This window comes from Mesorhizobium sp. LNJC391B00, from assembly GCF_000502535.1.
Taxonomy (GTDB): domain Bacteria; phylum Pseudomonadota; class Alphaproteobacteria; order Rhizobiales; family Rhizobiaceae; genus Mesorhizobium.
In genome coordinates this window covers 57,672-285,559 of record NZ_AYWI01000008.1, presented here as the reverse complement: position 1 = coordinate 285,559, position 227,888 = coordinate 57,672, and the positions used below count along the sequence as shown (strand labels likewise).

The following is a 227,888-nucleotide window of genomic DNA, read 5'->3' as shown; positions in this document are numbered from 1 at the left end:
TGTGAGGCTGCTTCAGCGCATGGCGGATCAGCGCCGGCTGCTGGTCGGGCGGAAAGGCAAGGTCGACGATCTCGACCTCAGAATCCTCGATCAGCTGTTCCGGTGTGTCGTGGACGGTCGCAATGCTCCAGCGCTTCGCCACCTTCTCGGCGCTGGTCTTGGTGCGCGAGGCGATGGCGACGACTGGGAAACCGGCCTGCGCATAGGCGGCAAGATGGCATTCGGCCATGATCATGCCGGCGCCGNGCGATGGCGACGACTGGGAAACCGGCCTGCGCATAGGCGGCAAGATGGCATTCGGCCATGATCATGCCGGCGCCGATGCAACCGATCCGGTATTCGCTGGTGCGAACCCTCACATCCGGCTCGAAACCCTGGCCTGCCATCCATTCCTCCCTTGGACGACAGGATATAACGCCATGGCCGGCCCATCAGCCAAGGTCCGCTCCATCAATTCCCATCAGAACCATGCCGGGGTGACGGTGCGAACTAGTTTGCGGCAATCAGCACGGTGCTTTCCGGCGACCAGCTGAGCATTACATTCTGGCCCTCGGCCAGCCGGTCACTGCCGGTATTCTGGACGATGACTTTCAACGTCTGGCCGGCACGCTCGACGAAATAGGTGCTGTTGTTGCCGGCGAAAATGCGCTTGGAGATCTGGCCCTTCAGAGCGTTGGCATTGGCCGCATCCGCAACCCCGGCATCGGTCGCGATGCGAATGCGTTCGGGACGCACGGCGCAGCTGGCCTTCGTACCGGCGGCAAGCCGATCACCCACCCCGGCGGCGATCGCCGTGCCGTCAGGCAGCCGGATGCCGTTGCCGGTCGCATCGCCGCGAAAAATGTTTGCGTCGCCAAGGAAGGTGGCGGCGAATTCGCTCTTCGGCCGGTCGTAGATTTCCTCCGGCGGCCCTTCCTGCACGAGCCTGCCGTCCCGCAATATGCCGATGCGGTCGCTCATCGTCAGCGCCTCTTCCTGGTCGTGGGTGACGAAGATGGTGGTGATGCCGATCTCGCGCTGGATGCGCTTCAGCTCGATCTGCATGTCGACGCGCAGCGCCTTGTCGAGCGCGCCGAGCGGCTCGTCGAGCAACAGCACGCGCGGCTTGGTGACGATGGCGCGCGCCAGCGCCACACGCTGGCGTTGGCCGCCGGAGAGCTGGTGCGGCCGGCGCTCGCCGAGCTTGCCGAGCTGAACCAGATCGAGCGCGCGCTGCACTTCGGTGGCGATCGTCGCTTTCGTTTCGCCGCGCACCGACAGGCCGAAGGCGACATTATCGGCGACGCTCATATTGGGAAACAGCGCATAGTTCTGGAACACCATGCCGATGCGCCGCTTTTCGACCGGCACCCGTTCGACGCTCTCGCCGCCAATGGCGATGCGGCCGGAGTCGGGAAAGTCGAAGCCGGCGATTTGCCTGAGCAGCGTGGTCTTGCCGCTGCCCGAGGGGCCAAGCAGCCCATAGAAACCGCCATCGGCGAAATCGATGGAGACGTGGTCCAGCGCCTTGTGCGCGCCAAAACTGCGGGAGACGTTCGATACCTGCACGCCGGCCATTATTTCTCTCCGCCGAATTTGAAGAAGCGCGCCGTGAACAGCATCAGCGCCATCGACACGACAATGATGATGGTCGAGACCGCGTTGATCTCGGGCGTGAACCCCTTGCGGATCGCGGCGTAGATTTCGACCGGCAGCGTCGTCTGCCCCGGCGTCGCCAGGAAGTAGGAGACGACAAACTGGTCGAACGACACGGCAAATGCGAACAAGCCGCCGGCAATGACGCCGGGCATGATCCACGGCAGCGTCACACGCGCGGTCACCTGCCACTGGTTGGCGCCGAGCGAGCGCGCCGCCTCTTCCAGCTCCGGTGCAAAAGTCTGCAGCCGGGCCGAGACGACGACGATGACATAGGGCAGCGCCAGCGCCACATGGCCGAGCAGGATGGCTAACAGGCCGCGGCCAATGCCGACGCCGAAGAAGAAGATCAGCATCGCCGTGCCGGTGATCAGCCACGGAATGGCGATCGGCGGAAACAGCAGCGCCTGCAGCAATTTCTTGCCGCGGAAGTCGTAGCGGAAGAGCGCCAGCGAAGCGGCCGAGCCAAGCACCACTGAGATGAGCGTGGTGATGACCGCGATCTCGAGGCTGTTCCAGGTCGCCGCGATCAGCTGGTCGTTCTGCCAGAGCGAGGCATACCATTCCGTCGTCCATTCGAACGGCAATTGGTAGAAGGGCGAGACGTTGAACGACATCAGCGCCATGATGATGATCGGCAGATAGAGGAAGACGAGCAGCAGTCCGATGTAGAAGCGGCCTAGTCCTTCGATTATGCGGGTCTTCATCATCAAGCAGCCCTCCGCAGCACCGGCGAGGCAACCGCCAGGATCACCAGCACCACCGCCAGCAGGATGAAGGAAAGCGCCGCCCCCAGCGGCCAGTTGAAGACGGCGACGAACTGGTCCTCGATCACCGTGCCATAGAACGTGCCGGTGCGGCCGCCGAGAATGCGCGGCTCCATGAACGAGCCGACGACCGGCACGAAGATCAGTGCCGCACCTGCCACCAGGCCGGGCATAGACAGCGGGATGATCACCCGCTTCAGCACCTGCAGCCGCGAGGCGCCCAGCGAACGTCCGGCCTCGATCAGCGAGTCGTCGATGGCCTGCAAAGTGAGGTAACAGGTCAGCACCATGTAGGGCACGTAGGAGTGCACCAGGCCGATGATGACTGCGGGGTAGGAATACATCAGGTCGATGTTGATATTGAACGGCAGCACGGCGTTGAGCGCCGTGTCGAGGATGCCGCCCTCGCGCAGCACCATCGCCCAGGAGAAGATGCGCACCAGCCCGTTCGACCAGAACGGCAGGATGACCAGCAGGAAGATCGCCTCGCGGCTGCGCCCCTTCAGCACCTTGGCCAACACATAGGCTGCGGGATAACCGATGACGACGCACCACAAAGTCACTTCGAGGCCGAGCCGCAGCGAAGCGAGCAGCAGCGTCAGGTACAGGCTCTGCGAGAAGAAGGCGGCGTAATTGCCAAGGGTCAAGGCCCACGGCTTTCCCGACAGCGGCAGGTCGGTCATGAAGGAGAAGAACACCATGGCCGAGAGCGGCAGGAAGATCGCCACCGTCAGCCAGAGATAGGCCGGCGCCAGCAGCGGCAGGGCCGATCTCAGCCCGCTGCGCGACGCGACCGCACCCTGTACCGCCATGATACCCTCCTCCCCAGGATTGAAGGGCCAGCCGGCGCCAACCGCCGGCTGGTCCGGACGTGAGCGTTACTTCACGTCGACTTTGAGCTGCTGCCACAGCGCCAGATAGGCCTCGCGCTGCGCGTCGGTGATCGGCGCCTGGAACTGGATGCGCTTGGCCACCTCGGGATCGCCCATCACCTTGCGGTTGAAGGAGTCTTCAGGCAGCGCTTCCACCGCCTTGGTGTTGGCCGACACCGGAGCGCCGACCTTGGTGACCCATTCGACATAGAATTTCGGATCGATCATCCAGTTGATGAAGGCCTGCGCACCTTCGACATTCTTCGAGCCCACCGGGATCGAGAACGCGTCGAGCCAGGCGACGGCGCCTTCCTGCGGAACGACCAGCGAGACCGGCAGCTTGAAGTGGGTCTTGGCGCGATCGGCCGAGCCGCTCCAATAGGTGCCGATGTCGATCTGGTTGGAGGCGACCATCTGGTTCCAGTCGTTCTCCGAACTCCAGAACGTCTTGATCTGCGGCATCAGCGAGGTCAGCTTCGCCTTGACCGCTTCCATATCCTTGATGTCGTTGATATTCTGACCGGTGGCGATGGCGCCGAACTGCACCGCTTCGACAGCGTCGTCGCGAATGACGACCCGGCCCTTATGCGCTGGGTCCCACATTTCGGCGATCGAGGTCGGTGGCTTGTCGAAGGACTTTTCGTTGATTGCCAGCGCCGTCAGGCCCCACACCCACGGCACGCCATAGACCTTGCCGTCATGGTCGAGCATCGGCGATTGCGCCTTGTCCTTGCTGATGTCGGCATAGTTCGGCAGCTTCGAGACATCGATCGGCTGGATCAGCTTTTCCGCCATCGCCTGATCGTTGAAGGCGGCGTTGATCATGACCACGTCATAGAGGCCCGGATTGGTGCGGATCTTGGTCAGCATTTCCTGTTCGGAATTGAAGAAGTCGTTGACGACCTTGTTGCTGGTCGCCTTTTCGAAGGCTTCGATCGCCCACGGCTCGTCAGCGCCGTAGCCCTTCCAGTTGAGCACATGCACTTCGGCGGCACTGGCGGCCAGCGTGAGCGCGGAGGTGATGACGGCGGTCGCCGTCAGCAGGGCAGTCAGTCTTGGCATGCGCATGTTCGTTCCTCTCTTGTTTGCCCGCTTGGCGGGTCAGGCTGTCTGATGGGCCTTCTGGTTCTGGCCCGGCTCGCCCGTGGCGGCCTGGCTCAGGAAAGTCTGGATCTCGCTGTCGGTCGGCGCCGATGAGCCGCCATGGCGGGTGACGGAAAGTGCTGCCGCCGCATTGGCATAGCGCGCCGCCTCGAAGGGATGCACGCCGCGCGAGAGTGCACTGACGAAACCGCCGATATGGGTGTCGCCGGCGCCATTGGTGTCGATGGCATCGACCTTGAAGCCGGCAATGGTCTGCGTCTCGCCATTGACCAACCTCACGAAACAGCCCTTGGCGCCGGCGCGGATAACGACGCCTTCGGCCTTTGGGCAGTGGTCGGCGAGCAGCCGGGCGGCGAGTGCCTCGACATCGCCTTGCCCAGCGATCTCGACCGCTTCCGTCATGTTGCAGCTCAGCCATGTCGTACGGGCAAGCACCCGCGAAAGGATGGGACGTGGGATATCCGCGATGACCGGCGTTGGATCGAAAACGAAGGGAATGTTTTCTGGCAGCGCCTCGATCCAGTCGGTCAGCGCGTCGCGGCTGCCGGAATAGCTCAGCGTATAGCCCGACGTGAACACCCAATCATCAGGCGCGACCACCACGGGCCTCATCATCTCGAGGCTGAGAAAGCTCTCCGCACCGGGCCACGACACGAAGGTGCGCTCGGCATCCCCGGAGATCATGGCGACGCAATTGCCGCTGTCCATGACCGGCGATGGCGACGTCAGCGTTATGATGCCTTCGGCCGCAAACGCGGCGCGCAAGAAATCGCCATTCGGTCCGCTGCCGAGCTGGCCGCCGAACACAACCGTCATGCCGGTGCGGCTGGCCGCGACCATCATGTTGAAGCCGCCGCCGGCGACCTGCGCAAAGCTCGACGCGGTCTTCTCGCAGCCCGGCGCCGGCAAGGCGTCGATGCGGTAGACATAGTCGACGACGGCGCTGCCGATATGGACCAGACGCCCACTCATGCCGCGGCATCCTTGCTGGCCTTTGCCTTGCGCGCCGCGACGAGGTCTTCGGCAAGCGAGCGCACCTCCCCCATATCTATGCCGACGAGCCCGGCAATGTGTTGTTGCGGCAGTTGCGAAAAGCCGACGCAGGCGCCGGCCATGCCTGAGGCAATCGCGCCGATCGTGTCGGTGTCGCCGCCGAGATTGGCGCTGATGATTGCCGCTTGCCAGGGATCGCCCTGCGCGACTTCAAGCACGGCGAAAGCTGCCGGCACGGACTCCTGGCTGGCCACACCGGTGCCGACGAGATCGGTGATGAGCCCGATCGCATCCCGCGTGGTCTTGCCGCGCACGAGCTCCTGCGCCCAGGCGATACGCGCGGCGATATCGCCACCAGTCACCCAATGTCCGAGCCTGGCGCCTCGCCGCGCGGCTGCTACCGCGCTGTCGGAAGCGGCACGCCAGTCGCCGCCGGCGACGCCACGGCTGACGGCGGCGGCGACGGCGGCAGCCGTGGCAATGGCGATCGAGGTGTTGTGCGTCGCGCGGCAGGTCTCCGCCACCTTGGCGATAAAAGCGTCGAGCGGTTCCAGCGGCATCATGATGCCGACCGGCGCGATGCGCATGGCCGCGCCATTGGTGTCGCCCCGGCTTCCCGCCTCTTCCGCCGGCACGCCGTCATTGATGGCGTCGATGGCGCGCTTGGTCGATGGTCCCAGCAGGTCATAGCTGCCGCGCGCCTTGACCTCGCGCTCCCAGTCGAGCAGTGCGTTCACCCAGCGCGCATGATCGAAGCGGTCGCCGGACTCGACGAGAATGCGACCAAGCAGCAGCGCCTGTTCGGTATCGTCGGTGATGGTGCCGGCAACGAGCCCCTTCGACACCGGATGATCGGCAAACGGCGCCACGAAATCCTCGACATGGCCGTATAGCTCGGCGATCCGCGCCGGCGACAGAAGCTGCGTCGGCATGCCGAGCGCATCGCCCAGCGCGCCCCCGACAAGCGCGCCCATGGCGCGATCGAGAATGGTGCTGTCTGGCATCGCTCAAAACCTCATATGCAGCGCGAAATGCGCCGGGTTGAGCAGGCTGGTTACATATTCGATCGGCCGGTCGTCGGCCGCACGCGTCAGCCGGCGTCCGCGCAGGAACGGCGTGCCTTGCGGGCAGCCGAGAATGGCGGCGTCTTCGGCATTCAGCATCTCGATGCCGACCCATTCCTCGCCATGGTCTGGGATGAGGCCGGCGCCGCGCAGCGTCTGGTGCAGCGAGCCTTCGCGCAGACCGCGCAGCGGCACGTCCTCCAGTTCGGGCGACAGCGGCAGGCGGCTGCGTTCGATGGAGATCGCATGGCCGTCGCTGGCATTGGTGCGCACCCGGTCGACGGCGATGAAGAACGGGCTTTCGATGCCAAGCAGCGCGGCAAGCTCGGCATCCTCGATCACTTCAAGCCGCAGCGTCCGCGTCTCGGCATTGGCGCCGGCATTGGCCAGCGCCCGCGACCAGCCAATGCTGTCATCGACCGGCTTGCCGTCGAAAGTGACGAAGGAGCCGATGCCGACCTTGGTCGTGATCAGCCCACGGCTGGACAACTCCTCGAGGCCCTTGCGGACCGTGTTGCGGCTGACGGAAAAGCGCTGGACGAGTTCGTTCTCGCTTTGCAGGCGGTCGCCGAAGCCAAGCACGCCGGAGCGGATCTCATGTTCGAGAACGGTGGCGATCTGCTCGGGCTTGCCCGTGCCGGGAGAAAGTTGAACCGCGCGCCGCTTCATATGGGTACCTGTTCAGTAAACCTGTATAGTCCTGTTCTATATTGGAGTTGAAGGGCGACGTCAACGATATATTTGGATTCACGCATTGTGCTCAGGTGCCCCGGGCATCGTTTGTTCGCATGGCGACGCTAACCGCGCAGGGCGTCCCGTCTCCGAGACAGAGCGGGGGCAGCGCTTCCCTCAGGCGATTAGCCTTGCGCTCACACGAAGAAAAATTCCTCAATCCGTTGCTTGGCCGTCCGCAGCGCTGGCAGGATATCCCGCTCCATCGCCTCGACGGAGAACCGCGCTGACTGCGTCGAGACGTTGATCGCCGCCACGGTGTTGCCGGCGCGGTCATAGATCGGCACCGCTATCGAGCGCAGGCCAAGTTCCAGCTCTTCATCGACGACGGCAAAGCCATCCGCCCTCGCCGCGTCGATGGCCTTGGCCAGCGCGGCGCGGCTGGTGATCGTCTTCGGCGTGCGCCGTTCGATCCTCGCCTCTGCAAGCAAGGCCTTCAGCTCATCCGCGCCCAGCCCCGCAAGCAGGACGCGCCCCATCGAGGTGCAATGCGCCGGCAGCCTGGTGCCGACATCGAGCGAAACGCTGAGGATGCGGCGGCCAGGAATGCGCGCGACATAGACGACTTCCTCGCCCGACAGCACCGCCGCGTTACAGGCCTCGTCGAATTGGCCCGCGACGTCGCGCATGATGGATGCCGCGAATGTCCACAGCGAGGCGCCGCCGAGCCAAGAGCGCACGATGGCGAGCAGGCGCGGCGACAGCGAAAACTGCCGGCCGGATTGCGTGGCATAGCCGGTGGCGGTCAGCGTCAGCAGGAAGCGACGCGCGCCGGCGCGGGTCAGCCCCGCCTCCTCCGCCATTTCGGTCAGCGTCATCCCGGCCGGATGCCGGGCCAGTATCTCCATGACTGCAAGGCCGCGCTCCAGCGAGCCGACATGGTCGCGCGTCTTTGTCTTGTCCTCCATGCGGCCTCCGCAAGACAATGCGCCGCCTTGACTCGTCTCGGCGGCGCGATGTAAAAATATCTCATACAAAACAAATGTTCGCAATACGAACTGTTTGAACTTCGGAGTTCTTGGCGATGGTCAATTTCCTGCCGCTCAAACAGGCCGTGGCTGAGAACCTGCATGATGGCGATACGGTCGCCTTCGAAGGCTTCACGCATCTGATCCCGACGGCGGCGGCGCATGAGGCCATCCGCCAGGGCTTTCGCGACCTGACGCTCATCCGCATGACCCCCGACCTGATCTACGACCAGATGATCGGCATGGGCATGGCCAAGAAGATCATCTTCTCCTATGTCGGCAATCCCGGCGTCGGCCTGCTGCGCCGCGCCCGCGACGCCATCGAGAACGGCTTTCCCCGGGCGATCGAGATCGAGGAACATAGCCATGCCGGCATGGCCAACGCCTACGAGGCGGGCGCGTCCGGCCTGCCCTGCGCGATTTTTCGCGGCTACCGCGGCGCCGGCCTGGCGGCGGTCAATCCGAACATCAAGTCGGTCACCTGCCCCTTCACCGGCGAAGTGCTGGCCGCTGTTCCCTCAATCCGCCCCGACGTGACCTTCATCCACGCCCAGAAGGCCGACAAAAAAGGCAATGTGCTGGTCGAAGGCATTATCGGCATCCAGAAGGAAGCGGTGCTCGCGGCCAAGCGCGCCGTGGTGACGGTAGAGGAAGTCGTCGACAATTTCGACGACCTGCATCCCAACCTCACCGTGCTGCCGCGCTGGACCATCGCTGCGATCTCGGTGGTATCAGGCGGTTCGCATCCCTCCTACACGCACGGCTATTATGTGCGCGACAATGCCGCCTATCTCGAATGGGACGACATCGCCGCCGACCGTGAAAGATTCCAGGCCTGGGTGCAGGCCAATGTCCTCGAGCGCACCGCGGACGATTTCGCCGGCCGCGTAAAGCATCTGAGGAGCGCGGCATGAGCGGCTTTACTCCCAATGAGATGATGACGATTGCCGCCAGCCGAGCCCTGAAAAACGACGATGTCTGCTTCGTCGGCATCGGCGCGCCGTCGGCCGCCTGCAACGTCGCGCGGCTGACGCATGCGCCCGACATCACGCTGATCTATGAAAGCGGCACCATCGGCACCGCGCCCGATGTTTTGCCGCTGTCGATCGGTGACGGCGAACTTTGCGGCACCGCCGTCACGACCGTCTCGGTGCCGGAGATGTTTCGTTACTGGCTGCAGGGCGGCCGCATTTCGATCGGTTTCCTCGGTGCCGCCCAGCTCGACAAGTTCGGCAACATCAACACCACTATCATCGGCGACTATGCGCGTCCCAAGACCCGCCTGCCCGGCGGCGGCGGCGCGCCGGAGATCGCCACCTCGTCGAAGGAGATCTACATCACGATGGCGCAGTCCAAGCGCGGCATGGTCGAGAAGATCGACTTCTTCACCTCCTTCGGCCATGGCGACGGCGGCAATCATCGCCAGCGCCTCGGCATCGACACATCAGGGCCGACGCTGCTGATCACCGACCTTGCCATCTGGAAGCCCGATCCGGTGAGCAAGGAATTCACCGTGGTGTCGCTGCATCCCGGCGTGACTCGGCTTGAGGTGCAGGACAGCTGCGGCTGGATCGTAAAGTTCGCCGACGCGCTTGACGAAACGCCGGCGCCGACGGAACTCGAGCTGACGACATTGCGTGACCTGCAGGCCCGCACCAAGGCGGCGCATGAGGGAAGCGGAAAAGAAAAGGCCGCATGACATGACCGAGGCATTCATCTGCGATTACATCCGCACCCCGATCGGCCGTTTCGGCGGCTCGCTGTCGTCGGTGCGGGCCGACGATCTTGGCGCCATCCCGCTGAAGGCGCTGGTCGAGCGCAATGCCGGCATCGACTGGCAGGCTGTCGACGACGTCGTCTATGGCTGCGCCAATCAGGCCGGCGAGGACAACCGCAATGTAGCCCGCATGTCGCTGCTCTTGGCCGGGTTGCCCAAGGAAGTTTCGGGCGCGACCGTCAATCGCCTGTGCGGCTCCGGCATGGACGCGCTCACCATTGCCGCCCGCGCCATCAAGGCGGGCGAAGCCGAGTTGATGATCGCCGGCGGCGTCGAATCGATGAGCCGCGCGCCCTTCGTCATACCCAAGGCCGAGACCGCCTTTTCACGCCATGCCGAGATCCATGACACCACCATCGGCTGGCGCTTCATCAACCCGCTGATGAAGAAACAATATGGCGTCGATTCCATGCCGGAGACCGGCGAGAACGTCGCCGAGGACTTCCAGGTGTCGCGCGCCGACCAGGATGCGTTTGCCGTGCGCAGCCAGGACAAGGCCGTCGTAGCACAGGCCAATGGCCGGCTGGCGAAGGAGATCACCCCGGTGACGATCCCGCAGAAAAAGGGCGATGCGATTATCGTATCGAAGGATGAGCATCCGCGCGCCGGTACCACGGTCGAGTCGCTGGCCAAATTGCCGACGCCGTTCCGCCAGGGCGGCACCGTCACCGCCGGCAACGCGTCCGGCGTCAATGACGGCGCGGCGGCGCTGATCATCGCCTCCGAAGCGGCTGTGAAAAAATACGGCCTGACGCCAATCGCCCGCGTTCTCGGCGGCGCTGCTGCCGGCGTGGCGCCGCGCATCATGGGCATCGGCCCTGCCCCGGCGACACAAAAGCTCTGCGCCCGCCTCGGCCTGACGCCGCAGCAATTCGATGTCATCGAGCTCAACGAAGCCTTCGCCTCCCAAGGCATCGCCGTGCTCCGCCAACTCGGCATCGCCGAGGATGCGGAGCACGTCAACCCCAATGGCGGCGCCATCGCGCTTGGCCATCCCTTGGGCATGTCGGGCGCGCGCATTGCAGGCACGGCAGCGCTGGAACTGCGCGAACGCAACGTCGGCTATGCGCTCGCCACCATGTGCATCGGCGTCGGCCAGGGCATCGCGGTGGCGCTCGAACGGGTTTGATGGCTTCAGCCAATCAATACGGCAGTCCGACATAATTCTCCGCCAGGGCGGCCGACGCTGCCTGCGAATGCACGAGATAGTCGAGCTCGGCTTCCTGGATGCGCTGGCCGAACTCGCCCGTATCGGGAAAGCGGTGCAGCATCGTCGTCATCCACCAGGAGAAGCGCACCGCCTTCCACACTCTGGCCAGCGCCTTGGCTGAATAGGCCTCGAGCCCGCTTGGTGATTTGTCCAGATAGAATTCGCGAAGCCCGGCAAAGAGATAGCGCACGTCGCTGGCGGCAAGGTTGAGCCCCTTGGCGCCCGTCGGCGGCACGATATGGGCGGCGTCGCCGACCAGGAACAGCCGGCCGAAGCGCATCGGCTCGGCGACGAAGGAGCGCAGCGGCGCGATCGATTTTTCGAAGGACGGGCCGGTAACGACGGCGGCTGCGGTCTGTTCCGGCAGGCGACTGCGCAACTCGTCCCAGAAGCGACCGTCGCTCCAGGCGTCGACCTGTTCGTCAGCCGGGACCTGGACATAGTAGCGGCTGCGATGCGTCGACCGCATCGAGCACAGCGCAAAGCCCCGCTCATGGTTGGCGTAGACCAGTTCGTGGTCGGCCGGCGGCACTTCGGCCAGCACGCCGAGCCAGCCGAAAGGATAGGTCCGCTCGAAGGTTTTCAGCGCCCGCCCAGGCGCCGATTTGCGGCTGACGCCGTGATAGCCGTCGCATCCGGCGATGAAGTCGCAGTCGATGCGATGGCCGACGCCGTCCTTCCCGTAGGTGACGTAAGGCGCTTCGCCATCGAAACTATGCAGCGCGACGTTGGCCGCCTCATAGACGGTGGTCAGCCCGGCCGCCTCGCGCTTGTCCATCAGATCGTGCGTCACTTCGGTCTGACCATAGACGGTGACATGCTTGCCGCCGGTCAGTGCCGTGAGGTCGAGCCGGTGCAGGCCGCCGCCGAACGCAAGCGAGATGCCGGCATGCAGCAGGCCCTCGGCATGCAGCCTTACAGCCGCGCCCGCCTCTTCGAGCAACTCGACGGTGCCTTGTTCGAGCACCCCTGCCCGCACCCGGCCAAGCACATGCTCCCGGCTCGAACGTTCGAGGATCACCGTCTCGACGCCAATGGTGCCGAGAAGCTGGCCAAGCAGCAGCCCGGACGGTCCGGAGCCGACAATGACAATCCGGGTGCGCATCAGTGTCCCAGGCTTTCGATCTGTCCGGCGAGTTCGGCGGCGAGCCGTAGCGCAGCCGCGGTCGCTATAGCCATTTGCGGCAAGAGCAGCCATTCCAGCGTCCAGGCAGCACCGGAGCGCTCCTGCTCATGCACCAGCGCCTGGTGCATGCCGGAAAGCTGGGTGGCGTTGAAGCGCGCCAGCGTCACCAGCACTTCCGCCTTCACCGGGTTCTGCTTGTGCGGCATGGCCGATGAACCGCCGCCGCCGGACAGCTTGATGTCGGTTCCACCTTGCGCCATCAACGCAACGTCCTGGCCGAATTTGCCGAGGCTGCCGGTGACAAGCGATAGCAGCCCGGCGAATTCGGCCAGCGCATCCCGCTGGCTGTGCCATTGCGGCGCGTCGCCAAGGCCGAGCTTTGCGGCAAGGGCTGCGCGCACCGCAGGCCCCTTGTCGCCGAGCTTCTCCAGCGTGCCCGCAGCGCCGCCGAACTGCACCACGAGCAGGCGCCCGGATTGTTCCGACAGTCTCTGCTGATGCCGTTGCAGCGGCGTGCGCCACACCGCCACGCGGTCCGACGCCTGAATTGGGATCGCCGGCTGCATGCGCGTCATCGCTGTCAATGCACGGCTGCCAAAACGTTCTTCCAGCCTCACCAGCCGCAGAATGTTTTCAGTCAGCAGCAGGTCGAGATGTTCAATGAGCCGGCGCAGCCGAAGCACCAGGCCAGTGTCGATGACGTCCTGGCTGGTTGCGCCGAAATGCACGCCGGCGTCGTGCGGCGCGCCGACCGCTGCCTTCAACTGGCGCACCAGTTCGGGCACGATCACGCCATCCTTCGCCACACCGGCCCGCAGCCGCGCGGTGTCCGGCTTGTATGACAACAGGACAGGTATAATCGCCGCGGCGGCATCCGTGCCGATAATCCCGCTTTCGGCTTCCGCTTGCGCCAGCGCGCGCTCGAAATCGAGCATGGCGGCGATTTCCCCATCCACCGAAAAATGCCGAGCCGCCTCCTCGTCGCCAAGCAGGCCGGAAAGCAGCGGATGGTCGAAGGGCGATACGGTCATGTGCTGGTTTCCTCCGTCAGCTGTCGAAGAAGACCGTTTCCTTCTCCCCCTGGAGATGGACGTCGAAAATATAGTCGTCGCCTTGCCGCTCGGCGATCAGCGTCGGCACGCGCACCTTGTGCTCGATGCGGGCCAGGATCGGATCCTCGGCATTGGCCTTGGCCTCGTCGGAGAAATAGAGCCGCGTGTGGAGGCCGATATTGATGCCGCGGGCGACGATCCACAGGCTGATATGCGGCGCCATCAGCCGGCCGTCGCCATACGGCACGCGTCCCGGCTTGATCGTCTGAAAACTGCACAGGCCGGTTTCCATGTCGGTCGGCTGACGGCCCCAGCCCTGAAAATCCGGATCGGCATCGCCGCGCAATTCGGCCGGCGAATTGTAGAAGCCATTGGCATCCGCTTGCCAGATCTCGATCAACGCATCCCTGAGCGGCGTGCCGGTGCCGTCGAGCACGCGAATGCGCAAACCGATGCGGTCGCCCTTGGCGTTGTCGTTGAGCATCGTGGCGCCCAGGTCTGTCGGGTAGACGCCGCCGATACCGCCGAAATTCGGCGTCAGCCCGATATGCACGTAGGGCCCGGCGGTCTGCGACGGGCTCTCCTTCAGCCGGGTCAGCGATTGCGCCATCAATTGCCCTCCGGACGGTTTTCGAACAGCGAGGCGCGGCGTCCGCGCAACACGATGTCGAACTTGTAGGCGCGCGCGTCGAACGGGATCGTCGCCTGCATGTCGAGCGCGGCGACCAGCGTCTCAATCGCCGCCTTGTCGCGGATACCGCGCACGATCGGGCACCGCCAGATCAGCGGGTCGCCCTCGAAATACATCTGGGTGATCAGCCGCTGTGCGAAGCCGTGGCCGAACACCGAGAAATGGATGTGCGACGGCCGCCAGTCATTGGGCCCGTTCGGCCAGGGATAGGGACCTGGCTTCACCGTGCGAAAGGCATAGCCGCCGTCGGCATCGGTGATGGTGCGGCCGCAGCCGCCGAAATTCGGATCGAGCGGCGCCAGATAGCCGTCCTTCTTGTGGCGGTAGCGGCCGCCCGCATTGGCCTGCCAGAATTCGAGCAGCGCGCCGGAGACGCCCTGGCCGCGCTCGTCGAGCACGCGGCCATAGACGATGATACGCTCGCCGATGGCGCTCTCGCCGGACTTTGCAAAATTGTGGATCAGGTCATTGTCGAGTTCGCCCAGCACGGCGTGGCCGAACACCGGACCGGTGATCTCCGACGCCGTGTTGTCGAAGGCCAGCAGCGCCTTTTGCGGCGAGCGCAGCACCGAAGTCTTGTAGTCGGGCGTCAGCGCCGGCGGGTGCCAGCCGCGGTCGCGCTGGAAGAAGGCGCCGGTCTCGGGCCTGCGGTTCGAGCCGGCATCAGCTGGCATGGCCAGCCCTGCTTCCGTCCATTTCCGAAAACACCTCCTTGGCGATCCTGAAGGCGCGGTTGGCCGCCGGCACGCCGGCATAGATCGCGACATGCAGGAACGCTTCGCAGATATCGTCGCGCGACGCACCGGTGTTGGCGGTGGCGCGCACATGCATGGCGACCTCTTCATCATGGCCAAGGGCGGCCAGCAGTGCCAGCGTCACGATCGAGCGTTCGCGCCTGCTGAAGCCCGGACGCGCCCACACAGTGCCCCATGCTGCCTCGGTGATCAGCTCCTGGAACGGCCGGTCGAAATCGGTGACGGCATCCTCGCTGCGATCGACATGAGGGTCGCCGAGCACCGAGCGCCTGACGGTCAGCCCGGTTCGGTATCTGGTTTCGTTTTTGGGCAGTTCATCCATGGGTCTGCTTTCTCAGGGGAAGCGCCGCGACGAAATCGCGGATCAGGGTGGTCAGCGCCTCGGGCTGTTCGACGCAAGGGATGTGCGCGGCGTCACGAATGATTTCGAAATGTGCGCCTGGGATCAGATCGGCCAGCCAGCGGACGAGATCCGGCGGCGTCGAGCCGTCCTGGTCGCCAACGACGCAAAGCGTGGGCACCGCGATCGCCTGCGCAGCCTCGGTAAAATCGGCATCGCGCACCGCGGCGCAGGTGCCGACATAGCCGGCGACGGCTTGCCGGGTCATCATGTTCCAGTAGCCGTCGAGCTCGGCGACACGGTCCGCGTGGAAGGCAGGCGTAAACCACATTTTGAGCACGGCATCGGCGATGGCCTGGATGCCTTTGCTTTCGACCGTTTCGATGCGGGTGTTCCAGCTGTCGGCCGTGCCGATCTTGTGGGCGGTGTCGCACAGGATGAGGCCGTCGACGATTTCGGGGCGCCGGGCATAAAACCCTTGCGCAATCAGGCCGCCCACCGACAGGCCGCACAGCACCGCATTGTTCAGTTCGAAATGATCGATCAGGCCCGACAGATCATCGACATGCTCGTCGATCGAGCTGACGCCACCAATGTCGGACAGGCCATGGCCGCGCTTGTCGTAGACCAACACAGGCATTTCGCCACCCAGTTCGGACAACACCTCGTCCCAGATGCGGAAGTCGGTGCCCAGCGAATTGATGAACACGATCGGCCGCGCATTTCCCTTCGCCTTGATATGGCGATGGTGCAGCGTGATGCCGCCAATGTTGACGAATGGCACGATTTCGATCCTCCGTGTTCACATTGCACAAGGCATTTGGTTTGGTAAAATGATATTTTACGCCGTTTCATTAACTGCTAGGTTATGAGAACATGTCCGAAAGCCGCATAAGGTTCCGTCACCTGCAGGCATTCCTTGAGGTAGCGCGGCAAGGCAGCGTGGCGAGGGCGGCCGACTTTCTCCATGTCAGCCCACCGGCCGTGACCAAGACGTTGCGCGAATTGGAGGAGGCGCTTGGCATCGCTGTCGTCGAACGCGACGGCCGCGGCATCAGGGTGACGCGGCTTGGCGAAATCTTTCTCGGCCATGCCGGCACGGCGATCACGGCACTGAAGCGCGGCGTCGATTCCGTCCGCCAGGACGGCGCCATCAACCGGCATCCGATCCGCATCGGCGCGCTCCCGACAGTGTCGGCCAAGGTGATGCCACGCGCCATAAGCCTGTTCCTGAGTGAAAATACCGGTGCTGCGATCAAGATCGTCACCGGCGAGAACGCGGTCCTGCTGGAACAGTTGCGCGTCGGTGCGCTCGATCTCGTCGTCGGCCGGCTTGCGGCGCCGGAAAACATGACCGGCTTCTTCTTCGAGCATCTCTATTCCGAACCGGTGCTGTTCGTGGTGAGGGCCGGCCATCCGCTGCTGCAGCCGGGCCAGGACATCTTCGCCCGGCTCGATGAATTCCCGGTGCTGATGCCGACGCGGGAGTCGGTCATCCGCCCGTTCGTCGACCGCCTGTTCATCACCAACGGCATGACGGCGCCTGCGACCGAGATCGAGACCGTCTCGGATTCCTTCGGCCGTGCCTTCCTGCGCCAAAGCAATGCGGTCTGGATCATATCGACAGGCGTCGTCGCCAACGAACTCTCCAGCGGCGCCTTCGTCGCCTTGCCCGTCAACACCGAGGAAACCAAAGGGCCCGTCGGCCTGACGATGCGGACCGACACTGCGCCTTCGCCGGCCTTCACCATCCTGCTGCAGACCATTCGCGAGGCGGCCAGCCAGAACGCCTGAGCACCTTTCGCCAATCTGGCGCAGAGCGGGCCTTCAGCCGTATTTCCATAACCTGTTGGTTAACGAAACACCGCAAAATATCATTTTACCAAACCAAACACCTAGGGCACTGTGACGATGGGAGGATCGAAATCGTGCCGTTATCGGCATTGGCGGCGTTCCGCTGCCGCCTCAAGGCATGCCGGGGCGATCTCCGATCTTAAGAACGGGCGGCATCGATTTTGAGCAGGCCGGCGGTGACCTCCAGGTGCCGTCAGGAAAGGGAGGAATACCAGCATGACCTCAAGCAAATCCGGCGTCTCGCGGCGCCAGTTCATCGCCACATCGCTCGCCGGCGGCGCGGCACTTGCGCTCAGCCGCGGCCAGGCATTCGCGCAGGCCGCCGACACGCTGAAGGTCGGCTTTGTCAGCCCGCGCACCGGGCCGCTCGCCGGCTTCGGCCAGACCGACGGCTATGTGCTCGATCTCGCCCGCAAGGCGCTCGCCAACGGCCTCGACATCGGCGGCAAGAAATACAGTGTCGAGATCATCGACCAGGACACGCAATCCGACCCGTCGCGCGCCGGCCAGCTCGCCAAGGACCTCATCAACAACCAGGCCGTCGACCTGATGCTGGCGGTGTCGACGCCGGAGGTGATCAACCCGGTCGCCGACGCCTGCGAAGCCGCCGGCGTGCCTTGCCTCTCCACCGTCATGCCGTGGGAGGCCTGGTATTTCGGCCGCGGCGCCAAGCCCGGCGAACCCTCGCCGTTCAAATGGACCTATCATTTCGGCTTCGGCGTCGACGAGTTCTTCCGGACCTACATCTCGCAATGGAGCCTGATCGAGACCAACAAGAAGGTCGGCGTCATGTATCCCAACGACGCCGACGGCAATGCCATCCGCACCCATCTGGCGCCGTTGCTGGCAAAGCAGGGTTTCACCATCGTCGATCCCGGCGCCTACGAGACCGGCACCACCGACTATTCCTCGCAGATCGCGCTGTTCAAGCAGGAAGGCGTCGAGATCTTCAACTCCTTCCCGATCCCGCCGGACTTCGCCGCCTTCTGGCGTCAGGCTGCACAGCAAGGCCTGATCAAGCAGATCAAGATCTGCCAGGTCGCCAAGACCGGATTGTTCCCGTCCGACATCGAGGCGCTGGGCGATCTCGGCAACAAGATTTCGAGCGCCGCTTACTGGCACAAGGCCTTTCCCTACAAGTCGCCGCTGACCGGCGTTTCGGGGACCGAACTGGCCGACGGTTATGAGGCCGCCAGCGGCAAGCAGTGGACGCAGCAGCTCGGCGCCTCGATGTCGCTGCTCGACGCCGGCTTCGAGGCGCTGAAGGCAAGCACCGACGCCAAGGACAAGGCGGCCGTCGCCAAGGCGCTGAGCACGCTCAACACCGAGACCATGATCGGCAAGGTCGACTTCACCAGCGGCCCGGTCGCCAATGTCTCTCCCGGCCCGATCATCGGCACCCAATGGGTGGCGGCCAAGGAAGGCGGCAAATTCCCGCTCGACTACGTCGTGACCGAGAACGCCACCGACCCGAAGGTTCCGGTCGAGGCCAAGCTCCAGCCGTATAAAAGCTGACGGTCGGTTACGGGGATCGCATCGTGAACGGTTCAGCAAACGCCGCGATCCTCCGCGCTGCCGGCATCCAGAAACGCTTCGGCGCGCTGGTGGTGCTCGACGATGTCGACTTCGCCATGAATGCCGATGAGGCCGTCGGCATCGTCGGTCCGAACGGCGCCGGCAAGACGACGCTGCTCAGCATCTTATCAGGCGCCTTCCCGCCGAGCGCCGGCACGGTCGCCTTCAAGGGTGGCGATGTGACCGCGATGCCGGCTACAGCGCGCTGTCGTCTCGGCCTGGTGCGCACGCACCAGGTGCCCAAGCCGTTCAGCGGCATGACCACGTTCGAGAACGTTTTTGTTGCCGCGTCGCATGGCGCCGGTCTCGCCCGCGACGAGGCCTATGAAGAGGCGCTGGAGTCGCTGAAACTGTGCGGCATGATGGGCGTGGCCAACCGGCGCGCCGAAACGCTCGGCCTGCTCGACCGCAAGCGGCTGGAACTTGCCCGCGCGCTCGCGGCAAGGCCTACGCTGCTTCTGCTCGACGAGATCGGCGGCGGACTGACCGATGGCGAGGCGAGCGAACTTGTCGATACCATCAAGGAATTGCGCCGCCGCAAGATCGGCATCGTCTGGATCGAGCACATCGTCCACATCCTGCTGCAGGTGGCCGAGCGGCTGATCTGCATGGACGCCGGCAAGATCATCGCCGACGGCGAGCCGCAAGCGGTGATGGCCGACCCCGAAGTCGTGCGGGCCTATCTCGGCGGAGGCCCGAAATGAGCCTGCTCGCAATCGAGAATCTGGTCGTCCGCCACGGCCTGTTGCAGGCGGTGCGCGGCGTGAACTTCTCGATCGAGCGCGGCGAAACGCTGGCGCTGGTCGGCGCCAACGGCGCCGGCAAGACGACCCTGCTGCGGGCGATCGCCGGCGCGCACCAGCCGACGGCCGGCCGCGTGCTGCTGAATCGTGCCGATATCACCGGCGTTCCCTCGCACAAGCGCGTCGGCATGGGCGTCGCGCTGGTGCCGGAAGGGCGAAAACTGTTCGTGCAGATGACGGTCGAGGAGAACCTCCTGCTTGGCAAGACCGCCGGCCGTCCCGGCGACTGGAGCGTGGAACGAGTGCTCGACACGTTCCCCAATCTGAAGCCGCGCCGCCATGCCAAGACCGGGCATCTCTCCGGTGGCGAGCAGCAGGCCACCGCCATCGGCCGCGCTTTGATGAGCAATCCCGAACTGCTGCTGCTCGACGAGGTCTCGCTCGGCCTGTCGCCGCTGGTGGTCGATCGCGTATACGCTTCGCTGCAAGGCCTGATCAGCTCCGGCACGACGATAATCCTGGTCGAACAGGACCTCAATCGCGCGCTCTCGGTCTCGGACAAGGTCATCTGCATGCTCGAAGGACGCGTCGCGCTGGAAGGCCCGAGCAAGGGCATGTCCCGCGATGAAGTGACGAAAGCCTATTTCGGTCTGCACAGAAAAAGCGCCGGGAGTGTGCCGGCATGAGCAACCAGATCGTCCAGGGCATCCTGCTCGGCGGCTACTACGCGCTGATCGCCTGCGGCCTCTCCTTCATGTTTTCGGTGATGCGCATCATCAACCTCGCACATGGAAGCCTGGCCGTGTTTTCCGCCTATGCGCTGTGGTGGCTCGCCTCGCAATTCCATATCTCGCCCTTCGTCGGCCTGCTCATCGTGCTGCCGCTGATGGCGGCCATCGGCTGGGCGCTGCAGCGCTTCCTGCTCGAGCGCAGCGCCCGCGGCGGCGCGCTCCTGCCGATCCTGACCACGTTCGGCCTCGCCATCGTCATCGACAATGCGCTGTTCGAGCAGTTCGGCGCCGACACACGTTCGCTGGCGCCCTATATCGGCAGCCTCTCCTACGATTCCTGGGAATGGCCGGGCAGCATCTATGTCGGCAAGCTTGCCGTGATCATGTTCGCCGCCGCCGTCATCTTGCTTGGCGGACTGCAGCTGTTCCTCACCAACACCAGGCTTGGCCGCTCGATCCGCGCCACGTCGGAAGATCCCGACACGGCCGGTCTCGTCGGCGTCGATGCGTGCCGTGCCAATGCCCTCGCCGCCGCCATCGCCATGGTCACCGTTGGGCTAGCCGGCGCCTTCCTCGCCATGCGCGCCACCTTCGATCCCTACACCGGCGCGCCGCAATTGCTGTTCGCTTTCGAGGCGGCGGTGATCGGCGGCGCCGGTTCGCTGTGGGGCACGCTGGTCGGCGGCATCGTGCTGGCGCTCGCCCAGACGCTCGGCGCGCAGATCCATCCGCAAGGTTTTCTGATCGGCGGCCATGTCGCCTTCCTGATCGTGCTGTTCACCCGGCTCTCCACCTCCGGCCTCGGCCTGCGCGGCCTGCTGCGCCTGCCCGCGAGGAAAGCATCATGAGCGCGGTTTTAAACGCCCCCGTCATCGAGCGCGGCACACCCGCCTCGCGCATCTCGGCGATTGCGGTTGTCGTCATCATCGCGCTGCTCGCTGTTGCGCCGCATTTCCTGTCGGCCGGCGCCGTCGACCGCATGACCGCCTTGTTCATCTATGTGATGCTGGCGGCGATGTGGAATGCGCTGGCCGGCTTCGGCGGGCTGGTTTCGGTGGGACAGCAAGTGTTCTTCGGCCTCGGCGCCTATTTCACTATCCGCCTGGCCGATGCAGGCCTCAACCCGTTCGCTTCTCTGTTTGTCTCGGCGATCATCGTCGGCGCGATCTCCTGGCCAATGTCGCTGTTCATGCTGAAGCTGAAGAACGGCGAGTTCGCCATCGGCATGTGGGTGATCGCGGCGCTCACCCATCTCCTGGTCAATCTCGACCGGCTGGTGCAAGGCGAGACCGGGACGTCGCTGATCTCGCTCAACGTCTATGACGCCGGCGTCAGGCGGGCGACGATCTACTGGCTGGCGATGGCCGCGATGACGGCGCTGCTCGCCACCCTGTTTAGCCTGCTGCGTGGCAGCACGGGTGCGGCCATCCGCGCCATCAGGGACAATGAGGAGGCCGCGGCATCGGTCGGCGTGCGCGTCACCGGAACCAAGCGGCTGCTCTTCGTGCTCGCCGCCTTCGGCATCGGCATGGCCGGCGCGCTGTGGTTGGCCACGTCGATCACCTTCCAGCCGAAAACCTACTTCAACGTCCAGTGGACCGCCTACATGATCTTCATGGTCCTGGTCGGCGGCATCGGCACCTTCGAGGGCGCCATTCTGGGTGCGCTGCTGTTCTTCCTCATCGAGACCTGGTTCGGCGGCACCGGCGTCTGGTATCTGATCGGTCTCGGCGCCACGGCGGTGCTGTTCTCGCTCTTCCTGCCGCGCGGCCTGTGGGGAACGCTGGAGGAGCGCTTTGGCCTGCGCCTGCTACCGGTCGGCTATCGCGTCAGGCTGCCGGCAAACGCCGGCGATAGCGACGCCACGCCTTCGCCGCAACAGACCGCAACACACAGTGAAAAGGCGTGACCATGCTGTTCGGCAAGACCATCCTCATCACCGGTGTCGCCTCTGGTATCGGCGCTCGCACGGCCGAACTTGCCGGCCAACTGGGCGCTGACGTGATCGGCGTCGACGTGCGTGAACCGGCAGCATCGGCCGGCAGTTTCGTCAAGGCTGACATCTCATCCAAGGCCGGCGTCGACGATCTCCTCGGGCGCCTGCCGCAGCGCATCGATGCGCTCTGCAATGTCGCCGGCCTCCCCGGCAACACCGGTGCGGTGTCGACACTGGCCGTCAACTTCTACGGCCTGCGCGCGCTCTCGGAAGGCCTCGCACCCAGACTTCGTGAAGGCGGCGCCGTGGTCAACGTCGCCTCGATCGCCGGCTATGGCTGGCGCGCCAATCTCAACCGCGCGGCATCGATGGTCGGCATCGAAGGCTTTCCCGATGTGGCGGAGGTGGTCGCCGACCATCAGGTGAAGAACGAGGAAGGCTATTCCGTTTCCAAGGAGCTGCTGCTGTTGTGGACGCAGAGCGCCGCGCATCAGGACCTGTTCAGGAGCCGCGGCATCCGCGTCAATGCAGTGAGCCCCGGCCCGGTCGAGACGCCGATCCTCAAACAGTTCCGCAATGTGCTGGGCGACGCCCGCGTCGATAGCGACATCGCCCGTGTCGGCCGCGCCGGCACATCGGGCGACATCGCGCCTGTCGTGCTGTTCCTGTGCTCGGACGGCGCACGCTGGGTCAACGGCGCCAATGTGCCGGTTGACGGTGGGCTTGAAGCATCGATCAATGCCGAGGTGCTCGGCTTCTAGACCATCATCCCGAAAAGTGGGAGCCGATGTTCGGATAAGATCGTGGTCAATATAGAAAAGACGCTCCACGGCGAGCGAGGGAGAGAACAATGGACATCGGACTTCTGATCGACGGCGATAAAAGGGATGCCTCCGGCTCAGCCTCTTACGAGCGCATGGACCCGTTCACCGGCAAGCTGGCGACCCGCGCTGCCGCAGCCAGCATCGCCGACGCCAATGCCGCGGTCGAAGCCGCTGCTGCCGCTTTCAAGACGTGGTCGAAGACCGGTCCGGGCGAGCGCCGCGCTTTGCTGTCCAAGGCGGCCGATGTCATGGACTCCAAGGTCGGCGAATTCACCAAATTGATGATGGAAGAAACCGGCGCGACCGGCCCCTGGGCCGGCTTCAACGTCATGCTCGCCGCCAAAATGCTGCGCGAGGCAGCCGCCATGACGACGCAGATTTCGGGCGAGGTCATTCCCTCCGACAAGCCCGGCACGCTGGCCATGGCGATCCGCCAGCCGGCCGGCGTCTGCCTCGGCATCGCGCCGTGGAATGCACCGGTCATCCTCGGAACCCGTGCCATCGCCATGCCGATCGCCTGCGGCAACACGGTTGTGCTGAAAGCCTCCGAAATGTGCCCAGGCACACACCGGCTGATCGGCCAGGTGCTGGTCGAGGCCGGCCTGCCCAAGGGCGTCATCAATGTCGTCACCAATGATCCCAAGGACGCAGCGACAATCGTCGAGGCACTGGTCGCGCACCCTGCAGTCAGGCGTGTCAACTTCACCGGCTCGACCAAGGTCGGCAGGATCATTGCCGAACTCGCCGGCCGTCACTTGAAGCCGGCGCTGCTCGAACTCGGCGGCAAGGCGCCGCTGGTCGTGCTCGACGATGCCGACATCGACGCCGCGGTCAATGCCGCGACCTTCGGCGCCTACATGCATCAGGGCCAGATCTGCATGTCGACCGAGCGTCTGGTCGTCGATGAAAAGGTCGCCGACGAATTCGTCGCCAAGCTCGCCGCCCGCGCCGCGCATCTGCCTGCCGGCGACCCGCGCGGCCATGTCGTGCTCGGTTCGCTGATCAGCGACCAAGCCGCCGACAAGATGGAAGAACTGGTTGCCGACGCCGTCGCCAAGGGCGCCAGGCTTGTGGCCGGCGGCAAGCGCACCGGAACCGTGGTCGAGGCGACATTGCTCGACCACGTGACGCCGGCGATGCGCGTCTATTCGGAAGAATCCTTCGGCCCGGTCAAGCCGGTGATCCGCGTCAAGGGCGAGGACGAAGCGGTACGTGTCGCCAACGATACCGAATACGGCCTGTCTTCAGCCGTGTTCAGCCGCGACATCCGCCGTGCCATGGCGGTCGCCGCGCGCATCGAAGCCGGTATCTGCCACATCAACGGCCCGACCGTCGGCGATGAGGCGCAAATGCCGTTCGGCGGCGTCAAGGGTTCAGGCTACGGCCGCTTCGGCGGCAAGGCCTCGATCGCCGAGTTCACCGACCTGCGCTGGCTAACCATCGAGGATCCGGGGCAGCACTATCCGTTTTGACTGCACCTTCTCCCACAGGGGGAGAAGGAAAGGAGCCCTCAGGGCCGTTGCCTGGCGAGCCAACGGATTCCCGCATCAAAACCCGGCAAGGCTCGAGCCGCGCGATCGGCGGCCCCTCCCGGAGTTGTAAATCGTTTGATGGTGGGTATTTTACCCCTCAAGCACATGCCGCCGGAAAGCGGCAAGTGGTTTTGGGACTACCACAAGTGCAAAGCAAAATACGCGATGCGGATCGCGCCGGGGAGGAATCGTCATGCCAAACAAGGCCTTGCCGCTGGTCATCAGCGCGCCGGAACCACGCACGCTCGACCTGATCTTCACCCCACCGCAGCTGGCGCGCCTCAAGGCGCATTACCGCGTCGTCGAGACGACGGCCGAGGGCGTGGCGAACTTGCCCGCCGACGTGCTGGCCGAAGCCCGCTATATTATCGGCCAGCCGCCGATCTCGCCCGAGACTTTGGACCAGATGCAGGCGCTGCGTTGCGTCTTCAATGTCGAGACCAACCTCATCAACAACATGCCCTATGAGACGCTGTTTGCGCGCGGCATCCATGTCGTCACCACCGGCCTCGTCTTCGCCGAGCCGGTGGCCGAGCTTGGCCTCGCCATGGCGCTCAACCTTGCCCGAAATATTGTCGATGCCGACCTCGCTTTCCGCAAAGGCGAGGAGCTGTGGGGCGGCGATGGCAATTTGACGGCGCGGCTTCTGTCCGGCGCCGATGTCGGCATCATCGGCTTCGGCGATCTGGGCCGTGCGCTGAACCGGCTGCTGTCGGGCTTTCGTACCCGCACCAAGGTCTTCGATCCCTGGCTGCCGCCATCGATCCTGATCGACAATGGCGTCGAACCGGCCTCGCTCGACGAGGTGCTGTCGACCAGTGACTTCGTCTTCGTCGTCGCTTCGGTGACCTCGGAGAACCAGGGTTTTCTCGGCACCGATGCTTTTGCCAGCATGCGCAAGGGCGCCGCCTTCATCCTGCTCAGCCGCGCCGGCGTCGTCGATTTTCCGGCCTTGATGGCGGCGGTGAAGAGTGGTCACATCCTTGCCGCCAGCGATGTCTTCCCCGAAGAGCCGCTGGCGGCGGACCATCCGGTCCGTGCGATCCCCGGCTTCCTGCGCTCCGCCCACCGCGCCGGCGCGCTCGACATCGCCTTCAAGCGCATGGGCGACATGGTTCTGGAAGACATGGACCTGATCGACCGCGGCCTGCCGCCGCTGCGCTCCAAGCGCGCCGAGCGCGAGACCGTGTCAAGGATGCGTTCGAAGCCGGCGGACAGGAACTAGTTATCGCGATAAATCCGTCTGAAATGGATTTCGGAGTTGGCCAAGCCGCGTTGTCATCGTCGCTCAGGATGACCGCAAGCGCGGGAACCTTTGCACGGCGATACCCCGCCAGGCCTGGCCGGCGGGGTATTGATTTGCGGATGACGTAAAAATCTGCGTGCTATCCGGCCGCGACGCCGGCAGCTGCGCGATTGGCCAGCACCAGCCCGACCTCGCCGACAACCTGCTCGACGCGCTTCAGGATGGGTTCGGCCCGCAGCACGCCGTCGGAAAAGTCCTTGTCCGTGGCATAGACCCCTGTCGGCAGCGTCAGCGCCTCGAAGAAGCCGAACAACGGCCGCAGCTGGTGCTCGACGATCAACGCGTGGCGATCGTTGCCGCCGGTGGCAAGCAGCACCATCGGCTTGCCGCGCAAGGAAGCGGGATCGAACAGATCGAAGAAGTGCTTGAACAGGCCGGTGTAGCTGCCCTTGTAGGTCGGCGACCCCACCACCAGCACATCGGCATTGACGACGCTGTCGAAGATTGCCCGCGCCTGACCGTCGAGATCGCGCGCCCATTTGGCAGCGCCAAGTGAGGGGCCGAGGTCTTCGATGTCGTAGGTACTCGCCGACAATCCATGCTGGCGCGCAATGTCCCTGACGACCTGGTCGACGAAGCCGCGCGTCTTGGACGGCCGGGTGAAATTGCCGGAAAACCCGACGACGGTTGGATTGGGCATATTCTGGCACCTCTTGCGCGGCGGGCAGGCCCGCTTCATACCGCATGTTTACAGGCTTGCGCCTGCCGCAAGAAGCAAATGACTGACCTTGCAGCACCATAGTGAGGAATTTTTTTCCGTTGCCCGCTCGTCTCAGGCCGCGAGAAGCGGGCCATAGGATTCCAGGTAGAAGCCGGGCGACCTTGCGCAGGTCCGCACCGCCTCCCTGGCGGCAACCGTTTCCTGCCACCGCAGCAGGCGCTCGCATTCGGTCGGCATGACGAAGCCCAGATATTTCTCAAGCACGCACAGCTGTTCGAACCAGGGATAGAAGGCGATGTCGGCGGCGCTGAATTCCGAGCCCAGCAAAAACCGTTCGTCCGCCCCTCGCAGGGCGAAGGCATGCTGTTCCACAAAGCGCAGATCGTCGGCAAGCTGGGCCTTGATCCGCTCATGAACCATAGCGTCGGAACTGTGCATCATGGTTGCCGTCCTGGCGTAAAGCTGCGTGTCGGCGAAGCTGATCCAGATGCGCGCCTCAGCGCGGGCATGAGCATCCCTGGGGAAAATCGGCCGTTCGGGGAATGCATCATCGAGATATTCGCAGATGATCGCCGACTCCCTGACATATTGCCCCTGATGGCGCAGCAGCGGCACCTTTCCCGTCGGCGTGAGTTTCAGGAACCACGCCGGCTTGTTGCGCAGATCGATTTCGATTTCCGTCGCCTGCAGGCCTTTCTCGGCAAGGGCGAGCCTGACACGGTGCGCATAGGGACAAAGCTGCGCGACAAAAAGCTCGATTGGCGGCATGAATAACTCCTGAGTTTCGTTATCGCCGACAAGCGGCCTGTCGGGGCATAGCTAGGTCCAGTAAGGCCGGCGCGCTATTCGACAGCGTCTGGATTGATTTATCGATCGTCTGTTTCTGGAGCGAAGCGTGGATCTCCTGGCTACCCTCATGCGCGAATTGCACTTCGCAGCCGCCGGGTACCGGCGCCTCGAACTGGCCGCGCCCTGGGCGATCTCGTTCAGCCAGGCTGGACTTCGCGGCATTCACGTCGTCATCAAGGGGCGATGCGAGGCGGTGTTCGGTGAGGAAGATGTCGAGCCTCTCGATGCCGGCGACCTGATCATTGCACCGCGCGCCGATCCGCATGTGCTGCGGTCGCCCGGCGCGCTCAAAAGCGCGAACGTCCCCGCCGCCGAACTGGCGACCCAAACCGCAGCCGGGCGTATTCGCAGCGGCGGCGAAGGCGAAAAGACCGTCATCCTGTGCGGCGCCTTCGCCTTTCGCGACGCCGACCATCCGGCACTTGCCGGCCTGCCGCGCATCGTTCACATCCGGGGATCGAATGGCCGTCTGCCCAAATGGCTGCGTGGCTATGTCGAGGCCTTGCTGGTGGAAGCGACCGACGAAGGTCCCGGCAGCGACGTAGTAATGGCTCGCCTGTCTGGGGCCATCGTCACGCGCGCCTTGCGCTCCGGTCTGGAAAGCATGGACAATCCAGGTTGGCTGAGGGGATTGCAGGACCCCGCGATCGCCAGAGCGCTCGCGACCCTGCATGAAGCCTATGGCCACGGCTGGACGATCGAGACCCTGGCACGCGCGGTCGGGCTCTCCAGGGCAACCTTTGCCGCCCGCTTTCGCGATCTCGTCGGCGAAGCGCCCATGGCCTATCTCTTCGGCTGCCGCATGCGGCAGGCTAGCCGGCTGCTGCACGAGGGCAAGAGCCTGGGCCAAGTCGCCGAGGCGGTCGGCTACAGCTCGGAAGCCGCCTTCTCCACCGCCTTCAGGCGCCACGCCGGCGTCTCGCCCGGCCAATTCAGGAAACGGAAGGATCTGTAAGGCAGAGCGATATTGGCGGCGGCCGCGCCTCGCGCTAGGGCTTTGCCAGCACTATGTCTGATCATATCCCGACGCGGTTCGCCGCCGCTTTGCCCAGGAGATGCTTCGTGCCCAAAGGTTCTGACCTGCTTGTTGCCGCCCTCGAGAATGAGGGCGTCGATCGCATCTTCGGCATTCCCGGCGAAGAAAACCTGGACGTCGTCGAATCCATCCGCAAATCCTCGATCCAGCTCATCCTCACCCGTCATGAGCAGGCGGCGGCGTTCATGGCCGCCACCCATGGCAGGCTCACCGGCAAGCCAGGTGTGTGCATCACCACGCTGGGACCCGGCGCCCTGAACCTGACGACGGGTGCCGCCTATGCGCTGCTCGGCGCCATGCCGATGATCATGATCACCGGGCAGAAGGGCATCCGGTCGTCGCGCCAGGCCCGCTTCCAGATCGTCGACATCGTCGCCGCGATGAAGCCGCTGACCAAGCTGTCACGCCAGATCATCTCGGCGAAGACCATTCCCGCCGTGGTGCGCGAAGCGTTTCGGATTGCCGAGGAGGAGCGTCCGGGGCCGGTGCATCTGGAACTGCCCGAAGACATCGCGGCCGAGGAGTGCGACGATGTCGCGCTGATCCCGCCGCATCCGGTCGAGCTTCCGCTGGCCAGCCCGCTGGCGCTCGACCGTGCCGCTGAGATGATCATCAAGGCGAAACGTCCGCTGGCGATGCTGGGCGCCGCCGCATCGCGGCCGCGCTCGACCTCCGACCTCGCCCAGTTCGTGATCAGGACCGGCATCCCCTATTTCACCACGCAGATGGGCAAGGGCACGGTGCCCGGCGGCACCGAACTCTACATGGGCACCGCCGCGCTCTCCGAGCGCGACTATGTGCATGAGGCCATCGAACAGGCCGACCTCATCATCACTATCGGCCACGACACGATCGAGAAGCCGCCCTTCATTATGGGCGACAAGGGACCGAAGGTGATCCATGTCGGCTACCAGCCGGCCAATGTCGAGCAGGTCTATTTCCCGCAGACCGAAGTGGTCGGCGACATCGGCGCTTCGCTCAGGCTGCTTGCCGACCGGATCGAGGGCAAGATCCCCAACGCGCAGGCGCTACTGCCGCTGCGCGAAGGGATTTTGAGCCGCATTGCCGCCCGCGCCACCGAAGACCGTTTCACGCCGCAGCGTCTGGTGCATGACGTGCGCGCGGTGATGCCGGCCGACGGCATCCTGGCGCTCGACAACGGCATGTACAAGATCTGGTTCGCGCGCAATTACCGCACGCGCGTCGCCAACACTTTGCTGCTCGACAACGCCCTGGCCACGATGGGCGCCGGCCTGCCGTCGGCGATGACGGCCGCGATGCTCTATCCCGCACGCCGCGTCATGGCGATCTGCGGCGATGGCGGCTTCATGATGAACAGCCAGGAACTGGAAACCGCCGTCAGGCTGAAACTTAACCTCGTCGTGCTGATCATCGAGGACAATGCTTTCGGCATGATCCGCTGGAAGCAGGCGGTCGACCAGTTCCCCGATTTCGGCATGACCTTCGGCAATCCCGATTTCGTCAGATATGCCGAGGCCTATGGCGCCAAGGGAACCAGGGTCGGCGCCGTCTCAGAAATACAATCGACGCTTGAACAGGCTTTCGCCGGCGGTGGCGTCCATCTCGTCGTCGTTCCGATCGACTATTCGGAGAACGAGCGCGTGCTGGTCGAGGAACTGCGCCACCGGTTGCCGGCGCCACCGGAGGCCTGACGGTGGAGTAGATACCGCCGCAGCAGCGCTCAGGCGGCCCGGACCTTGGCGCTCCCACGCGCCCAGGCCGGCAGCCAGTCGCCATGTGTCGCCAGCAACTCATCGACCAGCGCCCAGATCTGGTCGAGATCGAGTTCGGCGGCCGTATGCGGATCCATCATCGCCGCGTGGTAGATGTGCTCGCGGTTTTCGGTCATCAGCGCCTGCACCGTCAATTCCTGCACATTGATGTTGGTGCGTATCAACGCGGTGAGTTGCGGCGGCAGCTCGCCAATATAGGTCGGCTGGATGCCGGAGCCGTCGACCAGGCACGGCACCTCGGCGGCGCAATTGTCCGGCAGCGAGGTGATGCAGCCATTGTTGCGGACATTGCCGTAGATCACCGAAGGCTCCCCGGTCCACACCGAGTTCATGATCGAGGACGCGTATTCCTTCGATTGCTCGACCTCGATGCGGTCGGCCGAGCGATAGGCCTCGGCCTGGCCCTTCCAGCGCTCGATCTGTTCGATGCAGCGCTTGGGATATTCGTCGAGCGGAATGCCGAACTTGTCGATCAGGTCGGGGCGGCCTTCCTTGATGAAATAGGGCGTGTATTCGGCGAAATGCTCGGAGCTTTCGGTGACGAAATAGCCGAGCCGCGTGAGCATCTCGTAGCGCACCTTGTTGGGGCAGCGCGGGTTCCAGCCCGGCTTCGGCGCCCTGCCTTCGCGATAGGCGCGGACCAGGTCCGGATAGAGGTTGCGGTAAGAGCCATCCGGCTGCCGGTGCTCGAACTTCAGGTAGAAGGCCATGTGGTTGATGCCGGCCGAGCGGTAGCGTATCTCGTCGTAGGGAATGTCGAGATCGTGCGCCAGTTCCATCGCCGTGCCCTGCACCGAGTGGCAGAGGCCTACCTGTTTGATCTCAGGGTATTTCTCTGAGATCGCCCAGGTGTTGATCGCCATCGGGTTGACGTATTGCAGCATGATCGCGTCGGGGCAGACGGCCAGCATGTCCTCGCAGATCTTCCACAGATGCGGCACGGTCCGGAGGCCGCGCATGATGCCGCCGACGCCGAGCGTGTCGGCAATGGTCTGGCGCAGGCCGTATTTCTTCGGCACCTCGAAATCGGTGACGGTGCAGGGCTCAAAGCCGCCGATCTGGAAGGCGACGACCACGAAGTCGGCACCGGCGAGCGCCTTGCGCTGGTCGGAATAGGTCTCGGCCTTCGCCTTCACGCCCAGCGTCGCGATCAGCTTGTTGACGACGATGGCGCTCTCTTCCAGCCGCTGCGGATTGATGTCCATCAGCGCGATCGTCGCGCCTGACAGCGATGGGCGCTGCAGCACGTCGCCGACAATGTTCTTCATGAACACGGTCGAACCCGCGCCAATGAAGGTGATCCTGGGATGTCTTGCCACTATTAAACCTCCGGCACTTTGCTACGCCACGTCGAAGGCGGCCCTGACGAGCCGTTCGGTGTAGGCGGTCTTGGGATGGGTGAGGACCTCGTCGACAGTCCCCTGTTCGACGATCTTGCCGTTCTGCATGACGATGACACGGTGGCAGAGCGCGCGCACGACCTTGAGGTCGTGCGAAATGAAGAGATAGCTAAGGCCGCGTTCGTCCTGCAGCTTGCGCAACAGGTCGATGATCTGCGCCTGCACCGAAAGGTCGAGCGCCGATGTCGGTTCGTCGAGCAGGATGAATTCGGGCTCCAGCGCGATGGCTCGGGCAATGGCGATGCGTTGCCGCTGGCCGCCGGAAAATTCGTGCGGGAACCGCGACAGGATATCGCCGGGCATGCCGGCGCTGACCAGGGCGTCGCGCACCCGACCGACCCTCTCGCGCCGTGTCGCGCCGATCCTGTTGACGACCAGCCCTTCCTCGATGATCTGGCCGATCGTCATACGCGGGTTAAGCGACGAGAACGGATCCTGAAAAACGACCTGCATGCGCGAGCGCAGCGGCCGCATCCCGGCGCGCGACAGGCCGTGGATCGGCTGGCCGTCGAAGCTGACCTCGCCGCGCTTGGCCTCGGTGAGCTTGAGCAAGGCGAGACCGAACGTGGTCTTGCCGGAGCCGGATTCGCCGACCAGCCCCAGTGTCTCGTGGCGGCAAAGCTTCAGGCCGAGATCGTCGACGGCGACCAGCTCGCGCCAGTCCGGCTTCAGGAAGCTGCCATGGCGCAGCATGAAGCAGACGCGCATATTGCGGGCCTCGAGGATGGTGCCGCTGTTTTCCGGCAGCGGCTGCGGCTTGCCGTGCGGCTCTGAAGCGAGCAGCCGCTTGGTATAGGCATGCTGCGGGTCGGCGAACAGCCGCTCGGTAACGTTGTGCTCGCACATCTCGCCATGCTGCATGACATAGACATAGTCCGAGAATTTCCGCACCACGGTGAGGTCGTGGGTGATCAGGATGACCGCCATCCTGAGTTCTTTTTGCAGATTGCGGATCAAATTGAGGATCTGCGCCTGGACCGTGACGTCGAGCGCTGTCGTCGGCTCGTCGGCGATCAGCACATCGGGGTCGTTGGCGAGCGCCATGGCGATCATCACGCGCTGGCGCTGCCCGCCCGACATCTGGTGCGGATACTGCTTGATGCGCGCTTCCGGCTCGGGGATCTGGACATGCCGCAAAAGCTCGAGCGCCCGCGCCCAGGCTTGCTTGCGGCTGACCTTTCGATGCACTCTGATCGCCTCGACGATCTGACTGCCGACCGTATAGATCGGGTTGAGCGAGCTCATCGGCTCCTGGAAGATCATCGAGATGCGATTGCCGCGCAACTTGCGCCGGGCGCTCTCGGGGAATTTCAGTATGTCCTGCCCGCAATAGTCGATGGTGGATTTCGGCGACACGGTGGCCCGCTTTGACAAGAGCCCCATGACGGCGCGCGCCGTCACCGACTTGCCGGAACCGGACTCGCCGACGATGGCGATCGTCTCCCCGCGATAGAGCTGGAACGAGACATCCTTCACCGCGTCGACGACGCCGTGCTCGACCTTGAAGGCGACCTCGATGTTGCGGGCATCGATGATGGGTTGGTCGTGGCGGCCGGCATGGTCGAGCCGGACGGCTGGTGCGAAGGTGGCTGCGAGCGCTACGGTCATCCCGGCCACCTCAATAGGGATCGACGGCATCGCGCAGGCCGTCGCCCAGCGCGTTGAAGGCAAAGACGGTGATCAGCACGAAGCCGACCGGCGACAGGATCCACGGATAGGTGCCGATGACCGAATAGGTAGCCGTGTCCTGCAGCATCAGCCCCCATGAGATCAGCGGCGGTTTCACGGCGAAGCCGAGGAAGCCGAGAAAGGCTTCGAGCAGTACCACCGTCGGGATCGCGATCGTCACGGCGACGATGACGTGGCTCATCACATTGGGGAAAATGTGCTGCATGATGATACGCATGTCGGTGGCGCCAACCGCCATGGCAGCTCGCACATAGTCGATCCGCGCCAGCGCCAGCGTCTTGCCGCGCACCTCGCGCGACATCTGCGCCCAGCCCAGCGCCGACATGACGATGATGACGAAGGCGAGGAAGACGTTGGTCGGCGCGGTCACCGGGATCAGCGTCGTCAGCGCAAGATAGAGCGGCAATTGCGGGAAGGCGAGCACCAGCTCGACAAAGCGCTGCATCCAGACGTCGAAGCGGCCGCCGAAATAGCCCGAGACCATGCCGACTGTGGTGCCGATGACGGTGATGATGAACACCACCGTCAGCGCGATCATCAGCGAGACGCGCGAGCCCTGGATGGCGCGCGACAACACATCGCGGCCGAATTTGTCGGTGCCGAGAAAATGCACCGGCTGGCCGTCGGCCGAAGCGAAGAAATGCCGGTTGGCGGGGATCAGGCCAAGCAGCCGGTAGTCGGCGCCCTTGACGAAGAAGCCGAGCAGGCGCGGATGCTCGTAATCCGGCCCGACGACCGGCTGGAAGGTGACCGGGTCGAGGTCTGCAGAATCCGCCAGCGCATAGACCCGCGGCTGGAGCACGAAATTCCCGTCTCTGTCGTGAAAACTCATCACTTGCGGCGGGGCGAAAGCGACATCGGTCACCTTGGGGTCCATCGGCGCGAAGAAATCGGCAAACAGCGCCATCAGCACCAGAAGCACGACAAGGATCAGCCCGGCCATGCCGGTCCAGGAGCGCCTCAGCCGGCGCCAGACCAGCGCCATATAGCTCTCATTGCCGCGTGGGGTCGCAATCGCGGTTGCTTCAGCCGGGGGCGGCGGCGGGGATGGGTCACGCGCCAGCATCTAGCTCTCCCTGAACTGGCGTACGCGCGGATCGAGCAGCGCGAGCAGCATGTCGGCGATGATGTTGCCGACGATCAGCGTTGCCGACAGCACCATCATGAAGGTCGCCGTGACATAAACGTCGCCGACCGCCATCGAGCCGACGATGGCGGGCCCGACCGTCGGCAGCGCAAAGATGATCGCCGTCTCGATCTCGCCGGTCAGCATGTAGGGCAGCACCACGCCCTGATACATGATGAGCGGGTGCAGTGCGTTGGGCACGGCATGGCGCATGACGACGGCGCTGCCGGTCAGGCCCTTGGCCTTGGCCGTCTCGACATATTGCGCGTTCAGCGTATCGAGCAGATTGCCGCGCATGACGCGCATATTGTAGGCGAGCCCGCCGAAGGTGGCGATCGCCACCACCGGCCAGACATGCTTGACGAGGTCGGCGAATTTCGCCCACGACCACGGCGCGCCGCCATATTGCGGCGAGAAGAAGCTGCCGATCTCCGACACGTTGAACTGGAAGACCAGGAGATAGACGATGATCAGCGCCATCAGGAAGCGCGGCACCGTCATGCCGAGGAAGGAGATGGCCGACAGCACCGAGTCGATCCATGTGTATTGCCTGGTCGCCGCCCAGATGCCGAAGGTGATGCCGAGCACCGACGCCAGCAGAGGGCAGACCAATGCCAGCAGCAGCGTGCGCGGCAGCCGCTCGCCGACCACTGCGGCGACCGGCTTGTTGTAATAGAGGCTGTAGCCGAAATCGCCGCGGGTGATGATGCCGGCGACCCAGTTCAGGTACTGGACGGGCAGCGGTTTATCGAGGCCGTGCTCGACCCGATAGGCCTGCGCCTGCGCGTCGGCTTCGGCAAAAGACGCCCCGCCCTGGTTGATGAGCTGCGAACGGATATAGTCGGCATAGTCGCCCGGCGGCGCCTGGATGATGGCAAAGGTGACCAGGCTCAGGATGACCATGACCGGCACCGCCGATGCTATGCGCATGGCCAGGAATCGCAGCATCGGACCGTTTCTCCTCCTTGGATCTAATCTGTTGCCGCTGACCTTACTCCGTCCCGGCCGCGCGCGCAGCGCGGCCGGGCGTCAGCCAGGGGAGGAAACTCAGTTCGTCGGACCCTTGTCGCCGGGCTTGCCGGGAAGCTGGTCGGGAAAGAGTTCGTATTTCTGCTGCTTGTCGGCGGCGACGAAGACGCGTTCGCGCACGATCGAATCCTCGGCCCAGTTGAACATGAAGATCGGCGTTCCCTGCGGGATGTTGGAGAAGCGCTTGTTGATGATCAGGGCGCCGGGATATTCGGTCAGTCCAATATTGTAGACATGCTCCGTCGAGATCTTCTGGAACGTCTTCATCAGGCTGGCGCGCTCGTCATTGTCTGACGAGGAGACGAACTTGTTGACGATGTCGACAAGCTCCTTTTCGAACGGCATCAGGTCGACCACGCCGCTTTCGGGCGCGCGGTGATCCCAGCTGGTCTTGGGTCCGACGGGCGCGAGTTGCACGGTATTCTGCACGACGGAAGTCAGCTCCTGCTCGTTGCGCCTGATCAGCCAGTCGAAGCGGCCGGAATATTGCGAGGCATCACGCTGGGTGCCGTTGAGGCCGTTGAGCACGACCCTGATGCCAAGCTTTTCCATCTGGCCGACGACGCCTTCGGCGAGGCTCTTGTCGGTGCCGTAGTCATTGTTGACCAGCATCACGATCTCGACATTCTTGCCGCCGGCGGTCCCGGCCGGGAAGTTCACGAAGCCGTCGCCATCCGTATCCTTGAGACCAGCCTTGGCCAGTTCCGCCTTGGCGCCCTCGATGTCGAAGGGATAGTAGACGGTCGAGTTGCGGTCATAGAAGCTGGTGCCCGAGGAAAAGCCACCGGGGTAGATGGCGGTGAACGGCCCCTTGACCAGCGAGTCGCCGAGCGCCTTGCGGTCGAGCGCCATGGTGATGCCCTTGCGGAAGTCCTCATTGCGGTTGAGCTCGCGGATCGCCTGGCCGCGTTCGTCGGGATTGCCCCAGCCATTGGCGGAAAAGTTCATGCGCAGATTGTAGCCGATCAGGCGCGGGCCAAAGGCGAGCCGGGCCGGCGCGTCCTTGTCCGCCGCTCGCTTCAGCGAAGCGACGAAATTCTCCGGCTGCTCGAGGTTGGAGAAGTCGGCGGCCCCTGCCACCGCCTGCACGTCGCGGTCGGCCCAGGTCGACAGCTTGTAGTGCAGTTCGTTGAGATAGGGCAGCTGGTTGCCCTTCTCGTCGACCTTCCAGTAGTAGGGATTGCGACGCAAGACGATGATGTCGTCGGGCCTATATTCCACCGGCACCCAGGCGCCCATCACCGGAATGTTCATATATTCCGGCGGGAACGCGTTCTTGAACTGCTCGTAGGTATTCTTCGAGTACTTCGGATGCTGCGGCTTGAGGACATGCGCCGGGCCGGGGCAGAAGGTGCCATAGGCCATGGCGTAGAGATACTGTTTGGGGAAGGCGTCCTTGAAGGTCCACTCGACGGTGTAGTCGTCGACCTTCTTCAGCGTCGTGCCGACACCGAAGGTTTCCGCTGTGGCGCCGTTCAACGGCGAGACATTGGGGTCGACGACCTCATCGTCCCAGTAGAACATGACATCGTCGGCATTGAAGGCAACGCCGTCAGACCATTTGGCGCCTTCGACCAGGTGCATGGTCAGCGTGTGGCCATCCTTCGACCAGTCCCAGCTCCTGGCGAGGTTGGGCAGCGGCTCGGTGTCCTTGGCCTCGACCTGGAACAAAGGCGCGGTGCGCGTCAGGCATTCCGAAAGGCCGATGTCGATGCCGCCCCATCCTTGGGTCTGCCCGGCGCCATAATTCCAGCCTTCCGGCCGGCCGCCAATGACGTGGCGCATGGTGTCGCCATAAACGCCGATGCCGTCCGGCATGTTGCCGGTCTTGAACACCAGCGGCTCCTTCGGCAGGCGATCCTTGACCGGCGGCAGCTTGCCAGTCTTGACGTATTTCTCGGTGACCCACTCGGGCTCGTGATATTCGGGCAGCGCCTTGAACTCCAGGATGGAATCGCGGGCGACGTATTTGATCTTGCCCTCGGCGGGAAACGCCGCCGGCGCCGGCGGCGTGGTCGGCTCGGACGCGTATGCACTGCCAAGCGCCGATGCCGAGACGCTCAGCGCCAGCCCGGCGAGAATGCCAATTCTTCGCCCGGCGAGAATGCCAATTCTTCGACCGGCGAGAATGCCAATTCCACGAAAGTTCCTCATTGTGTTCCTCCCAGATGTTTCGACGTCTGCTGCTGCCGCATCTATTCATGACGGCTGATTGGCGAACCGGCCTCCCGCTGTCCGCCTGCCAGCATTCTCAGCCGGCCTGTTTCAGGGCCGTTTTTTCGGCGCGCAGTTCCTCGATCGAGCGCACTTTGCGCCGCGCCGCACCCGCCCAGTCGCGGGTTTTCACCATCGATTTCGAAAGCCGCTCCTTGGCGGCCGGCACGGCATCGGCGTATTGCGGCAGCCAACGCGCCTGGGCGACGACCATCTCGTCGACCATCTGCCAGACCTCTTCCGGCGTCGACACCGCACCCACCAGCGGATCGTGCAGCACCGCGAGCTTGAGCAGGTCAATGTCGCCCGTAACAGCCGCATGCACCGACATGCGCTGAACGTTGATCGAAGCCATGCAGGTGGCCGCGCAGGCTTCCGGCAGCGTGATGCCTGACGCCATGTTGATGCCGAAGCGATCGACGAAACCGGGCGATTCGATGATCGCGTCCTGCGGCAGATTGGTGATGATGCCGGTGTTCTTGACGTTGAAGTGGCCGCGATAGACGCGGTTCGTCTCCAGCGCTTCGAGAATATGGCTGGCATGCTCGTTCGAGCGCTTCGATACGTCGAGCGGCTTCGACGCCGCTTCGAGGAATTGCGGATATTCCGTCTCGAACCAGTTGCGGGTTTCCGTGGAGTAGCGAAGATAGCCGCCGGTCTCGCCATGGATCCAATCGGACATGTCGATCCAGCGGGTGATTTCGTCCGGCCGCTTGCGATACCAGGGCAGATATTCGGAGAGATGACCGTTGCTTTCGGTGGAGTAGACGCCGAAGCGCTTCAGCACGTCGATGCGCAGCTTTTCCTGCTGCGAATAGACCGGATGCGCCTCGAAGGCAGCCACCAGTTCGTCCTTGCCGATCTTGCGGCCGTTGAGCCGCAAATCGATGAACCAGGTCTGGTGGTTGATACCGGAGCAGACATAATCGAGTTCGCTGTGCGACTTGGCGCCGAGCACTTCGGCGATCTGTTCGGCGCCGTGCTGGACACCGTGGCAGAGGCCGACCGTATCGACCTTGCCATATTCGATCGCCGCCCAGGTGTTCATCGCCATCGGGTTGGCATAGTTGAGGAATTTGGCGCCTGGCTCGGCGACCTCCAATATATCCTTGCAGAAGTCGAGGATGACCGGGATGTTGCGCTGGCCGTAGAGGATGCCCCCGGCGCAAATCGTGTCACCGACGCACTGGTCGATGCCGTATTTCAAGGGAATGCGGATATCGTCGGCATAGGCTTCGAGCCCGCCCACCCGGACGCAGCTGATGACGTAGCGCGCGCCTTCCAGCGCCTTGCGGCGGTCGGTCGTCGCCGTCACCCTGGTCGGCAGCTTGTTGGCCTCGACGATGCGGTCGAGGATCGCCTTGATCATTTGCAGATTGTGTTCGCTGAGATCGGTCAGCGCGAATTCGATGTCGCTGAATTCCGGGACGCACAAAATATCGGTGAACAGCTTCTTGGTGAAGCCGACGCTGCCGGCGCCGATAATAGCGATTTTGAAACTCATCACCTCACCTCGATGCATTCGAAATGCCGGGTAAGGAGCAACAGGAAAGGGAATGGCGGCTCGCCTCGGCGCGCATGCCATTCGAGCCGGAATTCCGGCTCGTTCTCCTCCCCGCCCGCTCCTCGACCGCGGGTCTTTCGCGTTCTCAGGATTTGGATTATGCCGTTATTCCAGGGCGCGGCCAGAGAACGATTATGCTTTCGAGGGTAATTTTGTGCTGCATGATCTGATCGCCAACGGACAGTTGATGCGCACCATCTCGCTGCCGCGCGGCCGCCAGCGCCTGCATGCCATGCCAACCAGCACCGGCTATGAAGTACGCGAGGGCGTGACCTATGACTGGGATGGGCGCAAGCGCGGCCAGACACCGTTCACCGTGCTGCAGCACACGATCAGCGGCACCGGCCAGCTGCGCTACGAGAACCGCAACTACCGCCTGCAGGCCAACGACACGCTGCTGGTGCTGGTGCCACACAACCATCGCTACTGGCTGGAGAAGGGCGACCGCTGGGAATATTTCTGGATCTCGATGAATGGCGAGGAGGCGCTGCGCGTCCACAAATCCATACTCAGCGTCTCCGGCCCGGTGTTTCGGCTGCAGCCGGAGACGATCGATCATCTCGCCGATTGCAGCCTGCGCCTGATCAAGGGTGGCGCTTCGCCTGGCGCTGCTTCGGCAATCGCCTATGAGGCGGCGATGGCGCTTTACGACGATGTCTTCGGCTCGCACGCCTTCACTGAGAAACAGAGCGTCATGCAGCCGGTCATCGATCATATCAACGCCAATCTCGACAAGCCCTTGCCCGTGGCCGAGCTCGTCCAGATCAGCGGCCTCAGCCGCGCCCATTTCTCGCGCTGCTTCGCCGAGAGCGAAGGCGTTCCGCCGGCCGAGTTCGTGCTGCAGCAGCGGCTGCAGCGGGCGGCGAAGCTGCTAACCAAAGCCGATTTCCTGCCAGTCAAGGAGGTCGCCATCCTGTGCGGCTTCGAGGACGCCAACTATTTCTCGAAAGTCTTCCGCCGGCTCTACGGCATCAACCCGACGCAGTTCCGCACCACCGGCATGTATGCCAGCCTGGGCAGCCTTCGATAGGATTACCCGATGCGGTTGCCGCTTGCGGGATCGAACAGATGCAGCGCCGCCGGATCGGCAGACAGCCGCACCTTATCGCCAGGCCGGATAGTGCTGCGTCCCATGACGAAGACACAAACCAGCTGGTTGGCGAGCCGGACATAGAACTGCGTCGACAGGCCGAGCGGCTCGACCACCTCGACCTCTGCCTTGAGCGGACCATCGTCGGCAAGCTGGATGTGCTCCGGCCGTAGCCCGACGGTGAGCACATCGCCATCCTTCAACGGCAAGCCATCAGGCAACCGCAGCTTCTGGCCGTCGGCCAGCACCGCGTCCACCTTGCCGCCCTTGGCGATTGTCGCCGGAAAAAAGTTCATGCCGGGCGAGCCGATGAAGCCGGCGACGAAGGTGTTGATCGGCCGATCGTAGAGTTCGAGCGGATGGCCGACCTGCTGGACGTAACCGTCATGCATGACGACGATGCGGTCGGCCATGGTCATGGCTTCGATCTGGTCGTGGGTGACATAGACCGATGTGGTCTTGAGCTGCTGGTGCAGCGCCTTGATCTCGGCGCGCATATGCACGCGCAATTTGGCGTCGAGATTGCTGAGCGGCTCGTCGAACAGAAACACTTTGGGATCGCGCACGATGGCGCGGCCCATGGCGACGCGCTGGCGCTGGCCGCCGGACAGTTGCCTGGGCAGACGTCCGAGGAAACTGTCGAGGCCGAGGCGCTTGGCCGCCGCCCCTACCCTGCCGTCGATCCTCGTCTTCTCCGCCTTCTTCAACAGCAGGCTGAAGCCCATATTCGACGACACATCCATGTGCGGATAGAGCGCGTAGGACTGGAACACCATGGCAATATCGCGGTCCTTCGGCGCGACATCGTTGACCAGCCGATCGCCGATATGGATCTCGCCGCCCGACACCTCTTCCAGCCCGGCAATCATGCGCAAAAGGGTCGACTTGCCGCAGCCGGAGGGACCGACGAGCACGACGAACTCGCCATCGGCGATTTCGAGATCGACGCCATGCAGGATGCGCAGCGAACCGTAGTCCTTCTCGACGTTTTGCAGCGTTACGGAAGCCATCGATTATCCTTTGACCGCGCCGGCGGTGAGGCCGGTGACGAGATAGCGTTGCAGGAAGGCAAAGAAGATGCAGACCGGGATAAGCGCCAGGATCGACGCCGCCATCATCTGCCCCCAGTCCACGGCGAACTTGCCGATATAGGTGAGCAGGCCGACGGCAAAGGTCTTCTGGTCGTCGCTGGAGATCAGCATCAGCGCGAACAGCAATTCGCTCCAGGCGGCGGTGAAGACGAAGCCGAGCGTGGCGCCCATGCCGGGCAAGGTCAGCGGCACGATCACCTTGCGCATCGCCTGCGCCCGCGTGCAGCCGTCGATCATCGCCGCTTCCTCCAGATCCTTCGGAATGCCGTCGAAGAAGGACTGCATCAGAAAGGTGGCGAAGGCGGTGTTGAAGGCGGTGTAGATGATGATCAGACCAACCAGGCTGTTGGTCAGGCCAAGCTCGCCCATGACGCGGTAGATCGGCGGAATGACCATCACCAGCGGGAAGGTTTGCGTCAGCAAAAGCATGATCGCCAGCGTCGCCTTGCCGCGAAAGGTGAAGCGCGACATGGCGTAGCCGGCGAGCGTGGCGATGACTGTCACCAGGGCCGCCGTCGACACCGAGACGATGACGCTGTTGAGGAAATAGCGGGGGAAGTCAGAGGCTTCCAGGACAGTGATGAAGTTGCGGAAGGTCGTCTGCGACGGCCACAGCGTGATGCCCTCGGAATAGAGCAGCCGCTCCGGCGTTACCGAAATCTTCAGCGTCCAGAAGATCGGGAACAGCGCGAAGATCATGTAGGCGGCAATCGCCGCGTAGAGGCCGATGCCGCTGAAGATGCGCGAGGAGGTGGAGCGTCCGGCAATCATCAGACGTGCCTCACCAGCAAGCGGCGGATGGCGATCAGCGCGATCGCATAGGCGATCAGCAAGATCAAGAGCAGCACCGCCACCGCGGAGGCATAGCCCTTGTCCAGCGACTTGAAGGCACTGACATAGATGTAGACCGGCACCGTGCTGGTCGAGCCTGCCGGCCCGCCCTCGGTCATGACAAAGATCAGATCGGCGAAGGTGGCGATCCAGATCGTACGCAGCATGACGGTGATGACGATGGTCGGCGCCAGGAACGGCAGCGTCACCTTGGTGAAGCGCTGCCAGGGCGAAGCGCCGTCGATTGCGGCCGCCTCATGCAGTTCCGACGGGATCGACTTCAGCGCCGCCAGCAGAGTGATGGCGAAGAACGGAATGCCGAACCAGATGTTGGCGATGATCGGCCCCCACATGGCGGTGGCCGGATCGGACAGCACATTGGTCGGCTCGGCCTTCAGCCCGAGCGTGAAGAGCCAATGCGGCAGCGGGCCGATGATCGGATTGAACAGCCACGCCCAGGTCAGGCCCGACAGGAAAGATGGCACCGCCCAGGGCAGGAACACCACCGCCTGCACGAACTTGCGCCCGACAAACGGTTTGTCGAGCAGCAACGCCAGACCCAGGCCGAGGAAGAACTGGAAGAACAGGCTGGCGACGGTCCACCACAGCGTGTTGACCAGCGCCTGCCCGAGCACCTGGTCGGTCAGCATCGCCTGATATTGGCCTAGACCGACATATTCGGATTTGAAGGCGGAGAATTTGCGGAAGGAATAGCTGATGCCGATGATCAACGGCACCAACAGCACCACGACCAGCAGAACGATCGCCGGCGAAAGATAAAGCCAGGGCTCGATTGCCGCATGCGTCAGCCGCTTCTTTCGCGGCCGGCCGGCGGATCGTATTTCGGACACGGCATAAGTCATTAGCGCTCAACAATCATGGGTGGGTGCCGACAGCGGCAACAGCACCCTTCTCCCCGTTCACGGGGAGAAGATGCCGGCAGGCAGATGAGGGGCAGCGCTAGCCTTGGGGTGCTGGTGCTGCCCCTCATCCGGGCCTGTGTGTGCATGTCGTTGTCCCAAAACCGCTACGCACTTTTGGGCGACATGCATTCGGGCCACCTTCTCCCCGTGAACGGGGGAGAAGGAAGAAGAACTACTTCTTGTTCTTGGCCAGCCAGTCCTGCTGTTCCTTGGTCAGGAACGCAGCCCACTGGTCGGCAACGTCCTTGGCCGACTTCTGGCCGAGCAGCACTTCCTGGAAATTCTTGATCGCCACCTGGTCGACGAAATTGCCGAGGTTCTCCAGATGTGTCGGCGGCGTCACCATTTCATATTTGGAAGTGTCGCTGAGCTCGGTGAACCAGCCTTTGAACTGCTCGGTCTTGAAGTGGGCATCCTGGTCGGCGCCATTGTGGATCGGCACGACGCCGACTTCCTTGGCCCATTCGAGATTGTCCTTGGGCGACAACAGCGTCGCCATCAGCTTCCAGGCATCGTCCTTGTGCTGCGAATTGGCGAACATCGCCCAGCCGGCATAGCCCAGCGTCGGATAGGATTTGCCGCTTGGCCCCACAGGCAGCGGCGCCACGGCAAAATCGTCGGCACTCATCTTGTCGGCAATGCCGATCAGCGCATCCGGATCCTGGTTGAGCATGGCGCAGGTGCCGGAATAGAAGCCGGTGACGGTCTCGTTAAAGCCCCAGCTCACCGCATCCTTGGGCGCCAGCCCGTCCTTGTACATGTCGGCCAGCATCTGCAGGCCCTTGACCGAGCCCTCCTCGTTGATGGTCGAGGTGCCGTCCTCGTTGAAGTAGCCGCCCTTGCCAGCGGCGATGTTCATGAACATGTGCATGCCGTTGAAGGCGCCCGGCCCACCACGCAGGCAATAGCCGTACTTGCCTGGAATGGCGGAGATCTTCTTGGAGTCGGCGATGAAGTCGTCGAGTGTCGCCGGCGGGCCGTCGAGACCGGCCTCCTTGAACAACTTCTTGTTCCAGAACAGCGCATTCACATAGTAGCCGTACGGGATCATGAACTGGGTGTTGTTGACGGTCGAGCCGAACTGCTTGGCGCGGTCGCCGAGCGTTTTGGCATCATCCCATTTGGCCATGTAGGGACCGAGATCCTCGAGCTGGCCGTTGGTGGCGTAGAGGCCCATCCAGCGCTCCGGCATCTCGACGATGTCGGGCGTATCGCCGGCCTGCACCATGGTGAGGAATTTCTCGAACGCCTGGCCCCAGGGCAGCGAGACCACCTCGACCTTGACGCCGGCATTGGCGGCCTCGAACTCGGCGATCTGCTTCTTCAGGAATTCGGTGCGCTGCGGGCTGGTGATGACCTCGACCAGCTTGAGGGTGGTGTCGGCCAATGCGCCGCTGGCGGACATCGCCAGGCCGGCAGCGGTGGCAAGCATGATGCTCAGTCGTTTCATGTTCAGAACTCCCATTTTGAACCCAGTCATTTTTTTGCTTTGTCGAAGGCCTGGCCGATGTCGGCCCAGAGGTCTTCGACGCTTTCCAATCCGACATTGAAGCGGATGGTTCGGGGGCTGACGCCGAAGCGCGCCATCGAATTGAGACCCGGTGTCTGCTCGAGCGAGGCCTTTGCCGGCACGACGAGGCTTTCATGACCGCCCCAGCTGACGCCGATGCGGAAAAATTTCAGCGCATCGACGAAAGCGGGAATGTCGACATCCTCCGTCACCTCGAAGGAGAACAGCCCGGCATAGCCGGCAAGCGTCTTCTTGCCGGGATGGTTGGAATAGGCGGGATGATTGACCCGCTCGACCTTGTCATGCGCCTTCAAGCGCTCGGCGATGATGAGCCCGCTCTTCATGTGATGCGGCAGTCTCAGCGGCAGCGTGCGCAGGCCGCGCAACAGCAGCCAGCCCTCGAAGGGCGACAGCTTTGCGCCAAGCTGCGAGTAGGTCTGGTCGTTGATGTGCTTGATATGGGCGGCCGAGCCCGCCACCACACCGGCGACGGTATCGCTGTGGCCGCCGAGATATTTCGAGGCCGAGTGCAGCACCAGATCGACGCCGTGCAGGATCGGCTTCTGGAACACCGGCGTCGCCCAGGAATTGTCGATTGTGGTGACGATGCCCTGCTCTTTCGCCAGCCGCGTCAGATGTTCGAGATCCTGCAGCTCGAACATCATCGAGGTCGGGCTTTCCAGGTAGAGCAGTTTCGCACCGGGAAGTGCCGCGGCCACCGCATCCGGATCGGAGCCGTCGACATAGTCGACCTTGATATGCAGGCGCGGAAACAGCCGCTCGAACAGTCGGTAGGCGTCGCCATAGCAATTGCGCACCGCAAGGATGCGTTCGCCTGCGCCGACGAAAGCCAGCAACGTCGCGCTGATCGCAGCCATGCCGCTCGAAAAACCACGTGCGGCTTCAGCACCTTCAAGCGCTGCGACGCGCGACTCGAATTCCATCACCGTCGGATTGTCGCCGCGCGAATAGATCGGCTGTTTCCTGCGCCCGGCAAAGGTGTCGGCCATGTCGGCATAGCTGGCGAAGGTGAACAGCGAGGTCTGGTAGATCGGCGGCACCACCGCATTGCCGGGGAACGGGTCGTCATGCGCCAGAAGCGTCGCCGCCTCGGCGAGATAGTCGCTGCCGGAAATGCCTGGGTCGAAGCTGTGCTCGTTCATGTGCGGACCGAAAGTTTGAGGTTGGCGGCGCCGCGCTTCAAATCGTCCTCGACCGTGGCGATCAGCTTCAGCGCTTCGGCCCGGGCGCCTTCCGGATCGTGCGCGGCGATGCAGTCGAACATGGTGCGGTGGTAGGGAAAGCTTGCGTGGCCGAAATCGCGCACGCCGAGCGGATGTTCCCAGAAGCGGTGGAACAGTTCGTGCATGGCGGCAATAATCTGCTCGAACAGCGGATTGCCGCAGGCGCGGTAGATCGCCTGATGGAATTCCCAGTCCTCTTCCGACGACATGCCGGCGCGGCTGAGAAACTCTTCCTCCATGATGTCGAGCTTGCGCTCGATCTCGGCGAGGTCGTCCTTGTCGGCGCGAATGGCGCAAAGGGCGGCGGCTTCCGCTTCCAGCGCACGGCGGATTTCCAGCGTGCGCATCAGGCCGGTGAAATCATTGCCGCCGGCAAGCGTCAGCGGCATGTGCAGCATGTCGAGCGAGACGGCGGCCTTGAGATAGGTGCCCGAGCCCTGCCGGCGCTCGACCAGGCCAAGCCCTTCCCAGCGCGTCAGCGCCTCGCGCACCGTGTTGCGGCTGACCTTCAGACGCTCAGCGAGGATGCGTTCGGTCGGCAGCCTCTCACCGGGTTCCAGCTTCTCGCGCATGACGAAGCCGGCCAACGCCTTCAGCACCGCGTCGTCGCGGGCCGTCGTCTGGATCGGCGGAAGGCTGAATTCGGTCACCGGGGCTATTACCGAAGTGGTTCAATGGTCCAACCAATTTCTGCACAGACGAAGGGACCTGTCAACAGTGGAAACGCAGCAAGGCCGAAGGGCCAGGGGATGCACCTTCGGCCTTGCTGCTTCAGCCGTGGATGCGCGCTGGCGCAGCGGCGGCGCGAGCCTCGCGCCAGCGAGCGAAGATTGCCTCGCGAACCCGCCTCGAACCAGAGAGGCGCTTTTTTGCCTGCGCCAGCACCGCAGGCGACGCCTCGGCGGGCGTGCCGGACCGAAAGGGAGGAGCCGGGGCGTATTCGAGCGAGAGCTGCACGATCTCGGCCTCCTCCTGTCCAAGCAGCCTCGCAACCAGCGCCAGGCCGAAGTCGATCCCCGAAGTGACGCCGCCGGCGGTGATGAGCTTGCCGTCTTCGACGATACGCTCGTCGACCGGGATCGCTCCGAACTCCTCAAGGAAATCATGCGCATACCAGTGCGTGGTCGCGCGCTTGCCCCTCAGCAGTCCGGCCGCCCCAAGCACCAGGGCACCGCTGCAAACGGAGGTGATGTAGCGCACCTGCCCCGCGCGCTCCCACACGAAATCGAGGACTGTCTGGTCCTCCAGCAGCGCGTTGACCCCGCCCCCGCCAGGAATGCACAGCACGTCGAGGGGCCGGCAATCGTCAAAGGTCGCGGTTGGCGTCAGCGAGAGGCGCGTCGATGACGTCACCGGGTTGCGATCCTTCCAGATCAGTTCCACCTCGGCATCCTTGGCCGATGCCAGGACTTCGTATGGGCCGGTGAGGTCGAGTTGTTGGACGTCGGGGAATACGAGGATGCCGAAACGAAGGGGCATGGAAATCTCCGTGGGTTGACTTCCGGCAATCTACGGCATCATGGTTTGGCACGATTGCCATTCATCCCTCGCTTCGGGCCAAACCAATGCGCCGTATCGAAGTACTTGCCTATCCCGACATCCAGCTCCTCGACGTCAGCGGACCGCTGCAGGTCTTTGCCAGCGCCAATGATTTCAAAAGGCAGGCCGGCGAACCGGCTCCTTACGAGGTCGTGGTCGTCGCCGCCTCACCGCGCATCCGGACATCGGCCGGTCTCGTGCTGGAGGCAGCAGTGCTGCCAACCCACGGAGGTAAGATCGACACGCTGCTTGTCCCCGGAGGATGGGGCGTCAACGCGGCCTGCGACGATCCCGTGCTGGTCCAGTGGATCGCCGGTCGCTCGCGCGATGCCACCCGAACCGCTTCCGTCTGCAGCGGCGCCATGCTGCTGGCGACGGCTGGCCTGCTCGACGGCCGCCGCGCGGTGACCCATTGGGGACGCTGCGCGGAGTTCGCCCGGCGCTTTCCCGCGGTCCGCCTCGAACCCGATCCGATCTTCATCCGCGACGGCAATGTCTGGACATCCGCCGGCGTAACGGCGGGGATCGATCTCGCCCTCTCCCTCGTCGAGGCCGACCTTGGCCGGCACACGGCGCTTGCCGTGGCGCGCGAATTGGTGGTCTTCCTGAAACGTCCCGGTGGCCAGGCGCAGTTCAGCCAAACCCTCAAGCTGCAGCAAGGCGACGGGCGCTTCGACCGGCTGCATGGCTGGATCCTCGAAAATCTGGCCGGCGACCTGTCGCTCACGCAGTTGGCCGACCACGCCAATATGAGCCCGCGCAGCTTCTCGCGGCGCTATCGCGAGGCCACGGGCCGGACACCCGCCCGCGCGATCGAGGAGATCCGGATCGAGGCGGCGCGACGGATGCTGGAGCGGGGCCAGCCCGTCAACCAGACGGCCCGCCGCTGCGGTTTCGGCTCGGAAGAAACCATGCGGCGCGGCTTTCTGCGCGTGCTGGGCACCAATCCGCGCGCCTATCGCGAGCGTTTCTGATCGCGACTGCTTGCGCCATTAGGCCGGCGGTCGACGCCGTAGAAATAGAGCCTCTCCAGCGTTCAGGCGGGATGCTGTAGCTGGCTGAGCCCGCCATCGACGACGAGGGTCGCCGCGTTCATGAACGGGCACTCCTCAGAAATCATGAACACAGCGGCCAGCGCGATCTCGCGCGCCGAGGCGATGCGGCCGCCGGGATGCAGCGCCAGCGTCTTGGCGCGCGCCGCAACCGGATCGGCAAAACTGTTCCAATAGTCGGTCGCCTTCTGCGTCTCGACATAACCGGGCGCCAGCGCGTTCACGCGCACGCCCTGCCCGGCATATTCCAGCGCCAGCGACTTGGTCAGCCCAAGCAGCGCGTGCTTGGCCACGGGATAGGGGAAGGTATGAGGGATGATGGTGAAGCTGTGCGTCGAGGCGATGTTGAGGATCGCGCCACCGCCATTTGCGATCATTGCCGGCAGCACCGCCTTGGCGCAGTTCCAGGCGCCTTTGACGTTGACATCGAAATTGCGATTCCACTCCTCCTCGGTCGCCTCGAGCGGCGTCGAGAACACATTCATCCCGGCATTGTTGATCAGCGCGTTGATCGGCCCGATCGCGTCGGTCGCCCGGCTGACGGCAGCGGCAATCGCGGCCCCGCCGCTGATGTCGCCTGCGGTATGTCCGACATGGCCCTGCGGTGCGGCAAGGCCGGCGACCGTTTTGTCCAGCAGCGCGCCGTCGCGATCGACCAGGAACAGCTTTGCCCCTTCGGCCAGGCAGGCCTCGGCGATGGCAAGCCCGATGCCTTGCGCGGCGCCGGTGAGGAAGATGCGTTTGCCGGACAGGCGCTCAGCCATGGCTGTCACTCCACTGGAAGACGGATCAGCGCCGGCCCAGTGCCGACGAACGCAGATTGTCGAGCAAAACGGCAAGCAGCAGGATCACGCCGCGCACAATGTACTGGTAGAAGGCTGGGATGTTGAGCAGGTTCATGGCGTTTTCGGCAATGCCCATGATCAGCACGCCGACGATGACGCCCGACATGGTGGCGCGGCCGCCGGCAAGCGAGACCGAGCACGCAGGCCGAGATGACCGAGAGTTCAAGCCCGACCGCCGCATTGGGCTGGCCCGACGTGATGCGCGACGCCAAAAGGATGCCGGCGATGCCACAGACCACGCCTTGCAGAGCAAAGATCCAGATGCGCGTCCAGTCGACATTGACGCCCGCCAGGCGCGAGGCCTCCGGGTTGCCGCCGATGGCCAGCGTGTTCTTGCCGAAGACGGTACGATTGAGGACAAAACCGAAGATGCAGAACAGCACGGCCAGGACCCAGACCGGCGTCGGAATGCCGAACAGCTTGGATAGCGCCAGCTGGTAGAAATCCGGGCTGTTGATGCCGACGGCGCGGCCATCGGATGCGATCAGCGCAAGGCCGCGCACGATCTGCATGGTGGCAAGCGTCGTGATCAGCGCGTTGATGCGGAATTTGGCGATGACGACGCCATTGATGAAGCCGACCAAGGCGCCGCAGGCGATTGCCGCGAGAAGCCCGAGCAGGATCGAACCGGTATAGTTCGACGCCATTACCGCGACCATGCCGGCAAAGGCGACGATGGAGCCGACCGAGAGGTCGAAGTCACGCGCGGCAAGGCAGAACATCATCGTGCAGGCGACAATGCCGACGGTGACCACCGACTGCAGCAGGCCGAGCATGTTGCGGTCGGTGAGGAAGTTCGGCACCAGCAGCGACACCAGCACGAAGGCGACGATGAAGATGACGACGAGGCCCTGTTCGCCGAGCAGGATCTTCTTCAACTGATCGGTCATGGTAAAGATCCTCAGGATGCGATCGCGTCGGGGGTTTTCTGATCGGGAAGAGCAGCGGCCAGGATCGCTTTTTCGGCGAACTGGTCGCGGGCGAGTTCGGCGCTGATGCGCCCGCCGCACATCACCAGGATACGGTCGCAAATGCCCATCACTTCCGGCAGTTCGGACGAGACGACGACGATCGCCATGCCGTCTTCGGCAAGCTGGTAGAGCAACTCGTAGATTTCCGCTTTGGCGCCGACATCGATACCGCGTGTCGGCTCGTCGACGATAAGCACGCGCACGCCCTGCTCCGACAGCCAGCGGCCGAGAATGACCTTCTGCTGGTTGCCGCCGGAGAGGTTGATGATGTCCTGCTTGCGCGACGGCGTGCGCACCTTGAGTTTCTTGATGAAGGTCTCGGCGGCGGCGATCTCGCTGGCGCGGTTCAAGATTCCGAAGCGCGTGTGATGACGCCGCGACGAGATGTTGATGTTCTCCTCGATCGAGCGGCCCTGGATGATGCCGTCATGCTTGCGGTCTTCCGAGCACAAAACGATGCCGGCGCGGATCGCGTCATGCGGATCGGTCGCATGAACGACCTTGCCGTCGACGCTGATGGTGCCGCCTGAGCGCCGGTCGGCGCCGAAGACCAGCCGCATCAGTTCCGAGCGCCCCGCGCCGATCAGGCCGAAGAAGCCGACGATCTCGCCGGCCCTTGCCTCGAAGCTGGCAGGCGTCGTCAGTTTTACTCCGGAAACAGCGTCGACCTTCAGCCGGACATCGCCGGCCGGGCGTGGGCGAAACCCCCAGACATCGGAGATTTCGCGGCCGACCATTTCGGCGACCACCTGGTCGCGTGTGACGTTTTTCAGCGACGCATGGTGCGCCGCGAGCTTGCCGTCGCGCAGCACGGTCAGGCTGTCGCAGAGGCGGAACACTTCGTCCAGCCGGTGCGATACATAGATGATCACCTTGCCCTCGCCGCGCAGGCGGTCGATCAGGGCAAACAGGATTTCGCTTTCGCGCGACGACAATGACGAGGTCGGCTCGTCCAGAGCGATGACGCGCGCGTCGAGCATGATCGCCTTGGCGATCTCGACCATCTGGCGCTCGCCGATCGACAGCGTCTTGACCTTGCGGCTGATATCGATGTCGATGCCGGCTGATTTCAGCTTGGCGCCAACATCGTCCAGCATCCTGGCACGGGCGATGATGCCGGCGTTGGCGGGGAAGCGGCCGAGGCTGAGGTTTTCGGCAACAGTGAGCTCGGGAACCAGCTGCAGTTCCTGGTGGATGACGATGACGCCATTGTCGAAGGCATCTCGCGTCGTTGCATAGGCTTGCATCTTGCCGTCGATGAGGATCTCGCCGTCATCGGCATGCTGGTCGCCGGACAGGATCTTGATCAGCGTGGATTTGCCGGCGCCGTTCTCGCCCATCAGGCCGTGCACGGCGCCCTTGTCGACGCCGAACGAGACGTCCGACAGCGCCTTGACGCCCGGATAGGTCTTGGTGATTTCCGAGAAGTCGAGAAAGGACATGGGGCGCCTATCCTTTTGCCATGCCAAACAGGCGGCGACTGTGAGCCGCTGCCTGTTTGTACAGGGAGGATTATTCGATGCCGAGACCCTTGCGGACCGTCTGGTAGTCGCCGCGCTTGGCCAGCGCACCGGCGGTCAGGATGAGCTTCTCGGGTTCCTTGTTGTTGGCGACCCAGTCATACATGTTGAGCGCAGTCTCGTAGCCGTGACGCTTCGGCGAGATGATCACCGTGCCGACGAAGCCGGTGGCGGTCGGCTTCTTGAACTCGTTGATCGCCGAATCCGCGCCGCCAATGCCGACGCCGATCACGTTTTCGGCCGGGATGCCGACGCTTTCGGAAGCACGAACGGCTCCGAGCACGGCTTCGTCGTTGAGGCCGAAGGAGACCCACTTCTTGATGTCGGCATGGGCGTTGAGCACCACCGTCGCCGCATTCAGCGCAGCCTCGGTGTCGGTCTTGGCCTGAGGTGCGTCGAAGATGTTCTCGGCCTTGAAGCCGTTGGCCTTGAGCACCGAGATGGCGCCTTCGACCCGGTCGACGGCGGTCGGCAACTGATCATAGGAGACGCGGATGGCGCCAACCTCGTCGGCCTTCCAGCCGCGCGCCTTCATTTCGTCGACGATCGCCTGGCCGACGGCCTCGCCGATCTTGGTCGCCGAAATGCCCATATGCGGCACGTCTTCCAGGGCCTTGCCGTCTGCGCCGACCAGACGGTCGTCAACGGTCATCAGCTTGAGATTGTTGGCGGCGGCCTTGGCGACGATGCCGGGGCCGAGTTTCACATCAGGTGTGCAGACGATGAAGCCTTGCGCGCCCTGCGCGCCGAGATTGTCGATCGCCGACATCAGCTTCTCACCGTCCTCGGCGCCGATCTTGACCAGGGTAAAACCCTTCTCCTTGGCGGTCTGGTCGGCGAACTTCCATTCGTCCTGGAACCACGGCTCCTCGGGCTGTTTGACGATAAAACCTATCTTGGTGTCCTGAGCATATGCAGCGATGGTCGTGACGGACAGCACGGCAAGCGCGCCCGCGACGAGCGCGGTCTTCAGAAGTCGCATGATTACCTCCCAGCGATGGCCGGGCGCTCAGCCCGGATGCAGAGTCTCTAATTCTTTTTATCATACTCGTCAATTGATCTGGTATGATAATTGAGCTACATGCTCTGACCAGGGATCGCTGGCGCAAATCATCCGCATCCGGTAAGGCCGGGGACGCGAGATCAGTGGTTTCGCCGCCTTGGAGGAGGGCTGAGGTGACCGAAACTTCGAAGAAGGCATCAGGCGACACCCGCCGCCCGCGCGTCATGCCCGATGTGACCAAGGCGCTTGCCTCAGACATCTTTTCCGGACGCTATCCCGCCGGCTCGTCCCTGCCGACCGAAAACGAACTCGGCGTCGAATATGGCGTCAGCCGCACCGTCATCCGCGAGGCGCTGAAGGTGCTGGCCGCCAAGGGGCTGGTGCTGTCGCGACCGCGCATCGGCACGGTTGTATGTGAACAGGACAACTGGAACATCATCGACCCGCAGGTGCTGGCCTGGCACGCGCCGCATGCGCTGGACGACAAATTGTTCGACGCCATCCTCGAAACGCGCCGCGCCATCGAACCTCTGGTAGCTGAACTGGCGGCGACTCGTGCGACGCTGCAGGAGATCGCCGATCTCGAAGCCGCCTGGCGCGGCATGGCCAATGCCGGCGAGGATCTCGCCGCCTTCTCGCGCTCGGACATCACCTTCCACCAGATCGTCTATGCCGCGAGCCACAACCCGATCTTCCGCCAGATCGGCAATCTGATCGACACCGGGCTGAAATTCTCGCTCGAAGCAACGGCGACCATTTCGCTCGCCCGGCGCATGGAAGCGGTGGCGGCGCACCGTGAGGTGGTCGAGGCGCTGCGCATGCGCGATGCCGCGGCGGCGCGTGCGGCGGCAGGCCGGATCCTCGACCTTGCGGCGCGCGACCTGGTCAGCGCCAAGAAACTCAAGAACAACTGAGACCAGCATGAAAATCATCTCGCTCACCACCTACATCGTCCCGCCGCGCTGGCTGTTCCTGAAGATCGAGACTGATGCCGGCGTTACCGGCTGGGGCGAGCCTGTGGTCGAAGGCCGTGCGCTGACGGTCGAGGCAGCGGTCAAGGAACTTGGCGATTATCTGATCGGCAAGGACCCGCGCCTGATCGAGGACCATTGGACGGTGATGCATCGCGGCGGCTTCTACCGCGGCGGGCCGATCCTGATGAGCGCCATTGCCGGCATCGACCAGGCGCTGTGGGACATCAAGGGCAAGGCGCTCGGCGTGCCTGTGCACGAACTGCTCGGCGGCAAGCTGCGCGACAGCATCAAGGTCTATTCCTGGATCGGCGGCGACCGGCCGGCGGAAGTGGCTGATGGCGCCAGGGAAGTGGTGGCGCGCGGTTTTCAGGCGCTGAAGATGAATGGCACCGAGGAACTGCAGATCGTCGACAGCCATGACAGAATAGATGCGGCTGTCGAACGAGTCGCCATGGTGCGCGAGGCCGTTGGGTCCAACATTGGCATCGCCGTCGATTTCCACGGCCGCGTCCACCGGCCGATGGCGCGCATGCTGGTCAAGGAGCTCGAACCCTACCGGCTGATGTTCATCGAGGAGCCGGTGCTCAGCGAAAACCGCGAGGCGCTGAAGGAGATCGCAGCGCTGGGCTCGACGCCGATCGCGCTCGGCGAGCGTCTTTACAGCCGCTGGGATTTCAAGTCGGTGTTCGAGCAAGGCGCCGTCGATATCATCCAGCCGGACCTGTCGCATGCCGGCGGCATCACCGAATGCCGCAAGATCGCGGCGATGGCCGAGGCCTATGACATTGCGGTGGCGCCACACTGCCCGCTCGGGCCGATCGCGCTTGCCGCCTGCCTGCAGCTCGATGCCGTCAGCTACAACTGCTTCATCCAGGAACAGAGCCTCGGCATCCACTACAACGCCGCAAACGATTTGCTCGACTATGCCGCCAACAAGGACGTCTTCCGCTACGAGGATGGCTATGTCGCAATCCCCGATGGTCCCGGCCTCGGCGTCGAAATCGACGAGGACTACGTCAAGGAACGCGCCAAGGAAGGCCACCGCTGGCGCAACCCGGTCTGGCGTCACAAGGACGGCTCCTTCGCCGAGTGGTAGCTCGGCCGACCTTGCGGCCAGGCCTTCAGGACCTCGGGTTCGATTTCGCGGTGGCGCCAGCGTAACGCAGGCCTCTGATGGGCCGCAGCGCCGAGCACCAGCGCATGGGAACCGTCGGCGCCGGCAAGCCGCAACTCGCTGACCGCCTGGGTTGCCGCAAGCGATCGAAAGCAGTCGCTATCCATGGAACATGGCGGATGTCCTGTTCTCATCGACCTTTTCTTGGCCCGCCAGCCGCGTCACCTGCCCGCGGCGTGCCGGCCTGCGTTCCTGCCGGAGAAGATGCAGCTGCCGAGAAATGTCCCTTCCAGCGCATTGTAGCCGTGATAGCCGCCGCCACCGCCGCCGGCCACCTCGCCTGCCGCATAGAGCCCGGCAATGGGTTCGCCATTGCCGTCGAGAACCTGCGAATTGAGATTGGTGTGCAGGCCGCCAAGCGTTTTGCGCGTCAGGATGTTGAGGCGCACCGCGATCAGCGGCCCGTGCCTGGGATCGAGTATCTTGTGCGGCTTGGTCACCCGGAAGATCTTGTCGCCAATGTAGTTGCGGGCGCCGCGGACGGCTGTGACCTGCGCATCCTTGGTATAGGCATGGTCGACCTCGCGATCGCGCGCCACGATCTGCGCCTTGAGCCGGTCGTAGTCGAGCAGATTGTCGCCTGACAGCGCGTTCATGCCGGCGACCAAGTCGGCCAGGTTGTCGCGGACGACGAAGTCCTCGCCCTTTTCCAGGAACGCTGCCACCGATGGTGGCGCCTTGCCGCCGCGCCGGTTCTTCAGCACGGCCCGCCAATCCTTGGCCGTAAAGTCTAGGTTTTGCTCCGAACCCGACAGCACGAACTCCTTCGAAGCGATCGTCTTGCTCAGCACGAACCAGGAATAATCGTGTCCCGTCGACAGGATACGCTTCAAGGTGCCAAGCGAATCGAAGCTCGGGAAGAACGGCGCCTCCATGCGTTGTCCCAGAGCATCGAACCATAGCGGCGACGGCGCCGACAGGATGCGGATGCCGTGGTTCGGCCAGATCGGATTCCAGTTCTTGATCCCCTCGACATAGTGCCACATGCGGTCGGCGTTGATGACGGCCCCGCCGGCGTCCTGGGTGATCGCCACCATGCGGCCGTCGACATGGTGCGGCACGCCGGCAACCATACGCTTCGGCGCTGGCCCCAGCCGCCGGACCGGCCAGACCTTGCGAACCAACTCATGATTGCCGCCGATGCCGCCGGAGGTGACGATCACGACACCGGCCGAAAGGTCGAAATCGCCGACGGCCGTGCGGCTCGACTGCTTGCCGCGCTCGACATCGGATGCCTCCAGGATTTCGCCCGCGACGCCGGTGACCGCGCCGTTGGTCTTGATCAGCCGGCTGACCTGATGACGGAATTTCAAAGTGATCAGCCCTTTGGCGACGTGCTCGCGCACGCGCCTTTCGAACGGCGCGACCACGCCCGGCCCAGTGCCCCATGTCAGGTGGAAGCGCGGCACTGAATTGCCGTGGCCATTGGCCAGCGCGCCGCCGCGCTCGGCCCAGCCGACCACCGGCCACCAGCGCATGCCCATGGCGTAGAGCCACGGCCGCATCTCGCCGGCGGCGAAATCGACATAGGCTTCCGCCACTTTCCTTGGCCAATGGTCCTCGGGCCGGTCGAACTGGGCAGAACCCAGCCAATCCTGCCAGGCGAGGTCGCGGCTGTCCTTGATGCGCAGGCGGCGCTGCTCGGGCGTGTTGACCAAAAACAGGCCGCCGAGCGACCAGAATGCCTGGCCGCCGAGAAAACCGCCACCCTCTTGCTCGACGATGATCACGCGCTTTCCGGCATCGCCGAGTTCCGCGGCTGCGGCCAGGCCGGCCAGCCCGCCGCCAACGATGATTGCGTCCGCGTCAGCCATTGTCGTAGCTCCTGTGCCGGCTTTTGTTTTCGAGATCGGATGCTCGTTGCTAGCCGCGCAGCGCGTTCCAGATAATGCGCGGCAGCTTCAGGAGGCTCGGCTGGTAGTTGAACTCGGTGATCAGGCGGCCGACCATGTGTGCCCCTTTGTGGGTCAGGAACCAGGCCGGCTTCGGCATGATGCGGAACGGCGCTTCGAGCACGCTGCGTTCCGGTCTGTCGAACAAATAGGTGTTGTGGACGACGCCGATGCCGCTCTGCACGTCGTCGAGCGTGTGGCCAGGGAAAGCACCCCAGGTCGAGCGCAGCAGCGCGAACAGAACGCCGCTCCAGGAATTGATGCCGATGCCGCCATAGCGCAGTTCGGCAATGATTTCCTCGAAGCGCTGCCGGCCGATCTCGGCGATTGTCCTGGGATGGATGAGGATGTTGGCGGCAAGCGTGCCGTGCAGCTTTTCATTGGCGTAGGCGACAGCGGCGCGCAGATAGGATTCCGCATTGCCCGCCGGCAGCCGCATGACGCTGAGCGCCGGCGCGAACACCTCGGCATTTTCGAGATAGGTATCCGTGCCCGGCCGGAACGGCACCACCACGCAGGCCGGCCCGCCGGGCCGCTCGAATTTCTGTACGCTGTCGGCATGCGCCTCGAAGGCGGCGAGGCGCTCGGTCGCGCCGGGATAATAGGCCGGGCGCGACGGGGCTTTCTGCATCACCTTTTCGAGTGCTGCCAAAAGCGCATCGGATTTGCCCCAGCCTTCGGGCAACACGAGCATTTGGCAGGCGATGCAGTTGAAACCGGAATTGTTGAGCTTTTGGGTAGCGATCAGTTCGGCGTGGTAGGCGATATCGGCATCCGACCACGCACCGGGCACCACGATGGTGGGTGCCACGCCGCCAAGCTCCGAGGTGATACGCCGGCTGTTGCGTGGCGTGCCCGCCGCCTTGTTCTTGCGGCCCTCCTCGCCAGGCCCCCAGACGATCGCGTCATGCGAGGCGGCGGCACCGGTGATGTGGATGTCGTCGACGAGATCGTGGTTGCACAGATACGCGCCGACATCGGCGCCACCGCGCACGATGCGCAGCGCACCGAATTCGATCAGCGGCCGCAGCGCCGGCCGCAGGAAATCGATCAGATAGTCGTTGACTAGGTTCATCTTGAGCAGAACCACCTGGTGCTCGACCAAAAGCTTGTGCAGGCAGTCGAGCGGCGCGATCGAGGCGACGTTGCCGGCGCCGAGCACGAGGCCGATCTTGCCCTTGCGGCTGGTGCGCGGCGCGTCATAGGCCGAGGCGGTGTTTGCGGCGAGGTTCGCCTTGGTCACGCCGGGCTGCATCCAGATCTCGGCCTTCAGCCCGGTGAACAGCACCTTGTCCCAGAGCGAATTCGGAACCACCGTCACAGCCACCTGTCCGTTGGGCAAGGTGCGAACCGGCAGACTGTCAAGGAACTTCTTGCCCTCCATCAGGCTCAGCGTGTGGATGAACTGGTTGCAGCCATCCATCAGCGCCGCCGGGCCAGCCAGCCATTCCTCACCTTCCAGCGGCGAGCCGGTCGGGATGCCCTTCTTGCGCGTCGCGGTTTTGACCCACGCCTCGGCGACCTCGCGGATGTGATCCTTGNCGCAATTCCGGACGGAAAACCGCTTCACACTTTTCCTGGAATTGCTCTACGAAAAACGGCAGTGCGGCCCATTGCTCGACGAATTTCCCGCCGGAATAGACCTGGATCGAACCGAACTGCTGTAGCACGAATTCGCTCTGCGTCGGACGCAGGAAGGCGTAGTCGTCAGGCCCGACATTGACGTTGTCGGGCAGCGCCATGAATTGCTGATTGGTCGAAAAGCCGAACGTCTTGTCGGTCTTCATCCCCACGGGATGGACGGGCTTCGCCATCCATTTTCCGCCATAGAGAAAACAGCCGCGCCGCGGCAACAGCCCGAGCTTCTGCAGCAGCCAGGAGCGCTGGTCGAGGCCCGGCGCCTGGACATCGACCACTTTCAGGATCGGCGTCGCGATGAATGCGGCAGACCGCAATTGGCTGAGGCTCGGCACATCGAAATCGGTCGGCAGCATAAAAGCCGATCCGATGGACAATTCATTGGCGCCGACCCAGCTGTCATAGAGCAATGCGGTGCTGCTGCCGCCAAGATTTAGGATCTTGCGCTGGTCGGCGGCAAGGCAAGCGACATACTGGCGAAACAGGCTGATCGCCTTGACGCGCGCCTTGGCCGGTCCTCCCAGCAGTTTGGGGATATGGCCGATATGCGCCTCGTAGGCCATGACGCCTTCGCATTTCAGCCGCGGGTAATTCGCCAACGCGGAAACTGCCCGGGCCAGTGAGTCGGGATCGCTGATACCGCCGCGATGAAGGCCGACATCGACCTCGAAGCAGACGCGCAGCTCGCGGTCGAGCTCGGCGGCAAGCGAGCCATAGGCGGCCAGCCGCTCCTCGGTATCGATCAGCCAGACGATGCGCGACGTAGCTTCGCCGAGCCCGGCGAGAACGCCCTTCGTCAGCGCGTGCCTGGCGCCGGCAACCGGCATCGGCTTGCCCAACAGGAGATCGACTTGGGGAAACACTTTCAGCATCTCGGCGCTGATCGGCAGATGAAAGGTCATCAGCCTGTCGGTCGCAAACGCCGCGCGGATATGGTCGATCAGCGGCAGGCATGGCAGCGACTTGTCGACGAGGCGCAGATCGAGGCCCGTGGCGAACTTCGCCTTGATCGCAGCGATGTTGTGATCGAGCCGGTCGAGATCGAGCACCAGGCAAGGCTGAAAGATCCCGGCTGCCCTGAGCGCGCCCGACATTTCCGCGAAATAGGTGTCGGTCAGGCTCATGCCGCGACGCCGAGCAGCCTGGCAATATAGGGCGACACGAAGCGGTTGTCCGGGTCCATCTCGCGGCGGACCGCCATCGCATCGTTCCAGCGCGGATAGAGCGCGCTCAATTCCCTTGATGTCAGGCTGTGCATCTTGCCCCAATGCGGGCGGCCGCCGCGCCTCCTGAAGATCGGCTCGGCGGCGTTGAAGAACGCCATCGGATCGCGCTCGACGCCGTGATGGATGGCGATGGAACAGGTTGGGCGCTTGTAGAAGGGGCTGAGCCAGACATTGTCGGGCGCGACGACGCGCACCTCCATCGGAAAATAGACCTCTGGAAACCGCGTCTCGAGCAGCGCAATGATTTCGCTGAGTGCGGCCGCCCCTTCCTCGAACGGCAGGTGGTATTCCATCTCGTTGAACTTGACGTTGCGCTCGGAGGTGAAGACCTTCAGCCACTCCTCGATATAATCCTCGGCCGGCACCTTGGCGAAGGCCGAGCCGATGAGACGGCGGCGCAGCCAAGGGAGCCAGCTGAGATAGTCGCGCAGTTTTCTCAGCGTCGTCACCGCATCGTCGTCTTCCGTCGGCGGACGCACCGTCGCCGGCGCCTCGGTGATGTCGCTGGCAATCAGCAGCGCCTGGCCGGAAAACGGCACATAGTAGAACTCGGCCGAACGATGCGCCGTCATGGTGCTTTCGAATTGCGCAAGCACATCGGCAATCGGCGCCGTCCAGCGGCGGTGCCGCATCCGGTAACTCGCCACGTTGCGGATCGTCACTTCGGTGACGGCGCCGAAAGCGCCGAGCGAAGCGCCCATGGCTTCGATCATGTCGGGGCTCTTGGCACGGTCGAACTCTTTCACGGCGCCACGCCCGTCGACGATCTGCATCGCCTCGAGCTGGGTATGGTAAGCGCCGAGCGTGATGCCCGAGCCGTGGGTGGCGGTGCCCAGCGCCCCGCCGAACGCCTGCTTGTCGATGTCGCCCATGTTCGGCAGCGCCTGGCCGACGCCGTGCAACAGCTTTGCCAGCGCGCCGATCTTGGTGCCGGCGCCGACCCGCGCCGTCAGTTTTTCGGGATCGTGCGACCTCAGGCCCTCGAAGCGGTCGAGCGACAGGATGGTGCCGTCATTCTTGACCAGCGGCGTAAAGGAATGGCCCGTGCCGACAAATCGAACTGGTCCCGGCGCGTTGCGAATGGCACCACTCAGCTCATCGAGACTCTGCGGTTCGGCAAAAGCCTGCGGCGTGGCCGTGACATAGCCCGACCAATTGCTCCACTGGCTGATAGCCTCTCCCACGATGCCTCCCTGGGGCGCCGGCTTTGCCGGTCTTTCTCCTAGCGCTAGATAATATGATACATAGTCAGCTTTTTCGGATATGATACATTGTCAGCTTTCTGTCAACCTGGCAATCGGAGGTGTCTTGCGTCCGCGCCGGCCGCATTATCTACAGCGACGCACGCTGAGCCGGCGTCGGCATTGAACGCAGTCGTTGCCCCTTCAAGCCAGCCCAAACGTTTCCACGGCCCGCATGATGCCGCGCAATTCGGCCAAGCCCTTCAGGCGGCCGATCAGCGAGTAGCCGGGATTGATCCTTGTCTTGCCGATATCGTCGGCGAGCAGGTGGCCATGGTCCGGCCGCATCGGGATTTGCCAGTCGGCGCGGCCCTCCTTGCGGCGGCGCGCCTCCTCCTGCATCAGCGCCAGGATGACATGCGCCATGTCGGTGCCGCCTTCGAGATGCTCGGCCTCGTAGAACGAGCCGTCATCCTCGATGGTGATGTTGCGCAAATGGGCGAAGTGGATGCGGTCGGCGAATTCCTTGACCATGGCGACGATGTCGTTGTCGGCGCGCGTGCCGTAGGACCCGGTGCAGAACGTCAGCCCATTGGCCTGGCTGTCGACGGCATTGAGAATGAAACGCGCATCCTCGGCGGTCGAAACGACGCGCGGCAGGCCGTAGAGCGAAAACGGCGGATCGTCGGGGTGGATACACATGCGCACCCCCTCCTCTTCCGCCACCGGAATGATCTCGCGCAGGAACCACGCGAGGTTGTCGCGCAACTCCTTCGGCCCGATCCCGTCATAGTCCGCAAGCGCCTCGCGAAAACTGTCGCGGTCATACTTGCGCTCTGTAGCCGGCAGGCCGGCGATCAGATTGCGCTCGATCTGGTCGATCTTCTCGGGCGGCAATTCCTTCAGCCGCGCTTCCGCCTGCGCAATACGCGCCGGCGTGTAGCTGTCAGCTCCGTTCTTGCGCTTCAGCACGAACAGATCGTAGGCGGCGAAATCAACGGCATCAAAACGCAGGGCGTAGCCTGTCGTCGGCAGACGGCAGGCTAGATCGGTGCGGGTCCAGTCCACCACCGGCATGAAATTGTAGCAGATCGTGGCGATGCCGGCCTTGGCCAGCGCGCGGATCGAATCGCGGTAATAGCCGGCATAGCGCTCGCGTTCCTGCGCGCCGATCTTGAAGGAATTGTGGACCGGAATGCTCTCGACGACCGACCAGGTCAGTCCTGCTTCCTGGATAATGCGCTTGCGCTCCAGCACTTCGGCCTCAGGCCACGCCCGGCCGTCATAGATATGGTGGAGCGCCGAGACCACGCCGGTGGCGCCCGCCTGCTTGACATGATCGAGCGTCACCGGATCATCGGGCCCATACCAGCGCCAGCATTGTTCCATTTTCGGCTTTCCTTCTGCGAGAGGTTGGCAACTTATTGTTGGACCTCGATGGGAGTCGATAGAAAATGGAAGAGTTTTTAGAAATGATGGATTTCGACGGCAAGGTCGCCCTGGTGACGGGGACGACCGGCATTGGCCTGGCAACCGCCAGACGCCTTGCGGCCGGTGGCGCCGCAATAATCGCCTGCGGCATCGACCGCAGCGCCAATGCGGCGATGAAAGCGCAACTGGAAAGCGCTGGAGCTGCGGTGCTGGTCATCGAAACCGATGTGTCCATCTCCGACCAGGTGCGCGACGCGGTGGCGGCTGGCGTCGCAAGGTTCGGCGGCCTTGATGTCATCGTCAATTCAGCCGCCGTCCATCCCTATGGCACGGCGACGACCACCGACTGGGAAACCTGGAACCGAACGATGACGGTCAATGTCGGCTCGATCTACCTGACCGCGCATTTCGGCATTCCGGAAATGATCAAGCGCGGAGGCGGCGCCATCGTCAACGTCGCCTCGGTGCAGGGCTTTGCCTGCCAGCAGAACGTCGCCGCCTATGCCACGACCAAGGGCGCCATCCACACGCTGACGCGCTCGCTGGCGCTCGACTACGCGGCATCAGGCATCCGCGTCAATTCGGTCAGCCCGGGCTCGATCCGCACGCCGATCCTGGAGAAGGCTGCGCGCGGTGACGGCGGCAGCGATGCCGATGTCGAAGAGGCCTACAAGCGCTTCGGCGCGGCGCATCCGCTCGGCCGTATCGGCGAACCGGAGGAAGTGGCGGAACTCATCGCCTTCCTGTGCTCGTCGAAGGCCGGTTTCTGCACCGGCGCGGACTACAGGATCGATGGCGGCCTGACGGCAGGTATTGGCGTGAAGTAGCGCTATCATGGCGTTCTGCGCGCTTGCAGGCAATCGGTGTCCGACCGCGCTACAGCTTCCACATCCGCTTGGCATTGCCCGACAGCAGTTTCGTTCTCTCCTCAGGACTTGCTCCAGCGATCAACGCATGCGTCGCCGCCACCCAGGTCGCAAGGCCACCGCCAAGCGTGCACACCGGCCAGTCGCTGCCCCACACGACGCGGTCCCAGCCGAAGCAGCCGATCGTGTGCTCGACATAGGGGCGCAAGGTCTCGACTGTCCATGAGCCGGCATCGGCATAGGCGACGACGCCGGAGATCTTGCCGATGACATTGGGACGCCGCGCGATCTCACTCATATGCTCGCGCCACGGATGTTCCGCACTGGCCTTGATGTCGGGCACGCCGCAATGGTCGAGCACGAACTGCACATCCGGCGCCAGATCGGCGAGCGCAACCGCCCTTGGAATCTGATGCGGCAGGACGACGAAGTCGAAGGTCAGGCCTGTGCCGGCAAGCCGCTTGATGTTTTCGCGAAACAGCGCGCTGTCCGAAAGCTCGTCCGGCATGACATGCAGCACGCGGCGGAACCCCTTGACGAAGGGATCGGCTTGCTGGCGCTCGAGATAGGCGGCGAAGCCGGCCTCCTCCGGACGGCAGGAGGCGATCGCCCCGCGCAACAGCGTGCCCTTTTCCAGCGACTGCGCCTTCACATGGCTGGTCTCGGCCTGGATGTCGGCTTCATCGACGTCGACCTCCATATGCAGCGCGACCTCGATGCCGGCGCGGCGGGCCTGGATCGCATATTCTGCGTGCGGGAAATGGCGGTTGAGCGCCGGCTCGCGGCTGAGCCAGGGATAGCGCAGCGCCGACAGGTCGATCAGGTGCAGATGAGTGTCGATGATCATGGCTGTCCTCCTCGGTGATTTCAGATCATCGCCAAATGCCTAAACCCAGCGCATGGACATACTCTGGCTCAGCCCCGCTTCGGGATCTCTTTGTCCTCGAGCAGCAGCGTCAGCCCCATGGCCACGAAATAGAGCGCCGCCACCCAGATGAACATCACGTTGAAGCCACTGGAGTAATGGTCGAGCACCACTTCGCGGATCGCGCCCGGCAGGCTCGATGCGAGGTGCGGCGTCAACCCGTTCAGGCCACCCGGCAGCAGGGCGGCGGCGTCTGCAGGAAGCTCGGCTGTCTGCCGGTTCAGCGCCCAGATCATCACCGCGCCGTTCAGCGCCAGTCCGAGCGATGCTCCGAGCGTCCGCGCCTGGGTGATCAGCGATGTCACCGCGCCGATATCCTGCAGCGGTGCTGCCGCCTGGATCGCCACGATCAGCACCTGGAACTGCAGACCCATGCTGATGCCGAACACTGCCATCATCGTCGCCAGCACCCAGATCGACGTGTGCTGGTTGGTGAGGACGAAGCCCAGCATCAGAAACCCGCCAATACCCATGGCGACCACCGGCATCCATTTGTAGCGGCCGGTTGCCGCGATCACCCGCCCGGCCACGATCGAGATGACCATCGATGTCAGCGACGCCGGCAGGAACAGGAAGCCGACTTCGGCCGGGCTGAGACCCGTCAGCGTCTGCATGTAGAGGGCGAAATAGAAGAACATGCCCAGCGTCACCGTTCCGGCGACCAGCGACACGCCCGAGACGATGCTGACCGTCGAATTGCCGAACAGCCGCAGAGGTACGATCGGCTCTTCGGCCCGCCGCTCGACCATGACNGACGATGCTGACCGTCGAATTGCCGAACAGCCGCAGAGGTACGATCGGCTCTTCGGCCCGCCGCTCGACCATGACGAACAAGGTGATGGCGCCTAGTGCCAGCAGCGGCAGCGCGAAGGTGATGAGGTCCGGTCCGCTGGGGTCGAGCACGTGGTAGCCCCAATAAACAATCGCCGTCGTGCCGGTGGCGAGCAGCGCGCCGCCGAGATAGTCGATGCGGTGCCGTTTTTCGTTGAACCGGCTGCGCATGGCGAAGGCCAGCACAGCCAGCACGATGATCCCTATCGGCAGATTGACCAGGAACACCCAGCGCCAGCCGAACAGGCCGGTGATGTAGCCGCCGGCCAACGGGCCGAGCACTGATGACAGCGCGAACACCGCCGAACTGTAGCCCTGGTATTTCGCGCGGTCGCGCGGCGAAAACAGTTCGCCGATCATGGCGAAGGCCGAGACCATCAAGCCGCCACCGCCGATGCCCTGCAGCACGCGCGCGGCGATCAGGCTCTCCATCGACCAAGCCATGCCGCAGACCAGCGAGCCCACCAGGAACAAGCCGATCGCCGTCAGCACGACATTCTTGCGGCCATACATGTCGCCAAGCTTGCCGTAGAATGGCGAGACCGCGGCGGTCGAGAGCAGGTAGGCGGCACCGACCCAGCCAAACAAATGCAGATTGCCGAGTTCGCCGGCAATGGTGGGCAAGGCGGTGACGACGATCTGCATGTCGATGGTGGCCATGAACATGGCGACCAACGCGCCGAAATAGACGATCAAGGTCGTAAGGTCGGGCCTGGCTTGGGCCTCCACGGGCCGCGCATCCGGCAGCGTCTGCTCGACAGTCATCGGTGTCTCCGTAACTTGGGGCGCGATTTATGTGCCCGCAACCAGGAGGTGTCAACCAGATATGTGCGCGTAGCATATAATTGACATCTACATATAATCTTGCTAACGCGCTATGGGATGAGCAGCAACGCATCCGGCAGTCCGGACCGATTTCCAGCCCTGTTCCAGACGCGCGGCGACCGGGATCTCGCCGATCTGGCGCGCGGCAGCGGCCTGTCCGAACCGGCGGCCGAGGCCGTGGCCGCCATCGATGCGGTAATGAGCAAGGTGCGTCGCTCTATCCAGCGCCGCAACTTCGGCCGCATGATCCTGGCGCGCGTAGACCCTTCGCTGGAAGTGAGCCATCTCGATGCGATCGGCGCCATCGCGAACAATCCGGTTTTCAGCGATAACCAGCAGGACGAGGTGACGGTTGGCGTCATCGCCGAGCGCCTCGAGATCGACCCGTCGCGCGCCAGCCGCATCTCTGCCGACCTCGTCGAGCGCGGCTATGCGTGCCGTGTCGCATCGCAACGCGATGCCCGGCGCATCTGCCTCAAACTCACCGCCAAGGGCGAGCGCTTGGTGGCGGCGGTGCGCCAGACCAAATGGCGGATTTTCGCCGGCTCACTGGCACAATGGGATGAGCAGGACCTGGTAACGTTCGCCACCTTGCTGGAACGCTTCGCCGGTTGGACCATGGACGAAACCGGGATGAAAAGATCTGCCGACGCCGTCAAGCAGTTGATGGACGAGATGCTGCCCGAAACGAAATAGGCGGCACCGCGTGGACGCTAACCCATGTATGCGAGCCCTTCGATAGCCCTTGCCGCTCAGGTCGCGTCGGATCGTTATCGGTCGAAGAAACCGGCGTCCTCTTCCGCAAGGTACTTCTTCGCTGCTTCGGCATCGATGTCGACACCCAGTCCCGGCGCTTCGAGCAGGTCGATCATGGAGTCCTTCACGATCTGCCCCTTGGGCAGGCCGATGACGATGTCCTCCCACCACGGGTCGGAGGCGCTGGGATATTCGAAGGCGATGTAGTTGGCCGGCAGCGTGGCGCAGACATTGATCAGCGCGCCGAGGCCCAGCAGGCCGTTCGCCGTGCCGTGCGGCGCCATCATGATGGAGTGCATATAGGCGTGTTCCGCCACCCATTTGAGCTCGGCGATGCCGCCGATATCGGCGGGGTCCGGACCGATGACACGGACCGCCTGGGTCTCGATCAGTTCCTTGAAGTTATGGCGCAGGTAGATCTGCTCGCCGGTGTGGATGGGGGTGGACGTCGATGTGGTGAGTTCGCGGTAGGCCTGCGGATTGACCCACGGCACGTAGTCGCCGGTCAACATGTCCTCCAGCCACATCAGATTGTATTTTTCCACCGCCTGCGCGAAGCGGATGGCGTCCGGCAGGAACCAGCCGGGGCCGCAATCCAGCGCCAGCGAGACCTTGTCGCCGAGCACCTCCTTCATGGCGATGACGCAGTCGATCATATGCGCCATGCCGCGCTCGCTGATCTGCCCCTGGTCCATCGCGCCGTGATAGGTCGGCGGCTGGCGCACGCCGTAGTGGAAGTCGGGCACGGTGGTCTTCATGTTGGAATGGAAGGAGATGCCCTGCTTGACCATGAAGAAACCTTCCGGCCGCTCCATCATCCATTTGACGTCGGCCGCGTAATCCTCCGGCCTGTCGCCGGTGCGCTTCTTGCGGATGGAGCCGTTGTAGACCCGCACCTTGTCGCGCACCTTGCCGCCGAGCAGCTTGTAGACCGGGACGCCGGCGGCCTTGCCGGCGATGTCCCACAGCGCGTGCTCGATGGCGCTGACGGCGGCGCCGTAGGGCTTGAACGAGCCGCGCTGGCGGATCTTCAGCATGCAACGTTCCACATCGGTCGGGTCCTCGCCGATCAGCGCGTCGCGGAAATGCAGCACCCAAGGTTTCAGATAAGGCTTGGTGTACTCGACCTCGCCGAGGCCATACAGGCCCTCGTCGGTAACGATGCGCACGATGGGGTGCCTGCCGATGACGGCGCACCTGAGATCGGTGATCTTCATGATGTCCTCTATTTCACCGACGAGAAGGCGGTTGGCGCGAGAAACTGGCTGGAAATATTGGCCAGGATCGGGCCATCGCGCTCGGACTCGTCGCGGACCTTGAGCCATGCCGGATCGGTGGTGAAGGCCTTCCATCTCACTTCGCGTTCGGCAAGGGATTCCCAGGCGACGAAATAGGTCAGTCGATTGCTGTTTTCGCCGACCACCGTGGTGAAGAACCCGGCTTGGCGGATGCCGTGTCTATCCCACAGCGCCAAGGTATGGTCGTTGAAACGCTTGAGCAGCGCCGGCAGCTGGCCCGGCACGCAGTCGTAAATGCGAAGTTCGTAGATCATGGTCCATCCTTCTGTTCACCTCTCCCTCCGAGGAGAGAAGTGTAGAGTCAGCTCCAGGTGCGGTCCCAGGAATATTCGTCGTCCCAGTGATCGGTCGGTTGCCAGATGCCGGTGACGCCGGGCTGCAGGTGCTGGCTGATCACTTCGTCGACGATGTCGTCGATGCCCAGACCAGGCTTGTCGGGCACGGTGATGAAGCCGTCCTTGACCAGCGGCTTGGGCAGGCCGGTGACGATATCGTCCCACCAGTCGACTTCGACGCTGTGATATTCGAGCGCCATGAAGTTTTCCGTCGCCACCGCGACATGCGCGGCGGCCATTGCCGCGATCGGGCTTTCCGCCATGTGAATGGCCATGGCGACGCCATGCTCCTGCGCCGCGTCGCCGATCTTCTTGGTCTCGAGAATGCCGCCGGTGGTCAGCAGATCCGGATGGATGACCGAGATGCCGGCGTTGAGCAGCGGCTCGAAGCCTTCCTTGAGGTAGATGTCCTCACCCGTGCAGATCGGCACCGAGGTCGCCTGCTGCAACTGCCGATACTGCTCGGTGTACTGCCAGGGGATCACGTCCTCGAGCCAGGCCGGTGCGTATTTCTCGATCCGCCGGGCCAGACGGATGCCGTCCTGCAGCGAGATGTGGCCGACATGGTCGATGGCGAGCGGGACCTCGTAGCCGATCACCTCGCGGACCTCGTGGATATATCGATCGAGCAGGTCGAGGCCCTTTTCGGTGAAATGGAGGCCGGTGAAGGGATGCGGCACGTTCTGCGCATCATAGGCGGCGTTGCGCGCCCGGCGCTCGTCCAGCGTGCGTGCCGGGCCGCGAGCGGCATGGCTGCGGAAACCGTCGAGCACGCCGGCCGGCGCCACCACTGCGCCCGGGATATGGGAGATCTGCGCCAGCCCGAGGTCCATCTTGAGGAAGGTGAAACCGAGATCCATCCGCGCCTTGAGCCGCTTTCCGGTCTCCGTGCCGCTGGGCTTGTCCGCATCGGTGTCGCAATAGACACGCACCTTGTCGCGAAACCGCCCGCCCAGCATCTGGTAGATCGGCACGCCGTACGCCTTGCCGGCGAGGTCCCAAAGCGCGATCTCGACTGCCGAGACGCCGCCACCTTGCCGTCCATGGCCACCAAATTGCTTGATGCGCCGGAACAGCCGGTCGACGTCGCAAGGGTTCTCGCCCAGCAACCGGCTCTTCAGCATCAGCGCATAGGTCGCGCTGGCGCCGTCGCGCACTTCGCCCAGGCCGACAATGCCCTGGTTGGTGTAGATCTTGATCAGCGCGGAGGTGAACGGTGCGCCGACGATCTCGGCGACGCGCAGGTCGGTGATGCGCAGGTCGCTCGGCCTGGAGTTCGTATTTGCCCGATTGAGCGCCTCGCCGGCGCTACCCGTCTTTGCCATGGCTGATCCTCGTTCTGATTGGTGGCGCCCCGCACGCCCGGCCGGCACAAGCGTTGCTAGCCAAGCTCTATCTCGTGGGCCTGCAGGTAGTCGCGGTTCATCTCGACGCCCAGGCCCGGCTTCGACGTGAGCTTGAGACTGCCGTTCGAAACCTCGAGCGGTCTGTCGATCAGGTGATTGTATTTATCGAGGTTCCACTCCGACGTTTCGAGCTTGTAGAAGTTGGGAACCGTCATCATCACCTGCGCTCCCGCAACCACGTTGATCGGTCCCGCGGCGTCATGGGGCGAGACCGGGATATAGTAGGCTTCGCACAGGGCGGAAATCTTCTTCAGTTCGGTAATGCCGCCGGTCCAGGTAACGTCCGGCATGATGTAGTCCGCAAGCCTGTTCTCGAGCACGGGCACGAAATCCCACTTGGTGTGGCCGCGCTCGCCCCACGAGATGGCGGCGCTGACCTTCTCACGCACCTGCTTGAGGGCATTGAGGCTCTCGGGCGGGCAAGGCTCCTCGAACCAGTCGATCTGGCCGGCTTCCTCGAGGCTCCGGCAGAGGCGAATGGCGGTGGGCACATCGAAGCGGCCATGCGCATCGATCAGAATGTCGACATCGGGCCCCGCCGTTTCGCGGATCAGGGCCGTGAGTTCGGCGGCCTCGCGCTCGTCCTTGCGGGTCATGCTGCCATCCAGGTAGCCGTCCCGCTGTTCGCGCGCCACGCCATCGGCGGTGCGACCCTGGTGGGGGAAAGGATCGAACTTCAGCCCGGTGTGTCCGGATTCGACGATGTCTCGAATTTCGCGGACCACAGCCTCCTTGCTGGTAAACTTGGCCTGGTTGGGGTGGGTATAGAGCGCGATTTCATCGCGTACCGGACCGCCCAGCAGCTCGTAGATCGGCTTGCCGAGAACTTTGCCGCGAATGTCCCAGAGCGCTATGTCGATAGCGCTCACGCATTCGACAGCGGCGCCGCGGCTGCCCATATAGGTGAAGCTGCGGAAAATCTTGTGCCAGAGATGCTCGATGCGCGCCGGATCCTCGCCTGTGACGGCAACACCGATCTGCCGCAGGATCGTGCAGAGCGCGCGGTTGGCGAGCCTTGTGGTGGTGGTGATTTCCCCCCAGCCACTCACCCCTTCGTCGGTCGTCACCTCGACGAACAGGAACTCTCCCCAATAGGAAGCATCGGACTTGATCAGCCACGGCCGAACGCTCGTGATTTTCATCTCTCAACTACCTCTGTCTGATGGCTGGACCAATGATGTTCTGGGCTGGAATTCTATCCGGCCCGAGCGGCATTGCGCGCACGCATCTGTTCGAGAACGTGCCGGCCGGAGCCCTCGACATGGCGGGCAATGAGTTCGGCGGCCTCGTCGGCATTTCCCGCTTTGATATGCGCGATGAGCTCGCGGTGTTCACGCATGATGGCGGCCCGCCGCGCGAGCGTGAAATTGAAACGGCGGCTCACGGCCCGCAGCACTTCGCGATGCTTCCACCAAAGCTCGGCGGCATGGCGGTTGTAGTGACGCTGGTACATTACGGTGTGGAAGGCGGTATCCAGTTCACTGTGCCGCAATGTGTCGGTGAAGTTGTTCTCTTCGATCAGAGCCTGGATGCGTTCGAGTTCGGCGATGTCCTCGCTGGTCGCCATGTTCACGAACCATCGCGTCAGGGCCGGCTCGATTAGGACTCCGATCTCGTAGATATCCCGGACGAAATCCTGATCGATGGGTCGGACGCGGGCGCCACGGTTGGCGACAAAGGTGACGAAGCCCTCCCCTCGCAACAGCTGCAGCGCCTCGCGTACGGGGTTGGTCGAGGTGCCGTGACGCCGGGCGAGATCGGTGACCACAAGCCGTTCGTTGGCGGCGAGCCGTCCCTCGATGATGTCTTCCCGGATCAGCTCATAAAGCGAGGCGCCCTCGCTGGACGCCGCGATGGGATCAATCCCCGCGGGTGGCTCTGCTTTGAAATCGCTTGTTTCGGCCAAAGCCGGCTCCCCCGATTAGTACATCATTTAGCCCGATATCATACACGGGTTTCGCAAACAATGTACGATCGGGTGCGTTGACAGGCAATCCACGATCTGAAAACGTACCAGATGATCGAAGGGATACATTGAGCAGAAGGACGCATCCCGCACGGTCGGACGAGCCCCTTGGCGCATAGCGGCATGGGAGAATCTGGGAGGATACTATGACGAGGATTACACTCGGCGGTGCCGTCCTGCGCGGCACTGTAGCCACTGCTTTGATGGCGTCGCTGATGTCGGGATCGGCATTGGGTGCGCCGCCGGTCGATTTGAGCAAGTGGTCGCCGGAGTATGTGCGCTCCATCGCCGGCACACAGAATTTCGACACGGCCGCCGATTGCGGCAAGGTCACCCCGCTCGACTACAAGGGGCGACTGACGTTCTGGTATCAGGGCGTGTTCGAGGGCGACCCCGACCTGCTGCGTCAGTACTACAAGGATTTCTTCGAGACGTTCCGCAAGACCTATCCGAACATCCAGCTCGAGGATCAGGCCCTCACCTACAACGACCTTCTCGACAAATTCCGCACGGCGCTGCTGGGCAACGCCGCGCCGATGGCGGTCCGCCTGCAAATCCTGGGCGGAACCGAGTTCGCCTCGAAGGGTTATCTGCAGCCGCTCAAGCCGGAAGATGTGGGCTATCCCACAGAGGATTTCTGGCCCGGCGCCATGAAGGCGGTAACCTGGGATGGCGTGACCTACGGCATTCCCACCAACAATGAGACGATGGCGTTCATCTGGAACGCCGACATTTTCAAGCGTGCGGGCCTCGATCCGGACAAGGCTCCGGCGACCTGGGACGACGTCGTCAAATATTCCAAGCAGATCCATGACAAGCTCGGCATTGCCGGCTACGGCCTCGTGGCGCGAAAGAACGCCGGCAACACGCCGTACCGCTTCATGCCGCAGCTATGGGCCTATGGCGGCGGTGTCTTCGACGAAGCCTCCGCGAACCCGACCTATAAGGAGGTCGAGCTCAATAGCCCGCAGAGCAAGGCGGCGTTGCAAGCCTCCTACGACATGTATGTTCGCGACAAGTCGGTTCCGGTTTCGGCCCTCACCAACCAGCAGGCCGATAACCAGCCCCTGTTCGTCGCCGGCCAACTCGGCATGATGGTCTCGCACCCGTCCGACTATAACGTCATGCTCGACCTGCAGAAGAAGGCAACGGGCGCCGACAAGGACAAGGCGCAGACTGTCATCGACAACATGCGCTATGGCCTGATTCCGACCGGCCCCGACGGCAAGCGGGCCGTCGTGTTTGGTGGCTCGAACATTCACATCCTGAAGCCCGAATATGTCGAGGGCGGCAAGGTGGACGAGCCGGCCGCAAAGGCCATCATCTGCATGTGGACGAGCCCTGAATGGTCGTTGAAGATGGCGTATGCCGGCTCGAACCCGGGCAACCTCAACGGCTTCAAGACCAAATGGATGAAGGAACGTCTGGACAACATCAAGTTCCTCGATGTCACCACCTCGATGTTGCCATACGGCATTCCGTTCCCGGCGCTGCCGCAATCGCCCGAGATCATGAATATCATCGTCCCGGACATGCTGCAGAACGCCCTGACCGGAGCGATGACCGTCGACCAGGCTGCCGACGATGCGGCCGAGAAGGTGAAAAACCTGATGGACGGACTCTAGTCCGGGCCTGACCTGCGATCCGACCGGCTGTGCCGACATGCGTGCAGCCGGTTTGCTCCTAACAACAAGGGCACGCCATCGTGACGATCGTGACCGGCAAGGCCGAGGCTCGCCGAAGATTGCAACCCGGTAGCTCCGGCATGCTGCGGAATATCTGGGAGCATCGCGCCGACTACGCATACGTGCTTCCAGCGATCGCCGTGATGCTCATCGTCATCGCCTATCCGATCTACTACACGGTCGAGCTGTCGTTCTTTAAGACGCCGCCTGGCCTGCAGCTCCGCGACAAGACCTTCATCGGATTGGACAACTACACGGCCATCCTCACCAGTCAGGTGTTCTGGAAAGTCACCTTGAACACCCTGATCTGGACGATCGCATCTACCTTCGTTGCCTTTGCCTTGGGATTTGCCGCCGCGCTGGCCCTCCACCGCGAGTTTATCGGCCGGGGTGTCCTGCGCGCTATCCTGATCATTCCCTGGGTCATCAGCGCGGTTGCCGCCTCCTATATCTGGAAGTGGATCTACCATTCGGACTTCGGCATCATCGGCGCGGTGCTGGTCGGCCTCGGATTGGCTGACCGGCCGCCGAACTTCATCGACAACGTCAGCACGGTGCTGCCCTCCTTGATCGTCGTCAATATCTGGCGCGAGTTTCCGTTTGCCATGATCATGATGATGGCCGGTTTGCAGACGGTCCCCGACCAGTTGCTGCGCGCCGCGGAAGTCGACGGGGCCAATGCATGGCAGCGTTTCTGGCACGTCACCTTCCAGCATCTGCGCAACGTCTCGACGGTGACGATCCTGCTGCTCGCAGTGGCCAATTTCAATTCCTTCATCATCCCGTGGATCATGACCGGTGGCGGGCCGTCGAACGCTTCGCACATCTGGATCACCCACATTTATGAGCTCGCCTTCGGCCGGCAGCGATGGGGCGTCGCATCGGCCTATTCGGTACTCCTGTTCCTCATGCTGATGGTGCTGGGCTACTTCTACGTCCGTGCGCTGGCCGGCAACGAGCGCAAAGAGGGGAGCGCATGAGCACGATCGTCGAGACAGTCCCTCGACGTCCGGCCCGGCGCCGCATGCGCATCGACGGATGGCGTTGGGCCGGGCGCATCTTCCTCGTGTTCATGCTGCTTTACACCGCGTTGCCGATGATCTGGATGCTGATCACCTCGATCAAGTCCGGCTTCGCGGCGATGCAGTTCCCGCCGCAATGGTGGCCGGAAGAGCCTACCCTGGCCAGCTACCAGAAGCTGCTCGATCCGCAAAACAGCGTCGGTCAGGACTTCCTGCGTTTTTTCTGGAACAGCCTCTACGTGTCGACGGTCACCACAATCCTTTCGGTGATCGTGGCCGTTCCTGCGGCCTACGCCTTTTCGCGCTTTCGTTTCCCCGGTCGAAACTTCCTGTTCTTCACCGTGCTTTTGCGCAACATGTTCCCGGCGGTGATCTTTCTCGTGCCGCTCTTCATCCTGATGCGCGCGATCGGGCTGGTGAACACGCATGGCTCGCTCATTCTCACCTATCTCACCTTCGGCCTGCCGCTGGCGATCTGGCTGCTCAAGGGCTTTTACGACAACATTCCGGTGCAGCTCGAGCAGGCGGCGCGGATCGATGGGGCGACCCGGTTCCAGGCCTTCATCCTGATCGTGATGCCTCTGTCGACGCCCGGTATCATCGCCACCGCGATCTATTCCTTCATTGGCGCCTGGAACGAGTACATCTATGCCTACACCTTCCTTTCCAAGAACGAGCAGTTGACCCTGCCGGTCGGCATACAGCGTTTCTTCTCGGAGAATACGACGGACTTTCCGGGCCTGATGGCGGCCAGCTTCATGATGAGCGTGCCCGTCGTGGTGCTGTTCCTCCTCCTGCAACGATACTTCGTACGCGCCCTTACAGAAGGCGCGGTCAAACACTAGAGCCGGATGATTTCAGGTCTGTTCGACCTGAAATCTGAATCCGCCTCTAAATCAAAGAGATAGAGCATGATGTCGTCCGAAAACCGCTTCACACTTTTCGGCATCATGCCGTAGGGAGTTGCCGATGGCCCACGTGGTCCTGAGAGATCTCGTCAAGACCTATGGCGGCTTCAAGGCTGTCAACGACGTTTCGCTGACGGTCAATGACGGCGAGTTCGTTGCGCTCGTCGGCCCTTCGGGCTGCGGCAAGACAACCACGCTCAATCTTGTCGCGGGATTGATCCCGGTCACATCGGGCGACATCGTCATCGGCGACCGCGTGGTCAACGACCTCGACCCCAAGGACCGGGACATCGCGATGGTGTTCCAGAACTACGCGCTCTACCCGCAGAAATCGGTCTACAAGAACCTGGCGTTCCCGCTGCAGATGCGCAAGCTGCCCAGGGACGAGATCGACAGGAAGGTCAAGGAAGCGGCGCGCGTGCTCGACATGACGCACCTGCTCGAGCGCAAGCCGCGCGAACTTTCAGGCGGGCAGCAGCAACGTGTCGCCTTGGGGCGCGCCCTCGTCCGCGACCCTGCCGTTTTCCTCATGGACGAGCCGCTCTCCAACCTCGACGCCAAACTGCGCGTCCAGATGCGCTCGGAGATCAAGCGCTTCCACCAGGACCTCAAGGCGACCATCATCTATGTCACGCACGACCAGCTCGAAGCCGTGACCATGGCCGACAAGATGGCGGTGATGAACGGCGGCTACCTGTTGCAATACGATTCTCCGGCGCAGGTCTTTGCCCATCCGGTGAACATGTTCGTCGCCAGCTTCATCGGCAGCCCGGCGATGAGCCTTGTTCCACTGGAGGCATCGACAGCAAACGGCAACACTGCGTTGACCGGCGCGGAGGGCTGGAGCCTTGAGCTCTCGCCGCTCAACGTCCGGAAGGTTGCGAAGGCAACGTCGAGGAAAGTCGTGCTCGGCGCACGTCACTCGACCATCAGGCTCCACAAGAGCGCGGTGCCAGGCAGCGTCCCGGCCAGGGCCTATACAGTGGAGCCGACCGGAGACGTCACCTTCGTGCAGGCGTTGCTGTCAGGCGCCATCGTCAACATCAGCGTGTCCCCCAACATCGCCGTCGCACCTGACGAGCAGATCTGGCTCGAGTTCGACCAGGAGCGGCTGCATCTGTTCGATGGCGAAACTGAACTGGCCCTCAAGGCCGGCTGAGACAAGACGGGGTTCATTGGGAACGTTGGGGATGACTGAAAAGCTTAAGATCACCGCGATCAAACCCTATCCTGTATGGGTTGGAACGCGTAATCAGATGCTCGTCAAGATCGAGACCGACCAAGGCGTCTTCGGCTGGGGCGAGAGCGGCTTGAGCGGGCGCGAAAAGGCCGTTGCCGGCGCGGTCGAGCATTATCGCGAATTTCTCATCGGCCGCGATCCTACGCAGATCGGGCGGATCTGGCAGGAGGCATATCGCAGCCAGTACTTCGAAGGCGGGCGCGTTCTGCAGGCGGCGATCTCCGCCATCGACATCGCCCTGCACGACATCAAGGGCAAGGCGCTGGGGGTGCCGGTCTACGAACTGCTGGGCGGCAAGCAGCGCGATCGCATCCCCACCTTCGCCTCGACCGGAGACGAGGCCGAGGGCGATGCCGCCGTCGAACGAGCCCGGGAGCTGCGCGCACGGGGGTGGCAGGCGATCCGCTTCTTCCCCGCAGGGCAAAGCAGCAGGGACATCTTCGAACCCCGCGAGTCGATCGGCGCTACCGCAAGCATGCTGAAGAAGGCGCGCGAGGCGCTGGGCGACGACGTCGTCCTCGGCATCGACTATCATCATCGGCTGTCGGTGGCAGAGGCGGCGAGCTTCTGCAACAAGCTCGGCCGCGGCGTGCTTGATTTTCTCGAGGAGCCGATCCGCGACGAGACACCTGAAGCCTACGAATCCCTGCGCAGGATGACCGACATTCCCTTTGCCATCGGCGAGGAATTTGCCAGCAAGTGGCAGTTCCTGCCCTACATCGAGCGCGGCATCCATCAGTTCAACCGTCTCGATGTCTGCAATGTGGGCGGGCTCACCGAGGCGATGAAAGTCGCCGGCTGGAGCGAGGCGCACTATGTCGACCTGATGCCGCACAATCCGCTTGGTCCGGTGTGCACGGCCGCGACCCTGCATCTCGCCGCCGCCGTACCCAACTTCGCGTGGCTCGAGACCAGGGAACCCGAGACGAAGCTGGGCTTCGACAATTCCGACTTCTTCCCCGTGCAGCCACGGCTCGACGGTGCCGACTATCCGGTCAGCGACCTGCCGGGCCTCGGCGTCGAGGTCAACGAAGCGGCGGTCCAGGCGGAGGCTTTTCGTTTCTGGGAAGCGCCTCACCTCAGGCGCCGGGACGGGTCTGTTACGAACTGGTAGTTCCATCTCAACCGGAGTCCACGATGACGCATATCCCTGACATCACGCGACCGCCCAAAGACCTCATTGACGCCCTGAGGGAAATCGGCGCCGCGACGGTCGCCGGCACGCTTGGCCATATGGGTTTCCGCAATCCTCACATGGTCGGTCCGGTGGCGCAGAACCATGGGAAGTCGATCGTCGGGCCGGCGCTGACGCTGCAGTTCCTGCCGCAGCGGCCGGACCTCTTCAGCGAGGGAGAATACGCCGACCCGGAAACGCAACTGCACCGGCACGTGCTCTATCACGCGCAGGAAGGCGATGTGGTCGTCGTCGACGCGCGCGGTGACATGAGCTCGGGCGTCTTCGGCGATATGATGTCGACCTATTTCAAGGGCAGAGGCGGCGCGGGCATCGTCATCGACGGCTGCATGCGCGACCGGCCCAATGTCGAGAAGCTCGATCTGCCCCTATGGCTGCGCGGCTGGACGCCCAACTACCATGTGCAAACCAGCATCTATCCGAACGCCGTCAACGTTCCGATCGCCTGCGGCGGTGTCACAGTGATCCCCGGCGACATCATAGTGGCGGACGACGACGGGGCGGTTGTGCTTCCCGTCGCAATGGCCGCAAAGGTGATCGAGGAATCCCAGAAGCATCACGATTGGGAAGAGTTCTCGCGAGAGAAGCTGATGCAGGGCGCACCGCTGCAGCGATACTATCCGCTGCATGACGATGCCCGCGGCGAATATGAGGAGTGGCGCAAAGCCAATCGCCCGGCGGATTGAAGCAGGCATTCAAGACGATCCATATGTGCGGTGAAACTTGATGTGCGCCCCGACAGACTACTGGGAAGCCGTCTCAGCCGGGACCGCGCCGCCGACGAACGTCCCGATCAAGAAAGGCGCTTTCGTCGGGCGAGGCGGCGGCTCCGACACGGAAGGCGAACGACGTGACCCGCGTCGCATTGATGTCGATACCGCATCGGAAGCTCAGATGGTACCATGTCGTTGCCGTCCGGAAAGCGGTGTCGGGGGCGTCAAGAACATTGCCGGCCTTAAGCGGAATGCTTGGGATCAATTGGGGAGAATAAGAGGCGTCGTTCAACTCTTGCTCCAGAACGCTGGCGCAAAGTCTGGCGGCCCGTTGATCGCGAGGCACGTCGGCCATCGAGTTCGTTGCGAACACATCACCGGTGGCGCCTTGCGAAAAGAGTTTGCGAACGCCCGGAAGGCCCGAATATGGCCGCGGTGTAGCCGCGGCCACGTCCGTGGAGTTTGGCTCTTCGGTGATTCCGCGTCCTGACTTCGTAGCCTTTGCGGGGCGGGGTTTCGGCACGTTTTCGGGTTTGGTCCGAGGCGCCTGAGCCGACGCGGGAAGCTCGATCTCACCGTCGTCCCCAGGGGCAGCCAAAGGCATTGCGGCCGCGGATGCCTGTTTGTCAGAGGGTGGGGTCGCAGCCTCCTGTTTGTCCGCTTCCGGCTTCTCATTAGTCTTGGCTGACTCTGTCGGCTCTCCGGCGTCTGGCGCTGGGGCGGGTTTACTCTCCGCATCCTTTGGCGCAACAGCCGACTGTGGCTCGTTATCCTTGGCCGGCGATGGCACATTGTCTTGAGCGCTGCCTCCATTTAAGGATTTTTTGGGGCCAGTGTCTTTGTCGCCGAACTGAAAAACAGGCTTCAGGACCTCGATTGGCGGCAGCTTTTCCGGTGCCGGCTTTTCAACCTTCTGCTCCGGCGGCTTTTCGGGTTGCGGTGGACGCGGCGCGGGAGCGGGTTTCGGCTTTGGCGGTTCGGGCGGCGGCACGAGCGCGACGTTCACCGCTTGCTCCTCCTGCGGCTGCTGGGCAGGAACGGGCAGGCCATAGACCAGGAACGCGGTGATGAGCGCATGCAGGACCAGCGATGCGGGCAAGGCCCACAGCAAAGTCCGCCGCCGCTCGGATATATCGGTCTTCATCCTCACGATGTGGAGCGAAACTGCGGCCGCATCAAGCATGGCGGCCGTATTGGCGCATTCTAGCCGCAGCTCAGCAGTGAGGAGACGACGCCTGATTGCTTCTCGCCGCCGGCTCCATTCTCTGCATGCCCGCCTCCAATCTCAGCGACGCAGGCTGGCGTCGCGGGCGCGCTCGCGGAGCTCTTCGCGAGAAAGGCCCGCATCCGCCAATATGCTGTCTGGAAGCCGCCTCAAGCTCGCAAGCGTCTGGCGATAGGCAAGCCAGCGGGCGAAACGGTGTCGAAGTTCATGCAACATGATCGTCTCCTTGAGAGCGAAATACCTCACGCTCTTGAGTTGGTCGAAAACGCAAAGCAATCGCGCAAAGCGTATGCACGATCAAAGGATTGGACTGACTTCCTGGCCAACCGAGGTGCCTGTCATTGTCCCACCAGGGCAGGAATTTCCAGCGCCTCCAACGGCTGCATACTTGCGCGTGATGGCCGCTTCGCGCTACAGCCACGGCCGCAAGGAGTTTTTCATTTCTGCAAAATGGATATTGGCTGGGACGATCTGAGGTTGTTTCTCGACGTTGCGCGGCTGGGTGGCCTGAGCGCGGCTACGGCAACCACGCGCCTCAGCGCAGCCACACTCGGACGACGCGTCACCGCGCTCGAAAAGCAGATCGGCGAAGCGCTGTTCGTACGGCAGCAGACCGGCTACCGGCTAACCCCGGTCGGTGAAGAACTGCTGCGGCGCGCCGAAGACGTCGAAGCAGCAATGCAGTCGCTGACCCGCTGGCGCGAGGGAAACCTCCCCGACCGCATTGTCCGCGTCTCGGCCGGGCCTTGGACCTCGGCCTTCGTTTCGGCCCATATCGGCGAAATCTGGACGGTCGATGACGGCATCAGGGTGGAACTCGTCACCACCACCGACCGGGTCGACATCGGTCGCCGCGCCGCCGATATCGGCATCCGCAGCGAGCGTCCAACCGAACAGTGGCTGGCCGGCCGCCAGAGCGGCAAGGTCGCGTATGCCATTTATTCCGGACGCCACCTGATCAACGGCATCGCTGCCGGCTTGTTCGTCGGCGTCACCGGCGAAGGAGCAAACGTCGCCTCGGCGCGTTGGCTGCAAGCCCATCACGGCGACCGCATCGGCGTGCGAGGCAACAACACCCATTCGGTGCGAGAACTTGTGGCCGCGGGCGCCGGCCTTTCCGTGTTTCCGTGTTTCGTCGGCGACAGCGATCCGCGGCTGGTTCGCGTCGCTCAGCCTATCCCCGAACTCGAAACCGACCAGTGGATCGTCACCCATCATGAGGAACGCCACTCCCCGCCAGTACGAAAGATTGCCGACCGGATTGCCGCTCTGATGCGGGCCCATCAGCCGTTGTTTCGCGGCAAGATGCCGATCCGCTAAGCGTCAGGCGTCGATCGGCCGCCAGATTCTCAAGGTTCTGGCGCGTGAGGCGGGCGCGTGAAGCTTGAAGGGGTTGGATCCCGGATTGTGGATTTTCGCTGGCCAGAAGCCGGGCCAATTCCGGAAATTGGCTGGAGACTCGTCCAAAAGGTCGGCTCGTTCAGGCGTATATGGTACAAGTCCCACATCTTGTCTTGCCGCAAAGTTCACCCTCTGATTCCCTGTGCCAAGGCGATAGAACGTGATTCTTGCACCTGGCGTGTTCAAGCGGCGCGTTCCGGGAACTTTTTTATCGATCAATTCCAAGGAGACAAGACGATGAGCACCGCGGCAAGGCCCGTCATCTCGGAAATGCGGCCGAAGATAACCGTTATCGGTGTCGGCGGTGGCGGCGGCAACGCGGTCAACAACATGATTGCCGAAAATTTGCAGGGTGCGGAGTTCATCGTCGCCAATACCGATGCCCAGGCACTGACCATGTCGAAAGCATCGCGGCTGATCCAGCTGGGCGCCCATGTCACGGAAGGCTTGGGCGCCGGGTCCCTGCCGGCGGTCGGCCGCGCGGCAGCCGAGGAATCGATCGACGAGATCAGGGACCACCTTGCGGGAACCCATATGTGCTTCGTGACCGCCGGCATGGGAGGCGGAACTGGAACCGGTGCCGCGCCCGTCATAGCGAACGCTGCACGGGCAGCCGGCATCCTGACCGTGGCCGTCGTCACCAAGCCGTTCACCTTCGAAGGGAAGCGCCGCATGCAAGCCGCCGAAGAGGGCATCGAGCAGCTTCGCGAATGCGCCGATACCGTGATCGTTATTCCGAACCAGAACCTCTTCAGGATCGCCGACGCAAAGACGACTTTCGCGGACGCCTTCGCCATGGCTGATCGCGTCCTTTATTCCGGCGTCGGCTGCATAACCGATCTCATCGTCAAGGAGGGGCTGATCAATCTCGACTTCGCCGACGTGAAGTCGGTGATGCGCGACATGGGCCGCGCGATGATGGGTACCGGGGAAGCCACGGGCGAGGACCGCGCCAGGAAAGCCGCCGAGGCGGCGATAGCAAACCCGCTTCTCGACGAAGCCTCGATGATCGGCGCCAAGGGCGTCCTGGTCTCGATCTCGGGCGGCATGGACATGACGCTGTTCGAAGTCGATGAGGCCGCCACCCGTATCCGCGAGGAGGTCGACGCCGACGCCGACATCATCGTCGGCGCCATATTCGACCGGGCACTCGCCGGAAAATTCAGGGTCTCAGTCGTGGCGACAGGATTGCGGCAGGGCCTGGCGATACCGCAGTAGGCAGGATCCGGGCTGCTGATTTATGAGTCTGGTGGACCGTGGTCATGGGCTTCGCCACCGAAAAGTCGGCCCGCAAGCCCGCACCATTGAACTTGCGGGTGAATTCGCGTTGCCGGCCTAGGGACCGAATTCGTTTCGAGGCCGCTGCCACGAATGCGCGAACTCGCATCAGCGCCGCCGCAGAACCGCTCCCAACTGCAACCGCGCCGCGAATGCGCATCGACCCGGATCCCCAACAGGAGGCCATACAGATTGAACACGGCAGACATTTCGCCTGCGATATGGCCAGCATCTGCTGACCACATGATCGGCCCTTTTTGATCGGTGATGCGGGCTCGCTGGATATGGCACAATAAAACCGGCATGGGTCAGACGTCGGGAGCATCCAGTGGCGGCCAGCCTCGCAAGCACTATATCGAAGAAAAACTCAGGTCTACCCGACAGGAGCATACTCCATGGCTGACACGCCGACACCCGATGCTTCGTTTCTCGCGGCCCTGACGACAGAGCATTTCGTGCAGCAGACAGCGATCAGCACGTCTATAAGTGAAATGGCGTCGCGAACGACCATCTACATTATGTCTCTGTCGAGCGCTCTGGTGGCAACGGGCTTTGTTACGCAGTCCTCCGAGTTCTTCCTGCCGTTTGTCGCGGTTGTGCTGCCATCGGTCTTTTTACTGGGTGCCTTTACCGTCTTGAGGTTGGTCGACATCGCCGCTGAGAACATGCAGGCCCATATCGGCATTGCCCGGATCAGAGCCTACTATCGAACTTTGGGCGACGAGGCTGCCTTCCAGTTTTCCAAGGAATTCGGTCGCTGGCCCGAAAATGACGCCGAACCTTCTCTTCGTACTGGGCCTCTCCTGGCGTACCTGACCACTGCAGCGACTATGATCGCATTCATAAATGCCATCGTCGCTGCGGCGGGCGTTACTCTGCTTGCGTTTCGTGTCGGTGCAGAACTATTGCTCGCGCTGTGTCTTGGCGCTGGAACAGCAATCGGCTTGATGACGATTTTCTATTTATACCAGCGCCTCCGGACGAAAGGCATGGTCCGCATTGCCAAACCCTATGGTTCTGAGAAGAGCGTGCTTTGAGCGGGTAATGAATGTGGTGTTTGTCTGAACGCCACCGGCATGGCAATTCCAGTCTCATTGACGACCAATGCTCCACGCTCCTCGCGGGCTGTTCGCAATGGCGAGCCCTTTCGGGATCGAGATATTTGCGCAAACTTTTTTGCCCGGCATGCGTTGTTCGTTCTCCGAGCACAGGAGAAAGCCATGCAGACTAAGTCGCAGACTTCAGCTGAAGCCGCCAAGCAACGCCATATCCAGCGTGGTATCGACGCCAAAGACGAGACGAAGAGCAATGGCAAAATGCAACAAGCGATGCAAGCCGGCGCCCGCAAATATCCCGAGCCGCCTTTTCCCGAGCAGCATCAACCCAAACCGGGGCATGAATGGGCGATCGAGCCCGCTCCGCTCTACGATGCGCCTTACTACCTCGGATCGAAAAAACTCGACGACAAGGTAGCGCTTATCACGGGTGGTGATTCCGGCATCGGCCGTTCGGTGGCAGTCTTGTTCGCCCGCGAGGGCGCCGACATTGCGATCGTATACTTGAGTGAAGACAGGGACGCCGAAGCGACCAAAAACGCCGTCGAAAAGGAAGGCCGGCGTTGCTTACTGATAAAAGCCGATGTCAGTGAACGCGAGCATTGCCGCAACGCCGTGGCGCTGACGGTCGAAAAATTCGGCAGGATCGACGTGCTGGTCAACAACGCCGCTTTCCAAATCCATTCCAGTGACTTCAACGACCTGACCGAGGAACATTTCGACACGACGCTGAAGACCAATCTTTACGGCTATTTCCACATGGCGCAGGAGAGCGTGCCGCACATGGAGCCGGGCTCCGCGATCATCAATACCGGTTCGGTGACCGGCATCGACGGTTCCAAGCAACTGGTCGACTATTCGATGACCAAGGGCGGCATTCATGCCTTCACGCGAGCGCTTTCGGGCAATCTGATCGGCAAGGGCATCCGGGTAAACGCGGTCGCGCCAGGTCCGGTGTGGACGCCGCTCAACCCTTCGGACAAGGAAGCCGACGACGTCTCGAAATTCGGCGCGGATACGCCGATGAAACGGCCAGCGCAACCGGAAGAACTTGCCCCGGCTTACGTGTTCCTCGCCTCGTCGCATTGCTCGAGTTACATCACGGGAGAGATCCTGCCGGTGGTCGGTGGCTACTGAGGTCGCGGAACGTATTTCATTGCATTGGGCTACCGAGTAGACGGCACGCGACGACGTCGTCTCCAGGGAGACGCTTGCCGTGCTCGGTCGCTTCAAGAAACGCGTGATCGGTGCCGTGCGCCGCCGCTACACGGCACCCGCCACGGCTCCGGAGCAATAGCGCTCCGCGTTGGTCGAAATCCTCGCCCGCGTTTTCAGTTTTCTGAATTTCCGCTTGGAACTCTCCCGCCGGCATCCCGTTCAAACATCATTGAGCCAGGAGAACGACCATGCCACGAGGCGACAAATCGAAATACAGCGACAAACAGGAACGCAAGGCCGACCACATTGCCGCAGGCTATGAGAAGCGCGGTGTTTCCGAGAAGGAATCCGAGCGCCGGGCATGGGCGACCGTCAACAAGGACGATGGCGGCGGCAAGAAAGAAGGCGGCTCGGGTCGTGGTAAACACACCGGACACCCCGCGGCCCACAAGGGTGGGAAAAGCGGCGGCAAGGCATCGGCTTCACGGTCAGCCGCAAGCCGATCGGAATCGGCAAAGAAGGCAGCGGCAACCCGCAAGCGGAATGCCGAGCACCATGCCCATTAACACCCCCGCAACAGGTTCGGAACGCGATGAAACCCAAGCTCGCTACCAGGTCAGCGGGCACAGAATTTTCGTCGTGGTGCTCGACCTCGGCGACGAAGGGTTCGGCGCGCTGACAGCCTTCGCAACCGACCAAAACCTCGGCAGTGCCTCTTTGACTGCGATCGGAGCGTTCGGCGCCGCCTTGATCGATCTTGATGCGTGAGGTTGGCAAGCGCCTACCCGGCTCCTTGGCCATCAAGGGCGGATGTCTCTGTGGCAGGATCCGATTCAGCGCCGGGATCGAACCGAGGGTTCACTACTGCCACTGCGATATGTGCAGGCGAGCGACCGGCAGCGCGTTTGCAGTTCTTGCCTGGATGCCCTGCCAAAGCCTGACCTGGAATTCCGGAACGCCAACATATCGAAGGTCTTCGCCGATCGCGCAAAGAGGCTTCTGCCCAGAATGCGGGTCGCCGCTCAGCCTTTGCTACGACGCGTCGCCAACCGAGATCGCGCTGCACGTCGGTACCTTCGATGATCCGGCTCACCTGGTGCCTCGGTACAACTACGGTTCAGCGCAGCGCCTTGGTTGGGTGTGCTGCGGAATAGACCTACCGGACCGCGACACCGAGGAACGCTGGTAGCGCCGCCTGTTGCGAATGACCCAGATTGCCGATCAGGAATGCGGCCCTTGTCGCCGTGCCCCGAAGTGCGGTCTCGATCTGCCCGGCCTGCCGACGTGGCCAGACCGCGACAATCTCTAAGCGCTAGCCGGTTTTGATCCTTTGGGGGGCCGCATTCTCTATCGCGAGGAAAATCGCTTCGACCAGATCCTCGTCGCGGAAGGGCTTGCCGAGCAAGGGCACGTCGGCTGGCCGATCGGCAATCTCCCGGGCATCGGCATAGCCCGTGATCATGACCGCTGGCCAGTCCGAGCGCAAATTGCGCGCGAAGCGGATCACGTCGACGCCGGATACGAGCGGCATGGCGAAGTCGGTGATAATGACGTCGAACTCGTCGGGAGTGCGCTCCATCATGGCCAGCGCCTCCGCCCCTCCTCCCGCGCAGGTCACCTCGAAACCACGCTGGCGAAGGGACTCGGCGGTCAACTGCCGCAAAACATGGCTGTCGTCGATCAGGAGGATTGATGGGTGCTCCATCCCGGCATCGGCGAACGCTCGTTCAATGTCGGGTTCCACCACAGGATCGACCGGCTGTTCGGTCGATCGTGGCAGCCAGAGTTGCATGGTAGTTCCGCGATTGACGACGCTTTCTATGCGAAGTGTCCCGCCTGACTGCTTCATGAAGCCGTAAACCGTGCTGAGGCCGAGGCCCGTTCCCTTACCGACCGGCTTGGTGGTGAAGAACGGTTCGACGACCTTGGCGACAAGATCGGGGGGTATGCCGGATCCGGTGTCCTTGACGGCGATCAGGACATAGTCGCCCGGCGGAATATCCTCTGTTGGCGTCCCGATCGATCGATTCTGCGCATGCACGGTTATTGTCCCGCCAGAGGGCATGGCGTCACGCGCGTTGAAAACCAGATTCATCAAGGCCAATTCAAGTTGGCCTGCATCGACATGCACCGGCCAGATCGTGTCATCGATCTGCCAGTCGAAACGGATCAACCCCCCCAGCACGGGCGCCACCAATCCGTTCATCGTGTCGCCCAGCGCAGCAAGGCGCACCGCTTCCGGCTTCAGGGTCTGGCGCCGCGAGAATGCCAGCATTCGCGCGACAAGGTCAGCGCCTTGTTTTGCAGAACGCCGCGTCAGGTCGAGTACCTGTTGCGCCTGATCATCGAACGTAGCCCGGCGTTCAAGCAGCCCCAACCCACTGAGAATTGCGGCGAGCAGATTGTTGAAATCATGCGCCAGGCCGCCGGTTAGCTTGCCGATAGCGTCGATGCGCTGGGATTGAAGCAGCTGGTCCTCAAGACCGCGCCGCTCGGTGATGTCAAGCAATGTGCCGATAATTTCCGGTTCACGCCCATCTGAGCCGTCCGACATCACGCCCTGGTCGAGAAAGATGCGATACTCGCCATTGGCGCATTGCCAGCGGAACTCGCACGTATAGGAGCCGGTGGTTTTTGCCGCCAGCAGCGCTTCCTTCAATCGCGGCAGATCGTCGGGATGAACGCGGCTGAGACCGAACTCCGGATCCGATGTCAGGTATTCAGGCGCAAAGCCGGTCAAGCGCTCGACGCCCTCGGTAACAAAGCGCGCCGCGAAGGGTGGCTCGGCTGCCCGAGCATGAAAGCAGACCGGCAACGAATTCAGGATGGCATCCTGCCGTTGCTCGGCGCTGCGCAGCGCGCGTTCGGCCTGAAGCTTGTCCTTGTGCGCCTGCAACGCCTGCGCCAATAGTCCCTGCTCGACCTCCGCCTTGCGCTGGATCTCGAGCGTCTTCTCGTGGAGTTCGACGAAAACCGCGACTTTCGAACGCAGCATGATCGGATCGAATGGCTTGAACACATAGTCGACCGCGCCGGCATCATAGCCGCGCAGCATATGCGCATCCTCCTTGTTGATGGCGGTCAAGAAGATGATTGGGGTGCGCTTGGATTGCTCGCGCTGGCGGATAAGTGCGGCCGTTTCATACCCGTCCAACCCTGGCATGAGGACATCCAGGAGAATGACGGCGAACTCCTCTTTCAGCAGAAAGCGCAGAGCCTCTTCGCCCGATTGGGCGCAGATGACCTCTCCGATAGTCGCGAGCACTTCGCTGATCGCCAGCAGATTGCGCTCGTCGTCGTCCACCGCCAGGATGCGGGCTCTTGCCGGCCCTTCGGCAAGAGCTGCCACCTCAAGTTTCCTTACCCTGTTTCTTGCCAGCTTTTGCATCGAACGGCCGTCAGTTCGCTGCCAGGAGAATTTTTTCCGGGCTCTCGACACGGGATCGGGCACGCCCGATCCAGACACGAAGCAGCGCCAGCAGGAGATCCAGGTCGACGGGTTTGGCGATGTAGTCGGAAGCCCCGGCATCCAGACATTTTTGCCGATCCCCCTTCATCGCCTTTGCGGTGACGGAAATCAGCGGGATATGAGCAATCGCCGGTGTGCCGCGAATCCGCCGCATCGTCTCGTAGCCGTCCATCTCCGGCATCATGATATCGATCAATGCCACGTCGACATCGGGCGCCTGTTCAAGAAGCGCGATGCCATCACGGCCCCGCTCGGCATGCAGAACCTGTATGTCATAGGTCTCCAGAACACTGGTGAGCGAATAGATGTTGCGAATGTCGTCGTCGACGATGAGAACTTTCGCCCCGGCGAGATCGGACTTGCCGTTGTGTTCAGTTCCTGCCCAGGCCGCTTGGCGACCTTCTCCCGGCAGCGTTGCCGAAATATGCAGCGCCAATTGAGCGAAGTTCTCCGCCCGCGGTGCTTCCGCCAAGGCCGGGTTCAATGCCAGTACCTGTTCAAGCGCGTCCGGGTGAGGCGTAAAGAACAGCAGCTGCGGCAAGGCTTCGCCGAATTGGCCGGTGATCTCGTCCAGCGCCTTTGCGTTGTCCTTGGCGGAGCGTCCAAAGCCGAGCACGACGGCATCATAGGAGGCGAGGCCAACGTCTTCTGCATTTGCCGCAACACGACCGATCGCGGTGACCGACGTTACGCCGTCGCGGATTGCCTCGACCAGCGCCAGACGCCGCTCCGGGTCAGGGTCCACGACCAGAACGCGGCGCTGAACGCGGAGCTTCTTCGAGTGGATATCCTGAAACACCTTCATCAGCTCGTCCGAGGAAACGGGCTTGGTGGAAATGCTGGACGCCCCCTTGCGTGCGAGACTGTCGATGTCTTCGGCACCCGAGATGACATGGATGGGAATTCCCCTCGTCTTCTGGTCATGCCGCAGCAGATCGAAAAGCACCCAGCCATCGATATCCGAAAGTCCGAGATCAAGTGTGATTGCGTCGGGAACGAGCTTGCGGGCCAATGCCAGCGTGCCGGAACCTGCAGTCGACAGAACGCCTTTCAGCCCGGCCGACCGGGCGAGGCCAAGCAGCAACCCGCCAAAGGTCGGATCGTCTTCGACGATCAACACGATCCGATCGGTGGGTAGGATTGAATCGCGGTCGTCGATCAGCTCTGCCGAGGGCGGACTGCTGAGCAGAGCTGTCGCAGCAACCGCCTCCGCCGCCGGAGCCAAGGTCGACTGTACTGTCGTCACGCGGGGGCCGTCGAACGGGATGATGAGGGTAAATGTCGACCCCTTACCCGGCGTGCTTTCGACCCGCAATTCGCCGCCAAGCAAGCGAGCGATCTCGCGGCTGATCGAGAGCCCAAGGCCGGTGCCACCATACTTGCGGCTGGTGGTGCCGTCGGCCTGCTGGAAGGCCTCGAAAATCAGCTTCTGTTTGTCTTCTGGAATGCCAATGCCGGTGTCGGTGACGGCGATCGCGAGAGCCTTCACCGGCTGCGTCGCGCCATTGCGGCGGCCGGCCTTCTCAACCCGGAAGTTCAGGCTGACCTCGCCTTCCGAGGTGAATTTGAATGCGTTGGAAAGCAGGTTGAGGACAATCTGCTGCAAGCGTTTCTCATCTGTGCGGACCGTGTCGGGAAGCGCCGGATCGACCTTGATGGTGAAGCCAAGTCCCTTGTCGGCTGCCAGCTGACGAAAAGTTCGTTCCATATGCTGGCGAAGATGCGTCACCGGCATATCGTTGATGTCGATGGAAACAGTGCCCGACTCGATCTTCGACAGATCGAGGATATCGTTGATGAGGCTGAGAAGATCGGTTCCTGCCGAATTGATGGTGCGGGCGAACTCTACCTGTTTTTCGTTGAGGTTGCCGTGCTGGTTGGTCGCCAGCAGGTTTGACAAAATGAGCAGCGAATTGAGCGGCGTGCGCAGTTCGTGGCTCATATTGGCCAGGAATTCGGACTTGTATTTCGACGTGAGCGCCAGTTGCTCGGCTTTCTCCTCCAGCGCGCGTCGCGCCATCTCGATTTCGAGATTCTTGTTTTCGACCTGCTTCTTTTCGTTCTCGAGCAACTGCGCCTTTTCCTGCAGCTCCTCGTTCGTCGCATGCAGCTCTTCCTGCTTTTTTGTCAGCTCGGTTTGACGCGCTTGCAATTCCGACGTCAGCAGTTGCGACTGCTTGAGCAGGCCCTCCGTGCGCATCGTCGCAGCGATGGTGTTGAGAACGATGCCGACGGATTCCATGAGCTGGTTGAGGAACGACTGGTGTGTGTCACGAAACTCGCCGAACGAGGCGAGCTCGATGACGGCTTTGACTTCATCCTCGAACAGGGCAGGCAGGATGATGACATTGGCTGGCGAGGCGCTGCCAAGACCAGATGTGACCCGAAGGAATTCTGGCGGCACATTGTCCAGCATGATGGCGCGCTTGTCGGCGGCACTTTGCCCAACCAGGCCCTCTCGCAGATCAAGCCGCTGCTTGATGGCAGCTTTGCTCTCGGCGCCATAGGAAGCCGCCAGCTCAAGATAGGATTCCTCCTCGTCGCGATTGGTGACGTAGAACACCCCATACTGGGCGTTCACCAGAGGAGCGAGTTCGGACATGATGAGCCGCGAGACGGTGGCAAGATCGCGCTCGCCTTGCAGCATGCGCGAAAACCGGGCGAGATTGGTCTTCAACCAGTCCTGCTCGGCATTCTTCAGCGTCTGATCCTTCAGATTGCGGATCATTTCGTTGATGTTGTCTTTCAGCGCGGCGACCTCGCCGGACGCTTCGACGCTGATCGAACGGGTAAGATCGCCCTTGGTCACCGCCGTCGAAACCTCGGCGATGGCACGCACCTGGGTGGTCAGATTGGCAGCGAGTTGATTGACGTTGTCGGTGAGGTCGCGCCAGAGGCCGGCGGCACCTGGCACACGCGCCTGACCGCCGAGCTTGCCCTCGATGCCCACCTCACGGGCGACGTTGGTCACCTGGTCGGCAAAGGTGGCAAGCGTCTCGATCATGCCGTTGATGGTGTCGGCCAGCAGGGCGATCTCTCCCTTCGCGTCGACCGTCAGTTTGCGCCTGAGATTGCCTTGCGCGACCGCCGTCACGACATCGGCGATGCCGCGCACCTGATTGGTCAAGTTCGTCGCCATCAGGTTGACGTTGTCGGTCAGGTCCTTCCAGGTACCGGCAACACCTTCGACGCGCGCCTGGCCACCAAGCTTGCCCTCGGTGCCAACCTCACGCGCGACTCGGGTGACCTCGCCGGCGAAGGAGTTCAACTGGTCCACCATGGTGTTGATGGTCGACTTGAGCTCCAGGATTTCGCCCTTCACATCGACGGTGATCTTCTTCGACAGGTCGCCGCGCGCCACGGCGGTCGTGACTTCGGCGATGTTGCGCACTTGGCCGGTCAGATTCTCGGCCATCGAGTTCACATTGTCTGTGAGATCCTTCCACGTGCCGGCAACGCCGCGCACCTGCGCCTGGCCTCCCAACTTGCCTTCCGTGCCGACCTCGCGTGCCACGCGCGTGACTTCCGAAGCGAAGGAATTGAGCTGGTCCACCATTGTGTTGATGGTGTCCTTCAGCTCCAGGATCTCGCCGCGGACATCGACGGTGATCTTCTTCGAAAGGTCCCCGAGCGCCACGGCGGTGGTCACCTCGGCGATGTTGCGCACCTGGCCGGTCAGGTTGGCCGCCATGGCGTTGACGTTTTCGGTCAGATCCTTCCACGTGCCGCCGATGCCGCGCACCTGGGCCTGGCCGCCGAGCTTGCCATCGGAGCCGACCTCGCGCGCCACACGTGTCACTTCCGAAGCGAAGGAATTGAGCTGGTCGACCATCGTGTTGATGACGTCCTTGATCTGCAAGATCTCGCCCAGCGCGTCGACGGTGATCTTCTGGGTCAAGTCGCCGGTCGCAATGGCCGTTGCCACCTTCGACACGTCACGCAACTGCACCGTCAAATTGCCGGCCATGGCGTTGACGTTGTCGGTCAGATCCTTCCAGGTGCCACCGACGCCTTCGACATGCGCCTGGCCACCAAGCTTGCCTTCCGATCCCACTTCGCGGGCCACACGCGTGACCTCAGAGGCGAAGGAGTTCAGTTGGTCGACCATCGTGTTGACGGTGTCCTTGAGCTCCAGGATCTCGCCTTTGACGTCGACGGTGATCTTCTTCGACAGGTCGCCGCGCGCCACGGCGGTGGTGACTTCTGCGATGTTTCGAACCTGGCCAGTCAGGTTGGCGGCCATGAGATTGACGTTGTCCGTCAAATCCTTCCATGTGCCACCGACGCCCCTCACCTCGGCCTGGCCGCCCAGCTTGCCTTCGGTGCCGACCTCGCGCGCCACGCGCGTCACTTCCGAGGCAAAGGAGTTCAGCTGGTCGACCATCGTGTTGATGGTGTCCTTGAGTTCCAGGATTTCGCCTTGCACGGCGACCGTGATCTTCTTCGACAGATCGCCCGACGCGACCGCCGTCGTCACCTCGGCGATATTGCGCACCTGACCGGTCAGGTTCTCGGCCATCGAGTTGACGTTGTCGGTGAGGTCCTTCCAGGTGCCGGCGACGCCGCGCACCTGCGCCTGGCCGCCAAGCTTGCCTTCGGTGCCAACCTCGCGTGCCACGCGCGTGACCTCGCCCGCGAATGAATTCAGCTGGTCCACCATCGTGTTTATTGTGGATTTCAGCTCGAGAATCTCGCCCTTCACGTCCACCGTAATCTTCTTCGACAGGTCGCCCAAAGCCACCGCGGTCGTCACTTCGGCGATGTTGCGCACCTGGCCAGTCAGGTTCTCGGCCATGGAATTCACATTGTCGGTCAGATCCTTCCACGTACCACCAACACCCTCAACGCGCGCCTGGCCGCCAAGCTTGCCTTCAGTGCCGACCTCGCGCGCCACGCGCGTCACTTCCGAAGCGAAGGAATTGAGCTGGTCCACCATCGTGTTGATGGTGTTCTTCAGTTCTAGGATTTCGCCCTTGACATCGACTGTGATCTTCTTCGACAGGTCGCCCGACGCGACTGCGGTCGTAACCTCCGCGATGTTGCGCACTTGCCCGGTCAGGTTCGTGGCCATCGCGTTGACGTTGTCGGTCAGATCTTTCCACGTGCCGGCGACGCCCTTGACCCGGGCTTGGCCGCCGAGCTTGCCTTCCGTACCGACCTCGCGCGCGACGCGCGTCACCTCGGAGGCGAAGGAGGCCAACTGGCCGACCATGGTGTTGACGATCTTGCCGATGCGCAGGAATTCGCCGCGCAGCGGTCGGCCGTCAATTTCGACCATCATGGTCTGCGACAGGTCGCCCTTGGCGACGGCGCCGATAACGCGCGCAACCTCAGCCGTCGGCTGAACCATGTCTTCGATGAGATCATTGACTGAACGGACACTGGATTCCCAACTGCCGGTGGCATTGCGAACCCGGCCGCGCTCGCCTATCCGCCCTTCCTTGCCGACGACCCGGCTCAAGCGCTCGAACTCGCGCGTCACTTGGTCGTTGAGATCAGCGATCTCATTGAAAGTCTCAGCTATCTCGGAATCGAGGCCTTCATAAACATTGTCGATGCGGACGGAGAAATCGCCGCGCCGGAAGGCTTTCAGAGAATTCAGGATGCTTCGACGGTCCAATTGCTTCTTGGATGCCTGCACGGTCACAGCGCCACTCCCAGCCCTATGGATTTATACGGATAAAGTTGCCCCCGCGGCTAATGGTGGATCACGCCGCAAGACCCCAAACGCGGCATTTTCAATTTTGTTCCATCGTGCCGTGAATTCCAGGCCGACGATTGCGCCTTGGTTTGAACGCCGGATTTCATGATGCGGTTGTGGATTTATCGGGCTTTAGCCGACCACGACACGTCATCGCCGTTTGCCATTGCCAGAGAGGCATGAATTGCGTTGCGCAACTCGGAAGGCGAGGCAGGCTTTGCGACCCATGTCCCGTGAAGGAAAATCGGATCGTGAAAACCCGAATTGGCGTAGCTTGCCGAATGGACGACAAAGGGGATGTTTCGGGCGTCAAGCAACGTAGCTATTCGTTCGAGCGCGATAAACGCCTCGTCTTCCAAAATCGCAACGGACCTATGGTGGTCCAATTATCGCAGTCCTTTGCTCTCCGAAGCGATCGGCAGCGCAGCACGCCGCCTGACCGGTTCCACCCGGTGGTCGAAGCTCACGGCAATTTTCTTGCCGGACATGGCATGGACCATAAGCCCGACCAATTCCTCGTCGTCGCAGCGACACTCAGGAAACCTTGCGCGGATTTCATCGACCGCAAACGCCGTCGAGATAATGTCGTCAGCGCGATAGCCAGAGATCACCGCGTAGACTGCGCTATAGGTCTCAAGGTCAATGACTTCGGTTTTCAGCACATCACCCTCCGTGCGGAAGGCCGACGGCAGAGGCGCCGGATGTCTCGCAAAGATTGCTAGACGCCGGCATCGAGTCTTCGGCGCTGTATCCTGTTCATTCTATGACGGTTGGCCGCGCTGTCGATAGCTCTGCAAGGCTTTGTACGCTTCCAGACACTGATTCACGCGAGCGACCCAATCAGGCAATCGTGCCGTTCATATACGTTTTCCGGTTCACTGTAGTGCCGTCCGCCAACTGAAACAGTCCGCCCGACCAGAATGACGATTGTCGGCCCTTTCACTTCAAGCCCCCCAGGTCAGCGAGTGAGTTGTGGCCAACACTCCAACACCTCCGCCATGCTGGCCGCCTCAATCTGCTCACTGAAGCGGGAATGGTATACTTCCATCAGTGCGTCATGGGTCTGGTCGGCAGAGCTGCAGATGGCATCGGTGACGAGAATGACGCGGAAGCCACGATCGATGGCGCCAAGCACGGTCGCGAGAACGCAAACGTCGGTTTCGCCACCGGTGATCACGAGCGCACGCACGCCGGAGCCACTCAGCAGCGCGTCGAGCCGTCCCTCGGTCCAGGGCGAATAGACATGTTTGTCGACCACCGTCGCCGGCGGTACAAATCGTGCAAGTTGAGGCATCAGCTCGATCAGGCGCGGATCGATGTTGGAAAGGGTTACCTCCGCCCACCGACGATAGTAGTTTGCCCACATTCCCGGCGCCTTGCCCGGGCGGGCGGCAGGAATGAAGCGCGTGAACAGGGTACGGCTGGCATGTCTGGCGACCAGTTCTTCGATCGCCGGGACCACCTTTTCAGCCCACGGCACGGGCCAAGGTCCACCCGGCGCAAACAGGCGCTGCATGTCGACGCACAGATGCAGGCCATCGTCGCCTATTGGTCCGTGAATCAATCCTTGGGCGGCCACTGGTGGATTCCGTCGGGTTTGGGTTACTGGCCTGCCTGCCGCGCTGCATCGGCCTCAGCCACATCAACAGTGTAAAGCAATTCACCGTTTTCGTTGGATACCCTCACAAGCCAGCCGGACAGAGCGTCCGTGCCAGGCTGCAGGTCGGCGAGAAGATCGATTGCGCAGCGGATAGCTTCGGACCGGGCCGCCTCAAGGCTCGCCATCCTCGACGGCGGTATGCGTCGGCTGGTTCCGCCATCGCGATACTCAAAGACATATACGTCGCCGGCGCCGTCGCTTGCAGAGGTTATCTCGACCTGGTCGAAATTGCCGTTGCTGCTCGCGTCATATTCATTGGCTGCGAGATCAAAGGTCGCTGTCTGGACCAGGATTGCCTTTGCGCGGGCAAGCACGTCATCTTCAGCTTGTATCCCGACGTTTGCCATGTCCACCGTAACGCAGTCGCCGCCCTCGCCGCAAAATATCACCCGGCGAACCGACTGCCCGTCTGGCGCCCTGGCATTCACCACTTCGGTTCGAACGACTTGCATGACACTCTCCTGCCTGTGTCTGACAATGTTCATGGTGCGGTTTCGGTTCCTGCGGATGCAGGGCGTCGGCCCGGCTGTCGAGACCGACAGGATTTCGCCCACCGGACATTCACGGTGCACCGAGCCCCCGCCGCAGGAACAATTCGAACGGAAACGCGTTGCCCTAGCTGGAAACGGGATAAGCGCAAAATGGCCGCGCCACGTGCTGCTTGGAAGGGCTTCTTGAAGGTTGGTTCGGTTACTTGCGGCGTGAAGATTGTCGGCGCAACCAGCGAAGCATCCAAGATCCATTTCAAGATTTTGAACCGCAAGGACGGTCTGCCGGTCAGGAGCGTCTACGCCGACGAGGAGACCGGAAAGCTGGTGGATGCAGCGGATCAGGTGAAGGGTTTCGAGATCGAAAAGGACGAATTTCTCCAGATCGAACCTGACGACATAAAGGCGTTGAAGCTGACGTCGAAGCACACGCTCGAAGTCGGCGAATTCGTATCGATTGACGATATCGATACGCGCTATCTCGAGAAGCCCTACTATCTGATCCCGGCCGACGGCGCCGCAATCGAAGCATACGGAGTGATCCGCGACGCCATGAAGAACAAGGGCGTGGCCGCTCGATCCTGCGTGGTGCTCTACCAGCGCGGCCGCGATGTGCTGATTCAGCCCTATGGCAAGGGGATGGTGATGACCGAGCTTCGCAACCACAACGAAATGGTTTCGGAAAGCACTGTGTTCGATGGATTGGCCAAGCAGAAATACGACCCCGATCTGCTCGAAATCGCCGGCATGCTTATTGACAAAAAAGTGACGACCTTCGATCCCTCGAAATTTGAAGACACCTATGAAGACGCGCTGATCGCCATGATCGATGCAAAGCGCAAAGGCAAGAAGCTGCCGAAGCCCGCACCAAGGCCACAGGAGAATGTCATCAACCTCGCTGAGGTGCTGAAGAAGAGCCTCAAACAGGAAGGGCTGGCGAGATCCACAAAGAGAGCCTCACCGAAACGCAAGACAGCATAGTTGATAACTGCCCAGCCAGAAGGTCCGCACAGCAGCTCCAGCCGCCCTTAATCGCTCGGAACAATTCTCGCGGTTGCCCGTTGGCCACCAAGGACGATGCCTTATGGCCGAGATCAAGAACGTCGACAGGGCAGTCCTCAAAGAGCCAGAGGCAGCGGATGCCAACATTGCGCTCAAAGGAGCCGGAACGCAGGACTCTGATCGGGCGCCGAGAAGCCCCAGGACCGCTGGCCATCGGTAAAAATACATGGGGTGTGAAAAGACCCTTTCGCCTCCAGACGCGGCGACGCGCGACCGGTGGCGGGCCGAACCCCACGCCCAAGCGAAACCCGGAGAATAGATGTGCCCCCCAAACCAGAGCCAACCGAAGAGCCGCCAGTGGATGCGCCGACGTGGACGCCGGACATACGCGAGCCTGAGCCGGATCTTCTTCCCGACGAAGTGCCAGTTCCTAATCCGGACGAGAACCGTGATCCGCCAAAGCGAGGCGTGGTGACAGACTGAACAACGAGTTTGGTCCGGCATCCTCCTGCAAAGGCGTTTATCTCGCCGCCGGGTTCAAGATCGCCAGTGAAATGCGACTGGATTTGGCTGCGCCGAATGCTTGACGGATTTGGTCTCGATGGTGTGGACCTATCGACGCCTCGCCAAGCCTCATTTTCCAAGTATCTGTTCGAACGTGCATTGCTTCGGGCTTTTGTCAGGACGCCATCGCAGAAATTTGGTGCCATGACGGAAACGATCGCCGGTGACATGATCGAACCGCACCTCCGCCACCAGTTCGGGCCGCAATGGCTCCCATTGTCCGCTTCTTTCCGTGCTCCACCGACTGGGACCGCCCGGCGCTTTTCCCGTAAAGCCAGGAGCCGATCGCAAAGCTTCAAGTTGTCGCGTAAGCTTGGCCCTGTCCTCCCGGGCGATCGTCGAAGTGAACCCGACGTGGTCGAGTTGCCCCTGGTCATTGTACAGGCCGAGCAACAGGGAGCCGACTTCACGCGAATTCGCCAGGTAGCGGAACCCTCCGACGACACAATCGGCCGTGCGCAGGCGCTTGACTTTGATCATGGCGCGCTCGCCGGGTCGATATTCGTCATCGAGAAGCTTGGCAACGACCCCGTCGGTCGAACCTTGTCCGGATTGGCCTAGCCATCTGCCTGCCGCCGCCAAATCAAGCGTTGCCCGAGACAGTTCGAGATCCTTTCGCCCGGCCGACTTTACGAACAGTTCGAGTGCAGCGCGCCGAACCGAGAGCGGCTGCTGCATCAAGACGCCCTCGGAGGTCGCCAACATGTCAAAGAGGATCAGCTTTGCCGGCGTCGCGACCGACAGTTTCCGGATCCTGCTTTCCGCCGGATGCAGCCGCATCTGCAAGGCGTCGAAAGAAAGAGAGCCTGCAATTTCGATGACGATCTCACCATCGACCACGAACTCTTTTGTTTTCAGTTCATGCAACATCGCGACGACTTCCGGGAAATACCGCCCTAACGGCTTGCCGGATTTTGCACGCAACTCCACGGCCGCGCCGGATTTAAAGGCCAGGCAGCGGAACCCGTCCCATTTGGGTTCGTATTGCCATCGGCCAGCATCGGCCGGCAACGTGTCGGCAGCCTTTGCTTCCATCGGCGCCGTGCTCAACGCCACGCCGAAAGACGATTTTACACTCGTCGGCAGATCGCGAGAGATGGCAGATTCGCCCGTCATGAAAGTTCCGTGGACAACGATGGAGATCGACTCAACGCAGCACTGGTGCCGGCTTTGGAAAAAATCATGCTCCAACAGGGTTAGGTCATGATGAGATTTCAACCAATCTCATCATGACCTGGGACGGTCTACTCGGCAGCCTGCATGTTGATCTTGCTTTCCGCCATTTCGGTGAGCTTGCGATCGGTCGCCTGCTCTTCTTTCAGGTTCTTGGCCAATACGTTGGCGCAGTCACTGCGGCCAAGCTGCTTGGCCCAGGCGATGAGCGTGCCATATCTGGTCATCTCATAGTGTTCGACCGCCTGCGCCGACGCTATCAGCGCCGCGTCTAGAACCTCCTTGTCGTCGACGTCGCCGCTCACATCGTCGGCTTCCTCCAGAATGCCGTCTATCGCCGGGCAGTTGACCTCCTTGGCCTTGACGCCATGCAATTCGAACACCTGTTCGACGCGCTCGATATGGCCTTTGGTCTGCTCGAGGTGTTTTTCGAATCCGGCCTTCAATTGCGGATCGGTTGCCTTGCCGATCATCTTCGGCAGCGCTTTCTCGATCTGCTTTTCGGCGTAATAGATGTCGCGCAGCGTGTGCACGAAGAGATCGTCGAGTGTCTTGATGTCCTTCGAAAAGAAGCCCATGGCCTTACCTTTCATTGTGCAGAAGTTCGGGTTCGGCGGCGGCTTGCCCGCCACCCGCGGAGGCCGGGAACTCGTCCCGGCTTGCTGGTCAACGCACCGGTGCTGGAGGAGTTCCTGATTCCGAGCCGGCCGTTACTCCTTTTGGAGACGCTGCGGTCCATCTCCGGAGGAGCTTTGACCCGATCACACGTTCCATGGTCCAGCGAGGACCCTCAGGCGCACGCCGGCGCGGAAAAACTGACGGCCAGGAGAGCCGAAACGTGCTGTGCGCCGCAAGCTCTCGCAGGCGATGGCTGCCTCGGCAGATGCAATGCCAGCGTCGGGCGCGCACTATTGTCGGGAGAACTCTTGGTCAAGCATGCGAAGGCCCTCTTCATATTTGGCCGCCGACGCTCCGACCTGCCTCGACTGCCAGATGTTGTCCTCCAGATCGGCGCGTTTTACGGGGAGCGCCACTGGGTTCGACGCAGCCCGCCGGACAAAGGCGAAATACTCCTCATCCGGCCTGCGCGACATGGCATCGACCGCCGCGGCAATTGTCGGTCCGAAGCCTGCTTCTTCGAGCTTGGCGCGGGTCCAGCCTTCGCCTTTCTCCAGAACGTCATGAAGGTAGGCAACAGTCTTCTGATCGATTGTCTCGACGGCGTCGACGATACGGCGGCAATGCTCGATGTAGGGCCGCCCGGTCTTATCGCGCTGAGACGCGTGAACCTCCTCCGCAATCTTTGCCGCCTGGTAGAAAATGCTCATCGCGCCTGTCGTTACCGTGATTGTCTCTGCCTGATGAAACCTATTCGACGATATGTGGCGTGTGTCGCTTGTCCTCGGCAGGATCGACATCGATACGGGCCTTTTCCGGATCGAAAGCGCCGTGACCTGCAATAGCCAGAGCAGCCGCATCGGGCGTTTCGTAGGCCCACATGAAATCGTCGGAAGAACTGCCGACGGCGTGGACACGCCAGTAGCTTGCGGTGCCTTTGAGCGGGCACCGGGTGGTGGTGTCGGTCTTTTCGAAAAGATCGAAATAGATGTCCTCGAACGGGATATAGAAAACGGGCTCGTGCCCGTCTTCACGCAGGACCTTCGCCCGCTCCGTAGCTGCGACGATGGCGTCGGAAAACCGCACCGTCACCGTGCCGGAAAACGGTTCTATGGCCAATCGGCCAAGGTTTTGCTGTGAAGTTGCGCCTGAAGTTTGCATCTGAATTTCTCCCTGGCGATTACCGCAAGATCGGTCATGCCTGGAGACGAAATGCGCGGCGGCGCTTCAGGTTCCGGCATGTCCGATGAAGCTGAATGGCAGCCGGCCTTAAAGCGCCTACCGCCTGCCGTATCCAGCAGTACTCGTCGGTAAGGCGCGGTAAAATGCACGTCCAACCCATTCGAAGATTTTGGAAGGACGACACGGTCGTCGCTTCCGTGGAGCGTCAGGGCTGGCACCGAAATGATCTTCGCCGCCACTTGCCGGCGGGCGAGTTCGTGGCTGGAGATGCTCCAGCTGTTTGGCCGTCGTCAGCTGCCGCCTCATGTACGGGCTCCGGGGCGGCCTCAGTTGCTGCCAAGTGGGCCGCAAGGTCCCTATAGACCTTGTCCCTGCCGCCATCGTGTTTAGCGATCAGGCCAAGTAGGTCATGACGGCTTAGCTTTGCAATCTTCATTAGGAATTCGAATTCGTGCTTCGGAATCGAGGCGGCTAAGCGATCGAGTTTGGCCCGCCGGGTCTCTTTGGACACATGTGCTCCTATGTATCCAGGCAGCACGCGAGGCACGTATTCGGAGGCCCGCCATTGTCTTGATGGCGGGCCTTCGGGCGGCCGAAGCCGCTAGGTCCATCGGCTACTTGTTGCAATTTTGCACGGTCGAGGTCGTTGCGCCACTTGCAGTGTTGTTATCGATGTCATTGCCTGCGGCGTCCTTGCAACGGTCGGTCATACCGTTCGATTTTGTAGTCGAGTTTGTGGAATTCGGATCGGTTGGCACGGCCGCATTCCCGCTGCCAGTGCCATTGCCAGCGGCGCCGCCGCTGCCAACAGTTCCAGTACCAGTTCCATTACCCGTGCCAGCCGTGCCGCCAGCACCCGTTCCATTTGTCTGCGCCAGGGCGGAACCGGCCAAGGCAATAGTTAGCACCGACGCGGCTAGAATTTTCTTCAACATTGGAGTCTCCGTGTTTGAATCGCCGAATTGCGATCGCTTTCCCAACGACAGGTTTTTCTCATTGTTCCCGGCGTAATGGATTGTGATCCGCAGCAGCCTTCGTCGAGGTGGACACTCTTGACGGCGCACGAATTGTGATGAGACCTGACAAGGGCAGGATGGGCTTTGTTCAACACCAAAGCGATATGTTGGGCGCGGCTGCATGCATCCGTCGCGGATCGCGATGCGGAATGTGGGCAAGACGGGTTACAACAGAAGCGGCGATCAGAGCTGCGAGCGAACCGGCCGCCTTGATGTTAATCTGACGGTTGAATCTCAAGACCATTCCGACGCAGGAGCAGAACGCATGCCGGCTCGATCCGAAGGATTTACAATCGCTCTGGCTCACAACGGGGATGCACGAACGCAGGCGGCCGCTGCGCTCTATCGACACAACATCGAACAAACCGGAATCGATGACCGGGCAGTGATCGGCGCGGAGCTTACCGACCCCTCGGGAAAGATCTGGGGTGGAATTTGGGGCAGAACGGAACTGGGGCTCCTGTTTCTCGACATGTTCTTCTTGCCTGAAAAATTGCGTGGCCGATCCTATGGATCACAGCTTCTTATGGCGATTGAGGAGGAAGCCGTTAGGCGTGGATGCAAGAGAGCCGTCGTCGAGACGAGCAGTTTCCAGGCGCCTCAATTTTACCGGCATCATGGGTTTGAGGAATTCGGCAAGGTCGAATTCGTTATTCCAGGACACGCCCGCATCTTCCTTCGCAAGAACCTGCAGTAATCTTTGCGGAGGCGCCATCTGCACGAACGGCTGTTCGCCGGCAAAACGCCGGCGCCTTAGCCCTCCCAGCCGTAGCCATCTACTCCCGAAGGTCCTTTTGCCCTTTCCATCCGGGAAGCTCGGTCATCGGGCATAGCAGCCGCGGTCGCGCCGGATCGGAGATATCGAGTTTATCCCAGGGAATGCGGTACAGGCCGTCGCGACGGCGCAGCCGAAACAGGTCGAGCATCGCGATGCCGATGGTCGAAGCCGACAGACGCTCGAACGCGGCGTAGATGCCAACGTGGAATTCAGTAACGACGAGCTCGTCGCCACGCTGTTCGGCGAGAATCTCTTCGATGTGACCGATGCTCTTTCCACGCTGCGAGAGCACGCGTCGCCCGGCAAGATGTTCGAGGTTGACTGTCCTCATCATCACGCTCCTGGGATGCGCCCGATGACATGATCGCGCAACCAGTCCTGCCAGGCGAAAATCGACGTCTCGCCCACCTCGATGTCACATTCGATGTCGAGCCCGTTGTCCTGCACCTTTTTCCACGCAATCCTGTGTGGCTCGGCGTGGCGTTTGCCACCCACCCTCGTCGCCAGTTGCGCCATCCATTCCCCGGGCCGCGCGCCAAGGCGGCGCGCCAAAGTGATGGAGCCGAGTTCTATCGCGACAATCCTTGGTGGTTTGCCCAGCCGCAACTCAGCCACCACTCCGTCGACCTTGCCGATCTTGGCCCGCCGGCGGTCGAACACCTGCTTGTCCAGGAGATCACGCATCAATTCCATCATGTGCCTCCGAATATCTGCAGCGGAATTGTCACCACGGCGAGCACGAAGGCAAGCGCGATAATGAAGACAACGGCGGCATTCGAAATGATGCCGTTGCGATGTTCGCCGACATAGCGTTCGTCATTCAGCAGGAAGAGAAATGGAACTACCGTCAGCGGAAGGCTCGCCGCCGTTACCGCCATGGAAAAGATGGTCAGCCTCAGTGGGTCGAGGCCAAGCATGATCGGAATGGCGGCCAAAAACAATGATGCCGTATAGACGGCACTGAAGCCCGGATCATCGCGCGGCTTGCGATCCTCGCCCCAGGTCCAGCCAAAGCCCTGTGCCACCAGATATGCCTGTTGCAACCCGACTTCGAGTGCGGCGCCGAAACAGGCAATGGCTAGCGAGGCAACGAATAGAACGAACCCCCAGAAGCCGAATATAGGGATCAGCATCAACGGCAGTTGGTGATAGTCGTCCACCTGGTCGATGCCGTGCGTCGCGAGAACGAGAGCAGCGATGATCAACACGCCGATCGAAATGGTCCCACCGAAGGTCATGCCCAGCCCGGCGATGGCACGATTGGCCCCAAGGTGGCTTTCATCCCACTTGTCCTCGATAGCTCCCGAGGAATAAAACATGAAAAGATAAGGCGAGATCGACGCGCCGAGAATGCTGGCCGCCATGAACCAGTAATTGATGGCATCGTGAGCCGGCAGCGAAGGCACGGCGCTGCCAGCGACCGCTGTCCAGTCGGGCTTTAACATCACCGCACCAACGACGAAGCACAGCGTCACGAGGCCGAGGACCGAAACGCCTTTCTCGATAAAGCCAAACGTGCCTTTCCACAGCAGCAGCCATGCCAGCAACGCCACCGGCAGTGCCCACCACTGGAAGCCTATGCCGGTGGCAAGTTCGAGTGCGATGGCCACACCGCCGATCTCAGCGGACAGCACCATGAAATTGACGAGAAAGACGACGAGCAACGGCCATAGGAAGACGTTGAACCCAAACCTTTCACGAATGCCCTCTGAGATCGTGTGATGGCTCATCGCGGCGAACCGACCGGCCATTTCAACCAAAAAGATGATGCATATGGTGCCGAGAACTATGGCCCAGATTAGCTGGAATCCGAAGGCGGCACCCGCCTGCGCCGCCGTAGCCATCGACCCGACTTCGAGGAAACCTCCGACACTGGTGACGACGCCAAGCGATATTTCCAGAAGCTTCTTCACGGCTTTGGTCCGAAAGCGCTGGTGTAAGCGGCGAGCGAGCGCATGCCCGCCCGAAGATCCTGTTGTGCGCTTTCCACCTCAGTGCGATTGTTCACCCGCAATCCCGCCTCGGCATGCGCCACCGCCACCGACAAACTGTTGACTGCTGCCGTCAGTCCTGCTCGCCCGGCTGGTTCAGCGGTCTCGGCCGATCGAATTTGCGCCTCGACATCGGCCAGCGTTTTTCCGACCGAGTGCAGTGCGGCCGTGGCATAGGCGGACGGTGCCGCTCCCTCCACCCAGGCATCCAGCACCATCGATACGGTCTGTGCCGCGGAGGCCGCTGTTCGTGATTGCTGCGCCACCTGATTGGAAGACGAGCATCCGGCCAACCCGGCTAGCATCAGAAGCAAGCACAGGCAGCCAACCGGAAAATGACGGTCGTTATGGGGTACAGCGCGCGTTGGATGCGCCACGCGGATTTCCTCCCCGGCCCGAACCAACTGCGTCCGGCATCAATGATCTAGAGCGCTCGGAGAGCTCGTCAAACGAAACCGACGACGAGCCTGTGAGGTCGGCTAGTTCAACGTAACAAAACGCTCCATCCCGGACAGCCGTGAAAGTGGGGGGGGCCCGCGCTTCTCTTTGGCGCGGAGAAGCGCGGGCAGATCGGGCTGAGGGGATGACCCGATCGCGCAGCATCAACATGGGAGGGCAACAACGCTGCACGGTTCGAACTTCCAACCGGGCCACTTGTTCCAACTTCAACTGATCCGTTCTGAGTACTCAATCCATGCGTTCGGGGGGCCTTTTTTTGAAGGTAGGCCATCGCGAGTTCTCATGGCGTAGAACGGTTTTTGTCGCAACGGCCCATCCATGAATGCGCGACGACCGCGACGACGACCTTCGCCTGACCGTCATGACAGCGCACTATCAATCCAGCCCAAACGCCGCGGAACAATTGTGCCCGCTCGTGGTTCCGATGGCACGAAGATGGAGGATATGATGACGGACGCCAAACTCGCTGTGGTGACCGGCGCCTCGAGTGGCATCGGAAGGGAAATCGCAAAGCTGTGCGCTAAAGACGGTTACGACCTGATCATCGCCGCCGACGAGCCGGCTATCCGGCAGGCGGCAGAGGCACTTGAGACCCACAATGTAACGGTCGAAGCCATTGAGGCCGATCTGGCGACCGTCGAGGGCGCCGATCGGTTGATCTCCCAGATCGGCGATCGCGATATCGACCTGTTGTTTCTCAATGCGGGACGCGGGCTCGGCAACGGCTTCGTCGACCAGGACTGGCGAAAAGTCCGCCGGATCATCGACACCAATGTCACCGGAACGGTCTATCTGGCGCATGAACTCGGCGCCAAGATGGCCCGGCGAGGTCGCGGGCGCATCCTGTTCACCGGGTCGATCGCCGGCTTCATGCCCGGAACATTCCAGGCCGTCTACAACGGCACGAAGGCGTTCATCGATTCCTTCTCGATCGCGCTCCGCCATGAGCTGAAAGATACCGGCGTGACGGTCACCGTGCTGATGCCTGGCCCCACGCAGACGCGATTCTTCGAGCGCGCTGAAATGATGGATACCAAGGTCGGCTCCGATGAAAAGGACAATCCGGCCGATGTCGCCAAGACGGGTTACGAGGCGATGATGGCCGGTGATGAACAGGTCGTCAGCGGTTGGAAAAACAAGCTGCAGGTCGCCGCCGCGCATGTCACGCCGGCAGCCACCTTGGCCGAACAGCACCGTAGGATGGCCGAGCCGGGGTCGGCGTCCAGCGACTGAGCCAATATTCGCGTCATCAAAAGGGCTGGCATTCCCAAGGCCGCATGTGCTGCGCGAGGCAATCTATCGCTGCCGCAGGGGCGGCACCATCTCGGTTCCCGGCGTCTGTGTTGGCCTGGTCGATCACATCCCGTTTGGCGGCGATGAATGAGGGACCGGCTTTCCGGATGGGCCAGACGCATACGCAACGCTACCTGGAACCTTTATTGGCGATGGTCCAGAACGGCGAAATCGATCCCTCCTTGTGATTACCCACCGGACAGATCTGAAAGCAGCGCCGGATCTCTACAAGACGTTCCGCGACAATCAGGAGGTTGTGTCAAAGTGGTGATGCGGCCTCACGGCCGAGACGGGCAAAGGCGACCCACACCTCACTGCAATCACAAGGGAACATTCGCGTCGACGGCCGGTTAGGTGCCACTTCCGTAACGGTCACCTGCCGTCAAAGCGAGCCCATGATGAACCACGACCAGCATGACAATGTACCAGATGCAGCGCGTAGACTTGTCGTCGGAAGCATGGCAGGAGGAATTCTCGCCGCTTATGCTTCCACGGCGTCAGCCGATACGGGAACAGTGCCTGCTAAAGCAGGCCCTGCGAGTCCGATGCTCAAACAGAATCCGGTGACGCAATATCCCCAGCCGCCGTTCAAGCCACAGGAACAGAAGTGGCCGGGTTTGGCGAGCAAGATGGTGCCGCGCCCGGATCACGGCGAAACGACCTACAAGGGATCAGGCAGGCTTGCCGGTCGCAAAGCGCTGATAACCGGCGGCGATTCCGGTATTGGTCGTGCGGCGGCGATTGCATTCGCGCGCGAGCGTGCGGACGTTGCTTTCGGCTACCTCCCCGAAGAACAGGAAGACGCCGACGAACTGGTGGACCTAATAAAAGCGGCAGGTCAAAAGGCTTGCCGGCGATATCCGCAATGAGGCCTTTTGCAGAAAGCTGGCCGATGAAGCAGCAACGCCCCTCGGCGGTCTCGACATCCTGGTCAGCAACGCTGCCCGCCTCACTAGAGTCCACGGTCCTCAAAAAAGGGCCGCCGAGCCCACCGCTCCTTAGGCGTGGTGGGCTTTCAGACTGTCTACAGGAGGAACCAATGGCTGGCGATGAAATAGAAAGAAGGCGACTGCAGATGTTGATCGAACAATATCTGGAGACCCGTAAGCGACGGCACGATTTCGTGTCGATCGCGAATGCCGAACTCGCGATCAAGGCTGTCATGCCGCATTGCCCGGTGTCGAGCGCAGCGTTGGCAGAGATGATTGCCGCTGGCGCCGTCACTTACGGCCTTGGCGTCCTATTCGACGCGAGGAAAACCGAGGGCGAACTGCCCGTTGTTTGATAAGCTCACACGGCTGACCAATCGTCGCGCGGTGGCGAACTTTCGCCCAGCGCTGGAGTACGCCAGACCGCGAGCATGCCAATCGTGCCGGCCGGATCGCAGGCACTTGCCGGCGACGCCGGCTCGGGCCTGGACCCGAATGTCGTCGCATCTCTGGTGAAAAACCAGTGTCTTTGTGCAGTTATCGGGCTTCTCGTTGGGTTGGCACCGTTCCGCTGTCCTGGTGTCTTGCCAAAGCTGTCGGTTGAACACCGAGCATATTTCGCACGGCCTCGACCAGCGCGGCAGCCCACACGGGTTTTGACAGCATCTTGTGATGACGCAAATCTTGCGGGATGTCGGATGCCGTGTACCCACTGACGAAAACAAACGGAATTCCGCGTTGCGCTAGAAGAGGGACAAGGGCAGCGCTGGTCTCGCCGCCGAGACCAATGTCCAGGACCGCAGCAGATATGACTTCACTCTCGATCAGCTTTTTCGCGCGAGCAACGGACGGCACTGGCCCGGCGATGGCGAAGCCGGCCTCTTCCAGGATTGCGCGGTGCTCCTCCGCGACCAGCCATTCATCTTCGACGACAAGGATACGAGATGCAGTCACGTTTCGCTCTCCCGATGATCAAACGGAAACTCAATCCGCAAGCTCAAACCATCGGAACCGAAAGATGTTTCAAAATTTCCGCCAAGCCGATACTCAATTTCGCCCTTCACCAGCGAAAGACCAAATCCCGTCTTCTCAGGCGGACTGACAGCGGGACCGCCGCTTTCTAACCATTCGAGCTGAAAACCGTGATCCGACGCCGACCAAGTCACGGACACCACGCCGTTTGGCACGGACAAGGCGCCATATTTTCCAGCATTCGTGGCAAGTTCATGGATCACCATGCCAAGCGACAGGCCCTGCTGAGGCTTGAGCCGAATGTCCTCGCCTGTGGTGTTGATGCGTTCCAGCCCGAACGGCTCGACTTCCTGCCGCACGATTTCCTCGACCGAGACCTCTTTCCAGCTTTCGCGCGAGAGCACTCCGTAGGCCCGCGCCATGGCGCGCAGGCGACCGATGAGCGCTTCGGCGAAAGCCTCCGAAGAGGGAGCATTTTTCAGGGTCTGACTGGCAATGCTGACCGTAACAGCCAGCATGTTCTTGACCCGATGGTTGAGTTCCGAGATCAATACCCGCTGGTGGGCTTCGGCTTCAGCCATGGTCGTCACATCGACAAAGGTCACCACCACGCCCTGGATTTTCCGCGCGCTGTCGCGGTAGGGGATCAGCCGCACGAGATAGTGGATGCCGTTGCTATCGCGCGGCAGCTGGTGCTCGATCATCTCGCCGGCCCTGAAAACCTGGGCAATATGGTCGCGCAGGTGCGGATAATCGAGCCGGCTGGCAAGATCGGTCAGCGGTCTTCCGATGTCGGTCGGCAGCAAGTTGAAGAACGAAGACGCCGCCGGCGTGAAGCTGCGGATAACCAGCTTGGTATCGAGAAAAACAGTCGCGATCTGTGTGCTCTCGAACAGGTTCTTCAGATCGCTGTTGGCACGATCGAGATCCTCGATCTTGGAAACCAGTTCGGCATTGATGGTGTTCAATTCCTCATTGAGGGACTGCATTTCTTCCTTGGAGGCCTCGAGCTCCTCATTGGAGGACTGGGCTTCTTCGTTGACCGAGACGAGTTCCTCATTGGAAGATTTCAACTCCTCCAACGCGGTCTCATATTCTTCGATCGTCGATTGCAGGCGCTCGCGCGTATCGCGGAGCTCGCGTTCGAAATCAGCAATCCCAGATGCCACCGGCTGTCGAACCTTTAGAGCCTCCAGCCGCGGCTGCGGCTGGCCCACCGGCTCGAACAGGACGAGAAACAGCGGCTCGCCGCTGCCGCGATCAGTCAAGGGCTCGATCGTCAATGTGACGAATTGGACACGATCTTCATCTTCTTCAATGGCTATCGCTTCTCGCACAACCGTGCGCCGGCCTTCGGCCGCTTCCCGCAAAGCGCCGCGCAGTTCCAGACGCAGGCCGCTGCGTGCCATTGTGAGCAATTGTCTGCTCGGCACCCCTTGCGGCGGCTCGAGATATTTGCCGGTTCTGACCGAGTAATAGACGACATCTCCATCACCATTGATGACGACATGGGCCGGAGCGTAGCGTTCGAGAACATGGGCTTCAACGGTTTGCCTTAGGGAATAAGACAAGCCGCGGCGGGCATGAGTGTCATTGGCGCTGGAAAAATTGCTTGCAGGCGCAGCATTCAACAAGATCGGCAGCCGCGGCGGCGCCGTATGTTCTCGTGCCTTGAATATCCGTTGTTTCTTGTCGACCGGGGCAAACAGATCGGCATGCTGGCTTATGCTCTCGGAGGTGCCAAGGAACAGATAGCCGCCGGGCTTAAGAGAATAGTGGAAGGTCGGAATAACCTGCTTTTGCACATCGGGGCCGAAATAGATCAGCAGGTTCCGGCACGACACCATGTCCATGCGCGAGAAGGGTGGATCGCGGATGACGCTGTGCGCCGAGAAGATGCAGAGATCACGTACGCTCTTGCTCAAGATGAAACTTGTGCCGTCATTGCTGAAGAAGCGTTCGCGACGTTCAGGCGAAACGCCCGCAAGCAATGACTCCGGATAGCGCGCCGAACGTGCGATGCCCAACGCCGCGTCATCGATGTCCGTGGCGAAAATCTGGATGCGCGGCACAGCCGAAAGTGTATCCATATGCTCGCGCATCAGCATTCCGATCGAGAAGACTTCCTCGCCGGTTGCGCAGCCGGGCACCCAGACGCGGATCGTATCGTTGGCGTCCTTGCCTTCGAAAAGTTTGGGGATGACGGTTTCTTCCAGGGTCTTGAAAGCGTCCGTATCGCGGAAGAAATTTGTCACGTTGATCAGCAGGTCGCGAAACAGCGACCGCACTTCCTCCGCATTTGAACGAAGCAACTCTATATAGGCATCGATCGCGGTGTTCTGCGTTATTTGCATGCGTCGCCTGACGCGGCGCAAGAACGTCTTGGCCTTGTAGCCCGAGAAATCATGTCCCGAATGGCTGCGCAGGATCGCGTAGATTTCTTCCTGGCCCTTGCGGAGTTTCAAAGCACTGGCCTTGCCATCGTCAGCTTCAAGCTCGTCGAGCAGTTCAAAGCTGTGGGCAAATTCCATGAGTTTCGCACCCATCTCATCGGCCGGGATGGCGATATCGATCAGACCGGAACTGATCGCGCTGCGCGGCATGTCGGGATTGCTCGGACCCGACTCGTCGGAGAGTTGCGCCAGCGTCAGGCCGCCATGCTCCTTGATTGCCTTGATGCCCAACGTACCGTCGGAATCGCCGCCCGACAGGACGACGCCGACGGCGTATTCGCCCTGATCCTCGGCCAGCGCGCTGAAAAAGATATCGATGGGCTTGCGCTCCCTGGACACCGAATTCGGTTGGCGCAGCTTTAGGCTGGAATTTTCGATGGTGAGGATCGCGTTGTGCGGCATCACATAGACGGTGTCAGGATGGATATCCATTGCATCTTCAGCGACACGAACCGGAATTCCGGTGTAAAGCGCAATCACTTCGTGCAGCAGACTTTCCCGTTCCGGGCTGAGATGCGTGACGATCACGAACGCCATCCCGCTCGAAGACGGCATCCCGCGAAAAAATCCCTCCATGGCGGCAATGCCGCCCGCAGAGGCGCCAATACCGACTATGGGGAACCTCGGCAGCTTTTGCATCAATTGTCCTGCTTCAGTGAAATGCAACGCGGCAGCGCTGATTTCGATCCAATGTGTAAACCGTTCCTGGTCGAATTCCCATCCCGCACCGCCGATAGCCACGGAACCGATGCACGCGACCGCCGTTTAAAGCCCGGAGGGCTGCTATGTTATTAGGCATGCGAATTCTGCTCGTCGAGGACGAATTCTTGCTGGCAAGCGAACTTGCCTCTTATTTCAGCGATTGTGGGGCGACCGTTTTGGGGCCGGTGTCGTCAGTCAGCCGGGCTCGACGATATATCGATTCAGCGGACGGGGCGGTGCTGGACATCGATCTTAACGGTGAGACTGTTTTTCCCCTCGCCGATGAGCTGACGGACAGAGGCATCCCGTTCGTATTCTTCTCCGGAAACGATCAGATCACCCTGCCGGAGCGGTTCCGGTACACCCAAAACCTCTCCAAGCCGGCCGGGTTCAGGACGGTTGCCGGGATCCTCGCCGCGCAATCAACAGCGCTTGGTGAAGACAATGTTTTCCGCGCTCTTCCAAAACTGAGGCTGTCCGCGCGGCTGCTGCTGGGCGACCCACAGGCGGCCGATCGCCTCGTGGAACGCACATTGAAGGCGGCGCTGGAGGAGCGGTTGTCGACGCGGCATGACCTTCCCTTGAGCGAATGGCTCAATACACTCATGGAGGAGGTGCTCCGCAACGACAGGTCTGGCATCATGAATTAAGATTGTCCGATAGTTTGCCGCAGGCCGCCCTGTCGACCGCCCCCCGCTACGGTACCCCTCCCCAAGAGCGCTTCGCTTCGTCTTGCAAATACGGCCGCATTCCTGCTAGAAATCCTCGTGGCCAAACCTCCGCAAACCAAACCTGACTCATTCCGCGATCCTGTTGAAGGCGACGCACTCGCAGCGCTGCTCGACGAAATCGCGGAAGAGGAAACACCTGAACGGCTGTTGAAGCTCGCCCTTGAGCTGCAGCAGCAACTGCTGTTGTCAAAGCAGCTGAAAAATCCCAACTGAACGGCCTGCAGCTAGGCATCTTGATTTGCCTCGAGTTCCACGATGGCGTCATCGCCTCGTTCGCCAGACCGATGCTGCTGCGGTAATCTTTCTGCGCTCGATGTGGGCGAAACCCCAGTCTCAATAGCTCAGCGGTTCCTGCGCCCAGAAGGCCCTGATCCCATCATGACGCCGATGAGACCAGGAAGATCAGGGCCAACTTGGGTCGCAGCCCAAGGTCGATCACTGCTGCCCTGGCATCTCGGTATTTTCTTGCGGGTTCTTTTTAACGCCGGGCGCGGGTGATGTCTCGGCGGGGGCATTGCCGCCTTGGTTCTGTTCCGGGGTGCGCTTTACTGGCGATGTCTGCCACGATCCGCCTGAAAGGGGTATGAACACAAAGAAGGCTAGCAGGGCGACGAAGATCACAGCCGCAATGACGACGCCCCACCCGAGTACATTTCGGGTGCCACGCTGTTCTTCCTTCCGGGACACATGCTCCGTCATCACTGGACTCCTTTGTGTCGTTCGATGAGGTACAAATTTATCGTGCAGATCGACCGCACGGTCTGCCCTTCCCCGACGCGTGCCGCCGGCACAGCCGAAGAAGCTGAAGCTAATCTTCTCCACCTTTTCGGCTGCCTGGTTTGGCGGCCCGCTTTGGCGCATTCGGCACTGCCGGTTTCCGCTCGGGTGCAGGCGGATTGATCTCCTCGCGCGCCAAACGGGCTTTGCGCAATCGCGCCGTTTTCTCTTCCCGCGCTTTACGCTCGGCTTCCATTACGCCTTGTGCGTAGAGAGTGGCTCGTGCGTCTCTGTCGTTTGCGGATCCACTGGCCGCCATAGTCAGCCCTCCGCCTTGTAATTTCTTGCTTCCTTCTTGGCGCCGTCTTTGCCGTGCTCGGCTGCAAGCTCTTTGGCCTGCCCGGGTGACACGTCGGTGGCTTCGGCCAACTTGATTGCCTCTTGTTCAGAGAGATCACTGTCCTTTCGCGTGGGGTTCCTTGTCATCGCAGATCTCCTATCAGAGCCCAAACGACCGGACCGGCGGTGTGTTCCCTGGAGCCTTCGATAGTCCACCGATTGAGGCGGGCTATCGCGCTTCCGTCAATGAGCGAAAAGTTTCTGATGCGGGCTGACAAGGTACATGATCAGCTTCAAGGCCTTTCGAACTGCTCCGGCCAGCCGGGTTATGGCCGGGCTATGACCGTGTGGGACGCGTGACACACGGACGGATTCAGGCATCGATGCCAGGCGCTAGTTCTCGCCCGCGAGCGTGGCGAGAAATGACCGCCGCCATTCTGCTGCGTCATTGCGCGTGATGCGCTTGAGCAGTGCACTATGCCTTGCAATTCTTTCCTCAAGCGGCATCGCGAGCGCTTTTGCGATCGCGTCAGCAACCTCGTCGACCGCATACGGGTTCACGATCAAGGATTCGGCAAGTTCTTCGGCCGCACCCGCAAAACGCGACAATACCAGCACTCCGGGATCGGCTTCGTCCTGCGCGGCTATGTATTCCTTGGCGACGAGGTTCATTCCGTCACGCAGGGGCGTGACCAATCCGACCTGGCTAGCGCGCAACAGGCCAGCAAGCCGAGAGCGTGATACGGCACGGTGGATGTAGCGGATCGGGGTCCAAGCCAAATCCGCGTATCTTCCGTTGACCGCGCCGGCGGTTGCCTCAAGCTGGGCCCGGATGTCGGCATAGGCGCTGACCTCCTCGCGCGTCGGCGACGCAATCTGCAAATATGTTGCCGCCCGCTCGTGTTCCGGATGCCTTTCCAAAAGACGCGCGAAAGCCTGCATGCGGCCGGGGAGACCCTTGGAGTAGTCCAGCCGATCGACGCCGATGATTTGCTTGAGGCCCAGAATCTGGCGGCGCATGGAATCAATCTGCACATCCTCCGCCGCCTCATTGGCCATGCGTGCGATTGAATCGACGTCGATGCCTATCGGAAAACACCTCGATAACAACGTGCGGCCGTTCATCTCAGCCGAACCATTGATATCAAAAGTAATGGAGTTGGCCGCCTGCACTGAGCGCCGGAAATTCCCCACGTCCGTTTCGGTCTGGAATCCCACGACGTCATACTGAAGCAGATCATCGATGAGTTCTTCATGGTCGGGCGTGGCTACAAACAGGTCAGGCGGCGGGAAGGGTATGTGAAGAAAGAAACCGATCCGATTCCGGACTCCCAGCCGCCGCAACTGGGCGGCCAAGGGGATAAGGTGGTAGTCGTGAACCCACACCAGGTCGTCGTTGCCCGACAGCAGTCCTGCGAGCGCCTTCGCGAACCGCGCATTGATCTGCCGGTAGGCGTGTAGAAACTCTGCCCGGTGGTTCACCAGGTCGAGTCGGTAATGAAAAAGCGGCCACAGCGTGCTGTTGGCATAGCCATTGTAATAGAGCGAATACTCCTCATAGGGCAGGGTAAGCGCAGCCGTCTCGATCTTTCCCACGCGTTCCAAGCGGATTAGCGGTTCGTCGCTCGCGGCGTAGTCCTGATACTCGGCGCTTGCTCCTAGCCACAGGCCTCCACGCTCGGCCAACGCATCCCCGATGCCTACAGCAAGTCCGCCGGCTTGCGACAGATCGCGAATGTTCCCCAGCCTGTTCGAGACGACAACCAGACGACGCGGGATGGCGCGATCGCCAGTTGGCTCCCCACCTACTGCGTCGCGCTCAAGAGGGTCACCAACCGTTTGCGAAGCCTCGTTGAGAATTTCATCCGGTCGCTGCAACAAGAGCAAATCCTGAGCGTGAAGATCGCTTGGGGAACGGTCCGCGCGTGCGATTGTTCCCGACGTAAGTGTCCAGCCGGATTCGCTGGTTCTCGGCCCGCTCGGGCGCCTTTTTCAGCGGCTCTCGCAGGATCGTCGTCGGACACACCGGTGATGAGACCCCGATCCAGCACGCCGAGCAGCCGCTTTGGCGACGGCCGGACTTACCGCTTTGGTATTCATGCTGCCGGATCCCCTGCCCTGTCATATCAACTCCCCACCTTGGCAAAAGCCCCAAGTGACCAAACCGTCAGTCCACCTCGATTACCTTGCGCGTCGGCTTTCGTTGGCGGGGCGGCTGCTTTGCGGCTACGGGCGCGGGCGGGGTCTGCGCTATCGATGCCTCCAACAACTGTCGCTGTTCTCTAAGCCGCGCCGTCTTGGCTTCCCTGGCATGCCGCTCCGCTTCCAACAGCAACTTGGCTTCTCGATCCGCCCTCTCGATCTTTTCCCTGTCGACGCGTCGTGTTTTCAAGGTCGCCTCCTTTGGTCAGACGGCGAACAAAGTGCGGACCTGAAAAAATGTTCCCAACAAATCAAGGCCTGATCTGCCTCAAATGATATTGACCAGCAGCCCGCCGGTTGCGCGCATCTGCGGCTCTGTGACGTCCAAAGGAACTGCTTGCCGTCCGCGGCGTTACGCCACCACGCTGGCCGGAAGATTACCATGGACGACAAACCCCGAACGACGATCAGAAAACCGGCCCGGATTGATCGAGGGCATTGCTTTTGCGGAGCCATCACAGCTGAATTCAGTGGCGATCCCTTTTGGATTTGTTTCGACCATGACGATGACTGCCGACGAGCGATCGGCAGCCCACTGACGATCTGGATTGGCTATCGTCCAGATCAGGTCGATTGGCTCGGCTCCAAACCAAAAACATTTTCGAAAACCAGGGGGGTCGTGCGCTCCTTCTGTTCGGAATGTGGCACCTCGATTGGGTACACCGATGAAGGCTTGCCAAATGAGTTCTACATCTCGATCGGATTCATGGACGCGCCCGAGAAGTTCCATCCCCAAGCTCAAGCCTATTGGGAAATGCGACTGCCGTTTATCAGGATGGATGACGGTTTGCCTCGCGTCGAGGGCTACACCCGAGCGCGCGACCCCACCCTGGGCAATCCCAGAGACCGGTGAGGCAGGAGGTTGGATCCGGGCGTCAGCGCCAGGGCTGGCGGATCCTGAACGGCGGCCGAACCATTGGAATGAGAGAAATGTCCAAACGGACAAATGCCCGAAACCAATTTCACCGGGGTGGGTTGAAGATGGACATGCGGGACTTGTTTTCACAGTCTGACGACAAAGAAGCGGATGTTTGAAGGATTCAAGCTAGAGACCGTGGATCTGCCCGAGTCCTCACTGAGAGTCAGGTATGGAGGTTCAGGCCCGCCGCTTCTTTTGCTGCATGGCCATCCTCGGACGCACGTTACCTGGCACCGGGTAGCCCCACTTCTCGCCGCCGACCACACAGTTGTCTGCCCCGATCTGAGGGGCTTTGGCCGGTCCTCGGTACCGGCGGACGCCGTGGACCATGCTGGATCCTCCAAGCGTGCCAAAGCCAGGGACTGCATCGCTCTCATGCGACATCTCGGCTTTGGCCGGTTTGCGATCGCAGGCCATGACCGCGGCAGCTACACAGCGTTCCGAGCAGCGATGGATCACCCGTCAGCGATCAGCCATCTGATCGTTATGGATAGCGTCCCTATCCTGGAAGCCCTCGAACGCTGCGACGCCCGCTTTGCGAAGCTCTGGTGGCACTGGTTCTTTTTTGCACAGCCGGACAAGCCCGAACGCGCAATCATGGCCGATCCTGACGCGTGGTATGGCGGCTCAGCCGAGTCCATGGGGGCTGAGGCCTATGTCGACTACAAGGACGCAATCCACGATCCGAATGTTGTTCACGGCATGCTTGAAGACTATCGGGCAGGTCTGGCCATCGATCAATTGCACGATACCGATGACAGGAAAGCTGGTCGCCGGGTCGCGTGCCCGACCTTGGCGCTCTGGTCCGCCCGCGATGATCTTGAGGCACTTTACGGCAACGTGCTGGATGTTTGGCGACCCTGGACCACCGAACTGAAGGGCCAACGGATCGATAGCGGACATCATATGGCCGAAGAAGCAGCCGACGCGGTAGCCGCAGCTGTCATGGCGTTCTTGCGCGAACCGACGTCGTCATGCGGCGAGCTTTGCTGAACCGATCCGTTTGATGGCGATGCTGATCGACCGTTCGCCATCGTCGTAGTCGGCCCAGGCGACGGTCTTTTTCAGGTGGCCCGGAACCGTGCGAACGGTGTATTTTTTCGGATCGAGATCCGCCTTCACCTGACTCCAGGTCAGCGGCATGGATACAGTCGCGCCTTCCCTGGCGCGAGGGGAGAGAGGGGCGACGGCTGTCGCCATGCGATCATTCCTGAGATAGTCGAGAAAAATCCGGGATGTCCGCAGCTTCTTGGCCATGTTGACGAGGTAGAGATCCGGGCTGTCTGCCGCCATCTGGATGCAGACGGCCTTTGCGAAGGCCTTGGCCTCGGCCCATGTCGTCTTGCTGCGGCGGGCCGCCAATGGCGTCACGACATGCAAGCCTTTGCCGCCCGTGGTTTTGCAGAAGCTCACCAAGCCCAGATCTTCGAGACGATCGCGCATTTCCTTGGCAGCCGCGACCACCTTCGCAAAAGGGACTTCCGGACCAGGGTCAAGGTCGAAGACAAGTCGGCCAGGTATTTCGGGATGACCCGGCTGGCAATTCCAGGGGTGAAGCTCAAGGCCGCCTATCTGGGCGATCGCGGCCAGACCCTCGACGCGGTCGATTTGCAGATACGGTTTGTGGTCGCCGAAGACTTTCACCAGTTCCAGCAGATTGGATGTGCCTGGCATTGCGTGGCGCTGGAAAAACTGCTCGCCAGCGTAGCCATCCGGCGCGCGCACGAGTGAACAGGGACGACCTTTGATATGTCTGATCATCCAGGGGCCAACGGTCTCGAAATATTCTGCAAGATCGAGCTTGTCGACGGGCTGACCGTCGCCGGCATTCGGCCAAAGCGGCTTGTCCGGCTTGGAAATGATGACGCCCATGACAACCGGGCTTTTTCCTGTCTTGCCAGTCACCTTGGCAGGGTCGGCAATCGGCGTCTCTTGAGGATCGGCTGGACGCTCGGCCTCGACGTCTTTTGCGGGCTTGTCTTCACGCAGGCCTTTGAAGGCGGCCTGCCGGATATTGCCACCCCCGGTCCAGCCGGCGAACTCGATTTCCGCGACCAATTCCGGCTTCGTCCAGAAGACGGTTGAATTCCTTTTCGGTGCGCCGTCGCCGGTAAACGGCGACGTCGCGGCTTTCATCTCCTGCAGCCTGGGCATCAGCTGCTTGACCTTTGCCTCGCTGAATCCGGTCCCCACACGGCCGATATAGGCGAAATGTTCACCGCGATTGACGCCGACGAGCAATGACCGGATTTTGCCGTTGGTCGTCGACCAGCCGCCGATGACCACCTCATGCCCGGCGCGGCATTTCGATTTGGCCCAGGTGTCGGTCCTCCCCGAAACATAGGTTGCATCGGCCCTCTTGGAGACAATCCCCTCAAGCGAAAGGCGACAGGCAGAACGCAGCACCGCGTCGCCGCCATTGCTGAAGTGCTCGACATAGCGGATGAGATTTTGCGCGCCGCGATCGACTTCGCCGAGCATCTCGCTCAGACGTTCCTTCCGTTGTGAGAGAGGCATCTTTCGCAGATCGACGCCATTTGCGAAGAGCAGGTCAAAAGCAAAGTAGATCAGGTCTTTCGTCCGGCGCTCCGACAGCGCCGCCTGCAGTGCGGCAAAATCGGGCGCGCCGTTCTCGTCAAGCGCTACGATTTCGCCGTCGATGATGACGTTGGGGAGGCTGGCGGCCTCCTTTGCGATGGCGCCAAATTTCTCCGTCCAGTCAAGACCCTTGCGGGTCTTAAGGGCGATGTCCTTGTCTTCCACGCGCAACTGGACGCGATAACCGTCAAACTTGATTTCGTGAACCCAGTTCGTCCCGGCCGGCGGCCGGGAAAGCGTTGCGCAAAGCTGTGGTGGGATGAAGTCGGGCATCTTCGCCGCTGAGGCACCAGCGGCTCGCTTCGGCCGCGGAGCAGGCTTTGCCGACTTGGCGGCGCGCTTGTCGGCATGGCCGCGCTTGCTGTCCCAAACGGCATCCGCATCGGCCGACGATGAACCTTTCATCATGAACGGCTTCGGACCTGCCCCCTTTCCCGCTGCAATCCTTTCCATGCTCCGACCGGAGGCGACGGATCGGTCCTGAGCCAGCACCGCATCGCCATTGCCCTCTGTCGCGTATTTGTCGCGGTGTTTGATCAGCAGCCAGTTGGTCCGCTTCCCGCCATTGCGGTCATGCTTCATGCGCACAAGGACGAAGCTTCCATGCAGGCGCTTGCCCTGCAGCGTGAATTTCAGGTCGCCTTTTTCCAACGCCTTTTCGGGAGACATGGCGCCTTCCGGTTCCCAATATCCGCGATCCCACAACTGCACCGTGCCGCCACCATATTGTCCTTTGGGAATTGTGCCTTCGAAGTCGCCGTACTCCAGCGGGTGGTCCTCAACCTCCACGGCAAGTCGTTTGTCGTGAGGATCCAGTGATGGACCTTTGGTCACAGCCCATGATTTGAAGACCCCGCCAAGCTCGAGGCGAAGATCATAGTGCAGCCGCGTGGCCGCGTGTTTTTGGATGACGAACCGGAGTCGGTTCGAACCCGCAATCGAGCTTTCGCCGCTGGGCTCTTTCGTCTTCGCGAAATCCCTTTTGGCCCGGTAGGTTGAAAGCTCGCCCGTTTTCATGGAAGTGCCCCGACTAATGACGCAACGCCGGGACTCAACGCAGTGGGTGAGATTTGGTTCGGTTCATAGCCGAGACGACGCCGATGCTGCTTTTCCGCTCAGAGTGGCATCGGCGTCAAATGAGGCCTTCACGGAGACTACAGGTGTCGTCACCGCTGACGTTAAGGTTCCTTGGTTTGCCCAACCATTTTTGCAAGCTCTGAAAATGGTGGGATGTCCAGTTCGCCTTGCGCGTTGTTTGCGATCTGCAGAAGCCGGATCGGGAAGCAGATCGCGTCACGGTTGGCCGGTGACATGTCTTCGTAGGTCCGCTCGTCACCTGTCATGGACGCCTCTGCCTTTCGCAGGGCGGTATCGATCTCGTCAATTGACAGCAGACCTTTGTGAACGAGCAGGTTGTTGATTGACGCGACCGCCATCATCAACCCTTCAAGCTGAAGATTGGCAACGTTCATGGCTTGACCGTGTTTCCGCCGCCCGGCCTCGCCGGGGCGTTCTGGCCATCGGATTGGTGCGTCTTGTCATCCACCTCATTGACTGGCCGCGTCAGACCGACCCCACTCTTGGGTTTCTTGTTGCCGGCCGCATCCTGAGAGAACGCATCCGAAGGATCAGGACCTGTTCTAGCCGGGTACTTCGTTGCGCCGGTCTCGCGACGGTTTTCATTATCAGGCATTTTTGATCACTCCAATCGGATGACCGATAACCATTACGAGCCCGGCGAGTTCCGGCGCCGCATGGAACATTTCTGGCCGTTCGTGCAGAGACAAGCGGGCGTGTCTCGGCAATCGCGCCTCGCGCACTGGCGGCAGGTCTCGCTTTCGTTGCCGACAGCACTAGGTTGCTCGTGAGGCAAAAGGAATTCCCCATGCGGGTGGCACGCGAAGCCTGGGTTCTTGGCAAGGAGAGCATCCTCGGATTCATCAACGACAATGCCCTCAGCCACGGTGCGGCGATGGCGTTCTATGCCGTTACGTCCCTGGCCCCGATCTTGTTGATCGTTGTTGCGATTGCTGGACTTGTCTTTGGGCATGAAGCAGCTCAACTCGCTCTGTCGGCCGAAATCGCAGGCGTGATGGGATCGCAAACCGGCGACCTTCTGCGCAGCACCATCGAAAGCGCTTCTCACAGAACCGCCGGCACTGTTGCCACCTTGGTGGGCATCGTCACCCTCTTCGTGACAGCCTCCGGGGTGTTTGGCGAAATGCAGCTTTCGCTCAACACAATCTGGAAGATTGACCCACCACCCATGTCTGTGTCGCGATTGGTGCGGGCGCGGGCGGCCAGCCTGGGTCTGGTTGCAGCGTTGGGATTTCTACTGCTTGTGTCGTTGGCGGCGAGTGCCGCCATTTCCGCGCTTGGCGCTGTCATCAACGCCCATCTGCCGTTCGGCACGATCATTCTCGCGTCGATAAACGGCATTGTATCATTCGTGCTGATTTCCGCTCTGTTTGCCGCGATCTTCAAGATCCTGCCGGACCGGTCGCTCGCTTGGCGCGATGTCGCAATTGGCGCGGCAGTGACCGCTTTGCTCTTCACCATCGGCAAGTCGCTGATTGGCTGGTATATCGGAACCAGCGCGATCGCATCCTCCTATGGCGCGGCGGGTGCACTGCTGGTCGTGCTGCTTTGGGTTTACTATTCGTCTGAGATATTCCTGCTCGGCGCCGAGTTCACGCGGGCCTATTCCGTCCGTCTCGGCAGTCGGTCCGACCTTCAACCGATAGTGGAGGCAGAGAGCCCGTCGCGACAGACATCGAACCCTGGGCCAACCATCCAGCGCGAGGTGCAGGCCTGGATTGTGATCACGGGTTTGCTGACCTTCGTGGCGACACGGGTCTGGCCATCGCGGCGATCTTAGCTGCTTCCCACCAATTCTGTTTCTTTGGAACGCAACCCGGACACCGGAATTGCATAGGAACAGGAGGTTGCCCATGCCAAAATTCCGCTTTGAGACGACAGTATCCGGCCAGACTACCGCTCTCGAGGAAGAGCTAGCGAGTGCGGAGATGGCCAGTCCGAGAGCAATAGAGATGGCGCGCGTAGCGGTGGCGGCGGATCCTGGGTCAGGAACCAAGCAATCGGGATCGACTATCAAGGTCTACGATGAAGCCGGATACCTGGTCGCCACAGTCAATTTTTCCGACGTGTTGCCGAGTGATCCGGACGCCGGACAGCATGGGATTGGCGACGCGGTTGTCGAAGAACCGGGTGTGATGCGGTCTGGCTGACCCGTGGTAGATCAGGGTTTCACGTTTCGCTCACGCGATCCCCGGCACGGCAATTCGCTGAGAACGCGAGGTCCTCGCCCATCGTCAGATGCTAGAGCTGAGATTCGATCGGGAGGTGACGGACGAAGACCGCCAGGATACGGCGAAAAAATCCGGCTTCTGGTTCATGCGTATAGTCCTGAATCTTGCCTTCGCCGCATCCATGCCAATGCAGAACATTGTGCTTCAGTTCGAGCCGATAGCTTGTTTCCGGAGAGATCTCTGATTGGAATCGATGCCGCAGCTCGGCGACCAATTTCGGATCCTCAAACAGCACGCCCATTTCCGAATTCAAGGACACTGACCGTGGATCGAAATTGAAGGAACCGACGAAACCGATCTTGTCGTCGACGGTGAAAGCTTTCGTATGCAGACTGGCGCCCTTCGAGCCAAACACCGAGATTGCCGAGCGCCGGTTGAACGGCTGAAGCTCGAAAATTTTGACGCCATTCCTCAGCAGCCGCTTGCGATAGTTTGCGTAAGCGCCATGGACTGCGGCGACGTCTGTGGCGGCCAGGGAGTTGGTCAGAACCGAAACGTCAACACCGGCGCCGACAAGGTCCAGCAAGATCGCTGTGCCCCTTTTGCCGGGAATGAAATAGGGCGACACAATCTCCAGACACCCGCGCGTCGACTGGATGATGGGACGCAGCTCTTTCATAAGCCAGTTGCGACGTCTCCAACCACGAACCTTCTCCGGCGGATCGGAAATGACCCGCACGCCATCCACCCAATGAACGTCGTTGCTGGCCGCAATAAACTCTGTGATCGAGCCCCGGTTGCCGATGCCGTTCAAGAATTTGGGATCGGGGCCGGTATCGCTTCCTTCAAGCCATTTGGCATGCTCATGCTCAGCCACTGATCCCAAGGTTTTGATTGGCTTGGCTTCATTGCAAGCCCAGAAGGCATCGAATATCGCCGCGGTTTGCCGTACCGCAGGCCCCAGGAGCAGCAGATCGAGGTCCCGGAAATTGGTTTCTGCCGCATCGAAATAGGCATCGCCAACATTCCGACCGCCGACAATGGCAAATTTGTCGTCAACGATCCAAGCCTTGTTGTGCATCCGTCGCGTCAATGCAAAGAGCCGCAACAGCACTTCCACACCACGCATGATCCGACCGCGCCTGATACCGCTCGGATTGAACAACTTCAATTCGATGTTTGGATGGTTGTTCAGCGCCAGATATGCCGCATCATTTTTACGCGGATTGACGTCGTCAAGGAGCATGCGCACCCGAACACCGCGCTCAGCAGCTCGAAAAACCTCGCGAAGCAGCAAGCGGCCGGTGTGATCATCATGCCAAAGGTAATACATCAGGTCGAGACTGCGCTCAGCGCTCCTTGCCGCCAGCACGCGCACGGCGAAAGCGTCATAATTGTCCGAGACAAGCAGCAAGCCGCTCTTGCCGGCCTTGATGTTGTCGTCTGCGGTTCGCGAAACCGATACGTCCATGAAAATTGCCACCTTTGGACGGCGCTCGCGCCATCCCGCTTAAATCATAGCTAGAACCATTCTGAGGTATTCTGGTTGCATACGCAGCGTCCAATCACCCAATTCCTGGATGCAAGCGGGGCCCAGCAATCAAGCGGCTGCAGAGCGGTAAGGAGGCTTGAGAGGCGTTGCCCCGACTGCTCTGCTGCCGCCGCGGAACTTGCTTCTCCTGTAGTGCCAGCCCCTCACACCGTGAACTGTTGGCGACAGCCCGATGGCGTGCGCCCCGCCGCGGCTCTTCGACGAGAATGACGTGGTCGTTGTTCTCACTGAAGCGCACGACCCCTTAAATTTAGATATCTCCATTATGCCGGAACCGGGTTCGGGTTTCCGAGTTAAGAAAATGCTCGCGACGGGCAATTTTCAACAGAGGAGACGGCACAATGCCCACTGCCAAGAAAGCCAATGGCAACAACAAGGACCTGGAGGACCTTTTCCTCGATGGCCTCAAAGACATCTACTATGCCGAGAAGAAAATTCTGAAAGCCTTGCCGAAGATGGCCAAAGGCGCATCCGAAGAGCAAGTTTCGGCAGCATTCGAGAAGCACCTCGCTGAAACCGAGGGGCAGGTCGAACGTCTGGAGGAGGTCTTCGAGATTCTCGGCGCTGCCGCGCGCGGCAAAACCTGCCCGGCGATCGACGGCATCCTGGAGGAAGGATCTGAAATCCTTCAGGAGTACAAGGGTTCGGCTTCGCTCGATGCAGGGCTCGTCGGTGCCGCGCAAGCAGTGGAGCACTACGAGATCGCCAGGTATGGAACCCTGATCGCCTGGGCTACGACGCTCGGCAAGGACGACGTGGTTGCGCTCCTCAATGCGACACTTGAAGAGGAGAAGGCCACCGACGAGGCGTTGACTGCCCTCGGTGAAGCCGGCGTCAACGAACGAGCGGCAGAACGGAAAGCGGCTTGATTGATCGCCTACCCAACCGCCTCGGCGACCCATGTGCCGAGGCGGTCCCGGGAGATGAAGGACATGATCACGCATATCTACAAAGGACTGGAATGTTTCCTGCTTGAGTGTTCGGCCGCGCTGGTCAGGCGCCGCGCCCTTGGCGGTTCGCGCAGCGATCCTCGGCAGCTGCGAGAAGAGCGCAGAGATGAGTTCAGGGCCCGCAAAGCCGCCGAATGAGCGCCAAGATGGAGAGTCGGATGGGCTTCTTTGGAAAATATTTCTCAGGACTGTTGAGCAAGAAATCGACTGACGGCAAGGGGAGCGGCGATATGCGGAAAGCTACCGGCGCGGGTCCGGCAATTGCCGCGCATTCCAAAGATGCAAAGACATCCGCTGCTTCCGGTCAAAGCACCAATGCTTCGAGCAAAAATGCAGATGGACGATGACAAAAGGCAAGATTTGGCTACCGACCCTATGTCGCATCGAAGCGGCGCAAAGACGTTAAATCGTCGAGATGACCCGCATCGCAACCTTCAACGTCAATGGCGTCAACGGCCGACTGCCAGTGCTTCTCAAGTGGCTTGGCGAAACCGGCAATGACATCGTCTGCCTTCAAGAACTGAAGACCTCTGACGAAAAATTTCCCGTCGATGCGATTAGAAACGCCGGCTATGGCGCAATCTGGCACGGACAGAAGTCCTACAATGGCGTGGCAATCCTCGCTCGCGGGATTGAGCCGCTGGAACGTCGTCGAGGTCTGCCGGGCGATCCCGACGATTCGCACAGCCGCTACATCGAGGCAGATGTGAATGGGCTTGTTGTCGGCTGCCTGTATTTGCCTAATGGCAATCCAGCGCCGGGGCCGAAGTTCGACTACAAACTTCGCTGGTTCCGACGTTTGATCACCTATGGCCAGGTGCTGCTCGGCGATAGCTCACCGACCATCCTGTGCGGCGACTATAACGTCGTTCCAGGCCCGATCGACGCGGCGGTGCCGGGGCGCTGGGTTGGCGATGCCGTTTACTTCCCCGAGAGCCGGAGCGCGTACGCCGAAATGCTTGCTCAGGGCTGGTTCGATGCGGTTCGTCGCATTCATCCAGAAAAAGGAATTTACACTTATTGGAACTTCTCCTACCGCGGCGGGTACGATCGGAGTTCCGGGCTCCGGATGGACCATCTCTTGCTGAGTTCATCCCTATTGGATCGCCTGAAGAATGCCGGAGTAGATGCCGAAACGCGTGCATGGGACAAGCCGAGCGATCATGCGCCAGCCTGGATAGAACTTGATTGAGCTTCCTCGGCAAGGAGCCTGAAGACCTGGTGGCGCTCCTTCGTGATTAGATTTGGCCGCATGTCTATCGCCAACAATGAGGACTGCCGGCGCCAAGCGATTCAAAGGACGCAATGATGACAAACACTCAAAAGGAAGCTGAACTGATTGCGCGCCTTGCACGCCAGCATGGCGTCACTGATGGCGCTGTCATGGCTGTCCTTGAGGCGTTGCGGCGTGGTGGTGGAACCATGGCCCAGTTCAGCCACGTCGACTTCGGAGGAATGTCACAATGGTCCTCCGGCATGACGATGGTCGGCGACATGTTCGATGACAGCCTCAAGGCGAAGCTCAACACTATCGCGGCGGAGCTCTCGGCCTACCTGCGCGATCATCCCGCCAAGCCACAACGCGACGACACGAGCTATCGTTCTGCAGCTATGGCCCACGCCGGCTCATGGTGGCCTGAGGAGTTTGGGAGCCCGTCTGCCGCTGGTTCTCAAAACAATATGCGCTACGCAGCGTTTCCTGAGCAAAGCCGCCTGGTCATCGACGATCATGGAAAGATGGAGATTTATGACACAGGCGACCATCGCATATCCGGTGTTTCGCAGAGCCAGAGCACGGACTTCACCCTGACCTTTGTCAGCCAGCACGGCGTGGTCCGCGTATCTGATCTCAAGCGCGTATCTGCGACGTAGGTCAGGGCCGCTTCCATGCAGACAGTCACGCTCATCGGCTATCTCGCGACCGTCTGCTCGATGAGCAGTTTCACCCCGCAAGCCTGGAAAATCATCAGGACACGAGAGACAAGCGGCATCTCCGCACCGATGTATGCCATCACTGTGTTGGGCTTCGCCTTGTGGCTGGCCTTCGGCATCATGAAGGCAGAGTGGCCGATCATAATCACGAATGGCGTCTGTCTCCTGCTGTCAGCCTTCATTCTCACAATGACAGTCCTGCCGCAGGCTGAGAAAGACGCAGTTGCCAAGGCTTTCGACCCCGACGACTAAATTAGCGCTTCCAACTTTTCAGCAGCGGACCTTGGCTACCATATGCAGGATCCTTGCGCGGACGCCCCACCTTGGGGATGGTTGCGAGCGCATCGCTATGCTGATCCTTGCTCCTACATTCGTCATAAGTCCCAAATGGAGGATACGCGCCGACAACCAAAAAATCATCGGATGCCGAGAGGCATTGGTGCCCGGTGCCTGCCGGGAGGACCGCGACGTCGCCAGCCTTCAGCGACAGCGTTCGTCCTTTCTTGCCGCCAAACCGGACTTCAGCATTTCCGCGCGCAATTCCCAGAACCTCGTGTATTTGCGAATGATAGTGAACGTAATCATAGATGCCGTTTCGCCAGCTATCGCCCCATCCGTTTGCATCGAAAAGCACCTCCATGACGGCTGCTGGATCAAGTCCTTCGGGCAATTCGACGGCGCCGCGATAAACGACGAGCGGCCATGCAGGATGATTGGGCACAAGTCCATCATCCTTGAACCAGAACTCATTCGACTTTCGCTGCCTCAAAAATCCGGCGACAGCTTCCTTGCGCGGTCTTGCGAAACCGGTGACGTTCTCGATCACTTCTTGCTGGTTTCCAAAATGCTCATCGACGCTGCCTCTTGCGGAAAATATCGAACACGTTCTAGTCAACATGCACCGGAATCGCTCGGTTCCGCAGGGTCAAACAAGCGTTGCATGGATACGCGGCCGGAAAGCAGAGGTTAGCCGCTCGCTCAGAGCTCGACCTTTGCGTTGTCGCCCACATTCGGCTTGGCGCCGGTAACGGCAGCAAACACCATCGTTGCGGTAGCCATCATTAGCCCCGGGCTGTCCCACAATTCGCCTTCCTCGGGTTTCACCGTTATCAGACGAATCTCGGGATCATCGGCATTATCCCACCAGGCTGAGTCAGTTTTCTCCCAGAGCTCGGCGATCTTTTCCCTGTCATTTGTCACTGTGGCCAGGCCTGACATGGTGACGTATTTGTAGTGGCTGCTGTCACTCCAGGCCAATGTGACCTTTGGATAGGTCGACAGCTGCTTGCTCTTGGCGCTGTCGTCATTGACGAGGAAGTATATGGCGTTTTCTTCACGGACCACACGCGCAGATAGCGGACGGGCTCGATTGTACTCGCCGTCCCAGGTCACAAACATGCAGACGTCGATGTCCTCGGCGAGTTCCCAGATGCGGTCTGTTGCCTCGGCGGGCGTGAGGTTCGTCTGCTGCTCTCGGCGGTTAGCCATAAGCGTCCTCCTGCGGGTGAATATCCTCGCTTACAACTCACGTCCCGCCACGACGTTCCAACTCACTGGGTCCTTCGGCTTGCTAAAGCGGTGGAACTTTCGAAATTGCCGGAAGTTTGGATGGCAAACGCGAGGCCATGATGGCGGACAAGACGCTTCGAACATCAAAACGGACACCCGAGCAGGACGCTAAGGGTCAGTCGGAAAAGGACCACAAGGGCGGGGGGAGCGATGGCGTCGCCAGCGCCGATCCGCGGGTGATCTCCGGCAAAAAAGACGGCGACGCGACATTCCCTGTCAAGGGACCGAAGAAATAGCTATGAGCTCATTGGCAGGGCATCTGGCGGTGTCATCAATGCCACTGAGAAAATTGACGAACGGCTCAAGTCATTGCGCTAAAAGCGACAGAGTTAAGGCCGGCCTTCCCGACTTGCCTCCCGCCAGTGCGATCGCGGCAATCGTCGATCCGCGTCGGCCATGTCGTGTCTCCTACTGCGTCGGATGACACTTTGCTACCGTCACCGACGCGGATCACCTTCAACCCTCCGGAGTTGCATGACGCGCATCGGCCTCAAGGCGCTAATGGCAGCCTGGAAATCACGCGACCTTTGAAAAGAGAGCGACGTCGCATCTGGCTAAACCATAGCGCCATCGGTGATCGGTTGTGGCAACCCGGCTCTGGTAGAACAGTGAAAGCTGACTGCCATCGATCATCACCGTCGAGTGGCCGTTCTCGCCCGGTTGACCTGGCTCCAGCACCGGGCCGATCGAAACGTAAGGCCCGCTGACCTCGTCGGCGATGGCAAAAAACACCCGTTGCCGGTTTCCCCGAAGGCCATTCGGAAGAAAGCAAGTGGCGTTGAGAAGCACCCGGCCGTCCGGCAGCTCGATCAGTTGCGCGCCCTCAATGCCCCATTCGTAGTCGGGATCATCTCTGGTGTTATGGTGGGGAACATCGTTGTGGTCGAGGATTTTGCCGATCCGCTTCCACGGACCGAACCACGAGTCGGACTGGCTACGTGCCAGATAGATGTCGGGCTGAGGCACCCTGGTGAATTTTGGCATAGCCGAATAAACCAGGTAGCGCCCACCGCCAATGACTGCTGGATGCGGATCGTAAATGCCGTCCTCTTCCGTGTCCGGGATGGCCAGAATGGCCGGACTGAGGACTACCCAATGGAACCCGTCGTTGGAAACCGCATGCTCGCAACGGCCACCCGACTTCATGAATTCTGTCTGGATGAACATGTGGAAGACGCCGCACTCGTGGGTCACACCGGGAGCCGCAACACCAGTACCGTTGATTGGAAGTTCGATCGGCTCATGCTCGGCCCACGGCCCATAAAGATCGGGCGCCGTGGCATGCAAGATTCTCCACGTCTCGGTGGTGACCGTGCCGCTTGACCCGAAGACGTGCCAGACACGGCCATCGAAGACAGGACACGGGTCCTTGAGATCATCCACGCTTTGCGGATGAAACAGTGGAAAAACGTTGGTTTCAAAGTTGATGTTCATGTCAGCCCCGGAATTCGCCTCGGCAGTCGGAGACGCGCAGAGATACAGGCGAATCATTGATGTTAGGCACATTCTATAGCCAACGAGTTCAACGCAAATACGGCAATGCCGCTGTCCACCAGCATTCGTCGTTCAACCACGCTTTCAGTGGCGGCCGGGTTCCGACAGCCGCCCTCGCCTCCGCAACCAGATCCCGCTTCGTGCGTGGACCAAGCGGGCGACCGGGCCTTCTTCATTTCAGTTGGAACAACTCACCTGATCGAAAGTTAGGAGCTGGAACTAAGTAGTTCTCTCCATTCGCGATTAACAAATGTTAATCGTAACATAAATAGTGTCACAGAGGGAGTATGTCAATGGAAGCGGCCTTTGGCGGGGTAACCGGCAGTCAATATGTTCGTCGCGAAAATATACTGGTTTGCTTCTCCCACTTACGATGGAATTTTGTTCACCAGCGTCCGCAGCATCTCCTCACTCTCGCATCCGCTCAGCAGAGAGTGGTCTACTTTGAAGAACCCGTTTTCGAAGAATTGGCGCAGCCGCTGATGCGGACGAGCGTGGCATCGGAAAACATTCTGATTGTCACACCAGTGCTGCCGCTTGGCACGTCGGCCGCGAAAGCAGATGCCGTCCAGCGGAGATTTGTGCAGCAGACCATCGCTTCTATGCCGCATAGCCGGCTGATCGCCTGGTACTACACCCCAATGGCTCTTCGCTTTACGGAATTCCTCGACCCAGACATATGCGTCTATGACTGCATGGACGAACTCTCTGCGTTCAGGAATGCGCCTCCCGAGCTTGGCCAGATGGAAAAGGCGCTTCTGCGCCGCGCGGATCTCGTTTTCACCGGTGGTCTAAGCTTGTTCGAGACCAAGCGTCACCTGCATCCTGCCATCTTTCCATTTCCGAGCAGCATCGATGTGAGGCACTTTCACATCGCAAGACGGCCAGGAAGGGACCCAGCCGACCAGGCGGGCATTCCTTCCCCGAGGGTTGGATATTTCGGCGTCATCGACGAGCGGCTGGACGTCGATCTCGTGGCGCTAGCGGCAAAGACAATGCCGGACGTGCATTTCGTCATGCTCGGTCCGGTTGTCAAGATCGACCCTGCAAGCCTGCCGCAAGCCGAAAACCTGCATTGGCTTGGCCCGAAAGCCTACTGCGATCTGCCCGACTATCTGCGCCATTGGGACGCCGGATGGATGCCGTTTGCCCTCAACGAGGCCACGCGTTTCATCAGCCCGACCAAGACGCCGGAATTTCTCGCTGCGGGTCTGCCGGTGATCTCGACGGCAATCGTCGACGTGGTGCGCAGTTACGGTGCTGCCGGGCTGGTGGAAATCGCCGACTGTGACGATCTGGAAATCAAGCTGCGCTCCGTTCTTTCGCGACCGCGTCAGATGCTCCTGCAGCAGGTCGATGCCTATCTTGCGGACATGTCCTGGGAACGGACATGGAATGCCATGGCAGCTCACATTGAGCGCGCCTACCAACGCAAGAAGGTCGTGCCCCTTCGCAGGAGTGCATAGCCATGTTCGATTGGCTGATCGTCGGCGCGGGTTTCGCCGGCAGTGTGCTTGCCGAACGGATAGCGTCGCAGCGTCAGGAAAGCGTTTTGCTGATCGATCGCCGCAGCCATGTGGGAGGCAACGCCTACGACTGCTACAATGAAGCCGGCATCCTCATCCATCGCTACGGCCCGCACATCTTCCACACCAACAGCCAAACGATCGTGGACCACCTTTCGCAGTTCACGCAATGGCGGCCGTACGAGCACAGGGTGTTGGCGGCCGTGGACGGGCAACTGGTTCCCATCCCGATCAATCTCGACACCATCAACCGGCTTTACGGGCTGGACCTGACCTCGGCACAGCTGGAGGATTTCTTCGCGTCGCGACGCGAAACGGTGGAGGATGTCCGAACGGCTGAGGACGTCGTCGTCAGCACCGTGGGGCGCGAGCTCTATGAAAAATTCTTCCGCGGCTACACAAGAAAGCAGTGGGGCGTCGATCCCAGTCAGCTGAGCAAATCCGTGACGGCACGAGTGCCGACCAGGACCAACCGTGACGACCGCTATTTCAGCGACAGCTTCCAGAAAATGCCGGCCGGCGGGTACACGCGGATGTTCGAGCGCATGCTCGACCATCCGAATATCAAGATCATGCTGCAGACCGATTTCCGTGAAATTCGTGAGAAGATACCGTTCAGGCGCATGGTTTATACCGGCCCGATCGATGAATATTTCGGCTGGCAGCTCGGGCACCTTCCGTACCGTTCGCTTCGTTTCGAGCACGTTACACTGGATCGCGAGCAATTTCAGCCGGTTGCCGTGGTCAATTATCCCCAGACGGAAGATTACACGCGCATTACCGAGTACAAACATCTGACCGGCCAGCAGAGTTCGCGGACCAGCCTGACCTACGAATATCCCACGGACATCGGGGACCCGTACTATCCCGTGCCCCGGCCCGAAAACGAAGTGCTCTACAAGCGCTATGAAGCGCTCGCGGCAAGCTGCCCAGACGTGTGGTTTGTCGGTCGGCTTGCAACTTACCGCTATTACAACATGGACCAGGTAGTCGGACAGGCTCTGGCCACTTTCGCGCGCATCCAAAAAAGCCTCCCGGCCTGGGCGCGCACGGAGGAGCCGTTGTTGGCCGAGCCGAGAAGATAGTTTCTTCCAAGACGGAAGATCGGGCGGGTATCAGAAGGAGAAACTCGATGGATACAAACTTCAACTCGGAAAGCCGTGAGATATTTATCGTCGGCTTGCGCAACGCGCACGCCATGGAAAATCAAGCGCTGTCGATCATGAAGCCTCAGGTCGAGCGTATAGAGAACTATCCGGAGGTGGCCGATCGCTTGCGCCGGCACATTCAGGAAACCGAAGGCCAGATCACGAGACTCGAGTCCGTCCTGGAGGGCCTTGGTGAGGAGCACTCCACCCTCAAGGACACTGCCTTGTCGATGGTTGGCAGCGTGGCCGCCATTGGACATTCGATGGCCGGCGACGAGATCATCAAGAACAGCCTGGCGAATTTCGCATTCGAGAACTACGAGATTGCTGCCTACAATTCGCTGCTGGTACTGGCCGACGCCGGGGGCTTCCAGGATGCTGAAAGGGCCCTCAAGCAGAACCTGAACGAAGAGGAAGCCATGGCCAACTGGCTCAAGGAAAATCTGAGCGACGTTACCATGCGATATGCCAGGCTGCGCGAGGCTGGGGCGACTGCAAAAAGCTGATGCACCGCACCGGCGCGGGCGGCGTTTCGAAACAGACGCCCGCCCGCCCCTCCCCCGTTTGAGGCCCCTTCAAGGCGTCGTGTCCGCCACGAGAAGAGCTTGCTGACGGGCCAGTTCATCTGCTGTGGGTTTGCGCAGGTGTCGCCTGCCATCAGCCTGGATGACGGAAAACAAACCGACCTCGGCATGTCGCGAATTGTCCCAGCCCGGGTAGGCCGTTATCGGGTACAGGCAAATACCCTCGATCGGCGCTCCGAGACTGATTGCGGAACGCACCTCGTCGCAGACATAATGGAGCCAAGCCGGCCCGCCGGATCCCTCGGAGCCGGTCTCCGCAATGAACATCGGCTTGCCGTATCGATGAGCAACTTCTAGCAACATTTCCGACAGGGCGCGGTACTCGTGGTGTCCCATCGGAATCGTCGGCCCGTTTACGTACCATTGATTGTGCGGGTAAAAATTCAAGCCCACGACATCGACAACATCTTCGCTCCCGCCCAACTCAGGTTCGACGCGGCCCAGCAACATGTCGTAAGCTTCGAACTGCCCCTGTCGGGCGTTTTCGGCCCGGCGCCGTTCGCTGCGGGTCCGGTCACGAGGGGCGATATGGATAAGCGGCTCGGCCCAGACAAATCTGCAGGCGGGATCGATCTCCCGCATTGCACGAACACCCGCGATGGCGGCCTTCACGAGGTGCCGCTTGAACCATCCACGTTTGTTCGGCCCCACACGCGGGAAATAGCCGACCTCAACAGCCCATGCGAAAAAGGAGATTTCGTTGATGGGACACAACAGAGGCGATGTTCCAGTGATCGAACGGTGTACCTTGACGGCTTCTGCCGCAAACGAGGCATAGGCGTCGATGAAATGCAGCGAGCCCTGATCGACATGGTCCGGAGATCCGTAGTGAAAGATGTCCCAGATTACCTGAACACCTGCCGATCGGGCTGCCTCGACCATTGGCGCCCAACTTGACCAGTCATAGGTTCCGGGAGCGGTTTCGATCAAATGCCAACGCAGGCCGTCGCGGATGGTGCGAAGGCCGAGTTCGGCGCAGCCGCGGTAGTCGCCCAGGGCATGCAAATTATGCGAGGTCGCACGAATAAGATCGAGGCGAACGCCGTCCTTGCGCCGGTGCGAGGAGCATTCAAAGCCTGCCATGAAAAAACTGGCGAAGCGCGAAGCTTCCGGAACCGAGGCCTCCGTCTGGCGTCCCACTTCGCTCATTTTTCGAAGTCTCCTTTGGGCAATCGGCTTCGAACTCGGCCGCCTTGTCCGGACCGGGAACCGCGTTGGCGAAATACCGAGTTCAGTCGGGCGCGCCCCATGTTCGTTGCTCAGTCCAGCTCGTCCTTGCGTGGCCGGGTAGTGCCGAACCCATTGGTAGAGCCTTTGTTCCGGTGGTGAACTGTCCGGGCGCCGCGTGCAAATGAGGAACAAGGAGGCCCGTCCCAAGTTCGGGGCGATGTACAGCCGCCGTCATCCACTCGAGCGGCTGCTCGGCAACAACAGAGGCATGGGATCACATGACCGTTCAGATTCGACTTTCCGAGATCGACCACGCCAGGCGCGAGGATCGTGGCGACGGCGCTTGGAGCATCGCACCGGACCTGGGTTACTTGCGGCTAGCAATCGTCAATGTCGTGTTCTTCGGCGCACCGGGCAGCGGAGATCGGAACTGGGTGCTGATCGATACCGGGTTGCCGACGTCTCGCAGCAGCATTCTAGCGGTCGCGGAAAAGCGGTTCGGCGTCAACGCACGGCCGGCTGCAATCATCCTGACCCATGGCCATTTCGACCATGTGGGAACGGTTCTAGAACTCGCAAATGGCTGGGACGTGCCTGTCTTCGCCCATCCACTCGAGCACCCCTATTTGGACGGAACCACATCCTATCCGCCACCGGATCCCTGGGTTGGGGGTGGACTGATGGCGCTGCTTTCACCGCTTTTTCCACGCGGGCCAATCGATCTTGGCAGCCGTTTGCAACCCTTGCCCGCCGATGGATCGATCCCCGGAATGCCCGGATGGCAATGGCTGCACACACCCGGACATGCCCCTGGGCATATCTCGCTCTGGCGCGAGCAAGACCGCTCGCTCATCGTAGGAGACGCTTTCATCACCACCGGTCAGGAGTCGGTCTATGAAGTCGCCATTCAGGATCTCGAGATGCACGGTCCGCCGCGCTATTTCACGCCAGACTGGGATGCAGCGGAAAGGTCCGTGAAGCATCTGGCTGCCTTGGGCCCCCAGATGGTCATCAGTGGACACGGTGCGGCTGCTGCGGGAGTGGGCATGCGTCAGGCTCTCGATAATCTGGCTGAGCGATTCAGGGTATTCGCCGTCCCGCCGAAATTGAAATTCGTGCGGGAGCCAGCGTCGCCGATAGCTAGGCCAATCGAGCCGCCATCGTTCTGAATGGCCAGATTGGGCCAAGGCGGGACCATCGGACAGAGTAACTCGGTCCAGCGGAACAAACCCGGCCGGCGACAGTTGGGGCACTCGCTCAGGTGGCGACACCCTGCGAAGTGCCGCGAGGTTCCGCGCCATGGGGAGGCTCAGATGGAAACCCGACGAACGCATGCCTCTAGCCCGCGTTCCCGCAAAGAGAGATTGCAGAGCCGGTGTTCTTGCCATCCAGCCCTAAGTTGACACGCCAACTGCTCTGGATCGTCGGAGGCGCATTCTTGCCCGGTTGCGCGGGGGGAGTGCTCGATCCCCAAGGACCAATTGGTGTCGGTAATCGCACGATCCTTTTGAACTCGCTGGCGGTGATGCTGGTGATCGTTGTTCCCACGCTTGTTGCACTTCTGGCATTCGCCTGGAAGTTCCGCGCCTCGAACAGCAACGCCCGCTATAACCCGGAGTTCACCTATTCGGGACGCGTGGAGTTGATCGTCTGGTCGATCCCGACGCTCACCATCCTGTTCATTGGCGGTCTGATCTACTACGGATCGTATCAGCTCGATCCGCGCAAACCGATCCCTTCTAGCCAGCCGCCGCTCGACATTCAGGTGGTGGCGCTCGACTGGAAATGGCTGTTCCTCTATCCCGAGCAGGGCGTGGGCGCTGTCAATCAACTGGTTATTCCCGCCGGTGTTCCAGTGCGTTTCAAGTTGACCTCGGCCAGCGTGATGAACACGTTCTTCGTGCCCCAGCTTGGCAGCATGGTCTACGTCATGAACGGCATGCAGACCGAATTGCATCTGCAGGCCGACCGCGAGGGCAGCTTTTTCGGCCAGTCGGCGCACTTCAGCGGCGACGGCTTCTCGGATATGAATTTCAGTGTGAGCGCGGTTTCAGCCGATGCCTTCACCCGCTGGGCGTCATCGCTGCGTGGCGGGGGCGGCGTGCTCAACGCCAACGCCTATCGCGAACTCGCCCGGCAAAGCACAAATGTGGCGCCGGCTTCCTTCGGTCATGTCCAGCCTGGGCTGTTCGAAGCGGTCGTTCAGCAGACGCTCCCACCGGGTCCGGGGCCTGCTGAGAGCGCAGCCAGCGGCGAGCCACAGGTGAGCCCAAGGGCATTACCCGCGGCGGCAGCAACGATGACCCATCATCCACAAGGCGCAGAATGACGATGCTGGGCAAGCTCGACTGGTCGGCCGTTCCTTTCGATCAACCCATCCCCCTCGGCGCAGCCCTTGGCGTCTTTCTGGCAGCAGCCGCCGTGCTTGGCTGGATAACGGTGAAGGGGTACTGGCCATATCTGTGGAGCGAGTGGATAAGCTCGGTCGACCACAAGCGCATCGGCGTGATGTACATTGTGCTGGCGATGCTCATGCTTCTTCGTGGTTTTATCGATGCTATCATGATGCGCACACAACAGGTGCTGGCGATTCACGGGCCGGGCTACCTCCCGCCGGAGCATTACGACCAGATCTTTTCCGCGCACGGCACGATCATGATCTTCTTCGCCGCGATGCCGTTCATGATCGGCCTGATGAATTTCGTCGTGCCGCTGCAGCTTGGCGTACGCGATGTCGCTTTTCCGACGCTCAATTCCGTCAGCTTCTGGCTGACGGCTTCCGGAGCCCTGCTGGTCAACATCTCGCTTGTGATCGGCGAGTTCGCGCGCACCGGCTGGCTGCCCTATGCCCCTTTGTCGGAAACCACCTACTCGCCGGGCGTCGGTGTCGATTATTATCTGTGGGCGATCCAGATCTCCGGCGTCGGCACGCTGCTCACCGGTGTCAACCTGGTGACGACTATCCTCAAGATGCGGGCGCCGGGAATGGGCTATCTGCGAATGCCGATGTTCTGCTGGACCTCGCTCGCGTCCAACCTGCTCATTGTCGCAGCCTTCCCGATCCTTACCGCCACGCTCGCAATGCTGACGCTGGACCGGTATCTCGGCTTCCACTTCTTCACCAACGAAGCCGGTGGAAATCAGATGATGTTCGTCAACCTGATCTGGGCGTGGGGCCATCCCGAAGTATACATCCTGGTGCTTCCCGCCTTCGGAATCTTTTCCGAGATTTTCTCGACTTTTTCATCGAAGCCGCTGTTCGGATACCGTTCGATGGTCGCGGCCACGATGTTCATCTGCATCGTCTCGTTCATGGTCTGGCTGCATCACTTCTTCACTATGGGTGCCGGAGCGGACGTTAATGCCGCCTTCGGCATCGCCACGTCGGTCATTGCCGTGGGAACCGGTGTGAAAATCTACAACTGGCTCTTCACCATGTATGGCGGGCGCGTTCGTTTCGACACGCCGATGCTTTGGGCACTGGCTTTCGTGACCACCTTCACCGTCGGCGGCATGACTGGCGTCCTGCTTGCCGTCCCGCCGGCCGACTTCGTGCTACACAATTCCCTTTTCCTCGTCGCGCATTTCCATAACGTCATCATCTCGGGCGTGTTGTTTGGAGCATTCGCCGGCTTCACCTACTGGTTCCCCAAGGCGTTCGGCTTCCGTTTGCACGAAGGCTGGGGAAAAGCGGCATTTTGGGTCACCTTGGCCGGCTACATGCTGGTCTTCGTACCGCTCTATATTGTCGGTCTGCTCGGCATGACGCGGCGCCTGCAACATATCGATATGGACCTTTGGGCACCGTGGCTGGTGGTGGCCGCTTTCGGCGTGGTGGTGATGATCGCCGGCGCGGCGCTGCAGATCACACAGCTTTTCGTTTCGATCCGGCATCGCGACAAGTTTCGCGACGAAACCGGCGACCCGTGGGACGGGCGTTCGCTGGAGTGGTCGACATCTTCTCCTCCTCCTGTCTTCAATTATGCACGGCTGCCTCACGTGGAAGACGAAGAGCCCTACTGGAGCATCAAGCAACGAGGGATCGAACAGAGCTCGGACGAGGAAAAGGCATATGAGCCGATCGAGATGCCTCGCAACAGCCCGACTGGCTTCGTCACCGCCTTCTTCAGCACACTGATCGGCTTCGCGCTGATCTGGCATATATGGTGGCTGGCGATCGTCGGCTTCATCGGCGCCTACGCAACCTTCGTCGTATTCGCCTGGCGCGATCATGGAGACTACCAGATCCCTGTCGACGAGGTCGCCCGCATCGACCATGACCACAAGGCAGCCCAGTTTGCCTGGCTGCGCGGGTGGGAGCGCCCGGCATGAGCGATCATGCATTCTCCAGCGTCGGCACCCAGGCACGGGACCCGTATCGGCTCAATCACACCGGTCGGCACGCGGTGCGCTCTGCGACCGGCCACGGAGAAGGCGGCCCGGCCTCAAAGTTCGTCACAGTGACTTACGGCTTCTGGATCTTTCTCCTGTCCGACATCATCATGTTCTCGGCATTTTTCGCCGCCTACGCCGTGCTCGCCAAGGCAACCGCCGGCGGACCGACAGGCAAGGATCTGTTCGAACCGACACGCGTTGCGGTCCAGACGGGCCTTCTGCTCACTTCGAGCTTCACCGGCGGCGTGGCAACACTCGCCACCCTTCGCAGATCAATGGCTGCCACGCAGTTCTGGCTTCTCGTCACGGGGTTGCTCGGGGCAGCGTTCCTGTTCCTGGAACTGCAGGAGTTCGCGGCAATGATCGGCGAGCAGGCAGGCCCCTCGCGCAGCGCATTTCTTTCTGCCTTCTTTGCGCTCGTTGGCTGCCACGGTGCCCACGTCGGTCTCGGCCTGCTCTGGCTGGGAACGATGATGGCGCAGCTGTGGGTCAAGGGCTTTCGGCCCGACATCTTGCGGCGGCTCCACTGCTTCGGGCTCTTCTGGCACGCCCTCGACATCATTTGGGTTGCCATCTTCACCCTGGTCTATCTGCTGGGAGCATCGCCATGACCGAGATCGAGAGCAAGACCGGCGAGTTGCAGGACCCCCGCGATTCAGCGCCGGGCGAGGAACACATAAGCGAGCACGAAACGGCTGGGGGCCTCTCGGGCTATGTGCTCGGCTTCGGCCTGGCCATCCTGCTCACAATGGCGACATTCCTGGCGGCGCGAACCGATCTGATTTACCAGCCCGCGGTCATCTCGGCCCTGGTGGTGCTCGCTGTTGCGCAGATGGGCGTGCATCTTGTCTTCTTTCTGCACCTGACCACCGGGCCGGACAACACCAACAACATCCTGGCCCTGGCCTTCGGCGTGCTGATCGTCGCGCTGGTGGTTCTGGGCTCTATCTGGATCATGGCCCATCTGAATCAAAACATGGCTGCCATGACACCCCATCAAGCCGGAACGATGCCTTGAACGCTGCCCTGCGAACGCACGGCCGCCCACAGTGCACCATTCGCACCGATGGCCCGAGCCAAGCTGCGGCGGCAACGCTGAGATGATACTAGGCAGTGAACTCATAAATTGGGGAGACTGGGATCGGTGGGAAACGGGCGCTCCGGACTTCCTGTACTGGGCGGCTTTGATAGGCGCCATGGTCGTCGAGGTCTGGCGATCCTTATTTCAATCGCACTCAGTCGCGGTAGCGCAGCCTTTCCAGCGCGAGTGCGAAAGCCGGCGAGTGTTGGCGCCGGCTTGGATAATACAGGTGATATCCCGGCCGAAGGGGGCACCAGTCCTCAAGAACGCGCACTAGGCGACCCTGTTCGAGTAGGTAGGTCACTAGATCCTCGGGCAGATAGGCGAGCCCGAACCCTTCAAGGCTGGCCTGGCAGACCATCGCGAGGGTGTTGAAGGCGGCGTGTCCGTGAACGCGCACCTTCAATTCCCGCCCCTCCTTGCGAAACTCCCACGGTGCAAAGCCGCCTGTGGGCAGTCGCAGGGGTATGCATGCATGATCGGCAAGATCTTCAGGCGTGACCGGACGGGAGCGGCTTACAAAGTATGAAGGCGCTACCACAACCGCCATGCGGAAGTCTGGCCCAATGCGCGCCGAGATCATGTCCTTATCCACCTGTTCGCCGAGCCGTACACCCGCATCGAAGCGATCGGCCGCAATGTCAGCCAAGCCGTAGTCGTGGATAATCTCGACCCTGATGTCGGGATAGTCGCGCATGAGCCCGACCATGGCGGGCCAGATGATGGTCTCGCCGGCATGCTCCACGGTGGTGATCCGGACTGTACCGGCCGGCTTGTCGCGCAGGGCGCTGAGGGCGGCAATCTCGCTTGCGATCTCATCTAACTTGGGAGCGATGCTTCGAAACAGGCGATCCCCCGCTTCGGTTAGCGAGACGCTGCGGGTCGTGCGGGTCAGCAGCCGAACGCCGAGGCGCTCTTCCATCGTCCGGATCGAATAGCTCAGGGCAGACTGCGACACGCCGAGCATGGCGGCCGCCTTGGTGAAACTGCGCTCGCGGGCGACGGCGATGAAGGTCAGGAAGTCATCCAGACTATCGCGACGCATTCATCAATCCTACTTCTAAGCCCATGCAGATTATACAACCTAATGGCATGTCGCTAAAGGAGCTAACTTCCTGACTCAAGGCCAGACGGTCAACCGGAGCAACTCTCCGCGCAATGCCTACCGTCCCACTGGCCCACTGAAGGAGAACAATATGAAGAAGGTAATCGTGGGCGCGCTCGCCGCCCTCACCATGATCGTGAGCCCGGCCGCCTTTGCTCAGCAAGCGACGGGCGTCGCTCCCCGCGCCTACATGATCGGCAGCTATGACATCAAGGATCAGGCGGTGTTTCAGCAGTACATCGAAGCGGCGTCGCCGCTCGTCACCAAGTATGGCGGCCGCGTGATCGTCTACAATCCCAATGTCACTGCCATCGAAGGAAGCTCGAGATCGGTGATCGCCATCGCCGAGTTCCCGAGCCTTGCTGACGCCAAGCGCTACTACAACTCGCCGGAATACACAGCGGCCCGGCAGTTTTTTACCAGGTCGACCGAAGGATTTCGCATCATCACCGAAGGCGCCGGCCTTCCGCAGTGACGCAGTCCGCCGGCGGATGGATCAACATGGGGATCAGTCCCTGCTGGCCATCGCGTCCAAGTCCGGGGCCGAGCTGCGGCCTAGAGAACAGGAGCCCAATATGAGTGTTTGGTTCATCACCGGCGCAGGCCGGGGCCTCGGTCTGGATATCGCCAAGGCCGCATTGGCGGCGGGCCACAAGGTGGTGGCAACCGGCCGCAACACGGAAAAAGTCGCAAGGGCCGTGGGAAACGCCGAGAACCTCCTTATCGTCAAGCTGGACGTGACGAGCGCGGCCGACGCCGAAGCCGCTGCCCAGGCCACGTTTGACCGGTTTGGCCGCATCGACGTGCTGGTCAACAATGCGGCGAGTTTCTTTGCCGGGTACTTCGAAGAGTTGACCGCCGAACAGATGCAACTGCAGCTCAGCACCAGCCTCGTCGGACCCATGAATGTGACGCGGGCCTTTCTGCCAGCGATGCGCAAGCAGCGGTCCGGCAGGGTCATTTCGATCTCCTCGACGGCCGGGCTAATGGGTTTCGAGTTCTGCACGGCCTATTCAGCCTCGAAGTTCGGCCTCGACGGCTGGATGGAGGCGCTGCAGACCGAAGTCGTGCCGTTCGGCATCGAGACGATGATCGTGAACCCGGGCTTCTTCCGCACCGAGCTTCTCACGGAAGAGTCGACCAACTATGCCGCCCCCTCCGTCGAGGACTACCATGAGCGGCGGACGGCGCAGATCGCCTTCTGGCGTTCTCAGAACGGCAAGCAGGGGGGTGATCCGGCCAAGCTCGCGCGCGCCCTGATCACGCTCACGTCTGGGGACGTGCTCCCCCAGCGTTTGCTTGCCGGTACTGACGCCATTGCGACGGCAGAGCAGAAGATTGCCATTCTGCAGCAGCAGATCGGTGCCTATCGCGAGCTCTCGAGTTCCCTCGCCATGGACGAGAACGGCCGCAACTAACGACCCCTGCGGAACATCCGGACTTGCGGTACTGGTGGCTGAACACCACTGGCACTGCAATTCCGAGGTGAAGACTCGTGGCTGCGGCACTCCCATTGTCGTGCCGCCGCCGGATGGAGAGAAAAGGCTAGTCAGATCTCGTGCTTTGGCTGAGCTGCACGTATGGCATCAAGCGCTAAGCGAACGGCGTCGACGCCAGAGACGCCGGGCGGGATCGGCCTGAAAATCAGGCGGCCGTTCCGGTACTCCAGGCCCAACGCCTTGCTGTTCCGCCATTGGGACGCCGACGGCTTGTTCCGAAGGGTGATCGCGATGGCCTCGGGACCCACATCGACTTTGCCGACGCCCAATTCCGACGCGGCTATTCGCAACCTGGTAAATTCCAGCAAAAGGGCTACTTCGCCAGGCATGTCTCCAAAGCGGTCCTCGAGCTCTTCGCGGAATGTATCGAGGTCCGGCTCCGAGCGCATGCGGGAGAGCCGCGCATAGAGGCCAACACGCACCGTAGGCTCTTCGACATAGCTCTCGGGAAAAGCCCCCTTTCCCGAGCCATTTATCTCGGCAAGTTGCTGGTCGGAGCCGGCCCCTCCGCCAGCCGCCGAGACCGCCCGCTCCAGCAAGTGCTCGTACAGGCCCACTCCGATCAGCTTCATATGCCCGGCCTGGTCTTCTCCGAAAAGATCTCCGGCGCCACGCAGGTCGAGGTCCCTTTGACTGATTGCCAGGCCTGAGCCGAGCCGATCGAGCGCAAGCATCGTCGAAAGCCGGGCCCTGGTGCTGTCGGCCAGTTCAACGCCAGGCTGGGTCAGAAGAAACGCAACGGCCTGCACCGCCCCCCTTCCGACCCGGCCCCGCAGCTGGTGCAACTGCGCCAGACCGAACCGGTCGGGGCGCCAAACGATGATGGTGTTGGCCCGCGGCACATCGAGGCCGCTCTCGATGATGTCGGTGCTCAACAAAATGTCGCCATCACCGTCGGCGAATCCGACCATGACTTCGTCCAGCTGTCTCCCCTTCATTTCACCATGCGCCGTCTTGACCCCGAGTTCCGGCACCAGTCTGTCCAGTTGGTCACAGGCCGGGGCAATATCCTCGATCCGCGGGACCACGAAAAAGCTCTGTCCACCCCGGTGAAATTCACGCAGAAGGGCCGCGCGCACCGATGCTGGATCGAACGCTGCCAAGATCGTGCGAACGGGACGTCTTTTGGCGGGCGGAGAGTTTAGAACGCTGACGTCCTGGATGCCCGACAACGCCGATTGCAGCGTCCGGGGTATCGGTGTGGCGCTCATGCTCAGCGTATGGAGGCGAGGCGTCATGGTCCGCAGGGCCCGCTTCAACTTGACCCCGAACCGGTGCTCCTCGTCGATCACCAGCAGTCCAAGATTGGCGAAGGTGACGCTCCTGGACGCCAGGGCCTGAGTACCCACAACGACCGCAACCTGGCCGCTCCGCAGACCCTCTTTTGCCGCTCTCGCCTCCGCTGCCCCGACCATCCTAGAAAGGTGGGCGACCTGCAGGCCGGTTCCTGCGAAGCGGCGGCTGAACGTCTCATAGTGCTGTCGTGCCAACACCGTTGTCGGCGCTATGATAGCAACCTGTTTCCCGCAGAAAGCCGCGGCGGCGCAAGCACGCAGGGCGACCTCTGTCTTGCCGAAGCCGACATCGCCGCAGACGAGCCGGTTCATTGTTCTTCCCGACGAAAGATCATCGAGCACAGCGCGGATGGCGGCCGCTTGGTCGGGCGTCTCCGTATAGGGAAATCTCGCCGCAAAACGGGCCAAGTCCGTGCGGGAGGGCTTTATGATCTCGGCAGGCTGGCTGGACCTGATTTTGGCAAGACTCAAGAGGCGTTTGGCCAGCCTGTCGATCTCGCGCAACGCAGCTTCGCGTCGCTTCGGCCAGCCCTCGCCTTTGAGGCGATCAAGCGACACTGCCTCCGGTTCCGAGCCGTAGCGCCATATTCGTCCAAAGTCGTCGACCGGAACCAGCAAGGAAGCCCCGCCATGATATTCCAGTCTGACGACATCCTGTTGCTGGCCAGCCAACTCGACCTGTTCGACCGCGGCGAGCACGCCCAGGCCATGGTCTTCATGGACGACGACATCGCCAATGCGCAACTCGGGTTCGAGTATGCCCGTGGTCGCGCTCCCGCTCGCCTTTAACGCGGGCCCAAACAGGTCGGATGCGGCCACCACGGCGATATTGGATTGCGCGTCGACAAACCCTTCGTCGAGGACGAATTCAGCCTTGAGAACAGAGCCCCTCGCGGCCGAAAGGATTTGCGGCAAGTCGGCCGCTTCCTCTGCCCGCCGGCCTAGTCTCCTATCGAGCAGGCGATCTGCTCGCTGCAGTTCAGAGGCATCGCCGGTGAACACTACTCTGACTCCGGCACTCGTCTGCCCTCTGATGAATTCCGCGAAATCATGCCCGGGTCGGGCCTGGCGGAAGAATTTGGGAACTCCCACGGCAGAAACGGCTAGTCTCACGCAGCAGCGGTTAAGCAGAGCAGCGTCCCACTCTTCACGGGATAGGTAAAATCGTCCCGGCAAAGGTTTTTTCGTTCCGGCTGCCTCCTGCCTGGCACGACGTGCATCCTCGACCAGATCCAGAATTCTGCCGAGCGGCTGCCCGTCGGTCCCTTCAAGGAAGGAGATCGAAGCGCTGGATGCCGCATCGAAGACGGATGGCATAGCGCCATACGATGCGACCAGGCGCTCCTCCATCGACGTCGTGCGCATCGCTGTCAACTCAGGATGCTCACCAGCTTTAAAGATCAGCTCGGATGCCGGTCCGACCGTAATCGAGTCTCGAACCTGATCGCTGAGCTGACTGAGCGGGTCGTAGGTCTTGAGCTGCCGGATGCAGGCATCGGGATCAACGATGACGCGAACGGGGCCATCCGCGCCAGCAGGGAAAATATCGATGAGATCGCCCCGAAAGGCTATCTCACCCGGTTCGTCGACCCTCTCGTCGACGACATAGCCAATGGCTTCGGACCAGGTTCTAAAATCGTCACGGTCGAGCTTTTGTCCCACCTCCAGAATTGTGAAACCGCCAGCGATGACCGGAGCAGGCGGCACCCGCTGCAGAATGGCTTCGAGCGACATTACAGCGATGCGCGGGCGATCCGGCTTCGTTGCGATCTCACGCAACGCACGAAGCCTTCGCCCCATATTGGCGCGTGTGGGCCACACCCTGTCGTAAGGCAGGCAATCCCAGGACGGCAGCAAGATTATATCCGCGTCAGGCAGGAACTGACGCAAGGCGCCGGCGATCTCCTCGGCACTGCGTTCCGAGGGAGCTATATGGATGATGTGCTTGTCCCGACTGGTCTCCAGGCCACGGGCCAGCGCTACCGCGATTGCTGAGGATGGCGGTCCGCCGTGCTCTATCGCAAACCCGCTGTCATCCGTGTGATCGATTTGTTCGACATCCGTCCGCGAAATATGCCTGTTCACTGAAATCTCACCTTGCCACTGAGACAACGTCAGCGGAGCCACCCCGTTCCTGGCGGCGCATCAAAGAGTTCCAGGACGGGCTGCGGGTGCAGCCCTTGAATGGGCGGAGCGACAGGGTCAAAGCTGCGCCGTGATCGGCGAACTCCTGGGGCTGGCTGCCCAGCGGGAAAATTTCTAACCGAGCCTATGTCATAGGTTAATGCATTGCTGCCTTGCTCACCTATGGCTGTCCTAAAAAACTGGTGCTTCGATCATTCCGGGATCTTCAACCACGCTCGACGCTGGCAAAACGCTCCAGGCATGGGACCATGCCGCACGGCGGCGCCTTCTGCCGCCGCGCATATGTCCCCATGCCAGTCGGAACTTTTGGCGCGGATAATAGTTCGATCACCAACATCAGCCAGGTAGTCAATTTGTTCCCCACCTCATCCTCGGATGTACTCATTCGCAAGCTTCAGACCATCTCGGATCTTCGAGAGGCCGACATCGGCGTTCTGAAAGGCATTCCGATCCAGGAGAAGGAATATTCGGCTAACCACGATCTGGTGCGTGAGGGCGACCGTCCTGTTTACTCGTTTGTCGTTCTTGATGGCTTGGTCGGTTCCACCAAACATACGGGCGAAGGAAAGCGACAAATCACATCATTCTTCGTCGCCGGCGACATTCCTGATCTGCATGGGCTGCATCTGTCGGTCATGGATTGTAACTTCTCGACCCTTACGCCGGCGCGAATAGGTTTCATGCGGCATGACACCCTGCGTGCCGTTTGCGACCAGCACCCTCGCATCGCCACCGCTTTTTGGCGGTCGACGTTGATAGATGCCGCGATTTATAGGGAGTGGGTCATCAATGTGGGAAGACGCGAGGCATACACCCGCATGGCTCACATCCTGTGCGAACTGATTTTTCGCTTGCGCTCCATGGGGCGCATTGAGGATCACGTGGCGGATATCCCCATTACACAGGCGGCCCTTGGCGATGCGCTGGGTTTGTCCACGGTCCACGTCAACCGGATGCTCCAGGAACTACGACGCAGAGGCCTCATTGCCACCTCGGGATCAAAAGTTCACGCACTGGACTGGGCTGGCCTCACTCACGCAGGAGATTTCGACACGACCTACCTGCACCAAAGGAACCCCGCAGATTAGCAGTGACGGAAGCTCTCCGATGGCACGATTTTTCTTCGACAGCGGCGATGGCGATCTCATCTTCGAGGACGAAATAGGTGTCGAATGCGCTGGCCTCGAAGAGGTCCGCCGCGCGGGATTCGAGGGCCTTGTCGACCTCACGAGAGAGTCACTGAAGAGCGTCGACGGGCAGCAATTGTTTATCGAAGTGCGTGATGAAAACGGCGCCAAGATTTTGCGGCTGAGCCTCTCGCTTCGGGTAAAATCGAACGTATAAATTTGCACTCTACGCGCAGCGTTAGGCGAGCGGACTGGGACTGCAAACATCCACTGGCATGTCGTGTCTCAAAACCAGGGCCACTTTTGAGCGACATGCATTAACCCATAGATTGTGCCTCGATTCGCCTCGATTTGTGTACAGGACGGGGAACCATCAAAGAGCCGCCGAGTTCGTCCAACGGACAAGCTCGGAATCTAACATGGAAGAAATCGGCAAGGCACAACAAAAGGTCATAGCCCGCCTCATACGGGAGTGGATTTCATCGGACGCCAATCGTCGCCAGCTTCGCCAGTTGCTGGATCTGCCGACAGATGCGGACATGCCCAGCGAGCATCGGTCATTGCTTGACGAACTCGACCGAAAGCTCAACCAATGAGCGCCCCTGCTTTCGGGAGGGCTTCCGAGTGGATGCGAGCCGGTGGCGAGGGAAAGGAGCTGAGGTCGACATCTGGTTGAGGCCGCCGACATTTGACCCAAGCAGACGCGAACGCTTTACGCCGGACGGCGCCGATTGGCCGAAGAAAGAATGTTCGGTGGTTTCGTGGAGCCGCGGTCCGATTCCTAGAGGTGAGTTTCTGCACCTTGCTGCGCGTTTAAAAGTTGAGAAACGGCAGTTATGATCTGCGGCAGAAAAAAGGGCTTGGTGATCATTATGCTGTTGAGCACACCTTCCGCTCCCCAGTGTACCGCGCTGTCGCCACTGATATAGACAACCGGGATGGTCGAGTTGGACCTTCGCAAGTGCCGAGCGACCTCCCACCCCGACTGTCCTGCTCCCAGACGGATGTCCGTGAGCACGGCCTTGAACTTGGTCGGATCGGGGTCGAAAGCCGCCAGCGCCTCGGCGGCACTCCGAGTGCCGACGACCTGGAAGCCGGCCTCCTCCAAAGCTGACTCGAGGTCGAGCAGGATCATTGTCTCATCTTCGACGATCAGAACAGCACCTTCGCTCATCCGGAATCTCCCCAAGCCGCCACCGCTAATACGAGTTCGGCGTCAACTTGGTTCCATCTGACGCGCAGCAGCCTGTTGGTATCGAAGCTCTACGCTGCCTCGATTGCGCGGCGGACTTGTCACGTCGGGAAGCCACCCTGGAAAAGGCCGACACCGGCTTAGCTGCTTCGACAGCCTTGGACAATGAGGCTGAATTACAGGTTGTAGCCGACGCTTAACCGTTGCCAACGAGGTCGCTTTGATCAAGCGTTCTCCTGATCTCCAGAAGCTTGCTGGATCTGCGTCATCACCTTTTGGGGATCCACATTCTCGGCGAGTTCCGGCAGCTCTTTGTCGGCCGGGGTCGAGATATTCAGACGCGCCGTCAAGGCAGCCACCATCTCGATCAGCCGCGTGGTTTCATGTTCGTTCAGAAGGCTGATCTGCAAATCCAGTTCGGCTCGCCGCTCGCTGTGTGCGGCCATTCTGTTCTGATTGATCAGCACGAAAGTAGACAGGAAGATTGCCTCAACCGAGGCGACCATGGCTAGGATCACGAAAGTCGGGTCCCAAGCTGGGACGGCTGGTATCGCGCCAAGGTTCGCGAGGACCCAGACGACAAGAATTGCAAGGTGCAGATAGACGAAAGTCATGCTTCCCGCGAAGCGCGAAACGGCGCCGGCGACCCACGCTTGAACGCCTTGGTGCTCCTCTTGCTGTCGCCTGTGCTCCACCAGGGCCTGTATGTTCTGGTGGAGCACCGACTGCATGTCGGCTGGACGTTGGTCGCTCATTTGAAAGCCCCGTTTGGAGATCATTCCGTGCAAGCGGCGTCGCTTATCGCCGGTGGCTCCCGCGAGGCCGGATCTGCCTTGAACTCGTCGGCACACGACTTGGGTCGCTGCCCACGGCCCGCTTGGAACAAGGCGTGCCGTCCTGCAATAGTGTGCACCATGCCGACCACTGCTTGGGGGGCGCTCTGATGAACCATATGGCCGGCGCCCGGAACCACCTCAAGGAGAGACCCACCGACTTCCGCGTGCAAGCGTCGTGCATCGCGTTGCGCGTCGAACAACCGATCCCCGGATCCCGCCATGATGCCGGTGGGCACGGCAATGTCCCTATAGTTGGCCTTTCCCAACAGGGACGCGGCCAGCATCGATGCTGTCTCCAGAGAAACCGCCCGCAGTTGGGAAGGGCGGCTGGCGACATCTTTGGCGAGTGCGGCGAACTCGCTGGCGACGATGGCGGGTTTAAAGATCTTCTCCATTGCCCAATGCCAAGCAAGCCTTACAAGCGGCGGCAGCAAGGTGTGACGAAACGCGGTGCCGATCACAGGCAGTGCAGGGAGTGCGGCCAGTGCAAGATCCAGCCGCGGTGGCGGATAGTAATAGCCCGAGACCAGCACGATGCCGACGACCGATTGAGAATGCCTGCGCGCCAATTCGAGGGCGATCCAAGCTCCCCAGGAATGTCCAAGCACGAGGTATTTCTCTATACCCAGCCCGCAGGCCGCGGCATGTATAAGGTCGGCTTGGTCGCGAGCGGACCAACGCCGGCCGCGCGGCCGTGAGCTTCGCCCAAAACCGGGACGATCAAATGCAAGCACCCGGTAGGTCTTTGCCGCCTCATCGAAGATGCCGCTCGACTTGAAATCCTCCGCCATAGATCCATTGCCATGCAGGAGAAGCAGCGGCATGCCGGTTCCGGCTTCGATAAAATGCAGGCGCACACCATAGATCTCCATCACACGTCCGCACGCCCGGCCGGCAATCGCACGTTTGGCGCGGATGGCGTTGTATGCCGCCAGCGCCGCCAACGAGGCCGCGAGCAACCCGGTCGCGAGTTTCGGTCCATCTCTGTCGAACGCCATGCACGTGCCTGTTGGAAACCATCTGCCGACCCCAACTCTCGGGGCGAAAGCTTGTTCCGCCAGACAAGACAACGCTGTACAACCGGCTCAAGCGGCTAAAGTAGGCCTTCTCCATTGAGTTGGGACCATTAAGCCTGGGCAGCGCTGCTGCCTCCCATTTTCCAATCACCCTGCCAACGTGCGCGCACGGCAATCATCAGCATGGCCGCTTCCGTCATCCCGGTCTGGAAAAGTCTGACCAGCTCTCTCGCGATGGATTCTGCCGCGGTAGTGTCCGACGAAATCTCAAATTCCTGACACAGCGCGTCGAAGACCGACCGAAGCGTTTTCAGGTCGTCTGGATAGAGAGCGTCCGTATTCGTAAGAATGGGTCGGTCAAGCATCAAACGTCTCCAAACGAGTGAAGTGCGGTTCGGGCACCCAGCCAGCGGGAGCTCGTCAAGTGCCCGCTGGTTTCCCCTTTATCCGCCACAGCGCGCCAAGCTGTCATTAACCTATGACCGGTGCGGCGTGTTCGGCTGACCGGCCCGCCAAAGAAACTGCCGTCCTGCGGGGAACTCTTGGCCGCAGACTGCATTTAAGTCCGGGCAAAACGGGGGCGAAATGGGGGCCACTTCAAGCAATCCGCGATCTGAACTGCAGCGCTTCGAGCTTTTGGCAGCGCTGGGCGACCGTATTCGCGAGATTACGGATCCCGCAGAACTGGCCTACGCAGCCGCGGAACTGCTGGGGAACCATTTTGGCATCAGCCGAGCCGGATACGGCACGATCGATCTAGAGAAAGAATCGATCACCATCGACAGGGACTGGAACGCGCCAGGCATCAAAAGCCTGGCTGGGACGCTGAATTTCAGGAACTACGGCTCGTATATCGAGGATTTGAAGCGAGGCGAAACCGTTGTCTTTGAAAACGCCGAGACAGATCCGCGAACCAGCGGCCATGCGGAGGCACTCAAAGCCATCAGCGCCCAATCCGTCATCAACATGCCCGTTACCGAGCATGGCGGGCTGGTGGCGCTGTTATACCTGAACCACTCCGCGCCCAGACGCTGGGCGACGGAGGAAATAGCCCTCATTTCGGCAGTGGCGGACCGGACGCGTACGGCGATAGAACGCCTTCGCGCCGAACTGGCCCTCCGTGAGAACGCCGAACGCCTTGCTTTTCTCGACCGCCTCGGCAGGGAGATAGCCCTCGCGGCCGACGCCGATGCTGTCATGCAGATCACCAGTCGGCTCCTCGGCGAACATCTTGGCGTCTCGATTTGCGCCTATGCCGACATGGAGCAGGACCAAGACCATTTCACCATCCGCGGCGATTGGAGCGCACCTGGCTCGCCCAGCATCAGGGGATATTACAGTCTTGCCGATTTCGGTCGCCTGGCTGTCACCAACCTCAGCGCCAACAAGCCGCTTATCATCAACAACAACCTTGAGGAAATTGCTCCCGAGGAAGCGAAGACCTTTCAGGATATCGGGATAACGGCAACCATCTGTATGCCTTTGGTCAAACAAGGCCGACTGACTGCCCTGATGGCCATCCACGACAAGCAGCGCCGCGTCTGGTCGCAACGCGAACTGTCCTTGCTGACCGAGGTGACGGAGCGGTCCTGGGCTCACATCGAGCGCGTTCGCTCGGAACAGGCGGCACGGGCGAGCGAGGAGCGGCTGAGGCTTGCCACCGACGCGGCCGCTATTGGCACCTGGGATTACGATCCCATCAGCGGAGTGCTGCGTTGGGACGACCGGTGCAAAGCCCTTTTTGGTTTGCCGCCGGACGCGGAGGTGACATATGAAAGCGCCTTCCTGGCGGGCCTCCACCCGGAAGATCGCGCACGGGCCGACGAGGCCGTACGCCAGTCGCTCGCGCCGGGCACCCCCTCCCGCTACGACATCGAATACCGGACGATCGGCCTTCGGGATGGCAAGGAGCGCTGGATTGCCGCAACGGGGGAAGCGCTTTTCCAGTCCGGCCGTGCGATCCGCTTCATCGGCACCGTGGTCGACGTCACCGCGCGAAAGCGGGTGGAGCATCAGCTTCAGTTGATGAACGCCACTGCGGCAGCCGTGGCGGCCGAGCTTGACGTGGAGCGAATTGTCCAGACGGTAACCGATGCCGGCGTGGTGCTGTCGGGCGCACAATTCGGAGCTTTCTTCTACAATGTGATCGACGACAAGGGCGACAGCTATGTGCTCTACGCCCTTTCGGGGGCACCTCGTTCTGCTTTCGAAAACTTTCCCATGCCGCGCAACACCGCGGTGTTCGAGCCCACTTTCCGCGGAACAAGCGTGGTGCGTTCCGACGATATCCTCACCGATCCGCGTTACGGCAAGAACTGGCCCCGCAAGGGCATGCCGGAGGGCCATCTGCCGGTGCGTTCCTATCTCGCCGTGCCGGTCGTCTCGCGTTCGGGCGAGGTGCTGGGTGGCCTCTTCCTTGGCCATACAGAAATCGGCGTCTTCGCCGAACAGCAAGAGGCGGCCTTGCTGGGGCTTGCGGGCCATGCCGCGACGGCAATCGACAACTCCCGACTGTTCAAGGCGCTGCAGACACTCAACGGCACGCTCGAACAGCGTGTCAAAGATGAAGTAGCGGAACGCGCCAGAGCAGAAGAGCACCTGCGCCAAGCCCAGAAGATGGAAGCTGTCGGACAGCTCACCGGTGGCATCGCGCACGACTTCAACAATATGCTGGCCGTCATCATCGGCGGCCTGAACCTTGTGCAGCGCAAGCTCAGAAACGGCGATACCAACGTCCACCAATTCGTAACCGGCGCGATCGATGGAGCACAACGTGCCGCAGAACTTACCAGGCGACTGCTCGCCTTTTCCCGCCAGCAACCACTGGCGCCGAAGCGGCTGAATCCAAATCGCCTCGTCTCCGGCATGAGCGAATTGCTGAACCGGACGCTTGGCGAGACCATCCAGATCGAGACCGTGCTCGCCGCGGGGCTATGGCATGTCGAGGCCGACGCAGGGCAATTGGAAAGCGCGCTGCTCAACCTTTGCGTCAACGCAAGGGATGCCATGCCTGCTGGCGGCAAGCTGACGATCGAGACATCAAACGCCCACGTCGACGATCGCTATGCCAGGGAGAACGCGATCCCCTCCGGCCAGTATGTGATGATAGCGGTCACCGATACAGGAACGGGCATGACTGCTGATGTTGTCGCAAGAGCCTTCGATCCGTTCTTCACCACCAAGGGGGTCGGCAAAGGCACCGGGCTGGGACTCAGCCAAGTCTATGGGTTTGTTCGCCAGTCCGGCGGCAGTGTGAAGATCTATTCCGAGCAGGGCATCGGAACCACCTTGAAAATATATTTGCCGCGCTCGCACCATGGCGTGCTCGACAGCCAAATCGACGTCGTGGCAGGCGAGCACCCCGGCTGTGCAGACGAGATCATCATGGTTGTCGAGGATGAAGATCGCGTCCGGCTGATGGCCGCGGAAGCGCTGCGGGAACTGGGCTACTCCGTGCTGGAAATGCAAGGTCCACGCGAAGCGCTGGTGGCCGTCGAAAGCGGGCAAGTGCCGTCGCTTCTGTTCACCGACGTGGTGATGCCGGAGATGTCGGGCCGGGAGTTGGTGGATCAGGTCAAGACAATGCACCCGTCGCTAAAAGTGCTCTACACCACCGGCTACACACGAAATGCGATTGTCCACAACGGCACGCTCGATTTCGGAACCGAACTTTTGACCAAGCCCTACACGATCGACGAATTGGCAGAGAAAGTCCGGAAGGTGCTGGATCGAAAGTGAACGGGCAACAGCCCGCGACGCTCGCCGTGTGACCGAACCCGGCGTTTGCCGCGTAAGGTGTGCGGCGAAACGGGCCGAAGGTGTCGACACCGACATCGTATTAATATGGCCCGGCTTCACTTTTCCGAGCCAGTATCCCTCCAGATTTTGTCTACCTCTTGCCCATCCGCGGCCTTGCTCATTGCTGTGATGGCGCAGCACGATCGAAGTCTCGTTGCCGCCGGTCACCGGTCGGAGAAATAAATGCCGCCTCTGGCTCCCTGCGATGCTCAACACTGAAGTTACCGTAAAAATGCTCGCTGGCCGATGGCCGGATGGAACAATCAACTTGCCGGGATGTTCGGATGATCTAACCGGAGAGATGTCCATGTTCATGCACAACAAGCGCCTGCAATACACCGTTCGCGTCTCGGAGCCGAATCCTCGCCTGGCCTGCATGATCATGGAACAGTTCGGCGGCGCCGATGGCGAGCTTGCAGCGGCCATGCGCTATTTCACGCAAGGGCTTGGCGAGGACGATCTTGGCCGTCGCGACATGTTGCTCGATATTGCGACCGAAGAACTCAGCCATCTCGAAGTGGTGGGATCAATCGTCACCATGCTCAACAAGGGGCTCAAGGCACAGCTGGCCGAGGGCCAAATGAAGGAAGCCGACCTTTACCTGATGATCGGCGCCAGCGGCACAACAGCCAAGGAATCAATTCTGTTCGGCGGCGCTCCCGCGCTGTGCGACTCAGCCGGCGTTCCCTGGACCGCGGCCTATGTCGACTCGCGCGGTGAACCTACGGTGGATTTGCGGTCGAATATCGCCGCCGAAGCCCGCGCCAAGATCGTTTACGAACGCCTCATCAACATCACCGACGACCCGGGAATCAAGGACGCGCTCGGCTTCCTGATGACCCGCGAGATCGCGCACCAGAAGTCGTTTGAGAAAGCACTCTACGCGATCGAAAACAATTTCCCTTCCGGCAAGCTCCCAGGCGTAGAGAAGTACGCCAGCATGTATGTCAACACCTCTCAAGGCGACGGCGATGTCGCTGGCCCATGGAATTCCGGCGAAGAGTGGGATCGGATCGATGACCTTGAAGAGGTGATGCCCGTCGACGGCGGAGACGGCCTGGCAACTGTCAAGCTGGGGGCCAAAGACATGAAGGTGGTGGCCAGGATGGCCGACCGTACGCTTTCCGATCCGGCTTCCGATCCGACAACAGGCGCTGATCTAGGAGCGGGCCCGGGAGCTGGCCGTACCAAGAACGCCGATTTCGGCGGCGCGGCAAGCATTCAGGAGGCCCCGGCCGTGGCAGAGGCTGCTGTCAAACGCGCACGTAGGCGTTAGTACAGAGCCGACATCATTGCGGGCATTTATGTTCCGCGATGCGGCCGGAAGCTAACACCGACGAAGGCAGGGCGCCCGACCAGCAACGGACTGGCCGGAGCGCTCGCATCGACATCTGTGCTGAATGTGGGTGAAGCAACCATGGCCACCGCCGCACCACGATCAGATTCGGAGCGTGCGGGCCAGCCGGACAAGGTCCGTCCCGACGGTTGCAAGAACCGGTGCATCGTGACAATCGGAGCATCGGCCGGCGGCGTCGACGCGCTGAAGAGACTTGTCCGCGATCTTTCGCCGGACATTCCGGCGGCTCTCCTCGTCGTACAGCACGTTGGTCCCACGAGTTACCTCGGCGACATTCTCGGTCGCGCTGCCAACATGCCCGTTGCAAATGCCTCCAACGGCATGAAGGTTAAAAACGGGCACATCTTCGTTGCACCGCCCGGAGCTCACCTTCTGTTACATGACGATCATATGCTGCTGCGGCGCGGGCCGCGCGAGAACCTGGCGCGCCCCGCCATCGACCCCCTGTTTCGATCGGCGGCCTGCAGCTTTGGCGGCAGCGTGATCGGCGTCGTGCTCACAGGCAGCCTCTCCGACGGCACCGCCGGCCTGCACGCAATCAAGATGTGCGGAGGCGTCAGCGTAGTCCAGGACCCCGGCGACGCTGCAGTACCCGACATGCCGCTGAGCGCCTTGCAGAATGTGGAAATCGACCATTGCGTCCCTCTGTCCGAAATGGCTGGCCTGTTGCACAGGCTTGCTTCCGAAATCGCAGGACCGACACCAGAAATCCCGTCCGGCATCCGCCTTGAGGCAGCGATTGCAGCTCAGGAGCACAGCACAATGGAACTGACCGAAGGCCAGCTTGGCGCCCCCTCGACATTTGTCTGCCCCGAATGTCATGGCCCCCTATGGGAGATAGAAGACGGGCCGATTACCCGTTACCGCTGCCACACCGGACATGCGTTCGGGGCAGACGTTTTGATGCAGGCCCAGGCTGACGATGCGGAGCAGGCTCTTTGGAGCCTTTTAAGAGCGCACCAGCAGCGGGCTGAGTTGGCGAAACGTACGGCAAAACGCGAAGCCGCGCGGGAAAGACACAGCCTGGCCAGCCAAATGGCTGCGCGGGCCGCGGAGTACGAAGCCGACGCGAAACTTATTGAAGAGATCATCCATCGTCGAACGCCGTGACAAGGCAACAGCGTTTGTCAGGGCGGGTGCGTCTGCGCCATCCCGATCGCATTTTCCTGGATCAGCCGCGTTGCCTCACCGCTTGGCCTGTGGCCACGGGTATCCAGGTCCCATGCTTTGATTGAACACCTGCACCCAAATCCAACTGCATGAATTTTATGCAAAGCAGGAACATAGAAGCATTACGCGAGTTAGGCACTGACGCACTGGACGTATCCTCGCATTCTGCGGTCTGCCGGGGTGGTCCTTGTTATGTAAACGAATGCCAGGACAATGTATCGCTCGCAGCTTTTCGTACCTCTTTTTGGCCTGCTGGTGCTGATGGGTGGCCTGTTCCATGGGCACGATGCCATGGCGCAGGAGCCCTGTCCGGCCGATCACGATAAGCTGCTTGCAGCCCTCAAAGCCAACGTGAAGGCAAGCGGCGGACCAGCCAATGGCGGCTTTGAAACCAACGAATGGGCAGCCATCGTTGCCCGTGACGGCACTGTCTGCGCGATTGCGTTCAGCGGCCCCACCCCCGACTCGCAATGGCCGGGAAGTCGGCTCATAGCAGCGGAGAAAGCCAACACGGCCAACGGTCTCAGCCTGGCTCAGATGGCCCTCTCTACGGCCAATCTCTATGCGGGGGTGCAGCCGGGCGGGCCGCTATTTGGCCTGCAGGAGACCAATCCCGTCAACCAGGCCGCGGCCTATACGGGCGATCCCAAAACGTTCGGTAGCGCCGGCGACCCGCTCGTCGGCAAGCCGATCGGAGGCGTCGTGGTGTTTGGCGGCGGGCTTGCCCTCTACGACGGCAAGAGCATTGTCGGCGGCCTCGGCGTTTCAGGCGATTCCTCATGCGCCGATCACAATGTCGCCTGGCGTATCCGCGCGGCGCTCGGCTTCGACAAGGTCCCGGCAGGCGTCAATCCAAATCGCAAGGATGCCATTGTCTACGATCTGGACCCCGGCGGCAAAAGCGCTTCGGGCTGGGGCCATCCGCTTTGCGCCGGAACGGAGGCCGACATCGCCGCCGAACTCGGCGCCGGCGTGGGAGGCTCGATCAATAAATGAAAGCTATGCCGCAGTTGGCATTAACGCGCGTTGACGTAGAACGACGTACCCGCAAATTGGCAGCCGGGAATTCCTTTGGCGCTATCCTTCTGGTGACGCTGCTCGCATGCCTGCTGCTTCTGGGCGCTGCGTCCGAGCCTCCTAAAACACCAGCGATCGTACCGCCAGCCGCAGCTTCGCCACCCGATGACGGCCAATGGACGATGCCGGCCAAGAACTACGCGTCGACGCGCTTCAGCGAACTCTCCGAGATCAATGAAGGCAACGTCAAGAACCTGCAGGTCGCGTTCACGTTCTCGACAGGCGTGAACAAGGGCCAGGAAGCAGCGCCGCTGGTCGTCGGCAACACCATGTATATCGTGACGCCCTTTCCCAACTTCGTCTATGCGCTCGATCTCTCCAAGCCCGGCGCCCCGATGAAGTGGAAGTACGAACCCAATCCCGAGCCGGCGGCACAGGGAGTGGCCTGCTGCGACGTCGTCAACCGCGGGGTGGCATTCGCCGACGGGCGCATCTTTTTCAATACGCTGGACGGCCACACGATTGCCCTTGATGCGAACACGGGCAAGCCGATCTGGAACACTCATGTCGGCAACATCAACATCGGCGAGACCATCACCATGGCGCCGCTTGTGGTGAAGGGCAAAGTGCTGGTCGGCAATTCCGGCGGCGAGATGGGCGTTCGCGGCTGGGTAAAGGCGCTCGACGCCGGCGACGGTCATGTCGTCTGGATCGCCTATAGCACCGGGCCGGACAAGGACGTGCTGATCGGACCGGACTTCAAGCCGCACTACGACATGGACAAAGGCAAGGATCTTGGCGTCACGACGTGGCCGCCGGAAGCCTGGAAGATCGGCGGCGGCAACATGTGGGGCTGGATTTCCTATGATCCCGATCTGAACCTGATCTTCCACGGCACCGGCAATCCCGGACCATGGAATCCGGATTTGCGGCCGGGCGACAACAAGTGGACGTCTGGCATTTTCGCGCGCGATCCCGACACCGGCGCGGCGAAATGGTTCTATCAGTGGAGCCCGCACGACCTCCACGATTATGACGGCATCAACGAGCAGATCCTGCTCGACATGACCTGGCAGGGCAAGCCGCGCAAGGTGCTGATCCGGCCGGAGCGCAACGGCTATCTCTACATCCTCGACCGGACCACCGGCGAGGTGCTGTCGGCAAAACCCTTTGGTCCGGTCAACTCCAGCAAAGGCGTGGATCTGAAAACCGGCCGGCTGATCGTAAATCCGGACAAGAAGACCGGCACCGGCAAGGTCGTTCGCGATATCTGTCCGACGGCGTCTGGCCTCAAGGACTGGCAGCCTTCCGCGTTCTCGCCGAAGACCGGCCTGCTCTACATCCCGCACAACAATCTGTGCATGGATGAAGAAGGCGTCGAGGTGAACTACATCGCCGGCACGCCCTATGTGGGCATGAACGTCCGCATGATACCAGGGCCTGGCGGCAATCGCGGCGCCTTCACCGCCTGGGACATCGCCGCAGAGAAACCGGCCTGGAGCCTCAAGGAGAATTTCCCGGTGTGGAGCGGCGCGGTAGTGACCGCCGGCGACGTTGTCTTCTATGGCACGATGGAAGGCTGGTTCAAGGCGGTCAGCGCCAAGACCGGAGACCTGCTTTGGCAGTTCAAGACCTCGTCCGGGATCATCGGCCAGCCCATCACCTATCGCGGTCCCGACGGGCACCAATATGTCGCCATCCTCTCAGGCGTCGGCGGCTGGGCCGGCGCCATTGTATCGGGCGATCTTGACCCGCGTGACGCCACCGCCGCGCTCGGTTTCGTCAATGCCATGAAGGATCTGAAGAACGCGACAACCTCGGGAGGCACGCTTTATGTGTTCCGGCTGCCTTGATGGATTGTACTTGACCGTAGGTCCGGCGCGAAAGGGGTGTCAACGGCTGGCGATCGGCATGGCCGCGATCGCCTTCGTGTTCTTGACGGCCACAGCCGACGCACGTGAGCTGAGGGTCTGCGCCGATCCGAACAACCTGCCGTTCTCCAACGCGGCAGGTCAGGGCTTCGAGAACAGGATCGCCGAAATCGTTGCGTCCGATCTCGGCGCCAAGCTGACCTATACCTGGTGGGCGCAGCGTCGCGGCTTCATCCGCAACACGCTGAAGGCGGGCCTGTGCGATCTCGTGCCGGGCACGCCGAGCAACCTCGAAATGCTGCGCACCACCACGCCCTACTACCGATCGTCCTATGTCTTCGTCACCCGCAGGGACGGCCCCGACGTAGCATCGTTCAATGATCCGCGGCTGCGCGACATGCGGATCGGTGTTCAGCTCATCGGCGACGATGGCGCCAATTCGCCTCCGGTCCAGGCGCTTGGCCGCCGCGGTATCGTCGGGCACCTCGTTGGCTATCCGGTCTATGGCGATTATTCCGCCCCCAACCCGCCGGCGCGCATCGTCGAAGCGGTGGCGAGTGGCGAGATCGACCTTGCCGTGGTCTGGGGCCCCCTCGCCGGCTACTTCGCCGCAAGGCAGAAGGTGCCGCTCCGCATCACGCCGGTTGCGCCCCGCATCGATGGACCGCAACTGCCGATGATCTATGACATCTCGATGGGCGTCCGCCGCGAAGACGATGCGCTGCGCGGCGATGTCAATGGCGCCCTGTCCAGGCACAAGGGCGAGATAGATGCCTTGCTGTCACAGTATGGCGTGCCCCGCCTCGATCCCTCGGGGAGCCCGGTGCGATGAGAGCCGCGGTGGCCATGCTCCTGTTTCCAGTCCTGGCGCTCGCTGCCTGCCAGCGCGAGGAACGTGACACGCGCCCGCAATCGGCGCTCGGATCGGGCGAGCAGCCGACGCCTGTGACCACGCTGGAGCCCGGCGGACAGCGCCCCCCCGCCAGCGACAACAAGGCGGCGAGCTTCGAGGCCAACGCCTTCCACATGAGCGAAGGGAAACGGCTTTTCGGCTGGTTCAACTGTTCGGGATGCCACGCCAATGGCGGCGGCGGCATGGGGCCGGCCCTGATGGACCAGAAGTGGCTCTATGGCAGCTCGATCGAAAGCATCCATGCCACGATCCGCGACGGTCGGCCAAACGGCATGCCGAGCTTCCGCGACAAGATTCCCGACGACCAGATCTGGGAGCTTGCGGCTTTCGTGCGCTCGCTGAGCGGCAACGCGCCGTCTTCCGCCGCGCCGCAACGCAATGACGACATGATGGCGCATCCGTCGGAAAACCGCATGCCCGACGCGGCCACGCTGGGGAAGTCGCCGTGAAACGTCTCGTCTCGATGGCGTTCGCCACCGCCGGCGCTCTGTTGCTCCAGGGATGCGCGGGCTGGCAATCCGCCCTCGACCCGAAAGGTCCTGCGGCGAGCGAACTGGCATGGCTGATCTGGTTCTTCACCGCGCTCTGCGCCGTGGTGTGGGTGCTGGTGATGATCGCCCTCGTCGTGCCCTTGATGATGCGGTCGCGCGCGCAGGCGGAGCCGCTCGCGATCAAGGCCGGCGCCGACGACCGGAAGCTGCGCGCGGTGATGACCGCCGTCGGGTTGACCGCCATTGTCCTGATCGGACTGACCTTGCTGAGCTTCTTCGCCAACAGGACGCTCGCCGCGATCGGCTCGGATGCCGCACTGACCATTCGGGTCACCGGCCATCAATGGTGGTGGGAGGTGCGCTATGAGGATGCCACGCCAAGCCGCATCCTGACCACGGCGAACGAGATCCATATCCCCGCCGGGGAGCCGGTGCGGCTTCTTCTGACCTCGACCGACGTCATCCATTCCTTCTGGATCCCGAGCCTTTCGGGCAAGCTCGACCTCATTCCCGGCCACATGAACGTGCTCGACCTCAAGGCAGACAAGCCTGGTGTTTACCGAGGTCAATGCGCCGAGTTCTGCGGGGCGCAGCACGCAAACATGGGCACCTTCATCATCGCCGAGCCGCGTGCGAAGTTCGACGCCTGGTGGAACGACCAGTTGCAGCCGGCCGCTACTCCGACGGGGGACGAGGCCAAGGCCGGCCAGGATCTGTTTCTGAAGCGCCCTTGCGTGATGTGTCACAGAATAGGCGGCACGCCTGCCGGAGGTACGGTCGCCCCCGACCTCACCCATATAGCCAGCCGGCAGACGCTTGCCGCCGGGACATTGACGATGAGCCGCGGCAACCTCGCCGCCTGGATAGCCGACCCACAGGGCATCAAGCCCGGATCCCACATGCCGGTGGTGGAGCTCAGCGGCGACGAACTCAACGCCATGGTCGCCTATCTCGAGGCGCTTAAATGAGCAGCGCGGATCTCACAAGCGAACGCGACCTGCCGCGCGAAACGCCCGCCACAGGCGACGTCGCACCCGAGCATGACGGACCGCGCGACACCGGCATGGACGATGCCAACCTGGATCGCTGGCTGGCGCGGACATGGCGCACGCCTCCCGGCATCATCGGCGCGCTGTCGAGCGTCGACCACAAGGTCGTCGCACGGCGCTATCTGATCACCGCCTTCGTGTTTCTGTGCCTGGGCGGGCTCAACGCTGTCGCCATGCGCATCCAGCTCTCAGGGCCGCAGCGCGGTCTGATCGACCCGGACCTCTACAACCAGCTGTTCACGATGCATGGCGTAACCATGATGTTCCTGTTCGCCGTGCCCATCGTGCAGGCGACAGGCATCTATCTCGTGCCGCTGATGGTCGGCAGCCGCAACATCGCCTTTCCCCGCCTGAACGCGTTCAGCTACTGGATCTATGTTTCGGGCGGCATATTCGCCTGGGTGTCTTTCGCGCTCAACATGGCGCCCGACGTCGGCTGGTTTGCTTATGTGCCGCTGTCAGGCCCCGAATTCGCGCCGGGCAAGCGGGCCGACGTCTGGGCCCAGATGATCACTTACACAGAAGTTTCCTCACTGGCCGTCGCGGTGGCAACCATCGTCACCGTGTTCAAGCAGCGAGCCCCCGGCATGTCGCTGGACAGGATTCCGCTCTACGTCTGGGCAATGCTGGTTACCTCCTTCGTCGTCGTCTTCGCCATGCCCGCGGTGATGATCACCTCGACCTTCCTGATCCTCGACCGGCTGGTCGGCACACATATCTTCAACCCCGCCGAGGGCGGCGACGCACTGCTCTTCCAGCATCTGTTCTGGTTCTTTGGCCATCCCGAGGTCTACATCATCTTCCTGCCGGCGACGGGCATGGTCTCCGCGATCATCCCGGTCTTCGCCCGGCGTCCCGTGTTCGGGCATCTCGGGCTGGTCTTGTCGCTGATTGCCGTCGGTTTCCTTTCGTTCGGCCTCTGGGTCCATCACATGTTCGCGACGGGGCTACCCAAGCTCGGCGCCAGCTTCTTCACCGCGTCGAGCATGCTGATCGCCATCCCCAATGGCGTTCAGATCTTCTGCTGGCTGGCAACCTTGTGGGACGGCAGGCCGGTGATCCGCACGCCGCTGCTGTTCGTGTTCGGCTTCTTTTTCATCTTCGTCATCGGCGGCCTCACCGGCGTCATGCTCGCTTCGGTGCCGCTGGACCTCCAGGTGCACGACACCTATTTCGTCGTCGCCCATTTCCATTACGTGCTGATCGGCGGTTCGGTCTTCCCGCTGCTGGGCGCGGCCTATTTCTGGTTCCCCAAGATCAGCGGCCGCATGATGAGCGAGCGTCTCGGGCGCTGGCATTTCTGGCTGGCTTTCATCGGCTTCAACGCAGCTTTTTTTCCAATGCATCTCGTCGGGCTCTGGGGCATGCCACGAAGGGTCTACACCTATCCGGCCGAGCTTGGCTGGGGCAACATCAACCTGTTCATCAGCGCTGGCGCGGTGCTCTTTTTCCTCAGCTTCGTACTGTTCACTTTCAATCTTGTACACGGCGCGTTGAAGGGCGCGCTGGCCGGAAACAATCCCTGGGATGCCGGTACGCTCGAATGGGCGACGCCTTCGCCGCCGCCAAGCTATAATTTCGCGCGGATACCGATTGTCACGCATGTCGAGCCGCTCTGGGCCGAACGGGAGGCGCTGCCTGTGGCGACCGGTCTCCGCGTCGATGTCCGTGAGCTGTTGATCTCAACCGTGGCGGAAGCCCACCCCGACATTCGCGAGAAATCGGCGACACCGTCGATCTGGCCGCTGCTGGCGGCAATCGCTGTCGGCGGTACGTTTGTCTATTCGATCTTCACGCCCTGGGCGATCGTCTGGGGCGCCGCGCCGATCGCCATCACCTTGATCGGCTGGTTCTGGCCCAAGGACGACCCGGAGGATGAGGGATGAGTGAGCGTCCCAGCTTGGATCTTTCGGACCTCCCAACCTTTGGACATGGTCCGCGCAGCCCGACCTGGTGGGGAACGCTCGGCTTCATGGCGCTGGAAGGCATGGGCTTTGCGTTGGCCGCCGGCGCTTATCTCTATCTCGCCACTTTGTGGCCCAACTGGCGTCTAAGCGCCCCGCACCCCAACCATTGGCCCGGAACGATCGTCACCATCCTGTTCATTATCAGCGTGGTGCCGAATCACATCCTCCACGGCCATGCCAAGCAATGCGCGATCGTGCCGGTGCGGATCGGGCTGGTGGTGATGTCGCTGCTCGGTCTGGCCCCGCTTGTCGTGCGCTGGTTCGAATTCCCGGCGCTGAACATCTACTGGGACACGAACGCCTATGGTTCAATGCTCTGGGTGCTGCTCGGGCTGCATACCACACACCTGATCACCGATGTCGGCGACACCATCGTTTTGACGGTGCTGATGTTCACACGCCATGGCTATAGCGGCCGGCGCTTCGGCGATGTCGGCGACAATGTCTTCTATTGGGATTTCGTGGTGCTGACCTGGATCCCGATCTATCTGCTCATCTACTGGATGCCGAGGCTAGGCTGATGCGTGCGTTGAAAATGGGAACGTCCTGGGGTGGTCTTCTGTCGGGGCCGATGGCTTGGGCAATCTCGACGCAGCTGAACTACGCACTCGTACCATGGCAGTGCAACCGCCAGGTGCCGGTGGTGCTTCCCGTGGCACTGGTGCTCGCCGTGCTTTCGCTGCTCGGCGGTGCCTTGTCATGGCGGGCGAAGCGGCAGGGCGGCGCCGCCTTCAAGCCTGAGCGCACGCGCAGCACCGAGCAGTTCGTCGCCGATCTCGGCATGCTTGCGGCATTGCTGTTTGCCCTCGTCATCATCATGCAAGGCAGCGCGGCTCTCATTCTCGACGAGTGCCTGCGATGAGCTTCGACGCGTTCTTCTCGACCTCGATCTGCTACGGCGCCGGCGCGCCCGAGGCCGGATGGACGCTCGCATTTCCCATCACGTTTCCGCTGGCCGCGATTGCCTTCCTTTATACCATCGGAGCGACTCGGTTGTGGCGCCGCAGCAGCCGAGGCCGTCCCGAGCGGATGCGGCAGGCGTTGTTTTTCGCCGCCGGTTGGGGCGTGCTGACGGCAGCACTGGTCAGCCCCATCCATGCGCTCGGCGAGCGGGTGTTTGCCGCCCATATGATCGAGCATGAACTGCTGATGGCGGTGGCGGCGCCCCTCCTTGTCGCCGCTTGCCCAGGCGCAGTCCTGCTCTGGTCCTTGCCGGCCGCACTTCGCCGCGGGACGGGCAAGCTCATGCGCGCAAAGACGCTGCAATCCGTTTGGGCCCTGGTGATCCGTCCCCTCAACGCGACGATCATTCACGGCGTCGCCATCTGGATCTGGCACATTCCGGCGTTGTTCCAGGCAGCGCTCCAGCAGGGCTTTCTTCATTATGCCCAGCATGCGAGCTTCCTCGGCACAGCCTTGCTGTTCTGGTGGGCGCTCCTACCGCGCCCCGGTCGACAGCAGACCTATGGCAACTCCGTCATGCATCTTTTCTTCACCTCGCTCCATACCGGCCTGCTCGGTGTCCTGCTGCTGATGTCGCCCAAACTCTGGTATCCGGAGAATGGCGCCGGCGCGGCATTGTGGGGAATGACCGCGATCGAGGACCAGCAGCTCGCCGGATTGGTAATGTGGGTTCCGGCCGGCTTGATCTATGGCGGCGCCGCCCTGCTGCTCGCCGGCCTCTGGATAAGCAGCAGCGCAACCAGGGAGGCAACACATGCGCTCCGACCTGGGTAGGCTGATCGGGGGCGCCCTTGCCGCAATCCTGCTGCTGACCGCGGCTGTGGCAGCGGCGACCTTGTGGTCCGACCGGCGCGACCGTGTCCGGCACGAGTCGGATGCGGCGACCGGGGGCGTAGGCGCTCGCGCCATTCCGATCATGACGGCGAATGGCTGCTCCGGCTGCCATACGATACCCGGCGTGCCGGGTGCGCAAGGCCAGGTCGGACCCCGCCTGGACGGTGGCCTTGCCGACAGGGTCTTTATCGGTGGCCTGCTGGCAAACAATCCGGAGAACATGATCCGCTGGATACGCTCGGCGAGGGAAGTCAATCCGCACACGGCCATGCCGTCGACGAGGATCACCGATGAACAGGCGCGGGACATCGCCGCTTATCTCTATGCGTTGAGGTAATTCATCCCTCGCCGCCGCGCCGGGACCACAAGCCCCGGCCGGGGTCATAGCCGATGACCGCCGCGAGGAAGAAGGCGATGAGGCAGCCAAGGACCACAACCGCCGCGACAGGATCGAACCGCAGATAGAGCGCGAAGCGTATCAGCTCGACCGCCGAGCTGAACGGGTTCCAGGCGGCGATTGTTGCCAGCACCGGTCCCGCCTCGGCAAGCCGCCACAGCGGATAGAGCGCCGTCGAGGCAAAGAACACCGGAAAGATGACGAAATTCATGACACCGGCAAAGTTCTCCATCTGTGTCGAAACCGAGGAGACAAGCAGTCCGAACGCGCCAAGCATGAGGCCCGCCAGCACGAGCGCCGGAAATACCGCGACGTAGCCGAAAACGGGCGGCCGCACATCCCAGAAACGCGCGATCAACAGAAACAAGTAGACCAGCGGCACGCCGACGATCACGCTGGCCAGCAGGCGCGCCGCAAGCAGGTACCAGCGCGGCAATGGTGCGGTCAGCAACAGGCGCATGCTGCCCATCTCGCGATCGTAGACCATGGCCAGCGAACTTGCCATGGCATGGAAGAGCAGCATCATGGCCGCTAGCCCAGGCACCACATACAAGTCATAGAGAACATAGGTCTGGTAGGGTGGCGTGATCGACAGACCGAGAACGGAGCGGAAGCCAGCGGCAAAGATTGCCAGCCAGACCAGCGGCCGTACCATCGCCGAGAGCAGCCGGCCGCGTTGCCGCAACGTGCGCAGCATCTCCCTGCGCAGGATGCCGTTGAGCGCGCGCACTGCGTGAGACGTTTTCATTCGGACTCCGTCAGCGACGCGAAGGCCTCGCCCGTGCTCGCCACACCGAGATCGGCAGCCAGCCGATCGGCGCGGCCGGCCCACCGGATTGTGCCTCGATGCAGCACCACCACATCGTCATCCGCCGTTAGTTCCTCCAGAAAATGTGTTGCCCACAGGACGGCAATGCCGCGCTGGCGGCAAAGCTCCCGCACGTGCCGCTCGAGCGCGTGGCGGCCCGGCACGTCGAGCCCGGTGGTCGGCTCGTCCAGCAGCAAAAGGCGTGGGCTATGCATCAGAGCGCGTGCTATCTCGACACGGCGACGCTGCCCCCCGGAAAGCGCTCGGGCAGGATCGTCGATCCTGTCCAGCACATCCAGCCGGCCGAGTTCGTGGATGGAGCGCTCCTTGCTCAAGGCCTGGCTAAGGCCATGCAAGGCCGCGTGGTAACGCAGGTTCTCGCCGGCTGTCAGATCGAGATCGAGGGTCGGCAACTGGAAGACGACGCCCATCTGCGCCAACGCGGCGGACGGGTTGACATCCATCGCCTGGTCGAAGACATGCACCGAGCCGGAGCGGGCGTGATAAAGACCGGTGATCAGCGAGAACAGCGTTGTCTTGCCGGCGCCGTTGCGGCCTAGCAAGATGCACATCCTGCCTTGGGCCACAGAGAAGGAGACGCCGTCGAGAACCCGCCGGCTTCCGAAACTATGGCCCAGATTCTCGACCGACAAGGCGTTCATGGCCCGATCACGACGCCCCACGGTCCCCGCCCCACCGGCAGCGATTTCACCACCTCCTGGTTTTCCAGATCGATAAACGAAATATCGCCGGAATTCCCGTTTGCGCTGACCAGGCGCTTCTGGTCGCCGGAGAGCGCAACGTGCCAGGGTCGTTGACCAACAAGGTAGAGCCGACGGACCGTCAGCGTTTTAACATCGACTTCCGCAATCCTGTTGGCGGGGCCGAGCGCCACATAGACCGTCGTGCCATCGCGGGACGTCGCCATGCCGACCGCCTGCACACCCTCGCGTCGTATACCCGGCACCTCGAACTCGACTTTGCCGGTCTGCGCGCGCGTTGCCGTGTCGAAGACGGTGACGGTGCCCCGGATCTCCGAGGACACCCAGAATTGCTTACCGTCCGGCGAGAATAAAGCCGCGCGCGGCCGGGTATCGACCAGCAGATTGTCGACGAGTTCAAGCGTGCCTGCGTCGATCAGATGCACCATGCTGGTGGTCTCCGAAGTGCAGGCGACATAGCGGCCGTCGGCGCTGGCCGCCATTCCTTCCGGTTCGACGCCGACATCCACGGTGCCGATGACCTTGGCCGCGGCGATGTCCACCACCGACACCAGATTGTCATTCTCGTTGGCGACGAACAGCCGCTTGCCATCGGGATGGACTGCGAAGAATTCCGGATCGGCTCCCGAAGGCAATTCCCCGACGACCCGCCGCTTCGAGACGTCGACCACGTCGATGCGGTTGTCGTCGCCTTCCGCGACGAACAGCATCTTGTTGTCGATCGACAGTGCCAGCCCGCGCGGACGGCGGCCGACATCGATCGTCGCCAGCAAAGTCATTGTCACGCCGTCGACGACCGCGACGGTATTATCCTGCTCATTGGAAACGTAGATGGTCTCGGCGGCGGCGGGAGCAGCAAGAGCGAACGCCGCCAACAACAGCGTCATCAGAACTTGCATGTGCTCTCCTCCAGGTCTATGCCCAGCGTGTCGAGCGGCGTGCGCTGATGCAGGAAGCCCGGTTGCGGTGAGCTGGAAATCAAGAGGCGAGGCCCGGCGATCAAAATGGGCTGGCGCATCTGTCCGTCCCAGGGACGGAAACTAAGCCCCTGCCCCTTGAAGCCAGCGAGAAGAAACGCGTCGCCGCGTATATATCTGCCGATTGCCGCGGGATCGAGACTGTGCAGGCGCGTCGCCGCTTCGCCGATACTGCGCACAGCGAGCCAGGCCGCGTAGTCGCTGGGCAACATCCAGCGCCCTGCCTGCCTGTGGAAACGGTCCTGCAGTTGCGTGGCGCCCCATTCCTCGCTGACAGCGCTCCAGCCTGTGGCGACCAGCCCTTGCGTGCCGGCGACGATTCTCGGCAGCGCGGTGCGGCCCTCCAGATAGGCGCCGAATTCATCCGCCACGTCGGCGACCACGAGCACATCATAGTCGCTGACCTGCGTGACCGCGGGTATTTCGGTCTGCAGCGTGACATGCCCTGTATCGGCACGTCCGTTGGCGGGCCTGAATGTCCACGGCTGGTCGATCGTGATCTCGGCTCCGAAGCGAGCCGCCGCCCGTCGAAAGGCCGCAGCCATCGCCTGATCCTGCGAATGCGGCCCCACAAGCAGGAACCAACGCTGCCAGCGCTTCCAGGCGAGATATTGCGCCAGCCCGTCGGCGAGCATGGCGCGGCTCGGGATCGTGTGCAGCACGTTCCCACGGCAGTCCTGCTGGCGAAGCACGTCGTCCGGCGCCCGGCTGTTGAGCAACGTCATCTGCTCGGCACCGGGCGCGGCACTGGCCTGTAGAAGCTGACTGGCGTCGAGATCGGCGACGACAAAGGCGATGCCGGCATCGGCGAATTGTCTTACCGCGTCGTCCGGCGTTTCGGTTGGTTTCAATATTCTTTCCTCCAGCCGAAATTTCTGCCCAAGAAACCGGCCGGTGCTTTCGTCGTCGGCAATGCCGAGCCTTGCGCCTTGCAGGCCGTCATCGGTGACGGCTTCATCAAGGGGTCCAAGGGGCAGAGCCGGTTTGCGCTCCTGGCCGATATACCCGATCACCATCGTCTGTTGCTCGGTGGCGCCAGGGCCGGTGATCAGCAAAAGAAAGAGAAGGCCCAGCAACAGTCTCATTGTGTCGCCCCCAGCCCAAACCGCGACGATCCCGCTTCATCGCCACCAGAGATTGCGACATCGCGCACGATGCGCGCCGGCGATCCCTCCAGGACAATAACCCGATCACCCAGCGACGAGGCATATGCGAGATCATGCGTAACCAGCAGCGTGGTAGTCCGCCGACTGGCGAAACAATCCTGCAGCAGGCAGCGCATGGCTTGCGCGGTCGCCTCGTCGAGTGAAGCGAATGGCTCGTCGAGGAGGAGTAGCGCAGGCTCCATGGCGAGCGCCCGGGCAAGCGCTACGCGCCGCGCCATACCGCCCGAGAGTCGCTGCGGATAGCTCTTCTCATTGCCTTTCAGACCGACAGCGGCAAGCCACCGGGCCGCATCGGGCGCGCGATCCGGGATGGCCAGCTCTACATTGCGCAAGGCGGTGAGCCAGGGCAGCAGCCTCGGTGTCTGGAACAGCATGCCTATCGGAAGCGGTCGTCCGCTCACGCTGCCGCGAAATTCGCGGTCGACGCCCGAAACGATCGACAGCAGCGTCGACTTGCCGACACCGGAAGGGCCGGTCAGGACGCAGACCTGTCCGTCGGCTATATCAAGCGACAGCGCGCGAAAGATCGTCCGGCGCTGGCCGTCGTCACCGGGGAAAGTCTTGTACTCGATCCTGATCCTCAGCATCAGCGTCGCCAGGCGAACAGACGACGTTCCAACGGCACAAGCAGTCCATACTCTATGGCAAGCATCACAACGCCGAAGCTGATCGCATAGGCAAGGATGTGGGTGACGTCGAAGTTCTGAAAATAGACCTGTAGCTGGAACCCGACGCCGTTGGAGCGGCCGAGCAGTTCGGCGAGCAACACGATCTTCCACGTCAATGCCAGCCCGCTGCGCAGGGTGACGAGAAAGAACGGCGCCAATTGCGGCAGCACGACATGCCGCAGCTTTGCAGCACGCCCGAAGCGATAGAGCTCAGCCATTTCGGCAAAGTCCTTGTCCAGCCGGCTGGCGCCTTCACGAATAGTCACCACGACATTGGGGATCTTGTTGAGCGCGACCGCAAGGACAAGCGCAGTCTCGGCAAGACCAAGCCAGATATAAATTACAATGACCGTGATCAGCGCCGGCATGTTGAGGAGTAACACGATCCAAGGCCTCATCCATATGTCGGCTCTGTGCGAGCGGCCTGCCGCGTAGCCAAGGGCCGCGCCGATGACGATTGCCGACCCGAGGCTTGCCACGACGCGCGCAAGCGAGATGCCCAAATGGTATGGCAGCTCGCCCCGAACCACTTCGTGCAGGAGAACCGAAACAACCTGGACCGGACCAGGAAACAGGCGATCGGCGGCGATCGATGATGCAATCTGCCAGACGAGCACCATGGTCAGCAATGCCGCAGTCGATTGCCAACGCTGCATTGTGATGGGGAACGCTGGGACATCGGTCATTGGCGCGAGCTCAAGCCGGTATGGCCCGGAAGACACCAGGATCGAGGCTCGTCGCCTTGCCGACCAGATCCTCGCCGCCCAATTCGGCCAGGATTGCAAACAACCGGGCCGCGCCATCACGTTCGTCTTTGCCGAACCGACGAGGGATTCCGGCACGATAGGCGGCGCGTAGCGCCGCCTGGAGGTGAGGATCGTCCGTGCCCAATTGAGGCGCGAGCACCCGCCATTCGTCGTCCGAAGACTCGAGCAGCGACTTCGCTGCCGCAGTGGCGCTCGTGAATCGCTCGAGGGCGATCGGGTTGGCCCGCGCCCAGCTTTCATGGAAGACGTAGCCGAGCATCGGCAAGTCCACGGAAACGCCAAGCCCCTGCAGGATTTGAGCGACACTGAGCAGAGGCCTTGCCCCCTCTGACTCGAGACGGGCGGCGAAATTCCAGAACGTCAGCAGTGCATCCAGTCGCCCCGCCAGAAATTCCTGCTCCAACAAGGGCGGCGCGCCGAACACTGGCTCCACCTCTTCAGCAAGATCGCGCTTCACCTGACGGAGGCCGAGCGCGCGCAACAGGATCCAGCTTTTGTCCAGCGGACCACCTGCGATCCCCAGCCTTTTGCCCTTGAGGTCCGCAAGAGTTCGAATGGGCGAGCCTTGCGGCAGTTCCAGCGCGCCGACGGCACGAGAATAGGGATAGAAGACCAGATCGGCGCCTTCGCTGCGCTGGCGCATGACCCAAACCCAATCCGAAACGATGACGTCGACGCTGCCCGCCAGCAATGCGGTCTTACCGGCTTCGGTACCGGCAAGCCGCTGAGCCTCGATTGATACGCCGTGCACAGTGTCCAACGCATGTCGCCGCATGACGTCAACTTCCCAGGCGGCGGTGCCAAATCCCAGCACGCCAAATCGCACGAGCGGCGATGGCTGTGGCGCGGCTTCTGCGGAAGCACCCAATAGCCAGCAACAAATACCCGCAAGAGCGGCCCGCCGCGAGATGTGACCCTGATCATGCCGGGTCAGCCATTCGCCTGGAAGGGTAGCAGTCAGCACGGGCGCACCGGGTGTGAAGGAACTTTCCTAACGCCGTGGCGGCAGGAATGTTCCTCAATGGTGCATGGAACTAACGGGAAGCACCTAAGGTCCGTTTTTCAGCTCGTATAGCAGCCCGGGGGGCTTGTTCAGGCGAACAGAAGAAGGTGTCAGGGGCTACGGTCCGCTCTTGGCATCATCGACCTCCAACGCGTCCATTACAGGTGCCGGATCGCTCTTTTCGGAGCTCGGGCTCTGCACCCCGGACCCGGCGTTCTCGATCGCTTGCACGATAGCATCTTCGATGTTTCCGAGTTCGTCCTCCCTTACTTCACGCCCATAACCAGCCACCTCGGCATCTTGCTCGAATTGCTGAGCGAGCACCGCGACGCTGACTTCCTCTCGACCAGGAAGTGTGCCGACATTCTCCTGTAGCCAGTTTTGAAAAAACTCTCTGGTCGCGCTCATCTCAGACCACCCTTTCGCCAAACTAAGCGCGACGATGAGCCGAAGTTCCATGATGCATTCACTTTCCCAGTGGCGCTGTACTCACAGCGTTGGGAGCCACGAGGTTTTTGCAGCTTGATGAGGCAGTGGCCTTTCTCTTCACGACTCGATTGGAGTTCACTCTTATCGCGCAGTGTGCATCCTGATTGCGTCCATTTCGACCCTGTGGAACAAGCTTGTTGAGTTGAAGTTAGGCCCTATGCCAAGCTTTTCGGGCGAACCAAGTTTTTCGGGCGAACAAGTTTTTGACGTTGCCATCGTCGGCGGCGGCCCCGCGGGGCTCGCTGCAGCCATGTATTTAGCCAGGTTTCTGCGTTCGGTGATCTCGCTCGATGCGGGGCATGCGCGTGCCAAGCTCATCCCAAAATCCCGCAACTGTCCCGGCTTCCCCGACGGCATCAGCGGGGAAGAACTGCTCGGCCGCCTACGAGCCCAGGCACAGCTGTACGGCGCGAGCCTTGTCCATGGTTGCGTAGGCCACGCCGAAAAACGCGAGGGTTTTTTTGTCCTGACGACCACCTGCGGGATTGTCCAAGCAAGGCGCGTGATTCTGGCAACGGGCATTGTGGACAAGGCACCTCCCATTGAAAGACTGGAGGAGGCGATCGCAACCGGCATTGTCAGACTGTGCCCGGTTTGCGATGCATATGAGGCCCGGGGTAGCCGCATCGGCGTTGTTGGTCCGGAGCATCTCGCCGTCAGGGAGGCTCTGTTCCTGAAGGGATATGGCAGTCAGGTCGCCTTGCTCGCCAATAACCAGGATGATGTTTCCGAAGCTGCCCGCGGCGCCGCCTTGGCAGGCGGAGTTGAAATCTGGGACGCTGTCGATGACCTGATCCCTCGACGAACCGGGTTCGATGTCGTCATGGCCGAGGGCGCCCCGATGCGCAACATCGATGTGGTGTACCCTTCGATGGGCAGCGACGTACGCTCCGAACTCGCGGTTGCTCTGGGGGCTAACTGTGACGCAGAAGGCTATGTCCTGGTCAACCGACACCTTGAGACTTCAACGCCAGGACTCTATGCCATTGGCGACGTGGCCGAGGGGCTCAATCAAATTGCTGTTGCGTTCGGAGACGCCGCCAAGGCTGCAACTCACATTCATAACGACCTCCGCGATTGCGCCGAGCCGGCGACGAAATTCCGGCGAAGTTGACCTACAGATGCGAACGCACCCTACCGGCTCATCTTTGGCTGCGTTGATGCCCGGAACCTGTTCCACCCGGCGTGAGACTACCGGCTTCGGCTTTGCTAGAGTTGTCCCAGGCGCAGCCGCTGGGTTGATGGACGGGCACGCGCTGGCGAACGGCTGGAGGAAGGAATGAAAATTCTCGTCACCGGCGCGTCAGGTCTGATTGGAGCCGCGCTTTGCGCGCGCCTGGCCGGCGAGAGTCATGAAGTGGTTCGCGTGCTTCACCACCCAGACACTGGCGTCCACCCGGAGATCCAAACCGTTTCCCTGGATATCGCGCGGGCCTTGCGACCTCAGGACTGGATCCCCTATCTCGCCGGTGTGGACGCCGTCGTAAACTGTGCCGGCGTCCTGCAGGATAGTGCCCGGGAAAACACCCGGCATGTCCATTCTACCGGCGCCTCGGCTCTCTTCACCGCGTGTGAGCAAGCAGGTGTGAACAAGGTGATTCACTTTTCTGCCATCGGGGTCGATCGCCAGCAGCCGTCCGCCTTTTCCGCCAGCAAGCTTGCTGGCGATGAAGCACTGATGGCACGTAGCCTTGACTGGGTCATCCTGCGCCCCTCCGTAGTGCTGGGAAGGCCGGCCTTCGGCGCAAGTGCACTGTTTCGCGGCCTCGCGGCTTTGCCGCTCTTGCCGTTGATGCCCGGCACGGGCCGTCTCCAAGTCGTCCAGCTCGATGACGTCATCTCCACCGTCCTGTTCTTCCTCAAACCCGGCAGCCCATCGCACCTCACGCTGGACCTGGCTGGGCCCGAGGCACTTTCGATGAGCGAGGTCGTGGGTCGCTATCGCCGCTGGTTCGGATGGAGCAGTGCTCGGGAGTTCATCTTGCCGAATTGGGCCGCAGCTATCTTGTACAGGTTCGGGGATGCCGCGGCTCAGCTGGGCTGGCGCCCGCCCATGCGCAGCAATGCAGCAAAAGAGATTGCCCGTGGCGCTGTCGGCGATCCCCAACCCTGGATGACGGCGACCGGCATTCAACCATCAAGTCTTACATCTGCACTGCGTTTAAACCCTGCGACGGTGCAGGAGCGATGGTTCGCCGGTCTTTACTTCGTCAAGCCGGCGCTCTTTGTCATCTTGCCGCTCTTCTGGATCATGACGGGCATCATTTCCCTCACTGCCGGCTGGCGCAGCGGAGTTGACTTGCTGATTGGCACTGCTGCCGGCCCCTTGGCCGAACCGGCGGTAGTCGCCGGCGCGCTGGCTGACATCGCCGTCGGGGCGCTTATCGCCTGGCGCCCAACCAGCCGGCTTGGTCTTTTCGGCGCAATCGCGGTATCGCTTTTCTATGCGATCGCTGGGAGCATTCTGCGGCCGGATCTTTGGCTTGAGCCACTCGGGCCGTTGATCAAAATCCTCCCGATCCTCGTTCTGCATTTTGCAGCGCTGGCCATTCTGGAGGAACGCTGATGACGTACTTCGTGCTTAAATACCTGCACGTGATCGGCGCTGCTGTGCTGCTCGGAACTGGTGCCGGCATTGCTTTTTTCATGCTTTTGGCACACCGGACCGGGAATGCCGCGACGATCGCAGCTGTCGCCCGAATTGTCGTGCTGGCTGATTTCCTGTTCACGGCTACGGCCGTTGTCGCACAACCTCTGACCGGACTGGGCCTCGCTAGGGTTGCGGGGTATTCGCTGTCCGAAGGATGGATCGTTCTCTCGATCCTGCTCTACATCTTAACGGGCCTGTTCTGGCTGCCTGTCGTGTGGATACAGATCGAGATGCGAAATCTAGCCACACAGGCCGCACTCTCCAACCAACCTCCTCCCGAGCGCTACCATCAGCTGTTCAGACGCTGGTTTGTCTTCGGCTTCCCAGCTTTCGGCGCCGTGCTCGCCATCTTCTGGCTGATGATTGCGCGCCCGGCAATCGTGTGGTCATCGTTGTAGCTGCGATCGGCAAGCACTGCGCCGTGAATTCATCCGTCGCGCCTAGCTGGCTCGTGCCGGCGCGATGCACTGCGGTCGGGAACCACGGTCACTGCCGCGAGTTCTTTCGCATGGCCAATCATCCCGTCACCGGCGTGCTTACCTCAATCGGCACATTAACCTCCCGCCCCGCGGCATTCCTGATCCTGTTGGTCTACGCAATCCTTTGGATGATCTTCGAGCGACAGACCCTGGACTGGCATGGAGCGGCTACCTTGTTTACGTGGGCCATGACGCTGTTCATCCAGCGTGCCGAGCACCGCGACACTCAGGCCATTCACGCCAAACTGGATGAGATCCTGCGATCAGACCACAATGCCTCGAACATCACGCGGATCGACGATGAAGAGCCCGAGGAAATCGAAAAACACCGCCACCGCAGGCAGCAGGACGACTGATGAGCGGCGTTTTGGTTTCACGGCAGGACGAGTAGCGGGTTTCCAGCTTTTGACGCCTATCCAGCCCCGCCGCCTCCTGAGCTCAGGGCCAAGGCCTTCGATCCTTGCTGCGGCTGTGGTTCAGCGACGGAAGGATCGGAGCCCCTATTGTTCCACCGCATCCAGAAAAATTGGCCCGAGAACCAGGTCGGGCAAATCGGCCGGCTCGAAATGCGTCATTCGCCTTTCTGGTTGCGCTCAACGAACTTGTTGAAACGGCTGGTTTGTCCGTCACCAGTCTTGGACTGGTAAAGAAAGGCCAGATCGTTCTCGTCGAATATGCGGAAGAACTCGTCCCATTCGACCGGCTCGAATGCTTCCTCGGGTTTGCCGAAGTCGATCCGCAGGATGCCGCCCGCGCCTTTGGTGCGAACCACTGCCGGCCGTCCATCCCGCTCCTCGGCCCATTTGCGGATTTCGTCGTGATTGGTGGTCGTTTGCGACTGGGACATTGAAATCTCCTTTGATCATCGGCGTTGCCAAAATCGGGCATCGTCGGGGCTGCCGGCGTCCTAACAGCACAAGGGCGGCAATGTTCCGGCACGGCGCGGCGAGCGCGATGTGGCTGCTTCCGAACGAAGCCGGCCAAAGGAACTTTGTTGAAGCCAAGGGAACAAACCTTTTGCCGAAAAGTTCGGGTCGCCAAGATTACCTGTCTGAGGAGTGGTCGTGAAACGGATATTGGTTACAGGGGGCTGCGGCTTCATCGGCCGGCATGTCGCCCAGGAACTGATCGAGCAGGATTATTCGGTTCGCATTTTGGATGTGCTGCTGGAGCAGGTGCACGCAGGCGAAACAGTCGCCCTTCCCGCCGGGGCCGAGCTGATCAAGGGCGACATTCGGGACCGGGAGGCGGTCGCCAAGGCGCTGGAAGGCGTTGACGCGGTCATTCATCTGGCCGCGGAAGTCGGCGTCGGACAGTCGATGTACGAGATCGCGCGCTATGTCGGCACCAACGATCTCGGCACCGCGACGCTGCTCGAGGCGCTGATCAAACATCCGGTCGAGCGCATTGTCGTCGCCTCATCGATGAGTGTCTATGGCGAGGGCCTCTATGCTACATCGGACGGCCGGCGCATCGACAATGCCCGGCGCAAGGCGAGCGACATCAAAAACGGGCAGTGGAATCCGCTGTCGCCGGAAGGCGAGCCCCTCTCCCCCCTGCCGACGGACGAGGAAAAGCCGGTCGATCTCGCCTCTATCTATGCACTGACGAAATACGCCCAGGAACGCGCCGTGCTGATCTTCGGCGAAGCCTATGGCATCGATACGGTCGCGCTGCGCCTGTTCAACGTCTTCGGCGCCGGCCAGGCGTTATCGAACCCCTATACCGGCGTGTTGGCCAATTTTGCTTCGCGTCTCGCCAACGGCCAACGTCCAATGATCTTCGAGGATGGCGAACAGAAACGCGATTTCGTCCATGTGGATGACGTCGCCCGCGCCTTTCGTCTTGCGCTGCAGCAACGCCAGGCAAGGGGTCACGTCATCAACATCGGCAGCGGCCGAGCCTATGCTATCAGCGACGTCGCGCGGGTACTTGCCGAGGCCATGGGAACGCCGGACCGCTCGCCAGAGTTGCTCGGCAAGGCGCGCTCCGGGGATATCCGCAACTGCTTCGCCGATATTTCCAAGGCCCGTGAGCTGCTCGGTTTCGAGCCGAGGCAACAACTGGAGAATTCGCTCGCCGATTTCGTTTCCTGGGTGCGCAACTCGTCCGCCATCGACCGCGGCGCCGACATGAAACGCGAGCTTGAAGAACGTGGGCTGGTGTCATGAATACGCGCAATCGACGCGACGCGCCCGTCGCCATTGTCGGCGGCAGCGGCTTCATAGGATCGAACCTGGCCGACAGCCTGTTGTCGGATGGCGAGCCGGTGCTGGTGATCGACAATCTCAGCCGCCCCGGCGTCGAACAGAACCTTGAATGGCTGGCGCAGAAACACGGAAGCCGCCTCATGGTCGAAACGATTGACGTGCGCGACGCCAACGCGCTTGCGCCCGTTCTGAAGAGTTCCAAGGCGATCTTCCACCTGGCCGCGCAAACCGCCGTCACAACGAGCCTGGTCCAACCGGACGAGGATTTCGACATCAACCTTCGAGGAACGTTCAATGTCCTCGAGGCGGCGCGGCTGAGCAGTGAGTTTGTTCCGGTGGTCTTCGCCAGCACCAACAAGGTCTATGGCAGCCTGCCAGACGTCGCGGTTCGCGAGGACGGCGATCGTTACCTGCCTTGCGACGGCATCATCCAAGCGAATGGCATCGACGAGACCCACGGCCTGGATTTCTGCACGCCCTATGGCTGCTCCAAAGGCGCGGCGGACCAATATGTGCTCGACTATGCCAAATCCTACGGCATGCCGACGGCGGTGCTGCGGATGAGCTGCATTTACGGGCCGCGCCAGTTCGGAACCGAGGATCAAGGCTGGGTCGCGCACTTCCTGCTGAGTGCGCTGACGGGACGTCCAATCACCATTTACGGCGACGGCAGACAAGTGCGCGACATACTGCATGTTTCCGATGCGGTCGCCGCCTACAGGGCCACGCTCGATCGTATCGAGACGACCAAAGGCCAGGCATTCAATCTTGGCGGCGGCCCCGATAATGCGATCAGCCTGCGCATGCTGTTGAGCGAGATCCGTAGCTTGACCGGCCGTGAGCTTTCGATCCGCCATGATGGCGAACGCACCGGCGATCAGCCCTTCTTCGTCGCCGACACCCGCAAGATCAAAGCGATGCTTGGCTGGAAAGCTCGTGTTTCATGGCGCGAAGGCATTCGCGATCTCGCAGACTGGCTGCAACAACACCGGCTCCAGCCTCGCCCCGAAGTCGTGAGGTACGTCGCATGAAAATCGCCCTGGTAAACCCGTTCTGGACCTACGACGACAGCATTTATTTCGGCTGCCGCCAACCACATCTCCCGCTGGAACTCGGCTATTCGAAATCCCTGCTCGAAACAGCCGGCCATGAGGTGTTGATGCTGGATGGGCAATTGCAGAAGCTCGACAACTCGGACCTCTCCGAGCGTGTGGCTGATTTCGCGCCTGCAATGACGGTCGTCAGTACCGCCCCGACTTATCTGTTCTGGCGCTGCGCACCACCCGAGTTGCGCGTGCCGGCCGATTTCCTCAACCGTCTCGCCGGGCGCGGTGGACGCACAGTCGCGGTCGGGCCGCATGGCTCGGCTACGCCCGCGCCAACCTTGCGCAAGCTTGGCGTCGACATTGTTGTGCGCGGCGAATGCGAGGAAATCGTCGCGGAACTTGCCCGGCGCGACGACTGGAGCGCGGTCCCCTCGACCGCTTACCTGCGCGACGCCAAGGTGGTTTTGAACGGCGGCGTCCACGCCAGCTCGTTTGTCGATCATCCGCCACTCCAATGGCCATCAGACTGGATCGCAGCCCATTCGCATCACCATCACAGGTTCGATGACAAGCAGGTTGGGTTCGGCGCGGAGGTCGAAGCATCGCGCGGCTGCCCCTACAATTGCAGCTTCTGCGCCAAGATCGATTTCCGCGATGCCTATCGCCGCCGCAACCACGAGGCGGTCATAGCGGAAATCGATCGGCTGATTGCCCAGGGCGTCGGCTACATTTATTTCATCGATGAAATCTTCCTGCCGCAAAAAGCGCTGTTGGAAGCGTTGATCCATCGCGACGTGAAGTTCGGTGTGCAGACCCGCATCGACCTTTGGAAGCCCGAGCTGCTGGAATTGCTTGGTGCGGCCGGCTGCGTCTCCATCGAGGCCGGTCTCGAAAGCCTGACCGTGGAAGGTCGTGCGATGCTCGCGAAGCGCTGCCGGCTGGGTACCGAGGAACTCGCCGCGCTGCTCGTCAATGCCAGGCGTCACGTTCCGTTCGTACAGGCCAATCTGATCGGCGTCGTCGAGGATGACCCTGCCCTCGTCGATTACTGGCGAACGCACCTCATCGACAACGGCGTGTGGGCCAATGAACCCGTACCGCTTTATCCATATCCGAGTTCGCCAAGCTATCGCGAGCTTTGGGGCGAACCCGACGACCTCGCCTGGGAGCGCGCCCATGATCACTATCTCGCATCATTCCAGAAGTTCAGCGATATCCAGGAAAGGCGCCCGCGTCCGCTGGCGGAACTGGAGGCGACATGTTGCGGACACTGACGCCGCGATCGCGGCGCATCCTGATGACGGTCGATGCCGTGGGCGGCGTGTGGCGCTATGCGCTCGACCTGGCCAGGGAACTTGTCAACGGCGGCGATAGCGTAGTGCTTGCCGGTCTCGGTCCGCCACCGTCCAGGCAGCAGGCCGACGAGGCGGAGGCTTTCGCGAAGCTGATCTGGCTGAACACGCCGCCGGATTGGATGACCCGCAACGGCGGTGATCTCGACGCGCTGACGCGAGAGTTGCATGCGCCCATGCGCGACCACGCCATCGACCTTGTCCATTTCAACGCGCCTTCGCAGGCGGCGGGATTCGACGCGCCATGCCCGGTCGTGGTGGTCTCCCATTCCTGCGTGACGACTTGGTTCCATGCGGTCAGAGGACAGGCGGCGGATGGCGCATGGGCCTGGCAGAAGGAGCGCAACAGACGCGGCATGGATCGGGCCGACGCGGTCATCGCGCCGAGCCGCAGCCATGCCGACATGCTAGAGACCTGCTACGGCCCGATCGCGCGCTTGAGTGTGGTCAGAAATGGTGCCCGTCCTCTGCCGAAGGCCGAAAAGCATCAACCGCTCGTCTTCGCCGCTGCCCGCTGGTGGGACGAGGGCAAAAATGCGGCGGTGGTCGATCAGGCGGCGTCCCTGACGCGATGGCCTCTGTTTGCCGCCGGGTCGACGAACGGTCCAAACGGCGAGCATGTCAGCTTCAGCCATGCTGTTCCTCTGGGAGCAGTGCCGTCCGATGAGGTGCGTTCGTTGATGGCTCGCGCGGGTATTTTCGTATCGCCATCGCTCTACGAGCCATTCGGCCTGGCCGCGCTGGAAGCCGCCATGTCGGCTACGCCCCTGGTGCTTTCCGATATCGCCACCTATCGCGAACTATGGGACGGGGCCGCGATATTCTTTGACGCGCGCGATCCGCACGATCTCGCTGCCTGCCTCAACCGTCTCTCCAGCGATGCCGAGCTCCGGCGAGAGCTTGGCCAGGCAGCCATCCGACGCAGCCGCAGGTTTAGGCTGACAAAGCAGACAGCGGCTATGCGCGGCGTCTACGACAAAGCGGCCTTAGCGATGGCGGAGCGCTGATCATGCGCTTTGTGTTCTACACCCACTCGGTCGTTTCCGACTGGAACCATGGCAATGCCCATTTCCTGCGCGGCGTCATGCGAGAGCTGGTCCAGCGCCGGCATCAGGCGATTGCGCTGGAGCCGGCGAATGGCTGGAGCCGGTCGAATCTGCTGGCTGAGAAGGGGTCGTTCGCCATCGAACGCTTCCGCAAGGATTTTCCCGAACTGATGCCGGTGACCTACGATGCCGGATTTGATCACGAAGCCTGGATTGCCGAGGCCGACGTTGTGATCGTTCATGAGTGGACGGATCCGGAGCTTGTCGCACGTATTGGCCGTGCCCGGGCCGCCGGCGGCAACTTCATCCTTCTTTTTCACGACACCCACCACCGGGCCGTGTCTGCGACCGAGGCACTCTCGGCGCTCCGGCTGGAGCACTATGACGGCGTTCTCGCCTTTGGCGAAACCTTGCGCGAGAGCTATCTGCGCGCCGGCTGGGGCAAGCGCGTCTTCACTTGGCATGAAGCGGCGGACGATCGCCTGTTCAAGCCGCACCCGGAGATCCACCCCACCTCCGATCTGGTCTGGATCGGCAACTGGGGCGATGATGAGCGGACCGCCGAACTCAAGGAGTTTCTGATCGAGCCGGTGCACGATCTCGGCCTTGATGCCGCTGTTCACGGCGTACGCTACCCCAAGACCGCACTTGCGGATCTGGCCACCGCAGGACTGCGCTATGAGGGGTGGATCGCCAATGCCGACGTGCCGAAGGCCTTCGCCGCGCATCGTGTCACACTTCACATCCCACGGCGCCCCTATCGCGAGAGGTTGCCCGGAATCCCGACGATCCGCATGTTCGAGGCACTCGCCTGCGGCATTCCGCTGATTTCAGCGCCATGGTCCGATGTCGAGCAGCTTTTCAGGCCCGGTGTCGACTTCCTGTTTGCCGAGAATGGCTCGCAAATGCGGCAACAGCTTCGGACGGTGTTGTCCGACGAGGACTTTGCGGCCTCCCTGGTGACCTCGGGTCTCGAGACCATCCGCTCGCGGCACACCTGCCGCCACCGCGTCGACGAGTTGCTCGGCGTGCTCACGCAATGCGCGAGCCGACACACCGCCGTCCCGACAGCCGCAAAGGAAGCCGTCGCATGAAGATCGCATTCTATGGATCGAGCCTTTTGTCGTCCTACTGGAACGGTGCCGCGACGTACTATCGCGGTTTGCTCAAGGCACTTTCGCAATTGGGTTACGAGATCACGTTCTACGAACCCGATGTCTACGACCGGCAGAAGAACCGCGACATCGAAGCTCCCGACTGGTGCACTGTCGTCGTTTATGAGGCGACCCAGCATGCGCTGATGCAGGTCGCGGCACGTGCCGCCGGCGCCGACATCGTCGTCAAGGCGAGTGGCGTCGGTTTCGAAGACGAGGCGCTGCTTCGCGCCGTTCTCGACCACGCCCGCAGCGACGCGCTTGTCGTATTCTGGGACGTGGATGCGCCAGCCACGCTTGCCCAGTTGCGCGACGAGCCGGACCACCCGCTCCATCGTGCACTGCAGGAGATCGACCTCGTGCTGACCTATGGTGGCGGCGATCCCGTTGTCTGGGCCTATCGTGCCATGGGCGCCAAGGAGTGCGTGCCCATCTACAATGCGCTCGATCCCGAAACGCACCATCCGGTCGCCAGCAAAGCGCGTTTTGCCTGCGACCTGGCGTTCCTCGGAAACCGGCTGCCGGACCGTGAAGCGCGTGTCGAATCGTTTTTCCTCGATCCCGCCAGCCAGCTGCCGAAACAGCGTTTCCTGCTCGGAGGCTCGGGTTGGGGCGACAAGCCGCTCCCCACCAATGTAGGCTGGCTCGGCCATGTCGGCACCCGCGATCACAACGCCTTCAATGTCACCCCAAAAGCCGTGTTGAACATCAGCCGCGACAGCATGGCCGCCAACGGTTTTTCACCGGCCACGCGAGTGTTCGAGGCGGCCGGCGCGGGCGCCTGTCTCATCACGGATGCATGGCTGGGCGTGGAACTGTTCCTGAAACCAGGCGAGGAGATCCTGGTCGCGCGTGACGGCGGCGATGTCGCCGAAATAATGCGCTCGCTGACCCCCGGGCGGGCCAAGGCAATCGGCCAAGCCGCACTTCACCGCGTGCTGGCGGACCATACCTACGCGCTTCGGGCGGATGTGGCGGATGCCGTCTTCAAACGTCATTTCGAGCACGGGGCCGTGGAGGCAGCGGAATGACCAAGAAACTGGACATCGTCTTTCTCGGCCTGTCGCTGTCCTCATCCTGGGGAAACGGCCACGCCACGACTTTCCGGGGTCTTTTGAAAGGCTTGCACGGACTCGGTCACCACGTGACTTTTCTGGAGCGCAACGTGCCGTGGTACGCCAATCACCGCGATCTGCGCGATCCGGAGTTCTGCGCCTTGCGCTACTACGAAACCACTGCGGAGCTGCAACGCGACTACGCACAGTGCCTGGAGCAGGCCGACATCATCGTCATCGGATCCTTTGTTCCAGAAGGACGCCAGGTCATCGACATCGTCGCCTCGCTTTGCAAGGGGCAGCTCTGCTTTTACGACATCGACACCCCGGTGACCCTGGCCAAGCTTTCAGCCGACGATTGCGATTATCTGAGTTCGCGGCAAATTCCGTATTTCGATGTCTATTTCTCCTTCACTGGCGGACCAACGCTCAACCATCTGGCGCAAGACTTCGGCGCGCGCCATGCCGAACCTCTCTATTGTTCGGTCGATCCAGAACGGCATCACCCGACAGGAGATCCGATCCGCTGGGATCTCGGCTATCTCGGCACCTACAGCATGGACCGGCAGACAACGCTGAACGCTCTGCTGCTCGAGCCCGCACGGCATATGCCGAACCTCCGTTTCGTCGTGGCCGGCTCCCAATATCCATCCGACATCATCTGGCCGGACAATGTCGAACGCATCGAACATTTGCCGCCAGCCGATCACGCCGCGTTCTATAGCCGTCAGCGCTACACGCTGAATGTCACACGCAGTTCCATGATCACCGCAGGATGGTCGCCCAGCGTGCGCCTGTTCGAAGCGGCGGCTTGCGGCACGCCCATCGTCAGCGACCGCTGGCCAGGGCTCGACAGCTTCTTTCCCGCGTCGGCGATCCACACCGCCGCGGAGACGGACGATGTCATCGATATCCTCGTTGGCGAGTCCGAGCGCGCACGCCTGGCCATGGCCGGCCGGGCTCGCAAACTCGTCCTCGCTTCCCACACCGGCGCGGCCAGGGCTCGCGAATTCGTGGCGGCGCTGACCCAACCAAGGGCGACGGCCCTCGATCTCGACATTGGAAGTGCAGCATGAACGGCAGACAGGAGAAAACAGCGATGCGACAGACAAGAAAGGCGCACAGGGCAAAGACGGTGCTTGTTGCCGGCGGCGCGGGTTTCCTCGGTTCGCATCTTTGCGAAGTATTGCTCCGCAACGGCTGGCGCGTGATCTGCGTCGACAATTTTCTGACCGGGCGCATGGAAAACATCATCTCGATCATGGACCGGCCGGGTTTCCGGTTGATCGAGCAGGACATCTGCCGGCCACTGGATCTCGGCGAGCCCGTGGATCACATCTTCAACCTGGCCTGCGCCGCCTCACCGCCGCGTTATCAGGCCGACCCGATACACACCACGCGTACCTGCGTGATCGGAACCCTCAACCTGCTTGAACTCGCTGTCCGCAATGACGCGCGACTGCTGCAGGCCTCGACGAGCGAAGTGTATGGCGATCCGGAACAACACCCGCAAAGGGAGGATTACGTAGGTCATGTGAACTGCACCGGCCCACGCGCCTGCTACGACGAGGGCAAGCGCACCGCCGAAACGCTTTGCTTCGACTATCTAAGGGCCGGCAAGGCCGACGTCCGCGTCGCGCGCATCTTCAACACCTACGGTCCGAGAATGGATCCGGCCGACGGTCGCATCGTCTCGAATTTGATCATGCAGGCGCTCGAGAAGCGTCCGCTGACGATATTCGGCGACGGCCAGCAGACGCGATCCTTCTGCTATGTCTCCGACTTGATTGATGGATTGATGCGCCTGATGAACATCGACCCCAATCCGGGCAAGCCGGTCAATCTGGGCAATCCCGGAGAATTCACCATCGTGCGACTGGCGGCATTGGTGAAGGCGATGACCGGCACCAAGTCGGATCTGAAATTTCTGCCCCTGCCGCAAGACGATCCTCGGCGCAGGCAGCCTGATATTTCGCGTGCGAAAACGCTGCTCGGCTGGTCGCCGAGAGTGCCGCTCAACGAAGGGCTCAAGCTGACGATCGATTATTTCGCGGCGCTCGAAGGCACCGGCATCGGCGATCAGATGACAGGCCTTGCCAAAAGGAGACCCGCAGGCGGGCTGCAGAACCTTCCTGCATGACGTGGGCCGCGGCCGGACCTGCCCGGAGATCGTGCGGAACATCCATCCAACCTTGTAGTTTGGCGGGAGGGACCCGATACGGAGGATCATCCTCATGCAACCCAAGCGACCCGCGAAGGATGTCGACAAGATTGCCGAACGCGAGGCGGCTGCCTATCTGCGGCGCTCCTCGATCACCTATCTCGAGTGCTGCGTCAGCCTGATGATGACGCATCTGCAGCGCGAGGAAGTGGCCGCTATTCTCGAGCAGGAAGCAGACATGCTACGAAGGCTGGATTGATCGAAACGCTACACCTGAGATTCGTCCAGGAATCGTATCAGCCCCGCCCTGTATCGGTCTGCGGTCGCGGCCAGCTTTGCTTTTTCCTGGCCATTTTCGGATTGCGCAGCCGTGCTCCAGAGCCCGATTTGGAACGCCAAATAGCAGGGTTCGAAAAAATCGATGTGGCCATTGTCAATATCGAGCCCCATCCCCTCGACCAATGTCGTCACATCGCTGTCGGACAGTCCATATTCGACACGGGCGCCGGCAATGTCCCACTCTATCGGCTGGCAGCCAATCAAATCGTGTGCCCGGCAATGGTCGACGGCATCTGTCTTGACCACCGTGCCGTCGGCACAAACGAGAAACTCCCACGCGTGAAGCTTTCCGTCGATTTCCACCGGCCGCAGAACATGCGCAGGGGTTTTTTTCGAGAGCCAACCGCGCAACGTCGCCGCTCGGTTCTCGCCCAGGGCTTCAGATGTATTGGAAGCAGCCATTTCCGCGAGTGCGAGCAATGATGCACCCGGTTCGCAGGTTCGGAGATTGAGCGCCCGCCAGGTTAGATAGCGCGTCAACTCCGCGACCAGCCTTCCTCTGGGCAGCGGCGCCTGGTCCATCGTGGTGCCGTCAATCCACCGTTCGACCAGAAAGCCGTGGCAAAGCCCGACCACTTGCGATCCCAACCCGGCTTTCCCCAACATTTCCGCGGCTCGTTTCTTATGCCGTCCGGTTTCGCCGAGGCCGGCGAATTTGACGAGCCAGCGACCACACCCCGCGGACGCCAGGAATTTACGCCGCTCGATGCCGCGCGGGCTCGGCGGCCAATGCTTTTCGTCGACGTAGTGGACGCTCCTCCATTCGCCACCAGACAGTTCGGTCAGGCGTAATTCGGGGCTGCCGACCGCCTCGGCCACCCAGTCGCGCAGCGTGGGAATGTTCGAGCTTTCGGGGAAGGTGCATTCGAGCGCCGTCGCCACATGTTTCGGACAGCGCGACCATGTCTCCCTGGCCTCCCGTGACGCTTCGATGCCCGGGTTGCCAGGATGGCTGGGAAACAGGTGAATGCGGTCCATACCAATACCCAGTTCCCGCAGCCACGCGACGACGGCGTGCATCGAACTGCCGGACAGACCGGGACCTTCGTCTACAACGGCGAAGCGTGCCGATGGATTGTTCTTCCAGGAAGCGATCGAGCGCGGATCGGCATTGATGTGCCTGCGGAAAGGATGGCCGACCGGACGAACGCTGAACGGCGCCGGCGCGCCAATCGCGGCAGCCACTATGGCGGCAAGCCCCAGGCCGATGCTGCGGATGCCGATCACGCATGTGTTCGCATCGAGACCTGACTCCTGCGCCGCTCCCAAATAGCTTTCGGGATAAAGCGCGTAATGCGCGTAACCCTCGGCAGAACCGGTCAGAACCTCAGCCTCGCAATCCAACCCGTCCAGCAGTTGGAGAAGTCCCGGCTCGATGCCACCGCCCACGGCGAAACCGCTTCGCCACGACTTCGCCACCTCTGCCGCAAGACCAACCAGCAATCTGGCGCCTTGCTGTTGCCGCGGCGAAAAGATGTCGATGCCGCTGGTCTCGAAATCGACATCGGCAAGCGCGCGAACCAGTTCCGATACGCTGATGAACAGCCCAACCAACGCGGCATGGCGTCGGACGCCATGAGCCATGCGGTCCAGACTTTGAGCAATCTCGCTGGCAGCTTCGCGAAGCCGTTCTGCGCTCTGCCTCCGCTTCTGGTCGCCGTAAACGATCATCGATCGGTTTTCCAATGCTTTGCCCTGCGCAACGCAGCGGGCGCTGCTTCGATCCATGCTGTCTTGCGCAATTTTTCGGCAGGCCAAGGAACATTCCGGCACGCTGGTGGTTCGGCGGCAGGAACTTACCTTTGAACAGCATAGGGCGGCAGTTTCGTGGGATCGAAAAAGGTTCGTGTCGGTATCGTCGGGGTCGGCAATTGCGCATCCTCCCTGGTGCAGGGCCTCTCCTATTATCGTCACGCAAAAAGCAACGAACCAATCCCAGGGCTGATGCATGCCGACCTCGGCGGCTACCATGTCGACGACATCGAGATTGTCTGCGCGTTCGACGTCGCCAGGAGCAAGGTTGGCCTCGACGTCGCTGAAGCAATCTACGCCGCTCCCAACAACACGTTCCGCTTTGCCGATGCGGCGGCAAACGGCGTTCGCGTCGAGCGCGGACCGACACTTGACGGCATCGGAAAATACTTGCGCGACGAAATCGAGGAGGCGCCGGAGCCGGTTGCCGACGTCAGCGAAATCCTGCGCAACAGCGGCGCCGACGTGCTGGTCTCTTACCTGCCGGTGGGCTCCGAGGAGGCGACGCGCTTCTACGCCGAATGCGCGCTCGAGGCCGGCTGCGCCTTCGTCAACTGCATACCCGTTTTCATCGCCTCACGTCCGGAATGGCGCCGGCGCTTCGAGCAGCGAGGGCTGCCGCTGGTCGGCGATGATATCAAGAGCCAGGTCGGGGCGACCATCGTTCACCGCCTGCTGGCCAATCTCTTCCGCGAGCGCGGCGTGCGCATCGATCGCACTTATCAGCTGAATTTCGGCGGCAACACCGACTTCCTCAACATGCTGGAACGCGAGCGGCTGGAATCAAAGAAAATTTCCAAGACCCAGTCCGTGGCCAGCCAGTTCGATGTTCCCCTGGAGCCGGGCAATATTCATGTCGGACCCAGCGACCACGTACCGTGGCTGACTGATCGCAAATGGGCCTATATCCGAGTGGAAGGGACGACCTTCGGCGGCGTGCCGCTCAACGCCGAGCTCAAGCTGGAAGTCTGGGATTCTCCAAATTCAGCCGGCGTGGTGATCGATGCGATACGCTGCGCCAAGCTTGCGCTCGATCGCGGCATAGCGGGAGCACTGACCGGCCCCTGCAGCTATTTCATGAAGTCGCCTCCCGAACAGTTCACCGACGCCGAAGCGCGGCAGCGCACGCTCGCTTTCATCGCCGGCAAGGACGAGCCTTTGCTGGATGCCGCGGAATGACGACAACGTTCTTTTTGATCCGTCATGCAGCGCACGACAATGTCGGCTCCTATCTTGCAGGACGGATGGACGGCGTTTGCCTTGGCGAGGCTGGGAAGGCGCAGGCCGCGCATCTTGGTGGCCGCATGGCCCGGGAGCCGATTGAAGCCATCTTGTGCAGCCCGCGTGAGCGTACGCAAGAGACGGCCGTGCCGATCGCGCTTGCCTGCGGCGTCGGCGAAATCGCGATCTGCGCCGAACTCGACGAGATCGATTTCGGCGATTGGTCGGGAAAGACTTTCGACGAGTTGAATGGCGATGCCGGTTGGCGGGCGTGGAACGACCAGCGGCAGGAGGCCAGGACACCGAGCGGCGAGACCATGCTGGATGTCCAGGAGCGGATCGTCGCACTGATGAACGCAGTGCGCGAGCGGCATCCGAATCAGTGTGTCGCCCTGGTCAGCCACGCCGACGTGATCAAAGCCGCCGTCTGCAAGGTGCTTGGCTTGCCGGTCGGCGACTGCTTCCGCTTCGACATCGATCCAGCCTCGATCACGACGATCGTGTCGGGTGACTGGGGCTCCAAGCTCCTGCGAATGAACGAAGCTGCCTGACGAGGACTTTCCGGATGCAGATGGTCATTTTCGGTCTCACCGTTACATCATCATGGGGCAACGGCCATGCCACGCTCTGGCGCGGACTGATCCGCGCCCTGGGTCGGCTGGGATGGTCCATCACCTTCTTCGAACGCGATACCCCCTACTATGCCGGGACGCGTGATCTCGATCGGCTCGATGGCGGCAACGTCGTCATTTATCCGGACTGGGAAGACATCCGTCGCGTTGCGGAGCGGGCAATGAAGCAAGCGGATGTCGTCGTCGTTACCTCCTACTGTGCCGACGCCGTGGAGGCCTCGCGGCTGGCGCAGCAGACAGGTCGCGGATTGCGTGTCTTCTACGATCTCGACACTCCGGTCACGCTTGCCCGCATCGAGCAAGGCGAGCGTCCGCCCTATTTCGGACCTGAGGGTCTTGCGGATTTCGACCTCGTTTTGAGTTACACCGGCGGCTCTGCGATCGAGGCGCTTAAGTCGGTTTTAGGCGCGCGTCACGTGGTACCTCTCTATGGGCATGTCGATCCCGACCAACACCGGCCGGCAGAGAAGCGGGCCGAATTCGCCGGTGATCTGTCCTATCTCGGAACTTACGCGGCGGATCGCCAGGCCGGCGTCGAAAAGCTGCTGGTCCGCCCGGCCGCGCGCCTGCCTGACCACCGCTTCATCATTGGCGGCGCGCAATATCCGCAGGAATTCCCATGGAGCGACAACATCTTCTTTGTCAGGCATCTTCCGCCAGCCGACCATCCGGCTTTCTTCTCATCATCTCGCCTGACACTGAACGTCACCCGAGAGGCGATGGCGCAAAAGGGCTGGTGCCCGTCGGGACGGCTCTTCGAAGCGGCCGCGTGTGGGGCTGCCATCGTCACCGATGCATGGCCGGGCCTGGCCGAATTTTTCGAACCCGGCCGCGAAATCTTGTTGGCGCATGACACCGATGATGTGGTCGCCGCATTGCGATTGCCGGAGCGCGAGCTCGACGGCATTCGAAGGCGTGCCCGCGACCGGGTCTTGGGCGAACACACTTCCGCACGGCGCGCGGCGGAACTGGATCGCATCCTGAACGAGGCCTTTCAAAGATCTCCCGGCGAACCGATGAGGGAAGCGGTCTGATGTTGGGCATCGTACCCGCTGCCGGGCGCGGCAGCCGCATTCAGCCGCTCGGCTTCTCGAAAGAGCTGCTGCCGGTCGGTAGCCGGATCGATGGACAGACCGAGCGTCCATGCGCCGTGAGCGAGTATCTGGTACGGCGCATGGTGCAGGCCGGCGTCGACAAGATTTGCTTCATCATCGGATCGGGCAAATCCGACATCCTTGAATACTACGCCGCCGGCTACGGTGACGCGGCGGCTCTCTTCGTGGTGCAGCCGAACCCCGTCGGTCTGTGCGATGCGATCTTCCGGGCGGCGCCCCTCGTCGCGCCCGACGAGGTCGTCCTGGTCGGCCTTCCCGATACGATCTGGTTTCCCGAGGACGGTTTCCGCCATTTGCCCGACGATCAGCTCTCATTTCTGCTTTTCCCGGTGGATCAGCCGGAATTCTTCGACGCCGTCGTCACCGACGTCCACGAGCGCGTGATCGAAATCCAGGTCAAACGACAGGATGCCACCACGAACTGGGTTTGGGGTGCGTTCAAGATGCCGGGCCATATCCTGCATCAGCTTGCGGCACTCTGGCGTGAGCGCGAGCGCAGTGACGAATATATCGGCACATTGGTCAACGCCTATATTGCGGCCGGCGGTACAGCTTTTGGTGTCAGGGCTGGGTCGGACTATGTCGATGTCGGCACTTTCAACGGCTATCGAACAGCTCTGCGGTTGCTTGAAAACGACGCCTCATCCGCGCAGCGCCGGCCCACCATGATCATGCCCGGCGCGCAGTCGCATGTACCCGTCGTTCCTGGCGAAGGAGCCTGAGCCATGCTGCATTCCCATGCCGAAATCCGCCGCCGCATCGATGCGCTCGGCCCATGGTTCCACAACATGGAACTTGCCGGCGTCCAAACCGCTCCCAACCATTTTCTGGGCAACTACCCGCTGATCAAATGGCGCAAATTTGCCAATGCCATTCCCGCTGATCTGAGGGGCAAGGCCGTACTCGATATCGGCTGCAATGCAGGATTTTACTCCATCGAGATGAAACGGCGAGGTGCTGACCGTGTCCTCGGCATCGATTTCGATGACGCCTACCTGGCGCAGGCTCGCTTTGCCGCCGAGGTTGCCGATTGCGAGATCGAATTCCAGAAGCTTTCGGTCTACGACGTCGGCTCGCTGCGCGAGACGTTCGATGTCGTGCTGTTCATGGGGGTGCTTTACCATTTGCGCCACCCCTTGCTCGCGCTCGACCTGATCCGCGAACATGTCGCCCGTGACCTGATGATCTTCCAGTCCATGCAGCGCGGCAGCGCGGATCTGCCCGAGTTGGAAGAAAACTATCATTTCTGGACGCATGACCTGTTCGACCAGCCGCAGTTTCCCAAGCTGCATTTTATCGAGCACCGCTATGCCGACGATCCCACCAACTGGTGGATTCCAAACCGCGCCTGCACCGAAGCGATGCTGCGCAGCGCCGGTTTCGAGATCGTTCTGCACCCCGAGCAGGAGGTCTATTTCTGCCGCGCAGCCGGGGACCCGGCCGGCGGCGGCGCCATCTACCCCTCGAAAGGACAGCTCCATGATTGAAGCCGCCATGATCTGGAACGAGCCCAACAACAAATCGCATTGGGACCCAGAGCTCGATCCCGATTGGAGCCGCTTTGCCAGGATGGCGATCTTGTCGGCTGACGCAATCGCGTCGGAGAACCCGTCTTTGACGAAAGTACTCGGTGGCATCTCGCCGATAGATCCGGGCTTTATCACCCGCATGAAGGAATTCGGCGTGCTGGACCATGTCGATGCCGTCGCCGTGCACGGCTTTCCGCTCGACTGGAACCTGTGGCAGATCCACGAATGGCCACAGAAGATTGGCGAGATCGCGACCGTCACCAACCTTCCCATCTGGGTCAGCGAAGTCGGCGTATCGACCTTCGGCGCGGAAGAAATCCAGGTTTGGGGGCTCAAGCGCACCGCTGAGTTGCTGATTGGCAACGCACCACGCATCCAGTGGTACAGCCTCTACGATCTTCCGCGCGAATGGGAAGCAACGACGCGGCATCGCGAGGCGGAGGGCTCTTCTTACTATCGACATTTCCACATGGGGCTGCTGCGCCAGGACGGTACGCCAAAACCTGCGCTGGAGGAGTTCCTGCGCTACACGCCCGCAATGGGGCTGGTGCAGTGGTTTCATTTCGAGGACCCCCGGCTGGACGATGCCGTCGCCTGGATGAAGCGGCTGGGCGTCACCAATATGCGCACGGGGCTTTCCTGGGCAGACAGCTTCCGGCCGAACGCGCTGGACTGGTTCGACCGGCAGATGGAGGCACTCGCCGATTTCGACGTGACGGTCACCTTTTGCTTTACACCGCAGCATCGGGGAATGATGCCCCACCACACCAGCCCGCCACTGGCGCCGGAGGAGTTCGCGGAATTCTGCGCAACCATGATCCGCCGCTATGCGCCCGGCATGACGTCCGCTTCGCTCCCGACGCGGCGGGCCTCGGCAGCGTGAAAGTGTCATGCTGCCAATGCATCAGACGCCTGACACATTGGACGAATTAGCGGCATCATCGACAGGTGGTGCGGCATACGGGACTGAGGCGCAACCAGCCGCGGCGCTCACTGTCCTCAATGTCGCCTACCCTCTCGCACCCGTCGGACCCGATGCTGTCGGCGGTGCCGAACAGGTTCTGTCGATGCTCGATCGGGAGCTGGTTCGCGCCGGCCACCGCTCTATCGTCATTGGCTGCCGCGGCTCCAGCGCGAGCGGTACCCTTGTGGAAATACCGGCTGAAAACGGCGTGCTCGACGAGGCGGCGAAGAGCCGCGCGCAGCAGGCTCATCGCAAAGCGATCGCCGCTGCCCGCGCCCGATGGCCGATCGATGTGGTTCATCTGCACGGCATCGATTTTCATGCCTATCTGCCCGACGATGGTCCGACCCTGGTGAGCCTCCACCTGCCCTTGGACTGGTATCCGGCCGAGGCTCTGCGACCGACGCGCGACGACCTGTGGCTCCATGCGGTCTCGCCCACCCAGCAGCAAACGGCGCCACCAGGGGCCAGACTGGTGGCGCCGATTCCCAACGGCGTTGACATCGAAGCACTGAGCCTGGTGCAGCCGAAGCGAGACTTTGCCCTGGTTCTCAGCCGGGTCTGCCCGGAAAAGGGCATTCACCTGGCCCTGGACGCGGCCAAACAGGCGGGCGTGCCCCTGGTCATCGGCGGCAAGGTCTATCCTTACGAAACACATACGCGCTACTTTCGCGACGAGGTCCAATCCCGTCTTGATGCTCGCCGCCGCTTCCTGGGCCCGCTCGGTTTTAACGCCAAGAGGCGCTTTCTCAACGCAGCCCGCTGTCTGGTCATTCCAAGCCTCGCCGCCGAGACAAGCTCGCTTGTCGCCATGGAGGCCCTCGCCTGCGGTACCCCGGTGGTCGCATTCCCGAATGGTGCGCTTGCGGATGTCATCGAGCACGGCAGGACGGGCTTTCTCGTCAACACAGTCGACGAGATGGCCCAAGCCATTCTTGCGGCGCCCAGCCTGGACGCCGAGGCGTGCCGGGTTGAAGCGCGACGGCGGTTTTCGCTGGAACGGATGATCTCGTCGTATATGGCTGCCTATCAGGCCCTGGCACAACTTGGCACCGATTGCAGGCGCTTCGCTGCGGCACCGTGAGAAAAGCAGTGTTGCGCAGCGAAATCATCGATGACCCCGTAAAATTCGATGCCTTGACGCCGCACTGGTGGAAACTGTGGGAGCAGAGTTCCTCTGCGACGCCGTTCCAATCCCCCGCCTGGCTGGTGCCATGGTGGCGCGCATTCGCACCCGGTGAACTGGCGACAGTCGCGGTCTGGCGTGGCGGCGATCTGGTCGGGCTGGCGCCACTCTATCTCGAGCATGGAACGGCCGGTTCGAAGCTGCTTCCGGTCGGTATTTCGCTCAGCGATTATCTGGACATCCTGGCTGTCCGGGATATCGAGGCGGCGGTCGTGTCCACAATTGCCGAAACGATCTGCTCGGTCGGGTGGTCACAATGGATCTTGTCTGATCTGCCGCAAAACAGTGCCGGTCTTACGATCGCGCATCCCGGTTTAACGGTCGAGAGGCCGGTAATTCATGCAGCCTGCCCCGTACTTGCTGTTGCCGGCGACGAAACGTTGGCCGGCTGCGTTCCCGCTCGGCGCAGGCGCCAGTTGCGCCGGGCGCGCCAAGCGGCGTCCAGACGCGGCCGGCTCGCGTTGGCGTCAGCTCGGGGTGATCAGAACTTCCTGAACCAATTGATCCGTCTGCACCATGCGCGCTGGGTTGGACATGGAGGTGGTGTCTTGGCCGATCCCACCGTGCAGCAGTTCCATGGGCTTTCACTTCCCTTGCTCGATGCTCACGGTCTGGTCCGATGCTGGTTGCTCGCGATCGATGGCACGACTGTCGCCGCCTATTACGGATTTCACCACCGTGGCCGCGCCTATGCCTATCTCGGCGGCCTCGATCCTGCTTATGCCGAGGAGAGCCCAGGTGCGATCCTGATCGGCCACGCGATCGCGGAGTCGATCCGCGAGGATGCGCGCGAGTTCGACTTCCTGCGCGGCCAGGAAGCCTACAAATATGGCTGGGGCGCCGTCGACAGGTGGACGATGCGGAGGATCTGGACGCGGAGTTGATGTCATGAGTGTGCACGCGCAGCGCCGGACATCGGTCAGACGGGCGGTCGAAGGTTGTGTGGCCGATGGTGCCTGCGCCGAAGCTGTTCTCGTCAGGCTGGCGCTTCACCTGCCGCCCACAATTGAAGCGGCGGAATTGGCGGAGGTCGTGCTGAAAGTCCGTCCGGCGAATACCGGCGATGCTGAAAGACTGCGAAAGGTCGCTGGACTGCTGCGCCACAAACCGGGCGTCCTTGCCACTTTGCGAGCGACAGGCGGCGCCGTTCGGCATGAACGCGGTAACGGCGAGACGGATATCGCAGTCGTCACGCGGCTGGCCTCGAGTTTTGATGCCGCGGCAGCAATTTCGACAGCCGCAAGTGTCCAGCTAGGATCCCTTGGCGATGACGAGCGGCTGACAGCCATGACCGACGAAATCGTTGAATGGCTCGAGGCGCGAGAATTCACCGGAATTGAACGAGACATTCTCGACATCGGTTGCGGCATCGGACGTTTCGAGCGCGCGCTGTCCAATTCCTTCAAGCGGATGGTCGGCATCGACATATCATCGCGGATGATCTCTATCGCCTCCGAGCAATGCGAAGCGCTCGGCAATGTCGAACTGCGCCAAACCTCCGGTCTCGATCTGGCCGACTTCGACGACGACAGTTTCGATTGCGTGTTGGCGGTCGACAGCTTTCCCTACCTGGTCCTGGCCGGCATGGCTGAGCGGCTTTTCGATGAAATTGCGCGCGTTCTCAAACGGCCGGGCCGGCTCGCATTGCTGAACTATTCTTATCGCGGATCGCTTTCTTTGGACCGGGCCGACATTGGCCGTCTTGCGCAAGCTCACCAATTGCGGGTCGTCATCGACGGCGAGAAGCCGTTTCGGTCATGGGATGGCGACGCCTTCCTGCTTGCTGGGTGAGACGGAACATTACAGCGCGATGCCGGTTCGGGCGTCGGCACCGATCGGTGTCCTGGATTCGAAGGAGGAGATCATGGCATCCGGCGGCAAAAAGCATTTCGGCCAAGGCAGCCAAGGCAAAGGTGCCGGCGCCGGCGCAATGACCACCTTGGACAAGGACAAGATCGAAGAAAACGCGGTTTTGTCCAACCGCGACAGGAAGCAACATAGCCGAGAGCGCGGGCTGGACGGCAATCGAATCAAGTCCGATCAATTTCAGGATCACGCCGCAAACCGGTTGCTGAAGGACTGACGCCACCGCGCCGCGTCTTGCCGCGGCACGGAGGAAAAACTGTGCAAGGGCCGCCGGTGAGCCTCTCGGCGGTCGACAACGCCTTGTAGTGCCGAGCGCTCATCATCAGACTTGGATCTAGGGATGCTATCAAGAGAACGTGATGTCTCATTCGAGCGACGATACCACGGGTCTGCTTGTCGAGATGGCAGTGGATCAGGAGATTGCTTCCCTGCTGGCCGCCATAGAGCAGGAAAAGATACCGGACCGCCTGTCCAAGCTGGCGATCGAATTGCAAAACGCTCTCGTCGAGAAGCGTCGGCGAGACGTGAAGAGCTGATTATCTGCGGCTGTCGACCTCTATATCGAGCTGACCATCCGACAGCTGATTTCGCCTTTCTATCAATGTCTGCAACGAGCTCTCCCCGAGTAGCTCAAGGATGTTGGCGCGGGCACGGTTCAGCCGGCTCTTGACCGTCCCTACCGCGCAGCCGCAGATTTCGGCGGTTTCCTCGTAGCCCACTCCTAAAACGCCAATCAGCATCAGCACCTCGCGCTGATGTTCGGGCAGCTTTTGGATGGCGCCGTGAACTTCCTTGCTCTGAACGGTCCATTCCTGGGTAGCTTCCGAAATCGGTCTCGAAGACGCGCAGTCGAGAAGGCCTGGCGCTTCCCGTGCAGCGATCTTGATCCGCGTGTAGTAGGTGTTGCGCATGATGGTGAAGAGCCACGACTTCATGCGTGTACCAGGTTCGAACTTGTCGATGTTGGCGAGCCCTTTGGTCAACGTTTCCTGCACCAGATCGTCGGCATCGTCTGGAACGCGGCAGAAGGTGCGCGCGAAAGCCCGCAGGGCAGGTATCAGATCAACGATGGAAACGTCATTGGTTTGTTGATCGGCCAAGAGATAGCCTCCGGATGACAATGGTCCAGCTCCCAGAAGAAAGAGTGAATGAACGAAGCCAGAGCTAAATGCATGGAAGTTTGGTTCGTTCCCGCCGTTGGAAACAACTCTTCGAAAATTCCACCGGGCGCGAACGCGCCGACTACGGTCTTCCCCCAAACACGCCCACTTCAAAGGAACGAAACACCATGCCGAGCTTCATTCCCGGGAACCTCGCCGGTGCGTTTGGCTGTGCAGGGCATGGACCGAGTCGTGCGGCTGGTAACGCGCAAACCACTGCCTGACAAACCTATTGGCGAACCACGTGGCGAACTCGGCTACCATCGATACATAGCGATAATGGTTGGCCCGGAGGACATGTTAAAGTCGTTGATTTTATCGATTTGTCGGCGCGGGTGAAATCCAGCAATCGGTCGAAGTTGCCGGGCAGTCGGCCAACGACCATGCTCGTCCAGCACTTGCTCTATTCTGCCCTCCGATCGGGCTAAGCCGATGAAATACCGGGTTGATTCACCCTTGACGGCGTCGCCGAACGGCGTGCTGTGGCGTACAATCTGCAGCTGCTCTCCGAAGCTGGCTGTTGCGGTGCTGTGCAACTCGCTTTGGCGAAAATCACGGATGACGATCAGCGCTTGAGTGAGCGCCCGAACCGGTCTTCGATCCGCGACTGCAGGAACTCGAGCCCCATCGAGAGCAGCCAATAGATCATCGAGGCGGTGATGAGCATCTCGATGTGGCGGAACTCGGTCTGGCCCTGCGTGCGTGCGAGATACATGATCTCCCAGACCCCGACCACCGAGACCAGCGAAGAATCCTTCAGCATCGCAATGAACTGGTTGCCGGTTGGCGGCACGATGACCCGCATCGCCTGCGGCAGGATCACCAGGAACATCGTCTGGTTAGCGCTAAGGCCGAGTGCCGTAGCACCCTCGGTCTGGCCGCGCGAGATGCTTTCGATGCCGGCGCGGAAGATCTCGGTCATGTACGCGCCGTAGCAGAGCGACAGCGCCATGATGCCGGCCGGCACGGCGCCGATCACGTAGCCAATCTGCGGCAGGCCGAGATAGATGATGTAGATCTGCATCAACAACGGCAAGCCACGAAACAGAGAGGTATAGAAGGTCGCCAAGCCATAGACCACGCCGTTGCGGGAAAGTTTGGCGATGGCGCCAACGAAGGCGATGAGGGTGGCGATGGCGATCGAAATGGCCGAAATGTAGAGGGTCGTCACCACACCCTTCGAGACAAGGAAGCCGATCTTCTTGGCGATGAACGCGAAGGACAGGTCGAAGGAATAGAAAAACAACATTAGCAACACGAACAGCTCTATCCAAACTGCCACAATCTGCTGTTTGCGGCTGAGATACCGCAGCGCGTTCCAGTTCGCCACCAAGATCAATGCGATCAGCACCGCCGAGACCGCCCGCCCGACGTCCGGGTTGGCGGCGAGCCACTCGACCGACCCCGGAACGAGCTTGCCGAGCCAACTGGCTTTGATGCCGAGCCCATACAGGCCGGCGGCGATGGCGGCGAGCACGAAGAATACGCCAACGCGGCGCGCCGCGTCCGGGTGGTTGAGCAATAGTCGGCCGATCACGTCTTCGATCTCCCTGCGGTCAGCGGGCCCGCTCGCGCCACCAATCCTGCGCCTGCAGCTTCCAGTAGGTGAGTTGCGCAACCGCAAGTCCAGCCGGGCCGCCCGCCCAGGCAAGGCCGAAGGGTGTGAACAGCCGGTAGCGGTCCGATTGTCCCAGTATGCTTCGGCGATCAACTTGCCGGCGATCGCCGTGGTGTTGATGCCATGGCCACCAAAAGCCGTGAGGTACCAGACGCCCGGCTGCAACGGGCCTATCTGGGGCATCATGTGTCGGGCATAAGACATGAGCCCGGACCAGGCGAGTTCGGTCTTGAGGTGTTCGAGCTGCGGATAAGTGGTGACCATCTCACGGCGCAATTGCCTCGCCAACACGCCCGATGAGGCTGCCCGGGTGGTGATGCGCCCTCCCCAGAGCAGCCGCCTGCCGTCTTCGACAACGCGGTAATAATCGCCTGCGCGACGGTTATCGCCGACGGCGTCGGTCGTCGTAATCGCCTTGGCGATGAGGTCAGGCGCCTCCTCGCTCACCATAACGTAAGTGGCGATAGGCAGGAATGCCCGCTGCAGCCGGCCGACCAGTGGCCCCGTATATCCGCCGGTGGCAACCACGGCCTGGCGGGCGCGCACTTCGCCGCCGTCGGTACGCAAGATCTTTTCGGCGCCGTCAAGGTTGGCTTCAACGGCAGCCGTTCTCTCGTATATCCTGCCGCCCAGCCGCTCGATCTCGCCAGCAACGGCGCGCAGATAGTTAAGAGGATGCATGTGGAAGGCGCTGGGATCGCGCAATCCTTGGTGGTAGCGATCGGAATGCAGCACCGCTCGCACCCGGTCGCGATCGAGATAGTCGAGCCGATAGTCGAAATCCCGCGCCAGTTGCTCTGCATATGCCTTGAGCGCGGCGCCGCCATCGTGGCGAAGCACGCTCAATATACCGGAGCGCGGCTCTGCCGCCTTGATGTCGAGATCGCGGATCGTCTGCCGCACGAAGTCGACGCCTTCGATGGACAGGCGGTGCAGTTTTTGTGCCGCGTCGACGCCGGCCATCGCGGCGATGTGGTCGGTGCCGGTGGCGAAACCGGGATTGACGAAGCCGCCATTGCGACCGGAAGCGCCGAAGCCTATCCGCTGCGCCTCAAGCACGACGACCTGCTGGCCGGCGCGAGCCAGCTGCAACGCCGTCGTCAGGCCGGCCAGTCCGCCGCCGACAACGACTGTCTCGCACTCGGAAACGCCGCTCAGCGGCGGTCTGATGGTGTTGTCAGCAAGCGTGCGTCGGTAATAGGTGTCAGGACATGTCATGATCAATACGATGAGGTGGCGGCACTAGAGCATTTTGCAGGCAGGCGGAGCCGCCCGGTGTCGTGGAAATGCGGCTGAAACAAAAACAGATGGAGCGGGATGTTCAATTGAATGCATCCCGCTCACGCTTATCCACGACGCTCCTCAGTCGGCGCTGTAATCCTTGCCGTACCACTTGGTGGTCAGTTTCGCGAGGGTACCGTCCTTCTTCATCTCGTCGAGAATGCCGCCGATCTTGGCATTCCACTCGGCATCACCTTTTTCCGCGATCACCACCAGCGGCTCACGGAAGGCATAGCCGCCTTCCAGGACACGCAACGGGTAGCCGTTCTTTATCGCGTTCTGAGCCGTCTGTTCTGGTGCGATGACCGCGTTGAGGCGCACGCCGTCGCCGAGCCTCAAATCGTCGAACGGCAGCATTGAGTCGGCGAAAGTCCTTATCTCACCGGGCTCCAGCTTGTATTCGATGGGCGGCAGGCCGGGAGCATCGATCTCGAGTTGTCTGCGGATGAAATCCTCCGACGTGGTGGCGGTCTCGACGCCGATGATCTTACCGTTCAGGTCGGCGACCGATTTGGCCGGGCTGTCCTTGTGAACCACGTAAACGTAGGGGCTATAATAATAGATGCCTTCGAAATCGATCACCTTGGCCCGCGCTTTGGTCGGCGTCACCGAGCCGACACCCAGATCGTAGCGTCCCTGCCAATGGCCGCCCGTCATCGTCGCCCAGTCCGGCGTGTCGAAACTGACCTCGACACCGAGGCGCCTTGCGATCTCTTTCGAGACGTCGATGTCGAAGCCGACCAACTGATTGCTGTCGTCGAGGAAACTCTGCGGCGGCCAACCGCTGTTTGTGGCGACCACCATTGCCTTCTTCGAGGTAACCCGGTCGATGGTTTCACCCGCCGACGCCGCAGACGCGAACGCGAGCGTGGTAGTGGCCAAGGCCAGCCACGCGATCAATTTCCTCACTTGAACCTCCCTCTTCATCGTTATTCAGACATGCTTCCCAGAGCGCGCTCCCGTAGAGAAATAGCAATTGAGAGCGCGGCATGAGATCGATCTCATATCAGCACACATATCGACGAGGGGATCAAGTCCTTTTTCAAGTAGCCAGTTGTCCTCCGGGGGCGCAAAGCATCGGCACCCGCACGGTGCGGCGGAACCCGCGTTTGATGTGACGCGCGTGACTTTCAAGACAGAGGAAACGAAGATCTACTTCAACCTATCACATCATTGTCGGATGGGCGGCACAGGATGGCTTGCTGTCTACGAGTTTCCGATGTTCCGGTTAAGCATGGGTGCGCGGCACACCGGCAGCAGCACCAGCAGGATGATGGCGGAGTCGACCCAGAGGACCCTGTTCACGCCCATCGTGTCGACGATCTGACTGGTCGCTAGGGTACCCACGGAGATGGCAAGATTGAAAGTGAAGCAGTAGATGGCCGTCGCGGTCTCCGCGCTTTCTGGTGCTGCACTCAGCACCCACGTCTGCAGCGTGATGGGCGCCGCGCCATACGCGAAGCCCCACACCAGCAGCAGGATGGTTCCTGTGAGCGGCGTGACCCCGAGCAACGGGAAGAGAGCCAGCGTGGCGCCGAGCCCAATGACGATGCAGGCCAATGTGCGACCGACGGATTTGGCGGCCCAGACGCCTGCGACGGCGTTGCCAATCATTCCGAGAATGCCATACCCCAACAGTAACCAACCTATGCTCCCTGCAGTGACGCCCGAGACCTCCAGCAACACCGGGCTCACGAAAGTGTAGGCACCGTAGTGGGCAGCCACCAGCAGTGCGGTCGCAACCACGCCCGACAGGAGGGCGGGATTGCGCAATTGCGCACGCAGGGCTTTCACCTCCACAGGCTGCGCCGCCTCCAGCTTCGGAAGCACAAGCAGGGCGGCGAGCAGTATGGCAAAGCTCAGGCCGGCGAGAGACCAGAACGCGCCGCGCCAGCCGACTAGATCACCGATGATCGTGCCGGCCGGCACGCCCAGCACCGCAGCGGCACTTACACCGCCGAAGACAATAGTCATGGCGCGCGGCACGGAGGGTCCAGGAACAAGGCGTACTGCGATGCTCCCGGCTATCGCCCAAAAGCCACCGATGGTGATCCCGACGAGCAGCCTGGACGCAAGCAGAACGGGAAAGTTCGTTGCGAGCGCTGAAATCACGCTCGCCGCAGCCATTACCGCGAGCAGGCCCGCCATCAGAATACGCCGGTCGAGCCTCCCCACTGCCAACGGCAAACCGATAGAAGCGAACGCCGCAATTACGCCGGGTATCGTCACCGTGAGACCGCCACTCCCAATAGAGACATTCAACTCGGAAGAAATTGCCGGAATCAGCCCCACAGGGAGTTGCTCCGCAGTGATCATCGAAAAAATACCCAGCGATACGGTGAGCACGGAGAGCCACATGCGAACAGTGGCTCCCTGTTTCTCCTGAAGGGCTGCTTTGGTCAGAGACATGATCACCTCCAGCCCGCGAGAAGGCACTCGACGCCGACGTTTCGGGCAAATGTTAGAGAGACGGATCGGGCAATTGATCCCGGCCTGGCTTCAGATAATCTGTCCACTGTGGATTGATAATCGAGGGAAATATGGATGGTGAACTCACGAAACGTGAATGAAAGAGGTGATTGCAGTTGGACCGGCTGACCAGCATGACCGTGTTTGCCAACGTCGTCGGTGAAGGCAGCTTCGCTGGAGCGGCCAAGCGGATGCGACTATCGCCAGCGGCCGTGAGCAAGCATGTCCAAATGCTGGAAGAGTGGCTTGGCGCACGCCTTCTCAACCGGACGACCCGGCGCATCAGCCTGACAGAGGTCGGCGCCTCCGTCTACGAGCGCAGTCTGCGCATAATCGAGGATGTCGAGGAAGTTCGTACGAGCGCGGCCGAGAGCAAGACACGTCCGACCGGCTCACTGCGTGTCAGCGCGCCGATCTCCTTCGGCGCGATGCACCTTGGGAGAGTCGTTGCAGAATATCTCGCGGTCTATCCGGAGGTGTCGGTTGAGTTGGTGTTGGACGACCGTGTGGTTGATATCGTGGAAGAGGGCTTGGATGTCGCGGTACGCATCGCTCCACTCACGGTTTCCAATCTGGTTGCTCGCCGAATCGCGCCCTCACGCGAGGTGGTCTGCGCTTCGCGCGACTATCTGGACAGACGCGGTCGTCCCACAAAGCCGTCGGATCTCCACGACCATGATTGTCTGGACTACGCGTTGCGCGCCAGCCGCGGAAAATGGCGGTTCGACGGACCAAAGGGGGAAGTGGCGGTAAAAATCACTGCACGGATGACGGCAACGAACGGGCAGCTCCTGCGCGATGCGGCGCTGGGTGGAGCAGGCATAGTACTTTGTCCCACTTTCCTTGTTGGAGAAGCCATTCGTTCGGGCCAGTTGGAGACAGTGATGCCCCAGTTCAAGCCGGTAAGTCGGTCGATCTACGCGATGTACCCGTCAAGAAGGCATCTTTCCGCCAAAGTTCAAAGCTTCGTGACGCATCTCGCCGCCCGCTTCGGTGAGAACCCACCTTGGGACAACTTTGGACCATGACGACGGGATGTTGAGTCCAGAGGCCGCGCGCACTTGCACGGCCCTTTCTGTGCATGGACCAGCACCCACGCCAATGGGCGGTGCATATCGAGCCGTCAGCACCTTTTCGAGACTGAAGGATCCGCTATTTGCCGACGGTCAGTCGCTGAGGCCCAATCCGCCGCCCATCCGAAGCGCCGCCACAGCGCAAGTTGTAGCATCTGCGGCGTCTCTGGTTCTCTGCGGCCACCGGCGGAACGGGTTGTAAGCAGGCGCGTTCCTCCAGCGTCAAGCTTGGAGAACATACATGGATGACGAGCTGCGCCTGAAGTTACAAGAGCTGAGCCAAAGCATGCAAACGCGAGCGGCCGAACTTTCGACGCTCGGCGGCAGCGCAGACATAAGTACGGTGATGTCGGGGATCGCCGTCGCTCTGGAGGCGCTGCTGGTGATTGCCGAAGAGATGAAAACGCCACGTTCCGGCCCTTCGGTCCTGCCCGACGCTACATGAACATCTCCGATCGTTTGGGAGAGGCTCCAGAGCGAGAGCGCCTACCGCTCACCAGCAAATCGCTCGCCGAGGAACTGGCTTTAATCCACATTCCGGGTTGGAGAGTGGAGAGCGCAATCTACTCGGTGGAGTACTCCAGGTGGGGTGAGCGTCGGTAGAAATGGATTTTGCACTCGACGATGCCTTTTGGTTAATCGAGGACGGCCTTAGGACGGAGGACCACGATGGCTTGGATGGCCGCAATTTGCCCGATTACAGATGAGCAGGCGCTCGTTAATTCGGAGACAGTTGGTGACATCCGGGAGTTTCGCTGTCCGAGTTGCGGCGACTTCAAAATCACGAACTCGGCCACCGCGATGTTCAAAGGCCTATCGGCAGAACAGAAGTTGGAGCGCTTCGAATACGCTAGGGCAATCGCGGGCGACAACGCGATCACAGTGACGACGGAACATGGATCTATCGATACCGAAGATCAATAGAATACCCGCCCGACAAGCCGGTTCCCAGCGCATCTCCTCACTTGCTGCCCTGAGACCATTTGACTGCCGGTCCAGGTAGTGGGCAGTTTGAAGGTAGAAGCTCACGTCAACATGGCCAGACCATTTTTACACTGCCGATCTGCGCGGCCAGCAACGCCTCTCGTGAGGGGCAAGGCATGGGCATCAAACGTCTCGGACCGGTCGGCAGCGTAAGGCTGGTTGCCTATGATCCTCCTACCGGCGAATGGAACCAGATCTGCCACAGCGCGTCATAGAAGCAGATCAGGTGCGATTTAACGTAAGGAGTGAAATCGATGATCAGGCTCCTTCTCCTCCTCGCCATTGCACTCGCCTTCGCATGCGGCGGGACGGAGGCGGCCAAGCTGGACCTAGCCGCGGTAAATCAGGCGCAATTCTCCGCCGGCGATCCGAAAGGGCTCGATCCTGCCGTGCTGAAGGCGCAAATTTTTTTGGATCGTGCGCGCTTCTCACCGGGGCTCATCGACGGCCGCCTTGGAGAGAACTTCGCCAAGGCGGTCAAGGCCTTCCAGGCGTCGAACGGACTGGCGCCAGATGGCAAGCTCACCCAGGCGACTTGGGACAAGCTGATGGCAACCTCCACCAGCCCAGCTCTGATCACCTATGAACTGACCCGCAAAGATGTACGCGGCCCCTTCACCAAACGCATTCCGGGGCGCATGGAGAGGATGGCTCGCCTGAGAAGGCTTGGCTATCACGACTCGATCGAGAAGCTGGCGGAGCGCTTCCATGTGAGCGAACCATTGCTCAGGAGGCTAAACCCAGGCACCGGATTCAGGAAAGCTGGAACCACGCTGCTGGTACCAGATGTTGGCCGGGGTGAACCTCCCGCCACCATTGCCGGCGTCGAAGTCGACAAAGGCGCTCATCAGGTGCGCGTGCTCGACCCCTCCAATAAAGCGCTTGCCGTCTACCCTGCCTCGATCGGGAGCGACGAGAAGCCGGCACCAAGTGGGCAGGCAGAGATCCAAAGGGTGGTGCACAACCCGACCTATCACTACGATCCCGATTTTGCATTCAAGGGAGTCAAAACCAAGCGGCCCTTCACCATTGCTGCCGGCCCTAACAATCCCGTGGGATCAATCTGGATCGACCTCTCCATCGAAAGCTACGGCATTCACGGCACGCCCGAACCCGGCAAGATCGGGAAGACCTTCTCTCACGGCTGCATCAGGCTAACGAACTGGGATGCCGAGGACCTCGCCTCAATGGTGCACAAACATATGAAGGTGACTTTCAAGGACGAGTGACGCAAGCCGTCGCATCCCTCGATGTCGCCGAAACAAGATGTCCGTCTGTGCCCGTGACAATCGCATCCTGCGACCCGTTGGCCGATCAGCGCGTGCTTCGGGTTCGGGGTGCAACATCAAGCGGCGCCATTTGCACGGATGGCGGCGAACCAACCACCAAGGCGGGGGCGCCAGATTGCTCACCACGATGGCTCTCTAGTTCGCGGCTCATACCTTGTTGAGCAGCTTGCATCTCCGGAACGGTGAAAACCGGGACCTCGCCCTTGAAACCCTGGAGCTCAAAGGCGCCCGCCTGGACGACCGGCATCGATGCTCCTGCCGCAAAGCCGGGTCCAAGCACCAGGGGGATGCCCAGCTTCTTGGTCGTCGATTCGAGCCGTGCCGCGCGGTTCACCGGGGAACCGATAGCGGTGTAATCGAAGCGCCGTTCGGAGCCGAAATTGCCTACCGAGCAGATGCCGGTCTCGATGGCGACGCCGATTTCGATGGAGCGATGGCCATCCGCGGTGAAGGCGGCGTCTTCGCGCCTCACCCGCTCGATAAGGGCCAGGCCCGCGTCGAGCGCACGCTCACGATGATCGGGTTGATCTAGCGGTGCGTTCCAGAAGGCCAGCACCGCATCGCCCATGAACTTGTCGATGGTGCCGTCGCGCTTGAGGATCTCATCGGTCGCAATGCCGAGGAAATGGTTGACCACCTTGGCGATGTCTTGGGTGTCGAGCTGTTCGCTCATGGTCGTGAAGCCACGTATGTCGCTGATCAAAATTGTGATCTCGCGCTTCTCGCCGGACAGGATTGCCTCGGTGTCCGAGCTTGCGAGGCGCTGCACCACGGAGGGCGACAGATATTGGGAGAACTGTCGCGTCAGGGTGGACCGGCGCTGCTCGCTGCGCCTGTAGAGGACATAGCCTTCGAAGCCCGCAACCATGATGGTTGCAAGCGCCGGCTGCAGCGGGTCATAGAGTGCACCCTGCAGGCTGTACTCGAGAGCGCCGAACACGAACGGCGTGACGGCCAGCAGCGCCAGGGAGACGGCGCCAAGCACGACACGCCCGGCGAGCACTCCGGAAAGCCCGATGAAAACGACGGCACTGAGGAGAAACCAGAGCCGCTCGAGCATACGCGCGTGCGCTGGCTCTGCCAGGAAGCGCCCGGCAAGCATCTGGCCGATCGCATCGGCGTGGATCTCCGCTCCTGGTCGCGCTGGACTCGTCGGCGTGGGCAGGTACTGCGTCAGGCCCACAGCCGACAGGTCGACAATGGCGATGGCGTCCCGCAGCCGCGGATCGCCATGGCCCGAAAGGATAGTGCTGGCAGACAGGCGAGGCGTGTCGGTGGCGGTTTCCCAGAGGCGGATGCTCCCCTCCGGCTCGAGCGGCACAATGGCGCCTGCCATCCTGAGTGCGTCGAACCCGGCTGCATTCATCCGGGCTGTGTAACCGTCCTGTCCAGCGTAAAGGCGCAGGAGCTCGAGTGCGAAAGACGGCCACAGCTGCGCGCGTTGAGGGGTGTTGCGAAGCCAGAGCAGCGGCACATGGCGCAGTACGCCGTCGGGATCGGGCAAGGTGCGAATCACGCCGAGGCCTGCGGCGGCGTTCGAGAATTCGGCAAGCGACCCGGTAAGACCGGTGAAGCCGGGAAGTGTATCGGGTACTTGCCCGACGATCGACCAGCCGGCTTTGGGTTCTGCTTCTGAAACCGTCGCTTCATTGCCCAGACTGACGGCAAGCGCCGTTCGATTTTTGGACAGCGCCGCTGCCAGGCGCTTGTCTCCGGCCATGCCCTCAGGCGAGGTGTCAGCCTCGGGGAGTACCAGCGCAAGCCCGACCACCGCCGCGCCGGATTGCGTGATGCCATCGACCAGGTCGGCCAAGAGGCCACGGTTCCAGGGCCATCGCCCATGTGCCTTGAGGCTGTCGTCGTCTATCGAGACGATCACGACAGGATTGCTCGTCGCCTGGCGTGGGGCGAGAAACTGATAAAAGTCGTACGTCCGCTCACGCAGGCGCGACAACGGCCCTTCAAAAGCCAAATGGCAAGCGAGCAGCAGGAGCACGACCACAAGGCCGGATATTTTGCGCCTGCCGGCTTGCCGCCAATCAGCCCAGCGCCTACCGACCGAGTGGCTCATCTCGTGCAGCCAGGCCTAATCGCAGTTGTAGTAGTAGCAGCAACCCTCACCCTCACACTCGCCCCGCCGGCCCCCGCTGCCCGCAGGTGGCGTTGGGCTGTCAGGGAATTCCATGACCACTCCTGGCAGTGCGCCGTCCCTGGACCCGCAGACTTTGATCGAGGAGCCTAGAGCCGACGCACAAATTGCGCTTACGTCCAACCCAGGACCCGGTGCGCCCGGCAGGCCGGTTCCCGCTATCCGGTCGATACTGTCCAAGATCGGGAAGGCGTCGATGCCGCCGTAGCCGGCCAGAAGCTTGCCATCGTCCGACGTGCAGGCGTAGCCCGGGTTCGTGATGACCAGCCGTTTGCCATTGATCGTGCAGGTCATGCGGCCGGCGCGCAATATGCCGACGGTCTGGCCGGCTGCCACCAGCACTTCGATGATGCCGCCTCTCGCTCCGAGCACCATGTGCGGCGTCGCAACCTGCATGACGCCCCCTTTCGAAACCTGGCCGCCATAAAAACGGGCCAGGCCGCTGTTCATCCCGATGTCGATCTTTCCCGACCCAGAGCCCGGATTGTAGACGAACTCATCGATGGTCAGGCTGGTGTTTGGACCAATCTTGGCGCTCGATTCATCCCGGAACACCAGCATTCCGAGACCGGTGGGATTGCTGCGCAACTGGTCGCCGAGTTCGACGCCGGCGCCAACGTTCATCGTCCCGCCGTTATTGCGGACGATGATGGTCTGATAGGCCGTCATCGACCCGACCGTCTCAGCAGCGGATGGTGCCGCGAAGGCGAGGCAGGCGATAAAAATGACGATCTGATGATACCTCATCGCGGCCTCTTTCAATTGAGCGTCAACGTATAGCTCATGAGCATTTCGAACGATTTTCGGTCGCGGTTGGCGAGGGCGAAGTTGGTTTTGCGGTAGGCGAGATCGACGCTGATCTTCTGCGCTTCCGTCAGCTGAAAATCGCTTTCCGAGGCAATGCGCCAGAAGTCGCTCTTGATATTTGTGCCGATGCCGACGGACAGATCGGGAGTGTCGCTGTGGCCGGCCGATAAGGCGATCTGGTGCGACCATGCGAAAAAATCCGATACGTTCATCAACAGGCCGCCATAGCGGACCTCGCCCGTATAGCTGCGGCTGATTTCGCCCGATCCGGAAGCGAAGTCATTCGAGCCGACAAAGCGCAAGCCGAGCGCCTGGCCATTGCGGAAGCGGTAGCTGCCGCCTGCCTCATAGAAGACCCTGCTATCCGCGAAAACGCCTTGCGAGGCGCTTAGATCGATGTAGCCGCCACCGGCGAAGAGCGTCGTCTCGACCGTCGGGCGAACGACGAAACGTCCACTGAGGCCGATACCGGTTTCGTAAATATCGCTGTCGAAACGATCCGTAACGGTGAACGCGGAAAGCAGCAGGCGCAGCGAATCGATCCCGCTGTTGGGCAGTCCCTTGTCCCAGGTAATCGCTGCGTTGCCGTGGATAAAAGTCTTCTCGCCACCCGGAACCGACAGGTCTTCCGTGAAGAGACGCTCTGTCGCGGTCAACGACCCCGAAAGAACGAGCGCGTCGGCACTTGGCGTGCCGAGGTCCCACCGCACAAAACCTTCCGCCTGCCCGTAAGGCGAGACGAAGCTGTCGTCGTCCTGCGCCCCGCCTGGCTCAAAATCGGTGAATGCGCTGAATACGCCGCCGGTCAGGGCGAGTTCCCAGGTGACGCCACGCAACGCGCGCTCGATGCGGGCGAGCAGGCGAACAGCTTCCTGTTGCTCACTTGCGGTCAGACCTCCGACTTCGATGCCGTACTGCACCTGCCGCCGGGCCAATTCATAGGACCCTACATGATAATACAACCGGCTGGCCGCAAGCCGGGCGCGCGCATCGCGCGGGTATTGGATCAGATACTGCTCGATCGAGGAGATCGCCTGATCGTATTGCCCAGCATTGACCGCAACCGTGACGAATTGGGCGAGCGTTCCGTTGTCGGCCGGACTGGCGATGCGGGCCGCAAACGCATCGTCATAGGCCCCAAAAAGACCTTGTGCGCCGGCCGGCAACACGCCGGCACAAAGCAGCGCTGCGGCGACGCCGAAGATCGTTCGAAACGAAGATTGCATGCCGAGAACCCACCCCCAAAACCGACTAGTGCGAGAGATTTAGCACGACTGCAAGAAAAAGGCGACTGAACGGTCGCCGGACTTATGCGAGTCCTCAGCAGCTGTTGCAGCTGCGCAACAAGATATCGGGTTTATTCCTATTTCGGATGCGCTGATTGTCAAAAACTCTTCTCGACATTGCTGCACGTGATTGAAGTATTTGGCCCAAGGCTTAACAAACTCAAATCTCATCAGTAGTGGATCGCACAGCCGACAAGATTAATATTGGGTGGGCGATTCTGCGTATCTGGTCACCAGGCTTCAAGGTCACCCACGGCTTTTCCAAAGGCCTTCCGTCGCGTTTCGCAAGAGGCCGGAGAGCTGCCGGAAGGTGCTTCTCACGACGCGTGTGCGATTCGGCCCGGGTCTTGCAATTTCTTTGAACGCGAGGTCAGCTCATTGCCCCAACTCCCAGGGACGCGTCACCGCACGCAGCTTGCTAGTCTAGAGCACGAGCATGGTTGCCAGCCCCAACATCAGGCCCATGCCTACAATATCGGTCACGGTGGTGAGGAAGATCGCCGAGGCGACCGCCGGATCGGCGCCTACCCGGCGCAGGCCCAACGGGATCAGCACGCCGGAGATGCCGGACATGAGGCACGATCCGGACATGGCAAGCAGGATCACAAGTGCCAGCATCGGCGCCTGCGCCGCCGACGCCGGTTGCCTCGAGGCATAGAACCACATCGCCGCAGCCGCAACAACGCCGACGAGCGCGCCGTTGGCGGCCGCGAGCGCGCCCTCTCTCATCACCAAGTGCAGCTTCGGTCGTTTGTCCACATCCCCAAGGGCAAGGCCACGCAGCGTCATAGCCAGTGCCTGGCAGCCGGTGTTTCCGCTCTGCCCGGCCAAGACTGGGAGAAACGCCGCCAAGGCGACGATCTTCTCGATCGTGCCTGTGAACGAACTGACCACGAATGCGGCCATGAAGGCCGTCAGGAGATTCAACTGCAGCCACGGATGACGCTTCAGGAAGGCTGAAAACAGCGGCGTAAAAGAGCGCTCCTCCTTCTGGAGGCCGACCATCTGGCCAGACTGGGCGGAAATCTCGATGATTTGCTGCTCGAACAATCGCCAGCCGCGAACCTGCCCGAGCAGCCGGTTCTCCGCATCCACCACCGGATAGACAGGATAGTGACGCCGTACCGCCGCCTTGCATGCGTTACTCAAAGAGAGACCGACATAAAGAGCGAACGGCCTGGGCAGCATGATGTGATCGACAATCGCGTCGGGTTCGCTCAGCATCAGATCGCGCAGGACCGCCAGGCCAACCAGTCTATTGCCCTCGTCCGTGACGTAGAGATAAGTGAGCTCGGTCGGCACCTGGGCGCCTCTGACAGCTTCCACCGCGGCAGCAACCGTCGTCCCGACAGGAACGCTGGCGGGGATCGGGTCCATCACGTCGACGAGCGACTCGGGGATCGCGAAACCCATGTCACCATCATGAGAGCTGATGGGCCGCATATGCAGTGGCAAATGCTCGGCCACCTTACGGGCGTGCCCGTCCGGCAACAGCTTTAGTGTGTCGCGGATGAACTCGGGAGACTCTCTAGCGAGCAATTCAGCTGCGTCATCAGGTGCTCGAGCACGCAGCGTGCGCACCAACTTCTGAACGCCGGTCTCTTCGTTCATTTGCTCTGGCCCCCCAATTGGAAAGTGAAAAAGTTGTGAAGTATCGGATCGCACCGGGGCGGAAATACGACAGCTTCTTCCGGCCCCAGCAGTCCGCTTTGTGGTTCTCGCAAGCGCCGCCTGCACACTCCTAGCTTGAGAAGGCAAAGCAGACGTCTACATTTTGGGCGTGCCGTCGTCAGGTCAGCATGCGAGTGTCCGCGCTATTTCCCTCGCTTTTCAACCTTTAGATTTGGGAGGTCGGGTCGCTTGGATACCACACCGGCCTCCTTCAAGGCGGTGTATCCAACCTTTTTGAGGAGCTTCTCTGTTTTGGCGCGCTCCTTGTCCAGAGCGGTATCACCTTTGACCTTGGGCATCCGTCCTCCATTTGGTCGTTGTCGTTCGCCGGTAAATGAGATTGCCGGAAATGTCCCGCAGTGTCGTGCTTTGACCCCCGGCCGAGGACTGAATTGAGGCGCTTTGCCGCCCGGCAGCCTTTGGCGGGAAGCGGACGGGCGGGCTATTCCTGCTGGAATTGACAGGGCCAATTTTCTGGCCTCGTCATGCCAGAAGGCAACTCGGTCCGGGCGTCCCCGCAAGCCATGTTGAGCTGCCACTGGGACAGACCCGCCGAATTGGATAGATCGAGGCCCTCGATACGGGTCAGAAAGAAAAAAGCGCCCTCAAAGTCTATCGGTGCGGTGAACTTCGCTCCTCGGAAGTCCGCCCGCGCGAGATTGGCAAACGAAAAGTGGCTGCCGCTGATATCGGCGTCATGGAACTGCGCACGCCCCAATTCCGCCTTTGTGAAATCAACATTGACCAGATTGGCGTTCTGGAAATTCGAGCGCTGCACTTCCGCGCCCGTAAACACAGCGCCCTGCGCGTCCATCTGGCTGAAGTCGGTCCTGTACGCCTCGATTTTGTCGAACCGGGCGCCTTTGGCGGTCGAGCCGGCCAGGGAAGCGCGCACAAGCGTTGCCTTCTCAAAATTTGCCGCAAGGAGATTGCTGTTCCTGAGGTCGGTCGAAGTGAAATCAACACCGAACAGGTTTGCCCCGCTCAGGTCCTGTCCTTCCAGGATGAGAAGCTTTTTGTCACACTCCTGCCAATTGACGCCAGGCGTCGCGGCTGCGTAGCAATCTTGAGCGGCGGTGGCGTTTTGCCAAGCCAATACAGTGCAAACCGCCAGAACCAAGCCGGATCCGCCGTAAGCTCTGGTTCGTCTCAAAGTCATTTTTGCTGGACCCTCTGCTACTCGTCGACAATCAGCCTTACCACATCTGCTGACACTCGAGCCACGGTAACGACCGCCGTCACAGTTTGCGCATCAACGATCCGTCGATAGCCAGCAGCAGCTTGCGAAATTATCGAGAGGTGGGGAAAGGCTTTGACGGTAGAGTGCTTTTTCGCGGATGCGCATGAGCGCCTCAAGTGCACGAACGAGGAGCGTGAGCAGCGCCTGGAGGAGCGTCTGACGCTCGCGAAGGAAATGACGGGGAGCGTAGATCCGTTGGATTTCATAGTTCGCCAAGCCGTTTCTCTCGTATTCTCTCGTATGGTCTGGCGAACCAAAGGACCAAGAAGACAACTAGTTTCATGCGAGCTGTATTTGACCATGGTAATATGAGCGCTGCCGCATTTGGCCGGAAGCTGACTGGCCGCTTCTGGCGCAAAACGATAACGGATGTTTAACCTGGTCTGGTTCAAGCACCGTTGTCGGGTTCAAATCGCGTGACCACGCCAATGGTACTCCAGTATGGCGCTTCGGAACCTCCAGGTTGCGGGGCCTTGTGATCGCAAGTAAACAGTCGCGGAATTTGGTCACACGAAATGGCCAATCACCGGTTTCGAATGTCCGCAATTCGTGGCGTGAACGATATATTGCACACCTACGGGACCTTACTGACCGATGCCGGCCTGCTCGCCTGTAGGCTGGCGAGGAGCGGCCTGGGGAGTCTCTGGGCCGGCGTCGGTCACCGCTGGCTACGCTGTTGCCTGCGGAAGCTGACAGTCATTGTGATGAGGGCAATTTGCCCACCATCGTCGTCAAACTGCGCGGCGCCGTGAATGACCTACTGCATTCCGCGGAGGGAATTCACGTCGGCGCAGAACTCGGCGTAGGGCTTGCTCATTGCCGCGTCATTGCATTCGCGCAAGATCATTTCGCGCATGGCCTTAGGCTTGGCCATGAAGACCGCCTCCCGGCCTGGTCGGGCGGAGCCGGCGACTTTTTCTGTTCGCCGAAATCGTCAAGCACGCCCCTGCTGGGGCGAAGCTTTCTAAAGCACGTCCGACCACATATTTTAGGAGGGCGCCACCAACGCTCTACCAATCACGGTTCGGAACACTGCCGAAATAACCGTTAGTCGGCGCTAATGTTTCGGTCTGGACTCGCTACCGCTTTGGAAGCATTCTGCACTCGGGGGAGAGGGCGTGGGCAAAGTCCAGCGTCATCAAGGTGCGGATCAGGCCGACCGCTGGCGCAAGAACGCAAAGGGGCGGTGGATGTGGCGACGGCAATATCTGCCGGCGCTGGTGATGGTTCCCTGACCGGTTTTCAAAGTGAACCCAAGCTCTCGACAAGCTCGTCGGGCTCATCCCAGCTGGCTGGCTGAGTGGCACCCGCACGGCCGGCGCGGGGAGCTGCGATATCAAGGGCAACATTTCCACCAGTACCGACGAGCGATTTATCACGTTCCAGGGCAGGAGCATTACTGCCAGACGACGATCAGTTTCAGTACAGCGAGCGCTGGTTGTGCAGCGAGGCTAGGCATAGGCCGCCGGCTGGCGCAAAGCAAGGCGGTAGCGCGGTAGCCACCACCATGTGCAGGCCCACCAGCCCGTCATCATGGTCCGAACCTGATCGCACCCGCCGACCTTGGTCTCAATGTCGTTGATTGGCACTGCCACGCGGCTTTCCTTCATTCGCATGGTTCGCAGACATTAGCATTATCGCATACTCTCATCATCCGGCGTCGTCACCCTCACAAAGCAGCGCCGGTAAGGCTCGGCGCCCTTCTTGTTTGTCCCATGTGCCAAAGGAGGTCGCCGGGCCTGCCGTTGCTCATCTTTGCGGTTGCTCCTGATGGCTCCGCTTGGCGCCGTGGCCCTGCGTCTTCCTTCAGGTAAGGCCGGCGAGGCGCTTGTCAGACGGCCTGGCATGTAGGATTATGGTCCTCGTTGCGGCGACGCCCTCAATGGAGAGCGCCAATGGCCAGAACAAACCTTCCGAACAGCTTTCCCGGGCTGAAATCGAGCGCTTCCTGGCGGCAGCCGAAGCGCTGCACAAGAGCATATTNACAAACCTTCCGAACAGCTTTCCCGGGCTGAAATCGAGCGCTTCCTGGCGGCAGCCGAAGCGCTGCACAAGAGCATCGCCGGGCCGCTCCTGGCGTACCACACGGAGCACTGCCAAGCTCTACCTGAGGCCCATGGACCCCTGTTGAAGTCGATTGAGACGGTCACCGGCCAGAAGGCGCAGTTCATCCCCTGGAACGGGACAGGACCGGCACAACCCCGGAGAAGCCTCCGGGCTGGTTGTCCTCGCGCAACTCTCGCGCCGCATCACCTCTAAGAGCAGTTCGAAGACGCTTTCGATTTCGCCGTTGATTTGGTCGGCAGGGATGCCAGGCTTCTCGGCCGCCGTCGTCAATTGGTCTGCTAAGTCGCTGGCGGCGATCGGATCGCCCCGCGTCACAATCGCGGCGCGGAGGGGTTTTATTAGCTCCCCCTCATCTTGACGCCGGTGCCGGCTGCTCCAAAGTCTTGGGCATGGCTCGGGGAAGTATCAAAGTTGGCGACGAGGTCGCAGTCACGGCGATTGTGCGCGGCCGGGTGACGCCCGATCGCATAAGCGTGACGATCCCCTCCTACGACTTCCCGCATTCTGTTGTCGATTCGGCTTCGAAGGCTGTGATTGGCCAGCATATGGAATTGATCGGCCCTATACACGCATCGACGGGAACAAGGTAACCGTCAGCCTCCGGCCATTGGTGACTGTCGAGGCCGAGCACGTGCGCCTGGTCGAAAGCCACGTGGCGCTTCCGCGAGCGCGAAAAAGGCCGCTCGTTGACAAAGTTTAACTTGCCTGCCCCCCAAGGAACGGCCAGTGAAACTTTCCCCATCACATCGGCTCTGGTCGCCTCCCGCTAGCTGCCGGCGCGTTGCGATATCGGCGCAGTAGATGGGTCGGCATTTTCCGAACTTTCCGCCATGTCGTCGCGATGACGTTGGCGAAGGCGCTTCAGCAAATCGCGTGAGGCTTGAATCGCCCTGCGCGATTGATCCATTTCTGGCGAAACGTGGCGCGTTCCTCCATGGACTTCTGCCACTTCAGCAAGGTAGCCGTAGTCGCAGTGGCCGCTTGAGCGATATCTATGGGCGCTGCAACCATCGCATCCTCCCAAAAAAGGCAATGGTAAACGCAATCTTTATAGGCCCGCCGAAACCCTTTCTTCAATCAAAAACGAACATACGGCACGTGGCAAAATGGCTATTCGTCGGGCCGCTCGACGGCGGCTTCGTCGACCTCGGCCTCCATCTCGTCGTTGACGGTTTTGGTCTTGCCAAAACCGTCCATCGCCACACCGTCAAAGCCCTGCAGCCATGCTTCCGCATATTCCTGCCAGTAATGGCACCTCACGCTCCTTGCCATCCTTGCGCGACTGCGCACCGTACATCCATGCATAGGTGACGCGCTCCTGGTCCTTTTTAGCTACGGCCATTTCCGTTCTTCTCCCGGAAATCCAGCAGCCTTGCGTGCCGCAGCTTCTCTTCGCCTTTGAGGGTCTCGACCCAGCCAACCAGTCCGGGCTTCAGCCACTCGGCCTTTTCCTTTTTATGTCCCTTCGGGACCGGGCCGCCAACCTTGCCCTGGACGCGATCCCAAAGCGCTTGCCGCTCAGCGGCATTGAAGTTGACGAGTGCGCCGCCTTTGTAGAGGCCCTTTTCAGCCATGATCACCTGGGTAGCTTTGCCGCGCTCGCGCTGTGCACCGATGATTTGCATTTCCTTTTCCTCAAAGCACTTGATCTTGCGCCAAGCGCTCGTTTGCCGCTGCGATATGGACTGCCCCTTGAGCTTCGAGACCATGCCTTCTAGCCCGTCTCGTCGACCAGGTGGCAAACGGCGTCACCAGTGCGGCATCGCTCCTCTGAATTGAATGCGCCCGCCGGCAGGGATCATTTCGTGCAGGATCGCCGCGATCTTCGGTCGGCATCCCGCGCAGGTCATGATGCGTGGAACCCTGCCGGTTGCTGACCGTTCTCCGTCAATGGAAGCCCCGAACCAACAGAGCCAAACGATCCTCGTGGTTGACGGCGACGTCATCGCCCGATGCGTCATCGCGGACTATCTCCGCCACTGTGGCTACAGGGTGATTGAGGCCCATTTCGCACGTGAGGCGCAACAAGCGTTGAACTATGCGGAGTTCGGTGTGGACACCGTCTTGTGTGACGTTGACCTGCCGGGCAACATGAACGGGTTCCAACTGTCGAAGTGGGTTCGCGAGAACAAGCCCGAGGTCAAAATAGTGCTTTCTGCCGCAGTAGAACGAACTGCGATCGCGGCGGGCGACCTTTGTCAGGAAGGCCCGCACCTTGCGAAGCCGTATGAGCCGGCCAACGTAGTGGACCATATCAGGCGACTGCAGCGTGTTTGGAGCTTACGATCCAGGAACCCTGGTGCAAAGCGCAATTGATCTCTGTCCAGACGCCGAGAGGCTCGTCTGCATACCAATGGTGATTTAGCCCTGCGAACTGGACGCCGCTCAAAGGAAGAACGGCGTATAAGCCGCAGTCCTGCGTGCGGCCGCAACAGTGGACGGTTGTTGCGCGCAGGACGGAGGAAATTCGCCTTCCTGCCGCGGGCGGTGAACGGGATACCGTAGGAGCGTCAGCATAGCGCCGGCCACAGAACGGGACGCGGCACCGACTGTCCCCGTCCGGTAGTCCGCATGTTTTGTCGAAGCCGACCGGCTGAGATCGTGCGCATTTTGGTTCTCGGCGGCACGGCCGCTGATCGGCGATGATGCGAGGACCGAGTTGCCCGGAAGAAATCGATCTGGTCTTGCACCTTTTTTGCTTCCTCATTCGCGGGGCAGCTTGTGATTTTCCAGCCTGACAGACCCTCCCCTGTCTATAAGAAATTTCCCGACGCATGAGCGCACGTCCAACACAGTGCGGGCTCCAATGCTCACCGGCAGCGCGAGAATGGTAACCACCTACCTTGAGGGGAGCGCCACGTGCGTAATCAACGATGCAGGCGCTGCCAACCTCGGCATCCCCGGCAGTAGCAGGCTTATAAATGAATATATCGTTGATCAACGCTATCGGCGCAGCCGCCGGGAGATGGACAGACCGCGTTTCAGCTAGCTAGGGTATCGATGTTCCAGGCTAAAGGCATTGGCATGCCCGAATTAGAAAAAAGACCTGAATCCCGTAAAGCAGCAACAAAATGCCGAAAGCTATCCAGAAGCCGGGTCGCGTAAGCAATGCCAGATCTTTTCTTAGCTGCTCCATTCACATCAACTAACATGGCCAAGCGTCGTTCCCGTCCGCTGGGGACAAATTTCAACTGAGCTGATAGGCTTCGTCGCATAGTGCCGCGCCACTGCGGATCGAGACACCTCAGCGCCCCGCATGAGCACGCGCAACTCGATCGGAGGCGCAAGGAGAAAGTTCGGAACGGTTCCAAGAACCCCAAGCAAATTGAGCGCCGCAGCGGACGATAAGGTTCACGCATATCCCGGCGAACATCCGCACAGCAATGGTCAATATCAACGGCAGAAGGGCGTCCGAAAAGAAACTCATCTCTGCGTCACCGCCTCATCGAGAGTCACCGCTGCGGCATCCTGAATACAGGTCGGCGACCCGAAGAGCATGCATTGCGCAAGATTTTCCAGATGAACTGATGCCGAGACCGGCCCAAGCGTCCACCGTAGCCTCCAGCCGGTCATTGCATGAGACTTCGACAGGCTGTTCACAATTATCGTCCGCTCTCTCATTCCGGGACTGAATGCTATTGAGAGGAACTCGCCGTCGAACACTGTGCTGCGGTAAACCTCATCGCTGATGATCCATAGATTGTGCCGCTCGGCAAATGTGGCAATGGTTTCCAGATCCTCCTTGCCGAACACATATCCGCCGGGATTGTTTGGGGAGTTCAGCAAGATCGCCCGCGTTCGATCTCCTACCGCTGAACGGAGAATATCCTCGGATGCCTTCCGCCGCGCATTTTGCAGCGATAGTTTGACGGGTCGGACCACTGCTCCATCGGCGCGTATTGCCGCTTCGTATGTAGATACCAAGGCTCAAGCCAAAGCACCTCGTCGCCAGCTCCGGCAACGGAAGCTTAGTGTGATTGAGCGGCCAGGCGGCCGGTCCCAATTCGTTCGAATGATGCGCTTGCCTCGCCAATGTCGCATGGTGAGTCAGCCGGCAAACCAAAACACTCAACCGCCGGTTAGGCCCGGCCGCCTGATGCGCCCCACAAGAGGCTGTGCCGGGCCGTTCGTCGGGGCTTCTGCACCTGAGTTGTTAATGTGCCCAGGCAACACACCATCGACGCCAAGACGATGGCAAGAAGGGGAGCCGCGCAGTCCTCAAGAATAAGTCAGCAGGCACCTAGACCGATGTAGGGCCTTCCGATCGCAGCTCTCGGCTCCTCGCGGCGCCGGCGCCCTGGCATCGTTTGATTGAACGAAGACGCTGAGTTGAGCTCTCGATACAAAAGCATCTCAGTCCTCGTGCCTCAATGGTTCCGGGCATGCGGCTGCAGGGGATGAAGTCATGAAGTTCAGGGATTTGATCAGACGCGCCGAGGACAATGTGGAGAGGTCGTTCGACGATCTCGAAGCTGACTTGGCTAACGCTGTCGACCAGTGCCTCGATTTGGAGGATGTCGCCGACGTGCCAAACACGGCAGGCGACAACAACGAACAGGATGACAGCGTACCAAGCGAGGACGGTGCCGGCGACGACGATGATAGCTCGCCGATACCAGCGCATCGGATGACCTCACATACGCAGAGCCGAATTGCTGCCGTGAGCTCGTTTAACGGCTTGTTCCACGATGCCAAGCTCCATTTCGAGGAGATCAACGCAAAAATCTCCGAAATTACAAGCACATGTCAACTGACGTTCGAGTTTTTTCACATCCTTCACGCGGACATTCTCCGTGCCAACGAACTGGAGTTGGCGAATCAAAATCTGATCGCAGATCAAAGGAACTTGTCGGAAACACTCAATGACCTGAACAGACGGTACTGTGAGCGTCAAGGCACCGTCGAGACATTGCAGCAGCGCCAGGCAAGCCTTGTTCAGGAGTGTGAAGTGCTCCGTGGCGCGTTGGCCGCGGCAAGGCTGGAGCTGGTCGAAGCGGCGAACACCACCACAAAGAACGAAGCGGAATTTGGCGACCTCACGAACATGCTTGCCGCCGCAAATGTCGAGGCCGACAGGCGCTCCCGAGAGAACAAACAGCTGCGTGAAAAGAATGTGAGCCTGTCTATTGACCTGGAAAAGGCCATGAAGCGGGAGGAAGAGGCACGGCATAGGCTGGATGCCTTCTCCACGATCCATGCCAACGAAGCTGCGCGAAATTCCGAAATGCTGAGTGCGCTCGGCAAGAGCGAAAAAGAGGCAATCAAATTGCACACCTCACTCGAGGTTGCGCAGGCGAAGCTATGGGAGGTGACCGAAGCAGCCAGGATTATGCAGGCGGACATGGATGGCGAGCTTAAACGCTGCCAGGCTGAGAACCGAGGATTGCGCTCAGAAATTCAAAGTCTCCAATCGCGCTTCGAACTCGCCTCAAACGCAAACAACGAGGCCGCGGCCGAGATCGCCAGGCTCCAGCTACAATGGAGCGACGCCCTGGCCGAAAAACAGGTGACCGACGAAAGGTTGGCCGCACTCACCGAGGAGGCCGAAACCAACAAGGTGAACCTTTCCAAGATCGCCGCAGATTTTGCACAGCTGTCCATGCAGCAGGCGTCCGATCAGATTGAACTCGATGTGAGACGGCAGGAATGCGAGGACTTGCGGGTCGAGATTGCCTCGGTCAATGCTCGGGTCAGGGAATTGCTGCCCTACAAGAGGTCGCATGGAAGCGCGAACGCCTTGCCGCATACATCTGACGTGGCAAATGTAGCGGTGACTGCAGACCGAACGGTGCATGCCGCACGCCGTGTCCGCCGCAGGGCCCTCGCCGCGTCGTAGGAGCAAAGAACCTCTCCTCGTGAGGCAATTGCCCATGTCGATGATCGTGGAACGGTATGCGCTGTTTGTTGCGCAAAAGATGACAGGACACTAACGCTGTTGTCGGGGCAGGACTTGGTGAGGCGGCCAGGAAAATCCTGTTGGGGCATCCTTGTAGCCGGGACAATGTCCCAGACGAGCCTCGCGCGTCGGCCGCAGGCGTCACCCCTGTTGGCATCACGTCGCCTACCCTAATATGTCAGCAAGCACGCCTGCCGTGTTCCCGCGGTCGACCGCTCACAGCCGCCATGTCATTCCCGGAAAGCCCTCGACATCTGGTCGGTAAGCGGCTTCAGCAGATAAGACCAGACGCTGTGTTCGTCCGTACTTATGTGAACCTCCGCTGGCATACCGGGTTTGAGCACTTTGGCATCGGTCAGACAGGTGGACTTGTCTTCGACATTGATGCGCGCCGAGAAATAAGAAAGCTGGCGCTGTTGATCTTTTATCAGGTCCGCCGAGATGCGCTTGACAGACCCTTGGCAGGCAGGCGTGGTGCCGGCGTCGAAAGCCGGAAACCGGATCGAGACCCGCTGACCTGGACGAACGTCATCTATGCGCGACGGCGCAATCAGCGCGTCGACGACAAGGTTGCCGGTGTCAGGGACAATCATCATGAGAACCTCGCCCGCGGCAATCACGCCGCCGATCGTGTGAATGGAAGATTCCTGTACCGTTCCCGATTGCGGAGCGCGGATGGTGGTTTTGGCCAGTTCGTCCTGTGCCACAACCTTACGCTCGCTGAGTTCGGTTTGCTTGGCTTCCGTTTCACGAAGTTCGCTCGTCACGTCACTACGCCTTTGTTCATCGAGCTGAAGAATCTGCAATTCGGTCTCGCTGATCCGGGCCTGCGCCTCGGCAACTGCCGCCGCGAGGCGCCCTGATTCTCCGTGCGCCCGGGTGGCATCCAGTCTGATGTTGCTAAGTCGCTCTTTGGACACCAGTTTCTTTGTAAAAAGCGCCTGTACATCGACAAGATCGCCATCCAGCAGGACCACGGATTGTTCTTCCGCGGTCTGTTGCGCCTTGAGGCCCTCAACTTGGCGTTCGAGTTGCTTTGAGCGGCTTTGCAACTGTGCCTTCTGCCCCTTGAGGGCCGTAGCGCGGCTGTCGAACAGCGTGCGCTCACCGTTCACCAGCGCAGCCAGCTCCGGCTCGCCCATTCGCGCTTGAAGGCTGAACGGAAGCTGCATCTCCGACAGGCCTTGCCGCTCTGCCTCCAGCCGCACAAGCCGAACCGTTGCCCGATCAAGATCCTTGCTAATTATCTGCAGATTGGCCCGTGTCAGCGTGTCGTCCAATCGTGCCATCACATCGCCGGCCCGTACATGATCCCCATCTTGCGCGAAGATGCCCCCTATCGTGCCGCCCGTCAGATGCTGGACCTTCTTTATGTTGCTCTCGATCACCACGGTCGCCGGCGCAATTACCGCGCCAGCAATCTTGGTCAGTCCGAGCCAGAGCCCGCCGCCGGCAAGCAACATAACCGTGACCGCCGCACCCAGGATCAGGTTGGCCCCGATTCCATCGCGCGTGCCCGAAATCATCGCGTTGCGCCGGCTCCCATTGCCGATCGGGGCCGATGGAGCCATCGTCGCCTCAGACAAAAAAATATTCCTCATGCGTGACCGCTCACCCCTTTGTGCATCGCGACGGCCGCTGCCGGGCGTTCAACAGGCGCAGCAAAGGGGCGGATGACGTTGGCCAGGACCTCCTCGCGTGAGCCGAAGGCGTGAAGCATCCCATTGGACATTACGAGTACCCTGTCGATGTTGGTAAGGGCAGAAGGACGGTGCGCAACTACGATGACGATGCCTCCACGTCTGCGCACTGCCAGGATCGCGCCGGCCAAGGCGGTATCGCCATCGACGTCCAGATTTGAATTCGGCTCGTCCAGAACGACGAGAAACGGATCGCCGTAAAGTGCCCTGGCAAGCCCGACGAGTTGCCGCTGTCCAGCCGACAAGGCTGTTCCTCCCTCGCCCATGCGTGTTTGAAAACCGTTCGGCAATCGCAGGATCATTTTGTCGACGCCCGCTGCCTTGGCAGCTGCAAGCACGCCCTTGGCGTCGCCCTTCCCGCCAAATCGCGAAATGTTATCGGCAACCGTTCCATCAAACAGTTCGACGTCCTGGGGCAGGTAGCCAATATGTGCGCCAAGGTGTTCTTGGTCCCATTGGTCAAGCGAGGCGTCGTCCAGCCTCACCGTGCCGCGAAGTGGCTGCCAGACGCCCACCAGCGCGCGCACAAGCGTGCTTTTGCCAGAACCGCTCGGGCCGACAACGGCCATTCCCGTCCCTGCAGCCAGGCGGAAGCTGACATTGGCTACCGTCGGTTTTTGCTGGCCCGGTGGCGCTATAGTCAGGTCCTCGACCGCAAGCTCCGCCTGGGGGCGCGGAAGTTCCATATGTTCGTCCCGGTCAGGAAAAGCGGCCAGGGCCGTTGCCAGTTGCGAATAGCTTTGCCGGAACGCGGCGAAGCCTCGCCAGTTCGCGATAGCGGCGTCAACAGGAGCCAATGAGCGGCCCAGCAAGATGGAGGATGCGATGATCACGCCTGGCGAGGCTTCGCCTCCTATCACCAGGTAGGCACCCAGTCCAAGAACGCAGGACTGCAAGGCCAAACGCAGTGCCCTAGAGAGTGCCCCGGTGGCGCCGACGACGTCGGAAAGCCTCTCTTGGTGCCGCAGATATGCGTTATTGATCTCGCCCCAGCGGTGGGCAAGCCGTGCGGAAAGGCCCATCGCGCGTACGACTTCCGCGTTGCGGCGTCCGGATTCGGCGAGATTGCGTTGCGACACCAGCGTCTCGGACGCGCGTGTCACCGATGTGCGGCCAAGAACTTCCGCCATGACCGTGAGCAGCACGACAATGATCGCACCGCTTGTGGACAACAGACCGAGCGCAGGATGCAGGAAATAGATGATCAGCAGGTAAAATGGAATCCACGGAGCGTCGAAGATGACAGTCGGCCCCATTCCGGAAAGGAAGCCGCGTAACTGATCGAGATCACGGAGGGGCTGTATCCGGTTCGCATCCTGCCCGCCAATGAGCGGCAAGGACAGTGAGAGGCCGAACACCCTCTGCTTCAAATTCCTATGGACACGATTGCCCACTCGAACCAGCAGGCGCAGCCGCACGAAATCCAGCAGCCCGTAGACAGTGTAAAGACCCAGCATTCCGATCGTGAACCCGACAAGCGTCGGAACGCTCTGCGAAGGTAAAACGCGATCGTAAATTTGCAGCATATAGACCGAGCCGGTCAGGGCGAGAAGGTTTATGACTGCCGAGAAGACGCCGACGCCTACCAGGCCAGGCACGGTCCCAAGCATTGCGCCTCGCAGATCCGACGAACTCCTTCCACCAGGGTTCATGGGTTTCGACCTCCCGTGAGAGATCGTTGCGCAAGCTCACTGGCCCCACTGGGCACGGACAATCTCTTGCTGTTCAGGAGCGTATCCCCTTAGCTTCTAATATTACGCCCCACTAACATGATTGGACTTTAGTCAAAATGTAGCAAAATCGTGGCGCTGACCCGAGAAACCCGGAACCCACATATTAAATCGGGGGAAAACTGCCGTTCCACCGTATTTAGACGGGCTTCATTGCCGGGCGAGCCACCCCAAGAAAACCGCTGCCTGCCGTTTTCGGGGCTTTCTCGGGATTTAGCGCTTCCTCGCAACAACCAGGAAGTGTTGCGCCAGCTGGCCAGGAACGCGAAGCCTTCTGCAGGCCTTCTCGACAGGCTGCATCATCATTTCACAGAACCCTGGCAACAGGTTTCCCGGCCGAGGCAGGTAACCGTACGGTATCGTCTGCTCGACGGTGAATCCCGAGGCAGTCAGGAGGGCCTTGAACCTCGCTGCGCTCAGCGTGTTGCGAATGGTGCGTCGAGACACTCGATTGAGCAGCCGGCACGCCAGGCCGACGGGCGACGTCGCATTCATGTGAACGTTGCACACAAGCCGCCCGCCATCTTTAAGGTGCTCATTGATCGCTTTCAGTGCATGCCATTTCAGTTCATCCTCTGCGTTCAGGAAAAAACGAAATGCGGTTACCACATCGAACGTCATACCCAACTGCTCCCTTGTCACGTCGACGTGACGCAAACTCACATTGGGCGGTACTTGAGCGCTGTCGAGCATAGTTCTGGAAACGTCGGCGCCAACCACCTCGCTGAAGAGGCCGGCGGCTACCTCGGCGATGCGGCCTGTTCCGCATGCGAAATCAAGGCAGTTTCGGCTCGCTCCGCTCAAGGGGCGAAGAACGTCGAGGATCAGCGGCTTTTCGATGTTCTCCCAAAGCGCGCCATAATAGCCGGAACTGTGCGTTTTGTTGTAATGTAGGCCGTAGCCGGGCGCGCAATGGCTGGTCCTGTAGCCGTCCGACACGAAGCCGCCCTGCGCATTGCTCTCCTTGCTAGACGTAAATTCCTGCCAATTTCCGGACTCACCGGCGCGCGACCTGGACCGCACAATTCGCGCTGACGGCATATGGAAAGCATAACTTGACGACTGCGTCACCTGATCCGCGTTCGTTGAGGGTGTCAGGGTCGCTCCCTGGTTGAAAATGCGCCTCACCTTGGATCTCCGTTCAGTTGGGTTCGCCCCCCCGATAGAACAGTAAGCTCCGCACGGACTGCGGCTGACGCCCTATTGGACTGCCACACTTTGCAGTTCACTGCTGAATCTGGCTTCGACAGTATCCCCCGGCAGCACAATCGCATCTTCGTCAACCAACAGCTTGCGCCATTCATTGCCGATCTTGCGTACGATGGTCACCTGGGCCCGTACCGTTTCGCCGGCAATCGGCAATGGCTGTGTGGATGCTCCGGTCGGCTGCAGCTTCTCGCTGGCGGCATGGAGCCTGGCGGTGACATCCGCCAGCCGGGCGTTGGTGTCCTTCAGATCCGTCAGCAGGCCAATCCTCCTTTGATTGTCGTTGCGTTCGTGCTGTCTGACAAAGTCCTCCTGCTGGCGCCGCGCCCTCATCAGTTCGACCGAGGTTTGAAGCGCGCCGCTTGAAGATAAAAGCAACGCGCGCCTGACATCCGCGAGCCGGGTGTTGGTCAGATTGCCTGCATCGAATGCCTTCGTCACTCGCGCCAAATCTTGCTCATCCGCCTTCACGCTCTCGCCCTCGACTCGTTCGCGTTTCTGCAAAACGCCAATTTGCTCGGCAGCGTCCATCCGGCCCTTCTCCAGAAAATCCTGCTCTTGCCGGAAATCACTCAGCGCAACCTTCAGCGCCTCTGCTTCAGCCTGTGCCATCGCGGCTACAACGCTCGGCGAAAGAGGTGATCCCTGTGGTGTCTTCTTGTCGAAATCCGCCTGGCCCTGAAGCTCGGCGCGAATGCGGGCAGCGTGAAGGTATTCTTTCGTGTAATCTCCCCAGAGCATTTCGTAATCGCGCTTGAGATCGACCGGATCAGGCCCGGCCTGGCCCGCCCGTGATCGCAAAAGACTGAAGCCGCCGGAAACGGCCAGCGCCTGCCGTACAGTCATGAGCGGACGGTAGGCCTGTTGTCCCGGGGTGAGCACATCGCCCGTTACATAGATCGGGCGATAGTCCGCTATGATCGCTGTGACATCGTCGGGCTCGACAGTAACTGTCTGCTCCCGCCCATCAGTCAGACGCACGTGAAAAATCTTGCTTGGCAAGACCTCTTGCATGCGCCTTTGCAGTTGGGACGCCGTCAGGCCTGCGACCATGATCATTCCAGCCTCCGGAAGGGCGATATTGCCATCCATCTGGACTACGGCGCGCTGCGTCCGATCAGGGATCGGCGCTATTCCTATCTCGACCGTATCGCCAGGTGAGAGTTGATAGGGCTCGACCTCGCCTGCGCAAGCCATCGAGGTTAGCGACATCATCACGACTGCGCCAAGAACGTATCGTCTACTGAAGGTCATTTGCGACAATCTCCTTCCGGTCAAACACCGGCTTCAAAGGCCATTCAACACGACTAACGAAATCGTATACCGGGCCACCGGGCACGCCCCAGTTGCTGGACCAGACCACCTGGGAGCCGTCCGGAGAGGGAGAGGCATGCGTCTCGCTCCAGTAGTCGAAGGGCGCGTTGTGCGTGTCTGCGACACGGCGGACCTCTCCACTGCCGTCTAGACGCAGAGCAATGACTTGCTGAGCGTAAGGCGCCCAATCCGGGTGCTGCGATAGTTCGGCTGGCGTGCCGCCATAACTCAGAAACACCCAGCCGGGCCTGCCGAGCGACCTGAGTGACGCATGCATGGCCTCGCCATATTTCATCAGCGAGGTAGCCTTGCCATCAGCCAAGCGGCGCTTGATCACCTGATATTTGTCAGGATCCGATTTGCTGATCCCGACATAGATTTCGCTTCCGTCGGAATCGACCGTCATGTCGCCATGGCCCGGTCGATGGTGCTCCATCCACTTCTGGCGCAATATGCCGTCGATGGAGAAGACGAAACTCGCTTCGATTCCGTCCGGTAATTGCTGGGAACACACTATGTTGATTCCGAGTGGTGAGATCGAGCAGGAGCCGGTCGTTCCCGGGAATTCGGCAAGATCGATATCCGGGAATTTCCGCCGTTGCTTGAGATCGTAGCCAAAAACCACCGCTCGGCCGTCATTGTTCGTTGCACGCACCGCAATCCGGCTGCCGTCGCGGCTCGGATTGCCTTTGTTGGGTCCAAATTTGAGGTTGGAGTACGCTCCGGAGGCGAACACGACGTCCTCATGATCGGTACGTGGGGCCCATGTCGCAATCTGCCGGCCCCCGACGCAGATCATCAACTCGGGATCAGTGGGATGCCATTCGCATTCGGTCGCGCGGTTGCGGTGGAACAAAGGCAAGTAGGTCTGTCCGTCGAGAAAGCACAGGCCACCGCAGCCATTGGCGATCAGGAGCAGGCTCTGGTCGGCATTCCAAGCCTGTGCGCTTGAGTAACGGTGGGTGCAGTACTTCTTCCCGCATACACCCGCCCGGCCGAGAACGCCCGGTCTGGTGATCCGTGCGAAAACCATGCGAGACCAAGGATCCCTTGTTTGGCGCACATAGCCCGGCAGGTTGTTCACGACCGCTGTGGCCGCCACCTCCGCTGCCTTGCTTTGACGGCCGCCGGCAACGTAGATGTTGGGAGATATGGCACCGGCAGCCAGCAACAGCGCCAACGCATGACGGCCGCCCAGGGTCATGTCATGTAACCCACTTCGCGCCGTACCCGGCCTTCACTAAGGCGCTCGCGCCACCACGTGATTGTTCGCTCCAGCCCATCGCGCAGGCTGGTCTGTGTCCGCCATCCAGTCTCACGTTCAAAGCGCGAGGAGTCGGCGAGCAAGGCGCGAACTTCGGAATTTTGCGGCCTCAGGCGGCTTTCATCACGACGGACCGGCTTTTTGCAATCGGTCAACTCAAGAACAATGGCCAATACGTCCGAGACGGTCGCAGCGCGTTGGCTGCCAGCGTTGTAGGCGTGGCCGAACTCGAGCTGGGCGAGACCTGCGGTCAGGAACGCTGTCGCGGTGTCTTCGACATAGGTCAGGTCGCGGATCGGGCTGGTATCCCCTACCATGATTGCAGGACATTTCGGGTCGAGGACCTGCCGGATAATGGTCGGCACGATGGCGCGTTCACTCTGGCGCGGGCCGTACGTGTTGAAGGGTCGCATGATCACCACAGGGACATCGAACGACCTGGCGTAAGACTCCGCCATCATGTCGGCGCCGATTTTGGATGCCGAATATGGTGACTGTCCCTGCAGGGGGTGTGTTTCGCCGATCGG

214 protein-coding genes and 5 pseudogenes (1 of these 219 only partly in view) are annotated in these 227,888 nt (G+C 61.5%); 106 read left to right on the top strand and 113 right to left on the bottom strand.

Annotated features, from left to right (window positions below; genetic code table 11):
- The 9 genes and pseudogenes from X750_RS0133325 to X750_RS144185 form a co-directional block, all read right to left on the bottom strand.
- Window positions 1-386: pseudogene (locus X750_RS0133325) on the bottom strand (Gfo/Idh/MocA family oxidoreductase); the annotation flags it as partial.
- A gap of 103 nt (window positions 387-489) precedes the next feature.
- On the bottom strand, window positions 490-1,557 hold the full coding sequence (locus tag X750_RS144150) for an ABC transporter ATP-binding protein (RefSeq protein WP_023712103.1): 1,068 nt from the start codon (window positions 1,555-1,557) through the stop codon (window positions 490-492).
- Window positions 1,557-2,345, bottom strand: coding sequence for an ABC transporter permease (locus X750_RS144155; RefSeq protein WP_031243168.1), 789 nt, complete (start codon window positions 2,343-2,345; stop codon window positions 1,557-1,559). The genes X750_RS144150 and X750_RS144155 overlap by 1 nt, the downstream gene beginning before the upstream one ends.
- Window positions 2,345-3,214 carry an ABC transporter permease gene (locus X750_RS144160; RefSeq protein WP_023712105.1) on the bottom strand — a complete coding sequence of 290 codons (870 nt, stop codon included), beginning with the start codon at window positions 3,212-3,214 and terminating at the stop codon, window positions 2,345-2,347. The genes X750_RS144155 and X750_RS144160 overlap by 1 nt, the downstream gene beginning before the upstream one ends.
- Window positions 3,215-3,280: 66 nt before the next feature.
- Complete coding sequence (locus X750_RS144165) at window positions 3,281-4,342, bottom strand: ABC transporter substrate-binding protein (RefSeq protein WP_023668165.1); 1,062 nt, start codon at window positions 4,340-4,342, stop codon at window positions 3,281-3,283.
- 33 nt (window positions 4,343-4,375) lie between these two features.
- On the bottom strand, window positions 4,376-5,350 hold the full coding sequence (locus X750_RS144170; RefSeq protein ID WP_023714831.1) for a PfkB family carbohydrate kinase: 975 nt from the start codon (window positions 5,348-5,350) through the stop codon (window positions 4,376-4,378).
- A complete protein-coding gene (locus X750_RS144175) occupies window positions 5,347-6,375 on the bottom strand; it encodes an ADP-ribosylglycohydrolase family protein (protein WP_023748117.1) in 1,029 nt (342 codons plus the stop codon). The genes X750_RS144170 and X750_RS144175 overlap by 4 nt, the downstream gene beginning before the upstream one ends.
- Before the next feature lie 3 nt (window positions 6,376-6,378).
- On the bottom strand, window positions 6,379-7,104 hold the full coding sequence (locus tag X750_RS144180; protein WP_023748116.1) for a GntR family transcriptional regulator: 726 nt from the start codon (window positions 7,102-7,104) through the stop codon (window positions 6,379-6,381).
- Between the two features lie 200 nt (window positions 7,105-7,304).
- Window positions 7,305-8,075, bottom strand: coding sequence for an IclR family transcriptional regulator C-terminal domain-containing protein (locus X750_RS144185; RefSeq protein WP_023748115.1), 771 nt, complete (start codon window positions 8,073-8,075; stop codon window positions 7,305-7,307).
- A 116-nt stretch (window positions 8,076-8,191) separates the two neighbouring features.
- On the opposite strand from X750_RS144185, the gene X750_RS144190 reads away from it, so the two are divergent.
- Genes X750_RS144190 through pcaF form a run of 3 tightly spaced genes read left to right on the top strand, consistent with a single transcriptional unit; the run spans window position 8,192 to window position 11,041 of the window.
- Window positions 8,192-9,049: a CoA transferase subunit A gene (locus X750_RS144190; protein WP_023748114.1), complete on the top strand. Its 858-nt coding sequence runs from the start codon at window positions 8,192-8,194 to the stop codon at window positions 9,047-9,049.
- Window positions 9,046-9,834, top strand: a complete 789-nt coding sequence (locus tag X750_RS144195) for a CoA-transferase subunit beta (RefSeq protein ID WP_023748113.1) — start codon at window positions 9,046-9,048, stop codon at window positions 9,832-9,834. The genes X750_RS144190 and X750_RS144195 overlap by 4 nt, the downstream gene beginning before the upstream one ends.
- Window position 9,835: 1 nt before the next feature.
- A complete protein-coding gene (pcaF, locus tag X750_RS144200; protein ID WP_023748112.1) occupies window positions 9,836-11,041 on the top strand; it encodes a 3-oxoadipyl-CoA thiolase in 1,206 nt (401 codons plus the stop codon).
- A 13-nt stretch (window positions 11,042-11,054) separates the two neighbouring features.
- Here the strand turns inward: pcaF and pobA are convergent, their stop codons facing one another.
- From pobA to pcaD, 6 genes are read right to left on the bottom strand one after another with little or no spacing between them, the layout of a single operon-like run.
- Window positions 11,055-12,227, bottom strand: a complete 1,173-nt coding sequence (gene pobA / locus X750_RS144205; protein ID WP_023748111.1) for a 4-hydroxybenzoate 3-monooxygenase — start codon at window positions 12,225-12,227, stop codon at window positions 11,055-11,057.
- Window positions 12,227-13,279: a 3-carboxy-cis,cis-muconate cycloisomerase gene (locus tag X750_RS144210; RefSeq protein WP_023702149.1), complete on the bottom strand. Its 1,053-nt coding sequence runs from the start codon at window positions 13,277-13,279 to the stop codon at window positions 12,227-12,229. The genes pobA and X750_RS144210 overlap by 1 nt, the downstream gene beginning before the upstream one ends.
- Window positions 13,280-13,295: 16 nt before the next feature.
- On the bottom strand, window positions 13,296-13,910 hold the full coding sequence (gene pcaG, locus X750_RS144215) for a protocatechuate 3,4-dioxygenase subunit alpha (RefSeq protein ID WP_023668155.1): 615 nt from the start codon (window positions 13,908-13,910) through the stop codon (window positions 13,296-13,298).
- The gene (gene pcaH, locus X750_RS144220; RefSeq protein WP_023704676.1) at window positions 13,910-14,665 is read right to left on the bottom strand and encodes a protocatechuate 3,4-dioxygenase subunit beta; all 756 of its coding nucleotides are present in this window, start codon (window positions 14,663-14,665) and stop codon (window positions 13,910-13,912) included. Before pcaH ends, pcaG begins: the two co-directional genes overlap by 1 nt.
- Entirely contained in the window at window positions 14,655-15,068 is a 414-nt protein-coding gene (gene pcaC, locus X750_RS144225) for a 4-carboxymuconolactone decarboxylase (RefSeq protein ID WP_023668153.1), read from the bottom strand. Before pcaC ends, pcaH begins: the two co-directional genes overlap by 11 nt.
- Complete coding sequence (pcaD, locus tag X750_RS144230) at window positions 15,061-15,870, bottom strand: 3-oxoadipate enol-lactonase (RefSeq protein ID WP_023712113.1); 810 nt, start codon at window positions 15,868-15,870, stop codon at window positions 15,061-15,063. The genes pcaC and pcaD overlap by 8 nt, the downstream gene beginning before the upstream one ends.
- Window positions 15,871-15,962: 92 nt before the next feature.
- Here pcaD and pcaQ point away from each other — a divergent pair, with 92 nt between their 5' ends.
- The 9 genes from pcaQ to X750_RS144275 all read left to right on the top strand — a co-directional run bounded on the left by pcaQ (window position 15,963) and on the right by X750_RS144275 (window position 25,506).
- Complete coding sequence (pcaQ, locus tag X750_RS144235; protein WP_023685275.1) at window positions 15,963-16,880, top strand: pca operon transcription factor PcaQ; 918 nt, start codon at window positions 15,963-15,965, stop codon at window positions 16,878-16,880.
- A 276-nt stretch (window positions 16,881-17,156) separates the two neighbouring features.
- On the top strand, window positions 17,157-18,455 hold the full coding sequence (locus X750_RS144240) for an ABC transporter substrate-binding protein (RefSeq protein WP_023748110.1): 1,299 nt from the start codon (window positions 17,157-17,159) through the stop codon (window positions 18,453-18,455).
- 20 nt (window positions 18,456-18,475) lie between these two features.
- Window positions 18,476-19,219: an ABC transporter ATP-binding protein gene (locus X750_RS144245; RefSeq protein WP_031195784.1), complete on the top strand. Its 744-nt coding sequence runs from the start codon at window positions 18,476-18,478 to the stop codon at window positions 19,217-19,219.
- Entirely contained in the window at window positions 19,216-19,944 is a 729-nt protein-coding gene (locus X750_RS144250; protein WP_023736026.1) for an ABC transporter ATP-binding protein, read from the top strand. The genes X750_RS144245 and X750_RS144250 overlap by 4 nt, the downstream gene beginning before the upstream one ends.
- Entirely contained in the window at window positions 19,941-20,837 is an 897-nt protein-coding gene (locus tag X750_RS144255) for a branched-chain amino acid ABC transporter permease (RefSeq protein ID WP_023748109.1), read from the top strand. Before X750_RS144250 ends, X750_RS144255 begins: the two co-directional genes overlap by 4 nt.
- On the top strand, window positions 20,834-21,898 hold the full coding sequence (locus tag X750_RS144260; protein WP_023748108.1) for a branched-chain amino acid ABC transporter permease: 1,065 nt from the start codon (window positions 20,834-20,836) through the stop codon (window positions 21,896-21,898). Before X750_RS144255 ends, X750_RS144260 begins: the two co-directional genes overlap by 4 nt.
- A gap of 2 nt (window positions 21,899-21,900) precedes the next feature.
- Entirely contained in the window at window positions 21,901-22,686 is a 786-nt protein-coding gene (locus X750_RS144265) for a coniferyl-alcohol dehydrogenase (RefSeq protein WP_023704671.1), read from the top strand.
- An 89-nt stretch (window positions 22,687-22,775) separates the two neighbouring features.
- Entirely contained in the window at window positions 22,776-24,221 is a 1,446-nt protein-coding gene (locus tag X750_RS144270; protein WP_023748107.1) for an aldehyde dehydrogenase, read from the top strand.
- A 253-nt stretch (window positions 24,222-24,474) separates the two neighbouring features.
- Entirely contained in the window at window positions 24,475-25,506 is a 1,032-nt protein-coding gene (locus tag X750_RS144275; protein ID WP_023733166.1) for a hydroxyacid dehydrogenase, read from the top strand.
- Window positions 25,507-25,666: 160 nt separating this feature from the next.
- Here X750_RS144275 and msuE read toward each other — a convergent pair whose 3' ends face one another.
- Entirely contained in the window at window positions 25,667-26,227 is a 561-nt protein-coding gene (msuE, locus tag X750_RS144280; protein ID WP_023704668.1) for an FMN reductase, read from the bottom strand.
- A gap of 132 nt (window positions 26,228-26,359) precedes the next feature.
- A complete protein-coding gene (locus X750_RS144285) occupies window positions 26,360-27,016 on the bottom strand; it encodes a glutathione S-transferase family protein (protein ID WP_023704667.1) in 657 nt (218 codons plus the stop codon).
- Window positions 27,017-27,143: 127 nt separating this feature from the next.
- Here X750_RS144285 and X750_RS144290 point away from each other — a divergent pair, with 127 nt between their 5' ends.
- Together X750_RS144290 and X750_RS144295 are read left to right on the top strand one after the other, a co-directional pair.
- Complete coding sequence (locus tag X750_RS144290) at window positions 27,144-28,052, top strand: AraC family transcriptional regulator (protein WP_196813859.1); 909 nt, start codon at window positions 27,144-27,146, stop codon at window positions 28,050-28,052.
- Window positions 28,053-28,159: 107 nt separating this feature from the next.
- On the top strand, window positions 28,160-29,806 hold the full coding sequence (locus X750_RS144295; protein WP_023704665.1) for an acetolactate synthase large subunit: 1,647 nt from the start codon (window positions 28,160-28,162) through the stop codon (window positions 29,804-29,806).
- 29 nt (window positions 29,807-29,835) lie between these two features.
- Here the strand turns inward: X750_RS144295 and X750_RS144300 are convergent, their stop codons facing one another.
- The 6 genes from X750_RS144300 to X750_RS144325 form a co-directional block, all read right to left on the bottom strand.
- Window positions 29,836-31,206, bottom strand: a complete 1,371-nt coding sequence (locus tag X750_RS144300) for an alpha-glucosidase/alpha-galactosidase (RefSeq protein WP_023704664.1) — start codon at window positions 31,204-31,206, stop codon at window positions 29,836-29,838.
- A gap of 21 nt (window positions 31,207-31,227) precedes the next feature.
- The gene (locus tag X750_RS144305; protein WP_023704663.1) at window positions 31,228-32,895 is read right to left on the bottom strand and encodes an ABC transporter ATP-binding protein; all 1,668 of its coding nucleotides are present in this window, start codon (window positions 32,893-32,895) and stop codon (window positions 31,228-31,230) included.
- Window positions 32,896-32,905: 10 nt separating this feature from the next.
- Window positions 32,906-34,042: an ABC transporter permease gene (locus X750_RS144310; protein WP_023687914.1), complete on the bottom strand. Its 1,137-nt coding sequence runs from the start codon at window positions 34,040-34,042 to the stop codon at window positions 32,906-32,908.
- Complete coding sequence (locus tag X750_RS144315) at window positions 34,043-35,050, bottom strand: ABC transporter permease (RefSeq protein WP_023748106.1); 1,008 nt, start codon at window positions 35,048-35,050, stop codon at window positions 34,043-34,045.
- A 99-nt stretch (window positions 35,051-35,149) separates the two neighbouring features.
- Entirely contained in the window at window positions 35,150-37,237 is a 2,088-nt protein-coding gene (locus tag X750_RS144320; protein WP_023704661.1) for an ABC transporter substrate-binding protein, read from the bottom strand.
- A 145-nt stretch (window positions 37,238-37,382) separates the two neighbouring features.
- On the bottom strand, window positions 37,383-38,849 hold the full coding sequence (locus X750_RS144325; protein WP_023687911.1) for an alpha-glucosidase/alpha-galactosidase: 1,467 nt from the start codon (window positions 38,847-38,849) through the stop codon (window positions 37,383-37,385).
- 214 nt (window positions 38,850-39,063) lie between these two features.
- Between X750_RS144325 and X750_RS144335 the strand changes: the two genes are divergently transcribed.
- Entirely contained in the window at window positions 39,064-39,939 is an 876-nt protein-coding gene (locus X750_RS144335) for an AraC family transcriptional regulator (protein ID WP_023687910.1), read from the top strand.
- Window positions 39,940-39,941: 2 nt separating this feature from the next.
- Here the strand turns inward: X750_RS144335 and ugpC are convergent, their stop codons facing one another.
- The 7 genes from ugpC to X750_RS144370 all read right to left on the bottom strand — a co-directional run bounded on the left by ugpC (window position 39,942) and on the right by X750_RS144370 (window position 47,077).
- Window positions 39,942-41,009, bottom strand: a complete 1,068-nt coding sequence (ugpC, locus tag X750_RS144340) for a sn-glycerol-3-phosphate ABC transporter ATP-binding protein UgpC (protein ID WP_023741781.1) — start codon at window positions 41,007-41,009, stop codon at window positions 39,942-39,944.
- Between the two features lie 3 nt (window positions 41,010-41,012).
- Window positions 41,013-41,861, bottom strand: a complete 849-nt coding sequence (locus X750_RS144345; protein ID WP_023668128.1) for a carbohydrate ABC transporter permease — start codon at window positions 41,859-41,861, stop codon at window positions 41,013-41,015.
- Window positions 41,861-42,784, bottom strand: coding sequence for a sugar ABC transporter permease (locus tag X750_RS144350; RefSeq protein WP_023748105.1), 924 nt, complete (start codon window positions 42,782-42,784; stop codon window positions 41,861-41,863). The genes X750_RS144345 and X750_RS144350 overlap by 1 nt, the downstream gene beginning before the upstream one ends.
- Before the next feature lie 232 nt (window positions 42,785-43,016).
- On the bottom strand, window positions 43,017-44,294 hold the full coding sequence (locus X750_RS144355; protein WP_023685297.1) for a sugar ABC transporter substrate-binding protein: 1,278 nt from the start codon (window positions 44,292-44,294) through the stop codon (window positions 43,017-43,019).
- Window positions 44,295-44,320: 26 nt separating this feature from the next.
- Window positions 44,321-45,517, bottom strand: coding sequence for a PLP-dependent transferase (locus tag X750_RS144360; protein ID WP_023712132.1), 1,197 nt, complete (start codon window positions 45,515-45,517; stop codon window positions 44,321-44,323).
- Window positions 45,514-46,248 carry a FadR/GntR family transcriptional regulator gene (locus X750_RS144365; protein WP_023668124.1) on the bottom strand — a complete coding sequence of 245 codons (735 nt, stop codon included), beginning with the start codon at window positions 46,246-46,248 and terminating at the stop codon, window positions 45,514-45,516. The genes X750_RS144360 and X750_RS144365 overlap by 4 nt, the downstream gene beginning before the upstream one ends.
- Window positions 46,249-46,369: 121 nt before the next feature.
- The gene (locus tag X750_RS144370) at window positions 46,370-47,077 is read right to left on the bottom strand and encodes a DJ-1/PfpI family protein (RefSeq protein WP_023691357.1); all 708 of its coding nucleotides are present in this window, start codon (window positions 47,075-47,077) and stop codon (window positions 46,370-46,372) included.
- An 86-nt stretch (window positions 47,078-47,163) separates the two neighbouring features.
- Between X750_RS144370 and X750_RS144375 the strand changes: the two genes are divergently transcribed.
- Window positions 47,164-48,111 carry a GlxA family transcriptional regulator gene (locus tag X750_RS144375; RefSeq protein ID WP_023702129.1) on the top strand — a complete coding sequence of 316 codons (948 nt, stop codon included), beginning with the start codon at window positions 47,164-47,166 and terminating at the stop codon, window positions 48,109-48,111.
- Window positions 48,112-48,173: 62 nt separating this feature from the next.
- On the opposite strand, the gene X750_RS144380 is transcribed toward X750_RS144375, so the two are convergent.
- The 4 genes and pseudogenes from X750_RS144380 to X750_RS144390 form a co-directional block, all read right to left on the bottom strand.
- On the bottom strand, window positions 48,174-48,953 hold the full coding sequence (locus tag X750_RS144380; RefSeq protein WP_023748104.1) for an SDR family oxidoreductase: 780 nt from the start codon (window positions 48,951-48,953) through the stop codon (window positions 48,174-48,176).
- Between the two features lie 25 nt (window positions 48,954-48,978).
- A pseudogene (araH, locus tag X750_RS01000000163205) lies at window positions 48,979-49,924 on the bottom strand (L-arabinose ABC transporter permease AraH).
- 11 nt (window positions 49,925-49,935) lie between these two features.
- Window positions 49,936-51,447, bottom strand: coding sequence for an L-arabinose ABC transporter ATP-binding protein AraG (gene araG / locus X750_RS144385; protein WP_023748103.1), 1,512 nt, complete (start codon window positions 51,445-51,447; stop codon window positions 49,936-49,938).
- Window positions 51,448-51,517: 70 nt separating this feature from the next.
- Entirely contained in the window at window positions 51,518-52,507 is a 990-nt protein-coding gene (locus X750_RS144390) for an arabinose ABC transporter substrate-binding protein (RefSeq protein WP_023748102.1), read from the bottom strand.
- Between the two features lie 245 nt (window positions 52,508-52,752).
- Here X750_RS144390 and X750_RS144395 point away from each other — a divergent pair, with 245 nt between their 5' ends.
- Together X750_RS144395 and dgoD are read left to right on the top strand one after the other, a co-directional pair.
- Window positions 52,753-53,442 carry a FadR/GntR family transcriptional regulator gene (locus X750_RS144395; protein WP_245259915.1) on the top strand — a complete coding sequence of 230 codons (690 nt, stop codon included), beginning with the start codon at window positions 52,753-52,755 and terminating at the stop codon, window positions 53,440-53,442.
- Window positions 53,443-53,449: 7 nt separating this feature from the next.
- Window positions 53,450-54,598: a galactonate dehydratase gene (gene dgoD, locus X750_RS144400; RefSeq protein WP_023714596.1), complete on the top strand. Its 1,149-nt coding sequence runs from the start codon at window positions 53,450-53,452 to the stop codon at window positions 54,596-54,598.
- Window positions 54,599-54,837: 239 nt separating this feature from the next.
- Here dgoD and X750_RS144410 read toward each other — a convergent pair whose 3' ends face one another.
- The 5 genes from X750_RS144410 to uxuA all read right to left on the bottom strand — a co-directional run bounded on the left by X750_RS144410 (window position 54,838) and on the right by uxuA (window position 62,002).
- Complete coding sequence (locus X750_RS144410; protein ID WP_023691361.1) at window positions 54,838-56,490, bottom strand: FAD-binding dehydrogenase; 1,653 nt, start codon at window positions 56,488-56,490, stop codon at window positions 54,838-54,840.
- Window positions 56,491-56,539: 49 nt separating this feature from the next.
- Window positions 56,540-58,138 carry an aldehyde dehydrogenase family protein gene (locus tag X750_RS0133315; protein WP_023748101.1) on the bottom strand — a complete coding sequence of 533 codons (1,599 nt, stop codon included), beginning with the start codon at window positions 58,136-58,138 and terminating at the stop codon, window positions 56,540-56,542.
- Window positions 58,020-59,330: an alanine racemase gene (locus tag X750_RS144415; RefSeq protein ID WP_156932422.1), complete on the bottom strand. Its 1,311-nt coding sequence runs from the start codon at window positions 59,328-59,330 to the stop codon at window positions 58,020-58,022. Before X750_RS144415 ends, X750_RS0133315 begins: the two co-directional genes overlap by 119 nt.
- Window positions 59,327-60,616 carry a D-arabinono-1,4-lactone oxidase gene (locus X750_RS144420; protein ID WP_023704655.1) on the bottom strand — a complete coding sequence of 430 codons (1,290 nt, stop codon included), beginning with the start codon at window positions 60,614-60,616 and terminating at the stop codon, window positions 59,327-59,329. Before X750_RS144420 ends, X750_RS144415 begins: the two co-directional genes overlap by 4 nt.
- Window positions 60,617-60,817: 201 nt before the next feature.
- Window positions 60,818-62,002 carry a mannonate dehydratase gene (uxuA, locus tag X750_RS144425; RefSeq protein ID WP_023704654.1) on the bottom strand — a complete coding sequence of 395 codons (1,185 nt, stop codon included), beginning with the start codon at window positions 62,000-62,002 and terminating at the stop codon, window positions 60,818-60,820.
- Between the two features lie 83 nt (window positions 62,003-62,085).
- Here uxuA and X750_RS144430 point away from each other — a divergent pair, with 83 nt between their 5' ends.
- Window positions 62,086-62,871, top strand: coding sequence for a glucose 1-dehydrogenase (locus X750_RS144430; protein WP_023681201.1), 786 nt, complete (start codon window positions 62,086-62,088; stop codon window positions 62,869-62,871).
- 49 nt (window positions 62,872-62,920) lie between these two features.
- Here X750_RS144430 and X750_RS144435 read toward each other — a convergent pair whose 3' ends face one another.
- The 3 genes and pseudogenes from X750_RS144435 to X750_RS1000000167080 form a co-directional block, all read right to left on the bottom strand.
- Window positions 62,921-63,757, bottom strand: coding sequence for an amidohydrolase (locus X750_RS144435; protein WP_023748099.1), 837 nt, complete (start codon window positions 63,755-63,757; stop codon window positions 62,921-62,923).
- Between the two features lie 68 nt (window positions 63,758-63,825).
- On the bottom strand, window positions 63,826-64,584 hold the full coding sequence (locus tag X750_RS1000000167085) for an MFS transporter (RefSeq protein WP_245271887.1): 759 nt from the start codon (window positions 64,582-64,584) through the stop codon (window positions 63,826-63,828).
- 82 nt (window positions 64,585-64,666) lie between these two features.
- Window positions 64,667-65,311 (bottom strand): annotated as a pseudogene (locus X750_RS1000000167080) (MFS transporter); the annotation flags it as partial.
- A 237-nt stretch (window positions 65,312-65,548) separates the two neighbouring features.
- On the opposite strand from X750_RS1000000167080, the gene X750_RS144440 reads away from it, so the two are divergent.
- Window positions 65,549-66,187 carry a MarR family winged helix-turn-helix transcriptional regulator gene (locus X750_RS144440; RefSeq protein ID WP_023704652.1) on the top strand — a complete coding sequence of 213 codons (639 nt, stop codon included), beginning with the start codon at window positions 65,549-65,551 and terminating at the stop codon, window positions 66,185-66,187.
- 74 nt (window positions 66,188-66,261) lie between these two features.
- Here X750_RS144440 and X750_RS144445 read toward each other — a convergent pair whose 3' ends face one another.
- Genes X750_RS144445 through X750_RS144465 form a run of 5 tightly spaced genes read right to left on the bottom strand, consistent with a single transcriptional unit; the run spans window position 66,262 to window position 71,192 of the window.
- Complete coding sequence (locus tag X750_RS144445) at window positions 66,262-67,464, bottom strand: mandelate racemase/muconate lactonizing enzyme family protein (protein WP_023748098.1); 1,203 nt, start codon at window positions 67,462-67,464, stop codon at window positions 66,262-66,264.
- Between the two features lie 8 nt (window positions 67,465-67,472).
- Window positions 67,473-67,799, bottom strand: coding sequence for an NIPSNAP family protein (locus tag X750_RS144450; protein ID WP_023748097.1), 327 nt, complete (start codon window positions 67,797-67,799; stop codon window positions 67,473-67,475).
- Window positions 67,800-67,846: 47 nt separating this feature from the next.
- A complete protein-coding gene (locus X750_RS144455) occupies window positions 67,847-69,205 on the bottom strand; it encodes a mandelate racemase/muconate lactonizing enzyme family protein (RefSeq protein ID WP_023748096.1) in 1,359 nt (452 codons plus the stop codon).
- 56 nt (window positions 69,206-69,261) lie between these two features.
- The gene (locus X750_RS144460) at window positions 69,262-70,428 is read right to left on the bottom strand and encodes a mandelate racemase/muconate lactonizing enzyme family protein (RefSeq protein ID WP_023748095.1); all 1,167 of its coding nucleotides are present in this window, start codon (window positions 70,426-70,428) and stop codon (window positions 69,262-69,264) included.
- Between the two features lie 53 nt (window positions 70,429-70,481).
- The gene (locus X750_RS144465) at window positions 70,482-71,192 is read right to left on the bottom strand and encodes a GntR family transcriptional regulator (protein WP_023748094.1); all 711 of its coding nucleotides are present in this window, start codon (window positions 71,190-71,192) and stop codon (window positions 70,482-70,484) included.
- A gap of 206 nt (window positions 71,193-71,398) precedes the next feature.
- On the opposite strand from X750_RS144465, the gene X750_RS144470 reads away from it, so the two are divergent.
- From X750_RS144470 to X750_RS144495, 6 genes are all read left to right on the top strand, one after another.
- A complete protein-coding gene (locus X750_RS144470; RefSeq protein WP_031243165.1) occupies window positions 71,399-72,877 on the top strand; it encodes a sugar ABC transporter substrate-binding protein in 1,479 nt (492 codons plus the stop codon).
- Window positions 72,878-72,957: 80 nt separating this feature from the next.
- Window positions 72,958-73,917, top strand: coding sequence for a sugar ABC transporter permease (locus X750_RS144475; protein ID WP_023748092.1), 960 nt, complete (start codon window positions 72,958-72,960; stop codon window positions 73,915-73,917).
- Window positions 73,914-74,804: a carbohydrate ABC transporter permease gene (locus X750_RS144480; protein ID WP_023714612.1), complete on the top strand. Its 891-nt coding sequence runs from the start codon at window positions 73,914-73,916 to the stop codon at window positions 74,802-74,804. The genes X750_RS144475 and X750_RS144480 overlap by 4 nt, the downstream gene beginning before the upstream one ends.
- A gap of 124 nt (window positions 74,805-74,928) precedes the next feature.
- A complete protein-coding gene (locus X750_RS144485; protein ID WP_023748091.1) occupies window positions 74,929-76,026 on the top strand; it encodes an ABC transporter ATP-binding protein in 1,098 nt (365 codons plus the stop codon).
- 31 nt (window positions 76,027-76,057) lie between these two features.
- Window positions 76,058-77,221, top strand: coding sequence for a mandelate racemase/muconate lactonizing enzyme family protein (locus X750_RS144490; RefSeq protein ID WP_023748090.1), 1,164 nt, complete (start codon window positions 76,058-76,060; stop codon window positions 77,219-77,221).
- Between the two features lie 23 nt (window positions 77,222-77,244).
- Window positions 77,245-77,988, top strand: a complete 744-nt coding sequence (locus X750_RS144495) for a ribonuclease activity regulator RraA (protein ID WP_023712169.1) — start codon at window positions 77,245-77,247, stop codon at window positions 77,986-77,988.
- Between the two features lie 73 nt (window positions 77,989-78,061).
- On the opposite strand, the gene X750_RS144500 is transcribed toward X750_RS144495, so the two are convergent.
- Window positions 78,062-79,198: a DUF930 domain-containing protein gene (locus tag X750_RS144500; protein WP_245271886.1), complete on the bottom strand. Its 1,137-nt coding sequence runs from the start codon at window positions 79,196-79,198 to the stop codon at window positions 78,062-78,064.
- A gap of 492 nt (window positions 79,199-79,690) precedes the next feature.
- Between X750_RS144500 and X750_RS144505 the strand changes: the two genes are divergently transcribed.
- The 7 genes from X750_RS144505 to X750_RS1000000167415 all read left to right on the top strand — a co-directional run bounded on the left by X750_RS144505 (window position 79,691) and on the right by X750_RS1000000167415 (window position 85,321).
- Window positions 79,691-80,560 (top strand): LysR family transcriptional regulator, encoded by an 870-nt coding sequence (locus tag X750_RS144505; RefSeq protein WP_023748088.1) that lies wholly within the window; start codon window positions 79,691-79,693, stop codon window positions 80,558-80,560.
- A 318-nt stretch (window positions 80,561-80,878) separates the two neighbouring features.
- Window positions 80,879-81,859 (top strand): cell division protein FtsZ, encoded by a 981-nt coding sequence (ftsZ, locus tag X750_RS0133300; RefSeq protein ID WP_031193049.1) that lies wholly within the window; start codon window positions 80,879-80,881, stop codon window positions 81,857-81,859.
- Between the two features lie 455 nt (window positions 81,860-82,314).
- On the top strand, window positions 82,315-82,956 hold the full coding sequence (locus tag X750_RS144510) for a hypothetical protein (protein ID WP_023702102.1): 642 nt from the start codon (window positions 82,315-82,317) through the stop codon (window positions 82,954-82,956).
- A 183-nt stretch (window positions 82,957-83,139) separates the two neighbouring features.
- Window positions 83,140-84,111: an SDR family oxidoreductase gene (locus X750_RS144515; RefSeq protein ID WP_023748087.1), complete on the top strand. Its 972-nt coding sequence runs from the start codon at window positions 83,140-83,142 to the stop codon at window positions 84,109-84,111.
- A gap of 269 nt (window positions 84,112-84,380) precedes the next feature.
- Window positions 84,381-84,698, top strand: coding sequence for a hypothetical protein (locus tag X750_RS144525; protein ID WP_023687854.1), 318 nt, complete (start codon window positions 84,381-84,383; stop codon window positions 84,696-84,698).
- Window positions 84,688-84,900, top strand: coding sequence for a hypothetical protein (locus X750_RS1000000165945; protein WP_156932421.1), 213 nt, complete (start codon window positions 84,688-84,690; stop codon window positions 84,898-84,900). Before X750_RS144525 ends, X750_RS1000000165945 begins: the two co-directional genes overlap by 11 nt.
- The gene (locus X750_RS1000000167415) at window positions 84,893-85,321 is read left to right on the top strand and encodes a GFA family protein (protein ID WP_084566308.1); all 429 of its coding nucleotides are present in this window, start codon (window positions 84,893-84,895) and stop codon (window positions 85,319-85,321) included. The genes X750_RS1000000165945 and X750_RS1000000167415 overlap by 8 nt, the downstream gene beginning before the upstream one ends.
- 123 nt (window positions 85,322-85,444) lie before the next feature.
- On the opposite strand, the gene X750_RS144530 is transcribed toward X750_RS1000000167415, so the two are convergent.
- From X750_RS144530 to X750_RS144545, 4 genes are all read right to left on the bottom strand, one after another.
- Window positions 85,445-87,481: a response regulator gene (locus tag X750_RS144530; protein WP_245271885.1), complete on the bottom strand. Its 2,037-nt coding sequence runs from the start codon at window positions 87,479-87,481 to the stop codon at window positions 85,445-85,447.
- Between the two features lie 49 nt (window positions 87,482-87,530).
- Complete coding sequence (locus tag X750_RS144535; RefSeq protein WP_032904718.1) at window positions 87,531-93,242, bottom strand: HAMP domain-containing protein; 5,712 nt, start codon at window positions 93,240-93,242, stop codon at window positions 87,531-87,533.
- A gap of 446 nt (window positions 93,243-93,688) precedes the next feature.
- A complete protein-coding gene (locus X750_RS144540; protein WP_023725485.1) occupies window positions 93,689-93,964 on the bottom strand; it encodes a hypothetical protein in 276 nt (91 codons plus the stop codon).
- A 296-nt stretch (window positions 93,965-94,260) separates the two neighbouring features.
- Complete coding sequence (locus tag X750_RS144545) at window positions 94,261-94,881, bottom strand: isochorismatase family cysteine hydrolase (protein ID WP_023748082.1); 621 nt, start codon at window positions 94,879-94,881, stop codon at window positions 94,261-94,263.
- Window positions 94,882-94,883: 2 nt separating this feature from the next.
- Here X750_RS144545 and X750_RS1000000167610 point away from each other — a divergent pair, with 2 nt between their 5' ends.
- Window positions 94,884-96,431 (top strand): Ku protein, encoded by a 1,548-nt coding sequence (locus X750_RS1000000167610; protein WP_348524480.1) that lies wholly within the window; start codon window positions 94,884-94,886, stop codon window positions 96,429-96,431.
- Window positions 96,432-97,085: 654 nt separating this feature from the next.
- Here the strand turns inward: X750_RS1000000167610 and X750_RS144560 are convergent.
- The 5 genes from X750_RS144560 to X750_RS0133295 form a co-directional block, all read right to left on the bottom strand.
- Complete coding sequence (locus tag X750_RS144560) at window positions 97,086-98,132, bottom strand: ATP-dependent DNA ligase (RefSeq protein ID WP_050588795.1); 1,047 nt, start codon at window positions 98,130-98,132, stop codon at window positions 97,086-97,088.
- 128 nt (window positions 98,133-98,260) lie between these two features.
- Entirely contained in the window at window positions 98,261-98,767 is a 507-nt protein-coding gene (locus X750_RS144565) for a ferritin-like domain-containing protein (protein WP_023668075.1), read from the bottom strand.
- A gap of 330 nt (window positions 98,768-99,097) precedes the next feature.
- A complete protein-coding gene (locus X750_RS144570; RefSeq protein WP_023733187.1) occupies window positions 99,098-99,517 on the bottom strand; it encodes an HD domain-containing protein in 420 nt (139 codons plus the stop codon).
- Between the two features lie 40 nt (window positions 99,518-99,557).
- Window positions 99,558-99,968: a DUF427 domain-containing protein gene (locus X750_RS144575; RefSeq protein ID WP_023704637.1), complete on the bottom strand. Its 411-nt coding sequence runs from the start codon at window positions 99,966-99,968 to the stop codon at window positions 99,558-99,560.
- 635 nt (window positions 99,969-100,603) lie between these two features.
- The gene (locus tag X750_RS0133295; protein WP_031195797.1) at window positions 100,604-100,924 is read right to left on the bottom strand and encodes a hypothetical protein; all 321 of its coding nucleotides are present in this window, start codon (window positions 100,922-100,924) and stop codon (window positions 100,604-100,606) included.
- A 202-nt stretch (window positions 100,925-101,126) separates the two neighbouring features.
- On the opposite strand from X750_RS0133295, the gene X750_RS0133290 reads away from it, so the two are divergent.
- Window positions 101,127-101,702: a GNAT family N-acetyltransferase gene (locus tag X750_RS0133290; protein WP_023748078.1), complete on the top strand. Its 576-nt coding sequence runs from the start codon at window positions 101,127-101,129 to the stop codon at window positions 101,700-101,702.
- A 79-nt stretch (window positions 101,703-101,781) separates the two neighbouring features.
- Here the strand turns inward: X750_RS0133290 and X750_RS144580 are convergent, their stop codons facing one another.
- The 4 genes from X750_RS144580 to X750_RS144595 are packed head-to-tail and all read right to left on the bottom strand — an operon-like array spanning window position 101,782 to window position 104,151.
- Window positions 101,782-102,114 (bottom strand): hypothetical protein, encoded by a 333-nt coding sequence (locus tag X750_RS144580; protein WP_023681169.1) that lies wholly within the window; start codon window positions 102,112-102,114, stop codon window positions 101,782-101,784.
- A 2-nt stretch (window positions 102,115-102,116) separates the two neighbouring features.
- On the bottom strand, window positions 102,117-102,479 hold the full coding sequence (locus X750_RS144585; RefSeq protein ID WP_245271884.1) for a hypothetical protein: 363 nt from the start codon (window positions 102,477-102,479) through the stop codon (window positions 102,117-102,119).
- On the bottom strand, window positions 102,476-103,696 hold the full coding sequence (locus X750_RS144590) for a divalent metal cation transporter (RefSeq protein ID WP_023739541.1): 1,221 nt from the start codon (window positions 103,694-103,696) through the stop codon (window positions 102,476-102,478). Before X750_RS144590 ends, X750_RS144585 begins: the two co-directional genes overlap by 4 nt.
- Entirely contained in the window at window positions 103,693-104,151 is a 459-nt protein-coding gene (locus X750_RS144595) for a hypothetical protein (RefSeq protein WP_245260464.1), read from the bottom strand. Before X750_RS144595 ends, X750_RS144590 begins: the two co-directional genes overlap by 4 nt.
- Window positions 104,152-104,680: 529 nt before the next feature.
- Here X750_RS144595 and X750_RS144600 point away from each other — a divergent pair.
- The 3 genes and pseudogenes from X750_RS144600 (at window position 104,681) to X750_RS144605 (ending at window position 106,811) form a co-directional block, all read left to right on the top strand.
- Window positions 104,681-105,466, top strand: a complete 786-nt coding sequence (locus X750_RS144600) for an SDR family NAD(P)-dependent oxidoreductase (RefSeq protein WP_031243160.1) — start codon at window positions 104,681-104,683, stop codon at window positions 105,464-105,466.
- 605 nt (window positions 105,467-106,071) lie between these two features.
- Window positions 106,072-106,474 (top strand): annotated as a pseudogene (locus X750_RS1000000163815) (SDR family NAD(P)-dependent oxidoreductase); the annotation flags it as partial.
- A gap of 91 nt (window positions 106,475-106,565) precedes the next feature.
- A complete protein-coding gene (locus tag X750_RS144605; protein WP_023712187.1) occupies window positions 106,566-106,811 on the top strand; it encodes a hypothetical protein in 246 nt (81 codons plus the stop codon).
- 181 nt (window positions 106,812-106,992) lie between these two features.
- Here X750_RS144605 and X750_RS0133280 read toward each other — a convergent pair whose 3' ends face one another.
- On the bottom strand, window positions 106,993-107,409 hold the full coding sequence (locus X750_RS0133280) for a response regulator (protein WP_023700039.1): 417 nt from the start codon (window positions 107,407-107,409) through the stop codon (window positions 106,993-106,995).
- Window positions 107,406-110,519 carry a CheR family methyltransferase gene (locus tag X750_RS144610; RefSeq protein WP_023748075.1) on the bottom strand — a complete coding sequence of 1,038 codons (3,114 nt, stop codon included), beginning with the start codon at window positions 110,517-110,519 and terminating at the stop codon, window positions 107,406-107,408. Before X750_RS144610 ends, X750_RS0133280 begins: the two co-directional genes overlap by 4 nt.
- 158 nt (window positions 110,520-110,677) lie before the next feature.
- On the opposite strand from X750_RS144610, the gene X750_RS144615 reads away from it, so the two are divergent.
- Together X750_RS144615 and X750_RS1000000165940 are read left to right on the top strand one after the other, a co-directional pair.
- The gene (locus tag X750_RS144615) at window positions 110,678-111,232 is read left to right on the top strand and encodes a response regulator (RefSeq protein WP_050588792.1); all 555 of its coding nucleotides are present in this window, start codon (window positions 110,678-110,680) and stop codon (window positions 111,230-111,232) included.
- A gap of 117 nt (window positions 111,233-111,349) precedes the next feature.
- Entirely contained in the window at window positions 111,350-111,526 is a 177-nt protein-coding gene (locus X750_RS1000000165940; protein WP_023681160.1) for a hypothetical protein, read from the top strand.
- A gap of 222 nt (window positions 111,527-111,748) precedes the next feature.
- Here the strand turns inward: X750_RS1000000165940 and X750_RS144620 are convergent, their stop codons facing one another.
- From X750_RS144620 to X750_RS144630, 4 genes are all read right to left on the bottom strand, one after another.
- Window positions 111,749-112,012, bottom strand: a complete 264-nt coding sequence (locus tag X750_RS144620) for a hypothetical protein (protein WP_023681159.1) — start codon at window positions 112,010-112,012, stop codon at window positions 111,749-111,751.
- Between the two features lie 339 nt (window positions 112,013-112,351).
- Window positions 112,352-112,516 carry a hypothetical protein gene (locus X750_RS1000000166500; RefSeq protein ID WP_023729495.1) on the bottom strand — a complete coding sequence of 55 codons (165 nt, stop codon included), beginning with the start codon at window positions 112,514-112,516 and terminating at the stop codon, window positions 112,352-112,354.
- Window positions 112,517-112,762: 246 nt separating this feature from the next.
- Entirely contained in the window at window positions 112,763-114,250 is a 1,488-nt protein-coding gene (locus X750_RS144625) for a trehalose-6-phosphate synthase (RefSeq protein ID WP_245271883.1), read from the bottom strand.
- Window positions 114,251-114,536: 286 nt separating this feature from the next.
- Window positions 114,537-114,761 (bottom strand): hypothetical protein, encoded by a 225-nt coding sequence (locus X750_RS144630; RefSeq protein ID WP_023681156.1) that lies wholly within the window; start codon window positions 114,759-114,761, stop codon window positions 114,537-114,539.
- 192 nt (window positions 114,762-114,953) lie between these two features.
- Here X750_RS144630 and X750_RS0133275 point away from each other — a divergent pair, with 192 nt between their 5' ends.
- A complete protein-coding gene (locus tag X750_RS0133275; protein WP_050588111.1) occupies window positions 114,954-115,424 on the top strand; it encodes a GFA family protein in 471 nt (156 codons plus the stop codon).
- Between the two features lie 174 nt (window positions 115,425-115,598).
- Window positions 115,599-116,483, top strand: a complete 885-nt coding sequence (locus X750_RS144635) for an alpha/beta hydrolase (protein WP_023748072.1) — start codon at window positions 115,599-115,601, stop codon at window positions 116,481-116,483.
- Here X750_RS144635 and ligD read toward each other — a convergent pair.
- The 3 genes from ligD to X750_RS1000000165935 form a co-directional block, all read right to left on the bottom strand.
- Window positions 116,463-119,105, bottom strand: coding sequence for a DNA ligase D (ligD, locus tag X750_RS144640; RefSeq protein ID WP_023748071.1), 2,643 nt, complete (start codon window positions 119,103-119,105; stop codon window positions 116,463-116,465). The genes X750_RS144635 and ligD overlap by 21 nt on opposite strands.
- 161 nt (window positions 119,106-119,266) lie before the next feature.
- Window positions 119,267-119,560, bottom strand: a complete 294-nt coding sequence (locus tag X750_RS144645) for a hypothetical protein (protein ID WP_023687836.1) — start codon at window positions 119,558-119,560, stop codon at window positions 119,267-119,269.
- Window positions 119,557-119,781, bottom strand: a complete 225-nt coding sequence (locus X750_RS1000000165935) for a hypothetical protein (RefSeq protein WP_155921617.1) — start codon at window positions 119,779-119,781, stop codon at window positions 119,557-119,559. The genes X750_RS144645 and X750_RS1000000165935 overlap by 4 nt, the downstream gene beginning before the upstream one ends.
- Before the next feature lie 192 nt (window positions 119,782-119,973).
- Here X750_RS1000000165935 and X750_RS144650 point away from each other — a divergent pair, with 192 nt between their 5' ends.
- The gene (locus tag X750_RS144650) at window positions 119,974-120,966 is read left to right on the top strand and encodes a YihY/virulence factor BrkB family protein (RefSeq protein WP_023748070.1); all 993 of its coding nucleotides are present in this window, start codon (window positions 119,974-119,976) and stop codon (window positions 120,964-120,966) included.
- A gap of 73 nt (window positions 120,967-121,039) precedes the next feature.
- Window positions 121,040-121,336 (top strand): hypothetical protein, encoded by a 297-nt coding sequence (locus tag X750_RS10455; protein ID WP_023668045.1) that lies wholly within the window; start codon window positions 121,040-121,042, stop codon window positions 121,334-121,336.
- 91 nt (window positions 121,337-121,427) lie between these two features.
- Here X750_RS10455 and X750_RS144655 read toward each other — a convergent pair whose 3' ends face one another.
- On the bottom strand, window positions 121,428-122,828 hold the full coding sequence (locus X750_RS144655; RefSeq protein WP_023748069.1) for a phospholipase D family protein: 1,401 nt from the start codon (window positions 122,826-122,828) through the stop codon (window positions 121,428-121,430).
- 422 nt (window positions 122,829-123,250) lie between these two features.
- Here X750_RS144655 and X750_RS144660 point away from each other — a divergent pair, with 422 nt between their 5' ends.
- The 5 genes from X750_RS144660 (at window position 123,251) to X750_RS144675 (ending at window position 126,043) form a co-directional block, all read left to right on the top strand.
- Window positions 123,251-123,778, top strand: coding sequence for a ferritin-like domain-containing protein (locus tag X750_RS144660; RefSeq protein WP_023748068.1), 528 nt, complete (start codon window positions 123,251-123,253; stop codon window positions 123,776-123,778).
- Between the two features lie 215 nt (window positions 123,779-123,993).
- Entirely contained in the window at window positions 123,994-124,206 is a 213-nt protein-coding gene (locus X750_RS1000000164860; protein WP_245259911.1) for a hypothetical protein, read from the top strand.
- 68 nt (window positions 124,207-124,274) lie between these two features.
- The gene (xth, locus tag X750_RS144665; RefSeq protein ID WP_023748067.1) at window positions 124,275-125,051 is read left to right on the top strand and encodes an exodeoxyribonuclease III; all 777 of its coding nucleotides are present in this window, start codon (window positions 124,275-124,277) and stop codon (window positions 125,049-125,051) included.
- A gap of 116 nt (window positions 125,052-125,167) precedes the next feature.
- Window positions 125,168-125,731: a hypothetical protein gene (locus X750_RS144670; protein ID WP_032904714.1), complete on the top strand. Its 564-nt coding sequence runs from the start codon at window positions 125,168-125,170 to the stop codon at window positions 125,729-125,731.
- A 15-nt stretch (window positions 125,732-125,746) separates the two neighbouring features.
- A complete protein-coding gene (locus tag X750_RS144675) occupies window positions 125,747-126,043 on the top strand; it encodes a SemiSWEET transporter (RefSeq protein ID WP_023687830.1) in 297 nt (98 codons plus the stop codon).
- A gap of 1 nt (window position 126,044) precedes the next feature.
- Here the strand turns inward: X750_RS144675 and X750_RS144680 are convergent, their stop codons facing one another.
- Together X750_RS144680 and X750_RS144685 are read right to left on the bottom strand one after the other, a co-directional pair.
- Entirely contained in the window at window positions 126,045-126,617 is a 573-nt protein-coding gene (locus X750_RS144680) for a hypothetical protein (RefSeq protein ID WP_023748065.1), read from the bottom strand.
- A gap of 152 nt (window positions 126,618-126,769) precedes the next feature.
- Window positions 126,770-127,279: a pyridoxamine 5'-phosphate oxidase family protein gene (locus X750_RS144685; RefSeq protein ID WP_023748064.1), complete on the bottom strand. Its 510-nt coding sequence runs from the start codon at window positions 127,277-127,279 to the stop codon at window positions 126,770-126,772.
- A gap of 140 nt (window positions 127,280-127,419) precedes the next feature.
- On the opposite strand from X750_RS144685, the gene X750_RS144690 reads away from it, so the two are divergent.
- Window positions 127,420-127,596 carry a hypothetical protein gene (locus X750_RS144690; protein ID WP_156932420.1) on the top strand — a complete coding sequence of 59 codons (177 nt, stop codon included), beginning with the start codon at window positions 127,420-127,422 and terminating at the stop codon, window positions 127,594-127,596.
- 280 nt (window positions 127,597-127,876) lie between these two features.
- Here X750_RS144690 and X750_RS144695 read toward each other — a convergent pair whose 3' ends face one another.
- Window positions 127,877-128,794 carry a hypothetical protein gene (locus X750_RS144695; protein ID WP_023700021.1) on the bottom strand — a complete coding sequence of 306 codons (918 nt, stop codon included), beginning with the start codon at window positions 128,792-128,794 and terminating at the stop codon, window positions 127,877-127,879.
- 353 nt (window positions 128,795-129,147) lie between these two features.
- On the opposite strand from X750_RS144695, the gene X750_RS144700 reads away from it, so the two are divergent.
- From X750_RS144700 to X750_RS144710, 3 genes are read left to right on the top strand one after another with little or no spacing between them, the layout of a single operon-like run.
- The gene (locus X750_RS144700; protein WP_023748062.1) at window positions 129,148-130,320 is read left to right on the top strand and encodes a glycosyltransferase; all 1,173 of its coding nucleotides are present in this window, start codon (window positions 129,148-129,150) and stop codon (window positions 130,318-130,320) included.
- A 2-nt stretch (window positions 130,321-130,322) separates the two neighbouring features.
- Window positions 130,323-131,465, top strand: coding sequence for a UDP-galactopyranose mutase (glf, locus tag X750_RS144705; RefSeq protein ID WP_023691419.1), 1,143 nt, complete (start codon window positions 130,323-130,325; stop codon window positions 131,463-131,465).
- A 47-nt stretch (window positions 131,466-131,512) separates the two neighbouring features.
- Window positions 131,513-132,034, top strand: coding sequence for a ferritin-like domain-containing protein (locus X750_RS144710; RefSeq protein WP_023687824.1), 522 nt, complete (start codon window positions 131,513-131,515; stop codon window positions 132,032-132,034).
- A gap of 69 nt (window positions 132,035-132,103) precedes the next feature.
- Here X750_RS144710 and X750_RS144715 read toward each other — a convergent pair whose 3' ends face one another.
- The gene (locus X750_RS144715; RefSeq protein WP_023691420.1) at window positions 132,104-133,261 is read right to left on the bottom strand and encodes a hypothetical protein; all 1,158 of its coding nucleotides are present in this window, start codon (window positions 133,259-133,261) and stop codon (window positions 132,104-132,106) included.
- Window positions 133,262-133,560: 299 nt separating this feature from the next.
- On the opposite strand from X750_RS144715, the gene X750_RS144720 reads away from it, so the two are divergent.
- From X750_RS144720 to cyoD, 5 genes are all read left to right on the top strand, one after another.
- Entirely contained in the window at window positions 133,561-134,451 is an 891-nt protein-coding gene (locus X750_RS144720; protein ID WP_023668030.1) for an MBL fold metallo-hydrolase, read from the top strand.
- A 194-nt stretch (window positions 134,452-134,645) separates the two neighbouring features.
- Entirely contained in the window at window positions 134,646-135,611 is a 966-nt protein-coding gene (gene cyoA, locus X750_RS10530) for a ubiquinol oxidase subunit II (protein ID WP_081726068.1), read from the top strand.
- A 2-nt stretch (window positions 135,612-135,613) separates the two neighbouring features.
- Entirely contained in the window at window positions 135,614-137,614 is a 2,001-nt protein-coding gene (gene cyoB, locus X750_RS144725) for a cytochrome o ubiquinol oxidase subunit I (protein ID WP_023748061.1), read from the top strand.
- Window positions 137,611-138,288, top strand: coding sequence for a cytochrome (ubi)quinol oxidase subunit III (locus X750_RS144730; protein ID WP_023748060.1), 678 nt, complete (start codon window positions 137,611-137,613; stop codon window positions 138,286-138,288). The genes cyoB and X750_RS144730 overlap by 4 nt, the downstream gene beginning before the upstream one ends.
- The gene (gene cyoD / locus X750_RS144735) at window positions 138,285-138,695 is read left to right on the top strand and encodes a cytochrome o ubiquinol oxidase subunit IV (protein WP_023748059.1); all 411 of its coding nucleotides are present in this window, start codon (window positions 138,285-138,287) and stop codon (window positions 138,693-138,695) included. Before X750_RS144730 ends, cyoD begins: the two co-directional genes overlap by 4 nt.
- A gap of 217 nt (window positions 138,696-138,912) precedes the next feature.
- Here the strand turns inward: cyoD and X750_RS144740 are convergent, their stop codons facing one another.
- The gene (locus X750_RS144740) at window positions 138,913-139,803 is read right to left on the bottom strand and encodes a LysR family transcriptional regulator (protein WP_023748058.1); all 891 of its coding nucleotides are present in this window, start codon (window positions 139,801-139,803) and stop codon (window positions 138,913-138,915) included.
- A gap of 151 nt (window positions 139,804-139,954) precedes the next feature.
- On the opposite strand from X750_RS144740, the gene X750_RS144745 reads away from it, so the two are divergent.
- Together X750_RS144745 and X750_RS144750 are read left to right on the top strand one after the other, a co-directional pair.
- Window positions 139,955-140,338: a DUF1330 domain-containing protein gene (locus X750_RS144745; RefSeq protein WP_023748057.1), complete on the top strand. Its 384-nt coding sequence runs from the start codon at window positions 139,955-139,957 to the stop codon at window positions 140,336-140,338.
- A 100-nt stretch (window positions 140,339-140,438) separates the two neighbouring features.
- Entirely contained in the window at window positions 140,439-141,281 is an 843-nt protein-coding gene (locus X750_RS144750) for an SDR family oxidoreductase (protein WP_031243155.1), read from the top strand.
- A gap of 131 nt (window positions 141,282-141,412) precedes the next feature.
- Here X750_RS144750 and X750_RS144755 read toward each other — a convergent pair whose 3' ends face one another.
- Window positions 141,413-144,742, bottom strand: coding sequence for a DEAD/DEAH box helicase (locus tag X750_RS144755; RefSeq protein ID WP_023748055.1), 3,330 nt, complete (start codon window positions 144,740-144,742; stop codon window positions 141,413-141,415).
- 212 nt (window positions 144,743-144,954) lie between these two features.
- On the opposite strand from X750_RS144755, the gene X750_RS144760 reads away from it, so the two are divergent.
- From X750_RS144760 to X750_RS1000000165925, 3 genes are all read left to right on the top strand, one after another.
- Window positions 144,955-145,890, top strand: coding sequence for a Crp/Fnr family transcriptional regulator (locus tag X750_RS144760; RefSeq protein ID WP_245271882.1), 936 nt, complete (start codon window positions 144,955-144,957; stop codon window positions 145,888-145,890).
- Window positions 145,891-145,909: 19 nt separating this feature from the next.
- Window positions 145,910-146,146, top strand: a complete 237-nt coding sequence (locus X750_RS144765; RefSeq protein ID WP_023668023.1) for a hypothetical protein — start codon at window positions 145,910-145,912, stop codon at window positions 146,144-146,146.
- A 202-nt stretch (window positions 146,147-146,348) separates the two neighbouring features.
- Window positions 146,349-146,525 carry a hypothetical protein gene (locus tag X750_RS1000000165925; RefSeq protein ID WP_023687819.1) on the top strand — a complete coding sequence of 59 codons (177 nt, stop codon included), beginning with the start codon at window positions 146,349-146,351 and terminating at the stop codon, window positions 146,523-146,525.
- Window positions 146,526-146,710: 185 nt separating this feature from the next.
- Here X750_RS1000000165925 and X750_RS144770 read toward each other — a convergent pair whose 3' ends face one another.
- The 4 genes from X750_RS144770 to X750_RS144785 all read right to left on the bottom strand — a co-directional run bounded on the left by X750_RS144770 (window position 146,711) and on the right by X750_RS144785 (window position 149,338).
- Window positions 146,711-147,103, bottom strand: a complete 393-nt coding sequence (locus X750_RS144770) for a response regulator (protein WP_023748054.1) — start codon at window positions 147,101-147,103, stop codon at window positions 146,711-146,713.
- A gap of 242 nt (window positions 147,104-147,345) precedes the next feature.
- Window positions 147,346-147,876, bottom strand: a complete 531-nt coding sequence (locus tag X750_RS144775) for a DUF1003 domain-containing protein (RefSeq protein ID WP_023681128.1) — start codon at window positions 147,874-147,876, stop codon at window positions 147,346-147,348.
- Window positions 147,877-147,896: 20 nt separating this feature from the next.
- Window positions 147,897-148,955 (bottom strand): alpha/beta hydrolase, encoded by a 1,059-nt coding sequence (locus X750_RS144780; RefSeq protein WP_023748053.1) that lies wholly within the window; start codon window positions 148,953-148,955, stop codon window positions 147,897-147,899.
- 128 nt (window positions 148,956-149,083) lie between these two features.
- Window positions 149,084-149,338, bottom strand: coding sequence for a hypothetical protein (locus tag X750_RS144785; protein ID WP_023668018.1), 255 nt, complete (start codon window positions 149,336-149,338; stop codon window positions 149,084-149,086).
- A 220-nt stretch (window positions 149,339-149,558) separates the two neighbouring features.
- On the opposite strand from X750_RS144785, the gene X750_RS144790 reads away from it, so the two are divergent.
- From X750_RS144790 to X750_RS144850, 13 genes are all read left to right on the top strand, one after another.
- Entirely contained in the window at window positions 149,559-152,711 is a 3,153-nt protein-coding gene (locus X750_RS144790) for a GAF domain-containing protein (RefSeq protein ID WP_023748052.1), read from the top strand.
- Between the two features lie 367 nt (window positions 152,712-153,078).
- Window positions 153,079-154,047 carry a manganese catalase family protein gene (locus X750_RS144795; protein WP_023681124.1) on the top strand — a complete coding sequence of 323 codons (969 nt, stop codon included), beginning with the start codon at window positions 153,079-153,081 and terminating at the stop codon, window positions 154,045-154,047.
- Window positions 154,048-154,188: 141 nt separating this feature from the next.
- Complete coding sequence (locus tag X750_RS144800) at window positions 154,189-155,238, top strand: chemotaxis protein CheB (RefSeq protein ID WP_023700011.1); 1,050 nt, start codon at window positions 154,189-154,191, stop codon at window positions 155,236-155,238.
- 273 nt (window positions 155,239-155,511) lie between these two features.
- Complete coding sequence (locus tag X750_RS144805; protein WP_031195823.1) at window positions 155,512-156,294, top strand: heme-binding protein; 783 nt, start codon at window positions 155,512-155,514, stop codon at window positions 156,292-156,294.
- Entirely contained in the window at window positions 156,291-158,168 is a 1,878-nt protein-coding gene (locus X750_RS144810) for a methanol/ethanol family PQQ-dependent dehydrogenase (RefSeq protein WP_023748051.1), read from the top strand. The genes X750_RS144805 and X750_RS144810 overlap by 4 nt, the downstream gene beginning before the upstream one ends.
- Before the next feature lie 58 nt (window positions 158,169-158,226).
- Window positions 158,227-159,018: a substrate-binding domain-containing protein gene (locus tag X750_RS144815; RefSeq protein ID WP_245260968.1), complete on the top strand. Its 792-nt coding sequence runs from the start codon at window positions 158,227-158,229 to the stop codon at window positions 159,016-159,018.
- The gene (locus X750_RS144820) at window positions 159,015-159,548 is read left to right on the top strand and encodes a c-type cytochrome (protein ID WP_023681119.1); all 534 of its coding nucleotides are present in this window, start codon (window positions 159,015-159,017) and stop codon (window positions 159,546-159,548) included. Before X750_RS144815 ends, X750_RS144820 begins: the two co-directional genes overlap by 4 nt.
- Window positions 159,545-160,558: a cytochrome c oxidase subunit II gene (gene coxB, locus X750_RS144825; protein ID WP_023668010.1), complete on the top strand. Its 1,014-nt coding sequence runs from the start codon at window positions 159,545-159,547 to the stop codon at window positions 160,556-160,558. The genes X750_RS144820 and coxB overlap by 4 nt, the downstream gene beginning before the upstream one ends.
- Entirely contained in the window at window positions 160,555-162,525 is a 1,971-nt protein-coding gene (gene ctaD, locus X750_RS144830) for a cytochrome c oxidase subunit I (protein ID WP_023748050.1), read from the top strand. The genes coxB and ctaD overlap by 4 nt, the downstream gene beginning before the upstream one ends.
- Window positions 162,522-163,127, top strand: a complete 606-nt coding sequence (locus X750_RS144835; protein WP_023681116.1) for a cytochrome c oxidase subunit III — start codon at window positions 162,522-162,524, stop codon at window positions 163,125-163,127. The genes ctaD and X750_RS144835 overlap by 4 nt, the downstream gene beginning before the upstream one ends.
- A complete protein-coding gene (locus X750_RS144840) occupies window positions 163,127-163,468 on the top strand; it encodes a hypothetical protein (RefSeq protein WP_023681115.1) in 342 nt (113 codons plus the stop codon). The genes X750_RS144835 and X750_RS144840 overlap by 1 nt, the downstream gene beginning before the upstream one ends.
- On the top strand, window positions 163,465-164,343 hold the full coding sequence (locus X750_RS144845; protein ID WP_023748049.1) for a cytochrome c oxidase assembly protein: 879 nt from the start codon (window positions 163,465-163,467) through the stop codon (window positions 164,341-164,343). The genes X750_RS144840 and X750_RS144845 overlap by 4 nt, the downstream gene beginning before the upstream one ends.
- Window positions 164,324-164,740 (top strand): c-type cytochrome, encoded by a 417-nt coding sequence (locus tag X750_RS144850; protein WP_023704605.1) that lies wholly within the window; start codon window positions 164,324-164,326, stop codon window positions 164,738-164,740. The genes X750_RS144845 and X750_RS144850 overlap by 20 nt, the downstream gene beginning before the upstream one ends.
- Window position 164,741: 1 nt before the next feature.
- On the opposite strand, the gene X750_RS144855 is transcribed toward X750_RS144850, so the two are convergent.
- The 8 genes from X750_RS144855 to X750_RS144890 form a co-directional block, all read right to left on the bottom strand.
- On the bottom strand, window positions 164,742-165,548 hold the full coding sequence (locus X750_RS144855) for an ABC transporter permease (protein ID WP_023748048.1): 807 nt from the start codon (window positions 165,546-165,548) through the stop codon (window positions 164,742-164,744).
- The gene (locus tag X750_RS144860; RefSeq protein WP_023704604.1) at window positions 165,545-166,270 is read right to left on the bottom strand and encodes an ATP-binding cassette domain-containing protein; all 726 of its coding nucleotides are present in this window, start codon (window positions 166,268-166,270) and stop codon (window positions 165,545-165,547) included. Before X750_RS144860 ends, X750_RS144855 begins: the two co-directional genes overlap by 4 nt.
- Window positions 166,267-167,229, bottom strand: coding sequence for a PQQ-dependent catabolism-associated beta-propeller protein (locus X750_RS144865; protein WP_023748047.1), 963 nt, complete (start codon window positions 167,227-167,229; stop codon window positions 166,267-166,269). Before X750_RS144865 ends, X750_RS144860 begins: the two co-directional genes overlap by 4 nt.
- Window positions 167,217-168,392 carry a branched-chain amino acid ABC transporter substrate-binding protein gene (locus tag X750_RS144870; protein ID WP_023704602.1) on the bottom strand — a complete coding sequence of 392 codons (1,176 nt, stop codon included), beginning with the start codon at window positions 168,390-168,392 and terminating at the stop codon, window positions 167,217-167,219. Before X750_RS144870 ends, X750_RS144865 begins: the two co-directional genes overlap by 13 nt.
- A complete protein-coding gene (locus X750_RS144875; protein WP_050588790.1) occupies window positions 168,389-169,060 on the bottom strand; it encodes an ATP-binding cassette domain-containing protein in 672 nt (223 codons plus the stop codon). The genes X750_RS144870 and X750_RS144875 overlap by 4 nt, the downstream gene beginning before the upstream one ends.
- Window positions 169,060-169,827 (bottom strand): ABC transporter permease, encoded by a 768-nt coding sequence (locus X750_RS144880; protein ID WP_023704600.1) that lies wholly within the window; start codon window positions 169,825-169,827, stop codon window positions 169,060-169,062. Before X750_RS144880 ends, X750_RS144875 begins: the two co-directional genes overlap by 1 nt.
- Before the next feature lie 10 nt (window positions 169,828-169,837).
- Window positions 169,838-170,872 (bottom strand): ABC transporter substrate-binding protein, encoded by a 1,035-nt coding sequence (locus X750_RS144885; RefSeq protein WP_031243152.1) that lies wholly within the window; start codon window positions 170,870-170,872, stop codon window positions 169,838-169,840.
- 156 nt (window positions 170,873-171,028) lie between these two features.
- On the bottom strand, window positions 171,029-171,370 hold the full coding sequence (locus X750_RS144890; protein WP_023667997.1) for a DUF768 domain-containing protein: 342 nt from the start codon (window positions 171,368-171,370) through the stop codon (window positions 171,029-171,031).
- A 187-nt stretch (window positions 171,371-171,557) separates the two neighbouring features.
- Here X750_RS144890 and X750_RS144895 point away from each other — a divergent pair, with 187 nt between their 5' ends.
- The 4 genes from X750_RS144895 to X750_RS144910 all read left to right on the top strand — a co-directional run bounded on the left by X750_RS144895 (window position 171,558) and on the right by X750_RS144910 (window position 174,885).
- Window positions 171,558-172,514: an NAD(P)/FAD-dependent oxidoreductase gene (locus X750_RS144895; RefSeq protein WP_031200197.1), complete on the top strand. Its 957-nt coding sequence runs from the start codon at window positions 171,558-171,560 to the stop codon at window positions 172,512-172,514.
- Window positions 172,515-172,679: 165 nt separating this feature from the next.
- Window positions 172,680-173,966, top strand: coding sequence for an SDR family oxidoreductase (locus X750_RS144900; RefSeq protein WP_023733214.1), 1,287 nt, complete (start codon window positions 172,680-172,682; stop codon window positions 173,964-173,966).
- Window positions 173,966-174,448, top strand: a complete 483-nt coding sequence (locus X750_RS144905) for a DUF2269 domain-containing protein (protein WP_023733215.1) — start codon at window positions 173,966-173,968, stop codon at window positions 174,446-174,448. The genes X750_RS144900 and X750_RS144905 overlap by 1 nt, the downstream gene beginning before the upstream one ends.
- Before the next feature lie 110 nt (window positions 174,449-174,558).
- The gene (locus X750_RS144910; RefSeq protein ID WP_023681103.1) at window positions 174,559-174,885 is read left to right on the top strand and encodes a low affinity iron permease family protein; all 327 of its coding nucleotides are present in this window, start codon (window positions 174,559-174,561) and stop codon (window positions 174,883-174,885) included.
- Between the two features lie 215 nt (window positions 174,886-175,100).
- Here X750_RS144910 and X750_RS144915 read toward each other — a convergent pair whose 3' ends face one another.
- On the bottom strand, window positions 175,101-175,376 hold the full coding sequence (locus X750_RS144915) for a hypothetical protein (RefSeq protein ID WP_023667991.1): 276 nt from the start codon (window positions 175,374-175,376) through the stop codon (window positions 175,101-175,103).
- A gap of 217 nt (window positions 175,377-175,593) precedes the next feature.
- Between X750_RS144915 and X750_RS144920 the strand changes: the two genes are divergently transcribed.
- The 9 genes from X750_RS144920 to X750_RS144960 all read left to right on the top strand — a co-directional run bounded on the left by X750_RS144920 (window position 175,594) and on the right by X750_RS144960 (window position 184,812).
- Entirely contained in the window at window positions 175,594-176,700 is a 1,107-nt protein-coding gene (locus tag X750_RS144920; RefSeq protein WP_023733216.1) for an SDR family NAD(P)-dependent oxidoreductase, read from the top strand.
- Window positions 176,697-177,770: a GDP-mannose 4,6-dehydratase gene (locus X750_RS144925; RefSeq protein ID WP_023691444.1), complete on the top strand. Its 1,074-nt coding sequence runs from the start codon at window positions 176,697-176,699 to the stop codon at window positions 177,768-177,770. The genes X750_RS144920 and X750_RS144925 overlap by 4 nt, the downstream gene beginning before the upstream one ends.
- The gene (locus X750_RS144930) at window positions 177,767-179,059 is read left to right on the top strand and encodes a TIGR04295 family B12-binding domain-containing radical SAM protein (RefSeq protein WP_023712229.1); all 1,293 of its coding nucleotides are present in this window, start codon (window positions 177,767-177,769) and stop codon (window positions 179,057-179,059) included. Before X750_RS144925 ends, X750_RS144930 begins: the two co-directional genes overlap by 4 nt.
- Window positions 179,044-180,144, top strand: coding sequence for a glycosyltransferase family 4 protein (locus tag X750_RS144935; RefSeq protein ID WP_023748046.1), 1,101 nt, complete (start codon window positions 179,044-179,046; stop codon window positions 180,142-180,144). The genes X750_RS144930 and X750_RS144935 overlap by 16 nt, the downstream gene beginning before the upstream one ends.
- A 2-nt stretch (window positions 180,145-180,146) precedes the next feature.
- Window positions 180,147-181,277, top strand: a complete 1,131-nt coding sequence (locus X750_RS144940) for a glycosyltransferase (protein WP_023733218.1) — start codon at window positions 180,147-180,149, stop codon at window positions 181,275-181,277.
- A complete protein-coding gene (locus tag X750_RS144945; protein ID WP_023667985.1) occupies window positions 181,274-182,368 on the top strand; it encodes a glycosyltransferase in 1,095 nt (364 codons plus the stop codon). The genes X750_RS144940 and X750_RS144945 overlap by 4 nt, the downstream gene beginning before the upstream one ends.
- Complete coding sequence (locus X750_RS144950; protein ID WP_023733219.1) at window positions 182,365-183,468, top strand: glycosyltransferase; 1,104 nt, start codon at window positions 182,365-182,367, stop codon at window positions 183,466-183,468. Before X750_RS144945 ends, X750_RS144950 begins: the two co-directional genes overlap by 4 nt.
- 23 nt (window positions 183,469-183,491) lie before the next feature.
- Complete coding sequence (locus X750_RS144955; protein ID WP_023681096.1) at window positions 183,492-184,532, top strand: UDP-glucuronic acid decarboxylase family protein; 1,041 nt, start codon at window positions 183,492-183,494, stop codon at window positions 184,530-184,532.
- 94 nt (window positions 184,533-184,626) lie between these two features.
- Window positions 184,627-184,812 (top strand): hypothetical protein, encoded by a 186-nt coding sequence (locus tag X750_RS144960; RefSeq protein ID WP_023667982.1) that lies wholly within the window; start codon window positions 184,627-184,629, stop codon window positions 184,810-184,812.
- 8 nt (window positions 184,813-184,820) lie between these two features.
- Here X750_RS144960 and X750_RS144965 read toward each other — a convergent pair whose 3' ends face one another.
- Window positions 184,821-186,650, bottom strand: coding sequence for a hypothetical protein (locus tag X750_RS144965; protein WP_245271881.1), 1,830 nt, complete (start codon window positions 186,648-186,650; stop codon window positions 184,821-184,823).
- A gap of 69 nt (window positions 186,651-186,719) precedes the next feature.
- Here X750_RS144965 and X750_RS144970 point away from each other — a divergent pair, with 69 nt between their 5' ends.
- The 11 genes from X750_RS144970 to X750_RS1000000164855 all read left to right on the top strand — a co-directional run bounded on the left by X750_RS144970 (window position 186,720) and on the right by X750_RS1000000164855 (window position 195,693).
- On the top strand, window positions 186,720-187,823 hold the full coding sequence (locus X750_RS144970; RefSeq protein WP_023681094.1) for a myo-inositol-1-phosphate synthase: 1,104 nt from the start codon (window positions 186,720-186,722) through the stop codon (window positions 187,821-187,823).
- On the top strand, window positions 187,820-188,416 hold the full coding sequence (locus tag X750_RS144975; protein ID WP_023667978.1) for a histidine phosphatase family protein: 597 nt from the start codon (window positions 187,820-187,822) through the stop codon (window positions 188,414-188,416). Before X750_RS144970 ends, X750_RS144975 begins: the two co-directional genes overlap by 4 nt.
- 14 nt (window positions 188,417-188,430) lie before the next feature.
- Window positions 188,431-189,531: a glycosyltransferase gene (locus X750_RS144980; RefSeq protein WP_023699986.1), complete on the top strand. Its 1,101-nt coding sequence runs from the start codon at window positions 188,431-188,433 to the stop codon at window positions 189,529-189,531.
- Window positions 189,531-190,334, top strand: coding sequence for a sugar phosphate nucleotidyltransferase (locus X750_RS144985; protein ID WP_023704592.1), 804 nt, complete (start codon window positions 189,531-189,533; stop codon window positions 190,332-190,334). The genes X750_RS144980 and X750_RS144985 overlap by 1 nt, the downstream gene beginning before the upstream one ends.
- A 3-nt stretch (window positions 190,335-190,337) precedes the next feature.
- Complete coding sequence (locus X750_RS144990) at window positions 190,338-191,099, top strand: TIGR04290 family methyltransferase (RefSeq protein WP_023667975.1); 762 nt, start codon at window positions 190,338-190,340, stop codon at window positions 191,097-191,099.
- Window positions 191,092-192,024 carry a beta-xylosidase gene (locus X750_RS144995; protein WP_023699985.1) on the top strand — a complete coding sequence of 311 codons (933 nt, stop codon included), beginning with the start codon at window positions 191,092-191,094 and terminating at the stop codon, window positions 192,022-192,024. Before X750_RS144990 ends, X750_RS144995 begins: the two co-directional genes overlap by 8 nt.
- A 7-nt stretch (window positions 192,025-192,031) precedes the next feature.
- Window positions 192,032-193,189: a glycosyltransferase gene (locus X750_RS145000; RefSeq protein ID WP_023704590.1), complete on the top strand. Its 1,158-nt coding sequence runs from the start codon at window positions 192,032-192,034 to the stop codon at window positions 193,187-193,189.
- An 8-nt stretch (window positions 193,190-193,197) separates the two neighbouring features.
- Entirely contained in the window at window positions 193,198-194,175 is a 978-nt protein-coding gene (locus X750_RS145005) for a GNAT family N-acetyltransferase (RefSeq protein ID WP_245260965.1), read from the top strand.
- A gap of 4 nt (window positions 194,176-194,179) precedes the next feature.
- Window positions 194,180-195,082, top strand: a complete 903-nt coding sequence (locus X750_RS145010; protein WP_023748044.1) for a class I SAM-dependent methyltransferase — start codon at window positions 194,180-194,182, stop codon at window positions 195,080-195,082.
- 73 nt (window positions 195,083-195,155) lie between these two features.
- The gene (locus tag X750_RS145015) at window positions 195,156-195,374 is read left to right on the top strand and encodes a hypothetical protein (protein ID WP_023691451.1); all 219 of its coding nucleotides are present in this window, start codon (window positions 195,156-195,158) and stop codon (window positions 195,372-195,374) included.
- A 142-nt stretch (window positions 195,375-195,516) separates the two neighbouring features.
- Window positions 195,517-195,693, top strand: a complete 177-nt coding sequence (locus X750_RS1000000164855; protein ID WP_023748043.1) for a hypothetical protein — start codon at window positions 195,517-195,519, stop codon at window positions 195,691-195,693.
- Here X750_RS1000000164855 and X750_RS145020 read toward each other — a convergent pair whose 3' ends face one another.
- The 5 genes and pseudogenes from X750_RS145020 to X750_RS145035 all read right to left on the bottom strand — a co-directional run bounded on the left by X750_RS145020 (window position 195,694) and on the right by X750_RS145035 (window position 201,625).
- Window positions 195,694-196,257 carry a sigma-70 family RNA polymerase sigma factor gene (locus X750_RS145020; protein ID WP_023667968.1) on the bottom strand — a complete coding sequence of 188 codons (564 nt, stop codon included), beginning with the start codon at window positions 196,255-196,257 and terminating at the stop codon, window positions 195,694-195,696. It lies immediately after the preceding gene.
- 625 nt (window positions 196,258-196,882) lie between these two features.
- A complete protein-coding gene (locus tag X750_RS145025; RefSeq protein WP_023687785.1) occupies window positions 196,883-197,854 on the bottom strand; it encodes an amino acid ABC transporter permease in 972 nt (323 codons plus the stop codon).
- Window positions 197,855-197,873: 19 nt separating this feature from the next.
- Window positions 197,874-199,153, bottom strand: a pseudogene (locus X750_RS01000000163185) (FAD-binding oxidoreductase).
- Between the two features lie 144 nt (window positions 199,154-199,297).
- Window positions 199,298-200,125, bottom strand: coding sequence for a transporter substrate-binding domain-containing protein (locus X750_RS145030; protein ID WP_023736090.1), 828 nt, complete (start codon window positions 200,123-200,125; stop codon window positions 199,298-199,300).
- A 297-nt stretch (window positions 200,126-200,422) separates the two neighbouring features.
- Entirely contained in the window at window positions 200,423-201,625 is a 1,203-nt protein-coding gene (locus X750_RS145035) for an MFS transporter (RefSeq protein ID WP_023687782.1), read from the bottom strand.
- 176 nt (window positions 201,626-201,801) lie between these two features.
- On the opposite strand from X750_RS145035, the gene X750_RS145040 reads away from it, so the two are divergent.
- From X750_RS145040 to X750_RS145055, 4 genes are all read left to right on the top strand, one after another.
- Window positions 201,802-202,713, top strand: coding sequence for a LysR family transcriptional regulator (locus tag X750_RS145040; RefSeq protein WP_023748042.1), 912 nt, complete (start codon window positions 201,802-201,804; stop codon window positions 202,711-202,713).
- A gap of 286 nt (window positions 202,714-202,999) precedes the next feature.
- Entirely contained in the window at window positions 203,000-203,203 is a 204-nt protein-coding gene (locus X750_RS145045; RefSeq protein WP_023667962.1) for a hypothetical protein, read from the top strand.
- Between the two features lie 224 nt (window positions 203,204-203,427).
- The gene (locus tag X750_RS145050; protein WP_023699977.1) at window positions 203,428-203,682 is read left to right on the top strand and encodes a hypothetical protein; all 255 of its coding nucleotides are present in this window, start codon (window positions 203,428-203,430) and stop codon (window positions 203,680-203,682) included.
- Window positions 203,683-203,996: 314 nt separating this feature from the next.
- On the top strand, window positions 203,997-204,971 hold the full coding sequence (locus X750_RS145055) for a L,D-transpeptidase (RefSeq protein ID WP_023691458.1): 975 nt from the start codon (window positions 203,997-203,999) through the stop codon (window positions 204,969-204,971).
- Between the two features lie 85 nt (window positions 204,972-205,056).
- Here X750_RS145055 and X750_RS145060 read toward each other — a convergent pair whose 3' ends face one another.
- The 10 genes from X750_RS145060 to X750_RS1000000164835 form a co-directional block, all read right to left on the bottom strand.
- Window positions 205,057-207,102 carry an adenylate/guanylate cyclase domain-containing protein gene (locus X750_RS145060; RefSeq protein WP_031243151.1) on the bottom strand — a complete coding sequence of 682 codons (2,046 nt, stop codon included), beginning with the start codon at window positions 207,100-207,102 and terminating at the stop codon, window positions 205,057-205,059.
- 15 nt (window positions 207,103-207,117) lie between these two features.
- Complete coding sequence (locus tag X750_RS145065) at window positions 207,118-207,927, bottom strand: FecR domain-containing protein (protein WP_023748040.1); 810 nt, start codon at window positions 207,925-207,927, stop codon at window positions 207,118-207,120.
- Window positions 207,928-207,938: 11 nt separating this feature from the next.
- The gene (locus X750_RS145070; RefSeq protein ID WP_198020998.1) at window positions 207,939-209,156 is read right to left on the bottom strand and encodes a tetratricopeptide repeat protein; all 1,218 of its coding nucleotides are present in this window, start codon (window positions 209,154-209,156) and stop codon (window positions 207,939-207,941) included.
- 540 nt (window positions 209,157-209,696) lie between these two features.
- Window positions 209,697-210,884 (bottom strand): magnesium transporter, encoded by a 1,188-nt coding sequence (locus tag X750_RS145075; protein WP_023748038.1) that lies wholly within the window; start codon window positions 210,882-210,884, stop codon window positions 209,697-209,699.
- 203 nt (window positions 210,885-211,087) lie between these two features.
- Window positions 211,088-211,243 carry a hypothetical protein gene (locus tag X750_RS1000000165920; protein ID WP_023681074.1) on the bottom strand — a complete coding sequence of 52 codons (156 nt, stop codon included), beginning with the start codon at window positions 211,241-211,243 and terminating at the stop codon, window positions 211,088-211,090.
- Window positions 211,244-211,386: 143 nt separating this feature from the next.
- Window positions 211,387-212,103, bottom strand: a complete 717-nt coding sequence (locus X750_RS145080; protein ID WP_023748037.1) for a pentapeptide repeat-containing protein — start codon at window positions 212,101-212,103, stop codon at window positions 211,387-211,389.
- Window positions 212,104-212,196: 93 nt separating this feature from the next.
- Window positions 212,197-212,400 (bottom strand): hypothetical protein, encoded by a 204-nt coding sequence (locus tag X750_RS1000000165915; protein ID WP_156932418.1) that lies wholly within the window; start codon window positions 212,398-212,400, stop codon window positions 212,197-212,199.
- Window positions 212,401-213,635: 1,235 nt separating this feature from the next.
- On the bottom strand, window positions 213,636-213,779 hold the full coding sequence (locus tag X750_RS1000000167075; RefSeq protein ID WP_245271880.1) for a hypothetical protein: 144 nt from the start codon (window positions 213,777-213,779) through the stop codon (window positions 213,636-213,638).
- 1,582 nt (window positions 213,780-215,361) lie between these two features.
- Window positions 215,362-215,511 (bottom strand): hypothetical protein, encoded by a 150-nt coding sequence (locus X750_RS1000000167065; protein WP_245260474.1) that lies wholly within the window; start codon window positions 215,509-215,511, stop codon window positions 215,362-215,364.
- A 68-nt stretch (window positions 215,512-215,579) separates the two neighbouring features.
- On the bottom strand, window positions 215,580-215,960 hold the full coding sequence (locus X750_RS1000000164835) for an ATP-dependent DNA ligase (RefSeq protein ID WP_050596043.1): 381 nt from the start codon (window positions 215,958-215,960) through the stop codon (window positions 215,580-215,582).
- Between the two features lie 70 nt (window positions 215,961-216,030).
- Here X750_RS1000000164835 and X750_RS145100 point away from each other — a divergent pair, with 70 nt between their 5' ends.
- Window positions 216,031-216,567, top strand: a complete 537-nt coding sequence (locus X750_RS145100) for a response regulator (protein WP_245260964.1) — start codon at window positions 216,031-216,033, stop codon at window positions 216,565-216,567.
- A 1,107-nt stretch (window positions 216,568-217,674) separates the two neighbouring features.
- Here the strand turns inward: X750_RS145100 and X750_RS1000000163805 are convergent.
- Window positions 217,675-218,175, bottom strand: a complete 501-nt coding sequence (locus X750_RS1000000163805) for a pyridoxal phosphate-dependent aminotransferase (RefSeq protein WP_084567171.1) — start codon at window positions 218,173-218,175, stop codon at window positions 217,675-217,677.
- A 481-nt stretch (window positions 218,176-218,656) separates the two neighbouring features.
- Between X750_RS1000000163805 and X750_RS145105 the strand changes: the two genes are divergently transcribed.
- Window positions 218,657-220,087 carry a hypothetical protein gene (locus X750_RS145105; protein WP_023706599.1) on the top strand — a complete coding sequence of 477 codons (1,431 nt, stop codon included), beginning with the start codon at window positions 218,657-218,659 and terminating at the stop codon, window positions 220,085-220,087.
- A 290-nt stretch (window positions 220,088-220,377) separates the two neighbouring features.
- Here X750_RS145105 and X750_RS145110 read toward each other — a convergent pair whose 3' ends face one another.
- From X750_RS145110 to X750_RS145135, 6 genes are all read right to left on the bottom strand, one after another.
- Complete coding sequence (locus tag X750_RS145110) at window positions 220,378-221,673, bottom strand: HlyD family type I secretion periplasmic adaptor subunit (RefSeq protein ID WP_348524481.1); 1,296 nt, start codon at window positions 221,671-221,673, stop codon at window positions 220,378-220,380.
- A gap of 71 nt (window positions 221,674-221,744) precedes the next feature.
- Entirely contained in the window at window positions 221,745-223,457 is a 1,713-nt protein-coding gene (locus tag X750_RS145115) for a type I secretion system permease/ATPase (RefSeq protein ID WP_023706597.1), read from the bottom strand.
- A gap of 333 nt (window positions 223,458-223,790) precedes the next feature.
- Window positions 223,791-224,705, bottom strand: coding sequence for a class I SAM-dependent methyltransferase (locus X750_RS145120; RefSeq protein ID WP_023706596.1), 915 nt, complete (start codon window positions 224,703-224,705; stop codon window positions 223,791-223,793).
- Window positions 224,706-224,777: 72 nt separating this feature from the next.
- The gene (locus X750_RS145125) at window positions 224,778-226,037 is read right to left on the bottom strand and encodes a polysaccharide biosynthesis/export family protein (RefSeq protein ID WP_023748031.1); all 1,260 of its coding nucleotides are present in this window, start codon (window positions 226,035-226,037) and stop codon (window positions 224,778-224,780) included.
- Entirely contained in the window at window positions 226,024-227,301 is a 1,278-nt protein-coding gene (locus X750_RS145130) for a hypothetical protein (protein ID WP_023748030.1), read from the bottom strand. The genes X750_RS145125 and X750_RS145130 overlap by 14 nt, the downstream gene beginning before the upstream one ends.
- A protein-coding gene (locus tag X750_RS145135) for an SDR family NAD(P)-dependent oxidoreductase (protein WP_023748029.1) crosses the window boundary here: on the bottom strand, window positions 227,298-227,888 show its 3' portion. The gene runs 414 nt beyond the window's last position; the window shows 591 of its 1,005 coding nt (coding positions 415-1,005); the start codon falls outside the window, past its right edge; its stop codon occupies window positions 227,298-227,300. The genes X750_RS145130 and X750_RS145135 overlap by 4 nt, the downstream gene beginning before the upstream one ends.

What these genes read in the sequence shown, in the direction of transcription:
- X750_RS144875 (WP_050588790.1), bottom strand. Translation starts at nt 169,060, where the DNA reads ATGCTGAGGATCAGGATCGAGTACAAGACTTTCCCCGGTGACGACGGC.
- pcaH (WP_023704676.1), bottom strand. Translation starts at nt 14,665, where the DNA reads ATGCCAGCTGATGCCGGCTCGAACCGCAGGCCCGAGACCGGCGCCTTC.
- X750_RS144710 (WP_023687824.1), top strand. Translation starts at nt 131,513, where the DNA reads ATGGATACAAACTTCAACTCGGAAAGCCGTGAGATATTTATCGTCGGC.
- X750_RS144525 (WP_023687854.1), top strand. Translation starts at nt 84,381, where the DNA reads ATGCCACGAGGCGACAAATCGAAATACAGCGACAAACAGGAACGCAAG.
- X750_RS144175 (WP_023748117.1), bottom strand. Translation starts at nt 6,375, where the DNA reads ATGCCAGACAGCACCATTCTCGATCGCGCCATGGGCGCGCTTGTCGGG.
- X750_RS144900 (WP_023733214.1), top strand. Translation starts at nt 172,680, where the DNA reads ATGAAAATTCTCGTCACCGGCGCGTCAGGTCTGATTGGAGCCGCGCTT.
- X750_RS144410 (WP_023691361.1), bottom strand. Translation starts at nt 56,490, where the DNA reads ATGGCTGACGCGGACGCAATCATCGTTGGCGGCGGGCTGGCCGGCCTG.
- X750_RS144895 (WP_031200197.1), top strand. Translation starts at nt 171,558, where the DNA reads ATGCCAAGCTTTTCGGGCGAACCAAGTTTTTCGGGCGAACAAGTTTTT.
- X750_RS144780 (WP_023748053.1), bottom strand. Translation starts at nt 148,955, where the DNA reads ATGGCGTTCGACAGAGATGGACCGAAACTCGCGACCGGGTTGCTCGCG.
- X750_RS144620 (WP_023681159.1), bottom strand. Translation starts at nt 112,012, where the DNA reads ATGACGGAGCATGTGTCCCGGAAGGAAGAACAGCGTGGCACCCGAAAT.
- X750_RS144960 (WP_023667982.1), top strand. Translation starts at nt 184,627, where the DNA reads ATGCAACCCAAGCGACCCGCGAAGGATGTCGACAAGATTGCCGAACGC.
- X750_RS144610 (WP_023748075.1), bottom strand. Translation starts at nt 110,519, where the DNA reads ATGCAAAAGCTGCCGAGGTTCCCCATAGTCGGTATTGGCGCCTCTGCG.
- X750_RS144880 (WP_023704600.1), bottom strand. Translation starts at nt 169,827, where the DNA reads ATGACCGATGTCCCAGCGTTCCCCATCACAATGCAGCGTTGGCAATCG.
- X750_RS144490 (WP_023748090.1), top strand. Translation starts at nt 76,058, where the DNA reads ATGACTGAAAAGCTTAAGATCACCGCGATCAAACCCTATCCTGTATGG.
- X750_RS144715 (WP_023691420.1), bottom strand. Translation starts at nt 133,261, where the DNA reads ATGAGCGAAGTGGGACGCCAGACGGAGGCCTCGGTTCCGGAAGCTTCG.
- X750_RS145060 (WP_031243151.1), bottom strand. Translation starts at nt 207,102, where the DNA reads ATGAGCCACTCGGTCGGTAGGCGCTGGGCTGATTGGCGGCAAGCCGGC.
- X750_RS144750 (WP_031243155.1), top strand. Translation starts at nt 140,439, where the DNA reads ATGAGTGTTTGGTTCATCACCGGCGCAGGCCGGGGCCTCGGTCTGGAT.
- X750_RS144615 (WP_050588792.1), top strand. Translation starts at nt 110,678, where the DNA reads ATGCGAATTCTGCTCGTCGAGGACGAATTCTTGCTGGCAAGCGAACTT.
- X750_RS144170 (WP_023714831.1), bottom strand. Translation starts at nt 5,350, where the DNA reads ATGAGTGGGCGTCTGGTCCATATCGGCAGCGCCGTCGTCGACTATGTC.
- X750_RS144925 (WP_023691444.1), top strand. Translation starts at nt 176,697, where the DNA reads ATGAATACGCGCAATCGACGCGACGCGCCCGTCGCCATTGTCGGCGGC.
- dgoD (WP_023714596.1), top strand. Translation starts at nt 53,450, where the DNA reads ATGAAAATCATCTCGCTCACCACCTACATCGTCCCGCCGCGCTGGCTG.
- X750_RS144240 (WP_023748110.1), top strand. Translation starts at nt 17,157, where the DNA reads ATGACCTCAAGCAAATCCGGCGTCTCGCGGCGCCAGTTCATCGCCACA.
- X750_RS144575 (WP_023704637.1), bottom strand. Translation starts at nt 99,968, where the DNA reads ATGCAAACTTCAGGCGCAACTTCACAGCAAAACCTTGGCCGATTGGCC.
- X750_RS145100 (WP_245260964.1), top strand. Translation starts at nt 216,031, where the DNA reads ATGCGCCCGCCGGCAGGGATCATTTCGTGCAGGATCGCCGCGATCTTC.
- X750_RS144800 (WP_023700011.1), top strand. Translation starts at nt 154,189, where the DNA reads ATGGCCACCGCCGCACCACGATCAGATTCGGAGCGTGCGGGCCAGCCG.
- X750_RS144180 (WP_023748116.1), bottom strand. Translation starts at nt 7,104, where the DNA reads ATGAAGCGGCGCGCGGTTCAACTTTCTCCCGGCACGGGCAAGCCCGAG.
- X750_RS1000000164860 (WP_245259911.1), top strand. Translation starts at nt 123,994, where the DNA reads ATGAGCGCCAAGATGGAGAGTCGGATGGGCTTCTTTGGAAAATATTTC.
- X750_RS144635 (WP_023748072.1), top strand. Translation starts at nt 115,599, where the DNA reads ATGTTTGAAGGATTCAAGCTAGAGACCGTGGATCTGCCCGAGTCCTCA.
- X750_RS144850 (WP_023704605.1), top strand. Translation starts at nt 164,324, where the DNA reads ATGCGCTCCGACCTGGGTAGGCTGATCGGGGGCGCCCTTGCCGCAATC.
- X750_RS144275 (WP_023733166.1), top strand. Translation starts at nt 24,475, where the DNA reads ATGCCAAACAAGGCCTTGCCGCTGGTCATCAGCGCGCCGGAACCACGC.
- X750_RS144985 (WP_023704592.1), top strand. Translation starts at nt 189,531, where the DNA reads ATGTTGGGCATCGTACCCGCTGCCGGGCGCGGCAGCCGCATTCAGCCG.
- X750_RS0133295 (WP_031195797.1), bottom strand. Translation starts at nt 100,924, where the DNA reads ATGTTGAAGAAAATTCTAGCCGCGTCGGTGCTAACTATTGCCTTGGCC.
- X750_RS144510 (WP_023702102.1), top strand. Translation starts at nt 82,315, where the DNA reads ATGGCTGACACGCCGACACCCGATGCTTCGTTTCTCGCGGCCCTGACG.
- X750_RS144260 (WP_023748108.1), top strand. Translation starts at nt 20,834, where the DNA reads ATGAGCGCGGTTTTAAACGCCCCCGTCATCGAGCGCGGCACACCCGCC.
- X750_RS144460 (WP_023748095.1), bottom strand. Translation starts at nt 70,428, where the DNA reads ATGAAAATCACGAGCGTTCGGCCGTGGCTGATCAAGTCCGATGCTTCC.
- X750_RS144485 (WP_023748091.1), top strand. Translation starts at nt 74,929, where the DNA reads ATGGCCCACGTGGTCCTGAGAGATCTCGTCAAGACCTATGGCGGCTTC.
- X750_RS144935 (WP_023748046.1), top strand. Translation starts at nt 179,044, where the DNA reads ATGTTGCGGACACTGACGCCGCGATCGCGGCGCATCCTGATGACGGTC.
- X750_RS144930 (WP_023712229.1), top strand. Translation starts at nt 177,767, where the DNA reads ATGAAAATCGCCCTGGTAAACCCGTTCTGGACCTACGACGACAGCATT.
- pcaC (WP_023668153.1), bottom strand. Translation starts at nt 15,068, where the DNA reads ATGGATGAACTGCCCAAAAACGAAACCAGATACCGAACCGGGCTGACC.
- X750_RS144380 (WP_023748104.1), bottom strand. Translation starts at nt 48,953, where the DNA reads ATGGCTGAGCGCCTGTCCGGCAAACGCATCTTCCTCACCGGCGCCGCG.
- X750_RS1000000167415 (WP_084566308.1), top strand. Translation starts at nt 84,893, where the DNA reads ATGCGTGAGGTTGGCAAGCGCCTACCCGGCTCCTTGGCCATCAAGGGC.
- X750_RS144905 (WP_023733215.1), top strand. Translation starts at nt 173,966, where the DNA reads ATGACGTACTTCGTGCTTAAATACCTGCACGTGATCGGCGCTGCTGTG.
- X750_RS144745 (WP_023748057.1), top strand. Translation starts at nt 139,955, where the DNA reads ATGAAGAAGGTAATCGTGGGCGCGCTCGCCGCCCTCACCATGATCGTG.
- X750_RS1000000164855 (WP_023748043.1), top strand. Translation starts at nt 195,517, where the DNA reads ATGTCTCATTCGAGCGACGATACCACGGGTCTGCTTGTCGAGATGGCA.
- X750_RS144840 (WP_023681115.1), top strand. Translation starts at nt 163,127, where the DNA reads ATGCGTGCGTTGAAAATGGGAACGTCCTGGGGTGGTCTTCTGTCGGGG.
- X750_RS144820 (WP_023681119.1), top strand. Translation starts at nt 159,015, where the DNA reads ATGAGAGCCGCGGTGGCCATGCTCCTGTTTCCAGTCCTGGCGCTCGCT.
- X750_RS144155 (WP_031243168.1), bottom strand. Translation starts at nt 2,345, where the DNA reads ATGATGAAGACCCGCATAATCGAAGGACTAGGCCGCTTCTACATCGGA.
- X750_RS145115 (WP_023706597.1), bottom strand. Translation starts at nt 223,457, where the DNA reads ATGCTTGGGACCGTGCCTGGCCTGGTAGGCGTCGGCGTCTTCTCGGCA.
- X750_RS144690 (WP_156932420.1), top strand. Translation starts at nt 127,420, where the DNA reads ATGGCGGACAAGACGCTTCGAACATCAAAACGGACACCCGAGCAGGAC.
- X750_RS144350 (WP_023748105.1), bottom strand. Translation starts at nt 42,784, where the DNA reads ATGACTTATGCCGTGTCCGAAATACGATCCGCCGGCCGGCCGCGAAAG.
- X750_RS1000000164835 (WP_050596043.1), bottom strand. Translation starts at nt 215,960, where the DNA reads ATGGTCTCGAAGCTCAAGGGGCAGTCCATATCGCAGCGGCAAACGAGC.
- X750_RS144195 (WP_023748113.1), top strand. Translation starts at nt 9,046, where the DNA reads ATGAGCGGCTTTACTCCCAATGAGATGATGACGATTGCCGCCAGCCGA.
- ligD (WP_023748071.1), bottom strand. Translation starts at nt 119,105, where the DNA reads ATGAAAACGGGCGAGCTTTCAACCTACCGGGCCAAAAGGGATTTCGCG.
- X750_RS144940 (WP_023733218.1), top strand. Translation starts at nt 180,147, where the DNA reads ATGCGCTTTGTGTTCTACACCCACTCGGTCGTTTCCGACTGGAACCAT.
- X750_RS144795 (WP_023681124.1), top strand. Translation starts at nt 153,079, where the DNA reads ATGTTCATGCACAACAAGCGCCTGCAATACACCGTTCGCGTCTCGGAG.
- X750_RS144190 (WP_023748114.1), top strand. Translation starts at nt 8,192, where the DNA reads ATGGTCAATTTCCTGCCGCTCAAACAGGCCGTGGCTGAGAACCTGCAT.
- pcaQ (WP_023685275.1), top strand. Translation starts at nt 15,963, where the DNA reads ATGTCCGAAAGCCGCATAAGGTTCCGTCACCTGCAGGCATTCCTTGAG.
- X750_RS10455 (WP_023668045.1), top strand. Translation starts at nt 121,040, where the DNA reads ATGCCAAAATTCCGCTTTGAGACGACAGTATCCGGCCAGACTACCGCT.
- X750_RS144700 (WP_023748062.1), top strand. Translation starts at nt 129,148, where the DNA reads ATGGAAGCGGCCTTTGGCGGGGTAACCGGCAGTCAATATGTTCGTCGC.
- X750_RS144455 (WP_023748096.1), bottom strand. Translation starts at nt 69,205, where the DNA reads ATGGCAAAGACGGGTAGCGCCGGCGAGGCGCTCAATCGGGCAAATACG.
- X750_RS1000000165925 (WP_023687819.1), top strand. Translation starts at nt 146,349, where the DNA reads ATGGAAGAAATCGGCAAGGCACAACAAAAGGTCATAGCCCGCCTCATA.
- X750_RS144645 (WP_023687836.1), bottom strand. Translation starts at nt 119,560, where the DNA reads ATGAACGTTGCCAATCTTCAGCTTGAAGGGTTGATGATGGCGGTCGCG.
- X750_RS144870 (WP_023704602.1), bottom strand. Translation starts at nt 168,392, where the DNA reads ATGAGACTGTTGCTGGGCCTTCTCTTTCTTTTGCTGATCACCGGCCCT.
- X750_RS144730 (WP_023748060.1), top strand. Translation starts at nt 137,611, where the DNA reads ATGAGCGATCATGCATTCTCCAGCGTCGGCACCCAGGCACGGGACCCG.
- X750_RS144860 (WP_023704604.1), bottom strand. Translation starts at nt 166,270, where the DNA reads ATGAACGCCTTGTCGGTCGAGAATCTGGGCCATAGTTTCGGAAGCCGG.
- X750_RS145125 (WP_023748031.1), bottom strand. Translation starts at nt 226,037, where the DNA reads ATGACCTTCAGTAGACGATACGTTCTTGGCGCAGTCGTGATGATGTCG.
- X750_RS144915 (WP_023667991.1), bottom strand. Translation starts at nt 175,376, where the DNA reads ATGTCCCAGTCGCAAACGACCACCAATCACGACGAAATCCGCAAATGG.
- X750_RS144995 (WP_023699985.1), top strand. Translation starts at nt 191,092, where the DNA reads ATGATTGAAGCCGCCATGATCTGGAACGAGCCCAACAACAAATCGCAT.
- X750_RS1000000165920 (WP_023681074.1), bottom strand. Translation starts at nt 211,243, where the DNA reads ATGCCCAAGGTCAAAGGTGATACCGCTCTGGACAAGGAGCGCGCCAAA.
- X750_RS144565 (WP_023668075.1), bottom strand. Translation starts at nt 98,767, where the DNA reads ATGGGCTTCTTTTCGAAGGACATCAAGACACTCGACGATCTCTTCGTG.
- X750_RS144990 (WP_023667975.1), top strand. Translation starts at nt 190,338, where the DNA reads ATGCTGCATTCCCATGCCGAAATCCGCCGCCGCATCGATGCGCTCGGC.
- X750_RS144670 (WP_032904714.1), top strand. Translation starts at nt 125,168, where the DNA reads ATGACAAACACTCAAAAGGAAGCTGAACTGATTGCGCGCCTTGCACGC.
- X750_RS144865 (WP_023748047.1), bottom strand. Translation starts at nt 167,229, where the DNA reads ATGCAAGTTCTGATGACGCTGTTGTTGGCGGCGTTCGCTCTTGCTGCT.
- X750_RS1000000167085 (WP_245271887.1), bottom strand. Translation starts at nt 64,584, where the DNA reads ATGGTCGAGCGGCGGGCCGAAGAGCCGATCGTACCTCTGCGGCTGTTC.
- X750_RS144720 (WP_023668030.1), top strand. Translation starts at nt 133,561, where the DNA reads ATGACCGTTCAGATTCGACTTTCCGAGATCGACCACGCCAGGCGCGAG.
- X750_RS145000 (WP_023704590.1), top strand. Translation starts at nt 192,032, where the DNA reads ATGCTGCCAATGCATCAGACGCCTGACACATTGGACGAATTAGCGGCA.
- araG (WP_023748103.1), bottom strand. Translation starts at nt 51,447, where the DNA reads ATGTCCTTTCTCGACTTCTCGGAAATCACCAAGACCTATCCGGGCGTC.
- X750_RS144740 (WP_023748058.1), bottom strand. Translation starts at nt 139,803, where the DNA reads ATGCGTCGCGATAGTCTGGATGACTTCCTGACCTTCATCGCCGTCGCC.
- X750_RS144910 (WP_023681103.1), top strand. Translation starts at nt 174,559, where the DNA reads ATGGCCAATCATCCCGTCACCGGCGTGCTTACCTCAATCGGCACATTA.
- X750_RS144355 (WP_023685297.1), bottom strand. Translation starts at nt 44,294, where the DNA reads ATGAAACGACTGAGCATCATGCTTGCCACCGCTGCCGGCCTGGCGATG.
- X750_RS144310 (WP_023687914.1), bottom strand. Translation starts at nt 34,042, where the DNA reads ATGCTGGCGCGTGACCCATCCCCGCCGCCGCCCCCGGCTGAAGCAACC.
- X750_RS145010 (WP_023748044.1), top strand. Translation starts at nt 194,180, where the DNA reads ATGAGTGTGCACGCGCAGCGCCGGACATCGGTCAGACGGGCGGTCGAA.
- X750_RS144845 (WP_023748049.1), top strand. Translation starts at nt 163,465, where the DNA reads ATGAGCTTCGACGCGTTCTTCTCGACCTCGATCTGCTACGGCGCCGGC.
- X750_RS144150 (WP_023712103.1), bottom strand. Translation starts at nt 1,557, where the DNA reads ATGGCCGGCGTGCAGGTATCGAACGTCTCCCGCAGTTTTGGCGCGCAC.
- X750_RS144305 (WP_023704663.1), bottom strand. Translation starts at nt 32,895, where the DNA reads ATGACCGTAGCGCTCGCAGCCACCTTCGCACCAGCCGTCCGGCTCGAC.
- X750_RS144945 (WP_023667985.1), top strand. Translation starts at nt 181,274, where the DNA reads ATGAAGATCGCATTCTATGGATCGAGCCTTTTGTCGTCCTACTGGAAC.
- X750_RS144770 (WP_023748054.1), bottom strand. Translation starts at nt 147,103, where the DNA reads ATGAGCGAAGGTGCTGTTCTGATCGTCGAAGATGAGACAATGATCCTG.
- X750_RS144270 (WP_023748107.1), top strand. Translation starts at nt 22,776, where the DNA reads ATGGACATCGGACTTCTGATCGACGGCGATAAAAGGGATGCCTCCGGC.
- X750_RS145045 (WP_023667962.1), top strand. Translation starts at nt 203,000, where the DNA reads ATGGATGACGAGCTGCGCCTGAAGTTACAAGAGCTGAGCCAAAGCATG.
- X750_RS144650 (WP_023748070.1), top strand. Translation starts at nt 119,974, where the DNA reads ATGCGGGTGGCACGCGAAGCCTGGGTTCTTGGCAAGGAGAGCATCCTC.
- ftsZ (WP_031193049.1), top strand. Translation starts at nt 80,879, where the DNA reads ATGAGCACCGCGGCAAGGCCCGTCATCTCGGAAATGCGGCCGAAGATA.
- X750_RS144815 (WP_245260968.1), top strand. Translation starts at nt 158,227, where the DNA reads ATGGCCGCGATCGCCTTCGTGTTCTTGACGGCCACAGCCGACGCACGT.
- X750_RS144790 (WP_023748052.1), top strand. Translation starts at nt 149,559, where the DNA reads ATGGGGGCCACTTCAAGCAATCCGCGATCTGAACTGCAGCGCTTCGAG.
- X750_RS144285 (WP_023704667.1), bottom strand. Translation starts at nt 27,016, where the DNA reads ATGCCGCCAATCGAGCTTTTTGTCGCGCAGCTTTGTCCCTATGCGCAC.
- X750_RS144560 (WP_050588795.1), bottom strand. Translation starts at nt 98,132, where the DNA reads ATGACGGGCGAATCTGCCATCTCTCGCGATCTGCCGACGAGTGTAAAA.
- X750_RS145050 (WP_023699977.1), top strand. Translation starts at nt 203,428, where the DNA reads ATGGCTTGGATGGCCGCAATTTGCCCGATTACAGATGAGCAGGCGCTC.
- X750_RS144500 (WP_245271886.1), bottom strand. Translation starts at nt 79,198, where the DNA reads ATGCTTGATGCGGCCGCAGTTTCGCTCCACATCGTGAGGATGAAGACC.
- X750_RS0133290 (WP_023748078.1), top strand. Translation starts at nt 101,127, where the DNA reads ATGCATCCGTCGCGGATCGCGATGCGGAATGTGGGCAAGACGGGTTAC.
- pobA (WP_023748111.1), bottom strand. Translation starts at nt 12,227, where the DNA reads ATGCGCACCCGGATTGTCATTGTCGGCTCCGGACCGTCCGGGCTGCTG.
- X750_RS144835 (WP_023681116.1), top strand. Translation starts at nt 162,522, where the DNA reads ATGAGTGAGCGTCCCAGCTTGGATCTTTCGGACCTCCCAACCTTTGGA.
- pcaF (WP_023748112.1), top strand. Translation starts at nt 9,836, where the DNA reads ATGACCGAGGCATTCATCTGCGATTACATCCGCACCCCGATCGGCCGT.
- glf (WP_023691419.1), top strand. Translation starts at nt 130,323, where the DNA reads ATGTTCGATTGGCTGATCGTCGGCGCGGGTTTCGCCGGCAGTGTGCTT.
- X750_RS144480 (WP_023714612.1), top strand. Translation starts at nt 73,914, where the DNA reads ATGAGCACGATCGTCGAGACAGTCCCTCGACGTCCGGCCCGGCGCCGC.
- cyoD (WP_023748059.1), top strand. Translation starts at nt 138,285, where the DNA reads ATGACCGAGATCGAGAGCAAGACCGGCGAGTTGCAGGACCCCCGCGAT.
- X750_RS144440 (WP_023704652.1), top strand. Translation starts at nt 65,549, where the DNA reads ATGAGCAGCAACGCATCCGGCAGTCCGGACCGATTTCCAGCCCTGTTC.
- cyoB (WP_023748061.1), top strand. Translation starts at nt 135,614, where the DNA reads ATGCTGGGCAAGCTCGACTGGTCGGCCGTTCCTTTCGATCAACCCATC.
- X750_RS1000000166500 (WP_023729495.1), bottom strand. Translation starts at nt 112,516, where the DNA reads ATGACAAGGAACCCCACGCGAAAGGACAGTGATCTCTCTGAACAAGAG.
- X750_RS144450 (WP_023748097.1), bottom strand. Translation starts at nt 67,799, where the DNA reads ATGATCTACGAACTTCGCATTTACGACTGCGTGCCGGGCCAGCTGCCG.
- X750_RS144495 (WP_023712169.1), top strand. Translation starts at nt 77,245, where the DNA reads ATGACGCATATCCCTGACATCACGCGACCGCCCAAAGACCTCATTGAC.
- X750_RS144600 (WP_031243160.1), top strand. Translation starts at nt 104,681, where the DNA reads ATGACGGACGCCAAACTCGCTGTGGTGACCGGCGCCTCGAGTGGCATC.
- X750_RS144765 (WP_023668023.1), top strand. Translation starts at nt 145,910, where the DNA reads ATGGCACGATTTTTCTTCGACAGCGGCGATGGCGATCTCATCTTCGAG.
- X750_RS145035 (WP_023687782.1), bottom strand. Translation starts at nt 201,625, where the DNA reads ATGTCTCTGACCAAAGCAGCCCTTCAGGAGAAACAGGGAGCCACTGTT.
- X750_RS144505 (WP_023748088.1), top strand. Translation starts at nt 79,691, where the DNA reads ATGGATATTGGCTGGGACGATCTGAGGTTGTTTCTCGACGTTGCGCGG.
- X750_RS144255 (WP_023748109.1), top strand. Translation starts at nt 19,941, where the DNA reads ATGAGCAACCAGATCGTCCAGGGCATCCTGCTCGGCGGCTACTACGCG.
- X750_RS144805 (WP_031195823.1), top strand. Translation starts at nt 155,512, where the DNA reads ATGTATCGCTCGCAGCTTTTCGTACCTCTTTTTGGCCTGCTGGTGCTG.
- X750_RS1000000165945 (WP_156932421.1), top strand. Translation starts at nt 84,688, where the DNA reads ATGCCCATTAACACCCCCGCAACAGGTTCGGAACGCGATGAAACCCAA.
- X750_RS144370 (WP_023691357.1), bottom strand. Translation starts at nt 47,077, where the DNA reads ATGCCCCTTCGTTTCGGCATCCTCGTATTCCCCGACGTCCAACAACTC.
- X750_RS144375 (WP_023702129.1), top strand. Translation starts at nt 47,164, where the DNA reads ATGCGCCGTATCGAAGTACTTGCCTATCCCGACATCCAGCTCCTCGAC.
- msuE (WP_023704668.1), bottom strand. Translation starts at nt 26,227, where the DNA reads ATGCCCAATCCAACCGTCGTCGGGTTTTCCGGCAATTTCACCCGGCCG.
- X750_RS144605 (WP_023712187.1), top strand. Translation starts at nt 106,566, where the DNA reads ATGGCTGGCGATGAAATAGAAAGAAGGCGACTGCAGATGTTGATCGAA.
- X750_RS144430 (WP_023681201.1), top strand. Translation starts at nt 62,086, where the DNA reads ATGATGGATTTCGACGGCAAGGTCGCCCTGGTGACGGGGACGACCGGC.
- X750_RS144250 (WP_023736026.1), top strand. Translation starts at nt 19,216, where the DNA reads ATGAGCCTGCTCGCAATCGAGAATCTGGTCGTCCGCCACGGCCTGTTG.
- X750_RS144775 (WP_023681128.1), bottom strand. Translation starts at nt 147,876, where the DNA reads ATGAGCGACCAACGTCCAGCCGACATGCAGTCGGTGCTCCACCAGAAC.
- ugpC (WP_023741781.1), bottom strand. Translation starts at nt 41,009, where the DNA reads ATGGCTTCCGTAACGCTGCAAAACGTCGAGAAGGACTACGGTTCGCTG.
- X750_RS144695 (WP_023700021.1), bottom strand. Translation starts at nt 128,794, where the DNA reads ATGAACATCAACTTTGAAACCAACGTTTTTCCACTGTTTCATCCGCAA.
- X750_RS144185 (WP_023748115.1), bottom strand. Translation starts at nt 8,075, where the DNA reads ATGGAGGACAAGACAAAGACGCGCGACCATGTCGGCTCGCTGGAGCGC.
- X750_RS144890 (WP_023667997.1), bottom strand. Translation starts at nt 171,370, where the DNA reads ATGGAACTTCGGCTCATCGTCGCGCTTAGTTTGGCGAAAGGGTGGTCT.
- uxuA (WP_023704654.1), bottom strand. Translation starts at nt 62,002, where the DNA reads ATGGAACAATGCTGGCGCTGGTATGGGCCCGATGATCCGGTGACGCTC.
- X750_RS145105 (WP_023706599.1), top strand. Translation starts at nt 218,657, where the DNA reads ATGAAGTTCAGGGATTTGATCAGACGCGCCGAGGACAATGTGGAGAGG.
- X750_RS144580 (WP_023681169.1), bottom strand. Translation starts at nt 102,114, where the DNA reads ATGAGGACAGTCAACCTCGAACATCTTGCCGGGCGACGCGTGCTCTCG.
- X750_RS144435 (WP_023748099.1), bottom strand. Translation starts at nt 63,757, where the DNA reads ATGATCATCGACACTCATCTGCACCTGATCGACCTGTCGGCGCTGCGC.
- X750_RS144165 (WP_023668165.1), bottom strand. Translation starts at nt 4,342, where the DNA reads ATGCGCATGCCAAGACTGACTGCCCTGCTGACGGCGACCGCCGTCATC.
- X750_RS144360 (WP_023712132.1), bottom strand. Translation starts at nt 45,517, where the DNA reads ATGAACGAGCACAGCTTCGACCCAGGCATTTCCGGCAGCGACTATCTC.
- X750_RS145015 (WP_023691451.1), top strand. Translation starts at nt 195,156, where the DNA reads ATGGCATCCGGCGGCAAAAAGCATTTCGGCCAAGGCAGCCAAGGCAAA.
- X750_RS144390 (WP_023748102.1), bottom strand. Translation starts at nt 52,507, where the DNA reads ATGCGACTTCTGAAGACCGCGCTCGTCGCGGGCGCGCTTGCCGTGCTG.
- X750_RS145130 (WP_023748030.1), bottom strand. Translation starts at nt 227,301, where the DNA reads ATGACCCTGGGCGGCCGTCATGCGTTGGCGCTGTTGCTGGCTGCCGGT.
- ctaD (WP_023748050.1), top strand. Translation starts at nt 160,555, where the DNA reads ATGAGCAGCGCGGATCTCACAAGCGAACGCGACCTGCCGCGCGAAACG.
- X750_RS144315 (WP_023748106.1), bottom strand. Translation starts at nt 35,050, where the DNA reads ATGCTGCGATTCCTGGCCATGCGCATAGCATCGGCGGTGCCGGTCATG.
- X750_RS144160 (WP_023712105.1), bottom strand. Translation starts at nt 3,214, where the DNA reads ATGGCGGTACAGGGTGCGGTCGCGTCGCGCAGCGGGCTGAGATCGGCC.
- X750_RS1000000165935 (WP_155921617.1), bottom strand. Translation starts at nt 119,781, where the DNA reads ATGCCTGATAATGAAAACCGTCGCGAGACCGGCGCAACGAAGTACCCG.
- X750_RS144655 (WP_023748069.1), bottom strand. Translation starts at nt 122,828, where the DNA reads ATGGACGTATCGGTTTCGCGAACCGCAGACGACAACATCAAGGCCGGC.
- X750_RS145075 (WP_023748038.1), bottom strand. Translation starts at nt 210,884, where the DNA reads ATGAACGAAGAGACCGGCGTTCAGAAGTTGGTGCGCACGCTGCGTGCT.
- X750_RS144660 (WP_023748068.1), top strand. Translation starts at nt 123,251, where the DNA reads ATGCCCACTGCCAAGAAAGCCAATGGCAACAACAAGGACCTGGAGGAC.
- X750_RS144855 (WP_023748048.1), bottom strand. Translation starts at nt 165,548, where the DNA reads ATGAAAACGTCTCACGCAGTGCGCGCGCTCAACGGCATCCTGCGCAGG.
- X750_RS144470 (WP_031243165.1), top strand. Translation starts at nt 71,399, where the DNA reads ATGACGAGGATTACACTCGGCGGTGCCGTCCTGCGCGGCACTGTAGCC.
- X750_RS145055 (WP_023691458.1), top strand. Translation starts at nt 203,997, where the DNA reads ATGATCAGGCTCCTTCTCCTCCTCGCCATTGCACTCGCCTTCGCATGC.
- X750_RS144395 (WP_245259915.1), top strand. Translation starts at nt 52,753, where the DNA reads ATGCCCGATGTGACCAAGGCGCTTGCCTCAGACATCTTTTCCGGACGC.
- X750_RS144570 (WP_023733187.1), bottom strand. Translation starts at nt 99,517, where the DNA reads ATGAGCATTTTCTACCAGGCGGCAAAGATTGCGGAGGAGGTTCACGCG.
- X750_RS144210 (WP_023702149.1), bottom strand. Translation starts at nt 13,279, where the DNA reads ATGACCGTATCGCCCTTCGACCATCCGCTGCTTTCCGGCCTGCTTGGC.
- X750_RS144675 (WP_023687830.1), top strand. Translation starts at nt 125,747, where the DNA reads ATGCAGACAGTCACGCTCATCGGCTATCTCGCGACCGTCTGCTCGATG.
- xth (WP_023748067.1), top strand. Translation starts at nt 124,275, where the DNA reads ATGACCCGCATCGCAACCTTCAACGTCAATGGCGTCAACGGCCGACTG.
- X750_RS145110 (WP_348524481.1), bottom strand. Translation starts at nt 221,673, where the DNA reads ATGATTTCGGGCACGCGCGATGGAATCGGGGCCAACCTGATCCTGGGT.
- X750_RS144515 (WP_023748087.1), top strand. Translation starts at nt 83,140, where the DNA reads ATGCAGACTAAGTCGCAGACTTCAGCTGAAGCCGCCAAGCAACGCCAT.
- X750_RS144685 (WP_023748064.1), bottom strand. Translation starts at nt 127,279, where the DNA reads ATGGCTAACCGCCGAGAGCAGCAGACGAACCTCACGCCCGCCGAGGCA.
- X750_RS144975 (WP_023667978.1), top strand. Translation starts at nt 187,820, where the DNA reads ATGACGACAACGTTCTTTTTGATCCGTCATGCAGCGCACGACAATGTC.
- X750_RS144955 (WP_023681096.1), top strand. Translation starts at nt 183,492, where the DNA reads ATGCGACAGACAAGAAAGGCGCACAGGGCAAAGACGGTGCTTGTTGCC.
- X750_RS144785 (WP_023668018.1), bottom strand. Translation starts at nt 149,338, where the DNA reads ATGCTTGACCGACCCATTCTTACGAATACGGACGCTCTCTATCCAGAC.
- X750_RS0133275 (WP_050588111.1), top strand. Translation starts at nt 114,954, where the DNA reads ATGGACGACAAACCCCGAACGACGATCAGAAAACCGGCCCGGATTGAT.
- pcaG (WP_023668155.1), bottom strand. Translation starts at nt 13,910, where the DNA reads ATGGCGCAATCGCTGACCCGGCTGAAGGAGAGCCCGTCGCAGACCGCC.
- X750_RS144950 (WP_023733219.1), top strand. Translation starts at nt 182,365, where the DNA reads ATGACCAAGAAACTGGACATCGTCTTTCTCGGCCTGTCGCTGTCCTCA.
- X750_RS145080 (WP_023748037.1), bottom strand. Translation starts at nt 212,103, where the DNA reads ATGACTTTGAGACGAACCAGAGCTTACGGCGGATCCGGCTTGGTTCTG.
- X750_RS144810 (WP_023748051.1), top strand. Translation starts at nt 156,291, where the DNA reads ATGAAAGCTATGCCGCAGTTGGCATTAACGCGCGTTGACGTAGAACGA.
- X750_RS144445 (WP_023748098.1), bottom strand. Translation starts at nt 67,464, where the DNA reads ATGAAGATCACCGATCTCAGGTGCGCCGTCATCGGCAGGCACCCCATC.
- X750_RS144585 (WP_245271884.1), bottom strand. Translation starts at nt 102,479, where the DNA reads ATGATGGAATTGATGCGTGATCTCCTGGACAAGCAGGTGTTCGACCGC.
- X750_RS144265 (WP_023704671.1), top strand. Translation starts at nt 21,901, where the DNA reads ATGCTGTTCGGCAAGACCATCCTCATCACCGGTGTCGCCTCTGGTATC.
- X750_RS144325 (WP_023687911.1), bottom strand. Translation starts at nt 38,849, where the DNA reads ATGAGTTTCAAAATCGCTATTATCGGCGCCGGCAGCGTCGGCTTCACC.
- X750_RS145065 (WP_023748040.1), bottom strand. Translation starts at nt 207,927, where the DNA reads ATGAGGTATCATCAGATCGTCATTTTTATCGCCTGCCTCGCCTTCGCG.
- X750_RS144345 (WP_023668128.1), bottom strand. Translation starts at nt 41,861, where the DNA reads ATGATTGCCGGACGCTCCACCTCCTCGCGCATCTTCAGCGGCATCGGC.
- X750_RS144980 (WP_023699986.1), top strand. Translation starts at nt 188,431, where the DNA reads ATGCAGATGGTCATTTTCGGTCTCACCGTTACATCATCATGGGGCAAC.